169 protein-coding genes and 4 tRNA genes (1 of these 173 cut by a window edge) are annotated in these 230,686 nt (G+C 57.6%); 93 read left to right on the top strand and 80 right to left on the bottom strand.

Annotated features, from left to right (window positions below; genetic code table 11):
* The 3 genes from VM554_09100 to VM554_09090 form a co-directional block, all read right to left on the bottom strand.
* A protein-coding gene (locus VM554_09100; protein HVJ08529.1) for a carboxypeptidase regulatory-like domain-containing protein crosses the window boundary here: on the bottom strand, positions 1-413 show its 5' portion. The gene continues 169 nt to the left of window position 1, outside the view; only the first 413 of its 582 coding nucleotides appear in the window; it begins with the start codon at positions 411-413; its stop codon lies beyond the left edge, outside the window.
* A 38-nt stretch (positions 414-451) separates the two neighbouring features.
* A complete protein-coding gene (locus VM554_09095; GenBank protein ID HVJ08528.1) occupies positions 452-2,038 on the bottom strand; it encodes a hypothetical protein in 1,587 nt (528 codons plus the stop codon).
* A 405-nt stretch (positions 2,039-2,443) separates the two neighbouring features.
* Complete coding sequence (locus tag VM554_09090) at positions 2,444-3,931, bottom strand: multicopper oxidase domain-containing protein (protein HVJ08527.1); 1,488 nt, start codon at positions 3,929-3,931, stop codon at positions 2,444-2,446.
* 203 nt (positions 3,932-4,134) lie between these two features.
* Here VM554_09090 and VM554_09085 point away from each other — a divergent pair, with 203 nt between their 5' ends.
* From VM554_09085 to VM554_09035, 11 genes are all read left to right on the top strand, one after another.
* Positions 4,135-4,464, top strand: a complete 330-nt coding sequence (locus tag VM554_09085) for a hypothetical protein (protein HVJ08526.1) — start codon at positions 4,135-4,137, stop codon at positions 4,462-4,464.
* Positions 4,465-4,548: 84 nt separating this feature from the next.
* Positions 4,549-5,943 (top strand): TolC family protein, encoded by a 1,395-nt coding sequence (locus VM554_09080; protein ID HVJ08525.1) that lies wholly within the window; start codon positions 4,549-4,551, stop codon positions 5,941-5,943.
* Between the two features lie 25 nt (positions 5,944-5,968).
* Positions 5,969-7,006 carry a hypothetical protein gene (locus VM554_09075; GenBank protein HVJ08524.1) on the top strand — a complete coding sequence of 346 codons (1,038 nt, stop codon included), beginning with the start codon at positions 5,969-5,971 and terminating at the stop codon, positions 7,004-7,006.
* Between the two features lie 4 nt (positions 7,007-7,010).
* Entirely contained in the window at positions 7,011-10,106 is a 3,096-nt protein-coding gene (locus VM554_09070; protein HVJ08523.1) for an efflux RND transporter permease subunit, read from the top strand.
* A 95-nt stretch (positions 10,107-10,201) separates the two neighbouring features.
* Positions 10,202-10,837, top strand: a complete 636-nt coding sequence (locus VM554_09065; protein HVJ08522.1) for a TetR/AcrR family transcriptional regulator — start codon at positions 10,202-10,204, stop codon at positions 10,835-10,837.
* A 110-nt stretch (positions 10,838-10,947) separates the two neighbouring features.
* Positions 10,948-11,739, top strand: a complete 792-nt coding sequence (locus VM554_09060; GenBank protein ID HVJ08521.1) for a 3-ketoacyl-ACP reductase — start codon at positions 10,948-10,950, stop codon at positions 11,737-11,739.
* Between the two features lie 42 nt (positions 11,740-11,781).
* Positions 11,782-12,564: an enoyl-CoA hydratase/isomerase family protein gene (locus tag VM554_09055; GenBank protein HVJ08520.1), complete on the top strand. Its 783-nt coding sequence runs from the start codon at positions 11,782-11,784 to the stop codon at positions 12,562-12,564.
* A 14-nt stretch (positions 12,565-12,578) separates the two neighbouring features.
* Positions 12,579-14,108, top strand: coding sequence for a CoA-transferase (locus VM554_09050; protein HVJ08519.1), 1,530 nt, complete (start codon positions 12,579-12,581; stop codon positions 14,106-14,108).
* Between the two features lie 8 nt (positions 14,109-14,116).
* The gene (locus VM554_09045; GenBank protein ID HVJ08518.1) at positions 14,117-14,929 is read left to right on the top strand and encodes a sugar phosphate isomerase/epimerase family protein; all 813 of its coding nucleotides are present in this window, start codon (positions 14,117-14,119) and stop codon (positions 14,927-14,929) included.
* 14 nt (positions 14,930-14,943) lie between these two features.
* Positions 14,944-16,326 (top strand): hypothetical protein, encoded by a 1,383-nt coding sequence (locus tag VM554_09040; protein ID HVJ08517.1) that lies wholly within the window; start codon positions 14,944-14,946, stop codon positions 16,324-16,326.
* A gap of 15 nt (positions 16,327-16,341) precedes the next feature.
* The gene (locus VM554_09035) at positions 16,342-17,118 is read left to right on the top strand and encodes a 3-ketoacyl-ACP reductase (protein ID HVJ08516.1); all 777 of its coding nucleotides are present in this window, start codon (positions 16,342-16,344) and stop codon (positions 17,116-17,118) included.
* Positions 17,119-17,474: 356 nt separating this feature from the next.
* Here VM554_09035 and VM554_09030 read toward each other — a convergent pair whose 3' ends face one another.
* From VM554_09030 to VM554_09015, 4 genes are all read right to left on the bottom strand, one after another.
* Positions 17,475-20,744, bottom strand: coding sequence for a DmsE family decaheme c-type cytochrome (locus VM554_09030; GenBank protein ID HVJ08515.1), 3,270 nt, complete (start codon positions 20,742-20,744; stop codon positions 17,475-17,477).
* A 519-nt stretch (positions 20,745-21,263) separates the two neighbouring features.
* Positions 21,264-22,349: an efflux RND transporter periplasmic adaptor subunit gene (locus tag VM554_09025; protein HVJ08514.1), complete on the bottom strand. Its 1,086-nt coding sequence runs from the start codon at positions 22,347-22,349 to the stop codon at positions 21,264-21,266.
* Positions 22,336-25,479 (bottom strand): efflux RND transporter permease subunit, encoded by a 3,144-nt coding sequence (locus tag VM554_09020; GenBank protein ID HVJ08513.1) that lies wholly within the window; start codon positions 25,477-25,479, stop codon positions 22,336-22,338. Before VM554_09020 ends, VM554_09025 begins: the two co-directional genes overlap by 14 nt.
* Positions 25,480-25,498: 19 nt before the next feature.
* Entirely contained in the window at positions 25,499-26,863 is a 1,365-nt protein-coding gene (locus VM554_09015; GenBank protein HVJ08512.1) for a TolC family protein, read from the bottom strand.
* A 118-nt stretch (positions 26,864-26,981) separates the two neighbouring features.
* On the opposite strand from VM554_09015, the gene VM554_09010 reads away from it, so the two are divergent.
* Entirely contained in the window at positions 26,982-27,911 is a 930-nt protein-coding gene (locus tag VM554_09010) for a chromate resistance protein ChrB domain-containing protein (GenBank protein ID HVJ08511.1), read from the top strand.
* Positions 27,912-27,925: 14 nt separating this feature from the next.
* The gene (locus tag VM554_09005) at positions 27,926-28,840 is read left to right on the top strand and encodes a DUF1259 domain-containing protein (GenBank protein ID HVJ08510.1); all 915 of its coding nucleotides are present in this window, start codon (positions 27,926-27,928) and stop codon (positions 28,838-28,840) included.
* 171 nt (positions 28,841-29,011) lie between these two features.
* Here the strand turns inward: VM554_09005 and VM554_09000 are convergent.
* Positions 29,012-29,086, bottom strand: a tRNA-Phe gene (locus VM554_09000).
* 296 nt (positions 29,087-29,382) lie between these two features.
* On the opposite strand from VM554_09000, the gene VM554_08995 reads away from it, so the two are divergent.
* Positions 29,383-30,996 carry a hypothetical protein gene (locus VM554_08995; protein HVJ08509.1) on the top strand — a complete coding sequence of 538 codons (1,614 nt, stop codon included), beginning with the start codon at positions 29,383-29,385 and terminating at the stop codon, positions 30,994-30,996.
* Here VM554_08995 and nhaA read toward each other — a convergent pair.
* Positions 30,993-32,378, bottom strand: coding sequence for a Na+/H+ antiporter NhaA (gene nhaA, locus VM554_08990; GenBank protein HVJ08508.1), 1,386 nt, complete (start codon positions 32,376-32,378; stop codon positions 30,993-30,995). The two genes, VM554_08995 and nhaA, sit on opposite strands and share 4 nt — an antisense overlap.
* A 229-nt stretch (positions 32,379-32,607) precedes the next feature.
* Here nhaA and VM554_08985 point away from each other — a divergent pair, with 229 nt between their 5' ends.
* Positions 32,608-33,990 (top strand): glycosyltransferase, encoded by a 1,383-nt coding sequence (locus tag VM554_08985; GenBank protein ID HVJ08507.1) that lies wholly within the window; start codon positions 32,608-32,610, stop codon positions 33,988-33,990.
* A 119-nt stretch (positions 33,991-34,109) separates the two neighbouring features.
* Here the strand turns inward: VM554_08985 and VM554_08980 are convergent, their stop codons facing one another.
* Entirely contained in the window at positions 34,110-34,310 is a 201-nt protein-coding gene (locus VM554_08980) for a cold shock domain-containing protein (GenBank protein ID HVJ08506.1), read from the bottom strand.
* 301 nt (positions 34,311-34,611) lie between these two features.
* On the opposite strand from VM554_08980, the gene VM554_08975 reads away from it, so the two are divergent.
* The 4 genes from VM554_08975 (at position 34,612) to glgP (ending at position 40,208) form a co-directional block, all read left to right on the top strand.
* Complete coding sequence (locus VM554_08975; protein ID HVJ08505.1) at positions 34,612-35,958, top strand: aminotransferase class I/II-fold pyridoxal phosphate-dependent enzyme; 1,347 nt, start codon at positions 34,612-34,614, stop codon at positions 35,956-35,958.
* A complete protein-coding gene (locus tag VM554_08970) occupies positions 35,955-36,890 on the top strand; it encodes a hypothetical protein (protein HVJ08504.1) in 936 nt (311 codons plus the stop codon). The genes VM554_08975 and VM554_08970 overlap by 4 nt, the downstream gene beginning before the upstream one ends.
* Before the next feature lie 58 nt (positions 36,891-36,948).
* Positions 36,949-38,100 (top strand): galactokinase, encoded by a 1,152-nt coding sequence (gene galK, locus VM554_08965; protein HVJ08503.1) that lies wholly within the window; start codon positions 36,949-36,951, stop codon positions 38,098-38,100.
* A gap of 335 nt (positions 38,101-38,435) precedes the next feature.
* The gene (gene glgP / locus VM554_08960) at positions 38,436-40,208 is read left to right on the top strand and encodes an alpha-glucan family phosphorylase (protein HVJ08502.1); all 1,773 of its coding nucleotides are present in this window, start codon (positions 38,436-38,438) and stop codon (positions 40,206-40,208) included.
* A 67-nt stretch (positions 40,209-40,275) separates the two neighbouring features.
* Here glgP and VM554_08955 read toward each other — a convergent pair whose 3' ends face one another.
* The 3 genes from VM554_08955 to VM554_08945 are packed head-to-tail and all read right to left on the bottom strand — an operon-like array spanning position 40,276 to position 47,867.
* Positions 40,276-43,410 carry a multidrug efflux RND transporter permease subunit gene (locus tag VM554_08955; protein ID HVJ08501.1) on the bottom strand — a complete coding sequence of 1,045 codons (3,135 nt, stop codon included), beginning with the start codon at positions 43,408-43,410 and terminating at the stop codon, positions 40,276-40,278.
* 15 nt (positions 43,411-43,425) lie between these two features.
* Complete coding sequence (locus VM554_08950; protein ID HVJ08500.1) at positions 43,426-46,539, bottom strand: MdtB/MuxB family multidrug efflux RND transporter permease subunit; 3,114 nt, start codon at positions 46,537-46,539, stop codon at positions 43,426-43,428.
* A complete protein-coding gene (locus VM554_08945) occupies positions 46,536-47,867 on the bottom strand; it encodes an MdtA/MuxA family multidrug efflux RND transporter periplasmic adaptor subunit (protein HVJ08499.1) in 1,332 nt (443 codons plus the stop codon). The genes VM554_08950 and VM554_08945 overlap by 4 nt, the downstream gene beginning before the upstream one ends.
* Before the next feature lie 416 nt (positions 47,868-48,283).
* Here VM554_08945 and VM554_08940 point away from each other — a divergent pair, with 416 nt between their 5' ends.
* The 6 genes from VM554_08940 to VM554_08915 all read left to right on the top strand — a co-directional run bounded on the left by VM554_08940 (position 48,284) and on the right by VM554_08915 (position 58,223).
* Positions 48,284-49,795 (top strand): UbiA family prenyltransferase, encoded by a 1,512-nt coding sequence (locus tag VM554_08940; GenBank protein HVJ08498.1) that lies wholly within the window; start codon positions 48,284-48,286, stop codon positions 49,793-49,795.
* A gap of 59 nt (positions 49,796-49,854) precedes the next feature.
* Positions 49,855-51,210: an FAD-binding oxidoreductase gene (locus tag VM554_08935; protein ID HVJ08497.1), complete on the top strand. Its 1,356-nt coding sequence runs from the start codon at positions 49,855-49,857 to the stop codon at positions 51,208-51,210.
* Entirely contained in the window at positions 51,203-51,970 is a 768-nt protein-coding gene (locus tag VM554_08930; protein HVJ08496.1) for an SDR family oxidoreductase, read from the top strand. The genes VM554_08935 and VM554_08930 overlap by 8 nt, the downstream gene beginning before the upstream one ends.
* Before the next feature lie 318 nt (positions 51,971-52,288).
* Complete coding sequence (locus VM554_08925) at positions 52,289-55,555, top strand: efflux RND transporter permease subunit (protein ID HVJ08495.1); 3,267 nt, start codon at positions 52,289-52,291, stop codon at positions 55,553-55,555.
* Between the two features lie 11 nt (positions 55,556-55,566).
* Positions 55,567-56,775: an efflux RND transporter periplasmic adaptor subunit gene (locus VM554_08920; GenBank protein ID HVJ08494.1), complete on the top strand. Its 1,209-nt coding sequence runs from the start codon at positions 55,567-55,569 to the stop codon at positions 56,773-56,775.
* Positions 56,775-58,223, top strand: a complete 1,449-nt coding sequence (locus VM554_08915; GenBank protein HVJ08493.1) for an efflux transporter outer membrane subunit — start codon at positions 56,775-56,777, stop codon at positions 58,221-58,223. The genes VM554_08920 and VM554_08915 overlap by 1 nt, the downstream gene beginning before the upstream one ends.
* Positions 58,224-58,247: 24 nt before the next feature.
* Here VM554_08915 and VM554_08910 read toward each other — a convergent pair whose 3' ends face one another.
* On the bottom strand, positions 58,248-59,579 hold the full coding sequence (locus VM554_08910; GenBank protein HVJ08492.1) for a hypothetical protein: 1,332 nt from the start codon (positions 59,577-59,579) through the stop codon (positions 58,248-58,250).
* Positions 59,580-59,700: 121 nt separating this feature from the next.
* Here VM554_08910 and bcp point away from each other — a divergent pair, with 121 nt between their 5' ends.
* Positions 59,701-60,165: a thioredoxin-dependent thiol peroxidase gene (gene bcp / locus VM554_08905; protein HVJ08491.1), complete on the top strand. Its 465-nt coding sequence runs from the start codon at positions 59,701-59,703 to the stop codon at positions 60,163-60,165.
* Between the two features lie 136 nt (positions 60,166-60,301).
* Positions 60,302-60,964, top strand: coding sequence for a DNA-3-methyladenine glycosylase (locus tag VM554_08900; GenBank protein HVJ08490.1), 663 nt, complete (start codon positions 60,302-60,304; stop codon positions 60,962-60,964).
* Between the two features lie 22 nt (positions 60,965-60,986).
* Here VM554_08900 and panC read toward each other — a convergent pair whose 3' ends face one another.
* The 3 genes from panC to VM554_08885 form a co-directional block, all read right to left on the bottom strand.
* The gene (gene panC, locus VM554_08895; GenBank protein HVJ08489.1) at positions 60,987-61,838 is read right to left on the bottom strand and encodes a pantoate--beta-alanine ligase; all 852 of its coding nucleotides are present in this window, start codon (positions 61,836-61,838) and stop codon (positions 60,987-60,989) included.
* Between the two features lie 8 nt (positions 61,839-61,846).
* Positions 61,847-62,761, bottom strand: coding sequence for a 3-methyl-2-oxobutanoate hydroxymethyltransferase (gene panB, locus VM554_08890; protein ID HVJ08488.1), 915 nt, complete (start codon positions 62,759-62,761; stop codon positions 61,847-61,849).
* Positions 62,762-62,859: 98 nt separating this feature from the next.
* The gene (locus VM554_08885; GenBank protein ID HVJ08487.1) at positions 62,860-63,516 is read right to left on the bottom strand and encodes a deoxynucleoside kinase; all 657 of its coding nucleotides are present in this window, start codon (positions 63,514-63,516) and stop codon (positions 62,860-62,862) included.
* A gap of 179 nt (positions 63,517-63,695) precedes the next feature.
* Between VM554_08885 and VM554_08880 the strand changes: the two genes are divergently transcribed.
* Positions 63,696-64,439, top strand: coding sequence for a polysaccharide deacetylase family protein (locus tag VM554_08880; GenBank protein HVJ08486.1), 744 nt, complete (start codon positions 63,696-63,698; stop codon positions 64,437-64,439).
* Between the two features lie 27 nt (positions 64,440-64,466).
* Here the strand turns inward: VM554_08880 and hemL are convergent, their stop codons facing one another.
* Positions 64,467-65,771: a glutamate-1-semialdehyde 2,1-aminomutase gene (gene hemL / locus VM554_08875; protein HVJ08485.1), complete on the bottom strand. Its 1,305-nt coding sequence runs from the start codon at positions 65,769-65,771 to the stop codon at positions 64,467-64,469.
* A gap of 138 nt (positions 65,772-65,909) precedes the next feature.
* Between hemL and VM554_08870 the strand changes: the two genes are divergently transcribed.
* The 5 genes from VM554_08870 to VM554_08850 all read left to right on the top strand — a co-directional run bounded on the left by VM554_08870 (position 65,910) and on the right by VM554_08850 (position 70,273).
* The gene (locus VM554_08870; protein HVJ08484.1) at positions 65,910-66,968 is read left to right on the top strand and encodes an NAD(P)-dependent alcohol dehydrogenase; all 1,059 of its coding nucleotides are present in this window, start codon (positions 65,910-65,912) and stop codon (positions 66,966-66,968) included.
* A gap of 39 nt (positions 66,969-67,007) precedes the next feature.
* The gene (locus tag VM554_08865) at positions 67,008-68,015 is read left to right on the top strand and encodes an AraC family transcriptional regulator (GenBank protein HVJ08483.1); all 1,008 of its coding nucleotides are present in this window, start codon (positions 67,008-67,010) and stop codon (positions 68,013-68,015) included.
* Between the two features lie 33 nt (positions 68,016-68,048).
* A complete protein-coding gene (locus tag VM554_08860; GenBank protein HVJ08482.1) occupies positions 68,049-69,044 on the top strand; it encodes an aldo/keto reductase in 996 nt (331 codons plus the stop codon).
* A 312-nt stretch (positions 69,045-69,356) separates the two neighbouring features.
* Complete coding sequence (locus VM554_08855) at positions 69,357-69,752, top strand: cupin domain-containing protein (GenBank protein ID HVJ08481.1); 396 nt, start codon at positions 69,357-69,359, stop codon at positions 69,750-69,752.
* Positions 69,753-69,883: 131 nt separating this feature from the next.
* Positions 69,884-70,273 (top strand): hypothetical protein, encoded by a 390-nt coding sequence (locus VM554_08850; GenBank protein HVJ08480.1) that lies wholly within the window; start codon positions 69,884-69,886, stop codon positions 70,271-70,273.
* Positions 70,274-70,473: 200 nt separating this feature from the next.
* Here the strand turns inward: VM554_08850 and VM554_08845 are convergent, their stop codons facing one another.
* Positions 70,474-71,607 (bottom strand): hypothetical protein, encoded by a 1,134-nt coding sequence (locus tag VM554_08845; protein ID HVJ08479.1) that lies wholly within the window; start codon positions 71,605-71,607, stop codon positions 70,474-70,476.
* A gap of 332 nt (positions 71,608-71,939) precedes the next feature.
* On the opposite strand from VM554_08845, the gene VM554_08840 reads away from it, so the two are divergent.
* The 3 genes from VM554_08840 to purN all read left to right on the top strand — a co-directional run bounded on the left by VM554_08840 (position 71,940) and on the right by purN (position 74,218).
* A complete protein-coding gene (locus VM554_08840; GenBank protein ID HVJ08478.1) occupies positions 71,940-72,386 on the top strand; it encodes a DCC1-like thiol-disulfide oxidoreductase family protein in 447 nt (148 codons plus the stop codon).
* A 140-nt stretch (positions 72,387-72,526) separates the two neighbouring features.
* On the top strand, positions 72,527-73,585 hold the full coding sequence (purM, locus tag VM554_08835) for a phosphoribosylformylglycinamidine cyclo-ligase (GenBank protein ID HVJ08477.1): 1,059 nt from the start codon (positions 72,527-72,529) through the stop codon (positions 73,583-73,585).
* Between the two features lie 15 nt (positions 73,586-73,600).
* Positions 73,601-74,218 carry a phosphoribosylglycinamide formyltransferase gene (purN, locus tag VM554_08830; protein HVJ08476.1) on the top strand — a complete coding sequence of 206 codons (618 nt, stop codon included), beginning with the start codon at positions 73,601-73,603 and terminating at the stop codon, positions 74,216-74,218.
* Here purN and VM554_08825 read toward each other — a convergent pair.
* The 5 genes from VM554_08825 to VM554_08805 form a co-directional block, all read right to left on the bottom strand.
* On the bottom strand, positions 74,215-75,150 hold the full coding sequence (locus VM554_08825) for an oxidoreductase (protein ID HVJ08475.1): 936 nt from the start codon (positions 75,148-75,150) through the stop codon (positions 74,215-74,217). The two genes, purN and VM554_08825, sit on opposite strands and share 4 nt — an antisense overlap.
* A gap of 43 nt (positions 75,151-75,193) precedes the next feature.
* The gene (locus VM554_08820) at positions 75,194-76,348 is read right to left on the bottom strand and encodes a trypsin-like peptidase domain-containing protein (protein ID HVJ08474.1); all 1,155 of its coding nucleotides are present in this window, start codon (positions 76,346-76,348) and stop codon (positions 75,194-75,196) included.
* Between the two features lie 95 nt (positions 76,349-76,443).
* Entirely contained in the window at positions 76,444-77,103 is a 660-nt protein-coding gene (gene coaE, locus VM554_08815; protein ID HVJ08473.1) for a dephospho-CoA kinase, read from the bottom strand.
* Between the two features lie 6 nt (positions 77,104-77,109).
* A complete protein-coding gene (locus VM554_08810; GenBank protein HVJ08472.1) occupies positions 77,110-78,036 on the bottom strand; it encodes a bifunctional 5,10-methylenetetrahydrofolate dehydrogenase/5,10-methenyltetrahydrofolate cyclohydrolase in 927 nt (308 codons plus the stop codon).
* A 190-nt stretch (positions 78,037-78,226) separates the two neighbouring features.
* On the bottom strand, positions 78,227-78,439 hold the full coding sequence (locus VM554_08805) for a hypothetical protein (GenBank protein HVJ08471.1): 213 nt from the start codon (positions 78,437-78,439) through the stop codon (positions 78,227-78,229).
* A gap of 225 nt (positions 78,440-78,664) precedes the next feature.
* On the opposite strand from VM554_08805, the gene VM554_08800 reads away from it, so the two are divergent.
* Entirely contained in the window at positions 78,665-78,925 is a 261-nt protein-coding gene (locus VM554_08800; protein ID HVJ08470.1) for a hypothetical protein, read from the top strand.
* Positions 78,926-78,932: 7 nt separating this feature from the next.
* On the opposite strand, the gene VM554_08795 is transcribed toward VM554_08800, so the two are convergent.
* Positions 78,933-80,204, bottom strand: coding sequence for an ABC transporter permease (locus tag VM554_08795; GenBank protein HVJ08469.1), 1,272 nt, complete (start codon positions 80,202-80,204; stop codon positions 78,933-78,935).
* A gap of 280 nt (positions 80,205-80,484) precedes the next feature.
* Between VM554_08795 and VM554_08790 the strand changes: the two genes are divergently transcribed.
* From VM554_08790 to VM554_08755, 8 genes are all read left to right on the top strand, one after another.
* Positions 80,485-80,778: a GYD domain-containing protein gene (locus tag VM554_08790; protein ID HVJ08468.1), complete on the top strand. Its 294-nt coding sequence runs from the start codon at positions 80,485-80,487 to the stop codon at positions 80,776-80,778.
* A gap of 328 nt (positions 80,779-81,106) precedes the next feature.
* Positions 81,107-82,516 (top strand): sigma-54 dependent transcriptional regulator, encoded by a 1,410-nt coding sequence (locus VM554_08785; protein HVJ08467.1) that lies wholly within the window; start codon positions 81,107-81,109, stop codon positions 82,514-82,516.
* A 289-nt stretch (positions 82,517-82,805) separates the two neighbouring features.
* Positions 82,806-84,065: a hypothetical protein gene (locus VM554_08780; GenBank protein HVJ08466.1), complete on the top strand. Its 1,260-nt coding sequence runs from the start codon at positions 82,806-82,808 to the stop codon at positions 84,063-84,065.
* A 109-nt stretch (positions 84,066-84,174) separates the two neighbouring features.
* Entirely contained in the window at positions 84,175-85,404 is a 1,230-nt protein-coding gene (locus VM554_08775) for an FAD/NAD(P)-binding oxidoreductase (protein HVJ08465.1), read from the top strand.
* Positions 85,401-86,099, top strand: a complete 699-nt coding sequence (locus VM554_08770) for a DUF1641 domain-containing protein (protein HVJ08464.1) — start codon at positions 85,401-85,403, stop codon at positions 86,097-86,099. The genes VM554_08775 and VM554_08770 overlap by 4 nt, the downstream gene beginning before the upstream one ends.
* A 3-nt stretch (positions 86,100-86,102) precedes the next feature.
* Positions 86,103-86,420 (top strand): TusE/DsrC/DsvC family sulfur relay protein, encoded by a 318-nt coding sequence (locus VM554_08765; protein ID HVJ08463.1) that lies wholly within the window; start codon positions 86,103-86,105, stop codon positions 86,418-86,420.
* A gap of 16 nt (positions 86,421-86,436) precedes the next feature.
* On the top strand, positions 86,437-86,961 hold the full coding sequence (locus VM554_08760; protein ID HVJ08462.1) for a DsrE/DsrF/DrsH-like family protein: 525 nt from the start codon (positions 86,437-86,439) through the stop codon (positions 86,959-86,961).
* A 221-nt stretch (positions 86,962-87,182) separates the two neighbouring features.
* Positions 87,183-87,272 (top strand) — tRNA-Ser (locus VM554_08755).
* Positions 87,273-87,542: 270 nt separating this feature from the next.
* On the opposite strand, the gene VM554_08750 is transcribed toward VM554_08755, so the two are convergent.
* Both VM554_08750 and VM554_08745 read right to left on the bottom strand, forming a co-directional pair.
* A complete protein-coding gene (locus tag VM554_08750; protein HVJ08461.1) occupies positions 87,543-89,180 on the bottom strand; it encodes a TylF/MycF family methyltransferase in 1,638 nt (545 codons plus the stop codon).
* On the bottom strand, positions 89,165-90,535 hold the full coding sequence (locus VM554_08745) for a glycosyltransferase (GenBank protein HVJ08460.1): 1,371 nt from the start codon (positions 90,533-90,535) through the stop codon (positions 89,165-89,167). The genes VM554_08750 and VM554_08745 overlap by 16 nt, the downstream gene beginning before the upstream one ends.
* A 185-nt stretch (positions 90,536-90,720) precedes the next feature.
* Between VM554_08745 and VM554_08740 the strand changes: the two genes are divergently transcribed.
* Positions 90,721-92,007 carry an alkaline phosphatase family protein gene (locus tag VM554_08740; protein ID HVJ08459.1) on the top strand — a complete coding sequence of 429 codons (1,287 nt, stop codon included), beginning with the start codon at positions 90,721-90,723 and terminating at the stop codon, positions 92,005-92,007.
* A gap of 150 nt (positions 92,008-92,157) precedes the next feature.
* Here the strand turns inward: VM554_08740 and VM554_08735 are convergent, their stop codons facing one another.
* The 10 genes from VM554_08735 to VM554_08690 all read right to left on the bottom strand — a co-directional run bounded on the left by VM554_08735 (position 92,158) and on the right by VM554_08690 (position 100,719).
* The gene (locus tag VM554_08735) at positions 92,158-93,192 is read right to left on the bottom strand and encodes a YncE family protein (protein ID HVJ08458.1); all 1,035 of its coding nucleotides are present in this window, start codon (positions 93,190-93,192) and stop codon (positions 92,158-92,160) included.
* 45 nt (positions 93,193-93,237) lie between these two features.
* A complete protein-coding gene (locus VM554_08730; GenBank protein ID HVJ08457.1) occupies positions 93,238-94,827 on the bottom strand; it encodes a hypothetical protein in 1,590 nt (529 codons plus the stop codon).
* Positions 94,828-95,202: 375 nt separating this feature from the next.
* Positions 95,203-95,760 carry a carboxypeptidase-like regulatory domain-containing protein gene (locus VM554_08725; protein HVJ08456.1) on the bottom strand — a complete coding sequence of 186 codons (558 nt, stop codon included), beginning with the start codon at positions 95,758-95,760 and terminating at the stop codon, positions 95,203-95,205.
* A gap of 58 nt (positions 95,761-95,818) precedes the next feature.
* Positions 95,819-97,258, bottom strand: a complete 1,440-nt coding sequence (locus VM554_08720) for a heavy metal sensor histidine kinase (GenBank protein ID HVJ08455.1) — start codon at positions 97,256-97,258, stop codon at positions 95,819-95,821.
* Positions 97,255-97,938 carry a response regulator transcription factor gene (locus VM554_08715; protein ID HVJ08454.1) on the bottom strand — a complete coding sequence of 228 codons (684 nt, stop codon included), beginning with the start codon at positions 97,936-97,938 and terminating at the stop codon, positions 97,255-97,257. The genes VM554_08720 and VM554_08715 overlap by 4 nt, the downstream gene beginning before the upstream one ends.
* A 230-nt stretch (positions 97,939-98,168) precedes the next feature.
* Positions 98,169-98,888 (bottom strand): hypothetical protein, encoded by a 720-nt coding sequence (locus VM554_08710; GenBank protein HVJ08453.1) that lies wholly within the window; start codon positions 98,886-98,888, stop codon positions 98,169-98,171.
* Positions 98,889-99,066: 178 nt separating this feature from the next.
* Positions 99,067-99,141, bottom strand: a tRNA-Cys gene (locus VM554_08705).
* Between the two features lie 112 nt (positions 99,142-99,253).
* Positions 99,254-99,328, bottom strand: a tRNA-Gly gene (locus VM554_08700).
* A gap of 73 nt (positions 99,329-99,401) precedes the next feature.
* Positions 99,402-100,169, bottom strand: coding sequence for an ABC transporter ATP-binding protein (locus VM554_08695; protein HVJ08452.1), 768 nt, complete (start codon positions 100,167-100,169; stop codon positions 99,402-99,404).
* A gap of 91 nt (positions 100,170-100,260) precedes the next feature.
* A complete protein-coding gene (locus VM554_08690) occupies positions 100,261-100,719 on the bottom strand; it encodes a response regulator (GenBank protein HVJ08451.1) in 459 nt (152 codons plus the stop codon).
* A 758-nt stretch (positions 100,720-101,477) separates the two neighbouring features.
* Here VM554_08690 and VM554_08685 point away from each other — a divergent pair.
* Positions 101,478-102,404 (top strand): M23 family metallopeptidase, encoded by a 927-nt coding sequence (locus tag VM554_08685; GenBank protein ID HVJ08450.1) that lies wholly within the window; start codon positions 101,478-101,480, stop codon positions 102,402-102,404.
* Between the two features lie 201 nt (positions 102,405-102,605).
* Here the strand turns inward: VM554_08685 and VM554_08680 are convergent, their stop codons facing one another.
* A complete protein-coding gene (locus VM554_08680) occupies positions 102,606-103,610 on the bottom strand; it encodes a DUF3011 domain-containing protein (GenBank protein HVJ08449.1) in 1,005 nt (334 codons plus the stop codon).
* Positions 103,611-103,849: 239 nt separating this feature from the next.
* A complete protein-coding gene (locus VM554_08675) occupies positions 103,850-104,911 on the bottom strand; it encodes a VWA domain-containing protein (protein HVJ08448.1) in 1,062 nt (353 codons plus the stop codon).
* Positions 104,912-105,116: 205 nt separating this feature from the next.
* Here VM554_08675 and VM554_08670 point away from each other — a divergent pair, with 205 nt between their 5' ends.
* Complete coding sequence (locus VM554_08670) at positions 105,117-106,394, top strand: VWA domain-containing protein (protein ID HVJ08447.1); 1,278 nt, start codon at positions 105,117-105,119, stop codon at positions 106,392-106,394.
* On the top strand, positions 106,394-107,317 hold the full coding sequence (locus tag VM554_08665) for a DMT family transporter (protein ID HVJ08446.1): 924 nt from the start codon (positions 106,394-106,396) through the stop codon (positions 107,315-107,317). The genes VM554_08670 and VM554_08665 overlap by 1 nt, the downstream gene beginning before the upstream one ends.
* 20 nt (positions 107,318-107,337) lie before the next feature.
* Here VM554_08665 and VM554_08660 read toward each other — a convergent pair whose 3' ends face one another.
* The 3 genes from VM554_08660 to VM554_08650 all read right to left on the bottom strand — a co-directional run bounded on the left by VM554_08660 (position 107,338) and on the right by VM554_08650 (position 109,029).
* Positions 107,338-108,156, bottom strand: coding sequence for a PPK2 family polyphosphate kinase (locus VM554_08660; protein HVJ08445.1), 819 nt, complete (start codon positions 108,154-108,156; stop codon positions 107,338-107,340).
* Positions 108,157-108,203: 47 nt separating this feature from the next.
* Positions 108,204-108,404 carry a twin-arginine translocase TatA/TatE family subunit gene (gene tatA, locus VM554_08655; GenBank protein HVJ08444.1) on the bottom strand — a complete coding sequence of 67 codons (201 nt, stop codon included), beginning with the start codon at positions 108,402-108,404 and terminating at the stop codon, positions 108,204-108,206.
* 187 nt (positions 108,405-108,591) lie between these two features.
* On the bottom strand, positions 108,592-109,029 hold the full coding sequence (locus tag VM554_08650) for a hypothetical protein (protein ID HVJ08443.1): 438 nt from the start codon (positions 109,027-109,029) through the stop codon (positions 108,592-108,594).
* Positions 109,030-109,153: 124 nt separating this feature from the next.
* Here VM554_08650 and VM554_08645 point away from each other — a divergent pair, with 124 nt between their 5' ends.
* A complete protein-coding gene (locus VM554_08645) occupies positions 109,154-109,873 on the top strand; it encodes a hypothetical protein (protein ID HVJ08442.1) in 720 nt (239 codons plus the stop codon).
* A 201-nt stretch (positions 109,874-110,074) separates the two neighbouring features.
* On the opposite strand, the gene VM554_08640 is transcribed toward VM554_08645, so the two are convergent.
* Positions 110,075-111,436, bottom strand: a complete 1,362-nt coding sequence (locus VM554_08640; protein HVJ08441.1) for a zinc dependent phospholipase C family protein — start codon at positions 111,434-111,436, stop codon at positions 110,075-110,077.
* A gap of 93 nt (positions 111,437-111,529) precedes the next feature.
* A complete protein-coding gene (locus tag VM554_08635) occupies positions 111,530-112,039 on the bottom strand; it encodes a DoxX family protein (GenBank protein ID HVJ08440.1) in 510 nt (169 codons plus the stop codon).
* Between the two features lie 299 nt (positions 112,040-112,338).
* Between VM554_08635 and cysK the strand changes: the two genes are divergently transcribed.
* The gene (cysK, locus tag VM554_08630; GenBank protein ID HVJ08439.1) at positions 112,339-113,307 is read left to right on the top strand and encodes a cysteine synthase A; all 969 of its coding nucleotides are present in this window, start codon (positions 112,339-112,341) and stop codon (positions 113,305-113,307) included.
* A 24-nt stretch (positions 113,308-113,331) separates the two neighbouring features.
* Complete coding sequence (gene cysE / locus VM554_08625; GenBank protein ID HVJ08438.1) at positions 113,332-114,096, top strand: serine O-acetyltransferase; 765 nt, start codon at positions 113,332-113,334, stop codon at positions 114,094-114,096.
* A 92-nt stretch (positions 114,097-114,188) separates the two neighbouring features.
* Here the strand turns inward: cysE and VM554_08620 are convergent, their stop codons facing one another.
* From VM554_08620 to VM554_08605, 4 genes are all read right to left on the bottom strand, one after another.
* A complete protein-coding gene (locus VM554_08620; protein ID HVJ08437.1) occupies positions 114,189-117,884 on the bottom strand; it encodes a choice-of-anchor D domain-containing protein in 3,696 nt (1,231 codons plus the stop codon).
* A 450-nt stretch (positions 117,885-118,334) separates the two neighbouring features.
* The gene (locus VM554_08615) at positions 118,335-119,813 is read right to left on the bottom strand and encodes a sulfatase-like hydrolase/transferase (GenBank protein ID HVJ08436.1); all 1,479 of its coding nucleotides are present in this window, start codon (positions 119,811-119,813) and stop codon (positions 118,335-118,337) included.
* A gap of 142 nt (positions 119,814-119,955) precedes the next feature.
* Complete coding sequence (gene agaR / locus VM554_08610; protein ID HVJ08435.1) at positions 119,956-120,804, bottom strand: transcriptional repressor AgaR; 849 nt, start codon at positions 120,802-120,804, stop codon at positions 119,956-119,958.
* 89 nt (positions 120,805-120,893) lie between these two features.
* Positions 120,894-122,174 carry a D-tagatose-bisphosphate aldolase, class II, non-catalytic subunit gene (locus tag VM554_08605; GenBank protein HVJ08434.1) on the bottom strand — a complete coding sequence of 427 codons (1,281 nt, stop codon included), beginning with the start codon at positions 122,172-122,174 and terminating at the stop codon, positions 120,894-120,896.
* A 113-nt stretch (positions 122,175-122,287) separates the two neighbouring features.
* Here VM554_08605 and VM554_08600 point away from each other — a divergent pair, with 113 nt between their 5' ends.
* The 3 genes from VM554_08600 (at position 122,288) to VM554_08590 (ending at position 125,535) form a co-directional block, all read left to right on the top strand.
* Positions 122,288-123,337, top strand: coding sequence for an amidohydrolase family protein (locus VM554_08600; GenBank protein HVJ08433.1), 1,050 nt, complete (start codon positions 122,288-122,290; stop codon positions 123,335-123,337).
* A gap of 207 nt (positions 123,338-123,544) precedes the next feature.
* Complete coding sequence (locus VM554_08595) at positions 123,545-124,588, top strand: SIS domain-containing protein (protein HVJ08432.1); 1,044 nt, start codon at positions 123,545-123,547, stop codon at positions 124,586-124,588.
* Positions 124,589-124,593: 5 nt separating this feature from the next.
* Positions 124,594-125,535, top strand: coding sequence for a sugar kinase (locus tag VM554_08590; GenBank protein HVJ08431.1), 942 nt, complete (start codon positions 124,594-124,596; stop codon positions 125,533-125,535).
* A gap of 314 nt (positions 125,536-125,849) precedes the next feature.
* On the opposite strand, the gene VM554_08585 is transcribed toward VM554_08590, so the two are convergent.
* Both VM554_08585 and VM554_08580 read right to left on the bottom strand, forming a co-directional pair.
* The gene (locus tag VM554_08585) at positions 125,850-127,715 is read right to left on the bottom strand and encodes a beta-galactosidase family protein (protein ID HVJ08430.1); all 1,866 of its coding nucleotides are present in this window, start codon (positions 127,713-127,715) and stop codon (positions 125,850-125,852) included.
* Positions 127,716-127,756: 41 nt separating this feature from the next.
* Positions 127,757-129,841 carry an enterotoxin gene (locus VM554_08580; protein ID HVJ08429.1) on the bottom strand — a complete coding sequence of 695 codons (2,085 nt, stop codon included), beginning with the start codon at positions 129,839-129,841 and terminating at the stop codon, positions 127,757-127,759.
* A 350-nt stretch (positions 129,842-130,191) separates the two neighbouring features.
* Between VM554_08580 and tdh the strand changes: the two genes are divergently transcribed.
* From tdh to VM554_08565, 3 genes are all read left to right on the top strand, one after another.
* Positions 130,192-131,232: an L-threonine 3-dehydrogenase gene (tdh, locus tag VM554_08575; protein ID HVJ08428.1), complete on the top strand. Its 1,041-nt coding sequence runs from the start codon at positions 130,192-130,194 to the stop codon at positions 131,230-131,232.
* Between the two features lie 664 nt (positions 131,233-131,896).
* Entirely contained in the window at positions 131,897-135,388 is a 3,492-nt protein-coding gene (locus tag VM554_08570) for a TonB-dependent receptor (GenBank protein ID HVJ08427.1), read from the top strand.
* 180 nt (positions 135,389-135,568) lie between these two features.
* Complete coding sequence (locus VM554_08565; GenBank protein ID HVJ08426.1) at positions 135,569-136,558, top strand: tetratricopeptide repeat protein; 990 nt, start codon at positions 135,569-135,571, stop codon at positions 136,556-136,558.
* Between the two features lie 31 nt (positions 136,559-136,589).
* Here the strand turns inward: VM554_08565 and VM554_08560 are convergent, their stop codons facing one another.
* From VM554_08560 to VM554_08540, 5 genes are all read right to left on the bottom strand, one after another.
* The gene (locus VM554_08560) at positions 136,590-137,933 is read right to left on the bottom strand and encodes an anaerobic sulfatase maturase (GenBank protein ID HVJ08425.1); all 1,344 of its coding nucleotides are present in this window, start codon (positions 137,931-137,933) and stop codon (positions 136,590-136,592) included.
* A gap of 168 nt (positions 137,934-138,101) precedes the next feature.
* Positions 138,102-138,431 (bottom strand): hypothetical protein, encoded by a 330-nt coding sequence (locus VM554_08555; protein HVJ08424.1) that lies wholly within the window; start codon positions 138,429-138,431, stop codon positions 138,102-138,104.
* A gap of 46 nt (positions 138,432-138,477) precedes the next feature.
* Positions 138,478-141,120: a protein kinase gene (locus tag VM554_08550; GenBank protein HVJ08423.1), complete on the bottom strand. Its 2,643-nt coding sequence runs from the start codon at positions 141,118-141,120 to the stop codon at positions 138,478-138,480.
* 174 nt (positions 141,121-141,294) lie between these two features.
* On the bottom strand, positions 141,295-144,714 hold the full coding sequence (locus tag VM554_08545) for a TonB-dependent receptor (protein HVJ08422.1): 3,420 nt from the start codon (positions 144,712-144,714) through the stop codon (positions 141,295-141,297).
* 125 nt (positions 144,715-144,839) lie between these two features.
* The gene (locus VM554_08540) at positions 144,840-147,035 is read right to left on the bottom strand and encodes a glycoside hydrolase family 3 C-terminal domain-containing protein (protein HVJ08421.1); all 2,196 of its coding nucleotides are present in this window, start codon (positions 147,033-147,035) and stop codon (positions 144,840-144,842) included.
* 223 nt (positions 147,036-147,258) lie between these two features.
* On the opposite strand from VM554_08540, the gene VM554_08535 reads away from it, so the two are divergent.
* Positions 147,259-147,978, top strand: coding sequence for an SDR family NAD(P)-dependent oxidoreductase (locus VM554_08535; GenBank protein HVJ08420.1), 720 nt, complete (start codon positions 147,259-147,261; stop codon positions 147,976-147,978).
* A gap of 90 nt (positions 147,979-148,068) precedes the next feature.
* Complete coding sequence (locus VM554_08530; protein ID HVJ08419.1) at positions 148,069-148,974, top strand: pirin family protein; 906 nt, start codon at positions 148,069-148,071, stop codon at positions 148,972-148,974.
* 88 nt (positions 148,975-149,062) lie between these two features.
* On the opposite strand, the gene VM554_08525 is transcribed toward VM554_08530, so the two are convergent.
* Positions 149,063-150,793 carry a CRTAC1 family protein gene (locus VM554_08525; protein HVJ08418.1) on the bottom strand — a complete coding sequence of 577 codons (1,731 nt, stop codon included), beginning with the start codon at positions 150,791-150,793 and terminating at the stop codon, positions 149,063-149,065.
* Between the two features lie 565 nt (positions 150,794-151,358).
* Between VM554_08525 and VM554_08520 the strand changes: the two genes are divergently transcribed.
* On the top strand, positions 151,359-154,943 hold the full coding sequence (locus tag VM554_08520; protein HVJ08417.1) for a carboxypeptidase-like regulatory domain-containing protein: 3,585 nt from the start codon (positions 151,359-151,361) through the stop codon (positions 154,941-154,943).
* A gap of 125 nt (positions 154,944-155,068) precedes the next feature.
* Here the strand turns inward: VM554_08520 and VM554_08515 are convergent, their stop codons facing one another.
* A complete protein-coding gene (locus tag VM554_08515) occupies positions 155,069-156,067 on the bottom strand; it encodes a tetratricopeptide repeat protein (protein HVJ08416.1) in 999 nt (332 codons plus the stop codon).
* A gap of 55 nt (positions 156,068-156,122) precedes the next feature.
* Here VM554_08515 and VM554_08510 point away from each other — a divergent pair, with 55 nt between their 5' ends.
* On the top strand, positions 156,123-157,781 hold the full coding sequence (locus tag VM554_08510) for a tetratricopeptide repeat protein (protein ID HVJ08415.1): 1,659 nt from the start codon (positions 156,123-156,125) through the stop codon (positions 157,779-157,781).
* Positions 157,782-157,825: 44 nt separating this feature from the next.
* Here the strand turns inward: VM554_08510 and VM554_08505 are convergent, their stop codons facing one another.
* Together VM554_08505 and VM554_08500 are read right to left on the bottom strand one after the other, a co-directional pair.
* Positions 157,826-158,866 (bottom strand): nucleoside hydrolase, encoded by a 1,041-nt coding sequence (locus VM554_08505; GenBank protein ID HVJ08414.1) that lies wholly within the window; start codon positions 158,864-158,866, stop codon positions 157,826-157,828.
* A gap of 83 nt (positions 158,867-158,949) precedes the next feature.
* Entirely contained in the window at positions 158,950-159,486 is a 537-nt protein-coding gene (locus tag VM554_08500; GenBank protein ID HVJ08413.1) for a DUF1003 domain-containing protein, read from the bottom strand.
* Between the two features lie 217 nt (positions 159,487-159,703).
* On the opposite strand from VM554_08500, the gene VM554_08495 reads away from it, so the two are divergent.
* A complete protein-coding gene (locus VM554_08495; GenBank protein HVJ08412.1) occupies positions 159,704-159,958 on the top strand; it encodes a ferredoxin family protein in 255 nt (84 codons plus the stop codon).
* A gap of 435 nt (positions 159,959-160,393) precedes the next feature.
* Positions 160,394-160,864, top strand: a complete 471-nt coding sequence (locus VM554_08490; protein HVJ08411.1) for an META domain-containing protein — start codon at positions 160,394-160,396, stop codon at positions 160,862-160,864.
* Positions 160,865-160,970: 106 nt separating this feature from the next.
* Here VM554_08490 and VM554_08485 read toward each other — a convergent pair whose 3' ends face one another.
* Positions 160,971-162,785: a TonB-dependent receptor gene (locus VM554_08485; protein ID HVJ08410.1), complete on the bottom strand. Its 1,815-nt coding sequence runs from the start codon at positions 162,783-162,785 to the stop codon at positions 160,971-160,973.
* A 112-nt stretch (positions 162,786-162,897) separates the two neighbouring features.
* Here VM554_08485 and VM554_08480 point away from each other — a divergent pair, with 112 nt between their 5' ends.
* A complete protein-coding gene (locus tag VM554_08480; GenBank protein HVJ08409.1) occupies positions 162,898-163,341 on the top strand; it encodes a MarR family transcriptional regulator in 444 nt (147 codons plus the stop codon).
* 128 nt (positions 163,342-163,469) lie between these two features.
* On the opposite strand, the gene VM554_08475 is transcribed toward VM554_08480, so the two are convergent.
* A complete protein-coding gene (locus VM554_08475; GenBank protein HVJ08408.1) occupies positions 163,470-164,402 on the bottom strand; it encodes a hypothetical protein in 933 nt (310 codons plus the stop codon).
* 202 nt (positions 164,403-164,604) lie between these two features.
* Here VM554_08475 and VM554_08470 point away from each other — a divergent pair, with 202 nt between their 5' ends.
* The gene (locus VM554_08470) at positions 164,605-165,129 is read left to right on the top strand and encodes a BON domain-containing protein (protein ID HVJ08407.1); all 525 of its coding nucleotides are present in this window, start codon (positions 164,605-164,607) and stop codon (positions 165,127-165,129) included.
* 36 nt (positions 165,130-165,165) lie between these two features.
* Here the strand turns inward: VM554_08470 and VM554_08465 are convergent, their stop codons facing one another.
* The 4 genes from VM554_08465 to ahcY form a co-directional block, all read right to left on the bottom strand.
* Positions 165,166-166,656, bottom strand: a complete 1,491-nt coding sequence (locus tag VM554_08465; GenBank protein HVJ08406.1) for a nitronate monooxygenase — start codon at positions 166,654-166,656, stop codon at positions 165,166-165,168.
* Positions 166,657-166,810: 154 nt separating this feature from the next.
* Entirely contained in the window at positions 166,811-167,797 is a 987-nt protein-coding gene (locus VM554_08460) for an alkaline phosphatase family protein (protein HVJ08405.1), read from the bottom strand.
* A gap of 68 nt (positions 167,798-167,865) precedes the next feature.
* Entirely contained in the window at positions 167,866-169,194 is a 1,329-nt protein-coding gene (locus tag VM554_08455) for an LssY C-terminal domain-containing protein (GenBank protein HVJ08404.1), read from the bottom strand.
* A 205-nt stretch (positions 169,195-169,399) separates the two neighbouring features.
* Entirely contained in the window at positions 169,400-170,830 is a 1,431-nt protein-coding gene (gene ahcY / locus VM554_08450) for an adenosylhomocysteinase (GenBank protein HVJ08403.1), read from the bottom strand.
* Positions 170,831-170,886: 56 nt separating this feature from the next.
* On the opposite strand from ahcY, the gene VM554_08445 reads away from it, so the two are divergent.
* Positions 170,887-171,840 (top strand): metalloregulator ArsR/SmtB family transcription factor, encoded by a 954-nt coding sequence (locus VM554_08445; protein HVJ08402.1) that lies wholly within the window; start codon positions 170,887-170,889, stop codon positions 171,838-171,840.
* A 19-nt stretch (positions 171,841-171,859) separates the two neighbouring features.
* Here the strand turns inward: VM554_08445 and ada are convergent, their stop codons facing one another.
* From ada to VM554_08425, 4 genes are all read right to left on the bottom strand, one after another.
* Complete coding sequence (gene ada / locus VM554_08440) at positions 171,860-172,927, bottom strand: bifunctional DNA-binding transcriptional regulator/O6-methylguanine-DNA methyltransferase Ada (GenBank protein HVJ08401.1); 1,068 nt, start codon at positions 172,925-172,927, stop codon at positions 171,860-171,862.
* 152 nt (positions 172,928-173,079) lie between these two features.
* Entirely contained in the window at positions 173,080-174,255 is a 1,176-nt protein-coding gene (gene metK / locus VM554_08435; GenBank protein HVJ08400.1) for a methionine adenosyltransferase, read from the bottom strand.
* 411 nt (positions 174,256-174,666) lie between these two features.
* Entirely contained in the window at positions 174,667-175,317 is a 651-nt protein-coding gene (locus tag VM554_08430; GenBank protein HVJ08399.1) for a hypothetical protein, read from the bottom strand.
* Positions 175,318-175,437: 120 nt separating this feature from the next.
* On the bottom strand, positions 175,438-175,947 hold the full coding sequence (locus VM554_08425) for a helix-turn-helix domain-containing protein (GenBank protein ID HVJ08398.1): 510 nt from the start codon (positions 175,945-175,947) through the stop codon (positions 175,438-175,440).
* A gap of 332 nt (positions 175,948-176,279) precedes the next feature.
* On the opposite strand from VM554_08425, the gene VM554_08420 reads away from it, so the two are divergent.
* The 7 genes from VM554_08420 (at position 176,280) to VM554_08390 (ending at position 187,592) form a co-directional block, all read left to right on the top strand.
* Positions 176,280-177,383, top strand: coding sequence for an FtsX-like permease family protein (locus tag VM554_08420; GenBank protein ID HVJ08397.1), 1,104 nt, complete (start codon positions 176,280-176,282; stop codon positions 177,381-177,383).
* Positions 177,384-177,484: 101 nt separating this feature from the next.
* The gene (locus VM554_08415) at positions 177,485-179,002 is read left to right on the top strand and encodes a glycosyltransferase family 39 protein (protein HVJ08396.1); all 1,518 of its coding nucleotides are present in this window, start codon (positions 177,485-177,487) and stop codon (positions 179,000-179,002) included.
* A gap of 209 nt (positions 179,003-179,211) precedes the next feature.
* A complete protein-coding gene (locus tag VM554_08410; GenBank protein HVJ08395.1) occupies positions 179,212-181,371 on the top strand; it encodes a sodium-translocating pyrophosphatase in 2,160 nt (719 codons plus the stop codon).
* Between the two features lie 384 nt (positions 181,372-181,755).
* Positions 181,756-182,271, top strand: a complete 516-nt coding sequence (locus VM554_08405) for a MerR family transcriptional regulator (GenBank protein ID HVJ08394.1) — start codon at positions 181,756-181,758, stop codon at positions 182,269-182,271.
* Positions 182,272-182,899: 628 nt separating this feature from the next.
* The gene (locus tag VM554_08400; protein ID HVJ08393.1) at positions 182,900-186,184 is read left to right on the top strand and encodes a vitamin B12-dependent ribonucleotide reductase; all 3,285 of its coding nucleotides are present in this window, start codon (positions 182,900-182,902) and stop codon (positions 186,182-186,184) included.
* A 168-nt stretch (positions 186,185-186,352) separates the two neighbouring features.
* Complete coding sequence (locus VM554_08395; protein HVJ08392.1) at positions 186,353-187,114, top strand: SDR family oxidoreductase; 762 nt, start codon at positions 186,353-186,355, stop codon at positions 187,112-187,114.
* A gap of 22 nt (positions 187,115-187,136) precedes the next feature.
* Complete coding sequence (locus VM554_08390) at positions 187,137-187,592, top strand: lipocalin-like domain-containing protein (GenBank protein ID HVJ08391.1); 456 nt, start codon at positions 187,137-187,139, stop codon at positions 187,590-187,592.
* A gap of 327 nt (positions 187,593-187,919) precedes the next feature.
* On the opposite strand, the gene VM554_08385 is transcribed toward VM554_08390, so the two are convergent.
* From VM554_08385 to VM554_08365, 5 genes are all read right to left on the bottom strand, one after another.
* Positions 187,920-188,948 (bottom strand): hypothetical protein, encoded by a 1,029-nt coding sequence (locus VM554_08385; protein HVJ08390.1) that lies wholly within the window; start codon positions 188,946-188,948, stop codon positions 187,920-187,922.
* Entirely contained in the window at positions 188,923-191,322 is a 2,400-nt protein-coding gene (locus tag VM554_08380) for a glycosyltransferase family 4 protein (GenBank protein ID HVJ08389.1), read from the bottom strand. The genes VM554_08385 and VM554_08380 overlap by 26 nt, the downstream gene beginning before the upstream one ends.
* 138 nt (positions 191,323-191,460) lie before the next feature.
* Complete coding sequence (locus VM554_08375) at positions 191,461-191,670, bottom strand: hypothetical protein (GenBank protein HVJ08388.1); 210 nt, start codon at positions 191,668-191,670, stop codon at positions 191,461-191,463.
* Positions 191,671-192,146: 476 nt separating this feature from the next.
* Entirely contained in the window at positions 192,147-193,730 is a 1,584-nt protein-coding gene (locus VM554_08370; protein ID HVJ08387.1) for a sulfatase, read from the bottom strand.
* Between the two features lie 75 nt (positions 193,731-193,805).
* Positions 193,806-194,471, bottom strand: coding sequence for a malonic semialdehyde reductase (locus VM554_08365; GenBank protein ID HVJ08386.1), 666 nt, complete (start codon positions 194,469-194,471; stop codon positions 193,806-193,808).
* A 474-nt stretch (positions 194,472-194,945) separates the two neighbouring features.
* Between VM554_08365 and VM554_08360 the strand changes: the two genes are divergently transcribed.
* From VM554_08360 to VM554_08320, 9 genes are all read left to right on the top strand, one after another.
* Positions 194,946-197,078, top strand: coding sequence for a TonB-dependent receptor (locus VM554_08360; GenBank protein HVJ08385.1), 2,133 nt, complete (start codon positions 194,946-194,948; stop codon positions 197,076-197,078).
* A complete protein-coding gene (locus tag VM554_08355) occupies positions 197,072-198,415 on the top strand; it encodes a hypothetical protein (protein ID HVJ08384.1) in 1,344 nt (447 codons plus the stop codon). The genes VM554_08360 and VM554_08355 overlap by 7 nt, the downstream gene beginning before the upstream one ends.
* Before the next feature lie 123 nt (positions 198,416-198,538).
* Positions 198,539-199,948 carry an aminomethyl-transferring glycine dehydrogenase subunit GcvPA gene (gcvPA, locus tag VM554_08350; protein HVJ08383.1) on the top strand — a complete coding sequence of 470 codons (1,410 nt, stop codon included), beginning with the start codon at positions 198,539-198,541 and terminating at the stop codon, positions 199,946-199,948.
* Entirely contained in the window at positions 199,936-201,519 is a 1,584-nt protein-coding gene (gene gcvPB / locus VM554_08345) for an aminomethyl-transferring glycine dehydrogenase subunit GcvPB (GenBank protein HVJ08382.1), read from the top strand. Before gcvPA ends, gcvPB begins: the two co-directional genes overlap by 13 nt.
* 48 nt (positions 201,520-201,567) lie before the next feature.
* The gene (locus tag VM554_08340) at positions 201,568-203,619 is read left to right on the top strand and encodes a trehalase family glycosidase (GenBank protein HVJ08381.1); all 2,052 of its coding nucleotides are present in this window, start codon (positions 201,568-201,570) and stop codon (positions 203,617-203,619) included.
* Positions 203,620-203,642: 23 nt separating this feature from the next.
* A complete protein-coding gene (locus tag VM554_08335; protein HVJ08380.1) occupies positions 203,643-204,782 on the top strand; it encodes a hypothetical protein in 1,140 nt (379 codons plus the stop codon).
* On the top strand, positions 204,779-206,134 hold the full coding sequence (locus VM554_08330; GenBank protein ID HVJ08379.1) for an aspartate aminotransferase family protein: 1,356 nt from the start codon (positions 204,779-204,781) through the stop codon (positions 206,132-206,134). Before VM554_08335 ends, VM554_08330 begins: the two co-directional genes overlap by 4 nt.
* A 45-nt stretch (positions 206,135-206,179) precedes the next feature.
* The gene (locus VM554_08325) at positions 206,180-206,968 is read left to right on the top strand and encodes an SDR family oxidoreductase (protein HVJ08378.1); all 789 of its coding nucleotides are present in this window, start codon (positions 206,180-206,182) and stop codon (positions 206,966-206,968) included.
* Positions 206,965-209,103 carry a glycoside hydrolase family 2 TIM barrel-domain containing protein gene (locus VM554_08320; protein HVJ08377.1) on the top strand — a complete coding sequence of 713 codons (2,139 nt, stop codon included), beginning with the start codon at positions 206,965-206,967 and terminating at the stop codon, positions 209,101-209,103. The genes VM554_08325 and VM554_08320 overlap by 4 nt, the downstream gene beginning before the upstream one ends.
* Before the next feature lie 63 nt (positions 209,104-209,166).
* Here VM554_08320 and VM554_08315 read toward each other — a convergent pair whose 3' ends face one another.
* On the bottom strand, positions 209,167-209,892 hold the full coding sequence (locus tag VM554_08315) for a GntR family transcriptional regulator (GenBank protein ID HVJ08376.1): 726 nt from the start codon (positions 209,890-209,892) through the stop codon (positions 209,167-209,169).
* A gap of 205 nt (positions 209,893-210,097) precedes the next feature.
* On the opposite strand from VM554_08315, the gene glgX reads away from it, so the two are divergent.
* Positions 210,098-212,320 carry a glycogen debranching protein GlgX gene (glgX, locus tag VM554_08310; protein ID HVJ08375.1) on the top strand — a complete coding sequence of 741 codons (2,223 nt, stop codon included), beginning with the start codon at positions 210,098-210,100 and terminating at the stop codon, positions 212,318-212,320.
* A 9-nt stretch (positions 212,321-212,329) separates the two neighbouring features.
* Here glgX and VM554_08305 read toward each other — a convergent pair whose 3' ends face one another.
* Positions 212,330-212,671 (bottom strand): STAS domain-containing protein, encoded by a 342-nt coding sequence (locus VM554_08305; GenBank protein ID HVJ08374.1) that lies wholly within the window; start codon positions 212,669-212,671, stop codon positions 212,330-212,332.
* Between the two features lie 3 nt (positions 212,672-212,674).
* Positions 212,675-215,476: a SpoIIE family protein phosphatase gene (locus VM554_08300; GenBank protein ID HVJ08373.1), complete on the bottom strand. Its 2,802-nt coding sequence runs from the start codon at positions 215,474-215,476 to the stop codon at positions 212,675-212,677.
* 103 nt (positions 215,477-215,579) lie between these two features.
* On the opposite strand from VM554_08300, the gene VM554_08295 reads away from it, so the two are divergent.
* Positions 215,580-215,960, top strand: coding sequence for an RNA-binding S4 domain-containing protein (locus tag VM554_08295; protein HVJ08372.1), 381 nt, complete (start codon positions 215,580-215,582; stop codon positions 215,958-215,960).
* 28 nt (positions 215,961-215,988) lie between these two features.
* Here VM554_08295 and VM554_08290 read toward each other — a convergent pair whose 3' ends face one another.
* Both VM554_08290 and VM554_08285 read right to left on the bottom strand, forming a co-directional pair.
* A complete protein-coding gene (locus VM554_08290; protein HVJ08371.1) occupies positions 215,989-217,224 on the bottom strand; it encodes a DUF4010 domain-containing protein in 1,236 nt (411 codons plus the stop codon).
* A 94-nt stretch (positions 217,225-217,318) separates the two neighbouring features.
* Positions 217,319-218,221, bottom strand: a complete 903-nt coding sequence (locus tag VM554_08285) for a universal stress protein (protein ID HVJ08370.1) — start codon at positions 218,219-218,221, stop codon at positions 217,319-217,321.
* A 274-nt stretch (positions 218,222-218,495) separates the two neighbouring features.
* On the opposite strand from VM554_08285, the gene VM554_08280 reads away from it, so the two are divergent.
* Positions 218,496-219,356: a universal stress protein gene (locus VM554_08280; protein ID HVJ08369.1), complete on the top strand. Its 861-nt coding sequence runs from the start codon at positions 218,496-218,498 to the stop codon at positions 219,354-219,356.
* On the opposite strand, the gene larA is transcribed toward VM554_08280, so the two are convergent.
* Positions 219,316-220,662, bottom strand: coding sequence for a nickel-dependent lactate racemase (gene larA, locus VM554_08275; GenBank protein ID HVJ08368.1), 1,347 nt, complete (start codon positions 220,660-220,662; stop codon positions 219,316-219,318). The two genes, VM554_08280 and larA, sit on opposite strands and share 41 nt — an antisense overlap.
* Positions 220,663-220,904: 242 nt before the next feature.
* Here larA and aldA point away from each other — a divergent pair, with 242 nt between their 5' ends.
* The 7 genes from aldA to VM554_08240 all read left to right on the top strand — a co-directional run bounded on the left by aldA (position 220,905) and on the right by VM554_08240 (position 230,487).
* Positions 220,905-222,365 (top strand): aldehyde dehydrogenase, encoded by a 1,461-nt coding sequence (aldA, locus tag VM554_08270; protein ID HVJ08367.1) that lies wholly within the window; start codon positions 220,905-220,907, stop codon positions 222,363-222,365.
* 142 nt (positions 222,366-222,507) lie between these two features.
* Positions 222,508-224,190, top strand: a complete 1,683-nt coding sequence (locus VM554_08265) for an AsmA family protein (GenBank protein ID HVJ08366.1) — start codon at positions 222,508-222,510, stop codon at positions 224,188-224,190.
* A gap of 179 nt (positions 224,191-224,369) precedes the next feature.
* On the top strand, positions 224,370-225,149 hold the full coding sequence (locus VM554_08260) for a tetratricopeptide repeat protein (GenBank protein HVJ08365.1): 780 nt from the start codon (positions 224,370-224,372) through the stop codon (positions 225,147-225,149).
* Between the two features lie 113 nt (positions 225,150-225,262).
* A complete protein-coding gene (locus VM554_08255) occupies positions 225,263-225,469 on the top strand; it encodes a hypothetical protein (protein ID HVJ08364.1) in 207 nt (68 codons plus the stop codon).
* Between the two features lie 147 nt (positions 225,470-225,616).
* Positions 225,617-226,636, top strand: coding sequence for an L-glyceraldehyde 3-phosphate reductase (gene mgrA, locus VM554_08250; GenBank protein HVJ08363.1), 1,020 nt, complete (start codon positions 225,617-225,619; stop codon positions 226,634-226,636).
* 92 nt (positions 226,637-226,728) lie between these two features.
* Entirely contained in the window at positions 226,729-228,792 is a 2,064-nt protein-coding gene (locus tag VM554_08245; protein HVJ08362.1) for a S46 family peptidase, read from the top strand.
* Between the two features lie 81 nt (positions 228,793-228,873).
* On the top strand, positions 228,874-230,487 hold the full coding sequence (locus VM554_08240; protein ID HVJ08361.1) for a formate--tetrahydrofolate ligase: 1,614 nt from the start codon (positions 228,874-228,876) through the stop codon (positions 230,485-230,487).
* Positions 230,488-230,686 lie beyond the last annotated feature (199 nt).

Genomic DNA, 230,686 nt, shown 5'->3' with positions numbered 1-230,686 from the left:
ACAACGATGTATGCAGTCATCTCTGGATGCACGTTGCACAGCAGCGGTACAGCTCCGGGATTGTCAAATTTGAAAGACTTCTTTTGTCCCTTCGGCCATGTCCCCATATTGTGGCCAAGCTTTTTATTGCCGCCGACCGAGATCCAGAAGACGTTATGCGCGACGCTGTCACTGTTCAGAAACTCCACCGTGGTGCCCTGTTGTACCGCCATCAGATGAGGCATAAACATCAGGCCTTTCTGGTCCATCACCGGCTGTTGTGTGGGGGCGGGAAACGTCTTGCCGGCCACCGATTCGACATAGACTACGGACTCCCCGGCGACTCCGGAGACTTTTCCGTGGATTGATCCGGCGTATGCCGCCGCGCTTAGGAAGATGCTTGTCGCTAAGACTCCAAGAACTTTGTGCGTCATTTCTTTCTCCTGTTTGCGAAATTGTGAAATGTCGATGCCTAATAAACCCACTCCAGCCCTGCTACCGCAGTATTCGTGCGGAACGGACCGGTGAGCCGCTCACCGCTAGCCGGGTCGTATACGATCTGCTGCGGCCGGACCTGATATTCAAACGATGCTTTGATGTTGGCGTGGATCAAGAACTGGATTCCCGGAGTAAAACGGTTCCGCGTAGCCGAGTATGGAGAGAAGAAGGACGATGGCGGTAGATTTGCCGGGTCGAACTGAAGTGCGTTGACTCGGTCCGCCGTTGAACTGACCCGATCCCACCGCATGATCGCCATAATCCAGGGCCGCGCCAGATAGTCTGCTTCCACAAAGCCACCGCCGAAGGTGGCGGCTCTGGATGCGGTAAAGCCAGTTGGCAGGCTGCCGTTTGCCGGAGTGAAAGGCAGCAGATTCTGATCCCGTCCCGTGAGATAGACACCGAACACATTGAAATTCCGGTAGTTGAAGTTGATGTCGCCTCCCACTCGGTAGAACGGTTCGCGTGCGGTGATGACCGTCGGTGTTACTCCATCGGCAAGTGCGCCGCTGAACCGCTGCACAGAACGGCCATAGAAGTACATCGTTCCGAACTGCAGATATGTGTGATCGCGCGGACCCGATGCCCCGGCCGCCTGAACCTCGTTGCGACTCGCTGGATCCCGCTCCAGGTTGAAGCGGTACGAGACTCGTCCATACACGTCTTTGAAGTTCGAGTCCGAGACAAATGCCACGCCGTTAGCGGGTGCGATGTTTGCAGGCGAGGCGGAGGCGCCGGTTGTATTCTGGTCGACGATCGCCACGGAGTAATGGTACCCACCGTAGTTGTGCCCACCGCTGAACTCCGCTCCCACCGCGGGAGAGGTGAAGGCAAACCCATTGTTCACGTTCTGCTGAGGAGATAAGCCATTGAGGACGCCGACACTGGCTTCATCAAAGATGTCCCACCCACTCAGGTTCCAACTGCGTGCGGGACTGAACGGCAGGTCAAGTTCGAATTGGCCTACGCGTAAATTCAGAGAATCGGTGGGCAGCTTGAGCACGCGGCCCAGGTTGTAGAACTTAAGATAGCCATCCCCTAAGCCGCCATTGGAGTTGGCGCCTGCGACACTGATATCGTCGTCTGCCCAGAAAGCGATCCCTCCGCCAAAATTGCCCGCGGTAAAGATGCTGAAGTAGCCAGGCTGAAAGTCGGTTCTGGGGATAAAGGTGCCCGGGGTTCCAGCAGGTAACTGGGCGTTGAAGTTGTTTCGATTGCCGCTTACGGTCTGGAAGAAAGTGTTGAAACGCAGCCCAATCGGCGGCAGGCCGGGTATCGTGCCCGGATAAATGACCTGCGGCCACAGCTCCGCCTGTGCAGGCGCTCCCAACATGATGGGAGGAGCCTTCAGGAAGCTCTCATCATCTTTGGGAAACTTGAAGCCCGCATCCTTGAAGGCCTTTCCAAAGTCGTTGAGCTTGGGAAAGTCCAGGTGGCAGGTGCTGCAAGACGTACCATATTGACGCGAGAACGCTGGAATCGCGTAGCTTCTCGACGGAAACACCAAACCTACAAGCCCCGCTATAACCAGAGTCATAAATAGCCAAAGTCGCGTCGTCATACGTTCCTCCAAACGATGAATCATTTGCTGCGAAAGTGGCGAGAATTGTGAATGGACAGATATGGAAGAAGATGTGATGGGCGTCACGCGCTATAACTAATTTTGACGTGAGACATATCACCTATACGCTCCAGAAAATGCGCGATCAGAAACGTAATACATTGCAATCAAGGGGGTTAGCAGGAAGGCAGCAGCAGCCTGGAAAGAGGAAATACACGATCAAGCGCAGTCGCAGAAAAGTCGATATCGACCATAGCCTGGCCGCCTTGGAACCAGTCGATTCGCAATCAGAGACGAAATCGGTGCGGAACGGTAGGGGCGGAGGATCGAAGCCGACGCTGACCCGCCTGGAGGGAAGCAGCGGTATCGAACTGCTCAACTGATCTTTTCAGGGTAACCGCGTCATTACACGTAGTCGAATAAGGCCATGAAACCGAAATCCATGTGGAGCTGCTGGTGGCAATGGAACAGTGTTGCGCCGGGATTGTCGGCAACGAAATCAATTTCGGCTTCCTGATATCCACCGACCATCACGACGTCCTTTATCAGTCCCGCGGTCGCTTGACCTGCGATCCGCGTGACCTCAAAACTGTGCCGGTGCAGGTGTATCGGGTGAATATCGTCACTGGCGTTCTTCAGGCGAATGCGATAGCGCTTTCCCTCGTGGAGATGGAAAAGAGGCTTCGCCATCATTTGTTCCATTGGGTACGACACGCCATTGATGGTCCATAGATTGAAGCCATCTTGCGCGGCGTTCTGCTTCTCGAAGATCATCTCAAAGACTTCATCCGGTTGAGCAGCAACTGTGGTGGAGTTCCCAAAGTGTGCATAGTTCCACTTGAAAGGCTTTGGTGCGATCCACTGCGGTCTTCCTTTGGAACCCGCATATTCAAGGACTATTCCCATGCCGTGCCTCCGATCCTCATCGGAGAGATCGCCCATGATCCAGACGCCGGGATGATGCATCTCGACGATTGCGGAGATTCGCTCCGCAGTGCCCAGCCAGAGGGCGGGAACGCGCACAGGTCTTGGCAGCGGGTTACCATCCATTGCAATGATGGTGAACGTATGTCCCGGTAGAGCAAGACTGCGAATCTCACCCGCGCTTCCGTTGAGAATGTGAAACAGAACGCGCTCGCCTTGCTTCACGCGCACAGGTTCGCCGTGGCCGAGCATCCGCCCGTTGATCGTGAAGGACTCGTAACCAACTTCATAGCCCTGGGGCATTCCTTTGGCGAGCGAGGCGTTCATCGCAGTTTCGCCGGCACGCTTGAGCGCTGGCACCGTCTGGGCGGGTGAAAGAAAGTTCATCGCCATATCGCCGCCGCGGCTGAGCGTTGGCTGAAATTCTTTCATCGTGAGAAATACTTCGCGGTCGTAGTGCCCGGGATTGACCTTTGGCTCGATATAAACGGGGCCAACCAGACCGCTGTACTGACCTGCTGCCAGATCCGCACCAGCTCGGACGTGTGTGTGATAGAAGCGGAATCCGGATGGTTTCGGCACAAAGGAGATGCGGCGGCTGCCATGAGGCGGAATGAAGGGCGTGCCCTCTTCCGCAGATCCATCTACATCCGTCGAGACAAACTGGCCGTGCCAATGCAGTTGTTCAGGCGTATCGGTCTCATTTTGGAGATCGATAGTTACCCGCTGTCCTTCTTTGAAGCGCAGTAAGGGGCCGGGGAATTGTCCATTGTAGGTCGTAACGGAGATGATGCGGTTGGGCGCTAATTCTACTGGGGAAGTGGCAATCGTCAGGGTGTAATCCGCTTTCACGACGTCCCTATTAGCTGCGGATTGACCCAGCAGATACTTTGATCGCAACAGCGAGATGCCCGCCACCGCACTGCCAGTTCTAAGGAAGTCTCGGCGAGAAGGCTGAAATAAAGTCATGCGCATTCACCTTGCCACGCTAGCTTAGCCCAAAGAAATTGATTTCGCAGAGAAATGTCTTTTTGTCATCTGATCCCGGAAATCGAAGCGAAATTAAGGTATCCATGATATGGATAGTCCCTTTGAAGCCAGATAATAGCCAACGCTCATATTCCCCAGCTATGCCGCGACGTCAGCAGAAACCATCGATGTACAATTGCGCTATGTCGCGAAGGTATATCGTCGCCCTGGTTGCCGTTGCCATCCTCCTGGTCATGGTTGGCGCGTTAATCTATGAGGCCTTCGATATACACGACCCGAAACCTTTTCCCATTGATCCAGAATTTCTACTTATGATGTGCAGCGGATTGCTGGCACTGTGTCTCGGTACCATGCTGGCCATCCGCCTACTTGGCTTTTGCTTGTTGTTCTTTGAACTGCTATCCCATGGCTCGCTGGAATTGACCAATGGCTTTTGGCGTCGATACCAGACATTTGACGTTGAACGCATCCTCCTCTCGTCGCCTCCAGACGTGGTCTCCCTCCGCATCTAGTCTCGTTCTCCTGATACTGATTCCAGTTCCTTCGCGGACGGTTGTCTGTTCGCGCGCTTTCGAACCTGGCTCTCAGGAGTTTTTATGAAACATATCGCAGCGCTTTTGCTTCTGCCCCTTGGACTTGGTGCGGGCTGCGCCAGATATTCCTACCATGCAGCGCCCATCTCGCCTCCGGCTCTGGCCCAGAGTCTCTATAGCCGCAGTCTTGACGATCCTGACCTGCGTCTCTGGATGCGGCAGAGCGCGGATTTCCAGCCTTCCTCATGGCCGCTAGAGAACTGGGACCTGAATGCGCTCACGCTCGCTGCGTATTACTTCAACCCGGATCTTGATGTTGCCCGTGCGAACGTGGCTTCTGCAGAAGCGGCGATTCGAACTGCTGCGATGAAGCCCAATCCACTCGTGAGTGCTGGCCCAGGCTACGAGTCCGATCCGACGTCGCCCTTCATCATGGCCTTCAACTTTGATCTGCCGATTGAGACTGCCGGAAAACGCGGTTATCGCATTGCGAATGCAACTCACCTGAGCCGGGCCAGTCGTCTCCAATTAGCTGAAACCGCGTGGACAGTGCGCAGCCGGGTTCGGTCAGCATTTGTGGACTACCTGTTTGCAGTGCAAGCGTCTGCTCAGTTGCGGAGACAGGTATCGCTACAGGGCAAATATGCAGACCAGATCGAACGCCGCTTTCATGCTGGGGAAATAGCTTTACCAGAGGTGACCGCTGCGCGTATCGACCTGACGACACTTCGTCAGGCGCTTCGTGCGGCTGAAGGGCAGATGAATGTAAGCCACACAGCGCTCGCGGCGTCCATTGGAATCCCTGACTCGGCCTTGGCGACGAAATCGCTGCAGTGGCCAGGGATCGATGCGCCCCCAGCTCCAGCATCGCTTTCGTCGCAGGCAGTTCGCGAAGCCGCCGTACTCAATCGCCTGGATGTACGACGCGCCCTTGAGCAATACGAAGCTGCACAATCCAGCCTGCAGTTGGAGGTTGCACGGCAGTATCCAGACATCAATCTCGGCCCGGGATACAGCTACCAGCAAGGCATCCATGCTATTGCTCTGAATTTGTCGGCTGTGCTGCCTCTGCGCAATCACAACGAAGGCCCAATTGCTGAAGCGGAAGCTCAGCGCAAGGCTGCGGGCGCATACTTCCTTTCGATACAGAGCATTGTTCTTGCGGAGAGCGACAAGGCTCTTGCCCAGTATGCCGCCGCGTTCGCCACGCTACAGGAAGCCTCACGCTCGGTCGCTCAGCTTGAAGAGCAGCAACGGGCAGCGGAACGCATGTTGCGGTCGGGAGAAACAGAACAATTCACTGCGATTGCCGCCGAAGTGCAAACCGCCGCCGCGGAGCGTGCTCACCTTGACGCGCTGCATAAGGCACAGCTTTCTATAGGGCTATTGGAAGATGCGTTGCAGAGGCCCATTGATCCCACAAGCACGCCCTCACTTCCCACGAGCGCACCACGCTAGCTGAAAGGTTTACAGGATGAAATCCATGCTGCGCATCATCGTTGCTGTTGCTGCCGTCATCATTCTTGCTGGCGGGCTGATCTGGGGATTTCGTTCGAGGCAGAAGGAGCAGTCGGCAGAGGCTGAAACCGAAGCTCCGATGAAGGCGCCATCGCGAGTTGCATCTCAGAATGGAGAGACGGTCCTCACCTTCGACGAATCTGCACAAAAGAGAAATGGCATTGTCACCGCCACACTTCTCCGCAACCGGCAAAGCGCGGAAGTGCAGGCTACCGGTATCGTTCTCCAACTCCAGCCACTGCTCGACCTCAAGGCGAGCTACAACAGTGCTTCCACGGATCTTGCCAAGGCGCGGGCGATGGCGCAGGCATCACTGACCGAATATGAGCGCCTGCGACAACTGAATCAGGATGGCAAAAATGCTTCGGATAAGGCTGTCGAAGCGGCACGTGCAACTTCAGAGAATGATGCTGCAGTGGCCAGGAATGCAGAGCAATCCCTGGCCATCGTTAAAAACTCTACCCGGCTGCATTGGGGGCCGATTCTAGCAAACTGGCTGGAACACGGCTCCTCGAAGTTGGACGAGTTGCTGATGCAGCGCATGTTGTTGCTGCAGGTGATCAGTACAACCTCCGGAAGCTTCGCCGCTCCACAACAAGCGACGGTGCAATACGCGGATGGAACACACGGATCGGCGCACCTGATCTCGATACTTCCCCAACTCGATCCGCGGCTGCAAGCACCAAGCTTGCTATATAGCATCGCTGCACGACCGGCCCTCATTCCGGGAATCAACCTTGTTGTCTTTTTACCGTCCGGTCCAGAGCAGGATGGGTGGCTTGTCCCCAGCAGCGCGGTTGTGTGGTGGCAGGGCAAGGCATGGTGCTATGTCGAGGAATCACCGGGCAAGTTTACGCGCAAAGCCATCGCTACCTCGAACCCGGTAGTCAATGGATGGTTCGTGACCGAAGGGATGGATCGCGACGCGCGTGTAGTCATCGTCGGTGCACAGACGCTTCTTTCGGAAGAATTCCGTTCCCAGATTCAGCAAGACCAGGACTGATCGCATGTTGAATGCCATTGTTCGCTTTTCGCTTCGATTTCGCGGGGTCATTCTTGCTCTGTCTCTGGCGTCACTGGGATATGGCGTTTATACGCTGACACAGGCGAAATATGTGGTCTTCCCGGAATTTGCACCCCCACGCGTTTCCATTCAAACCGAGGCTCCGGGGCTCTCGCCCGAGCAAGTGGAACTATTGGTGACCCAGCCGATTGAAAACGCAATCAACGGCGTGACTGGCATTGAGTCTCTTCGCTCAAGCTCTATTCAGGGGCTGTCCATTATCAACGTGGTCTTCCAGACAGGGAAAGACATTTATCTCGAGCGCCAGCTTGTAGCGGAGCGTCTTTCGACGCTGGCAGGACAGTTGCCTTCAGGTGTCCAACCACCCATCATGACGCCGCTGACATCCTCGACAAGCAGTGTTCTTGTGCTGGGGCTTACGTCCGGCAAGCAGTCGCTTATGCAGCTGCGGACGGCCGCCGACTGGACTCTCCGGCCCCGTCTGCTCGCTGTTCCCGGCGTGGCCAGCGTCAACGTTTTCGGCGGAGAGGCCAGACAGATACAGGTTCAGTTCCATCCGGAAAAGCTGGTGCAGTTCAATCTATCGCTCAACGATGTCGTTGCTGCGGCGCAGAAAGCCACGGGTATACAGGGCGCTGGATTCATCGAGAACAGCAATCAGCGGCTCATCCTGCAATCCGAAGGACAATCAATAACTCCAGAACAGATCGCCTCCACTGTGCTTGTGCGGCAGAACGGAGCCAATGTCACCCTCGGGCAGGTGGCTGACGTAAGGGAAGGTGCGGCGCCGCCGTTTGGTGCGGCTTCGGTAGAAGGGAAGACAGGAGTAGTCCTGGTAGTTTCCGCGCAGTATGGGACCAACACCCTGGACGTCACCAGCCAGGTCGAGAAGGCTCTTCAGGAAGTGACACCTGTGCTTCGACAGGAAGGAATTGATATGCGGCCGGATCTCTTCAGGCCGGCAAACTTCATTACTACTGCAATTCATAATATTCGAAGCTCTCTTCTGCTCGGAGCTATCCTTGTCATTGTCGTCCTCTTCTTATTCCTCTTCGACATTCGCACTGCAGCCATATCCTGCACCGCTATTCCGCTGTCGTTGCTCGCGGCCGTAGCCGTCATGGATCGGATGGGGTTCACGCTCAACACGATGACGCTGGGTGGCCTTGCCATCGCGATCGGTGAAGTCGTAGATGACGCGGTGATCGACGTCGAGAATATCCTTCGTAGATTGCGCGAGAACGCTGCTCGGGAACGCCCACGGTCATCCTTTCATGTCGTGCTCGACGCCTCCATCGAAGTCAGAAGCGCAGTGGTCTATGCCACCTTTGCTGTGGCGCTCATCTTTACGCCCATTTTGACGCTTTCAGGAATTGCAGGAAGGCTCTTCGCCCCTCTCGGCGTCGCCTACATCCTGTCGATACTGGCGTCGCTTGTAGTTGCGCTCACGCTGACTCCTGCGCTATCTATGTTGATCTTTGGCGATCGCCCCCCTCGCAAGGACGAGCCTCCCTTCGTGCATTGGCTGAAGGCACGTTATGTTTCTCTGCTCGAACGGATAGAACGTGTGCCCAGGCTGGTGATTGGCGGTATGGCGATAGCCACGGTTTGCGGCATCGCGGCTTTGCCTTTCTTTAGTACAAGCTTTCTTCCCGAATTACACGAAGGTCACTACATCCTGCATATGCAGGCAGTGCCGGGCACTTCTCTCGAAGAGTCGTTGCGAATTGGCCGCGAGGTTTCTGCTGCACTTTTAAAACTGCCTGCTGTAAGAACAGTGGCTCAACGGGTCGGTCGCGCGGAATTGTCGGACGACACATGGGGACCGCACTACAGCGAACTCGAGATCGACCTGAAGCCGATGGGCGGAGAAGAGGAAGAGGCCGCGCAGGGAGAGATTCGCAAGACTCTGGCGCAGTTTTCAGGGCTTTCCTTTTCCTTGATGACTTTCTTGACCGAGCGCATTCAGGAAACACTGTCGGGCTATACCGCGTCAGTGGTTGTAAACATCTACGGCCCCGATCTTGATAAGTTGGATCTCGAAGCGCAGCAGGTGGCGCGCGTGCTCGGTAGCATTCCCGGAGCAGTCGAGGTGCAGATGCAGTCTCCACCTGGGACGCCGGAGGTTGCCGTCGCGCTGCGCACGCCGGAGCTTTTGCACTGGGGCTTCGATCCGGTCAGCGTGCTTAACGATGTCCACACGGCATACGAAGGGGAAAAGGTTGCTGACATCTATGAGGGGAATCGCGTCTTTCCTGTAACGGTGATTCTGCCGCCGAATGCGCGGACTCGCATGGATTCTCTCTCTGTTTTGCCGATCAAGAATTCAGAAGGCGTCTATGTCCCGCTCGGGCAGCTGGCAAATGTTTATGAGACGTCTGGACGGTATGTGATTCTGCATGATGGCGCCCGTCGTGTTCAGACCATTACCCTCAACGTGGCTGGCAACAACGTCGATGCGTTCGTCAAGAAAGCTCAGCAGCAGATTGCTGCGAAGGTCGCGCTTGCTCCCGGAAACTACATCCAATTTGGCGGCACGGCCGAGGCTCAGGAGCAATCGCTTCGAGACCTCCTAGTTCACTCTGCATTGGCTTCCCTGGGCATCGTGCTGCTCTTGTCTATCGTGCTGGCGAATCGGCGGAATCTTCTCCTCGTACTCGTCAATCTTCCATTTGCGCTGGTCGGCGGAGTCCTTGCGGTATTTGCACAAGGAGGCGTGCTCTCTCTCGGCGCAATGGTCGGATTCGTGACGCTCTTCGGAATCACGCTTCGTAACTCCATCATGTTGATCTCCCACTACGAGCATCTGGTCGGCGTTGAAGGCATGGAATGGGGATATCCCGCAGCAATTCGCGGTGCGTCGGAGCGGCTTGCCCCCATTCTGATGACTGCGTTGGTGGCCGCGCTCGGGTTGCTTCCATTGGCAATCGGAAGCAGCGCGCCGGGACAGGAGATCGAGGGGCCGCTGGCCATCGTAATTCTTGGGGGACTCGTGACCTCAACTGCACTCAACCTGCTCGTGCTACCGACGCTGGCGTTACGCTACGGACGATTCGAAAAACAATCGGATGAAAGATAGCTTTCTTTCTAGTTGCTTCATCGAGGTTCGACCATGCCAGGTTGCGCGGAAGGCACAGTCTACACAAAATGATTCCTACAACGTACAAATATAGAATGAGACAGCCGCGCACGACTCGAACTCGTAATGCCGAAGATAGCAAGGAACGCATCCTGCGTGCGGCAACCAAGCTGTTTGCAAAGAGTGGGTTCGATGGGGCTCGCGTTGACGAAATCGCCAAAGCAGCCAAGATCAACAAACAGCTCATCTATCACCACTTCGGCAACAAGGACAAGCTCTTCACTGCTGTATTGGAGCAGGCCTACCGCAGCATTCGGGAGCAAGAGGCAGCGCTTGACCTTTCAGGACTGCATGCAGATGAAGCAGTGCTCTCGCTGGTTGAATTCACCTGGAAATACTATTTAGCTAATCCTGATTTCATCCGCCTGCTGAATAGCGAAAATCAGCTGGAAGCACGCCACTTGAAAGGGTCGCCAAACACTCGCTCTATCAATAAGAGCCACATGGTCTTGATGGAATCCCTTATTGCAAGGGGAAAAAAGGAGAAGAGGATCCGCCCGGATCTGGAGCCGATGCAGCTAAGCATCAACATCTCTGCATTGGGGTTCTTCTACCTTATGAATCGTCATACGCTCTCGACCGTATTTGAGCGGGACCTAACGTCTCCAAGACATTTAGCGAAACGTCTTGAAGGAATGAAAGACCTGATCAGCCGGTGGATTAGGCCGTAAGCGGCGCTATCATTCCCGTGCTGATTTTGGATTTGTTCAAGGAATCGCTTGCATATCAACCAACCGGTTGGTTATTATTGCCTCCATTCTGATTCAAGGGAGGGGATGTTATGCCGAAAGACGCCAGTTTACGATCAGCGGCAATCGTTACAGGTGGCCTTAGAGGCATTGGTCGAGCTTGTGCGCTTGGATTGGCGCAGGCGGGGTTTAACGTTCTCCTCAATGACCGGGATGTGCCGGAGAACCTCAATCTCTATACGGCTATCAAATGTGAGTTTGATGCCATTGGTGCGGATTGCGCGTACTTTCCATGTGACGTTGGTGATCTTACCCGGCATTCCGCGATGATCGAAACCGTGTTGCAACAATGGGGCCGATTGGATTGCCTGGTAAACAATGCGGGCATTGCCCCACGCCAGCGTGGAGACCTGCTGGAAGTTTCCCCCGAGAGCTTTGACGACTCCATACGAGTAAACACGCGGGCCGTGTTTTTCCTTACACAGGCGGCTGCCAAGCGTATGCTGCATCAGCCTCCGCAGGAGTGCCATCGCAGCATCATCAATATCACCTCTAGTAACGCGGAAGCAGTGTCCATCCTGCGCGGCGAATACTGCATATCCAAGATAGGCGCATCGATGGCGACAAAGTTGTTTGGTGTGCGGTTAGCCAATGCTGGCATTGGCGTCTACGAGGTGAGACCCGGAATCATTGCCACGGATATGACTCGTCCGGTCAAAGGGAAGTACGATGCTCTGATTCGAGATCACCTGGTTCCTGCAGAGCGCTGGGGAACGCCTGAGGATGTTGCTTCGACCGTGGTGAGTATGGCGAAAGGCCAGCTCCGCTACACCGTTGGTCAGGTTGTTACCGTCGATGGCGGGTTAATCATGCCGCGATTCTAACTATACAAATGTCCTGTAGCTGCTCGAGAGATAAAGGCCTTCATGATTCCTGAAATTTTGTATTCACGCAAAGAAAGCCACGGAAAGACCTGGGCGGAGATAACACTCAATCGCCCGGAAAAAGGCAACGCTCTAACGCGGCCAATGCTGGATGAGCTCGGCCGAATCGTTGATGAGATAGCAGCGGATTCCGCGGTTCGTGCGGTTGTGCTTCGGGCGAATGGGCGCTTCTTTTGTACTGGAGGCGATATCGCTGAGTGGGGAAGTCTCTCGCCGGATGATATGGCCCAGAAATGGATCCTGCCTGGAATTGAAGTGTTTGAAAGGATAGCGCAACTGCCTCAGCCGGTGATCGCTCTCCTTCAGGGACATACGCTTGGCGGCGGACTTGAGCTGGCACTTACTGCTGATTTCCGCATTGCTGCGGCTCCTGCAAAGTTCGGAACACCCGAGGTAACTCTCGGCATGATCGCCGGTTGGCACGGTATCCGCAGCCTGGCGGAGTTGATTGGCGTTGGGCGAGCGCGGCAGATGACGCTTACAGGTTCGTTGGTAACAGCCTCCGATGCTCTTGCGTGGGGTCTTGTCACCGATGTAGCAGAGACAACCGAAGGACTCGACGAGCATTTGGAAATACTCTTAGCGACGCTACTGACGAATGCACCCATTGCCATGGCGGTGACGAAGAGTGTGCTGTCGTCCATGCATGCGGATCTCCGCCACTTGCATGCCTCATCCGTTGCACGGGTAGCCGGTACCGAGGACTGCAAGGAGGGTGTACTTGCTTTCCTCGAGAAACGCAAACCCTCTTTCCAAAATCATTAATAAGGACGACCGTTATGAGTTTCAATAAGCAAGTAAGCGCCGAGGCAGCCGCAGCACTCATCAACGATGGCGACACGGTGGCGATCAGCGGCAACGGCGCAGGAATGACCTCGGCTGAGGCGATCTTCGCGGCCATAGAGCGCAGCTTTCTTGAGACCGGTCATCCTCGAAACCTGACCCTGGTTCATTCACTGGGCTTGGGAGACCGCGGCGAAATGGGAACGAACCGTTTTGCTCACGAAGGACTTATCCGCAAGGTTATCGCATCGCATTTCACATGGTCGATTCGCATCCAGGAGATGATCCGGGACGAAAAGATCGAAGCCTACTGCTTACCAGGCGGCGTCGTTCAACATCTACTTCGAGAGATTGGCGCAGGAAGGCCAGGATTGTTTACCCACTCTGGACTCGGTACCTTCATTGACCCGCGTCAAGATGGCGGACGCTGTAATCGGATAAGTCAGGGTGAAGTTGTCGAACTGCTGGAGATTGACGGGCAGGAGGTGCTTCGGTATAAGCCCTTTCGCGTGGATGTTGCGATCGTTCGCGGCACCTACGCTGATACGCGGGGAAACATTTCGACCGAAGAGGAAGCGCTTGATCTGGATGTGCAGACGATTGCGCTGGCTGCTCGAAACAGCGGAGGCAAAGTATTGGCGCAAGTCCGGCAAATTGTGGAGCCGGGAACGCTTCATCCCCGCAGTATTCGAATTCCAGGCATCATGACCGATGCAATTGTTGAAGACAGCCAGCAGCAGCAATTTTATGGGCTCGACTACGATCCTACGATTGCTGGATCAAAGCGTGCGCATCTCGGCACCATCGCGGCAGAGATACCTACTAAGCTTGACCGTCGCATCATCGCGCGGCGAGCTGCTATGGAGTTGCGCCCCGGCGCATCGCTCAACTTCGGCTTCGGCATCCCGGGCGGCATCTTCGGCGTCATCGCGGAGCAATGTCTTTCGAATCAGCTATGGCTCAGTGTGGAGCAAGGTGTCCACAATGGCAGGATGCTTGATGACAGGCTCTTCGGGGCGGCACGAAACGCAGAAGTCCTTATCTCCTCAGCCGAGCAGTTCGATTACTACAGTGGCGGCGGTATTGATATCACTTTCCTTGGCATGGGGGAAATGGATGCAGCAGGAAACGTAAACGTATCTCATCTTGGTGGCAGCCTCATTGGCCCAGGCGGATTTATGGAGATCGCTCAGAACGCAAAGAAAGTGGTTTTCTGCGGAACATTCGACGCGCAGGGAAGCAAGATAGCCTGGGAGGATGGCATGCTGCGTATTGTGAAGCCTGGCAGCATCCACAAACTAGTGAACCGCGTCGGGCGCATCACCTTTGCCGCTGAGTATGCCAAGCGCCATGGTCAGGAGGTGCTCTACATTACGGAGCGCGCGGTCTTCCGCCTGGAAGCCGAAGGAGTGCGCCTCATCGAGATTGCTCCGGGAATGACCATCGAGCGCGACCTGATACCGTTTATGGACTTCAAGCCTCTCGTCGGCACTGTCGCCACGATGGACAACTCCGTATTTGTTTGAGCAACGCTATGGCAGACCAAAAGAGAATCAGTCTCAATCAAATTACGACCGAGCGCTGGACCGTCGAGCAGACTGTGGCAGCTTGCGTACGCTACGGCATACCCTCGGTTGCCTTGTGGCGGCATCGCCTGGCGGAAACGGGACTAGAGAAGGCCGCTCGCCTTGTTCAAGATGCAGGCCTGCACGTCTCTAGTGTGTGTCGCGGCGGAATGTTTCCGGCGCCCACTATTACCGAATGGCGCAAGCGCATTCAGGACAATCTGCGGGCGATCGAAGAAGCTGCGGAACTGAAGGCAGATTGCCTGGTTCTGGTTACAGGCGCAGATCCGCGTGTAAAGCTTGCGGATGCACGAGAGATGGTCAAAGACGGAATTGCAGCTATCGCTTCTTACGCGGAGAAGCTTGGTGTCTGCCTCGGTGTGGAACCGCTTCATCCTATGTTCGCGGGCGATCGCTCGGTGGTGAACACCATTGACCAGGCGCTGGACATTGCAGAGCTCTACCCCGCTTCCGTGGCAGGTGTGGTTCTCGATGTCATCCACATCTGGTGGGATCCTCGCGTATTTGCGCTTATTCAACGCTGTGCCGGCCGCATCGTTGGCTTTCATGTGTCGGATTGGCTGGTGCCCACTCCAGATATTTTGAAATGCCGCGGAATGATAGGAGATGGTGTAATCGATATCCGCAGCCTGCGGTTGGCAGTGGATGCCGCAGGATACAACGGACCCATCGAGGTCGAGATACTGAACCAGAAGATATGGGATACACCGGGCGATGAGGTCGTGCGCACGATGCGGGACCGATTTGAAAAGCTTGTGTAGCAAAAGGAACAGAGATGCGAATCGAAGCCGTGACCCCAGCAGACCTGCAAGGCGCCGTAGCGCGCACCTTCTCGATTGCTGCAGAAAAGACTCTGCGACTCGATCGGCGTTGGCAACCTGTAGATGGTGCGCCTGTGTTCACTGTGGATGGCAGGTACACCATGCGTGGCTGGACGCAATGGACTCAAGGCTTCCAGTATGGGAACGCGCTTCTCGCCTTCGATGTTGTCGATGACCCTGAACTGTTGCGTGTGGGGCTGGAACACACGCGCGACCACATGACGGAGCATCTTACTCATACCGGTGTTCACGACCACGGTTTCAACACGATGTCCACTTACGGCCAGCTTCGACGGTTGATACTGGAAAACCGAATCGAATATGATCCGTGGAAGATGCAATACCTTGATCTTGCAATCAAGGTGAGCGGCGCAGTGCAGGCATCCCGCTGGACGAGGCTCGCGGATGGTAGCGGATTTATTCACTCCTTTAATGGCCCGCAATCCCTCTTCATCGACACCATCCGTACGCTGCGGGTTTGTGTTGCGGCGCATGTCCTGGGGCACACGTTGCTCGCGGAGCAGGAGCAGCGCATTAATCTGCTTGAGCGCGTTTGTACCCACGCAGCAACCACCGCGCGATACAACATTTTTTGGGGTGAAGGACGCGACGCGTACGATAAACCCGAACTCCGTGGACGCACAACCCACGAGACTCTCTTCAATACTGCGAATGGAGTCTATCGTGCACCATCCTCGCAACAGGGATATTCGCCATTCTCAACCTGGACTCGAGGTCTGGGTTGGGCAATGCTTGGGTACGCGGAAGAGTTGGAGTTACTCGCATTGCTGCCGGCTCATCACTTCGGGGACAGCGGTGTGCCTGCCAAAACGGCAGTCCTTGGTCTTTTTGAAAAAGTAGCTCGTGCAACCTGCGACTTCTACATTCATCAGGCCGCCTGTAGCGATGGCATCTGCTATTGGGATACAGGAGCGCCGGGACTGCATCATCTTGAAAGCTGGCAAAGCCGCCCGGCCGATCCGTTGAACGCATTCGAGCCAGTCGACTCCACCGCAAGCGCGATTGCCGCGCAAGGCCTGTTGCGCCTCGGGCATTATCTCGGTAAAGCAGGCGAGCAATACACCGCCGCAGGTCTCAATGTTGCGAAGACCTTGCTGAACGAGCCTTACCTCTCAACCAATCCTCAACATGAAGGCATCTTGCTTCACAGCGTCTACCATCGTCCGAATGGCTGGGATTACATTCCGCCCGGTCGATCCATACCCTGCGGAGAATCGAGCATGTGGGGTGACTACCATCTGCTGGAGCTTGCCCTGCTGCTGCATCGCCTCGCAGAGGGAGACTACTACACCTTCTTTCAGCTGGACCGGAAATAGGAGCAAAGCAGAGTTATGGCACAGCGAAGAGTTGCGCTCGTTACGGGGGGCTCACGTGGAATCGGACTTGGCATCGCAATGGAACTTGCGAAGAGCGGCTTTGACCTCCTCATCACTGGACGCAGGCCGATGGAGTCCGTCGCTGCCGCAATGTCCGAACTCGAGCGCTTCGGTGTGGCAGCGCGATATATCACCTCAGATGTTGCAGATTCGTCCGCTCGTGAGCATCTGCTGACCGAAATAGATACCACCTTCGGCAGGCTGGATGTCCTGGTCAACAATGCCGGTATCGCTCCGCGGGTTCGCGCAGACATTCTGGATGCTGACGAGGATAGCTTCGATGAAATTATGTCGGTAAATCTGAAGGGACCATACTTCCTTACGCGAGATGTTGCGCGCCGGATGATCTCTCAGCGCAAAACGGACGAAGGGTTTGCTGGATGCGTCCTGAATATCTGCTCTATCTCTGCGGCAGTGGTGAGTACGAATCGAGGAGACTACTGTATCTCAAAGGCCGGCGTCGCTATGGCAACGCGCCTCTGGGCGACTCGTCTGGCAGAGTACAACATCAGCGTCTTCGAGCTCCGGCCAGGTCTCATTGCCACGGATATGACCGAAGGAGCCAAGGCGAAATATGATGCGCTTATCGAGGACGGGCTGCTGCTTGAAAAGCGTTGGGGAACTCCGGAAGATGTAGGCACGGCCGCCGCCATGCTTGCCAGAGGAGATTTGCCTTATGCCACCGGGTCCGTTCTTACACTGGATGGCGGCCTGACAATGAGCCGTTTATAGAGCGCATAGCTGCGGCAGATATTGTCGTGATCACTGCTGGTCATTGTCGCAATGCAAGAGATCGAACCTTTCTGCATAGTTAGGGACCAGTTGAAAACCTTGATCGCCGAAGGCACTGCCACTAGCATGCTCACCAGCGCAGAATAGTGTGATATGTGCATGATGAACAGGTTATAAGTCCACACAGAAAAGCTGAAGACTGTAAGGACCTACGAATTCGTGTCATTCATCGGTGCAAACCCAATCGAATATGCAACGTTCGCATAGCCGCACATCTGGAAGTTAAGCCCACCGTGGTTCAGGCAAACTACTTAGCATTCAGCCTGAACCACTTATGTTGCATGGTTGAGGCTCGGCTACCAGGAGCGCCCAACGTATAGCGTAAACGAACGTAGATCACCGTTTAGCTCGGGGTTCCAATAGTCACGATAGCTGCCGTAGTCGACGTCCAGCCCAGCACTGAAATTTAGCGGCAGCCGATAAAATACCTTCCCGTGACCAATCCACTGCGGCACATTCACTGCCGAGATCTTTGTGCTTGAAACAGTGGCTTCTTGCAGCGCAAGCAGGATGTTATTCTGGCTGAAGCACGAATTCGTGCCAGGTACGTAGTAATTTCCTCCCCATGCGGAGTCATCGCAATAGCCTTGCTGAATCAGAGAGCCATTGCCAAACTTCACTGCGTGATTCGGATTGACATCCGGACTCATATGGCTGCGCGCCGAGTTATAGGTTACTTTGCCGTCAACCCCGAGCCGATGCTGCAGGAACGTCGTGGTGACCTGTCCCCAGTAGGTTTGGCTCAGTTGGTTGTATGGCACCAGAGGCTCGCGTAGCAGGTAATCCATGTTCAGGAACTGATATTCATTAAAGTCCATGAACGTCTTGAGCTTGTTCTGCTGATAGGAGTAGCCGACAGACACATTACCGTGTTGCTCAAGAGGCACCGCAAGAGAGAGGGTCTCATTGTAGAAGCGGTCTCTCCTCTGGCGGAGAATGCTCTCGCTCGCCACGGTCGTATCGCCGGGGAAGGGAGCCAGCGATGTGTAGTGCCCCGCAGAGGGGAATGCATTCTGAACCCTGGCGTTGAAGTCATTGGTCAGTGTCAGGAATCTCGTGGGCGTGAACGTGTTGCGCAGAAACACGCGGCTTTCACTTCCCGGCGTAACAATATAGCCGGGCTGATGTGTGTTCGTGTACTCGTAGCCAACGCGCGTACCCAGCATCGCTCTGTTGTAGCGCAGCGCCAATCCGCCTGTGTTGTCCGTGGTCACGGGAACTACCAGCATCCAGTCGGTATTGTCGATGGAGTAGGCTTGCGGCCACTTTGCAGCGTTGGACCGTGTAATGCCGCTATGTTTGTAGTACAGGTCCGCATTCAAATGTTGCGTCAGATCCAGGGTCGTCTTGATTCCTTCCCAATGTTTGTGATGCGACACATTCCCGAACAATGAAAAGTACGGCACAAAGTCGTTGACGAAGCTTTGTTCGTGATAGTCGGCGATCACGCCTATGCGTGCGTTGGGCAGCCAGCTGACGGTTGCGTTCGCATTGACGGAGTTCGACTTGTGCTTCAGATAGCGGTCCAGAAAGCGCACGTACGACACGTCGCCATTCGCAGACAGGTTATGGGCGATGCTCCAGTTGGCATTCACGGAGTCGGACGAACTGCTGTTCGGCGAAGGAATCTGAATGTAGTAGTTCCCATCCGCGACGGGGGATGTGTCCGGCACGCTCAGGCCAGTCGTATCCATTGCGCCAAAGCTGCCCACCGGAAACTGCATCCGGTCATTAAAGCTGCTGTAGCCATGCTGCCAGGTAACCGAAGCTTGCTTGAGATTCAAGCGTGCCCCGCCAGACACGCCTCGCGTTGTCTGGTTGACCGGCTGATACTGCGAACTCCAGTGGCACACGATACAGCCCGAGTTATAGGGCCCCGCCGCGTTCTGATCGAAATAGTGCAGCTGCGTAGTGCCCACACGGGCTTGCCAGTTGCCATTGACAAACAACTCAAGATATTGCTTCGGCAGTTTGAGTCGGCCGGATACGTCGCCCAAACGACGCTTGATGCCATAGACGGAGCCTTCAGGGATTCCATCGATGATGTGGATTCCTGCCGGGTCAGGAAAGGGGTAGGTATTGATGAGTTGCTGCAGGCGGCGCGTGTCCTGCTGCTGTACCAGGCCTCGTGTATTGAAGCGTACTTGCGCACGGTTCGATGCAGTGAGTTCAGCGCCGATGTTGTAGTCATCCGAGCTGATGATCTTTGCATGTGATGTTAAGGCGGTGTGCTTGTTCAAGAAGACAGAGGCTTGCTTGAAGTCCGCACCCGCATATTCTTCCAGGCTGTCGTACTCTCCAACTCGGCCGCGGAATCCCGTGGAACTCAGGATGCGATACGAAGTTGCGGTGGATATGGCCGAATCATGAGTTGCGGTGGCAACTGACTCAGCTCCGGGCATCGCACCCGCATGCTGGCTGTGCGCCCTTATGCCATAAATCTCCGGCACGATGGTAGCCAGTCCAGTGATGCTGGCTGCCATCGCCGGCAACGCCGTTGCATGGGACCTGGTAGCCTGGCTGGGCACCGTAAGGGAACTCTGAGAAGGCAGGATTGGCGCGCCATAAGGGGAAGCATCTAGAAAGTAGCTTCCTCCTGTCTTCGAGGCAACATCGGTTCCGTGAATGGAACTGTGGCAGTTGGTGCAGCGGTCGAGTGTTGGCGCGGCGCCCATGTTGTCATGCGCATTGTGGCACTGGAGGCACAGTGCGGGCAGGCTGACGTTCACCATTCCCGCATTCGGCGAGCCATGCGGTGAATGGCAGGTGAGACAGTTCTCCGTCACTGGAGCGTGCTGATAGGCAAATGGTCCGCGATACTGCGCGTGACACTTGAGGCAAAGCTCGTTCGGAGTTGAAGTACGCAAATTGGTTCCACCAGGCCCACCATGTGGATTGTGGCAATCCTTGCAGCCAACCTTACCTTCGCGCAGCGGATGATGATAGGGCTGGTTCATTTGTGCCCGCTCTGCTTGATGGCAACGCAGACAAGTCTCGTTGGAATCCGCGAGGCTCTCGGTAGAGCGCCTGCTCTCGCCCACCAGGTTCTCGGGGCTTGCTGACTTCTGCGGGGTAAGCGTGCCCAGCTTGAAGCGGTAGGCAGCATCTTTGCTTCGTGCCTCCGCGTGCATCTGGTGGCAGTCGGAGCATCGTACACCGTTCCGCGCGTGGGCTCCAGCAAGCCAGTTCTGCGTGTGTTCGCTCTTTGCGTGGCAATTAAGACAGGCCGCGTTCGCTTCGCGAGCCTTCATCTTCGAGAAACTAATGATCTTCGAAGTATCGCCACCGCCCTCCACGTGAAGACCGCCCGCACCGTGACAGTCCTCGCACGTCAGGCCCTGCTGAGCATGAAATGCGTGGCGAAAGTCGTTTGCCTGATCGGTGTGACACGTGGAGCAGACCTCGGCTCCCACTCGCGTGTTTGCCGCACCTGTGGAGCCACTCGGATGTGCTTCGCTCAGGTTCTTTCGTTGATTCGCATATACGGCCTGTGGTGAATGTGGCCACAATGCTATGGCCAGGAAAATAAGCGGCCAGATGTGGAAAGCAATCTTTTTGAGCGACAACGTAACACCTCACGAACGGCCAGTCAGCAAGCAGACCTATCCCCCATTGATACAGGAATGAATACTCGACGCTCTGTGATTCAGTGCACTATCTGATGTGACATAGAGCCCGCGCAGTGGGATGCAAGTCACAAATGAGAGCAATATTGTGATGCAGATTACAAATCAAGGCATCTTCAACTGTAAGGAACATCCCGAAGCATGTTTCCAGCCTGAGCCCGTCGATTTGATATTCGGAGATGAGGCCTCATTGAGATTCTCGGTCCTCTTCGCGAGCGTAGAGCAGTAGAGGCCCTGCATGCTCGCGTCAGGTGGGCTCGGCAAAGTCGCATGTCTTAGCTGTGGTGCGGCATGGAGGGCAATTCGGCACTCGTGGCGTTCGTGATGCTCGGTGGAAGTCCAAAGGCGTGATGCAGGCGTGGGCCGGTGGGTAGCACAAACCAAGTCGTCGCTGTAATCATGTCATCCTCAATGGTTAGCGCGCAATCGCATGTTCGTTTACCTCCGATCAGGAAGACTTCAAAGCAATGGCGCTCCCTCTCGAATCTCATCGGACGCACGCTTTAGAACCTTTTCGCCTTGTTTGACATTTCCACGGATCGCGACTTGTTCCCCAAAAGCCGCACCCTTGCGAACGTCGACCCAATGCGCATGTCCATTGACTGAAGTGATCACGAAGGTGCGTTCCGTTGTTGAGACGACACTCGTCGATGGCACCAGCAGGAGCGGCTCGGCTGAACTAACAGGCCAATCGACGGATGGATACATGCCAGGAGCCAAAGTGCCGTCCTTGTTGTAGGCGTCGAGCTCCACCATCATCGTCCGGCTCTGAGGATCTAGAGCGCTGGAGACCCTAGCGATCTTCGCTGTATATGTCTTGCCCGGTTGCGCTGCAATGTGGAAGCTAACGGATACACCACGTACCACATGGCCCACGTAGGTCTCCGGCACTGGAACGGTCAGACGAAGATGCCCAGTCTGCTGGAGTTTGAGCAAAGGCATATGGGCATTTGCTTGAACCAGCATCCCCGGATGAACAAACCGGTCCGTGATAGTACCGTCGAAAGGCGCCGCGACGCGGAGATAAGCCTCTGTCTCCTGGGTCGCACGGAATCTCTCCTGGGCTGCCCGTGTGGCCGCCTTTCTGCTCTCGACGCCCGATCGTGCTGCATCGAGTTGCTTCTCTGTCTGAACAAGTTCGTTGCCCGCGATTGCTCCAGGCGTCTTCGACGCTTCCTGTAGCCGGACAAAGGTGCTCTCGACAGCTGCTGCCTGAGCCTCCGCCTGGCTTTGATCGGCTTCTGCCTGATGAAGAGTCGACTCGGCGGCTGCAGTCTGGGCCTTTAGTTCGGGTGCGGAGAGCTCGACCAGCAATTGGCCACGCCGCACATTACTGCCGCGATCCACTAGCACGCGCTCGATATAGCCGGGGACGCGGGCCTCGATATCGGCCTGCAGAAAGGGTGCAAGTTCCGCAGGTAGAGAGATGGTTCGTGATGGATTGCGGCCTTCTACCGTCGCAAACTCTACGTGGGCAGGAGTCTGCGCGATAGCTGGCAGGCAGAAGGCGAAGGTCAGGAGGGCAACTGTCTTACGGCTGTACATAATAGCGGCTCGCGGGATCCAGTGGGTTCAGTGAATTTGAAGTGACAGAGGCGCGTCGCTGCAGAAGGGCGTAGATTGCCGGCAGGACCGCCAGAGTCGTGAAAGTCGAGAAGATGAGGCCGCCGATCACGGCGCGACCAAGAGGCGCGGCTTGCGCTCCACCTTCTCCGAAACCGATGGCCATCGGAATCATGCCACAGACCATGGCCGTGGCAGTCATCAGAATCGCGCGAAGGCGACCAATCGCGCCCGTGCGTGCGGCAGCCTCTGCACCTTCTTCATGCCGAGCCTGCTCAGCAAAGCTCACCAGAAGGATGGAATTAGCAACCGAGATTCCTGCCGCCATAATCGCTCCCATAAACGACTGGATGTTAAGCGTAGTTCCGGTAAGAAGCAGCATCAGCACCACGCCACAGAGCACGCCCGGTATCGTGCTCAAGATGGCCAGTGGCAGTCGTAGCGACTGAAAGTTCGCCATGAGAAGGAGAAAGATGGATGCGATCGCGAGTAGAAGGCCTATTTGCAAGCCCGATATAGTCTCGTCAAGAGCGGGAATTTCCCCCCGAACCGTTACCGTAGAACCCTTGGGAGGCGCCGCGATGTTCTTGAGCGCAGCCTGAATCTTCTTCTGTGCCTCACCTAGCGTTATGCCGTGCAGATTGGCTGTCAGGCTCACGACGCGCTGGCCGCTCAGACGCTCGATCATCTCCGGCATGGTGCTGTACCGCAGGCTTGCGACCTGATCGAGCTGAGGTTGTGACAGGCCATCGCGCATCAACGGAAGAGATGACAAAGCTGGGAGACCTTGCGCACGGTTCGGTGGGATCTGCACCTGAATCTGGAACGCGTTACCTGTGCGGGGATCGCGCCAGTAGTTTGGAGCAATGAAGCGTGAAGAGCCTGTCGCAGGAACCATGGAGGCGGTGATATCAGCCATGGTGAGGCCAAACTGCCCCGCATACTGACGGTCGATATTTATATCGACCGTCGGATACTTCTGCGACTGCACCACTGAGATATCGCGCAGAAAGCTCAGCTTGCGAAGTTCCGTCTCTATCTTGGCGAGATAGGCGTAGTTCTGATCGAGGTCGACTCCCTGCACGTCGATCTGCACCGGAGTTGGCGAACCGAAGCTCATCACCTGCGAGATGATGTCACCTGCTTCGAACGAGAGCTTCAGATTCGGCAGATCTTTGCTAAAGGCGGCTCGCAGCTCTTCGCGTAGGCGTTCATCATCTGGATGTCCAGGTCGAAGCTGCACCTGCACCAGCGCTTCTTCTGGCCCGCTGGTGAAAAGGTGAATTAGGTTTACCGGGTAGCTTGATGGCTGCACGCCAACATAGTCGGACGTAATCTCAACATACTGCTTGCCTATGGTTTTGCCGATGAGATCGAGTGCGTGCAACACCATCGGCTCGGTCTCTTCGATGCGCGTTCCGATGGGAGCCTTGAGGCGCATCCGCAGTACCGGACCGTTGGAGTCTGGGAATATCTCAGTTCCCAGCCGTGGCGCAACAAGAAGAAGGATGATTGCCGAGATAGCGAAGTAGCCGAGGATGACGGACCATCTACGTCTGAGAACAATCTCTAGCAGCCGCTCGTAGCGGGCCCTTAGCCGACCGAAGGCTCCTTCCATCTCCTCTCGGCGATGCGACTCCTTCATCATCCACGTGGCGAAGACGGGAACCAGGGAGCTGGAGAGCAAATAGGAGGCGATCATCGCGAAGCCAACTGCGAGTGAAAGCGGAACAAACAGTTGCCGTCCGACCCCACTCATGAAGAAGGAGGGAACAAAAACGGCAAGCACGCACAACATGGAGAGCAGACGTGCAATCACCGTCCGTTTGCAGGCTTCAAGGACGGCTCTGGCGCGGGATATTCCAGGTAAGAGTTGAGTGTGGATGTTCTCAATCTCTACCGTAGCTTCATCGACGAGGACGCCGACAGCCAGCGCCAAACCGCCCAAGGTCATAATATTGATGGTCTGCCCTGTCGCCCAGAGAAGAAGTACCGCAGTTGCGAGAGCGAAAGGGATGTTCGCAACCACAATAAGTGCGCCTCGCCAGTCCCGGAGAAAAAGCAGTACGACGAGTCCCGTCAGGACAGCGCCTAGAAGCGCTTCCCGGACGAGGCCGCTGATAGCGTTCGACACATATCTAGACTGATCAAAGGCTAGCTGTACATCCACATCCTCGGGGATCGCCTTCTTGAATACGGGTAAAGCTGCCTTCACAGCACTGATGACGGCGATCGTGGAAGCATCCGCACGCTTGGTTACTGGTATATAGACAGTGCGCCGGCCATCGACATGGGCGTAAGCCGTCACAATGTCGGTTCCGTTCTCTACCGACCCAATATCCCGAAGATAGACGCTAGTGCCCGATCCGGGATGGACCGGTGTATTCATCAGGTCGCCCAGCTCCGGCCCAAGCGTTGCGTTGGTGCGTACGATGCGATTGAGGGAGCCGTCATATAGATTGCCGGATGGCGCTACGACCGAGCCGCTACTCACGGCGGAGATGGCCTGCTCAGGGGAGATGCGGTACTGTTTCAGCTTGTCAGGGTCAAGCGTGACGACGATGGTCCTTTGATTGCCGCCGAAAGGTGGAGGTGCGGAGACTCCTGGCAAAGTCGCAAATAGCGGCCTCACCTGATTGAGGGCGTAGTTCTGTAGTTCGCCCTGGGTATGTGTCGAACTTGTAAAGAGCAGTAAGCCTACGGCTACGCTCCCAGGATCGAAACGGGTGATGAACGGAGGCACCGTGCCGGGAGGCATGAAGGCCCGCGCACGCGTGACGTAGCCGACTGTCTCCGCCATGGCCTGCTGCATGTTGCTTCCTTCGCGGAAGGTCAGCTTCATCAGTGCGGCCCCTTGAACGCTCTTGCTATCGACCGACTGAATACCCGTAATGTAGAGGAAATGGTATTCGTAGTAATAAGTGAGGAAGCCTTCCATTTGTGCCGGAGTCATGCCGCCGTACGGCTGCGCTACATAGATGACGGGATTGCCCACCTCCGGGAAGATATCCGTGCGCATTCGACCCAGAGACATGATGAATCCAGCCAGGATCGCGATCAACGCGACGATGACAGCAAGCGGGCGGGTTAAAGCTGCTAGAACAAGGCGCATCGTTTCCTTGACCTAAGACTCACTTGGTGACAGCCTGCAGGAACGGTTGAATGTCGCCGCGAACCGCTCCAATCTGAAGAAGAGCACGCCACACGTTCAGACGCGCGATAGAGTCATCGATCTCGGCCTGGACAACAAGCCGCTGTGCCTGCGCTAGATCATCGATCGGCACAAGGCCGGCCTGATAACGAGCCTTCGCCTGATCGAAGGCTATATGGGCCGACCTCACTTCAATGGGTGTATTCGCCGCAACCTCTCGCGCCGCGTGCAAGGCGGCCTTGGCTCTTGCGAACTGCTCCCGCAAGAGCTTGTCCGCCAGTTGCTCATTTGCTTGGTTTGCCCGGAGCGTTGCCGACTGAGCAGCCTCGCGAGCGTGGATACTGGCGAAGTCCATGAACGGAAATGTGATGTTCACTCCGGCAGCGTAGTTTTGCACGTTAGGCGCCAGCCCGTTTGCTCCAGCGAGACGTTGTCCTGTGGTCTCAGCGCCTGTACCGCGTGCATACCCCGCAGCCTCTATGTCAAATTGTGGCACCCAACTACGTTCCGTCGCATGAAGCTGCGCGGCAGACTGGGCTACCGTCGCCCTCTGCTCTTCCATTACAGGATGATTTGTACTTTGGAACGGTATCTCTTCCTCTCCGGGCGGAGGTAACTCTTCCAATAATCGACTGGCATCGAGAGTGGTTCCAGCGTTGAGCGAACGAGGCAGAAACTTCGCCAACGTGGCCCTTTCTGACTCTACGGCTTGCTCGGCATAGACAAGCTGAGTTCTGGCGATCGCACGTTCTGCCTCGATACGCGATTCGTCAGCACCCGGCCGTAGCTGGGCGGAGGCCAGCGCATGGATGCTTCGCAGCAGGACATCCCAATTGTCTACCGCCGCTGCAGCCGCCTTCTTTGTCTGTCCTGCTGCAACCAAAGTCAGAAAGGAATCGGCTGATGCCGTCGCTACTTCAAGTTGACTCCGCTGCGAAGTTGCGTACGCCTTGTCTCTGGCTGCGCGAGCTGCCTCTACATTGGCGTGGCGCAGCCCAAAATCAAAGGGTTGCCAACTGACCAGCATCCCGGTCGCACTGCCCCAAACGGACCCACCATTGTTGGTGCCAATTACGGGGCCGGACATGGAAGGGAGAGTGCTCTGTGGAAGCAGGGTTCCGAAAACGTTATTGCGGGTCGCACGGTTGACCTGCACCAGCCCATCCGCGCGTGGAAGGTAAGCTGTTCGCGCAAGGCGGATGTTGGCCGCAGATGCGTTGAGCTCTTCCTGTGTGACGTGGATTAACGGATACTCGCGTAGGGCAGACTGAACCACCTCCGTCATGGTCACCGCACCACCAGAGTTGGGTGACGTCTTCGTGACGCTGGCTTGTGCAGCTATCACCGACGTTGTTCCAACGAACACGACCGAAAGAAGCGCTCCTGCGCAACTGTATCGGATCGCCTTTGCGCGCTGGTGCATAGTTTCAAACTCCACGCAAATACTGTAACATTTACACGTAATGAATATTACATCACGTCGAGAGACCGTGCCCTGGCTGCTGCTGATCTTCAGCCTGCCCTCAAAGAGAACCAGCGAGAGGGTGCGGGTATGGCGAAAGCTCCAGAAATACGGGACGCTCGCACTGCGCAATTCCGGCTACGTGTTGCCAAATACGCCAGCGAATCAGGAGCGGCTTGAGTGGCTGGCTACGGCGATACGCGGATTCAAGGGAGAAGCCTCTGTGCTTCAGGTCCTGGCAATCGATGACCTTCCATCCGAGGTGCTCAAGGAGAAGTTCCGCGAAGAGCGCAAACCCGACTACATCGCGCTCATCCGGGAGGTTCAACAACTCAAACCTTCCACGCAGGGATTCTCGACGCAGTTGGCTCGACTGAAACGACAATTTGAAGAGATTGTAGAGATTGACTTTTTCGAAAGTCCGCTCAAGGCAAAAGCTGGAGAAGCCCTCTACAAGGCAGAACATCCCCTGACCGCGCAGGAGCGGCCTGCGAAAGGCAGGGTATCCAAGATGGAATATCAAAACCGTGCCTGGATCACACGTCCACGGCCAGGAATCGATCGTGTCTCCTCTGCCTGGCTTATAAGGCGATTCGTTGATACCAAGGCCTCCTTCCTCTTTGACAACAATCCAACAGCTCATCCTGAAGCCGTTCCGTTCGATATGTATCAGGCCGGTGGCTTTGGTCATGAAGGCGAGAATTGCACGTTTGAAACTCTTTGTGCGCGCTTCGGTCTCACGGACAAGAAAGTGCGACTGATCGGGCAGGCTATCCACGATGCCGACCTCGACGATGAGAAGTTCGGTCGCAGCGAGGGCATTACCATCAACCAGATTCTGAATGGATGGGCCAAGCAGGGCATCCCCGATGACGAACTGTTACGCCGAGGGATGGACCTGATCGAAGGGCTCTATCACTCGATCGCATAGAAACGGAGGGTCCAATGAAAAGACAAATAGTATGCTTTGCCAGCTTATGTTTGCTCGCATGTAACTGGACTTTCGCTACAGCACAAGACGATTCCACTGCAACCTGGAAACCGGTAGAGGCTGTGCTGGGCCGATCCGGCCAGATGCAGCCGGGGGATGTTTATAAGTTCGCTCTGCCACGCAGAGACATGAAGGTTGTGAAAGACGGTGTGACCGTAGCCCCTGGACTAGCGTTGGGCTCCTGGGTAGCCTTCAAGAAAATGGGGAATGAGGCGATGGTGATGGGCGACCTCGTCTTGACGGACGAAGAAATCGAACCCGTCATGTTGAAGCTCCAGCAGCAAGGAATCGAGCAGACCTCAATTCACAATCACCTGCTGGGCGAATCGCCGCGCGTGATCTACATGCATATTGAAGGACATGGCGATCCTGTTGCATTGGCGCGTTCGCTCGCCTCTGCAATTGCTCTGACCAAGACTCCGCCACCCACAACAACCGCTACGCCAGCCGCCGCGCAACAAGCGATCGATCTCAATACCAAGGAGGTCGAACAAGCTCTCGGTTATGCCGGCAAAGTAAACGGAGGCATTCTACAGTTCTCCGTTTCGCGCGTGGAGAAGATAACCGACAGTGGCATGGAGGTTCCCCCGGCGATGGGTACTGCCACCGCCATCAACTTTCAACCTACTGGTGGAGGCAAAGCGGCGATCTCAGGAGATTTTGTTCTGCTCGCAAGTGAAGTCAATCCGGTAATCCGGGCTTTGCGGACGCATGGGATTGAAGTCGAGGCCGTGCACAATCACATGCTCAACGATCAGCCGCACCTTTATTTCATGCATTTTTGGGCTAACGACGATGCCATTGAGTTGGCGCAGGGACTTCGCGCAGCGCTTGATGAAACGAACTCACAAAAGCCACAAGTCAAATAGATTCTGGATGAATGATTTTCAAGGAAATCGACCTCGCCCCCGGTAGGCCGAACATTTTTGCGGCCATCATTGTTTCCACTTATAAAGAGCTGAAAATACCCTAGAAGAAATAAGAAAAGCCTCCGAATTGCGGAGGCCGTTGACTGTTTCCTGTAAACTACTGATTCTAAATGGTGGCCAGAGACGGGATCGAACCGCCGACGCCGGCCTTTTCAGGGCCGCGCTCTACCACTGAGCTATCTGGCCTTGGAATCCCAAGGGCGCTTTGGAAGCGCTGGGTCTGTCTGAGTTGCGGGGAGGAATCTCCCGCCTGAGAAGAGCGTCAGGGCGATGCCTGGGCATGTCCACAGTGCTACGTCAAACAACCTCAGACAGTATAGCAACAGCTTTGTCCTGCGCCAAACCCTTCTCCAAACCTCCCAGCTTTCTACCCCGCCATCTCATAGCGCCGCTCGTTCCGGATGCGCCGGATCCACAGGATTACGGGGCGGCCTGCCTTACACTGTTAGCGATTGGTTCTGCCAGAGGATCTGCCGGTCAAGATGACATCCCGCGAATTTCTAACTCACCCAGGCTCCCTAATGCATTCGCGGCGATTCGCAGGAGCGATTCTCTGCGCGGTTGCCTGGTGCGTCTTTCTTCCCACGGCGGATGGCGCGCAACGTTCCACAGCCTCGCCGGCAGAGGTCCGTACTTCCCGAGCCTTTGAGCAGGCTCGCAAAGACGGGCCACTCACACTCCGGGCCTTTCTGCTGAACATGCCTAAGGGCGCCGACCTTCACAATCACCTTTCGGGCGCGGTGTACGCCGAGTCGTGGATCCGTGCAGCGGGCGAGGACGGGCTCTGCGTGAATACCGTTTCCCTCAGCTTTGTGCCTGCGGCGGCGGCAAACAGCACCTCGGGCCAGACTATATGCGGTGAAGGGCAGACCCCCGCCAGCCGCGTCCCTGCCAACTCCGCTCTCTATGATTCCTTGATTGACTCATTCTCGATGAGGAGCTTTGTACCTTCCGCCGGTGTATCCGGCCACGATCACTTCTTTGAAACCTTCGAGAAGTTTCGGGGGACCTCGCCCACCCATACTGCGGAATGGCTGGATGAAGTTGCCACCCGTGCTGCGGCGCAGAACGAGCAATACATCGAGTTGATGGAGACGCCCAAATTTCAGCACACCGCGGCGCTCGCCCATGAATTGGGGTGGAATCCCGATCTGGCGAAACTTCGCGAAGATTTGCTGGCGCATGGTCTGCGGGACGATGTCGCCGTAGCTCGCGAGCACTTGCAGAACGCGCTCGACCGCCGCAACCAGATGGAGAAGTGTGGCGCGGCAGATGCTGCTCCTGCCTGCAAGGTGGAGATCCGATTCCTATACCAGGTTTTGCGGGGCTTTCCTCCCGCGCGGGTCTTCGCGCAGACGCTGCTAGGCTTTGAGATTGCCTCCGCCTACCCCATGGTTGTCGGCATCAACTTCGTTATGCCGGAGGATGGATATCGCTCCATGGCCGACTACCGCCTGCAGATGCACATGCTGGATTATTTGCATGGCCTCTATCCCAAAGTGCACATCGCCCTTCACGCCGGCGAGCTTGCACCCGGCCTCGTTCCCCCCGATGGCTTGACGTTCCACATCCGTTCGGCAATCGAGCAGGGTCATGCCGAGCGCATCGGGCACGGTGTCGATTTAATGTATGAGCAGCAGCCCTACCGGCTATTGAAGGAGATGGCTGCACGCCACGTTCTTGTCGAAGTCAACTTGACGAGCAACGATGTCATCCTCGGTGTTCGCGGCGTGGACCATCCATTCCTTCTCTATCGGAGATATGGCGTGCCTGTTGCGCTCTCAACCGACGACGAGGGAGTGTCGCGGATTGACCTCACTCATGAATACGTCAGAGCAGCCTTGACCTATCCGCTCACGTACCATGACCTGAAGACGATGGTGCGCGCTGGCATCGAGCATAGTTTTCTTCCCGGGCAAAGCCTCTGGCGAAACGGGGATGGATTCACGCAAGTAGTTCAGCCTTGCATGGCTCAGGCCTTGGGTACTCCTCCGTCGCTAGCATGCCGTGAGTTTCTGCAATCGAGCGAAAGGGCGCAGCAGCAGTGGGAGCTGGAGCAGCGCTTCAGCGCCTTTGAATCCGGGCGGCAGAATTAATTTGTATCCGTGATGGTGTCATGTTCCGGCGAAGCCGTGCGGCTCACCAGCCGAAGCACGCAGTAGCCGGCGAGCCCTGCCAGTAGGGAAGCTGTGAAGGTCCCCAGCTTCGCCGCATCCACCAGTGGCTCCTGCTCGAATGCCAGATCCGCAATGAATAGCGACATGGTGAAGCCTACGCCTGCCACCAGCCCTACTCCAGCCATCTCGCGCCATTTTGTGGAGCCTGGCAACCTGGCGATCCCAAGGCGCACTCCTGCCCAGCACGCCAGCAAGATGCCGATTGGCTTGCCGATCAACAGGCCCAGCAGCACTCCCCATGTCACCGTGCTGTGCAGGGCGAGCTGGAGCAAATCAGGCGCAAAGGCGACACCCGCATTTGCCAGTGCAAACAAGGGAACGATTACGAAGTCCGTCCAGGTGCGCAAGCTGCGCTCCAGCCTGTCGGCAACACCCTCAGTGTCGAACGCAATCTCCTGCGCCTTCGCAAGAAAAAGCTCCGTCTCATAAGGATGAATTGCGGCCTGTTCCGGGTCGAGCTGTGCCTTGTGCTGGTTGAGAAACCCTGCGAACTCATCAAAACGAAAGCCCGGAGTTCGTGGCGTCAGCAGACCTAAAATGACTCCGGCAATCGTCGTATGGATCCCGGCGGACCCGACCGCAGCAGTGAAGCCAATCGACAGCAGGATGTAGGGAATACTTTGCTTCACCCCGATCTTCACCAGTCCGCCCATGATGGCCAGGCACGTCGCAGCAATCAGCAACGCTGGAATGTAAAGATGCGGAGTGTAGAAGATGGCGATCACCGCGATTGCGCCAATATCGTCGACAATGGCCAGCGTCAGCAGAAACAGCCGTAGCTGGGTGCTGACACGGTTCCCCAACAGCGCCAGCACGCCCATTGCAAAGGCGATATCCGTGGCCATCGGCACGCCCCAGCCGTGCCTCATCGATGGCGAGTACCGATTGACCAGTAGGTAGATCGTTGCCGGAACCACCATTCCTCCCAATGCGGCGAGGATCGGCAGTGCGGCGTTTCTGCGGTCTGCGAGTTCTCCCGTCACCAGGGCTCGCTTGATCTCAAGACCGGCAACGTAGAAGAACACCACCATCAGAACATCGTTCACCAGGTGGCGTAGATCCTCGGCAGCTTCGTAGTGGAAGACGCGGAATCCGATCTGCGCATGCCAGAGATTCTGGTAGCTCTCGCGCAAGGGAGAGTTCGCCCAGCACAGCGCAATCGCCGCGGCCACCATCAGCGCAATGCCGCTCAGGCCTGCAGTGTGCAGAAAATCCTGCGCAGGCAACAGCACCCCGCGTAACAGGGGAGCGTTGTGTGTCTGAACTTCCAGCAGCGCGCGGTTTCTCGGAGGAACTCTCATATTGGCTGTGCGTGGAGTCGAACCGAATCACTCGTGCGGCATCGATCCCTATGGAATTGAGTTGTGCTTACAGACAATGAGTCGCGTAGGATTAGCCTGAGGTTCTGAAGCATCTCCATTCGCACGATATAGTTGAGGCCATGCGGATCTTCACGAAGAAAACCGCGCATCACTGCTCTCATCTGAACACAGGTAAAGTGGAATTGTTGGAAAAGATCAACCGGGGTATATGACGACACATCCCTCAGGAGCTTCCTCCCTCTTCGGCGACACGCTCTCACGCCGCCGTCTGCGAATTGTGCTGACCAACATCGGAACGTTCGGGGATATTAATCCGCTTATCGCTCTTGCGCTGGAGCTGCAGCGCCGGGGGCATCATCCTGTACTCGCCGTGCCGGAGCTCTATCGCCGCAAAATAGAGCCGCTCGGCCTCGGGTTCTCGCCCCTGCGTCCCGACATCGATCCGGATGATAATCGCCTGGCCGCAATGGTCTACGACTTGAAGAAGGGAACCGAGCGAGGCCTCCGCGATTTCCTCTTCCCCGTGCTGCGGCAGAGTTATGACGATCTGCTGTCGGCTGTGCGCGCCGATGGAGGTGCAGACCTCCTGCTTGCGGGCGAACTTGCCTACGCCGCGCCCATTGTTGCCGAGGTTACAGGAACCCCCTGGGCCTCCTATGTGCTGGCGCCTCTCTCGTTCTTCTCCGCCTATGACCCGCCAGTGCTACCTCCTTACCCGACGCTCGCGCGGCTGGAACCATTTCTGCCGGGAATGGGGCACATCGTCGCTCACTTCGCGCGATGGGTGACGCGTAACTGGGCGGAACCGGTCTATGCCTTGCGCGCGGAGCTTGGCCTGGAGCGCGGCCCCAATCCCATCTTCGATGCCAAGCACTCTCCTCGCCTGGTGCTGGCGCTTTTTTCTTCGGTTCTGGGCTCCACTCAGCCGGACTGGCCCGCCAGCACAAAGATCACCGGCTTTGTCTTTTACGACAGCGACGGGGGCAAAAGCGGCCTGGCTCCGGAGCTGGAGAGCTTCCTTCAAGCCGGCCCACCTCCGCTCGTCTTCACGCTGGGCTCTGCCGCGGTCCATAACGCAGGAGATTTCTTCCAACAAAGCGCGCAGGCGGCGGACATCCTAGGCCAGCGGGCGGTGCTGCTGGTCGGCTCGGATCCGCGCAATCTTCCCCCGCAGCCCTACTCTCCTAACTTATGTGTCGCTCAGTATGCGCCCTACTCGCAACTCTTCCCCCATGCTTCCCTGGTGGTGCATCAGGGTGGGGTGGGCACCACAGCGCAGGCCCTGCAGGCAGGGAAGCCCATGCTGGTCATGCCCTATAGCCACGACCAACCGGACAATGCCCGTCGCGTAAAAAGACTGGGAGTGGCTGAGATCATCCAGCGCAAGGACTATACCGCGGAACGCGCAGCCCGGCTCATTGCCAAAATGCTTGCCGATCCCGCCTATCAGCGGGAAGCCGCGGCTATCCGCAGCCGTTTGTTAGAGGAAGACGGCTTGAAGCAGGCCTGTGACGCGCTGGAAGCGCTGGCACTCCCTGCGTCGCCAACGCACGGGTTCGATTCCCCGAAATCGGAGACGCAATCTCATTAGGAGGGCCGGACTTCAATAGGGATGTAGCAAGGGCGGAGAATTTCACATCCGCCTTTGCCAAGCAGCATCCGGCCCCGGTTCTGGCCCCGGCCACAGTTTATGTACAAACTACAGGGGATTTACAGGGGCTGAACGTCAGCCGCCTGCCAACCCTTCGGTCCCTTCACAACGGTGAACTGTACCGCCTGGCCTTCCTGCAAGCTTTTGAAGCCATTGGAGTTAATGGCAGAGTAATGCACGAACACGTCTTCGCCGTTCTGCCGCGAGATAAACCCATATCCTTTGGCATCGTTAAACCACTTCACTGTTCCCTGTTCCATTGTTGCTATTCCTGGATTGAATTGCGCCGGTCGAATCGGAACTACTGGCAGAAACTTGCTACAGGCGAAGGACTGCTCTTACCGGTTCTTGCAAACGCGACAGCAGTTTAGCACCTTTTTGCTAATTTTGGGTCCCTCGATACACACTCTGCCTCATCTTCATGTTGATGACCGCCGTCCTGGTACGCGCCGGTACTAACCTGGCGGCAGCGCGTGCGGCCCATTTCTCCCGTCGCGATTTCGTCGCGAAGGCTGACCCTTTTCCCGTCGTTATATTCTTGCAGTCATGCCACAGGATCCCATGTTCGACCTATTGGCTCCCGCACTCACACGCTTGCAGGAGAAGTTTGCGGCGCTCCCCGCACTGCCGGGTCCAGACGCCGAGTCTGTGCAGAAGATGGCGGCGGTCCTCGAGCGCGCATCCGAGCGCATGGCGGATAACTACCCTTATTTCCACCCGCTCTATGCCGGCCAGATGCTCAAACCTCCGCACCCCGTGGCCCGTGCCGCGTATGCGATGGCCATGTGGCTCAATCCGAACAATCATGCTCTGGATGGAGGCCGCGCCAGTTCCCAGATGGAGATGGAGGCCGTACGTGAGATCGCCACGATTTTCGGATATCAGAATCCTCTCGGTCATCTCACCAGCGGAGGCACCTTCGCGAACCTTGAGGCGTTGTGGGTTGCCGGTCAACAGGCGCCTGGCAAGCGCATTGTCGCATCGGAGCAGGCCCATTACACGCATTCCCGCATCAGCGGCGTGCTGCGCCTCGGCTTCAGCTCCATCGCAGTGGATTCCCGTGGGCGCATGGACCTGGCGGCCCTCGAAGAAGAATTGAAGAAGGGGGATGTCGGCACCGTCGTCGTAACCCTGGGAACAACAGCCACTGGATCGGTCGATCCCCTGGACCGGGTTCTTGAATTGCGCCGGAAGTATGGCTTTCGCGTGCATGTGGATGCTGCCTACGGAGGCTACTTCCGCCTCATCGCGCCCACTTTAGAGGCAGAGGCCCGCAGCGCATTTCAGGCGATGGCAGAAGCCGACTCCATCGTGGTTGACCCGCACAAACACGGGCTTCAGCCCTTTGGCTGCGGCTGCATCCTCTTCCGCGACCCGTCGGTGGGCCGCTTTTACAAGCACGACTCGCCCTATACTTACTTCACATCGGAGCAGCTCCACCTGGGCGAGATCAGTCTGGAGTGCTCCCGTGCCGGAGCGGCTGCGGTTGCCCTGTGGGCCACCCAGCAACTGCTTCCTCTTGTGCCGGAAGGTGAGTTTGCCGCATCGCTGGCACAATCCTGCGCTGCGGCACGCAAATTGCATGGGCTAATAAAAGAAGATTGCAGGTTTCTCGCCCCGTTTCCACCGGAGTTAGATATTGTTATATGGTCAGTGAAATCGGTTTCACCAGAAGAATCCTCACGCCGAGCGACAACTGTGTTTCAACGGGCTGCCCAACTCGATCTCCATCTTGCGCTGGCGCAATTACCTGTGGCGTTCTTCCCTCCAGGGACATGGCCCGGTTGCCCTGAAAATTCTGAGGCGAAGGTTACCTGCCTTCGCTCCGTCCTTATGAAGCCCGAACATCTCGCATGGATCGAGACCATCTTTCAAAAACTCGATCGAGCCACGCAGGAGTCATCTTGAAAGAGTTCGAACGTGTCATCCTCAAAAATGAATTGCTCCAGGTGGAGATAATTCCTGAGCTGGGCGCGAAGATCGCTTCTCTAAAAATGCTGCCCAGCGGAGTAGAGATGCTGCAGCAGCCGCTGCTGCCCTATGCGGAGCGCACCCGCACCATGGCCTTCGACGAAGGCGATGCGAGCGGCTTCGATGAGTGCCTCCCGACCGTCTCCGGCTGCAAGTTCGATACCGGCAAGGGCCGCGTCCAGGTGCCGGATCATGGCGATTTCTGGCGTATTCCATGGACCAGCAAGCAGACAGGCCACGAAGTGGAGATGCAGGCTACGGGCTTCTCCCTGCCGCTGGAGTTCACAAAAACTCTGCGGCTGGAGGGCAACGAGCTCACCATGCACTACACCATCCGCAACGTGGGAGAGGCGACGACGGAGTTCTCCTGGTCGGCGCATCCTCTCTTTACCGCAGAGGCCGGTGACCGCGTCGTGCTGCCTGCATCGGTAACCTTCGTACAGGTAGAGGGCTCGGGCGGCAACCGCCTGGGCGCTGCGGGAAAGCGGTACGACTGGCCTGTCGCCAAGCTGGAGAGTGGCACGTCCATCGATCTCAGCGAGTGCGGAGCCATCGAGAGCGGCGTGGGAGACAAGCTCTACACCCGCGCGCCGCAGGAAGGCTGGTGCGCGCTGGACCGGGTGAAGCTCAAGACCCGCGTCGAGATGCGCTTCAATCCTCAGGAGTCTCCGTTCCTCGGCCTCTGGCTCTGTTATGGAGGCTGGCCGGAGGGCCGCCCCAATCGCCAGCAGTGCGTGGCGCTTGAGCCCTGCATGGCCCCCATGGATTCGTTGGCGGTCGCCTCCGCAAAGGGCTATACCCGCAAGTTGGAAGCGCAGCAGAAGTACGCATGGTCCATTTCTATCCGCATCCAGCCGACCGGCGTTTAGGCGGGATGCATTGCAGTCTTGTTGTTCAATTGGGAAAAAGAATCGGAGTTCAGGACAGATGCAGGATCCAAATGTAGTTCGCAAGTTTCACTCGGAGCATTTTCAGGCAGAGCCCTCTCTCTTCGCCGCTCCGGGTCGAGTCAACATCATCGGAGAACATACTGATTACGCTGAAGGCTTCGTCATGCCTGCGGCCATCGACTTCACCACCGTGGCCGGCATCAGCCCTCGCACGGATGGGCGCGTCGTGATCTACTCTCTCAACTTTGGAGAAGAGGCTGCATTCGATCTCGCCGCTCTTCCGGCTGGGCCGTCGCATCACTGGAGCGACTATCCCATCGGTGTGGTTACCGTGCTAAAGAGCCTCAATGCTCACCCTCGCGCCTTCAGCATGACCTTGTCAGGCGACGTTCCTCTGGGCGCTGGTCTCAGCTCCTCCGCCTCCGTTGAGGTTGCCACGTTTCTTGCCGTTCAGAGCCTCAGCTCCAGGCAGTTCGCGCCGCCCGATGTCGCCCGGCTCTGCCAGCGAGCGGAGAATGGATTTGTAGGCACCAAGAGCGGCATCATGGATCAGTTCATCGCCTGCTGCGGAGCGGAGAATCACGCTCTGCTGCTGGACTGCCGTGACTTGAGTTTTCGCCTTGCGCCGATTCCAGAGGACGTCAGCCTCGTGATTGCCAACACCATGATCAAGCACTCCCATGCAGGGGGCGAATACAACACGCGCCGCGCCGAGGTGGAAGAGGGAGTGGAGGTTCTGCGCAAGCACCGGCCAGAGATTCGCGTACTGCGGGATGCCACGATCGACGATCTCACCAGGTGGGGAAGCGAGATGCGTCCCAATGTGCTCAAGCGCTGCCGCCACGTGGTGACGGAAAATGCCCGCACTGTGGCTGCCGCCGATGCCCTGGAGCGCGGCGATCTGAAGGATCTGGGCCGGTTGATGGCGGAGGCGCACGCCAGTTATAGGGATGACTTTGAAGGCAGCGTTAAAGAGGCCGACCTGATGGTAGAGCTTGCGAACAAGCTTCCCGGCCTGATCGGAGCCAGGCTGACCGGTGGTGGGTTCGGCGGCTGTACCGTCAATCTCGTGGCGAGCAGCCAGGCTGCAACCTTCGCAACATCCCTTCAGGCATCCTACAAAGCGGCGACTGGCATCGATGCTGATGTGTATTTATGTCACGCCTCGGCAGCGGCAAGGGCCCTTTGAAATAAAGGGCGCTGAACCTTCCGGAACGTCCGGGGATGATTGGACATCGGGCTGGAATCTTGATCTGGCCCGATGTCCACGGCTCTAGGTCTGCAATGAAAGTGGTACGCGTTTTCCAGAGGACTCACAGCCGTACACAGCCGTGTCCAGTCATACCTTGGTAAGATAGAAAACATTGGTTTTTGCTATTCCGTCGCGCATCGCAAGCCGATAACCCAATCGGAATGGGCCCGGGTATCAGCAGGAAGTATCGGATCCAGGACTGCGGCGGCGGGATTTTTACGCGCCATATCCTGAGATGACCAGACATCGCGAAGATCGTGAATAGGATAGGCATGCATTTTTCAATTCGAAACGGGGACCACCCATCTGTGGATATTCCAAATACTGACAACTTAGTTGCATATTTCTCAATGGAGATCGCCGTTACACCCGGCATGCCCACGTATAGCGGCGGTCTGGGCGTGCTGGCGGGCGATACTCTGCGCTCTGCGGCCGACCTCGGCCTGTCCCTCGCCGCTGTGACTCTGATGCATCGCAAAGGGTACTTCAGACAGCATCTGGACGCCGCTGGCGTACAGACGGAAGAGAATCAGCCTTGGAATCCCGAAGAAGTTCTGATTCCGGAAGAGCCTCGCGTCACCGTCATGGTGGAAAATCGTCCGGTAGTGGTGCGCGCATGGCGCTATGACCTGGAAGGAGTTACCGGACACAGCATTCCCATCTACTTCCTCGATACAAATCTGGAAGAAAATGATTCGCGGGACCGCGCCTTAACCGATCATCTCTATGGCGGCGATAACGACTACCGCCTGGGACAGGAGGCGATTCTTGGCATTGCCGGGGCGCGCATCCTCGATGCTCTCGAACTCACGCCCGCCGTCTACCACATGAATGAGGGCCACGCCGCTCTCCTCACCCTGCCGTTGCTGGAGCAGCAGCTTAAGGGCCGGGACCTGACCGATGCCAACGAGCAGGATGTCGAGGCGGTGCGCCAACGCTGCGTCTTTACCACGCATACTCCCGTGCCTGCGGGCCACGATCGCTTCTCCCGGGAGCAGGCGATTCGCATCCTCGGTCCGGATCGCGCTGGGGTCCTGGAGCGGCTGGGCTGCTATCACGATGGCCTGTTGAACGTTACCTACATCGCGCTGCGCTTCTCGCGATTTGTGAACGGCGTCGCCATGCAGCATGGCAAGGTTTCGAGGCAGATGTTCCCCAACTACACCATCGATTCCATTACCAACGGCGTGCATGCCATCACGTGGACTTCTTCCGCGATGCAGGCGCTCTTTGATCGCTCCATTCCCCACTGGCGCACGGATAATCTCTTTCTTCGCAATGCCATCGCGATTCCTGAAACAGAGATTGCCGCGGCTCACGCCGAATCCAAGCGGGTGCTCTTCAATACGGTTGCTGATCGTACTGGAAGCAACTTCAATCCGGGGATCTTCACTCTTGGCTTTGCGCGGCGCGCAGCTACCTACAAGCGTGCCGATCTGCTCTTCCACGATCCGGAGAGGCTGCTCAACATCGCCAGGCATTTCGGCGGCCTGCAGATCCTCTATAGCGGCAAGGCGCATCCCCATGACGAGCCCGGCAAGGCCATCATCCATCACGTTTTTGACGTTGCCGCAAGGCTGAACTCCGAGTTTCTGCGCATCGTCTATCTCGAGAACTATGGATGGGAACTGGGCGCACAGCTCACCAGCGGCGTCGACCTGTGGCTCAATACTCCCCAGCGCCCCTATGAGGCGTCCGGCACCAGCGGCATGAAGGCGGCACTGAACGGTGTGCCCAGCCTTAGCGTGCTCGATGGCTGGTGGATCGAGGGCTGCATCGAAGGCTTTACGGGATGGGCGATTGAAGACCGCGATACCGAGCAGGAGGAAGCCGCGTCTCTCTATGAGAAGCTGGAGCAGAAGATCTTGCCCCTGTACTACGAGCAGCCCCTGCAATGGCAAAAGGTTATGCGCAGTTCGATCGCGCTTAACGGGTCCTTCTTCAATACCAATCGCATGCTGCAGCAGTACATCCAGAACGCCTACTATCCTGACAAGGGTGTGGCCTGTTCTGCTCCCGTGCTGGAGCCAGTCCTGGCGAAGTAAAGCCAGCTCTGATTAAAAAAGAGGAGGGCCTTCGAGCCCTCCTCTGCTGTTTCCGGCGGAGATTCTGTCAATCTCCGATTCCTCCCTCGATTCCCACTCCGCCCACTCCCGCGAGCCTCCGCTTACGGCCGGTCAGACTGCGCAGCTTTGTCTGCAGTTTGTCGAAGAAAAGGTAGACGACTGGCGTGGTAAAGAGCGTCAGCATCTGCGAGACGATCAGGCCGCCAACAATCGCAATGCCCAGCGGACGGCGCAGTTCGGAACCTGTGCCTTGCCCCAGAGCCAGCGGCAGACCCCCAAGCAATGCTGCCATCGTAGTCATCATGATGGGGCGGAAGCGCAGCAGGCATGCCTGGTAAATTGCGGCTTCCGGAGACTTGCCCTCCTGTCGCTCGGAGGCCAGCGCAAAGTCGATCATCATGATCGCGTTCTTCTTCACAATCCCGATCAGCAGGATGATGCCTACCATCGCAATCACGCTCAGGTCGGTATGCGTGATCAACAGGGCCAGCAGTGCACCTACTCCCGCTGAGGGCAGAGTCGAGAGAATGGTGATGGGATGGATAAAGCTTTCGTAGAGCATGCCCAGCACGATATAAACCGTAGCAAGCGCCGCCAGGATCAGCCACGGTTCGCTTGCCAGCGAGGACTGAAAAGCCTGTGCCGTTCCCTGGAAGCTGGCGTGCACCGTGCTTGGCATCCCGATGTCCTGCGCGGCTGCCTGCAGTGCGGTTACCGCCTGTCCCAGGGAGACGTCCGGGGCCAGGTTAAAGGTGAGGGTTACTGCCGGGAATTGCCCCTGGTGGTTGACCGCCAGCGAGGTGCGGCTGCGCTCGTAGTGTGCAATTGCGCTCAGCGGAACCAGCGCACCTGTGTTCGATTGAACGTAAAGCGTCTTGAGGGCACTCGGATCGCGCTGGAAATCCGGAGCCACTTCCATCACCACGTGGTATTGATTCAGCGGCGTGTACATGGTGGATACCTGCCGCTGGCCAAAGGCGTCGTAGAGCGTATTGTCGATCATCTGGGGCGTGATCCCCATCCGCGACGCGGTATCGCGATCGATCGCCAGGGCGGCCTGCAAACCCTGATCCTGCTGGTCGGACGAAACATCGCGCAGCTCCGGCATCGTGCGCATCCTGGCCATCAGCCGGGGAGCCCAGCTATTCAGATCGGTCAGGTTCTCCGCCGATAGCGTGTACTGATACTGCGCATCGCTGAAGCGTCCTCCCACGGAAAGATCCTGCGCCGACTGCAGAAACAGGCTGGCTCCGGACACCGCGGAGAGCGGCTTTCGCAGCCGCGCGATCACCTGGTCGGAGCTGACCTTGCGTTCGCTCAGCGGCTTCAGGCTGACGAACATGCGGCCCGTATTCGTCGTTGCGCCGCCGCCGCTTCCGCCGGCAAAGGCAACCACCGTATCTACCGCCGGATCGTGCTGCACGATGTCGGCAAGCTGCCGCTGTTTCTCCTTCATTGCGTCGAAGGAGATATCCTGTGCCGCACGCGTGGAGCCGCCCATCCGGCCAGTATCCTGCTGCGGGAAGAAGCCCTTCGGCACAATGGTGAACAGATAGATGTTGAGCAGGAAGGTTCCGATGGCGATCAGCAACACCGGCACCTGGTGGCGCAGAACCCATCGCAGCGCATGGTCATACTCGCTGAGCATCCATTGCAGCGCCCGCTCGCCGAGCCGATGGAAAAGGCCGCGCTTCTTCTCTTCACGTCCCTTCAAAAACTTCGCGCACATCATGGGCGTCGTGGTGAGCGAAACCATCAGAGAGATGGCGATCGCCACGCTCAGGGTCACGGCAAACTCGCGAAACAGCCGTCCGACGATTCCCCCCATCAGCAGGATGGGAATGAACACCGCGATCAGCGAAGTGCTCATCGAGAGCACAGTGAAACCAATCTCACGCGAGCCGCGCATCGCCGCTTCGTAGGGCGATAAACCTTGCTCCAGATAGCGGCTGATGTTCTCGATTACCACGATCGCATCGTCCACAACAAAGCCGGTGGAGATGGTCAGCGCCATCAAAGAAAGGTTATCCAGCGTGTAGCCCAGCAGGTACATGACGCCAAAGGTGCCCACCAGCGACAACGGCACGGCCACGCTGGGAATGATCGTTGCCCAGGCATCGCGCAGAAACAGAAACACCACCAGAACGACAAGCAGGACTGAGATCAGTAGCGTAATCTCAACGTCGATCACCGATGCGCGAATCGTCACCGTGCGATCCATGGCGACGCCGAGTTGGATGGTGGGAGGGATCGCCGCCTGCAGCGTGGGAAGCTCCGCGCGCACGCGATCCACCGCGTCGATTACATTGGCTCCCGGAGATTTGAAGATGACGATCAGGATCGCCGGCTTGCCGTTGGCCAGTCCTGCCGTGTGCTCATCGGCTACACCATCAACTACCGTGCCCAGATCCTGCAGCCGGACAGGAGCACCATTTTTGTAAGCCACGATCAGCGGAGCATAGGACTTGGCCCCGAATAGCTGGTCATTGTTGGTGATGGTCCAGCGTGTGGACGGATTGTTGAACGAACCCTTCGGCGTGTCGAAGTTCACCGAGCCCAGTGCGGTGCGCAGTGATTCCAGTCCTATCCCATACGAGCTCAACTGCAGCGGATTCAGCTCCACACGTACGGCGGGACTCGAGCTGCCTCCGACAAACACCTGTCCAATGCCCGCAATCTGGCTGATCTTCTGTGCCAGGATCGAATCGGCGAGATCGTAGATATTCGCCTTCGGCACCGTGTCCGAAGTCATGGTTAGAATCATGATCGGCGCGTCGGCCGGGTTCACCTTGCGGTAGTTGGGATTCGATGGAAGGTTCGATGGCAGTTGTCCGCGTGCTGCATTGATGGAGGCCTGCACGTCTCGCGCTGCCGCGTCGATATTACGGTTCAGATCGAACTGCAAGGTTACGGACGTGCCGCCCAGGGAGCTGGCAGAGGTCATCTGCGTAACGCCTGCGATGCGTCCAAACTGCCGCTCCAGCGGAGTGGCCACCGCGGACGCCATGGTTTCGGGGCTGGCGCCAGGCAGGCCCGCGCCTACGCCGATCGTGGGAAACTCAATCTCCGGCAGAGAGGCTACCGGCAGCAGGTTATATGCTACCGATCCAGCCAGCAGCAGAGCCATGCTCAGCAGCGAGGTGGCGACGGGCCGGCGGATAAATGGCGCGGAAAGATGCATTGTCCTGTGCCTGCCCTAATCCGCGGAAACCGCGGGCTCCTCGTAGAGTGTGTGAGTTGTCTTCTTCGATAGCCGTTCCGCCAGCCGGCTGAAGTATAGATAGACCACCGGCGTGGTGTAGAGCGTCAACAGTTGGGAAACAATCAGGCCGCCCACGATGGTGATGCCCAACGGCCGCCGCAGCTCCGAGCCGACACCGGTGCCCAGCGCAAGAGGAAGCCCGCCGAGCAGCGCCGCCATTGTCGTCATCATGATGGGACGGAAGCGCAGAAGGCACGCCTCGTAGATCGACTCCTCCGGAGACTTCCCATGTTTGCGCTCCGCCTCCAGTGCAAAGTCGATCATCATGATTGCATTCTTCTTCACAATGCCGATCAGCAGAATAATGCCGATCAGCGCAATCACGCCGAAGTCCGTGTGGCAGATCAGCAGAGCCAGCAGCGCTCCCACGCCAGCGGAAGGCAGCGTGGAGATGATCGTGATGGGGTGGATGTAGCTCTCATAGAGGACGCCAAGCACAATGTAAACCGTGATGAGCGCAGCCAGAATCAGCAGGGGTTCGTTCGTCAGAGAAGACTGGAAGGCCTGCGCTGTTCCCTGGAAGCTGGCGTTGATGCTAGCCGGCATCCCGATCTGCTGCTCCACGCGCTGAATCGCCTTTACCGCATCTCCCAGGGATGTGTTGGGTGCGAGGTTAAAGGAGACAGTGACGGCAGGGAACTGGCCCTGATGATTGATAGCAAGTGCTGCGGTACGCGGCTCAAAATGCGTAAAGGCGCTGAGCGGAACCTGTTCGCCTGAGGCTGACTTCACGTAGATCTTGCTCAGGTCGTCCGGGTGATCCTGAAATCCCGGCTGCACCTCCAGCACTACGTGGTACTGGTTCAACTGCGTGAACATGGTGGAGATCTGGCGCTGGCCAAACGCATCGTACAGAGTATTGTCGATGGCCTGCACAGTAACGCCGAGACGCGAAGCGGTATCGCGGTCGATCACCAGGTTTGCTTCGAGTCCCTGGTCCTGCAGGTCGCTGGCGACATCGCGAAGTTCAGGCTGCTTGCTCAGCTCTGCAATCAGCCTCGGGGTGAAGTCCATCAACTCCGCCGTGTTCGGATCTTCCAGCGAATATTGATACTGGGTGCGGCTCACGCGATCTTCCACCGTCAGGTCCTGCATCGGTTGCAGGTACAACACGATTCCTTCCACCGCCGCCAACTGCGGCTGCAGCCTGCGGATGACGTCAGATGCGCTGCTGCTCCGCTGATCGTGCGGCTTCAGGTTGATCTGGATTCTGCCGCTGTTCAGGGTAGTGTTTGTGCCGTCTACTCCGATAAAAGAAGACAGGCTCTCTACATCCGGATCCTTCAGGATGAGGTCTGCCAGCCGCTGCTGACGCACCGCCATATTGGAAAAGGATACGGTCTGCGGCGCTTCCGAGATGCCCAGCAGAACTCCGGTGTCCTGCACCGGGAAAAACCCCTTGGGAACCACGATATAGAGAACCAGGGTCAGCACCAATGTGCTGATCGTAACCATCAGTGTTACGAATTGATGGCGCAGCACAAAGCGCAGGGTGGAAGCATACTTCGCGATGACGGTGTTGAAGAAGTGCTCGGAAAACTGGTAGATGCGGCCCTGTTGCTCGACCGGCTTGTGCCGCAGGATCTTGGCGCACATCATCGGCGTGAGCGTCAGCGATACTATGGCGGAAACCAGGATGGTGACCGCCAGCGTGATGGCAAATTCCCGGAAGAGCCTGCCGACCACATCTCCCATGAAGAGCAGCGGAATCAATACCGCAATCAGAGAAACCGTCAGCGATACAATCGTGAAGCCGATCTGCTCGGAGCCTTTCAGCGCCGCTTCCAGCGGGGAATCGCCTTCTTCGATATAGCGCGAGATATTCTCGATCATCACGATCGCGTCGTCGACGACAAAGCCCGTCGAGATCGTCAGCGCCATCAGCGTCAGGTTGTTCAGGCTGTATCCCAGCAGGTACATGATGCCAAAGGTGCCGACCAGCGACAGCGGAACGGCCACGCTGGGAATCACCGTTGCGGCGAGATTTCGCAGAAAGAGAAAAATCACCATCACGACCAGCGCGATGGTCAGGATCAGCGTGAACTGTACATCCTTGACCGAGGCGCGGATTGTTGTCGTGCGGTCGGTCAGGACCGTCACCTTGACCGCAGCGGGCAGGCTTGCCTTCAACTGCGGCATCAGCTTCTCAATGCGATCCACTACGCCGATGATGTTGGCGCCCGGCTGCCGCTGAATGTTCACGATGACCGCCGGAATCTGGTCCATCCATGCAGCCTGCCGGGTGTTCTCCGCGCCGTCGACTACGTTGGCAACATCGGACATGCGCACCGGTGCGCCGTTGCGATAGGCGATCACGACAGGTTTGTAATCGCTGCTGGTGAGCAACTGATCGTTCGCGCCGATTGTGTAGGCCTGGCGCGTGCCATTCAGGTTGCCCTTGGCCTGATCGACATTGCTTGCTGCCAGCGAGATGCGCAGATCTTCAAGACTCAATCCATAAGACGAAAGCTGCGCCGGATTCGCCTGGATGCGCACCGCCGGCTTCTGACCTCCGGCGATCGAGACCAGCCCGACCCCGGTAACCTGAGAAATCTTCTGCGCCAGGTTGGTATCCGCTACATCTTCGATCTGCTGCAGTGGCATGGTGTCCGAGGTCAGCGCGAGCGTCAGGATCGGCGAATCTGCCGGATTGACTTTGCTGTACACCGGAGGATTCGGCAAATCGGTCGGAAGGAAGCTGGTCGCGGCGTTGATCCCTGCCTGCACCTCTTGCTCCGCTACATCGATGTTCTCCTCAAGCTCGAACTCCAGCGTGATGACAGAGCCGCCACCGGAACTGGTTGAGGTCATCTGCTTCAATCCGGGCATCTGGCCAAACTGCCGCTCCAGCGGCGCGGTTACCGAGGATGCCATCACCACCGGGCCCGCTCCGGGATAGAAGGTCACTACCTGAATGATGGGGTAATCCACTTCCGGCAGCGCGGAGACGGGCAGTTGCCGATAGGCAACAAAGCCGGCAAGCAGAATCGCCGCCATCAGAAGCGAGGTAGCGACCGGCCTGAGAATAAATGGTTTGGAGGGGTTCACTGCTGTCTCATTCTCTTTGCAGGCTGCGGATTCGCGCCCTGGGCGCCGGCAGGCGCCGTTGCAGTTCCGGGTTGCAGGTTGGCAACGCCAGCCGCTCGATCCGGCCTCGCCTGCCTCGCGTCAACCTTGCTGCCTTGCCGCAGACGGTCGGCTCCATCCACAACCACTACCTGGCCAGCGGTCACGCCGCTCTGCAAGATGGTTCGCGATCCTTCGGTCAGCAATGCCTGAACCGGCTGCATGGTGACGGTCTTGTCATCCTTCAGCAGCCACACAAAGTCGCCGCGTGTTCCATGTTGCAGGGCAACCGCTGGAACCACAATCGCGTCCGGCTTCTGTTCCAGAATCAGGTGAATATTTATGAATTGGTTCGGAAAAAGCGCATTATCTTCGTTCTGGAAGACAGCCTTCAGTTTGCCTGTGCCCGTGGTCGGGTCGATCTGGTTGTCGGCTGTCAGCAGGTATCCGGTTGCCAGTTGCTGCACGTCGGCCCGGTCATAGGCCTCCACGCTGAGCCGCTGCGAGGCAGACAGCTTCTTGAGAACCTGGGGAAGCTGATCCTCGGGCAGGGTGAAGTACGCTGCGATCGGCTGCACCTGGTTGATGACAATGAGGTTCGTGGTGTTCGCGGTAATTAGATTGCCGCGGTCTACCAGTCGCAGGCCGATGCGGCCGTTGATGGGTGAAGTGATCGTGCAATACCTCAGTTGCAGCGCCGCCGTTTCAATAGCTGCCTGGTCGGAAGTGATCGCGCCCTGATACTGCCCATAGGCCGATTCCTGCGTGTCGAGCGACTCCCGGGAGATGACGCCCGCTTTGTAGAGAGCCTGGTAGCGTGCAAATTCCGCGGCAGCATTCTTCAGGAGCGCCTGATCATGGGCCAGCTGGCCCCGCGCCTGGTCCAGCGCTGCCTGGAAGGGACGCCGGTCGATCACCATCAGCGTCTGCCCCTGGTAGACCTTCTGGCCCTCGGTAAAGTTCACCTGGGTCAACTCTCCCGTCACCCTGGCCTTCAACGTCACGGTGTTGTAGGGCGTTACGTTGCCCAGCGCGCTGAGAAATATCGGCATGGACCGCTGCTGAACGGTGGTCACCTGCACCGGCGTGGGCCGGTTGGCCATTGCAGCCTGTTTCTGGGCGGCGTCCGCCGCTGCCTGCTTACGGCCGCTGCGAATGCGCCACGCGCCGAAGCCTACGGCAAGAATCAGGAGCGCGAATACGACGTAGCGCACTCCCATGTTTCGCTTCTTTTCGGGCGGCACGTTGGGCGGTGGGGGCAGGACTCCAACCTCACGCTGTCTGCTCTCGGACGCTGGTGCTGAAGGCATTGGGTTCAATGGTCTTTCCTGATACTTCGATCAAAAAGTTTGGCGTACTCAAATGGCGTATCCCGGCGCACAGGGATAAGAAGACGGACGAATCAGCGCGGAGAAAGGTTTCCAACTCTGGATTCCGCTACATCTTTGGCCCGGATTTCGCTGCTCCGGTATCGCCCCCGTTTCGGGGAAATCATCTAAGCAGCATCTGCCCCGTCACGGCAGCCTTTCAACGGGATTCTTCCAGCCTATAGCTATTCTCTATATTGAGATGCCCTGACAGCAAGTTGAACAGGATCTTTTCAGATTAGGAGCGCGAATGCAGGGGGGTGAAGAGGACCCGACCGCTTCCGCCGCCCTCCATCAGGGGGCAAAGTATGCGCATCATGGTCACAGGCGCAAATGGAGACCCCATTTATACTTTCTAAGTGACGCAAGGCCCCACATCCGCGGCAGCATCGGACCACCCGGCGTATGAAACGCCGTCGCTTACGGCCGCGCCGGGGACAGCACTGCGCCTGCCGGATCCCCGGCCACTCTGCGTTGATCTCGACGGAACTCTCGTCAAATCCGACACTCTGTCGGATTCTCTCCTCATCCTTCTGAGAAGGAAGCCGGCAGCGCTTCCCCGACTGTTTAGCCTCGTATTCCAGGGCAAAGCGCGGTTCAAGCAGTTCGTGAACTCGCAGGTTACCCTGGACGTAAAGCGGCTTCCTTACAACCGGCCCCTGCTGGAGTATCTGAAGACCGAGCACAGCCTGGGGAGAAAGATTCACCTTGCTACCGGGGCAGACGGTGATGTGGCCCAGCGCGTCGCGGCTCATCTCAATATCTTTTCCGGCGTTCTTGCCAGCGACGGGGAGATCAACCTCACCGGCGCCAATAAGCTCGAATCGCTGCGAAACCAGTTTCCCGATGAGGGATTTGACTACATCGGCAATGCCACGCCCGATCTTCCGCTGCTCCAGCATGCTCACCAGGCAATGGTGGCTAACCCGCAACTGACACTGCGTCTGCGCCTGCGCGCTCGCAAACTCAGGATTGCGCGGCAGTTTAACGACTCGCCACCGCTCTGGAAGGCGCTCATCAAGGCGGCACGCCTGCACCAGTGGGCCAAGAACACGCTGATCTTTCTGCCTCTTCTGCTGGCCCACACCCTTAACCTGCGGGGAGTGGTGAGCGCGCTGCTGGCGTTCTTCAGCTTCAGCTTCTGCGCTTCGGCTACTTACATCGTCAATGACCTGCTGGATATTGAGGCCGACCGGGCCCATCCGCAGAAACGTTTTCGGCCATTCGCTGCCGGCGATCTTTCGGTTCTCACCGGGGTTATAACGGCGGTGGGCCTGCTGCTGCTGGCCTTCGCGGGATTGACGCAGCTGCCGCACCAGTTCACCCTCTGGATTCTCTTCTACCTGCTGGTTACGAACGCATACTCCTTTGGTTTGAAGCGGATAGCGTTGGTAGACGTCTTCGTTCTCTCTGGCCTCTACACGCTGCGAATGCTTGCCGGAGCGGCGGCAACCGAGACCCCGATCTCTCACTGGCTTGCCGGGCTGTCTGTGTTTCTCTTCCTCAGCCTGGCCATGGTCAAGCGCTACAGCGAACTCCAGAACCTGCGCGCCCGCGGTGCTGTACCCGCCAACGGCCGTGGATACCTGCTGGTCGATATGGATCAGTTGCGCAGTTTCGGAACCGCCAGTGCCTACTCGGCTGTCGTGATCTTTTCGCTCTACATCACCGGCCATGAGGTGGAGGCTCTCTATCGTCACCCGGCGCGAATGTGGCTGATCGATCCTTTGATGCTGCTATGGTTAAGCCGTGTCTGGCTGCTGGCATCCCGCGGCGAGATGGACGAGGATCCGGTTGTATTCGCCGTGACAGATCGCATGAGTATACTCATTGGCATTGCGGTGCTGATCGTTGCGCTTCTCGCTCTCTGAGAGGAAGGCTGTTCCACCTATCGACTGTTCCACCTACCGAACGGACAAGCTGATACCGAATGGCGCGAAAGAATAATCCGCCAAAATTCGAGTCAAGATTCGAGTCCTGGGGTCGTTACCCATCGCTTGCCGCCACGGTTGTTCCCCTGTATTGGGCCTCGGATTTTCCTCCGCCACGGGCTGCCGAGGGGACCGTTTCCTCTCCGCTGCGCATGCTTCCTGTCGGGATGGGGCGCAGTTATGGGGATGTCTGCCTGATTGCGAACGGTACGCTTCTCGATACGCGCGGCCTCGACCGTTTTCAATCTCTGGATGAGCAGACCGGCGTCCTGCGCTGTGAGGCGGGAGTCACGCTGGATGAAATCCTCCGCCTCTGTGTTCCGCGAGGCTGGTTTCTTCCGGTTACGCCCGGCACCCGGTACGTCACCGTGGGCGGCGCAATCGCCAACGATGTCCACGGCAAAAACCATCACACCGCCGGAACCTTCGGGCGCTATGTCCGCAGTCTGGAGCTGGCTCGTTCGGATGGCTCCCGGTTCACCTGCTCGCCGCAGCAGAATGTGGAGTGGTTTCGCGCCACGATCGCCGGCATGGGGCTCACCGGACTCATCCTATCTGCAGAGATTCAGCTTCGGCGCATCGTCTCACCCCTCGTCCGTTGCGAGATCCGTCAGTTTCACGGCCTCGACGAGTTCCTCTCGCTCTCTCTCGCCCACCAGTCCACGGAGTACTCGCTTGGGTGGATGGATTCCACCGCGACGGGACGCAACTTTGCTCGCGGTGTTTTCATGGCAGCGACTCACTCCGAAGTCGTGGAGCCGCTCACGCCGATGCCGCTCCGCTCCTGGAACCTGCCGTTGGATCTACCCGGATTCGTCCTCAACCGAGGCAGCGTCGCCGCATGCAATGCACTCTACTTCCACCTGCATCGGACGCGGCAACAGCCACGCCTGCTCAGCTACGACCGATTCTTCTATCCGCTGGACCGCCTTCTGCACTGGAATCGGCTGTATGGCAAGCGCGGCTTTGTCCAGTTCCAGTGTGTTCTTCCCCAGGCGGCGGATCCGCTTGCCATGTTGCAGTTATTCAAAGCCATCTCCGCTGCGCGCCTCACCTCATTCCTGGCCGTGCTGAAGGTCTTCGGCGATGCGGTCTCTCCCGGAATCATGTCCTTCCCCATGCCCGGCATCAGCCTCGCGCTGGATTTTCCAATGCGCGGCGAAGAGACCCTCGATCTGCTCGGCAAGCTGGCGCGAATTACGGCGGAGCACGGAGGCCGCCTCTACCCCGCCAAGGACACGCAGATGACCGCGACTCAGTTTCAAGGCTTCTATCCGCAGTGGCAGCAGTTTGCCGCGTATGTCGATCCTGCGTTTCGCTCCAGCTTCTGGGAGAGGGTGACGGCGCGTGGCTGATCCTCGTTCTGCACCTGTGCTCCCATCGCGGATTCTCGTCCTCGGAGCGACCTCGGGCATCGCCACTGCCGTCATGCGGCTGCTGGCGGCGCGCGGTGCAAGCTTCTTTCTGGTGGCCCGCGATCCTCTCAAACTTGCCGCCGTAGAAATGGACCTGAGGACTCGCGGGGCCGCCTCCGTCGAGAGCCGGGTGCTCGACCTGAACGATACCGCGAGTCACCCGGAGGTGTTGACCGAGGCCGCAAGCTCGCTGGGTGCCATCGATCTTGCTTTTCTGGCGCACGGTGTCCTCGGCAACCAGGCGGAAGGAGAATCCAGCTATCCCGCTGCTGCCCATGTCTTGCAGACAAACCTGCTCTCCGCCGTTTCACTGATTACCTGGCTCGCCAATTACTTCCAGGCCGCGGGACAGGGCACACTCGCGGTGCTTTCCTCTGTGGCCGGCGATCGCGGACGCAAGAGTAACTACATATACGGAGCGTCGAAGGCTGGCCTTAATACATTTCTGGATGGGGTGCGTAACCGCGTCGACCGCAGCGGAGTCCACGTGCTCACCCTGCGCCCCGGCTATATTGCGACGCAGATGACCGCACACGTTGACCACAACCCGCTCTTCGCCACGCCAGAGCGCGCCGCCCGGCTGATATTGCGAGCCATTGAGAAACGAAAAGACATCGCCTACATCCCACCGTTCTGGGCGGCGATTCTCTTCGTTGTCCGCTGCATCCCGGAAGCTATCTTCAAGAAACTGGATTATTAATCTGCGTGGATCGCATGGCCTGGTGCAACTTTTTGCACGCCTTTTGCGTCTTTGCGGCGCGCTTCCGCGTCTACTAAGGAAGATATTTGGTTCTTCCTGCGGCTCTCCCTGAGAGTGCGGTACGTTAACGGCATCACCTGAAAACCGCGAACCCGGCCCTGTTCCGCTTTGGCCGGTAACCTATAGACAAGCGTGGCCTTGGTTCCTGCCTGTGCTTTTGCTGAGCCAGTGCGTAAAATATCTGATATCCAACCATTTCCAGTTCTGTCGCTGATGGGGCGCGGATTCCCGAACGCCCGAGGAGAGAAGTAGAACCTTATGTGGATTGTTCGCCTCGCGCTGAGACGTCCCTATACATTCGTCGTTTTTGCGCTTCTGCTGCTCATTCTCGGCCCTGTCGCCATCCTCCGGACCCCGACTGATATCTTCCCCGATATCAATATCCCGATCGTTACGGTGATATGGAACTATGGCGGGCTCTCCGCAGAGGAGATGGCCAACCGCCTGGTGACCCCCAGCGAACGCTCGATGACGACGACCGTGAACGACATCGAGCATATCGAGTCGCAAACACTCAGCGGGCTCGCGATCATCAAGGTGTACTTCCAGCCTCATGTGAATGTGGCGAACGCTGTCGCGCAAATTACCGCAGTCTCCCAAACGCAGTTGCGCCAGTTCCCTCCGGGAACCAACCCTCCATTCATCATTACCTATAGCGCTTCCAGTGTTCCGATCCTTCAACTGGCGCTCTCCGGCCAGGGGCTGAACGAGCAGCAACTCAACGATTTTGGCGTTAACTTCATTCGTACTCAGCTAGCCACTGTTCAGGGGGCATCCATTCCGTTCCCCTACGGCGGCCGGATGCGTCAGGTTCAGGTGGATCTCGACTTGACCGCTCTGCAGGCCAAGAAGCTTTCGCCATCGGATGTAGTCAACGCCATCTCTGCACAGAACATCATCTTGCCCGCGGGCACGCTCAAGCTAAGCGAGCTCGAATATGCAGTCGAGACGAATAGCAGCTCTACGAATATCCAGGCTCTCAACGACCTGCCCATCCGTACCATCGACGGCTCCATGGTCTACGTGCACGATGTCGCCCACGTTCGCGACGGATCTCCGCCGCAGACCAACATCGTTCGCGTCGATGGGCAGCGGGCCGCCCTGATGACGATCCAGAAGACCGGCAGCGCCTCCACGCTCGACATTATTGGCAGCATCCGGAAGAAGCTGCCGATGATTAAGTCGCAGCTGCCTCCACAGCTTAAGATTGATCTCCTGTCCGATCAGTCGATCTTCGTGCGTTCGGCAATTAGCGGAGTGGTCCGCGAGGGCATCATCGCCGCATGTCTCACCGGCGTCATGATCCTGCTCTTCCTCGGAAGCTGGCGCAGCACGATCATCATCGCCGTCTCCATCCCGCTCTCCATCCTCAGCTCCATCATTGTGTTGAGTGCGCTGGGCGAAACCATCAATATCATGACTCTGGGCGGCCTCGCGCTTGCCGTAGGAATTCTGGTGGATGATGCCACCGTCGCCATCGAGAACATCAATCGCAATCTCGAAGGGGGCAAGGTTCTGGAACAGGCGATCATCGATGGCTCCGCAGAGATCGCCATCCCCGCCTTTGTCTCTACGCTCGCGATCTGCATCGTCTTTGTGCCCATGTTTTTCCTTGGAGGCGTGGCGCGATACCTCTTCGTGCCCCTGGCGGAAGCGGTAGTCTTCGCCATGCTCGCCTCGTACCTGCTCTCGCGGACTCTTGTCCCCTCCATGGCGCTCTTTCTTCTTAAGGAGCATGACGACGAAGAAGAAGAGCGCAAATTAAACAGCCGGAATCCCTGGACGCGTTTTCAGCTTGGCTTTGAGAATGTCTTTGCGCGCATCCGCAACTCCTACACCCGTCTGCTGGAGCTATGCGTTATGCACGCCACCGTCTTTCTGACGCTCTTCGTGGTCTTCTGCCTGGGTTCGGCTGCGGTGCTCGCTCCCTGGCTGGGGCGCGACTTCTTTCCATCCGTAGATAGCGGGCAATTCAAGCTGCATCTGCGCGCCCGCACTGGTACGCGTATCGAAGAGACTGCGAACTTATGCGATCGCGTCGACCAGGTGATTCGGCGCGAAATTCCGCCGAGCGAACTCAACAACATCATCGACAACGTAGGCATACCCTACAGCGGCCTGAATCTCTCCTACAGCAACTCGGCGCCGGTTGGTCCCGGGGATGCCGACATCCTGGTATCGCTTGCGAAGGAGCACAAGCCCACCGACGAGCATCTCGCGCATCTCCGCACCATCCTCGCGCAGGAGTTCCCCGGAGTTATCTTCTATACTCTGCCGGTCGATATCGTGACCCAGATCCTCAACTTCGGCCTCTCCTCGCCGATCGATATTCAGGTGGTTGGGCCGAACCTGATGGCAAATCGTGCCTTTGCCGAAAAGTTGATGAACGAAATTAAATTCGTTCCCGGCACGGCGGGCATTCGCATCCAGCAACCCTTCGACAGTCCGAAGCTCTATGTGAACGTGGACCGCACCAAGGCGCAGGATATGGGACTCGCGCAGCGCGATGTCGCTGGAAATCTTCTGGTGGCTCTCAGCGGAAGCTTCCAGACCTCGCCATCGTTCTGGCTCAATCCGCAGAACGGCGTTAGCTACAACATCGCGGTGCAAGCGCCACAATACAGCCTCGATACGTTGCAGGACCTCAAGAACATCCCCATCACACGCAACAGCACCACCGCGTCGGGTGCGAATACTTCTACCTCAGGCGGTCAGGCCACCACACCCAGCATGGGAGGGAAGCCGATCCAGATCCTCGGCAACCTGGCTACCATCACACGCGGCTCCGAACTCGCGACCGTCAGCCACTATGACGTCCAGCCCGTGATCGATATCTATGCCAACGTGGTCAACAGCGATCTGGGCAGCGTGGATAAGCAGATAGAGAAGATACTCGACGCCCACCGGAAGGAGCTACCGCGTGGCTCGCAGATCAGCGTGCGGGGCGAAGTCGAGACCATGCGCACAGCGTATACGGGCCTCATCGCCGGATTGATATTTTCCATCCTCTTCGTATACCTGCTGATCGTGGTTAACTTTCAGTCCTGGCTGGATCCGCTCATTATTATTGGGGCGTTGCCCGCTGCGTTGGCCGGTATCGTGTGGTTTCTCTTTGTTACCCACACCCGTCTCAGCGTTCCGGCTCTTACCGGCGCGATTATGTGCATGGGCGTGGCCACCGCCAATTCGATTCTCGTGGTCAGCTTTGCCCGCGAGCAATTGGAGGTCATGGTGGGGGATGCCCGTCGCGCGGCGATCGTCGCCGGCTCCACGCGCTTTCGCCCCGTCATCATGACCGCGCTGGCCATGATCATCGGTATGGTGCCGATGGCCCTTGGTATGGGCGATGGCGGCGAACAGAATGCACCGCTGGGGCGTGCGGTCATTGGCGGGTTGCTCTTCGCGACTGTCGCCACACTGCTCTTTGTTCCGACATTTTTCAGTGCGGTGCATGGCGCCATTGAGCGCAGGCGCCGTCAACGCGCAGCGGCTCAGAAAACAGATCAGGCAATAGTTACCGGTTGAAGGACGAATCTATGAACCAGCACGAAATGAGCGAGCGGCCATCGAGTCAACAGAGCCTCTCCCCTCGTCGCGCCCTCTGGGCGGTTGTTGTCCTGCTATGTGTAGCAGTCATTGTGGCGATTTCAGGCATCGTGCCTCGCCTTCGCGCGAGAACGGTACTCCGCGACCAGACGATTGCCCTTGCCGCACCCACCGTTCTGATCGCTCCGCCGATGCCCGGATATCCTCAGCAGGAGGTCCAGCTGCCCGGCAGCCTCAGCGCTTACACGGACGCGTCCATCAATGCGCGTACCAGCGGCTATCTGCAGAAGTGGTACTTCGACATCGGCGCCCATGTGAAGAAGGGCCAGTTGCTCGCGGTTCTCAGTACACCGGAGCTGGATCAGCAGCTTCAACAGGCACAGGGAGAGCTTGCTGTGGCACAAGCCAACGCCACCGTTGCGCAGGCCAATGCCACCCGTTACCGGGACCTGCTGAAGACCAATTCGGTGTCTGTGCAGGACACGGAAAACTTCGAGAGCCAGGCCAAGGCGACCAGTTCGACGGTCAGCTCCCTGCAGGCAAATGTGCGGAGGCTGAAAGAGCTTCAGTCCTTCGAGCGTATCTACGCCCCTTTTGATGGAGTCATCACCGCGCGCAATGTAGATGTGGGCGAACTTGTCGATGCCGGTGCAGGGAAGGAGCTCTTCCACCTTTCTGCCGTTGAGACGCTTCGTGTCTATGTGAATGTGCCCCAGGTCTATTCGCTCAGCATGAAGCCGCAACTGCCGGCGGAGCTCACCCTCATCGAGTACCCCAATCGAAAGTTCGCCGCGCACCTGGTCCGGACCTCCAATGCAATCGATCCAAGTTCCCGCACCTTACTGGTTGAGTTCGATGTGGAGAATCGCAAGCGGGAGCTGATGCCTGGCGCCTTCGCGCAAGTGCGCTTCAGAGTGAAGCCGGATGGGCCATCCGTGATCATTCCTGTTTCCGCTCTCATCTTCCGTTCCGAGGGCCTGCGCGTCGCGGTCGTGGGAGACGGCGACCGCGTGCATCTCGTACCCATCACCATGGGCGAAGACGACGGGAAATTCGTGCAGATTATCGGTGGGCTCGACAGCAATGCCCGAGTCGTCCAGGATCCGCCCGACTCTCTGGTGGAAGGCGAAAAGGTAAATGTTGTGGAGCGTCCCAAGTCTCAGGAGGCTGCACCCAGCGCAGCAGGAGAGAAAAAGTGATGAGGGCTTTTCTCCTCTCCATCGGATCCCTGGCGGTGTGTGCGCTGGCGGGCTGCACCGTTGGCCCCAACTATCATCGCCCTGCCGCCCCTGCGCCTCCAGCATTCAAAGAGCAGCAACCCCCTCCCAATCCGCCGGACGGAACATGGAAGCAGGCGCAGCCGGAAGACGCCGCCCATCGCGGCAAGTGGTGGGAGATTTATGGCGATCCACAGCTCAATTCTCTTGAGGAGCAGGTCGTCGTCTCCAACCAGACACTGCGTGCGGCAACCGAGCGCTACCTCGCCGCGCAGGAGCAGGTTCGCGTAGCTCGCGCCGATGCTTATCCCGCGCTCTCCGTTGGAGCAGATGCGCAGCGGCTGCATCCGTCGCAGCGGCGCGCGGTCTACGTGCCCGGATCGAAGACGAATTACGGCGACCTCGTGCTCCAGGGGCAGGCCACGTGGGAACCGGATTTGTGGGGCCGCGTACGACGCAGCGTCGAAGCCGCAAAGGCCAATGCCCAGGCCAGTGCAGCCGATCTCGCCGGCGTGGAACTCAGCCTGCGATCCGAGCTTGCGCTGGACTACTTCCAGCTTCGCGGTCTTGACCTGCAAAAGCAGTTGCTGGATTCCACGGTCGCGGATTACGAGGGGTCTCTTGAGCTGACGCAGCGCCGCTTTCATGGCGGCGTCGCTTCCGACTCCGACGTGGCTCAGGCCGAGACGCAACTGCGCAGCACGCGCTCGCAGGCAATCGATGTAGGTGTGGCGCGGGCACAGTTTGAGCACGCTATCGCTACCCTTGTCGGAGTGCCTGCATCGAGCTTTTCGCTGGCCGCGGCCCCGCTCAATCTACCGCTTCCCGCCGTTCCTGCCGGTCTGCCTTCTCAGTTGCTCGAGCGCCGGCCGGATGTCGCTGCTGCCGAGCGCCGTGTACAGGCCGCCAATGCGCAGATCGGGCTTGCCATCTCCGCCTACTATCCCAACATTACCCTCGGTGGCAACGGCGGTTTTGAGTCCGGGGGCATCAGCACATTGATCCAGGGCCCCGGAGCCCTATGGTCGTTGGGCGCCTCCGCCTCGGAGTTGCTCTTCGACGCTGGCCGCCGCCATGCCCTCACGCAGCAGTCGCGTGACCTCTACGAGGCCACCGCCTCTGACTACCGGGAGAGCGTTCTCAATTCGTTTCAGGAGGTGGAAGATAGCCTCGCCGCCCTGCGACTCCTCGATGAGGAATCGCGCAGCGAGCGCGATGCAGTCACCTCGGCAGAACGATCTCTGACGATCTCCAACAATCGCTACACAGGTGGAGTCACCGGATACCTTGAAGTGCTGACGGCACAAACCGCGAAGTTGACCAACCAGCGCTCCGCTGCGGACATCACCACTCGTCAGTTTGCCGCCAGCGTGCGCCTGATCCGCGCCATTGGTGGTGGGTGGGATGCGAGCCAGTTGCCAAGGCCGTAAGCAACAGCGTCGGTGGCTTGATGGCTAGGGAAGCTCGCTGGTGAGAAAGACCTGCTCGACGCGTCCGCTCACGATGCGGTAGATGCCAAACTGCCGCTCGCCTCGGCCCCGCAGCTCAAAGAGCAGCTCCGCGCGGTGATCGCCGTCGGTGTCGGCCGCGTCGATCAGCTTCATGCGCGGGGTTACGTCCAGGTGGCCGGCATCCGTCACCTGCTGAAAGATGACCCGTGGCGATCCATAGAAGTCCGGCTGAGCAATCAATGTAACGTACTTCGCGGCGTTCCCTTCGCCCGCCGTTCTGCAGGAGAGCACGAGGGTGGCTCCTCCGCCGTAGGACAGTTCAAATGCGCGGAAATCGTCCACGGTCATGCTGGCTGCGGCGTTCGCTGGACTTGCGGATTTCGCGGTATGCGCAGTCGTCCGGCGCGCAGTCCGTGCCGGGGTCGCCGAATGTGCAGCTCCAATCGGCTCCGGCGTGCGCTGCCCGGCGAGTGCTTCGCGGGCCAGCTTCTCCATCGACGCCTGCATCTTCGTGGCATCCGCTGCATCTGCCCATTGGTAGACGTAGGAGTGGGGTTCATCGTTCGCCGTGGTGGAGAGCGCCACCATCTGGTGCAGGCTTGGCGGTGTTCCCGTCAGCTTGCTCTCCTCGCGCATCGCCGCTGGAATGCCGCGATGCATCTTTGGCCGGTCAGGATCGGTATCCTCGACTCCAGAGACAGCCTCTCCCGGCGTGTCGCCGCCACTGCTCTCCGTCTTGGGACGCCTGCGGAGCTTCGGACGGTCCGGATCATCGCTCGTGCTGCTCACGTGCGGCTCCGTACCAGCGCGTGCCTGCGGCGAGTCCTTGCCTGCGGTCTGCTGCGGCGAGGAGCCGGTGTCGGGCTTGTCTCCCTTCTTGCTCAAGTGGGGGCGATCCGAATCGACGTCCTTCACTACCTCGGGCATCACCTTTGAGACGGAAAGCTTCGGCGCCTTTACCTCTTCCAGCGGCTTCCACACGCCGTATCCATACCACGAGCCCTGGGTATTGCCAGCGCTGAAGATGTCAAAGCGGCCCTTGGGTATCCCCGCCTGCAGCAACTCATATTCCGTGTCGCCTTCTACGGCCATCGGCTCCGGACGAGCCATGTAAACGCCCGCATCCTGATACTGTTCGCCGGTAAACACCGCTACGGGAATCAGCCGGCTGGCGCTTGGCTTGCCTGCCTCGCCAGTCCACTCCAGCACGCCAGTGGCTCGCAGTTCCTGCGCCTTAACCACTTTGGGGCCGCGTGTCTGCGCGTTGAGGGGGACGCTTACCAGGCCGCCGATGCACAACATTGCCGCGACCGCCAGCATCGATGGCATCAACACACTGCGGCTTGTGCTCCTGCCGCTCCTCGATTGCATGCAATAATCCGATTCAGGCTGGCGCTGTGATGAAGCATGTCCCGGCATTCGTTTCAGTCACTCCTCACGTGGAAGGAAAGTTCAAATGGAAGTGCATGACAAGGTTGAGTTCACTCTACAGGATGAGCAGGAACACACCGTCCATCTATCGGATTTCTCTGGAAAGCCAGTTATCCTCTTCTTCTATCCTAGGGCCGACACTCCCGGCTGCACAATTGAGGCATGCGGCTTTCGCGATACCTTCAAGAAGCTGCAGAAGGCCGGCGCAATCGTGCTCGGCATCTCGCGCGATACGCCCGCGGCACAGAAGAAGTTCAAAGAGAAATACGATCTCCCTTATCCACTCCTTGCAGATGTAGACGAAGTGGTCTGCAAACAGTTTGGCGTTTTGAAAGAAAAGAATATGTATGGCAAAAAAGTGATGGGCATCGAGCGCACGACGTTCCTCATCGGCCCCGATCAGCGAATCCTCAAGATCTTCCCCAAGGTTAAGCCGGAAGGGCACGCCGAAGAGGTTCTGGCGGCTCTCAAGGAAGAGAAGATCGCCTGAGCATACCCTGTTATAGACAGGAAAACACAGACCGCGTGGCTGTTCCCGGAACGGCCGCGCGGCAAATCAGGAGAGGATAGCTCGAAGCATTCCAACTCATAGCATGGACAGGACTCATCTTTCACGGGAAAAGGAGATGCTGCGGGAGAAAGAGGCGCTGCCGCTGCCGCGAAGTTTCTATAACGCGTCCCCTGAGGTAGTGGCACGTAAGCTGCTGGGCAGAATTCTCGTCGCCAGGAGCGGCGGTTTCCAACTCGCCGGGCGCATCGTAGAGGTGGAAGCTTACCTCGGCGTCACGGATCCCGCGGCTCACGCATTCTCCGGCATCACTCCACGCAACGCGGTCCTCTTTGGCGAGCCGGGTCATGCCTACGTATACTTCATCTATGGCATGTACTCCTGCCTCAATGTCTCCTGCGAGCCGCAGGGCAAGGCAGGTTGTGTACTTTTCCGTGCGCTTGAGCCGCTGCATCTTTCCGTGTCGAACGGAGATGCGGGCGACCCTTCTGCAGAAGAAGTTCTGCGGCGCAACCGCGGGCTAGCTCCTTTAGCGCCCGCCCGGCTCATCGCCTCCGGGCCCGGCCGCTTGTCCCAGGCATTCGGCATCACCCGCGCCAGCCACAACGGCGTGGATCTAACTTCGCCAGCTTCACCACTACAGATTGTCGATGACGATTTTCGCGCCGGGGAGATCGTTGCCACTCCCCGCATCGGGATCCGCAAAGCGGTCGAGCATCCGCTACGCTTCTATCTGGCTGGAAACGCCTTCGTGTCCGGCAAAGTGTCTGGCCGGCGCTGAGATCTCGTCTGCTCTTCGCGAATCAACTGTTCTCTTCTATTACTACATTGTCGATTAGCCGCGTCGGCCCCACATAGGCTGCGACCGCGATCAGCGCGCCCTCCCGCAGATCCGCTACGTCTTCCAGCGTCTCCGGATGCACCGCGGCAAGGTAGTCGATGCGAACCGCTGGTTCGCTTGCGAGAACTGCCCGCGCCTCCTGCAGAATCTTTGCGCTGCTGTGTTCCCCGGCTGCGGCAACCTCGCGTGCGCGAGTCATGGCCCGGCTCAACACGAGCGCCTGCCGCCGATGTTCCGGGTCCAGATACACATTGCGCGAACTCAGGGCCAGCCCATCCGCCTCGCGCACGATGGGGCAGATCACGAGTTCCACGTCGAGATTCAGATCGCGTACCATCCAGCGCAGCACTGCAACCTGTGCCGCGTCCTTCTGGCCAAAGAAGGCTCGCTGCGGCATGACGATGTGCAGGAGCTTGCTCACCACTGTTGTCACGCCGCGAAAATGGCCGGGCCGCGAAGCGCCATCCAGCCGCTCGCTTATCCCTTCCACCGTCACAAACGTGCTCGCCCCCGCGGGATACATCGCTTCGGCCGAAGGCGCGAACACCAGGTCAACGCCCTCCGCCAGAAGCAGTGCGCTGTCCCTCTCAAGGTCGCGCGGATAGTTCGAAAAGTCTTCGTTGGGGCCAAATTGCGTGGGATTTACGAAGATCGACACGGCAACCACATCGCAGGCCGCACGCGCCGCGCGAACCAGCGAGAGGTGCCCCGCGTGCAAGGCCCCCATCGTCGGCACCAGCCCAATTCGCTTGCCTTGCCTGCGTAAATCGCGGCAGGCTGCCTGCATTTCTTCCGGTGTCTTCAGGGTCTTCATCGAGCGAACTATGCCTTGCGACGCGCGACTTTTTCGGCATCCAGCATTGCCCGCGTCTCTTTCGTCAGGTGATAGCTCTCTGCTTCGCTGGGGAAGCTACGCGTCTCCACATCATGGCGATAGGCCGCAAATGCCTCGCGCAGGAGCGTCCCCGCATCGCCATACTGGCGCACAAACTTCGCCCGCCCGGAGAAAGTCAGGTTCACCAGGTCATGCAGCACCAGGATTTGCCCATCGGTATCCGGCCCTGCGCCGATGCCAATCGTCGGCACCGTCAGCTCGGCCGTAATCTGCTGTGCGACTTCTCGCGGAATGCCTTCGAGCACCACGGCGATCACGCCCGCCTGCTCCAGCGCCAGGGCATCCTTCATCAGCCTCTCGATCGCGGGAATGGACTTGCCCTGCACCTTGTATCCGCCCATCCGGTGCACGGATTGCGGCGTTAACCCAAGGTGTCCGACCACGGGAACCTCCGCGTCGGTAAGCCGCTCGATCAGCTCCACGCGGTTCTCGCCGCCCTCGATTTTCACCGCCTCGGCTCCGCCTTCCTTCACAAAACGGATCGCGTTGGCAATACCATGGGCAAGATCTGTGTGATAGGAGCCGTAAGGCATATCGGCGACCAGCATGGCCCGCTTCACCGCGCGGCGTACGGCCCTGGTGTGGTGCAGCATTTCGTCGACGGTAACGGGAAGCGTGCTGTCGTAGCCCATCACCACCATCGCCAGCGAATCGCCAACCAGGATCAGATCGATTCCCGCCTCGTCCACCAGGCGCGCGGTCGCGTAGTCATACGCCGTCAGCGCGGAGATCGGCTGTCCGTTGAGCTTCTTTTCTCTGAGTGATTGGCTGGTAACTTTGGCAGGAATCTCCGCCAGGGCTGGAGCGGCTTCATCCGCCCCACGGAAGTGCGAGATACTCATCGTGCTCTCCTGGTGCAGTTCCCCTCACTCGGGGATACTGCCCGAACAAGGCTGAGTATACGCCCGATGGCGAAGGATCGAAACAGGCAGGCTCACCGTTAAATCTGCCTCTCTGTCCCCAGGGGCAAAAAGTATTGCGTTCCCTTGATCGGTTCGGAGAGCCGCTTCAGTAGCATCTGGAGATCGGCATTGTTGTTCACAAAGTCGATGTCCGAGGTATTCACCACCAGCAGGTCGCTCGATGTGTAATGAAAGAAGAAGTGCTCATACGCTGCGATCACCTGCTCCAGATAGTCGTCGCTGATGGCCCGTTCTCCGCTGACACCTTTACGCCGTACCCGCTGTTTCAAAATCTCCGGCGAAGCCTGCAGATAGATCACCAGGTCCGGCGTCGGCATCTTCTCGCGGAACATGTTGTAGTAGCGGTTATAAAGATTCAGCTCTTCGTCCGTCAGGTTGATGTAGGCGAAGATCTTATCCTTCTCAAAGATGTAGTCCGCTACCGCCGTGCCTTCAAAGCCCAGAGTGCTTTCGCGCAGCATCTGCTCGTAGCGTTCCATCAGGAACCACATCTGCGTTTCGAACGCGCTCGACTTTTTGCCGGTATAAAACTCTTCCAGAAAGGGATTGTGCTCCGGCTCTACGATGCGCCGTGCCCGCAGCGTATCTGCCAGGATCTCCGCCAGCGTGGATTTCCCCACGCGGATTGGACCCTCGATGGCAATAAAATGCGGCGGATCAAACAAGTTGGCCATGACTTTCTACGCCTCAACCATGCTCAATATTGCAACCATTCCAAACTTGAGCGAAGAAAACACGAAGGTAACACAAACCTGTTTTCTCCGCAAAACTACCGTATCAATCTTCCTCATCCGCATCCATCCCACGGAAGGTCGCCGCGTGTCCCGGAGCGGAATGCTCTAAACTAAACAATATGCTGCCTGAACTGGCGATCACGGGAGCGGCGGCTGGACTTGCGGCGGGAGGCTATGCCTATGCCGCCATGTGGCCAACCTCGCAAATCTTCGGCCGCACGATTGTCGCGGGACACGATCCCTCCCAACTCGCCTTGACCTACGACGATGGCCCCAATGATCCCTGGACTTACAAGCTGTTAGAAGTCCTTGAGCAGAACAATGTGCGCGCCACCTTCTTCTTCATCGGGCGCTTTGTCCGCCAGCGTCCGCAGATCGCCCGCGCCGTGGCGAATGCCGGACACTTGATCGGCAATCACACCATGACGCATCCCGTGTTGCTCTTTGAAAAGCCCGCCCACGTGCGCGAAGAGATCGAGGAGTGCAATCAGGCGCTGGAGGATACCCTCGGCCAGCCCGTTCGCTACTTTCGGCCTCCCCACGGCGCCCGTCGGCCAGACGTGCTCGCGACTGCCCATAAGCTTGGCCTGACGCCCGTCCTGTGGAACGTGATGGGCCACGATTGGGATGCGCCCAGCCCCGAATCCGTCGAGCGGCGTGTCGTCCGCGGTGTTGCTGCAAATCAAAGCCGCAACCGCGGCAGCAACATCCTGTTGCACGACGGAGGCCAGCAGGGAATCGGCCAGAACCGCTCCTCCTCCGTCATCGCCACACAGGCGCTGCTGGCCCGCTACAAGCCACTGGGCTTCCGCTTCATCACGCCAGAGGCCTGGCATGTGGGCGAGCCGTCCGCCAGGCCGTAGGCGAAGCAGACCCCAGGTTCTGCGAGCCTACCCCTCCCGGACCACTTTGAATGCCTCTCTCGCCGCCTCGATGGTGAATGCGATATCGGCATCCGTGTGCGCCGTCCCGAGAAACGCTGCTTCAAACTGCGAGGGCGGCAGCCATACACCCGCATCCAGCATGGCGCGATGGAATCGCCCAAAAATCGCGGTGTCCGATGCGGCTGCGGTTGCGAAGTCGGTCACCGGGCCGGGGGTAAAGAACCAGGTAAACATCGCTCCCACGCGGTTTGCGGTCACCGCGAGGCCAGACTTCTTCGCTTCGGCGGCTACCCCATCCACCACTGCCGCGCTGGCTGCTTCCAGCCGCGCGTAGATCTCCGCTTCGTGCGCTTCCAGATACTCGAGCGTCGCGATTCCGGCGGCCATGGCTAGCGGGTTTCCGCTCAGCGTTCCTGCCTGGTATACCGGCCCCAGCGGTGCCAGCAGATTCATAATCTCCGCGCGGCCGCCGAAGGCTCCGCAGGGCAATCCGCCACCGATAATCTTGCCCAGGGTGGTCAGGTCGGGAGTGATGTCGTAGAGCGCCTGTGCTCCCCCAAATGCCACGCGGAAGCCCGTCATGACTTCATCGAAGATCAACAGCGCCCCGGTGCGAGCCGTAATCTCGCGTAGAAACTGGAGATAGCCCGTCTTCGCAGGGACGCAGCCCATGTTACCCACAACCGGCTCCACAATCACGCAGGCAATCTCGCCCGCATGTTTGGCAAAGGCTTCTTCCACCGCCTCTATATCGTTAAATGGCAGAGCCAGCGTAAAGTGCGCCGTTTCCTCCGGCACGCCCGCCGATCCCGGTATGCCAAACGTTGCCACGCCGGAGCCCGCCTTCACCAGCAGCCCATCCGCATGGCCGTGGTAGCAGCCCTCAAACTTCACGATGTACTTGCGATTCGTAAAGGCACGCGCCAGACGGATCGCCGACATCGTGGCCTCCGTCCCGGAGCTGACGAAGCGCAGCTTCTCGATGGAGGGGCAGGCCCGGATCACGCGCTCGGCCAGGTCCGCTTCCGTCGGAGTGGACGCCCCAAAGCTGGCCCCAAGAGCCGCTGCGTGCTGGATGGCTCGAACCACCGGCGGAAATGCGTGACCCAGAATCATGGGGCCCCACGAGCCGAAGTAGTCCAGGTAGCGATTTCCGTCCGCATCCCATAGATACTGGCCTTCCGCCCGCAGCAGAAACGGGGGGGCTCCCCCGACGGCACGAAAGGCGCGAACCGGGGAATCGACGCCGCCAGGTAGAACCCGCTCGGCACGCTGCTGCATCTGGCTGGAAACTGACATATGTCTGGACATTTAACCCCAGTATAGTCGGCCTTTGCATTCAATTCGTGAAGGCTCCTCTTTGTTTTCCCCGGAATAAATGGCGCGCTTTGCAGGCAGAATGGCGTGCTTTGCATATCGCGGTGATTGGCGAGCGTCTAATGTAAGGGCATGTACAACGCGAAAGCATATTCGACTGCTAGTGCGACTTCGCCGCTTGCCTCTACTGTGATCGCGCGGCGCGATCTAACCGAACGCGATGTCCAGATCGAGATTCTGTTCTGCGGAGTTTGCCACTCCGATCTCCACTACGCCCGGAATGAGTGGAGCGATGTCATGCCTACGGTCTATCCGTGCGTTCCCGGGCATGAGATCGTCGGACGCGTCACCAAGGTCGGTTCTGCGGTGACCAAATTCAAGGCTGGCGATCTGGCCGGTGTGGGCTGTCTGGTCGGCTCCGATGGAACCTGTCCCGAATGCAAAGCCGGCCTGGAGCAGTTCTGTCCCAATCAGGTGCTCACCTACGGCTCTCCCGATAAGCATCTCGGCGGCGTTACCTATGGCGGCTACTCCGACAGCATCGTCGTGGATGAGCACTTCGTCCTGAGTATTCCTTCCAATCTCAATCTCGGCGCAGCAGCGCCTCTGCTGTGCGCGGGAATTACGACCTACTCGCCGATGCGCCACTGGGGTGTCACAAAAGGCCAGAAGGTCGGCATCATCGGTCTAGGCGGATTGGGTCACATGGGAGTGAAGTTTGCTCATGCGCTGGGAGCCCACACGGTTGTCTTCACCACGTCGCCCAGCAAGGTGGAAGATGCGCTGCGCCTCGGTGCGGATGAGGTTGTTCTCTCGCGGGATGCCAACCAAATGCAGAAGCATGCGGGCAGCTTCAACTTCATCCTCGATGCGGTTTCCGCTGACCACGACATCAACGCATACATCAACCTGCTTGCCCGCGATGGCAACATGACGCTGGTTGGCGCGCCGGATAAGCCTCTAAGCTTAAAATCCTTTGGATTGATCATGGGCCGTCGCAGTGTCTCCGGCTCGCCCATCGGTGGTCTTGCCGAAACCCAGGAGATGCTGGACTTCTGCGGCGCGCATAGCATCACATCCGACGTAGAGATGATCGCTATCCAGCAGATCAATGAGGCATACAAGCGGTTGCTCAAGTCCGATGTGAAGTATCGCTTCTCGATTGATATGGCTTCTCTCAAATCTGAGTAAATTGCTCTCCGATAAAGAAACTTCTTTGAGTCAAACGAAATGGTTAAGCACTTTCGAGTTTCCGGCCTGTTGCAGGCAAAGTTGGAAGAACTGGGGGTCGGCGTCTCTGCAGTCCTGCGCAGAGCCGGCCTCCCCCAGGACCTTTTCCATCAAACCCGCATCCTTGTTACCACCGAAGAGCTGTTTGCGCTTTGGCGCGCGATCGGCGATGTGAGCAACGATCCTGCAATCGGCCTCAAGCTCGGCATCGAGACCAAGATCGAACGCTTTCATCCTATGGGCATCGCCGCTCTCTCGACGGAGAATTTTGGCGCAGCAGTTCGCCACATGGCGCGTTACAAGAAGTTGTCCGCTCCGGAAGAGATTCTGCAGGAAATGGATGACGAAGAGTGGAGCATTCAGTTCCGGTGGTCGCTGGCGATGGATGTCGAGCCACAGGTGCTGATTGAACACTGCTTCGCCTGGGTGCTCAACATCGCACGCCAGGGAAGCGGTACGCGCATCTCTCCAGTAAGAGTGGAGTTTGTGCGGCCGCGCGCACACCTGAAGGCGCTTGAACGGCATTTCGGCTGTCCGGTGGTACTCGGGGCATCTCGTAACTCCATGGTGTTTCGCGCCGGGGATGCGGCATGCCCGTTCGTCACCCGCAATGCAGAACTGCTGGAGATGCTTGCTCCGCAGTTTGAAAAAGAACTCAAGCTCCGCAGCGGCAACGACAGCTTTACGGAACTGGTGCGCGGCGCGATCCAGGAGAGATTCACCGGGAGCCGCCCCACCATCGAGGAGGTTGCGCGAGGGCTGCACATGAGTTCGCGAACGCTGCAGCGTCGGCTGCAGGAGGTGGGCTCCAGCTTCAAGCACGTCCTCGATGAAGCGCGTCACCAGATGGCTCGGTACTACCTCACCAACTCCGTACTGGAACTGAATGAGGCTGCCTATCTTCTGGGATATGAAGATGCCAACTCTTTCGCTCGCGCCTTCCGTAGCTGGGAGGGCATGCCCCCCGGGCACTGGCGCGAAGTGCACCGCATAGCCGCAGTCTCCTAGAGAACTGCCATCCGAAAATTGGAGGAAAGACAAATGAAGAAGCGCAAGCTGGGAAGCTGCAATCTGGAAGTATCTGCCCTGGGCCTTGGATGTATGGGCATGAGCTTCTCCTATGGAGCGCCTCACGACGAGAAGGAGATGATCTCTCTTCTGCGTACGGCTGTGGAGCGTGGCATCACTTTCTTTGACACAGCAGAGGTCTATGGGCCGTTCACCAACGAGGTGCTTGTCGGGAAGGCGCTCTCTCCGCTCCGCGATCAGGTGGTGATTGCCACCAAGTTCGGCTTCAATCTCAATCCCGATGGCAGCCCAGGGTGGCAGGGGTTGAATAGCCGCCCCGAGCGTATCAAGGAGGTGGCTGAAGCCTCGCTCAAGCGCCTTCAGATCGATGCCATCGACCTGTTCTACCAGCATCGTGTGGATCCGGAAGTACCGATTGAAGATGTAGCGGGAGCAGTCAAGGATCTGATTCAGGCAGGGAAGGTAAAGCACTTCGGGCTTTCGGAGGCGGGTGTGCAGACGATTCGCCGCGCGCATGCCGTTCAGCCTGTGACCGCACTGCAGAGCGAGTACTCACTGTGGTGGAGAAAGCCGGAAGAAGAAGTGATCCCCACCCTTGAGGAACTCGGAATCGGTCTGGTTCCCTATAGCCCGCTGGGGAAGGGCTTCCTCACCGGGAAGATGGATTCAAATACGAAGCTGGCCAGCAATGACTTCCGCAGCACTCTTCCGCGCTTTACTCCGGAAGCGATGAAGGCGAATCAGGTTTTTGTCGATCTGCTCGGCACCATCGCAAAGCGGAAGAACGCGACGCCTGCCCAGATTGCTCTCGCCTGGCTGCTCGCCCAGAAGCCGTGGATCGTGCCAATTCCGGGTACAACCAAGCTGTCGCGTTTGGATGAGAATATCGGAGCCGTTGCGTTGGAACTTAGCGCAGAGGATCTGCGCGAGATCGACAGCGGAGCCGCAAAGATCAAAGCTGAAGGCAATCGGTATCCGGAACACCTGGAAAAGTTGACCGGTCGCTAGTGCCGGTCAGCACTACGAGTCTCATCTAGCTTTGAGCCTCATTTAGCTTTGTCACCCTGAGCCTCGTTTAATTTTGTCACCCTGAGCCTCGTTTAATTTGTCATCCTGAGCCTCGTTTAATTTGTCATCCTGAGCGAAGCGAAGGATCTGCTTCATAACGCGAATCGCGCCATGCATCCCAGGCGGTGGACAGCCGTCGTCCTCCGCCTCGTCCGGCGCGATTTTTGCTCATAACGCCATCTGCTCGAAGGGCATCTTTTGAAGAAGGGCCCTTCGAGCCTGCATTTACAGTCACTTTGGAGAGAGGGAAGTATGGAAATCAAACGCATTGGTTCGCAGCCATCGAGCAGAGGGCCATCCGACTGGTTCACGGGTACAGTAAGAATCGATCAGCCGTTTCAGGCGGCTGACCCAGCCCGTGTCGGAGGGGCCAGCGTCACATTCGAGCCGGGAGCGCGGACGGCATGGCACACGCATCCGCTAGGCCAGACCCTCATCGTAACGGCTGGCTGCGGATGGGCTCAGCGAGAAGGCGGGCCTGTTGAGCAGATTCGGCCTGGGGACGTGGTCTGGTTCTCGCCGGGCGAGAAGCACTGGCACGGCGCAACGCCGACGACCAGCATGACGCATATAGCAATCGCCGAAACGCTCAATGGAAAGGTCGTCGACTGGATGGAAAAGGTGAGCGACGATCAATACCGCTTGTGATTGCTGGATGGGCTCTGAATCGCGGCCCGGTCGATTCTGTGTTCCCTCTTCGCCGGTGTAGTGGCACGCATTCAAAAGCATAAAAGTACACCATCGCCGGTCTGACATCGCTCAGCGGCGTCTCAGGCGGCGTGAAGTCAGATAACCGCATACTGACTTTCAATGACAGTGTCGACTGGCAGATGGGCAGGCATGTATTGAAGTTTGGTGGCAGCGCTCAGCACTACCGGAACTTCTATGGAGTTGTGCCGAACTATGGGACATTTTCGCTCGATGGATCGATCACCGGCAGCCCCTATGCTGATTTCCTGCTCGGCCTGCCGCATACAAGCCAGCGTGTGAGTCCGCTTGCGAACCGCGAAATGTCGCTGATCGAATATGGACTTTATGCGGAGGATTCCTTCAAGGTTTCCCGCAGGCTGAACTTGAGCTATGGAGTGCGGTGGGATTTATATGGCACGCCCTCCGCTGGAGATCACCTGATGTATAACTGGGATCCGGCCAGGGAGCGGTATTTATAGCCCTCTATGTCTTTCTTTATAAAAGACGAGCCCGATGTGGCGCGTACTCCACTCTGAAGTAGTAATTGGGGTGATGATTCGGCGGGTTTCGTTCCGGGTGGCCTGAATGTCGTTCAGTTCCTAATGGCATGCTCCGAGCGGAGCATGCCATTTCTGCTGTTGCACTGTCTCTGCGAGCACCCGGAGGTGCCAGCACACTCTTACCGCGTTACAGAGGCGGCAACGACTGGTTGTGCTGGATGAATCCTGACGCCTTGAACGACGCGGTTGATCACCCCGTCGGGGCTGGGGCTATCGGGATTCAATCCAAGGCCCAGGCTCAAATGGTATCCAAGCAACTGCGGCCCCAGAATCTCAAACGGTGTGCGCAGGGCGTCGTCCGCCATCGGCGCGACGGCGGGAATGATCCCATCGAACACGTCTTCCGCTTCGGCAGGATCAACAACGCCGACCAGGTAACCGAGCTTCTTCTCCCGCAACTCGCGGAGCAGATCCACTTCGTAGAGACGGCGAACCGGATCGCTTGATACCAGGCACAGAACAAGGGTGTCAGGTTTGACGAAGGACATGGGGCCATGGCGGAGTCCCAGGAATGTTTCCGTTATCAGAGGGTAGTGTCCGGCGGTCATCTCCAGCATCTTCAGTCCAGCTTCCCGTGCCCATCCGAGCAGCGGCGATGAGGAGAGAACGACAACCCGGTCCTGGATGTGGGCCGCTGTATCCTGGCAGGCTCGATCGATCTCGGGCAGCAGTTCGGCTGCACGCTTGCTGAATTCCTCCACCGTGGGCGCTACCGCATCCGGCTGTGCCAGAAGAAGCGCGGCGAGCACCAGATTCGAAAAGGAACTGGTCATCACCAGGCTGTGGTCGTTGGTGCGCGGGTCAAGAACGATGAGACCGTCCAAGCCGGAGCGGGCCAATGCGCTGTCTTCATTGCAGACGATGGCCAACTGCCGGATTTCTGGCCGGAGGGCGCGAACCCGTTCGACAACCGCTGCACTCTCCGGGCTGTCGCCTGATCTGGCCAGTGAGATCACAACGTCTACGTCGAGCAGATACCGTTCCGTGTCGATAAGCAGGTCGGTAGTAGGAACAGCGAGCGCCATGGGCCACGCAGATGCGACGGCGCTCGCGGCGTAGGCTGAGGTACCAGCTCCGGTCAACAGAACACGAGCCCCTTCAAGCTTGGCAGTCAGTTGCAAGCGCTCCGCTGCGATGCGTACGTTTCCCACTGTCGTAGGCCAGAGAACAGGCTGCCGGAGGATCTCCTGCAAGGTGTATCCGGAGGCGGCTTGGAGGCCGGCCTGGGAGGGCACTCCCCGATAATCTGACATGTAATCTCCGCTCCTTAAGAAAATAAGACGAGTATTGAATTTGGACCAAAACGATATAATAGGAAACTATACGCAAGTATATAGTATGTAGCTATTCGGATTTGATAAATATCGAAACCATTTCGCAGGCGAAAGCGAATGGAACGATGGCCCGGAAAAAGAGACGGCGGAATCGGGGGCAGGCGGCGCACCGATCTCGTTCTTGCGGAACTCTGCGGAGGAAGCGGACTTCAGTTTTACGGTCCTTATGGCAGGCGGCTTCCCATCGCATTTTGAAGCTCTCGCCAAATCTCTGAATTCTTTTCTCTTCGCCGCGAATCTTGTCAGTCGGAATGAACCTTGCGCCCCCCCAACTCGCCGGCCACTCATTGATCCTGTATGACGGAGTTTGCGGCCTCTGCAACCGCCTGGTTCAGTTTGTCCTCCGTCATGACCGGCAAGACCATTACCGCTTCTGCGCGCTGCAGAACCCGCTGGCTGCCAATATCCTCGCCCGCCACGGCTTGAACCCCTCCATTCTCGACACGGTGTACCTGGTGACCGAGCCCTTCTCGCCCGGAGAGCGGCTGCTGCAGCGGTCGGATGCCGCGCTCGCGGTGCTTGCCCGGCTTGGCGGCGGCTGGCTCCTGCTGGCTCGCCTTTTCCGGCTGGCGCCCCGTTCGCTGCGAAATTTTGCCTATGGAATCGTCGCCCGAACCCGTTACAGCCTCTTTGGCCGCCTGGGCTCATGCCCGCTGCCGGCGCCCGCCGAGAGCCACCGATTTCTTCCCTTTGACTGACGCTGACGCATTTGGGGTGCTCTCGGTGTTAAACTTACGCTTCGGCCTACAAAATCCCAGCACGGTCTGTCTCCCTTGGGAGCGGCCTTTTGCGAGGTCATTTCGACGGCCGGTATCTTACCCTGCTCCACGGAAATGCCTTGCCAGAACCGAAGCCAAAGAAAGCCAAATCGCCGATTACGTACGCCGACGCCGGAGTGGACATCAGCAGCGGCGATCGTGCCAAACAACGCATTAAGTACCTTGCCCAGAGAACCTTCAACAAGCAGGTCTTGAGCGAAATCGGCGGATTCGGCGGCCTGTTCAAGCTCGACCTGGTGCGCTACAAGAATCCTGTTCTCGTATCCAGTGCCGACGGCGTCGGTACCAAGCTCAAGGTCGCCTTCGATCTCAACATGCACCACACGGTGGGCTCTGACCTAGTGAACCACTGCGTCAACGACATCGCCGTGCAGGGCGCCACGCCGCTGTTCTTTATGGATTACCTCGCCAGCGGCCGCCTCGATCCCGAGGTTACGGAGAAGGTGGTCACCGGGCTCGCCGAGGCATGCCACGCCAACGGCTGCGCCCTTATCGGCGGCGAAACTGCCCAGATGCCCGGCTTCTATGCCGATGGCGAATACGATCTTGCCGGCTTTATCGTGGGCTGTGTGGACAAGGAAAAGGTCATCACCGGTGCGGGAATCAAGGTCGGCGAAGTCCTAATCGGATTGCCCTCCACCGGGCTGCATACCAATGGCTATTCGCTGGCCCGCAAGCTGTTCTTTGAAGTCGCGGGCTACAAGCCGGATCAGTACGTGAATGCCCTTAAGGAGAAGGCCGGAGCCGCGCTGATGAAGGTGCATCGCAGCTACCTGCCGGTCATCCGCAAGCTGACCGCCTCGGACTCCACTGTGGGCATGGCGCATATTACCGGCGGCGGAATCACGGAGAATCTGCCGCGCATCCTGCCCAAGGGAATCTCCGCGGTCGTGGAACTGGGAAGCTGGCCCGTACCGGCTATCTTTGAGCATCTGCAGCAACTTGGCAGCGTGGCGCAGGAGGAAATGCTGCGCACCTTCAACATGGGCGTCGGCCTGATTGCGGTCATTCCGGCGGAAAAATTCAAGCGTGTCAAGGCGCAGTTCGACCGCTCCGGCGAGAAATTTTTCGTCATCGGGCGCACCGTCAAGGGCGACCGCAAAGTCATCTATGCCTGATTTGAAGGACACACGATGAAATTAGGCATTCTGCTGTCGGGGCGAGGATCCAACTTCCTCGCCATCGCCGACAGCATCCAGCAAGGCAGGCTCCCCGGCGCGGAAATCGCCGTCGTTCTCTCCAATGTCGCCGATGCTCCGGGAATCGCTGCTGCCCGCGAGCGCGGACTCCCCGCCATTGTTGTTGAGGCGCGGGGGCGCAAGCGTGCCGAGCATGACGCGGAGATGATCGAATGCCTGCGCGCGCATGACGTGGATCTCGTCTGCCTCGCCGGATATATGCGTCTGCTCTCGCCCGGCTTTGTGCAGGCTTTTCCGCATCGCATCCTGAACATCCATCCCTCGCTGCTGCCGGCATTTCCGGGCCTCGACGCGCAGCATCAGGCGCTGGAGTACGGAGCCAAGGTGAGCGGATGCACCGTCCACTTTGTCGATGAGGACCTGGACCACGGAGTGATTGTGCTGCAGAAAGTGGTTCCGGTGTTGGACGACGATGATGCGCACGCCCTGTCCGCCCGCATCCTGGAGCAGGAACACGTCGCCTATACCGAAGCGATTGCCCTCGTTCTCTCCGGTGAATACGAGGTCGCAGGCCGCCGCTACCTCCGCCGCAAGCAGCCTGCCCGCGTTTAGCGTGCGGAGAAGTTGTACTGCCTGCCGGTGAGCTGTTCGGAGACATCCCAGAGCCTGGCTGCCAGTGCCGCATCCTTTGCCTGCGCCTCGGGCTCAACCTCTACGGGGTAGCCCTTTATCTGCCGGAAGCCATCCGGGCCATAGAAGTGGCCGCCTTGCGCCTCGGGAGCGGTCGCCGCATAGAGCGTCGGCAGGGCACCCTGTTCTTCAGACTGCGCAAACCAGCCAATCACCTTGGGAATCAGCGCGTTGACCATCCCCTTGCCTTTGCCCGGCCCATTCGCGAAGAGACTGGTGTTGGCCACTCCTGGATGCACAACCATGCTTCTTACCGTGACTCCCGCCTGCTCGAACCTGCGCTCCAGCTCAAAGCCGAACAGCAGGTTAGCCAGCTTCGATTGGCGATAGGCAGGCCAGGGTTTGTAGTCGTGCACCCATTGCAGATTGTCAAAGTCAATTCTGCCTCCGCGATGCGCAAGGGAGCTGACGGTCACGACTCGCGCCGCTGGAGCCGCCAGCAGGCAGGGGAGCAGTGGCCCGGTCAAGGCAAAGTGGCCCAGGTGATTCGTGCCGAATTGCAGCTCAAAGCCGTCTGCAGTGGTTTGCCGCGTCGGCAGAGCCATTACACCGGCGTTGTTGATCAGTAGATCCAGCCGAAGGCCGCTGGCAAGGAATGAAGCGGTAAAATTGCGCACCGAGGCCAGATCCGCCAGATTCAGCATGGCCGGTTGCAACCTTGCATCCGGCGTCTCCCGCTCGATAAGCAGCTTCGTTGCTGCGGCCTTATCCGCGTTGCGGCACGCCAGAATCACCGCGCATCCGGCTCGCGCCAGCGCCCGCGCTGTGTGCAGCCCAATGCCACTGTTCGCGCCGGTCACGATAGCCAGCTTGCCGTCCAGCCGCGGAATGTTTGCTGTGGTCCATCTGCTCATGGCGCGGCCTCCCGGCTCTGTGGGGCTATGGAATGCAGTGCGGTCAGGCGGCTACGTCGCGAGCTTCCCCTAATGTCAGCCGAACGGACATCTTGCTGCGGCCGCGGAAATAGGTCACCGTGATCGTGTCCCCTATCTGGTGTTTGTCCATGATGGCCGCGATGTCCTGGGTGCTGGTCACCTCTTCTCCATCGATGCCGACGATCAGGTCTCCGCCAAGATAGATCGGCGTATTTCCCAGGTATGCTTCCTGCTTACCGCCGCGCAATCCGGCCCGCTCTGCTGCGCCGCCCGGCAATACGCGCTGGATCAGCACTCCCGAGTCTGCTGCGAGTCCCATCTGTTGCGCCAGGTCCGGCCCGATGGGCAGGGAGACGATCCCTATGGTCGGTCTGCGTACGCGGCCATACTTGGCCAGATCGGCCAGGACCGCCTTTGCCGAGTTGATGGGAATCGCGAAGCCGATACCCGAGCTCTGATCCGCGCCATTGCTGGCAATCAGCGTATTGATGCCGATTACCTCGCCGCGCGAGTTCAACAGCGGGCCGCCAGAGTTGCCGGGGTTGATGGCGGCATCGGTTTGAATGGCGTCGTCAATGGCTTCTCCTGATGGGGTGCGGATGGGCCGGATCGCGCTGATAATACCGCGCGTCATCGTCCCGCTCAAGCCGAACGGATTGCCGATCGCATACACCTTCTGTCCCACCACCAAACCCTGCGAATTGGAGAGAACGGCGGGGGTGAGATTCGGAGCGGTGATCTGCAGCAGTGCCAGATCGTGAGACTTGTCAAAGCCCGCCACGCGCGCCTTGAATTTGCGCTTGTCGCTCAGCGTCACTTCAATGCGATTGGCATCGGCGATGACGTGATAGTTCGTCAGCACATGCCCGGTCGTATCCAGGACGAAGCCAGATCCCTGGCCCTGCTGCGGCACCATACCGTAGAAAAAATCAAAGGACATCGCCGACGAAGTGATGTTGACCACCGACGGCAGAACCTTCTTATAGACCGCGATGTTATTCAACTCTTCTGAATCGTAGGCGGGCTGTGCATTGGCTTCGGTCAGATTCAGCCCAGCCACGGGTACCACTTTGCCAAACCACTTCCCAAGCCAGGGAATGCGACCGGTCAGGGTACTGGTGACATACCAGAACCCGGCGACCATTAACACGACGAGAAGAATGCGGCGAATTTTCATGGCCTGCTACCTGTGTAATCTCTCATTGCAATTCCAGGAACAGCCACCCGCGGCAGCCGTCCTATCTGGATTGTAGCGGGAGAAGGCTGTCAGCTTCAGCAAACGGATGGATTCCGTTGCGCCAGGGCGCTAAGCTCCCGGTAAATCTCGCGAACCCGGCTGCCCAGATCCTCCAGCGTTCCAGTATTTTCGATGACGTAATCGCAGCGGGGAGCCTTCTCGCTGTCGGGAATCTGTTGCGCCAGCCGCGCCCTGGCGTCTGCCGCCACGGATTCATTCCAATGCCCCGGCGAAATGCGCTCCACATAGCGGGCAATCTTCACGTCGTCGGGTGCAGAGACCAGGATGACTCGATCAAAGCGGTCGCGCCAGCCGGGGGCCGTGCCGGAGCGCTCCGCTTCGAAGATCAAAGCAGACTCCACCATCGCCACCGCATTCGGCTGGCGGGCAAAGAGCCGGTTTGCCCACTCCTCCTGCGCCGCTATCACCGCAGGATGCACGAGGCGATTCAACTCCTCGATCCGGCCGCCCTCGAATGCCAGCATCGACAGCTTCCGGCGATCGATCGTGCCATCCGCCTTCAGAATGCCGCGGCCAAAATGCTCTGCTACGGCTTCATAGACCGCTTGTCCGGGCTGCATCAACTCGCGGCCTACTGCGTCCGCTTCGATCACGTGAGCTCCCAGGGCGCGGAACATCTGCGCCACCGTGCTCTTGCCGCTCCCCAGTCCGCCTGTCAGCCCTACGCGCAGCATCTGCCGTCAGACCTTCAGACCGCGGCGCAACCGGGCCGCGCGAACCGTGTTGGCCATCAGCATCGCGATCGTCAGCGGCCCCACGCCGCCGGGTACTGGCGTGTAAGCGCCTGCCAGTGCAAACGCCTTGGGATCGACATCGCCGATCAGCGTGGAGCCCTTCTCGCGGAAGGTCTTCTCGCGGCGCGCATCTCCTGCGAAGAAGCGGTCGAAGTCTGCCTGCGAAGTGATCCGGTTCATGCCTACATCGATTACCGTCGAACCCGGCTTTATCATCTCCGCGGTTACAAATCCCGCACGGCCGATGGCAGCCACAAGAATATCGGCGTTGCGGGTGAACTCGCCCAGATCGCGCGTCTTGCTGTGGCATACCGTCACCGTCGCGTTCTGCTGCAGCAGAAGGATCGCCATCGGCTTGCCGACAATGTCGCTGCGTCCTATCACAACTGCGTTCTGCCCGGACATCGCAATCCCGCTGCGCTTCAGCATCTCAATGATGCCCGAGGGAGTGCAGGGTGCAAGCGCAGGCTGTCCCGTCTGCAGGCGCCCCACATTCACCGGGTGGAAGCCGTCCACATCCTTGTCCGGGGCCACCGCCTCCAGCAACGCCTTCGCATTGACCTGCTGCGGCAGAGGGAGTTGCAGCAGGATGCCGTCGATGTCGTCGCGGGCATTCAGATCCGCCACCAGAGCCAGCATCTCCTCGGTCGTCACCGTCTCCGGAGGGGTGATGAGCTCACTCGCGATGCCCAGGCTTTCGCAGGTCTTTACCTTGTTGCGAACATAAATCTGCGACGCCGGCACATTGCCCACCAGCACTGCGGCAAGAGCGGGCCGTATGCCTTGAGCAGCCAGGCTGGTCACTTCCCTGGCCACGTCCTCTTTGATTGCGGCGGCAATCGCTGTTCCATCCAGAATTCGACCCTTTGTCATTCCTCTTGCATATCCTTTCGCGGCGCAATGCAGCCGCCGCTGATAATAGACTGATAGCTATGACGCTGCTTCCCGACCATCTTCTTGCAATGCTCGTCTGTCCTTCCTGCCATGGGCCGGTACAGCCGGGCCCCTCCGCAAACGAGCATCGTTGGCTGCATTGCGCTGCCTGCGGTCGATATTACCCTGTTCAGGATGACATCCCCGTTATGATTGCCGAGCGGGCGACCGTTACGCCACCGGAGAAGTAGCGCATCGCTCCGGTTGTGAAGGGAATGTGCTGGCGGTGGAAAGACGGGTACACCAGCAAGTATGCAATTCCCCCTGCAACGGCCAACACCAGGAACAATACCAGCATCATTATTTTGAGTGAGAGGCCGCCGCTCATCGGTTGTTCGCTCATACCTCTCCTATTCTAGAGCCTTCAGACCGTGCAAGGGCTGCATCCGCAACGGCTGCTTTGAGGGCCGGGCTCATCGTTGAACCGCGCTGGCTTTCGCTTTTGCCGCTAAGCCTGCCGTGGCAGTAGAGCATCGAAATCGATTTGCAACGAATTCCTGTGGGCCGTGTCTAATTAGATAACGCCTGCATTGGAGCAGTGCGGTGCCGCAGGAGAAGGAGCCGCCCCTTGAGAACCGATTTGAAATCGAATGAAGCCAGATTGGTTGAGAAGTTTACGGAGATGGAGCTCTCCACCCTGCGGAATGAATTGTCCAAGGAAGGGCTTGATAGCTGGCAGGCTGCCGAGGTTCTCTCCGTCTTCCTTGTCGGTCGCGGCTATGGAGTCAATCCGGAGAACGCTCGCAGCATCATCAGCCGCCTGGAAGGTGGCCGCTGCAATTACGACTGCATGCAGGCGGAAATAGAAAAACTAGCCTGGGTGATGTAGAGAATCCTTATTCGTATTTCAGAGATTCGACAGGATCGAGTTGTGCTGCGCGTGTGGCTGGCAGCGTCCCGAATATAACGCCCACGCCCGTGGCAGTTACCAGCGCAATGATAACGGACCATACGGAAACCGGCAGCTTGTAATCGGTCAAGAAGCGCACCGAGAAGGGAACCGCCAGGCCCAGAATCGTGCCCACAATTCCTCCGCTGAGCGAGATAAACACTGCTTCGACCAGAAACTGCAACTGAATCTCGCGATAGGTGGCCCCCAGGGCCTTGCGAATGCCGATTTCGCGAATTCTGGAGCGCACCGAAGCCAGCATGATGTTCATAATGCCGATGCCGCTCACAGCCAGCGTGACTGCGGAGATGAGCAGAAGCCCTACCGTGAGCGCGTCCATGATCTGCGCCGCGACGGTCAGCAGTTGTGTCAGGTTTTGTGCGTTGTAGACGGAGTTGGGCCGGTGCCGGGACTGAATGACTCGCTTGATCTCCTGCGTGCCTTCGATCACGTCGTTCTGATCGCGAATGGAAAAGAAGATCTGCTTCACCCGGTTCGTTCCAGTGAAGTAACGCGCCACGGAGTAGGGAATCAGGATTGTCTGATCGGCAACCTCCGACTGGCCAAAGGTGTCTACGCGCTCTTTGAACGTCCCGATAATGGTGAAGGGAATTCCGCTGATCGCAAAGCTCCGGTTGATCGCCGCATCGGCGCTCCCGAACATCTGCCGCGCGAAGGGCTCCGTTACCACCGCCGCCTTGGTGTGCGTCTGCTCGTCTTCGTCGTCAAAGAAGCGCCCCGATAGAACGACCAGATTGCGAACCTGGCGGTATTCCGGGGAGACCCCGAGCACGAGAATATCTTTGACTACGCCGCCGCCAAAGCTGATGCGATCATGCATCTCCAGCATGGGCGAGGAGTACGCTACGGCCGGCACCTGCTCCAGCACCGCGGCTTCATCGTCACGGGTCAGGAAGTCACTGTGAAATTCTTTTCCGATGCCCGATTCGGCATTGCCTCCGCCCTGGTAATCCACCACCACCATATTGGTGCCGATACTCTGGAGCAGGTTCAGAACATACGCCTTGCCCGTAAGGCCGATGGTGACCACGAAAATCAGGGACGCTGACCCGATCACCATGCCAAGTGCCGTCAGCGCAAAACGTACCTTGCTGGCGCGAAAACTATCGACCGCAATCCGCACGATTTCGCTGAAGACCATAGTGGTCTTTGCGCTCGCCAGGGTGCGCTCGAACGACGCCGATTTGTAACCGATCACGGGCAAGAGGCTACCTATTCAGATGTCCCAGAGGCTGCGTCAGCTTCAGGAATCTCATAATCTATGCGTTAGACGTCCCTGACTCTCGGACGTTCTGCGCGTCTCTTCATCCTACTGCGCGTCCCTTCATCCTACGATGCACGCAGGAATTGTGAAAATACCTTGGACCAGGACCACCCGCCGATACGGCATTCTTCTCCCGTTTCCACCAGCCGAAAATCCCTGATTTTCCCCCTCGGAGGGTTGGCAGCGGCATATACTTCCCGGCGGAGGGAATCCCATGCCCACGTATATTGCACTGGCCAAATGGACAGCAACGGGCCTGCAGCAGCTTAAGGATAGCCCCAAACGCCTCGATGCCGGCAGAAAGGCATTTGCGGACGCCGGGGTGAAGTTGAAAGAGTTCTATATGCTGATGGGGCAATATGACATGTTGCTCGTCATTGAGGCTCCCGATGACGCGGCTCTGGCCAAAGCTGCACTCACACTCGCCTCACAAGGCAGGATCCAAACCGAGACACTTCGCGCCTTTACCGAGGACGAATACAGAAAGATCTTTTCCGGCATTGCCTGAGTCGCTCCTCCCATCGGGGTCGCGTATCACCCAGGCATGTTGGTGACGTCGCCGACCCCATCGTCTTTCCCCTATACGCCTCCCTGTATTTCATCCGGGAAGGGGCATGGGAGTCTATTGCCCAGGTTTGGTGTGAGCTGGGACACACGTCGAACACTATCCAGGCTTTTATTCAGAATTGGGGGACAAAAATAATCTCGTTATCTGTAACGCTCTCCGCTCAGGGGTATTTATTCGACTTAAGCCCCGGGAATAGGCTGCCCCTGGTAAACACCTGCAATCCGGTTTACGAGGGCGGTTGCAAAGCAAGGAATAGGAGCGTTCGTTCATGGACTCTGGCGCCAGGTTACGCTGTCTTCCCTCTGTCGATCCCTCGTTAGATGAGACTACCCAGATTGCATTGCAGGGCGTGACGCGCGCTCTCGCATCTGTGGGGAGAGCCTTTGTCTGCATGGATGCGGATTTCCGGATTGTTCATGCCTCGTATCTGCTGGATACGCTGCTGGGGAGCGGAACCTCCTCTGCTCTGCGCGGGCGCGGGATTGAAGAGCTGCTGGGGGTGGATCTTCTGGGGCCGGGCGGGCCGCTGCGCGAGGCGCTGCAGGATGGCCATAAGCGCGAAGGTTGGCGTGCTACTCTGCAATTTGGGTCCTGTGCGCCGTACCTGGTCTCGATTACCGTCGCTCCTGTGGCCCCGGATGCCACAAGTATCTGCGATCCACGGATGAAATATCTGGCGCTGCTTCGGCCTGCGGAAGAAGAGGAGATGTGCCCGGACGGCCCTACTTTCTACTCTGGCGCTATTGCCTGCTCTCCGGCGATGCAACGCATCTTCCGGCTGGTGGAGAACCTGGAGCAGAGCGAAGCCGCGGTGCTGATTAGCGGCGAAAGCGGCACCGGAAAGGAAGTGGTAGCCCGCGCCATTCACCAGCACTCGCAGCGATGCAGCGGACCCTTTGTTGCCGTGAACTGCGGCGCAATTCCCGCCGATCTCCTTGAGGCGGAGCTGTTCGGCCATGTCCGTGGAGCCTTTACCGGAGCAGTACGGGACCGCGTCGGCCGCTTCGAACTGGCCTCGCAGGGAACGCTCTTTCTCGATGAGATCGGCGATCTGCCCACTCTGCTGCAGGTTAAGTTGTTGCGCGTGCTGCAGGAGCGCCAATATGAGCGCGTCGGCGAGAGTGTCGCCAGATCTACGCGCGCGCGCATCATTGCCGCCACCAATGTGGATCTTCCGTCTGCCCTGCGTCAGGGGCGTCTGCGCGAAGACCTCTACTATCGACTGTGTGTTGTTCCCATCGAAGTGCCGCCGCTGCGGCAGCGAAGAGAGGATATTCCTCCGCTGGCGGTTCACCTGCTCAGCCGGGTCACTTCGCAGCATGGGTTGATACGTCGCCTGTCGCCGCAGGCAACGCGCCTGCTGCTGGACTATTCCTGGCCGGGCAATGTGCGCGAATTGGCCAACGTCATGGAGTATGCCGTGGCGGTTTCGAGGATCGAGACAATCCTGCCGGAAGATCTGCCCCAAGAGATACGCGACCCTTCAACCCAGCATCCGCGAGCCGCCGAGCGCCCCTCCGCGGCTGAATCTCGCGAGCCGCAGCACCTTTCTCCGGAGTCGGAGCACCTGGTCGCCACTCTGGATGCTCACCACTGGCGTCGCGCGGATGCCGCAAAGGCTCTTGGGCTCAGCCGCTCCACGCTCTGGCGCAAGATGCGCGAGCTGCGTCTGGAGTAGCGCCTGATACATTTCGTTTCCCTGGTGAGACGCGACGTTGCAACACAATGTTGCACTGCGCTTGCATCTTGCATGTAACTTATTCATTCCATGGGATATTAACCATGGAACGCAACGTGCCATCTCCTGCAGTAGAGATCACAACCCAGTATCGGCGGATTTCAAAAGATAAGGCAGCCGTACGGGCGTTCTCACCTGAGGAGTTATGGACGGAATGAATTGGATTGGGCGAAAGCTCTTTAGAAATTTGCTGCTTGTTTCGTTGCCATTTTTGGGGGCGTCTTGCCTGATGGCGACAGACGGTCACTTCCTGCATGGTGCGGGGCCTGTGAACGAGGCAATGGGTGGCGCGGATACGGGAATCTGTCTGGATGCAACTGGCTCGATCGCGTGGAACCCGGCTTGCACCTCCCGCTTTCAGGGCATGCGGTTGGAGTTCCACGCCACCGGCTTCTTTCCCTGGAGAGACCTCTCCAGCAGCGTCAATGCAGGTGCATTCGGTCCGGGAGTTCCGGCGATGACGCTGCAAGGAACCACGCGGAGCCATCGGGATGCCTCCATGATGCCGGGGCTGGCCCTCATCTACCACCCGCAGTCAAGCCGAAATGCGTATCACTTCGCGATGATCGCGGTCAGTGGCTTCGGTGTGCACTACGACGCGAACACGAATTTCTCCAATCCCATCCTTACCGCTCAGCCACCAAACGGTTTTGGCTTCGGCAAGATTCGTTCCAACTACGTGTTGTTGGAGGTGCCGATTGGAATGTCACGCACCATCACCAACAAGCTCTCCGCGGGAATATCGATCGCGCCCGCATTCTCCATGCTTAAGGTGATTCCGGCTCCGTTTGCCGCTCCGGTCACGGCCGGCAGCGTGATGCCCTATTACTTGTCGGCCTCCAGCAACGCGAAGTCTTTCGGGGTCGGTGCCGCGGCGGGCCTGCAATATCAGATCAACAATGTCGTCAGCGTCGGTTTGGCCTATCACTCACCCGTATGGTTCCAGGAGTTCCACTGGAAGAGCCCAGACCTGACGGGGGCCATGCACACCCTGAAGTTCCAGATGGACCTGCCGCAGTTCGTTACGATGGGAGTCGGCATCTCCCCGGCGAAGGGAACCCGCATCGGCGTGGACGCGCGCTGGTTCAATTACCACAGTGCTTCCGGCTTTGACGAGGCCGGATTCGATCCCGATGACGCAGTGGCCGGCTTTGGGTGGAACAACATCTGGGTGGTTGGCGGCGGAGTGCAGCAGAACGTGACCTCCACCACCAAGGTGATCGGCGGATACAACTACTCGCAAAACCCGATCCCCTCGAAGTACTCCTTTGTGAATACCCCGGCCCCAGCCATTGTGCAGCATCACATCTCCGGCGGAATCGTGCAGTCCTTGCACGGCGGCTGGGATTTGAATGTCACCTACTATCACGCCTTCCGCAATTCGTTGACGGGGCAATGGCTTTCCGTGCGGGGGCCAGTGCCGGGAACCTCGGTTACCAACCGGATGTCGGAAAACTCGATCACTGTGGGATTGGCGCGAAGCTTCTAGCGTGCATGCGCGGGGCGGAAAGAATATATCTCCGCCCTGTAACAGCATCGCGCCGGTTGTCTTTATTCGAATAGCAAACTTAACAGCAAACGCGGAACAAGGAGACTTTATGCGGCATCTGCTGATTCTCGGTGGTGGCACCGGCGGCACCATTATGGCGAACAAGCTGGCGTCTGTACTCGATGAGCAGGAGTGGCAGATCACCATCGTGGACAGCACCGAAACGCACTATTACCAGCCGGGCTTTCTCTTCGTTCCCTTTGGCACCTACCAACTGCGGGATACTGTGAAGCCCCGCCGCCAGTACCTGCCTGCGGGAGTGAAGCTGGTGATCTCCGGTATCGATCATATCGAGCCGGACAAGAATACGGTGATTCTCGAGGATCACTCCATTCTCAAGTACGACTATCTGATCCTTGCTACCGGAGCGGATATTCATCCCGAGCAGACCGAAGGCCTGTTGGATGACGAGTGGGGCAGAAGCAAGTTTGACTTTTATACTCCGAAGGGCACCGAACGGCTGGGCCAGTTCCTGAAGGGATGGCAGGGCGGCAAGCTCGTGCTGAACTTTACCGAGATGCCCATCAAGTGTCCGGTGGCTCCGCTGGAATTTCTCTTTCTCGCCGATGCGTACTTTACCGAACGAGGCATGCGCGACAAGGTGGATCTGCACCTCGTAACGCCACTCTCCGGCGCGTTCACCAAGCCGAAGGCCTCGCAGGTCCTGGGAGACTTTCTGGAGCGGAAGAAGATTTCGGTGACTCCCGACTTTGGCCTGGCGCGGGTGGACAGCGTAGAAAAGAAGATTGTTTCCTGGGACGACACCGAGGTGAGCTATGACCTGCTCGTCTCGATTCCGACTAACATGGGCGACGCCTGCATCGAGCGTAGCGGCCTCGGTAACGAGCTGAACTTTATTCCCACGGATAAGGAAACGCTGCTGGCCGAGGGATTGGAGAATGTCTTTGTTCTGGGAGATGCCACCAACCTTCCCAGCTCCAAGGCCGGCTCGGTGGTTCACTTCCAGGCGGATGTTCTCTGCGAGAACTTTGTCGAACGCGCCGAGGGACGCCCGATGCCCGCGCGCTTCGATGGTCACACCAACTGCTTTATAGAGTCGGGCTTCGGTAAGGGGCTTCTGATCGACTTCAACTATAAGACGGAGCCGCTCCCGGGAGAATTTCCGCTTCCTGGCGCTGGCCCATTCACATTACTCGGCGAAAGCAGCATCAACCACTACGGCAAGCTCATGTTCCGCTGGGTCTATTGGAATATGCTGCTTCGCGGTGTCGAACTGCCGATAGGCTCCGCCATGTCCATGGCGGGAAAGCGAGCATGACGATGTCAGCCATCACTGCCGAAGATCGTATTGCCGGAATCGAGAGCCGGCTCGACTTCATCGTGGAAGAGTTGGGCCACATGAAGCGCGTAAGAAACGAAGCCGAAGACCTGATGGCGGATCTGACGCTTGTAGCCAGAGACGCGTTTGGAGAAGCGACCACTGCCTGCGAAAGCATGAACCTTCGTCCGCAGGAAATTGTCCATCTCTTCAAAGCCGCTCTGCGCGATGCAAATCTGCTGACTGCAGCATTGCAGCAACTGGAGAGCGCGGCGGACCTTATCCAGGATATGCAGCCCATCGCTCGCGACCTCTACCAGCAGGCGGTGACGGGATGCGGCACGCTGCAGGAGAAGGGCTACTTTGGTGTGGTGCAAACGGGGATGAGGATCGGAGACGCGCTGGTGAAGGCGCACTCCGCCGAAGATCTCAAGCAGATGGAGGCAAGCGTTCCGCAATTCGTCGGCTTCCTCCGCGAGTTGACGAGGCCGGACGCTCTTCAGGCGCTCGAGGCCATTCTCCACGGCTTTGCGAAAGTGCAGGCGACAATGGACATTCACAAATCGCTCTTCAAGATTGTGCGCGATCTGAACTCGCCGGATGCCCGGCGCGGGATCGCCATCCTCGTTGAGTTTCTCAAGGTAGTGGGATCAAGCAACACCGGCTCAGCCGGAGCATCGACCTCAGAAAGGTGAATCATGGGAACAATGACTATAGCTGGAAAAGCACTTGCTCTGGACGCTGACGGCCACCTTGCCAACCGTAGCGACTGGAACGAGGACATCGCACGGGAGATAGCGGCTCAAGAAGGAATTTCTCAGCTGACGCCTCAGCACTGGGCGGTCATCCACTACATGCGCAACGTCTTCGAAAAGGAAGGAGACGCGCCATCGATCCGCCGCCTGACCAAGGAGAGCGGAGTGGACACCAAGTCGCTCTATCAACTCTTTCCCAAGGGCCCTGCAAAGCGCGCGGCCAAAATCGCAGGGCTTCCAAAACCTAAAGGTTGCATTTAAAAGGAGAGCAGGCACCATGGCAGAGACAGCATCAGTTCAACCTATACAGAGCGCGGACGCTGCGAAAACAGATGCGCCCGAGCCTATACAACGAGTGTCGATCATTATCTCGCGGGGATCGCTGGAGGGCGTCTATCCTGGACTGATCATGGCGAACGGCGCGCGCATGGAAGGGATTGAAGCATCGATCTTCTTCACCTTCTTCGGGCTCGACGCGATCGTTAAGAAGCGGATGAACGACCTCAAAGTAGCGACCGTGGGAAACCCCGGCATGCACATTCCGACGCTGCTGGGCGCACTGCCGGGTATGTCCTCCTTCGCAACGTCGATGATGAAAAAGGAGATGGAAAAGATCGACATTCCCCCGGTCGGCGAGTTCCTGACCATGATCCACGACTCGGGTGGTGAGATTTACGCCTGCCGCGCGACGGTGGACATGTTCCACCTGAAGCGCGAAGACTTCTGCCCCGAGGTCGACGATGTGATCTCCGTAGGTCAGTTCTATGAGAAGGCGGCGGGCGCGCAGATCATCTTCACCTAGTAGAGGCTAGAGAGCTGGCAGGCTGCATCGGTTATGGGGGTGCCGTCTGCCGGACGGCAGCTGTACCGGATGGTCCAGCTGCTGGGTCTACCTGCCGGTATAGTTGCTGGCCTAGCGCTGGTGGAGGTGGAACAGGGCGGGGGCCGGGATGCCAGGCGCGTCAGGATGCCGCGGATTCGCAGCCGGGTTCGGTGCTGATAAACTAATGCCACGTCTCACGCGGAGGGATGTGTGAGCGGTTGAAACAGGCGGTCTTGAAAACCGCTTAGCCCGAAAGGGCTACGGGGGTTCGAATCCCTCTCCCTCCGCCACTAAGGCTCCCGCCCCCGGCACTATCCAACTTCAAAAAGAACCAGCGAAAACGGGAGATTCGTTGGTTTCCCGTTTTCTATAGACATGGAAAGCGTCCTCTTTTCTGAGGGCAGCTTCGTTCCCGCCAGATTCTCTGGTGCAGAACCCTGGCAAGAATCGTGATCCGTGCCCCCCACTCGCAGAGAACTTTTCCCCCTACATCCGAGCTGCTCCAGGAAGCTTCGCTTTCCGTGTCCATGCGGACTTAGTTCAACGGTCGAATGACTGCCTTAGAGACAGTTCGTTGCTGGTTCGACTCCAGTAGCTTGCTCCAGCTTAGCGTGGCTGTTCTTTTGCCAGAACACACCTAATCCGTCGATATTCATCATTGGATCCGAGATCCCCCGGCTGGCTCGAAACTCGAGAATGGCCTTTTGGCAGCCGGCTACCGCTCCGAAATCATCCACGATGACAAATCCCCCGATCGAAACCTTGTCATACAGGCTGACCAGGGCATCCATCGTCGATGAATACATGTCTCCATCGAGCCGTAGGACCGCCAGTTCACGAATTGGCGCATTGGGTAACGTATCGCAGAACCATCCTTGAAGAAACTGAACCTGCTCGTCTAGTAGTTCATATTTCGCGAAGTTGGCCTTTACGTCTTCGATAGATACGGCCAGCTCTTTGAATGTGTGGTGTATGTCTCCCGTATCCGCCTCAACACCAGCTTTCGGCTGGGGAAGACCGCAAAAGGAATCAGCGACCCAGACTCGACGGTCATAAACACCGTAGGCCTTTAGAACGGCACGCATCATAATGCAAGCGCCGCCGCGCCATACCCCAGTCTCAATCAGATCCCCTGGAATCTGTTCTTCAATCACGCGCTCAACGATCTTCCGCAGATTCGTCATGCGTGCGTTGCCGATCATGCTGTGAGCTTGCGATGGCCAGTCCCGACCTAGCTCCCTCAACTGTTCATTGAACAGATGAGGCGACCAGCGGTCCTGGTTTGGATCTTCGTAGATGATGTTGATGAGGCACTTCTGGACGATATCGAGGTACAGTGTGCGAAGTTGGTCCACTCCAATGGCTTCCTGCTTTGCTGGTAGCGCCTGGCTCAGGATGCGGGCAGCATTTCTCTGTGAAAAGACGGCAAAGCCTTTTGCTTCTAGCGATAATCGTTTTGCGTCATCCCGCAATAATGCCAGGCAGCCCTCGACAATCGCGTCGTATTCGAATACAGCTACGCCAGAACGAATCGCGCCGATATCAGGCGAGTCCTCAGTCACAACCGCTTTTGAGTTTGCGAGCAGGTAAGACACGCGAACGATCTCAAACAGTTTTGCCTCATAGCAGTGCAGGTTGAGTACGAGTTTTGATCGAGCGATGAGCGAGTCGCGTTCCTTGCCGTACACGCCAAAAACCGCATGAACGCGAACACCAGCAGCCTCAAGCTGGCGCAGGACCGTCAGTCGATGCTCATTGATGGAGCCATAAAACAGGACATCGATATCCTGTTCGGAGGCGGAAGTGATTCTGCGCAATTCGGGAGCGTATCCGATCTCGACCAGCTTCGGAAGAAATCTACATGTGCGTTCGCTCCATCGCGCAATATTGATCGGGCTGTAGTCCCAGATTTGGTAGTGCTCGGCAAGGCGGTAATATGCATCCGACAAATGTGTTGATCCGAGCTGTTCCAGGTTGTAAACGATTGTTCCTGGGGGAAGCGCAAGCATGTCTCGCTCACTAAGCAGATCTGCTCCCAAGACAATATTTGTGACCTGAGGGTCAACCGTATTTTCTAGAATTGCGCTCTGGTGACCAAGACTTCGCAGGCTGTACATCATAGTCTCTGCCACCTCATGGAAGGCGTCACTATGCACATACCCCTTAGGGCGAATGATTGAGATTAGGACATCAGCCATGGTCTCGGCTCCTGGTTTGTTTGAGGGGATTGCATCCTTCGCAGTAGTTCCGATTCCGGGAAAAGCCTCATGCCGACTTCGAGTGCATGATTGACACGATCCATCCGATTTACCCTGATGTTCAGGGCTATGGAGCGGGCAACAATTTTTTCGCTTACGAAGTGGTTCAGAGAGTTGTCGGCGGCATCTGCAGCTTCTACATCACGCCCCAACAGCACCAGCGCCTTGACCAGCCGTTCATGCTGCGGCAGACTAGCAGGAAAGTCCACCATGGATGCACGCATCTTTCTAATGCCGGCGCGGTGCATGCCAAGCCGCACCTCGGTATATCCGAGCTTGCTCTCTAACTGTCCATCCCATCCAGTAGCACGGTAATTCGGATTTCTGCGTGCCATCTTCAGAGCTGAGGCGTACGCGGCCCGTGCTTCCTTCAGCCTGCCTAGATTGTGCAGAGCGTCGCCGCTATATTCCAGCTTCAGGATTCCTTCATCTCCCGTGTCTTTCAGATGACGAACAGCGTCTAGCACATTTTGCGGTTGGTCCTTCTCTAAACAGATCTGAGCCAGGCTTATCCAGGGGTCGGCTTTAGGGTAGTTCAGTTCGGTGGCTTTCAGATAGCACTGTAAAGCCTCGTCTGTTTGCTGGAAGTAGACTTGGTGAGTGGTGCCGAGCTGCAGCCAAAGCCTCGCGTCATTCGGGTCCTCTTCTAATGCGAGCCGCAGGATGTCGCGGTACTTTTCCTGTTTTTCGAGTTGCGGCTTTGTTTGTGCTAAATGACCGAAATGGTGGATGATGAGGCGGGTGTGAGTGAGGGTCCTATGTGCTGCTAGAAGCTGCAGTTCTACGCCCTCATGGATACGGCCAGTGAAATACAGTTGCGGGTGCTTTCTAAAGAGTCGGCACAGAGGATTATCCAAATAGGATTTAGCCTTAAGTTCAGCTGCGCGCTTCGACTCCCCTTTGAATTCAAGGGAAACGCTCCCCAGGGAGTGCTGGAAGCGATCTTTCATGTAGTTCCGCTGAAGCAGCGCAAAGCCGCCGACCCCCGCGTCGCAATTCAAAAGTTTTGGAATTTCGGAAATGGCTTCAGCCGAGAGTTCCTCATCGGCATCGAGTACCAGAATCCAATCCGTCGTGAGGTGCTTTAGCGATTCATTACGGGCATTCGCATAGTGATTGCTCCAGGCGTACTCAACAACCATGGCACCGAATTCCTGGGCAATTGTTCGTGTGTCGTCCGTCGACCCAGTGTCCACGATAACGATTTGATCGACTATAGGGCGGGCGCTGGCCAGACAATGGCGTAAGTCGTCACCGCCGTTTTTTACGATCATCGAGAGGCCAACAGTAGGCATTCTTCCCTCCGTTCCGTGAAAGGACGCATGTCGATGGCCACAACATTCGCATTGTTGCTAAGAAATTCTTAACTCTGCTGTAACGCAACCGAAATAATCCACCAATAGGGTCCAAGCAGCCGGGTCTGCGCGTGCGAAGGAGTTCAGAAGAGCTCGGCACTTCTTTCCCCGAAAGGAATACCCGTATGAAGAAAATGGCGGCAGCAATCGGTCTGGTCGCAACGGCACTGGCGGGCACAGTGTTCGCACAGGAGGGCCCCGTCCCTCAAGGTGTACCGCACCTTGACCACGTCTTTGTCATCATGATGGAGAACCACGGATTCAGCCAGATTGTCGGCAATCCGAACGCACCCTTCCTGAACAGCTATGCAAAAAAGGCAAACGCTGCGACGAATTACTTCGCTATTGGTCATCCTAGCCTGACGAATTATCTGGAGACCGTTGGCGGTTCGAATTTTGGCGTGCAGACGGACAACAATCCCGATTGGGGCAGCACCTCCTGCACCACGAATCTTGCGTCGGGAATCCCTGCAACCGACAATCCGTCGTCGCCCGCGATTTGCCCCATCTCTGGAAGCGGAACGGATGCGGCCACACCGGCAATCGACTTCACCAATGAGACGCAAGGGCTTCCGGGAACGATCAACATCGATGGCACGCAGTCCATTCCAGCGGATAAATACATCGTCGGAAAGACGATTGCAGATCAGCTTGTAGCTGCCGGCCTGAGTTGGAAGAGCTATCAGGAAAACCTGCCGCTGATGGGCGCTTATAAGGTGAACGTGAGCGATGGCGCGTTTACCAATCTCACGAACTTCAGCAAGATCACGCCCACGCTGAATCCTCCGCTGACGTCGAGCAGCCTGGTCTCTCTGTATGCCGTCAAGCACAATCCCTTCGCATACTTCAGGGCTGTGCAGGCGGGGGACGATCCGCAATTGAGCTTGAATCAGGTCGTTGACTTTGACGGAGCGCGCGGACTCTATGCCGATCTCGGTAGCGGCAAAGTGCCCACCTATTCGTTCATCGCGCCGAACCAGTGCAACGATCAGCATGGGCGCGGCAACGCTGGAGCATTCTGCAATTATGATCCCACCAGCGATGGCACCCAGGCTGGCCTGAATCCTGCGCTGATCTATCGTGGCGACGTCACGGTGCAGAAGCTGGTGCATGCGATCCATACTTCCCCAGCCTGGAAGCAGGGGAGGAACGCGATCGTCGTGCTTTGGGATGAGAATGACTACAGCCTCGCTCCAAATACCAATCAAGTACTGTTGATCGTCGACACCAACTATGGCGTGCGTGGAATGCAGAGTGGCAAACGCTACAATCACTTTTCGCTGCTGAAGTCGATTGAGTCTGGCCTGAATCTGCCTTGCCTGAACCACGCCTGCGATGACCAGGTCAACGTAATGTCTGACCTGTTTGCAAAGCAGAACGGCGGCGATACAGAAGTTGGCGACGAGCAGTAGCCGAATCTATCCCGCTCCGTCATCCTCTCGTCGAGGATGGAGCAATCGTGGTAAGTACCGCAGCCGCTTGCTGTGTACCAACATTTCCTGTTGGCTCACAGCAAGCGGCTCTTTCATTTGTGGTGTGCTTAAGGAAAAACCACGCAAGCGCTACTGCAGATCGGCCGGCTTCATGATGCGCAGCAGCGGATGCCCATCGATGTTCTCCAGCGGAAAGTAGACCAGGTGAGTCCTGGGATCCACGCTCACAGTGTGAGCGTGCGGCATAGAGAACTGGCCCAGCGATTTCAGGCTTTGGCCATCCTCCTGAAACACGGTGACAGTGCCTGACTCAGCAGAGACATAAAGCCGCTTTAATCCTGGATCAAAGGCGAGTACATCCGGATCTTCGCCGACCTGGTAGGTCGAGAGCACCTTCATTGTGTCGAGGCTTACCACGGCAAGGGAGTGATTCTCCTCTCCTGCGACGAACGCGAGATGCTTCGCTATATCCAGTGCAATGCCATGGGGGTTCTTGATCCCAGCAAGCGGATACTCCCCGATTATTTTTGCAGATGCTGGATCGATGACGGCGAGTTCGTTCACACCGTGGACTGCAACCAGGATGTGTCCAGAATTCGGATCGTAAATCGTATTCCCCGCACCGCCGCGAAGCGGAATACTTGTCAGCAATGTATTGTTGGTCGCGTCGATTACGGCATCGGTATTGCCACGCTCATCGGAGACAAATACCCGCTTTGCCTGGGGCGCGTAGGCCAATCCATCGGGGTAGGTTATCGGTCCAACTTTGGCGAGAGTCTTCAGAGTCTTGCTATCGACCACTGCCACGGAATGCTCTCCGGTTACGGAAGCATAGACCCGTGTCAGCTCAGGAACCGCCCATACTCCGTGGACACGCTTGAACCCGTCTAGGTTTGCAACGACCTCCCGCTTTGCCAAATCGAACACGACCATTTGATCTGCATTCATGTGCGAGATGTAGAGCCGGCCGCTCTGCAGGTCCAGGCTTTGATAGTCGAAACGAACTGCAGGTCCCGGCATGGCGATGTCGGTCACTTTCTTGAGTATCGGTGCGGGTTCAGCCTCGCCGGGTTTTTGCTGGGAGCAGGCAATGGAGGGGATCAGTAATAGGCTCACAGCCATATGGCTGGCGATGTTGCGCAAACTTCGATAATTCGATCTCATGAGAATCCTCACTCGCATTGGGATGGCTACACCGCTGGTTTATGCCTAGAACCTGAACTCCAGATCGAGCTGCATGCGCCGCGGTGGTTGCGCAGCAACGGCACGACCGAAGAATGGCGAACGAATTACACCGACGTAGGTCTTGTCATTTTCGTGATTGAGGACATTGAAGGAGTTAACGGAGATCGTAGCAACGGGCCCTTCCTTTCCCGCTTTTGTCAGCAGGAAATCATGTGCAAGGTTAAAGTCCAGGTCGATGTAGCCTGGGCCGTGAAAGGAGTTTCGCGGAACTCCAGCAGGACGATCCACTGCAAGGCTGTCATGATTGTCATCGCTGCCGGTTGTGACATTTACAGGTTTGCCGGAATAGAGCGACAGAGCCGTTCCGAAGTTGAACCAATTGCCCGCTTCCAAGTTTCCTAAAAGGTCAAATTTGTTCCGCTGATCATTGTCGGATCGACCCCACTCGGAACGAGGAAAATTGCTGTTTGCGGGGAAGTAGCTAATGTTCGTCGTATTGTTGTAGGTCTTGCCCAGTGTGTATTGAGCCTGTCCGGTGAAAAACCTGACTGGTTGTCCGCGAAAGGCGATCTCAAGCGCATTCGCTTTCTGATAGCCCTCCGATTGAATCTGCCGTATCTGTCCAAACCTAGGGTTTGGTCGCGCGGTATAGTCAGGCGGAGCGGGGGCGTTCGCATCGACGGAGCGGAATAGATCGATTCCCCTTGAGCCGATGTAGTTCACGGACACGGAACTCTTTCGATTCAACTGCTGCTCGATCCCAACTCCAAATTGGAGAGTGTAGGGGATACGCTGACGCGGGTCGAGAGTGACAACACTTGTTGGAAGATTGACGAGTGCGCTGTCCGCAACCGGATAAGTGGGTTGCTCAAGGATCAATCGTTTGAGACGAACTCCATTGAAGAGCAAGGCATCCGCTATCGGCGCTGGACCTGTGCGGTCAAAGAAGAATCCCGCGCCACCGCGCAGAACCGTATTCCCCTTGGAGGAGGGGGCGTAAGCAAAACTTACCCTTGGCGCAAGGTTATGAGCGATGTTGTGAAAGTGATTCTGCCAGTAGTAGCGGGCACCTATCGAGAAGGAAAGATTCGTCCTGATTCGGATGTTGTCCTCGAAGACGCCGGCAAACGTCGTCTCCAGGAAGGTGATATGCCCGTTTCCACGTTGCACCTGATAGGAAAATGGATGAGAGTTCTGATAATCGGAGAGGCTCGCAAAGGAGTACGTGCCTTGCTGATTGTTGAATTCGTCAAATCCCCGGCGGCTGATATCTGGCACATCAATTCCAAGCTTGATCTCCTGCCTGCCTGTCGAATACGTAACAATGTCGGTTCCATCAAAGTGATACTCCGTTTTTCGGAAGTCTGCCTGCGCCCCGCCGCCCGTGAAGGCGCCGGACACGTTCAATTGCGGCGTCGCATTCAGGCTGTGTGTCGGGTTATCGAAATGGCCAAGAAAGAAGTGAAGCTGGTTAAGAAGTTTTGGAGAGAAGACGTACACATAGCCAAAGTGGAGCTCGTGCTCTAAAAACACAGTATTCATTCCAGCTTCGGGAAGCACGGTTCCACCAACGCCCTGGTTCTTAACCGCGCGGTGTTCGAAGGAGTAGCCCACCCAGAATTGATTTCCCTGACCATAATCGTGGAAGACTCGACCCGAAAGGAAGTAATGATGTGTTGGGTTAGGAACGTTAGCGGTAATGATGCCGGAAGGCCCCGCTGCTACGACGATTGCCTGCTGATTGTCGTTGTCCTTGTCCAGCGCGAGGAGAAAAGTAGTCTTCTTGTCATGACTGAGAGGACCGGTAAGTGACCCCTCAAAGTATGTACGCTGCTCCGATGCCTTGGTTAGAGCGAAGGTGTTGCGCGCATCGAACAGAGAATCGCGATATAGAAAAGTACCCGATCCGTGAAGTTGTGGCGTTCCACCCTTAGTCGTAATTTCTACCCGTGCACGCCCTGGTCTTGAGTAGAGTGCGGTATATGGGTTTTAATTGATCTTCACGCTTTCGATCGCAGATGCCGTCACGCCAGGTCCGTTGGCTTCGGCGCCATTCACGACCAGCGTCACACCGTTGGTCCCTGTCGCGTCGGAGTCGAGAAACCGCGACATCGTCGTGATGTAATCCTTGTCGAATGTCGGAAGACGATCGAGAGCCTGGCTATCGATGGTATTTGCGCTTTGATTCTGTGCAGTCTCAGTCGACACTGCTGCGGATGGGTCGCTGCCAGCTACGGTGATCTCTTCGTTTACCGCTGCGATTGGAAGAACGATCCGTAGTTGTGTACGCGTGGACGCACCGACCTTGACCTGCTGCTTTGTCGCGCGAAATCCTGGCTGCGCCACATCGATGGAATAGCTGCCGGGAGCGATACCGCCGAAGCGGAAGCTGCCAGCCTTATCCGTTGCCTCCTGAGTGATGACTCTACCGTCCGGTGCAGTCAGGACAACCTTTGCGCCGACGATTACGGCTCCACTCGAATCCTGTACGATTCCCGCCAGGACCGGTGAATTTGTGGAAGGTTCTGCGCCTGCAAGAACTGCCATCCAACTCAGCAGCAGAAGAGCGAAATAAGAACGGAGCTGCATGTCACCTCGCAACGCGTTAGGAATTCGAATAACCTGCCGGGGCTACGGCAGGAAGGATCTTTGGCAGGCGAATGCGAAAGGTTGAACCCGGGCCTGGTTCACACACGACCTCTATTCTGCCTCCGTGCATGGAGACCGCCCATGCTGCAATCGACAGGCCAAGGCCGGCGCCGCCTGCAGCGCGAGTGCGCGATTTGTCTACCCGATAGAATCGCTCAAAGATGCGGTCGCGATGCTCCATAGGGATGCCGGGCCCGTTGTCCTGTACTTCGACAATTGCATCGCTCTCCGTCTCTCGAATGCGAACGCGAACCTCTCCTCCATCGGGCGAATACTTGACGGCGTTATGTACAACGTTCACCAGCGCCTGTCGCAGGACGGTGCGATCGGCAGCAACGGTCAGCTCGCCCGTGCCATCGATTCGAATCGCCTGGTGTCGTTCCTCCGCCAGCACTTCGAGAAACTTCACCGTCTCGGTCGCAAGATCCAGGAGATTTACCTGTGCTCGCTGCAATTGCATCCGGCCAGCATCGGCACGAGCCATGGTCAGAAGATTATCGACCAGCGCCGCCAGCCGGTTCGTTTCTTCCAGCATGCTTCCGATCGTGTTTCGGTAGTACCTCACATCGCCGTGCATTTGCAGAGAGACTTCGCCAACGCTTTGGATCGCGGTCAGTGGAGTTCGCAGCTCATGAGAAGCGTCAGCAGTAAACTTCCGCAATTGGTCGAAGGAGCGCTCCAGCCTTGCCAGGGTAGCGTTGAACGCAACGCCCAATTGACCTAATTCATCATTCGGATTCTCGATCTGCAAGCGCTCGTTCAGTTGCTCTGCCGTGATCTGCGCTGCGTGTTGCGCCATCGCGTCCACTGGTTTCAGGGCTCGTGCGGCCACCAGGTATCCCGTCAATGCGACAGCGATTACGGTCAGCGGAAGTCCGAAGCCCAGAACCGTGACCATCTCCCAAAACTCTCTCCAGAGTGGCTCTTCGCTCACAGCCAGCCGAACCACCACAGGGTTGCCAACGGCCATATGGTGGAGGCGGCTGATGGTGCGCAGCCGCATGCCAGAGGGCAGGCGGATGGAATGCGGGTCTTGCCGGCTGAAGCCTGCACCTTTTCCCGGGGGAAGGCCGAGAACCTGGTTCCGGAGTTGTGCACTGTGATAAATCAACGAGCCCTGCTGGGACCAGACCTCTAGAAAGTAGCCATGCTCAAGCTCGCCTTCCTCTGCCTCTCCTTCTCGCGAGCTGATCTGCAGGGTTCCGTCCGGAGCGGCTAAGAGCGCTCCTTCAACCGTCTCAACATCGCGATGCAGGCTGGAGTCCAGCTCTTCGCGCAAGTTCCGAAGAAAGAACGCAGAAACGCCAACTGCGTAGAGTAGAAGCCCCACCGCCAGCAACGAAGCGTACAAGAGGGTCAGGCGCGTCCGAAGGTTTGCTCGACGAAGGCTGCTCATGCATCGTCCTCGCTTAGCGTGAATCCAACGCCCCTTACTGTATGCAGAAGCTTCTGTTCAAACGGCTCGTCCATTTTCCTGCGCAGCCGCGCGACGTGTACGTCGATCACGTTGTCGAGAGGCGTTGCCCTGCCGGTCTCCTGCCACACATCGCGCGCGAGCATCTGGCGCGAAACCACCCGGCCATGATTGCGCGCCAGGTATTCGAGCAGTTCGAACTCCCGCGCCGTCAGATCAAGACGGCGACCCTCGCGGCTGACCGTTCTTCTGACAGGATCAATCTCAAGCGAAGCAATCAGCAGAACATCCGTGGGCTCCGGTTTATTGCGACGCAGCAGCGCACGGATGCGCGCACTCAACTCAGCAAACGCAAACGGCTTTACCAGGTAGTCGTCAGCGCCCATATCCAGACCCAGAACCCGGTCTTCAATCGCATCTTTCGCAGTGAGCAGGAGAACGGGAGCCTTCAAACCTTGTTTCCGCAGTGCATTCAGGATCTCGAGTCCATCCCGGCCAGGCAGCATGATGTCCAGAAGGAGCAGGTCGTAAGAGTTGGAACTGGCATGAAAGAAGCCATCCTCTCCCGTCTGTGCCCATGTAATCTCATAACCCTGCGCCTCAAGGCCCTCGCTCAGCGCACTGCCAACTTTGATCTCGTCTTCCACCAGCAGAATCCGCACCGTGGACCTCTCTTCTTATATAAGCCCTGATTATCCCGCTTCTTGCTGAAGTGTTCCTGAAGAGTTTCTGTCCAGAAAGTCAGGATTGTGGCTTACCAAGTAGGACGCACTGGGGGGCGATTTTGTGGTCGCAGAGAAAACGATTGGTGCAGATCGTGCCAACGTGAAGACCAGTAAAGGGACTGTCAATGCATCGCGGCAATCCCGCAGGACGCTGGCCAGAAACGACACTATTGGGGAGGGTTCGCTCGATGGTTCCTTACCTCGACAGGAGTTATTCCGGCAAGTGTCTCCTCCGTCGAACGTGAACCGGTGCCCCTCGTGATTCGCAAGCAGCCCAGGGTTTGAATCAGAAAAATTGCCATGGTAATCGTCGCAAAGACAAAGACCCAGGGAAGTCGTCGTTTTTCGATCAACTGGTAGGCGATGCCGTGAGCCACGGTGAGAGCGGCGGCCACGTAGGTCCAGCGTTGCAGGGATTTCCATCGGCGCATTCCCAGGGATCGCAAGGAGACGTCATTCGATATTGCCAAGAGCATCAGGAATAGAATCGCTGCACCAAGCCCGATATAGTTTGCCAGGCCAAATTCGGTATTTTGCAGCCTTAGAGGGTGCAACCGCTTGAAGAAGTACATCCACATCCGTCCGCGAAGATGCACCGTCAAGCCGATGGCGGTATGCAGAATGGCGAGCACTCCGGCCCAGATCCCGATGTCGCGGCGCAGATCGAAGCTTACGGGATTTGCCCGCCGCCGCAAGACATTCCACGGTCCAACCCACAGAGAAGCTGCAAGAAAGATCAGGCCAGCATACGCTGTGGCCATGCTGAGGCGATGGCGAGCATCGGGTGGAGGCGTCGCCAGGTAGGCCAGACAAGTGATCCCGGCTGCGGTCGCAAGCAGTATCAGATGACGTTTCGATCGGCGAATCCAGTAGGATTTTCCAGCCATGATGTAGTGGCCCTTAAAGCAAGGGATTGCTCTGAATTTGGCTAACTGAAGTGCTCATCCAGTATCTACGAGAATCAGCGGGCTCGCGGAAAAAAGCACACGAGACTCGCTCACTACGGCGAGCGTTTAACTCTCAGGATCGATCTAGCTGATTGAGCAAACTGGCTTATGAACAAACTGGAGGCGCGGGTGGGAATCGAACCCACGCATAAAGGTTTTGCAGACCTCTCCCTTACCACTTGGGTACCGCGCCGGGTTGGAATGACGTATCAGTGGCGCATTGCGGTGTTTTGTCAGCCATGCAGATCTCTCGGCTTAATGATACAGGGCAGAAGAGAACTACTGTTCCGAGCGGCTCGGCTGACTGGAGCGGGAGACGGGATTTGAACCCGCGACCCTTGCCTTGGCAAGGCAATGCTCTACCACTGAGCTACTCCCGCTCGGTACTCATCGAGTATATCGGTCAGGCAGTCTAAAGGTCAACGAAGGCCGCTATGCCTGACCGCGCTATCGTTAAAACACTTCTCCGGCTGCCGCTCCATCGAAGCCTGGCTGTGCCTGGTGCGCGGTCGGAGCGGTACGGGTGAGCGCGCCGGCGCCCTGTTCAACGCTGACAATCTCACCATCGCGCATGTGCAGGATGCGGTCTGCGATGGCAGCAGCCTCGGGATTATGGGTAATCATCAGGACGGTCTGCTTGAACTCGCGATTGGACTGCTGCAGCATCTTTAGGACGATTTCCGAATTCCTGGTATCGAGATTGCCGGTCGGCTCATCCGCAAGCACGATGGCCGGATGCGTAATGAGTGCCCGCGCAATGGCAACGCGCTGCTGCTCGCCACCGGAGAGCTCCGCCGGCCGATGCTGCAACCTGCCAGTGATGCCGAGCAGGTCTGCCAGCTGAGTCAGAAAGGCGTGATCCATCGAATCCTTGCGGCCGGAGATGTCATAGGCGATCTCGATGTTATCGAGGGCGGAAAGCGTGGGCAGCAAGTTGAACTTCTGGAAGACGAAGCCGATCTTCGACTTGCGCATGCTCGTGCGCTCGGCATCGGTAAGGCTAGCGAAGTCCACGCCATCGATCTTGACGCTGCCGGAGGTAGCGTGCGTGAGCCCGCCGAGTACATAGAACAGCGTCGATTTCCCGCTGCCGGAGGGGCCGACAATGCTGACGAACTCTCCCGGTTCGATAGAGAAGGAAACGTTGCGCAGCGCGGGGACTTCGATTTTTCCAGCGTGGTAGACCTTGCTCAGTTTGTCGGCGACGATGATGGGTTGCACACACCGATTGTAACTGGGGATGGCGGAGGGAGATAGCCCGGGGAGCCCGGAAAGCGAGCTCCCCTCCCGCAATGATGCAGCAAAGGAACCTTCAGGATGCGACGGCGACCTCGGACAGCGCCTCGGGGGCATAGCTGTCCTGGTGCCGGGGAGCGGAGACGTGCGGCACGGTGGTGCGCTTGGGGCCACGCTTGCGGGCGATCAGCAGACGGATGCGATCGAGGATCTCAGCCGCGGAGCAGGCTCCTTTGGGCAGGAAGGCATCGGCCCTGTCGGCCCGATCAAAGGCCTTGACGCTGCCGCTGAGGAGAATCATCGGGGTTTCCGGGGTGAGCTCCTTCATGCGGCGAACGAGTTCGTTGCCATCCATGCGGGGCATCAGCAGATCGCTGAGAACGAGATCAATGCCGCCCTGGGCGAATATATCCAGCGCTTCTTCTGGGGTAGTTGCGCTCAACACGCGATAGCCGCGTGTTTCCAGCATGAATTGACGTACGGAGAGTGCTTGTTGATTGTCGTCTACGCAGAGAATAGTTTTCTTGGGCCTCATGACATCCTGACTGCCCCGGAGGTTGTGAGCGGGGCGGTTTCGAGGCGCACGTCTTCGTGCACCTGGAAATGCAATAGGTGGCACAACCCGGTCCGGAGGAAATAGAACGCCGCTCCCCGTGCACAGGCGAAAAAGCGCAAAGGCTTCTCCGTCCGCTCACGCGGTGCCGCTCTGCCCAGCTTCGGACCGGGTTGCGGAGAGCAGAAGCTGCGGGCGATGGTTGCCAGGCACCGGGCGACAGCCGGAAGAATCCGCATCCCTTCACGGCAGTTGGGCCGGAACATGGCAGATCTTCGAGCCATCGAAGCCGGGCGCATGCCTGCGAGCTTCTGCTCTAACTCAAGTTGTGGTTCAAATAGGCGAAAGTTGTGTTCCGAATATTTCCGGAACGCTTGCCAAGAGTACGAAGTGCGGAGCGACCTGTAAACGGGGAATATGGGGCGAAGAGCGCACGAATTTTACTCTGGCGTTTACACAAAAACTGTCATCCTGCCTTGGTTGCTGGCGATGCGCGACCTTCGAGCTGTTGAAAGCATGTGCATCCTTCAAGGAAAAGGGGGTCGGTTGCAACAAGAACGGTGCTGCCTTTTCTGCCAGATTCAGCATGAAATTTCGCCATGGTGGATTGAGCCCAGAGAGATTCGCCTGAGATTCGCTAGAGTTCGTCCAGAGAGAACGGCGAATCTTGCTACTGTGAGGGTATGAACTGCGGATATGGGGTGGGCCCGGACGGGAGGGCTGATGGGAGCCGGGCCTGGATGAGGCGAGCCGGGAGAATCGCTGCACTGCTGCCTGCCTTGTGGATTCTCTTGGGGATTGCCATTTTGCCGGGTGCCGTGGGTATGGCCAGGGCGCAGAGCGACGCGGCGATCCGCAGGGTCAATTGGGAACCGCAGCCCCTGGCAGTGGGTTCGCCATGCGTCTTTACGGTGGAGGTGGGCGGCTCCGCGATTGGCGTGAAGGGACATTGGCTGGGGCATGATCTGGTATTTACGCAGGCGAGCCAGCCCGGCAAATGGTATGCGCTGGCGGGAGTGGACGTGGAGGAGACTCCGGGCAGGCAGGAGCTCTCGATCGAAGCCGCATTGCCGGGGGGAGAGACGGCGCGGGCCAGCCGGGAAATCGAGATCGTTCCATCGGCGTACAAGACGGTGGAGCTGCGTGTGCCCAGCCAGTTCGTCGAACCGGACGCTCCGACGCTGGTGCGAATTGCCGAGGAGAAGAAGGTCAAGGACGCAGCCTTTGCCCACCAACTGCCGGCGGTCGAGTGGAGGAGCAACTTTGTGCTCCCGGTAAATGCACCTGCAACCGACTCGTTTGGCACCCGCCGCGTCTTCAACGGGGAGACGGCAAGCATCCATCGCGGCATGGATTTTCGCGCGAGGGTGGGAACGCGTGTGAGAGCGGCAAACGCCGGGGAGGTCGTCCTGGCAAAGAATCTCTTTTACGAAGGTGGCCTGGTGGTGATCGATCACGGGCAGCAGTTCATGACTCTGTACATGCACCTCTCCCGCATCGAGGTAACCGCAGGCGAACAGGTTCGGAAGGGGCAGGAAATTGGTTTGAGCGGTGCAACCGGCCGCGTGACTGGGCCCCATTTGCATATGGCTGTGCGGTGGCAGGGAGCCTATCTCGATCCAGCCAAGTTGTTTTCGTTGAAGCTGCCGGAGTTTCCGGCGAAGTAGGGATAGACCTGGATGGCTGGATGGCAGCGAGTGCAGCCATTCCACGGGAGAATGACTGCACTCGGTTTTTGCGCCTTGCTGTTAGCGGACAAAGAAGGTAAGCGGCAGCCCTCTTCTTCGCTTCGCTTAGGATGGCAACCGGGTGCTCACTAGGATGCCATTGTTGTCAGTGCTCCAACGTGGACACGCATGGCCGCCAAATCAGCGGTTGTCGTCGTGGTCATCGTCGCGATCGTGGCGGCGACCATTGTTGTACCTTCCGCCACCGACGATGAAGTCGGCACGGCAACCTTTATCCACCCAGATACCGCGTTGATCGTAGCCCCAGGACTCTCCCTGTACGCAGGGAGTGCCGCTGATCTGCTGCGAGAGCCGAACGCCGCCGTTTACGTTGGTATTGCAATAGTGACGGTTGCCATCATCGGAGCTGCAGCGGATCGTCTGGCCTGTGCCATAGTTGCCGCCGTAATTGCCCCCGTAGTTCCCGCCGTTATAGCTTCCGCTTCCGATGACGAAGTCGGCACGGCAGCCTCTATCTACCCAGATGCCGCGTTGATCGTAGCCCCAGGTCTGCCCCTGTACGCAGGGAGTGCCACTGATCTGCTGGGAGAGCTGCACGCCGCCGTTTACATTGGCGTTGCAGTAGTGGCGACCGCCATCGTCGGAGCTGCAGCGGATCGTCTGGCCCGAGCCATTGCCGCCGTAATTTCCACCGTAGTTCCCGCCGTTATAGTTTCCGGTGCCGACGCTGAAGTCCGCGCGGCAGCCCTGATCCACCCAGATGCCCCGCGAATCATAGCCCCAAGTCTGCCCCTCCACACAAGGGGAGCCGCTGAGTTGCTGCGCAAGCTGCACGCCGCTCGCTACGTTGGCATTGCAGTAGTGGCGCCCGCCATCGTCTGAGGTGCAGCGCACCGTTTGGCCATAGGCATTTGGTGTGTAGCTGGCATTCCCGACGGTAAACTCGGCGCGGCAGCCCTTATCCACCCAGATGCTACGCGAATCGGTGCCCCAGGTCCGATTCAGGATGCAGGGAGAGCCGCTGATCTGCCGGGAAAGTTGCACCCCACCACGAACATTGGCGGCGCAGTGATGTCGCCCGCCATCATCCGAATTACAGCGAACTGTATTCTGCGCCAGCGCAGCGCGCGGCACTACACAGCAAAATGCAGCGAGCAGCAGGCTCCCCAAAATGAAACGCTTCATCGTCAAACCTCTCTTCCAGGAACTACCGCTTAGGGTTCCCGCGGTAGAGTTCCTAAATCCTAGGATGCACCGTAAAGGGAAAGAGGTAATGACAACTTCAACGATTTCAATGGCAAGTAACTCATATCTAACGCCCCTTGGGGACGAGGGCTGCCGCCGGGGGATGCGCGCTATAGGTTGCAGGGGGCGCTGGCAGAGCGCTCCGCCCGCAACGTTTCGACGGGAAGCGAATGCCGTGTTTATTGTTCGTCTGGCCTCTGGGCGTAGTAGCCTTTGCGGGCTTGCACTTTGAGACCGTCGCCCTTGCATTGGATGTCGATGTGGCGGTAGCTGCCATCCAGCTTGCTGTTGGTGGGCGTGTAATTGGCAAGGTACTGGGTGCGTAGCTCATCCTCTATTTGCTTGAAGGCCGCCTCCAGTTTTTTGCCATTGTTGCCCACGTCGATGACGCGTCCTCCGGTTTCCTCTGCCAGCTTTCGCATGGCGGCATCGCCGGTATAGCCACCGATCATGCCATTGAAGTAGAAGCCGCGATCGGCAATGAGCAGTACGTAGGCGATGGTATTCGCCTTCTGTGCCGCCTCAATCGCGCCGGTGATCTTTTCCTGGCTGCCCTGGTCTTCTCCGTCCGTGAGCAGGATCATGGCCTTGCGGCCAGTCTCCTGGCGAAGCTTTTCATTTGCAGCGAGATAGACGGCATCGTAGAGCAGGGTTCCCTTGGGGGTTCCGTGTTGAGGGATGGGCCCCTGCCCGATGCCGGGAACACCCCCGGCTCCGTTTCCGCCAGCGGTATTGATCACCGCCTTGTTCATGGCTCGCTGCAGTTGGTGCGCGTTGCTGGTGTAGTCCTGCAGCAAGTCCACGCCTACGTCGAAGGAGATGAGGAAGGCCTCATCCTTGGGGCGAAGAATCCGCTCGAGAAACTGGCTGCCGACCTGCTGCTCGAGAGGCAGGACGTTCTGCTGGCTGCCGCTGGTGTCGAGCAGGATGCCGAGGGTGAGGGGCTGGTCGGCTTCTGCCGAGAAGTTCTTGAGCTTCTGCGGTGCTTTGTCCTCGAAGACGCTGCAGTCGTCCCGGGTGAGGTTGGAGATGAGGCCATTTCGCCGATCCCGCACCGTGAAGTAGAGGCTGACCAGGTTGACGTTGACCTTCAGGGTCTCCATGGGAGCATCCTGCGCAACGCTCTCGGTATCCGGCGCGGTGCTGACGGGTGGTGCATCGGGAGACGGGGCTACCTGCGCCTGAAGTCCAAGGGTGGCCGAGGCCAGCAGCAGGACGAGACTCAGCTTACGATTCGGCATCTTTTTTAGACGTAGATCCATGGTTAAAGTCAGCATAGCAACCACCCTATGGCTAAAGTTGCGAAGGTGCTGGTAAGCAACAGGAAAAAGGTTCAGATCTGGTACTCTGACAGTTGGCGATACCCGGCCTGGCAAATGGCACGGGCGCATCTTAATTTCTGTCAGGTTCGGGGGTTCTCTGGTGACCGCAGGTTTCTTGTCCATAGTGCTGGCCCTTCTTGTATCAGGACAGCCGCAACAGCAAAAGCAGGATGTTCCCGACGCGCCTGCGCCCCAGAGCAGCACGGGTGGGCTGGTGGAGACGCCAGCGCCGCAGAGCGCTCCTGGACTGGGGGATCTGCGGAATCAGATCGCACCGGGCAAATCGGCGACCCCGGACTCGCCGACAGGAGTGGCTTCGCCCTCGGCACCTCCATCCGTACAGATTGCGCCTTCAAATTCCCAGCAGGAAGCGCCGCCAGAGATGCTTCCTGAACCGGGTCAGGGCCCGGCGACGGTGATCCGCGTACCGGTAAACTTTGTCGAAGTGCCGGTGACGGTTCGCGACTCCAAGGGGCACCTGGTGGCAGGGCTCACGTACCGGGATTTCAAGATCTACGAGAACGACCAGCGCCAGCGGCTGCAACTCTTCACGGTGGATCCTTTCCCGCTCTCGATTTCGTTTGTGATCGACCAGTCTGTTTCGACCGAAACGATGCGCAAGGTGAACGACGCGCTGGCGGAGATTACCGGCGCGCTGACTCCGCAGGATGAGGTCTCTCTGTTCACCTATAGCAATGGGGTGGAGCAGGCGACGGAGTTTACCGCGTCCCAGAGCGGGCGGCTGGCGATGGCGATTGAACGCTCCAAAAAGCCGGGTCGCGATATGGGTGTGCCGGTGAATTCCGGTCCCCTGGCCAGCGGTCCGATGATTAACGGACACTCGGTCGATCCGAACCTGACGCCGCAGCGCAATAGCGCCGGGGTGCTTACGATTCCGAAGGAAGTTCATACGCTCAACGATGCGATTCTGCGAGCAGCGCAGGAAACGGCCGGGCGCGAAAAAGGACGCCGCCGCGTGATCTACGTGATCAGCGATGGGAAAGAGGCGGGGAGCAAGGCCTCCTACCGGGAAGTGGTTCGCTACCTGCTGACCAACAAGATCGCGGTATACGGCACTCTGGTGGGAGATTCGGCCACCTGGGGCGTCGGCTATCTGGACAAGTTCCACATCTGGGGATTGCCGACAAACAACATTCTTCCGAAGTATGCGCTGACGACGGGCGGAACGCTGGACTCGGAAAACTCGGTGAGTGGAATCGAGAAATCGATTGCGAATCTGACGGAGTCGATCCGCACGCAATACACGCTGGGCTACATCAGCCATCAGCCGGTCATCGACGGCAAGTATCGCAAGATTCGCGTCGATGTAGCACGCCCGAATCTGGAAGTGATCGCACGCGACGGCTACTACCCCTCGGCATCCGACGCTAGAAGCCGGTGATGCCGGGTGGGCCAACCCTGGGCGCGACTGCGCTCGGGCTTCTATCTGCAGCGGCGTGGGGCGGCGGCGACTTTGCCGGAGGGATGGCGGTGCGCCGCGCCTCCCCGTTTGTGACGGTCGCGCTGGTGCATGGCCTGAGCCTGCTGATGCTGCTTGCCCTCCTGTATTGGCTTGGGACACCCCTGCCTTCCGCCCGAGGGAAGATGCTCGGCATTCTGTGTGGTCTGGTTGCCGGGCTCTCGGTTGCGCTGTTTTATGAGGCGCTTTCCCTGGGGAAGATGGGCCTGTCAGCGGCTATCGCCGGGGTGCTCTCGGCGGCTATTCCGGTGGCCTTTTCTTTCTTCACCGAGGGGCTTCCGCGCCCGATTCAAATCGTGGGGTTTCTGCTGGCGGGAGTCGCGATCTGGCTGGTCGCTTCGGCGCCGGGTGGTGGCACCCATCCCCGGGGACTGGGCCTTGCGACTTTGGCCGGCATCGGCTTTGGCGTGTACTTCATCCTGCTGAAGCTGGCGGGCCGCGAAGGGGTCGTTTGGGCGTTGACCTTTGCGCGTATCGGCAGTTTTGCGCTGGCTGCCACCGTAGTAGCGTTCCAGTGGGCGATGCGCCAGCGTGCCAGCGTCGCCGCTCCTGCCTTGCCGCAGCTCTCAGGTCCGCCTGAGCCCTCCAATTCGAAGTCTGGCTCGCTGCTGGCTCCCGCATTTGTTGGGCTGGTGGTTGCTACCTGTGTGCTGGATACCGGCGGCAACTGGTTCTACACGCTTGCCACCCGCGCGGGGCGGCTCGACGTGGCCGCGGTGCTCTCCTCGCTCTATCCGGCAGGAACCATGCTGCTGGCGGCCTGGCTCTTAAAGGAGCGGACGACCCGGGTGCAGACGCTGGGCATGGTGCTGGCGCTGGGAGCGGTGATTCTGATCGCGTTGTAGGGCGGGAAGAAGCTGCCGGATCAGAGGCGAATACTGGCTGGGTCGAAGGTGGGCTTAGGGTATTTCATCTTCAGGTTATTCATCGCCTTTACCAGGATCTCCGAGATGGCCACATTGCGATACCACTTATGGTCGCTGGGAATGAGAAACCATGGCGCAAATTTGCGGCTGGTATTGCTGATCGCGTCTTCGTAGGCAGCTTCGTATTCGCTCCACAAGTGGCGTTCGACGAAATCGGCTTCGCTGACCTTCCAGCGCTTGTCGACATCGGCTAGGCGGGCCTCCAGCCGACGAGTCTGCTCGTCTCTGCTGATGTGGAGAAAAAACTTGAGAATGGTGACGTTGTTTTCCGCCAGAGTCTCCTCAAAATCCACAATCTGCCGGAAGCGTTGGCGGACTACCTTGCCGGTGATGGCCTTGTGGACACGCGGGACCAGCACATCTTCATAATGCGAGCGGTTAAAGATGCCGATGGTGCCAGCCCGAGGAATGGCGTTGTGCGCACGCCACAGGTAGTCGTGCTGCTTTTCGAGCGGTGTGGGTGGCTTGAAGGATGTGACATTGCAGGCCTGCGGATTCACGCCGGTAAAGATATGGCGTATGGTTCCATCCTTGCCGGATGTATCCATACCCTGAAGAACGACAAGAACGGCGTGCTTGTTCTCTGCGGTCAGCAGTTCCTGCAGCGTTTCCAGCCGTTGCACGTGCCGCTGCAACGCGGCGTTTGCGTCGGGCTCGGCCTTATATTCTCCGGAGTCCGCAGCAGATACTTTTGCCAGGCGGACCCTGGTGTGAGGTTTGACGAGATAAGGGGACTTGACCTTGATTTTCGCGCTCATCCGAACGAGATCACCCGTAAAGCCGGCTTGGAACTGGCCTTGGAGGGTTATTTGGGTTCGATGGGATGCGTGTTGGTTGCGGTCGTAGTCGTATCCTTAGGCGCATCGGGAGTGCCCTTGATGCCGTCCTTAAAGCCACGCATTGCCTCGCCGAGACCCTTGCCCAGCTCGGGTAATTTGCGGGGGCCGAAGAGCAGCAGAGCAACGACAAGAACTACCAGCAGATGCCACGGTTGGAACTCACCCATAAAAACTCCTTCTACAGCACGACGTCTGGGACGACAAAATAAATTCTTTTCCCGACGCACCATATTGTCGCACAGAGAGGGTATTCTCCACAGCGGCAGAGCGCGCTTCCACCTGTATCTCACTGCAATGGGTGCCTATCCTGCAAAATCCAGGCAGCCGTAGCCGGCTCCGGCGATCCTTCGACGATCAATGAATGGGCGCGGGAGGACCGAGCCGTTTCGCCACCATATTGTAGAAATCGGAGACATTTTCCGCAGTTCCGAGGGTAAGGCGGCGATAGGCCTTCATTACGGGATAGAGGTGGGAGCCGCGGATTTCGAGCGAGGGCACGGCCAAATCTCCGCCGGGATACTGATTCATCTGCCAGTCGCCACCATAGCGCCGGCGCACGACTTCTCCCAGGTAGGCGCCCCAGATGCGGGATTCGTGTTCGAGATCCGCGGAAGGCTCGGCGGGTGCGGCTACCGCGGTCAGGCATCGCTCCAGGGATGCAATGGATTCGCTGCTGAAATCGAGCTTTTCCCCATGCTTGGCGGCCATGCGCACCGCCTCGTCCGCATAGGCCAGCATCATCGCGTCGAGGGAATTGAAGACTGCTTCGGAGAGGTTTTTCTTCCCGCTCATGGATTGAGACTACCCGACTGTGGCTCTTGCTGCCAGCGCGCGAGCGTCAGAAAGCGCCACCGAGCGTCTGACAGGAACGGCGGACCCATGTATCGTAAGTTCAGGACCTCCTGTGGGAGAAAGAATGCGCAATTTGACTTTTGTTTTCAGGACGACCCTCGCCCTTTTGTGTGCGGGAGCGATGCTGTGTGGATCAGGATTACGGGCTCAGACCCAGAAACCGACTCCAACGGAGAACCTGCCGCCACCGACCTATTCGCTGCAGAACGACACGCTTGCCGGGGTGCGCTACGACAATAACTGGCAGCTGTACTTTGGTGCGGGATTCCGGCACTTCAATGCAGGGCCGAACCTGTTCCACGGCGCAAGCCTGGGCGGACCCGACGTGCAGATTACCCGGCGGTTGTCGCATCGCTGGGCGGTCACGGGCAATGGGCGCGGATATTGGGGAACCAGCGGCGCGGCGCCGAACAAGTACGGTATCGAAGGGCCAATGGTGAGCGAGTATCTCTTCCTTGGCGGCCCGGAATATCGCGGACCGAGAAACGAGCATGCCGCGCTGAACTTTCATGCGCTGGTGGGCGGAGCGCGTGCCACCTATGATTCGGACCTGGGAAAAGTGCCGCCGGGCGCTGTCGGCTTCTATAACAACGGAACCAGCTTTGCTGGCGCGTTTGGCGGATCTCTGGACCTGAACCGCTCGCCGCGCTGGGCTCTGCGGATCTCTCCGGACATGATGCTGACCCATCATGGAAGCGAGTATCAGGAGCAGTTCGCCCTCTCTGTGGGCGTGCTGTACCGCTGGACAAAGAAGCAGCCTCATCCCGCCGCGAAAAAGCCCTGAAGCCGCTTTGCAGGATGAGCGATAGGATCAGGTCTGGATAGAACCGGGCAGAACCAGGACAATGAGCGTAGGACAGGGCCGGCCGCGAGAGCATCGCGAGCCGGCTTTTGTCGTCGCAGGCGCCTGCAATGTGGATGAATCGCGGACGGCTAGATATGCGGTGCCCGCGACGCGATCTGCGCTGGATTGTATCGAGTGGAACTAATCGAGTGGGATGGCGGGTTCCTGCGTACTCGTGGGCTGATCGGAGACCTTGAGGACGTCAAGTTTGGCATTGCGGAGCAACTCCAGGTTCTGCTGCGTGGTGAGCCATTCCTTAGGCTTCTCCGTAACATGGTTGTGGGCGCCGGGCGCGTAGAAAGCCAGCAGGCGGGCGCGGAGTGCGCCGGGGATAGGCGTCTCCGGCTTCTTGACGATGGTGGCGAGCAGCCGGGAGTAGGTAAAATCGGCGAGCTTGTATTCCCCAGGTGTGGTGTCTGCTCCGGTGTCGAGGTCACGGTCCGGCAATTCGAGCTTGGTCTGGTATGCAGGCTCTTGTCGAAGCTGCGTCAGAAATGCGTCGTAGTGATCCACCGTGTTGTTCAGGCTATGAAGAAACTGCTGCTGCGTATCGGCGTTGGGCAGGTGCATCGCCAATCCCTTAAACGGGCCGACCTTGGGCACTAAGCCGAGAAAGAAGGATAGGACGCGAGATCCGCAGCCTGGCTTGCGGTAGGTCTTGCCCCAGTCTTTCTCATACGCGGCGCGGCTTATGCGGTAGCGGAGTTTGCGGCTGTCGTAGTTGGGATTGTCCTTCTCAATTTGCTTGCCGAATCGCACGACGGCGACGCGCGTCATCTTGGGGATGAGGTTGCTGACGCTTCTGCGATAGGTTCCGATGGCCAGATCCTCATGGTTGAGGATCTGGTTGACCTCAAAGCCGTAGGTGTCGCGGAAGGCGCGTTCCAGCAGAGGTTTGGCTACTTCAAACCCAATGAAGTTGTGATAGGCATCCGGCGGATAACGGTTGTGCACGACCGCGACTACGTCAAAGCCAAACTCCGTCTGGAGGTGAGCCGCGGGCGCCTCAAAGTAGGTGACAATGTGGCCGAATTTCTTGCTCAGATTGGGGTACTCCTCCGCCGTTGCCTTGTTGACCGTGGGATGGCCGTAAGTATCGGCGGTGTAGTGGGCAAGCGCACCCAGGGCAAAGGCATACTCATTCACGTCCGACGATTCGCTTAGCAGGCTGAGGACGAAGTCGCCGGTGCGGACGTAGTGCAACAGATCGGAGAAGAAGTGGCTCCCGAACGGGTAGTAGCCAATGTCCTGGATGATGCATCCGCCATAGGCATAGGCATGCGCCTTATCGAGTTCCTCGGGCGTGGCCTGCGGGAAGCGCGAAAGCAGCAGCGGGACGATCTGGTCCTTCCATGCGAGATCGACGACCTCCTCATGGGAGAGTACGGAGTAAGCATGGATGCGCTGCGGCGCTATCGCGAGCAATACGATGAGGACAGGGGTGAGGAGGCCCGAGAGAAGCTGGCGTATCTGAATTCCAGGGTAGATTTTCGTCAAGGTCATGGATCTCGCTAACTGTATGACCACTTGCTGCATAGGATGCAGGGCGCAGGCCGCCAGATGGCTCGTGAGGCAGCGGCAGCTTCTCACGGGCATTTACCCGCGGAGATTTCCATCGACGGAGAGAGACCCCGCTCCGACGATGAGCAGGAAGAGGAGCGATAGCAGCATGGACCAGTCTGTGCGAGCCTCGTGCGCGGCCGCCCAGAATCCTTGATGCAGCAGCGGTATCTTGGTCGTCCAGATGGCGACCGAGATGACCGCAAGCAGCGGTATGGCGGCAAGCCGGGTGAAGAGTCCGAGGAGGATGAGGACACTGCAAGTCACCTCAACCGCACCAACAAGGGGTGCGAACTGGTGCGCATGCGGAATACCGATCCGGGCGAAGCGTCCTGCGCCGAGCGCTGCCGGAAAGAGAAACTTCTGAACGCCCTCGGAAAAGAAGACCGTAGCCACCAGAATGCGAATGAGGACGACGGCGGCAGGTGCGCTCGTGCGGGACCATGAGGCGAGGCTCATGATCTCTTTCTCATGGGTTGAATGCGGATGCCGGGGTTCATGGTGCTCCTTGTCGAGGATATTGTACGTGCTGAGGCTGAGTTTCATGGCGCGTTCCAGGCGCGTTGGGTGGGGCGTGGGCGGCGGGGGGAGTAAGGAGCCGAGAATCTATTCGTCTGGATCAAAAAAGGCATTGAAGTTGCAATTTGTTGCAAAAGTCAAGGGTTGGCGTTTAGTCTAAGAATTCAATATGCGTCGATGTAGGTAAATCCGCCTCGAATCCGACGTCCCCACCCCCTACGCCACAGTGCTGCGTGCCGGGGCTCCGGAACCCTGCTCCCCTCAAACTGTTTCCATTTCAGAATCCGTTCTTTCAAGGACGGCAAATCATTTGTGCTGGAGAAGAAATGAACATTGCTTCGAACGTCATCGAAATTATCGGCCGTACCCCGCTTGTTCAACTGAACCGCGTCACCAAGGGCTCGAACGCGCGTGTGGTAGCGAAGCTTGAGAGCATGAATCCCATGAGCAGCGTGAAAGACCGCATTGGCGCGGCGATGATCGAGGCTGCGGAGCGGGAGGGCAAGATCACGCCCGGCAAAACGACCCTGATTGAGGCGACCAGCGGCAATACGGGCATTGCTCTGGCATTCGTCGCGGCGGTGAAGGGTTACAAGATCATCCTGACGATGCCGGAAACGATGAGCACGGAGCGGAAGCTGGTGCTGCTGGCCCTGGGCGCGCAGATTGTGCTAACTCCCGGACCGAATGGAATGAAGGGCGCGATCGCCAAGGCGGAAGAGTTGCGCGCGGCCACCCCGGACAGCTACATCCTGCAGCAGTTCGACAACCCTGCGAACCCGAAGATTCACTCTGAGACCACTGGCCCGGAGATCTGGAACGATACCGACGGGCAGGTCGATATTCTGATCTCCGGCGTTGGTACTGGTGGCACGCTCACCGGCATCGCCGAGTACATCAAGCCTAAAAAGCCCGGCTTCAAGGCCATCGCGGTAGAGCCGTCCGACAGCGCGGTTCTCTCTGGCGGCAAGCCTGGTGCACACAAGATTCAGGGGCTTGGCGCTGGATTTGTGCCCTCCATTCTGCGCACCGATCTGATTGATGAAGTGGTGCAGGTGACGAATGACGAAGCGATGGCTATGGCTGTTCGTCTGCCCAAGGAAGAAGGGCTCTTTGTCGGTATCTCGTCGGGCGCGGCAGTGCATGCTGCGTTAAAGGTGGCGGAGCGGCCGGAGAATGCAGGGAAGCTGATCGTCGTTATTATCCCCAGCTTCGGCGAGCGCTATCTGTCGACCGTGATGTTTGACCAGTTGCGTCAGGACGTGCTGCAGTTGAAGACATCTCCGGTCGCATAACCAAAGGCAGAAAGCGAAAATCTCATGGGGTTCTATCGATCCATCCGCGAAGACATCCGCTCCGTCTTCGAGCGCGATCCGGCGGCTTCGTCGCTGGCGATGGTGTTGCTGTGTTATCCGGGACTTCATGCCTTGTGGATCTATCGCGCGAACCACTGGCTGTGGTCCCATAAGCTGCGCCTGCTGGCTAGATGTCTCAGCCAGCTGGCGCGCCTTCTTACTGGCATTGAGATCCACCCCGGCGCTCGCATCGGCAGGCGTCTCTTCATAGACCATGGAATCGGTGTGGTCATTGGGGAGACGACGATTGTGGGCGATGACGTTACGCTGTACCAGGGAGTGACGCTGGGTGGCACCGGCAAGGAGAAGGGGAAGCGCCATCCTACGCTGCGTGACGGCGTCTTTATCGGCAACAACGCCAATATCCTGGGGAACATCACCATCGGCGAGAACTCTCGTGTAGGAGCCGGATCCGTGGTGCTGCGCGATGTGCCGCCGAACTCAACCGTGGTTGGAGTCCCCGCACACATCATCTACCGCGAGGGAAAGCGGGTGTTGATTACCGACCCTCACGACGTGAAGGATCCTTTGTCGGATGCGCTGATCGCATTGTCCGACAGGGTGCAGCAATTGGAGGCGCGCGTGGAGTGCGTCGACGGCATCCTGATGCAGCGATCCCCCGACCTGGACGCTGCGAGGGCTCTCTCTACCGAAGATCGCGAGCGCGAGGAGTATCGCACGGAGCAGTCGGCGCTGTCCGACTATGTCAGCATGGGCGAAGGGATCTAGCGGGGATCTAATGAAAGGATCCAGCGCCGCGTTTTTGCTGCGTTGCCCGGATAGATGCCGGATTGTATCAATCCCTGATCTATTTGCCTCCGTTATGGTCCTTTCACCGAGATACCCTGCACCGAGTAAGCCGGAACGCTGATGGTGACTGCATAGCCTGTCCCTTGCGGGCTCAACGCCAGGGACGAGGAGTTGATGAGCGCGCCATTGACGATCTGGTAGAGCGTGGCGTGCGGCGAGCTGAAGCCCAGGTTCTGCAGGCTTACGGTGATCTGCGAATAGGCCGCCGGCGTTGGATTGGTAATGACAACCGCATCCTGGCTGGCGTTATAGAAGGCGGTGATAGCCAATCCACCACCACCGGTCGGCGGAGCAATCGACTTAGCCATGTGACCACCGTCAACCAATCCGAGGTAATTGCGCGAAGAGATCAACTGGTAGGCATAGTACTGCGGATACGGCTGGGGTACGGCCAGGGCGGAGTAGAGGCAATCCGAGTTTTGGTCGGGAACACCGATCAGGCATATATAGGGATAGCCTGAACCCGCAAAGTAGACCAGCTTGCCCGGCACAGGCAATCCGGCAGAAGCGCTATTGAGAAGGTCGGTGATGTAGAGCGCATTCCAAAGCGGTCCGTAGGTAGGATCGTTGCGGCAGCAATCTTTGTAGAACGCCCAGTTGGTGTTGTACTCCGTGAGATAGAGAGGCGTATTTGCGCCAAGAGGCTGCTTTCCTGCCTTCACGAGCGCATACGCCTTGTTGTAGTTGGCCAGCGCGCCATTCCCCGGATCCTGTGTCTGCTGATACAGAGAATTGTCCTGGGTGTATGTGTCCCATTGAACCTCAAGATTAGTGCTTCCAAAAATGTACTGATGGTAGCTGACGAAATCGACATACGGTGCGGTCGTGGAAGTGTTGACCAGGGTGCTGATCCAGATGGGGGAGAAGCCGGAAATGGCAGGACCGCCGATGCGTATGGGCTGTCCATCCGTGGCGGCCTGTTGCTTCATCAAGGGAGCAGCCGCAGCGTAGATGGACATGTAGGTCGTAAGGCGGCTGCTGCTGCATAGCCCTACGGCATTCGGTTCATTCCAGATTTCGTAATCCTGAACGATGCCGGGGAACTTGGCGTCCATGTGCGCCACAAACGAAGCTGCGATCTGGGCCCACTGACTGAGGTTCGTGGGAGGAACATTGCTGTTTCCTGCGCCGCAGGGATTAGGACTCGGCTGCAGCCAGGGCGGTGTCCCGCTCATCTGGAGCATAGCCTTCTGGCCTGCCGATTGGATCGCTGCGATCATGGGATCGATCTTCGTCCAATTCGGTATCTGTGTGGCATAGACCTGCGGAATCTGAGCATAGAGGCGGGCGACGGTCACTCCTGCCTGGGTGATCAGCGTCCTGTCGGAAGCAGAATGGATCGACTCGCCACGGCCATAGCCGAAGAGGTCTGCTGAAACGGGATAGGTGGTCGAGGTACGCGAGCCGAAGTCTACCGCAATCTGCGAGAAGACCGTAACCACCGCACCGCTGGTCTTATTCGCCGCGGCATCTGTGACGCGGACGGTATGCTTGCCGGGCACCGCGGGAGCTGTATAGACGCCGGCATTGGTTATGGTTCCGACGGTGGAATTGCCACCCGGAATACCGTCCACTGTCCAGGAAACGGGATTGGGATCGGGTGCGGTGCAGACCTGTGGCTGGAAGGTCTGCTGCGCCGACACGGGGATGGATGATGTGAATGGATAAATGGTGAAGACGGGGCTGTTTGTCACCGTCATCTTGCTATATCCCGAAACGCTGGTGGATGCCTGGCTGACAGCCTTGATGCCATAGGTTCCGACGGTGGCCGGCGCAGTGTACAAACCCGTGGAGTCAATCGTTCCGACAGTGCTGTTTCCATGGAGCACATTGTTGACATACCAGTTCACCGCTGTGTTGGTGGTGCCGGTGACATAGGCGCTGAATTGCAGTCGCTGGGACGGCAAAGCGCAGGGAGAATGCGGGCCCACGGTAACGGTGAGACCGGGATCCCCTGCGATACCTGTGCCGGTGAGTGGAATAACCAGCGGGCTTCCGTAGGCGCTCTCGTTGATGGTCAGTGCGGAGGTGCGTTTGCCGATGGCTTGCGGATAGAAGACGATCTCCACCGTGCACGTAGCATGAGCCGCGAGCGAACCACTGCCATTGCTGCCAACACAATTAGTCGTGAATGGATAATCGGCGCTGGTGGTCATGGAGCTAATCGTCAGCGCGGTCGATTGATTGTTTGTGATGGAGACGGGCAAGGGCGTGCTGCGGGTGAGTACGATCTGGTTATAGAAATACCAGCCGCCAGTAACAGGCACGGTGGATACAGCCGTCACAGCATTGCCGGAGATGGGGACCGTCTGAGGAGAGTTTGTGGCGTTATCGGTGATCACCAGGTTTGTAGTGTTGTACCCGATGGCCGTAGGCGCATAGGTGACGGAGATTGTGCAGCTATTGCCGGACGCGAGCGAGCCGCCGCAGGTATTTGTCTGGCTGAAGGGCGCACCGATCTGGATGCTGGAGATGGTGAGTGTCGTCGTCAGGCCGTTGCTGAGCGTTATTGTCGCCGGCGCACTCTTGGTTCCGATTGCCTGGTTCGGGAAGGCGTAGCTCTTGGGCGAAACGCTTACCGTGCCGGAGAGAGCGGCGGTGGTGGCTGTTATCCCCGTGCCAGATAAGGAGACTGACTGGCTTGCGGAAGGATAGGTCAGGGTAAGCGAGCCGGTCTTCGCGCCGGATGAGGTTGGCGCAAACGCAATCGATATCGTGCACTTCGCGTTTGCTGCGAGCGTCGCCGGGCAGTCGTTCGTCTGATCAAATTCGGGCGAAGCGGCAATGCCGTCGATCGTCAATGGGGTTGTTTGCGGATTGGTGAGGGTTACGGCCTCTACCTTGCTCTTGCTGCCTACCGCCGTGTCGGGGAAAAGGAGAGAGGTAGAAGAGAAAAGAGGAGCCATTCCCTGTACAGCCATACCGCTTAAAACAACTTGCTGCGGACTGCCCGGGTCGCTGTCGACGATCGTAATCTTGTCGTTGCTGGATCCGGCCACGCTGGGGAGGAAGGCTACCGTGATCGTGCAGGAGTCTCCGGCCGCGACCGTGGACGGAGCCAATGGGCAAGTGGTGGAGGGAACGGTAAACGCGGATCCAGCTTTGATGGACGAGATAGTAAGAGGCGCAGAGCCGATGTTGGTCAGCGTCACAACTTGAGCATTCGACGCCTGGCCTACTGGAACATTGGTCCACGACAAAGATGCTGGCGAGAGCGAAACCCCGGTCTTCGCCGCTGTTCCGGATCCTTTGAGGGCGGCAGACGCTGGTGAGCCGGAGGCCGTATAGGACACAGTAGCTGTGGCAGATACCGACCCTGCGGCTTTAGGGATAAATGTAATTGTCACAGTGCAGGTCGCATTTGGCCCGAGCGTCGCGGGGAGCTTCGGGCAATCCGACTGAGCCGCGAATTCCGGCATGTTCGTCGTAATGGATGCGACGCCGACCGAGTGAGTGGAAGTGTTGGTCACGGTCAATTTCTGCGGAGTGCTCGACATGCCCACCTGTACGCTGCCGAAGTCGATACTGGCTGGATTCAACGTGATCGACGGGAGCGCATGATTCAGCTGGAAGCCGCAACCAATCGCAGATGCCAGGACGCAGCATGCGGCAGCAGAAGGAAGGATGGAGCCAATCCGGGAAGGCTGGTAGACGCCCACCCCGGCCGATACTTTTCGTCGCAGCAAAAGACGATCAAAGCCGTTCATGTGCCTGCCTCCTACAACTCGGTCACATCCTGCGTGCCAGCGTCACAGGGAACACGCAAGAAGACCAATAGGAACGCAATTGGGAGAGGCTGAAATATCTCCACTCACCGAAAGAGCTCGTCAAACATAAGTCTTAATAAATCAATGAAATACGGGAGTGTGCGCTATGGGTCGGACATAGACTCACCCTTGCACAAATATTTGGGAAGCTTGTGCCACGGGAGGCTCCCAGGGTCAGCGGACGTCGTCACGCCTTCCATGACCGACACGTTTCCAGACCATAGGATGCTGATTTTTAAGATTTGGAAGACACAATTTGTTTTGTAGGGTGCGTAGCTTGCCCGCCGCTGAGCAGATCAGGGTAGTCCGGTGCCGGCGTGATCCATAGGATGATATGGGGGCCGCCATGTCTCCAGCTACGGGTTGCACTATGGAGTTGAGCTGGACGCCTTATGGATAGAGCCTTCCCGGTTTGATCGTCGGTCTCGTCTCGCCGGATGCAACAATCAGATCCAGGAGTTGCTGGCGCAGCCGTGCAGCTTCCTCCTGCAATGGCTTTCGGGCAGCCAGATTCACAAGCTGAGCCGGATCGCTGCTGTTGTTGTACATCTGGTATTCCTCGTAGTGCTCGCTCGAAGGAACGTCGTATCCGCTCAGGCTTCGGTCAACGACGCAATAGGTCCACTCCCTGGTTCGTATCGCTCGCGCGACCATCGATTCGCTGATCTGGATCAGAGCCTCATTCTTCCAGGACTGCCGGGCCAGCGGGTCATGGATTAAGGGCAGAAGGCTCTTTCCCTGCATCGATCCGGGGATCTCCACGCCCGCGCTATCGAGCAGCGTCGGCATCAGGTCCACCATGCTCACAATCTCCGGCAGAGAAAGCGAAGCGTTCAAGCCAGGGCCCTGGGCGAGGAATGGCACACGGATCGAGCTGTCATGCGGACTGCGCTTGTACTCGGTGTTTCGCGTTCTGAAGTGGCATCCGTGATCGCTGGTGAAGAGAAAGATGGTGTTGTCCAACTGGCCTTGTTCTTCCAGCGTTCGCAGGATCGTTCCTACGGATTCATCAATCTTCTCGATGCAGCCATAGTAGTCGGCTAATTGTGTCGGCCAGTCTCCTGGAAAGGGCGATAAATCCGGCGGCACAAATGCATTGCGATAGCGATCTGCATACCCTTTCGGAGCGACAAATCGAAGCTCATCGTTCTGGTAATGCGGCTCCAACTGCGAAACAAACAGTAGAAACGGCTTTTCCTGCGGCTGCTTTAGAAATCGCACCGCCCGATCGGTAATGAAGTCGACGCGATACTGATCCTTGTATGGGATCGGATTCCCGGCCGCATCCCAGATTGCGCCTTCATAAGGATGCGATACGATCTCTAACTCATTCGCGCCTTCCCACACGTCGAGAAATCCTCCGCGGTCCTCGGTCCGCACAGCGCCGCTCGTCTTCGGATCGTGAGCATCAATAGGCGCGAGGTGCCACTTGCCGATGAAGTTTGCGCTGTATCCATTCTTTCTCAGGATCGATGCCAGCGTCGGCAGATTGGGATTCATCGTATTCGGCGGAGGCAGCTTCCACATGCCCGTCTCTGTCGCGTAGCGTCCGGTCAGCATGCAGGCGCGCGAAGGAGAACAGAGCGGCTGGTTTGTTACTGCGCCGGTAAAAGCTACTCCTCGCCTCGCGATTTTGTCGAGGTTGGGCGTCTTCACCGACGGATTCAGTCCGTAGGCCCCCACGAAATCCCAGCGCATCTGGTCGGCGACGTAGAGGATGACATTGGGCTTCTTTGTGCGCGAGACGTTGCCGGATGCCTGCTGGTTTCTCGTAGCTCCCCCCGCGGCTCCGGCCAGCATTGCGGCCGCTCCCATTCCTTTTACAAAGTTACGCCGGCTGGTGGGGTGGGATTCATGGCCTGTCGTCATGCAGAGATTCTCTTTCTGCTCCCGCGTGGAGTTGCGCTCTCTAGTCGTTTATGGGTGCCGGAGCTAAGGCAACTGCATCCGCAGAGCGCCGGATGCAGTTGCCCCGTCGCTTGCTTTTGCCGAGCTGCCCTCGCGTTCGCAACTACACAATCACGACTTCAATTCCGACATTGCGAAGTGCTTCGGTATCGCTCTCGGAGATGTGCGCATCGGTAATCACCGTGTGGATGGCTGTTGGAGGCACAATCAGCGCGAGACTGCATCGGCTGAACTTGGTGGAGTCGCAAGCGGCGATCACTCTCTTGGATGCCTTGACCATCGCCCGGTTCACGCGCGCTTCCAGCACGTTGGGGGTCGTCACTCCAATTTGAGTATCAAACCCGTCGACACCCAGAAAGAGAATATCCGCGTGGATCTCGCGCAGAACATCCTCGGCCAGCGGCCCTACCAGAGAGAAGGAGTTCTTCCGCAGAGTTCCCCCGATAAGGATGATGTCGAAATCTGTATCGCTCAGTTCGGCGGCGATGTTGACCGCATTTGTAACGACGGTGAGGTGCGAAAACCTTCGCAGGGCGCGGGCGATAGCGGTTGTTGTGGTGCCGGAATCCAGCAGGATGCATTGGCCGTCTTTGACGAGCTTGGCCGCCGCTGCGGCAATGAGCTGCTTCTCCTTGAACTGATGCTGCTCTTTTTCCTTTAAAGAAGGATCGAGCATGGTGGTGCTCTGCGGAGCAAGTGCGCCACCGTGGGTTCTCTGCACCAGGCCCTTGGAGGCGAGGTAGTCCAGATCCTTGCGAATCGTAATCGAGGAGATGCCGAGAGACTCGGAGAGTTCGGAGACTAAAACCCGTCCATCCCGTTGCAGAAGAGAGAGCACATGTTGCCTTCGTTCCCCGATCAGCATGTTACTGCCAGCTTGCGCTGCAGCTTCCAGGGACTTGCCTTCGATGGCCTTTTTCTCGTTCGAGCGGCCTCTTCTAGATCTCAGCACTTTGCCTCCAGTGATGCGATTCACCTAGAAACTAAAATTTCGTCACAGACATCATTCTTAATCTATCAACCGCTACCGCGAAGATAACATTATGCTGCTGAGCCGGGGACGCAAGCTGCTGCGTAGGTTCTTAGAACCTGACGTATCTTGTCGATTACCATCTCGTGTGGGGTTGATGGAATATGCCCTGCACGGATTGCGACGTATTGGTCGGGCAGAAAGTTGCTGACCAGCGTTTCAGGGATACGCTTCGTCTCCAGGTTATGCAGAAGAGTAGAGACCGCCGCTTGAATTGCAGGGTCCGTCCAGTAATAGCGAATGCGGTCGCTATAGCTGTACAGGCGGAGCAGATGCTGCGTGGCGCTGTCGCCATGGTAGTGCTTGATCCAGTTCTGAGGATGCTGCAGCATGACCGTTTCCAGCACCTGCAGCAGGTTGGAGCGCTCCCCGCTCGGCAGCAACGCTTCTTCCATATAAGAGAGCGCGAAGAGCGCCTCCCGCATCGCAAACGTCAATGCCGGTCCTACTTTCAGGATGGCAAAGCCGTCCTTCACAAGCTGCTTGTAGGCTCCGGGAGTCTGGTAATCGGTGGAGTGCGCTTCGAAGACGAGTCCAGGCTCGGTGTTGAGAAGTTTCCTCAGCTCCGTGGTCTTTTCGGAGACGTAATCCACGACGCTGTCATGGTTGAATTCCACGCCGGGCTGTACCACCAGCGCAATGATCCTCGGCCATATCGCTGCCAATCCTTTTTGAGCGAAGATCTCCTTGTGCACCTGCAGGGTGTGACTCGCATGCGCAAGGCTGGTGACAGCCAGTTCCTGTAAAGATTCGGTGGCGCCTCCGGGCACGGGCACTTCCGTCCCGATTACGTAGAAGCGTTCCTGCCCGCTGCTGTTGGCCTCGGCCACGGCGCAAAGCCTGGCCGCCCGTTCCGCCACGATGGCGTCTTCCAGCCGCTCGGGGTCATCGGAACACGACATGCTCGCGTCCAGATGGATCTTGGTAAAGCCGGCACGCGAATAGGCGGCTACCATCTCCTCGGCCTTTCGCATTGCCTCTTCTGCGGGAAGATTCTGCCATGGATTCGGACCCAAGTGATCGCCGCCCAGAATCAGCTTTTGCGGTTCCAGCCCATGTTTCGCCGCGATAGCTAGGACAAAATCGCGGAAAGAATCTGGCGTCATTCCGGTATAGCCGCCGAACTGGTTCACCTGGTTCGATGTAGCCTCAATCAGCAGCGGGGAATGGTCTTCCACCGCTTGACGCACCGCTGCTTCGATTACCAGTGGATGTGCGGAGCAGACCGAATAGATACCGATAGGGGATCCGGAACGAAGCGAGGGCGCAAGCTCGCGAAGAAGATTTTGCATATTTGACCTTCTGCTGAATAGACTCGACAAAAAGAGAGTGTACACTAAAGCGAAACAAAACATAACTATGTGAAGCACGTATCGGCAACTATCAATTTGCTGGAGATCGACAGATGAGCACATCGCAAACAGACGACAAATTCGTGGCCATGGTGAATGCGCAGGCTGAGGTTGACCTGCGCTTGAGCGACTATCATCCGGTCTCAGAGCTTGTGACGAAGACGCACACCCTTGATGCGCCCCGGTTCCCGGTCATCGACTATCACAACCATCTCGATTCCCAGGAACCCGCTGCGGTGCTCGACATTATGGACCGATGCGGGATCGAAAAGATTGTGAACATCACCATGCGCACCGGCGATGCGGCGCTCGAGACGCTCAAGAAATTCCGCGCAGCCGATAAGGATCGCTTTGCCACCATGGGCTGGATGGACTGGTCAGGGGTGGAGCGCGGCGATTTTGTGCAGCTCACCATCGATCGCCTGGCGCGCCTTGTCGAGCACGGCGCATGTGGCATCAAGTTCTGGAAGGATTTTGGGCTGAGCATCCGGGACGCGCAGGGCAAGCTGCTACGGATTGACGATGAGCGATTTGCGCCTATCTTTGAGAAAGCGGCGGAGTGGAAGTTGCCGGTCATGTTTCACACCGCGGATCCTGCCGCCTTCTTTCGCCCTATCGATGCGCGCAACGAGAGATATGAAGAGCTGGCCGCGCACCCGGATTGGGGATTCCATGACAGCCCCGTCTCCAAGCGGGAGCTGCTGGAGCAGCGAAATACCGTCTTTGGCAGGCACCCGGCCACCACATTCATCGGGGCGCACGTGGCCGAGAGCGGAGAGGATCTGGCTTTTGTGGCAGACATGCTGGACCGCTACCCCAATGTGCAGATCGATATGAGTGCGCGCACTCCCGAGCTGGGCCGCCAGCCTTACAGCGCGCGCAAGTTCTTCCTGCGCTTCGCAGACCGCATCCTCTTCGGAACGGACCTGCTGCCGGACGTCGCGATGTATCGTCTCCACTACCGCTTCTTTGAAACAGCAGACGAGTACTTTGAATATCCATCCCATGCTTCCCGCCAGGGGCGATGGAATATATATGGGATCTTCCTGCCTGACGAAGTCCTGCGGAAGGTTTACCGGGAGAACGCTCTCAAGCTGCTCTGAGTCGTTTCAATCGTTGTGGTGAATGCCAGAGGGGGCAATCCGGGTGATCTGCCCCCTTCGGGCCCGCCGCAGGCGAAGAGAGCACTCTTTTTCTGCGGCCATTGGAGGGAATTTCTTTTTATTATTCTATCCATGCTATTATTCCTTTTTTTGACAAACGATTACTTGAGTTCCTGATCTCTATGGTTTGGGCTGCAGGGGGCTGATTTGAAATACACGATTCAAACATTGAAGGAAATTCACAATCAGCCATCTGCATGGCATGAGTGCATCCAGCTGCTGCAATCCTCTGATCTGAAGCGCCTTGTGAGGGGCAGGCATCCTGAGCAGGCAGAATGGGTATTTGTTGGGTGCGGAACCAGCTACTACCTCGCGCAGGCTGCGGCAGCAAGCTTTGTCTTGCTTACCGGGCGCGTTGCTCGTGCCGTGCCCGCGTCCGAGATACTCCTCCATGCCGACCTTGCCCTGCCAAACGTTGCGCATGTATTCCCCGTGCTGATCTCTCGCTCCGGCCATACCTCAGAGGTGCTGGCCGTTGCCGCTTCTCTCAAGGAGAGGGGGGTTGAGTTTCTCGCGCTGACCTGCGATGGAAACGAAGTCGCTCTCGCCAGTGATCGCGTGCTGCAGCTTCCTGTAAAGGAAGAGAGCACCGTGATGACGTCCTCCTTCACTTCGATGTTGCTCGCGATGCAGTTTCTAGCGGCGAGTCTGGCTGGGAATGCAGAGTTGCTCGAGGGACTCCGCCAGCTCCCCTTTGCCGTCCAGAGACTGATCGAAAAATATGAGCCGCAAGTAGAAGCGTTTGCCTCGAGGCGCTTTGCGGACCTGGCTGTTCTTGGGCAGGGAGCGCTGTATCCTGTCGCCTCTGAGTTTGCCTTGAAGGTCATGGAGTCCTCCTCCAGCTACGCGCAGTTCTTCCATACGCTTGAATTTCGTCATGGGCCAAAATCCATCGTTTCGGATGAGGTCCTTGTGGCTGGCCTGATCTCGGAGGAGGGTTATGGCCAGGAATGTAAGGTCATCGGGGAGATGAAGGATCTGGGTGCCTCCACATTTGTGGTCACCAATACAGCGACGCCAGCGTTGCGCGCCGTGTCCGACTTGCTGATTGAACTCTCGCTTCCCGGTCCTGCGTTGAGCAGACTCTGCGCCTACATCGTCTGGGGGCAGTTGTTTGGCAGCTATGTAAGCCTTGCGAAGGGAATGAATCCCGACGCACCTCGCAATCTCAGCCGGGTTGTTACACTTTAGGTCCCATGCAAAAATTTGATGTCACGATTGCGGGCGAGATCAACCTCGACCTGATTTTGAGCGGGCTTCCATCCGCGATGCCACTGGAACGGGAGCTACTGGCCAGCGGATTCGATATGACCCTGGGCAGTTCTTCCGCTATCACGGCGCACAATCTTGCTGCGCTAGGTATGGCAGTGGGATTTGTCACACTGGTTGGTCCTGATCCGTTGGGGAAGAATGCTCTCGACCGGCTCCAGGAGAAGGGAGTCGATCTCTCGAAGATCAGGCGCTCCTCCAGCGGTACGACCACGGGTGTAACGGTCCTGCTCACGCACCCCGGGCAGAAGGAGAGACATATTCTCACCTATCCAGGGACGATGAGCGAGATGCAGGTAGGCGATCTCGACGTCGAATACCTGAAAGCGGGACGGCATTTCCATCTCTCTTCGCTCTTTCTCCAGAAGGGGCTCCAGCCGGGTCTTCCCGCTCTCTTCCGCGACCTCAAGCAGGCTGGCCTGACGATCTCTCTCGATACGAATGACGATCCCGACGACCTTTGGCAGTCGGGTCTGGATGAGCTTCTGGATCTGGTGGATATTGTGCTGCCTAACGACAGCGAGGCCTGCCGCATGACGGGCGCAACCAGTGCGGAGGCCGCTGCCGATATCCTGGGCCGCCGTGTGCCGCTGGTCGTCATCAAGTGCGGCAGCAAGGGAGCGCTAGTGCAGTCGAAGGGCACGCGTTCGCTTGTGCCTTCCTTCGAGGTGACGCCGGTCGATACCATCGGTGCCGGAGACAGCTTCAATGCCGGCTTCCTCAGCGCCTTTCTGCGTGGAAAAGCGCCGGCGGAATGTGCGTTGGAAGGCAATCGCGTGGCTGCCCTCTCCACGCTGCGAGCCGGAGGGACGGAAGCCTTTCGCGATGCGAAATTGATGCGGGACTTTCTCGCAGGCACGGCTCAATAAGAGGGCTGCTGCACGATGCTTTCGCCGCTGCCGTCGAAGGATGATAAGCAGGGAGCACGCTCAGAATGACAAAAGGTGGGGTGCTGCCGTTCCTTGACGTGAGGGATGCCGCATTCTTTCTTTACGGTTCTTCATAGTATCTTTCGCTAACAACACTCCTCCTGTGACACTGCATGATTGGCTTCGTCGCTGCCGTCGAAGGATGATAAGCAGGTCCTTCGCTGCGCTCAGGATGACAAGAGGGAGCACGCCGCCGTTCCTGGATAAGAGCGGCGGCGTGGGATTGCGTCAAGGTTGGCACCGCGATTGCGATTCTACTTGCGGGTTGGACCATCCAGGATCGAGTGCGGGAGGAAGGATACGGTACGGCCGCTCTCTCCCATCAGGTCAAAAACGACGATCTCGTTCCTGCCCTTCTTCAGCCATGGAGCAGGCAGATAGAGCGTTGCCTGAGGCCCGACGTTCCAGATGCGTCCGAGAGGCTGGCCGTTGATCCAAACTTCTCCCTTGCCAAACGAAGTGGTGTCAAGAAAAGTATCCGCTGGCTCATCCACCTGGAAGCTTGCCTGGTAGAAGCACGCACCGGTGCATGCTTCTGTCTTGTACTTCAGCGAGGCAACGTTCTGCATGGGTAGCGTGTAGATCGACCAGCCTGTTAGCGTCTTGCCTGCCAGCGTCACCTGGCGGGTGATGCCTGCGCGCTCGTTCACCAGTTGGTGGCCAAAGTTTACGCGGCCCGTATTCTCTACCAGAATGTCGAGGCGCGTCTTGCTATGCGTGGTGTGAATGGGCAGCGACGACTGGTTCAGGCGGCGGTCGATTGTTCCAGCCAGAACTCCGTCCAGATAGACCTGCGCGTAGCTGTGCAGATCTTCCAGGTGCAGATCGCCGCTCTGTACGCCCTCAATGGAAGTTCGATAGAGAATGTAGCCGTAGCTCTGTCCTACGTCTTCCATCGATAAGATCTTTTCGGAAGCTGTTGGCTTGGGAAGGTTGTTCCACAATGCGGTGCCGAGGCTCAGCTTGACCGGCGTAAACTCGCGTGCTGGAATTGCGGCTGGCGGCGCTGGCGGTGTCTTGCCCGTAGCCTGGCTGATGACGTCGCGGAAGAGGAAGAACTTTGGCTTCAGCTCGCCGCTCTCGCTTACCGGTGAGTCGTAGTCGTAACTGGTGACATCTGGTTCATAGGTCTTGCCGTTGCTGTTGGCGCCATTCATCCAGCCAAAGCTGGTGCCTCCGTGAAACATGTAGAGATTCACCGAGTATCCCTGCTTCAGCATCCACGACAGCTCATCGGCCTCCTCTTTCGAGCCGGTGACGTGATGTTTTTCGCCCCAGTGATCAAACCAGCCATCCCAGTACTCCCCGCACATCTTCGGGCTTGACGGGCGAGCCTTGTCCAGGGTGGCGAAGTCCGCTTTCGCCTCGCCGGTGCCAAAGTTGATGGCTGCCGGCAGTTCGGGCAGAGATCCCTTTTCCAGCAGGGAAGCGCCATCCGCGGTATAGAGCATGGCGCGATTGAAGCCGGAACTTAGCAGCAAATGATGGATCTGCTCCATGTAAGCATGGTCTGACCCGAACGATCCGTACTCGTTTTCAACTTGCACGGCGATGATCGGTCCGCCGTTGCCACTCTGCAGCGGAGCCAGTTCCTTGCCAAGTCGATGCAGCCATCTGTCGGTTGCAGCGATAAAGGCTGGGTTCGAGCTGCGGACAACCATTCCGGGTTCGCGAAGCAGCCACGACGGATACCCGCCAAACTCCCACTCCGCGCAGACGTACGGTCCTGGCCGCAGGATCACGTACAGGCCCTCCTGCTGTGCTTCCCGAATAAATTCGGCGATATCGTTCTGCCCGGAGAAGTCGAACTGCCCCGGAGAGGTCTCATGCTCGTTCCAGAAGACGTACGTCTCTACGGTGTTCAGGCCCATGGCTCGTGCCTTCTGCAGGCGATCGCGCCAATAGGCACGCGGGACGCGCGCGTAGTGGATAGCCCCGGAGATAATCTGGAGGGGTTTCCCATCCAGCTCGAAATGATCTCCGTTGGCATGCAGGACATGCGCCGCGGGCACTGCAGGCGCTTGTCCCCATAACGCCGGCGCGACCGCAAACGTGCTGCATGCCAGTGACAAGGTGGTGATAAGAGTTCGTATCTGCATAGCTGCAATCTCACTTTCCATACATTTTTGCAGGGACTCTCGTCCCGAAACAGCGCAATGCTTTATCGCGGCAGCGCTTCCAGCGTCAGGACCTGGAAAGGTTGCAGGTGAAATGTGTGGGGCACTCCCGCCTTCAGCTCCACTGAGGGCTGGGAGGCATCCTCGGCCCATGGGCTTCGTGCGCTGTAGACGCGTGGCGCTCCGGCGGGAAGCTCGAATGCGGAGCCGATATCCAGCGGGAAATCCTGCGCCTTGGAGTCCGGGTTGCGCAGGGTCAGGATCGCTTTTTGGGGAGACCACGAGGCCCATCCATAGACCGCCAGCCAGCGTGGATCGCCGCCGATCCAATGGGTATCCACCAGCACCGACGCATTTTTGCGAGACCACTTGGCCGCCTCGGCCAGAGCGTCCCAGTCAGCAGGAGTCAGCAGCGAGGGGGTGATGTAGAGCTCCTGCAACTGCGTGCCGGATCCGAAGTAGGACCGGACTTCGTTGCGGAAGTCCCCTCCGGGATCGGAGGCCAGATGCGGCGCCCGTTGCGCATAGACGATCCCATGCAGCATCAGCGAGTTCAGCGGAAAGAGCCGGCCACCCTTCACAATCTCGTCGTAGGTATCGGCGTCCCGATAGGTAATCCAGCGCTCGCGGCTGGACCCTACACCGGCAAACTCCGTGTCATACCCGCCACGCCAGATGGAGTCGGCATAGAAGAGCCAGAAGGGCGATGGGTAGGTTCCCGTCGTGAGATTGATGTACAGGTCAGGCTTTAGCTGGCGCAGATCGCGAATCAGATGAATCGCCGCATCAAAGTCACTGCTGAATGCGCTGCCCTTCACTACCTGATCCGCATTTCCTGTACCGTCGAACTTGAACTGATTCACGCCATACCGGGTGACCATCTCCGTCACCGCCTGGTGGAAGCGCTCGTAGTACTTGGGGCCTGACAGCGCGAGGCCGCCATTCTCGATCTCGTAGCCGTCTTTTTTTGCCGCATTCAGGCGCTCCTGCTTTGGCGGCCCATAGCCACCCCAGGGGGATAGCCATACCCCAGGCGCCGTTCCATATTCTGCTGCGGCTTTCTGCAGGGGGGCAAAGCCATCCTTGAAGTCGCTGCGTATCTTCCAGAGGTCGTTGTGGTCGTCCCAGCCATCGTCGAAGAGATAGGAGTCCAGGGTCACGGAGCGCTTCTTGTTCAGTTCCGTGCCAATCTCCTGGATACGGTTCAACGCGTCCTGCTGAGAGTAAGGCGTAAAGAAGCCAATATCGAACCAACTGTTGTAGTGCAGGAAAGTCCGATAGGGATGGGCGCGTTCGCGCTCCAGATAGGTCTGGAAGCTGCGACGCATTTGCCCCGCGGGTGCGATGCCTGCTACCGCCGAGTACTCAGCCGACAAGCCGCTTCCCAACGGAACGCTGCTCTGCAGTTCGCTGACGCCATGGTCGCCAACGACGCTGCTTTGCGAGAGGGGATGCTCGAAGCCCAGAAAGAAATTGCCATCCACGAGGGGAGAGCCCTTCACGATACCAGCCAGCGTGACTTTCGGAGAGCGCACATCGATCATGACAATATCGGCGATGTCGACCGGCTTGGCGCCTGCGCTAATTGTGAGCGATTGCCGAATGTAGCTCGATCCCTGTAGCAGGATCAACGCCCAGTCCGCCTGGAAGCGTCCTGCCGGATCGTCCAGCCGATAATGAACGGCGATACCAGGCAGCCTTTCCGCGTAGCGTGCCGCCTCAGGGTGTGGCGTAAGATGCTCGATCCGTGCAGTTCCCTTCAGGGACAGGTCTGCCGCCCGCAGGACACTGCCGTCTTTCATCTCCAGTGAGAAGGGCCCGGCAAGTTGAAGCTCGCGGCCTGCTGCACGTGCCGTGCTTCTCTCGTGTAGGACCACGCCCGTCAGGCGTCCATCGTGAATCTGCCACTCTCCCGAAATCTCGCGATTCGCGAGTGTTCCGCCTGTGGCCGTAAGCGCGACGGCCGGATCATCCGCGCCCCGCTGCGGAGCTGGCTGCGCGAAGAGGCTGCCAGCGCTGATGCCGGCCATCAACACCGCGGTCACGGACAGGGCCGCGCGCCGGAGACTGCTAGGACTCTGCATTTGCTGGAAAGACTTGAGTGGAAGACGGCATACCTCGGGTAGCATACGTTTTCTCCACGCCTTAGCTGAAGCGTCAGGCGAACAATCTTAAAAAAAAGGAATATAGTCAATAAACGTAACATAACGGAATTCATAATGTTCTTGGATAATTTCTTTTCGCGTCGTAATCTTCTTCTTTCACCGGATTCGGGGCGGAGAGGTGTTTCCAGCTTATGCGTTGCAAGCTCCTGTATGGGCTGAATGCGCCGTCAGAGGCGCCGTTCTTTCTCATTGAGGCTACAAGTGTGTATCGTTTTTATCAGCACCTGCGACTCGTTTGACCGCGAGCTGCGAGGCGAGGAAGAGATCGCCTGTATGCCTTTGCCGTTAGATTTGCTAACAAAGACTGGAGAAATATGAAAGCACTTGTAAAGGCGCGTTCCGATCGAGGGCTCTGGATTGAAGATGTGCCAGAGCCAAAGGTTGGCATCAACGACGTCAAGATCCGTGTGCTTGCCACCGGCATTTGCGGGACAGACTTGCATATCTATGAGTGGGATTCCTGGGCGCAAAAGACCATCACGCCTCCGCTGGTGATCGGGCACGAGTTCGTCGGAGAGATTGTCGAGGTTGGCTCCAATGTCGCCGACTTCCAGATCGGGGATCGCGTGAGCGGGGAAGGGCACGTGGTTTGTGGACGCTGCCGCAATTGCCTCGCCGGCAGACGCCACTTATGTGCGCATACAAAAGGCGTCGGCGTAAATCGTGCAGGCGCATTTGCCGAGTACATCGTTCTGCCGATGAGCAATATCTGGCGTCATGCTCCGGATGTTCCCATGGATGTGGCTGCGATCTTCGATCCGTTCGGGAATGCAGTGCATACGGCTCTGGCGTTTTCTGTCCTTGGCGAAGACGTTCTGATCACAGGCGCCGGTCCCATCGGAATTATGGCTGCCGCGATTGCGCGACACGCCGGTGCACGAAACGTGGTGATTACGGATCTGAACCCATATCGGCTCGAGCTCGCGAGATCTGCCGGGAAGGTTACGCGCGCCATCGATCCCCGCAAGACCACTCTCGAAGAGGTGCAGAGAGAGCTGGGGATGCAGGAGGGATTCGATATTGGACTGGAGATGTCCGGCAATGTCCAGGCGTTTCAAGGCATGCTGGCGAATCTTAGCCACGGCGCAAAGATCGCCATGCTCGGCATACCCTCTCCCTCCGAAATGTCGATTGATTGGAGCAATGTGATCTTCAATCAGTTCACAATTCGCGGCATCTATGGACGGGAGATGTACGAGACGTGGTACATGATGACGGCCATGCTGCAATCCGGGCTGGATATCAGCAAAGTCATCACGCACCACCTTCCTTGGAACGAGTTTGAAGAGGGCTTCAACGTGATGAAGTCCGGAAACTCCGGCAAAGTGGTCCTCGACTGGAGCAACGTCTCGTAAAGGAGATGTGCCCCGCTACTGCTCCGGAAGACCCTGTATGGAGTCGTGGTCTGGAGTCGTGCCTGCGCGCCATTGTCTGGCGCGCAGGCATGCGCGCGCCCAGCGCATCCAGCACGGAACAATCCTCCCGCCGCCCACCCCCGCACAAGGAACAGTGCTTCGTGGGTGTCCGCTGAAGCCTGGTGACGTGCATCCTGCTGATTAGAAACAAAAAATAAAGGCCAAGAGGGCAAAATTCCGGGCAAGAAAAGCCCTGTGCGGAGCCGTCCAAAAGAGCCGGACAGGACGTCCCATCGCCTGCGTATCTTCCTTGTAAAAACACGTTTCCCTTTAGCTCCTTTAAGGACAATCGATAAAGAGGTTCTATAAGGGGTATAAATTTCGATCTATTTCTATTGACTACTATCCCTTCGTTAGTTTTAATATCGAACACCATTGATTGCAGCGGTAGGCAAGCGTTTTACGGTAAATAGTTAATAAAACGTAATACTTCAATTTCTGGTTGTAGTTAAGTCCCCTCAAGAGCAGGGGCAGGCTGCAATCAATCTTGGTTCTTCAGGAGGCAATGATGTTCAGACGGTTCTTGTTCCTCGTTTTTTGCTTCACGCTTACGGCGACATCCCTATTGGCTCAGCAGGGATCCTCTGCTGCGTTAAACGGAGTTGTGAAAGATTCTTCCGGGGCCGTTGTCGCGGGTGCACAGGTTGTGGCTACCGAGATAACGACCAATGTGCCCACCAAGGCAGTTACGACGGATGCTGGTATCTATAGCTTTCCATCGTTGCCTCCCGGTACTTATAAGATCTCCGCTTCGCATGACGGCTTTCGCCCGGCGACGATTGAAAATGTCACCCTCCACGTAGCGCAACTGCTCACAGTCGATGTGCAGCTTGAGGTCGGAAGCGGTACCGAGACCGTAAGTGTTTCCGGCGATATGGAACTGCTGGAAACCAGCACGGCCCAGATCAGCCACTACGTAACCTCGAAGGAGATGGAGACCTGGCCCCTTGCCGTGACGCATGACGGCGAGCGCCAGCTTCAGGAGTTTATCTTCGACAGCCTGCCGGGAACCAGCGGCGACACCTTTGTGGGCTCCATCAACGGCGGTCAATATTTCTCGAATGAGATTTACCTCGACGGTGTATCGATGGGCACATTCGACACCGCGGAGGGCGCACCGAGTGTAGATGCCATTGGCGACTTCAACATGCAGACGGGCGCGATGGGCGCGCAATACAATGGCGGCGGAACCGCTGTCTCGAACTACAGCATCAAGTCGGGTACGAATCAATTGCATGGAACTCTTTACGAGTTCTTTCAGAACGAAGATCTGAATGCCAATAGTTACAACAACAATCAACGCGGCGCCGGCCGGTCCAAGCAGCGGCTGAATAATTTTGGCGGCACTGTCGGCGGCCCGATCTTCATTCCAAAGGTCTATGACGGAAGAAACAAGTCGTTCTTCTTTGTCTCCGATGAAAAGACCAAGATCACCAATTACGCGCTCTCCGGCAAAAACACCTCGATGCCCACACAGGCAATGCTAGGTGGGGACTTCTCCGCCTTTCTGAATCCCGCTTACACACAGAAGGCTGCATCAGGACAAATCGCGGGTACCGATATCCTGGGACGTCCCGTTCGCTATGGACAGATTTACGACCCGAGCACACAGCGCATTCTGCAGGCCGGGCAGGTCGATCCAGTAACCGGCATGGTAGCTCTCAGCAGGGGACTTGTGCGGGAGCCGTTTGCCAACAACATTATCTCGCCGAGCAAATTCGATCCCGTAGCCGCGGCTTATTTGAAGCTCAAGTTTCCGACAAACTATGTCAACAACATGGTGGTGAATAACATCCCCACATTTTCAGCCGGTCAGCCCACGTTCGATCAGAACGTCTTTGCCGTCAAGCTGGACCAGGTGTTGACATCAACCCAGAAAGCATCGTTCTTCTTCACGACGATAGGCCGGAACCGGAGTAATACCGGATATGGCGCCTGGGCAGTTCCGGGAACGAGCCCGCTGGATACATGGCATTTCCAGAACAATCCTGGGAAGATCATTCGCGCGAACCACTACTGGACTCTTTCGCCGAACATCATGAACCACCTCGGGGTTGGCTACGAACGCTTCACCAACCTATACACGACGCCGTTCTCCAGCCAGCATTGGGGCACTACTCTCGGCCTGCAAAATGTAGCTGCGACTGCCTTCCCGGTGATTACCTTCAGCGGCGGTCAATCCGCTCTTGGCGATAGCACCGACAAGTTGGGAGACAGTTCCAATGGCAGTGGCGGCATCAGCCAAAACGTAATCGGTATCGACCAGGTATTTATTAGCCATGGTGCGCATCAGTTGCAGATCGGAACGGAGTGGCGCTTCTATCGCGAGAATGACATCAACATTTCTTCGCAGGCTACGTTCGGATTTTCGAATACTCAGACTGATGATGGACAGTCCACATCGAAGATTGCAGGAAACGCAGTTGCAAGCTTCCTGCTGGGCCAGGTAAGCAGCACAAGCCGCAAGGTCTATCGTGGAAATTTTGAGTTCAACCGTCGTGAGGTTGGTACCTATATTCAGGACGATTGGAAAGTCTCTCCCCGGCTGTCTCTTAACCTCGGAGTTCGCTGGGAGGTCATGGGAGGAATCACCGAGCCAAATGGCCAGATGACCACCATGAATCCGCTGCTTTCGAATCCCGCCGCAGGCAACGTACTCGGAGCCTTGCAGTTTGCGAGCCAACTTAAAAAGAAGGGGTTTGAGCGCACGGACTGGGGGCTGGTGCTGCCTCGTGTCGGAGTGACGTACGCAATCAATCCGAGACTGGTGTGGAGAGCCGGATTCGGCATCAATACTCAATCGCCTGAGGCAGGTCCCGCATTCGATCTCAATGGTCCGCCTTCAGCCCTGGGGTACAGCGGCAGGATTCAGGTCAACCAGACGACGAATCCTCAGCAGTTTACAGATATGGCGGTTGCCAGGCTTAGCGCCCCGTACCCGTCGTATGCCGGCACGTTGCCGAATTATGATCCCACACAGGCGAATGGGCAGTCGACTGCGTATATCCGTCCCGATGGATCGCGAGTTACCTATGTTGAGAACTACAACATGGGACTCCAATATGACCTCACTAACAAAACCATCGCCGAAATCAATTACGTAGGAAACACCGGCAAGCGCATCTATGCCTACGGAACAGATCAGATGAATCAGTTGCCCATCACGTACTTGTCCAAGTACGGAGATAGCCTGCTTGACGATATCTCTCTGCATCCGGAGGTGCCACTGCCCTATGCAGGTTTCAGCGGTACAGTACAGCAGGCGCTGGCTCCATTTCCGCAATACGCGGGTGGAGGAATCACACAGTACGACGCGAATCTAGGCTGGTCGCGCTATGACTCGCTGCAAGCTACCATCACCCGAAAGGTAACTTCGGGCCTCAATCTCATGGCGGCTTACACGTGGTCCAAGACCATGACGAACACGAACAGCAACTGCAACAGCGGCTCATGCACTCCAGTGCAGGACGTTCAGAATCTGAAGCTGGAGAAGGCCGTGGCGCTGGGCATTCATTACCCGCAGCAGTTCAAGCTGACGGCCTTCTATGACTTGCCTTTCGGTGCAGGGCGGCAGTTTGCGCTGCATGGTCCGGCAAACTGGATTGCCGGAGGATGGACGGTGAGTGCGAATGCCATCTATCAATCCGGTGATACATTGCAGATCACGGATAGCTATGTATCGAACGGTATCTTCGCTTCTACCCGGCCGAACTATACCGGAGCAAATATTAAGCTGGATCAGCACGGCACAATTGACACTGTGCATGCCACCGGCCCGCAATATTTAAATCCTGCGGCATTTACACATGTGCCGCACACCAGCAACAACCTCGTCGCACTCACCACGGGCAACGTTCCTTCGGCCCTTGGATCCATCCTGGGACCCGGTACGGCTACGGAGAATGCTTCTCTGCAGAAGGCGTTCAGCTTTGGCGAAGGGAAGAACTTCGGATTCCGTGCCGATGCGATGAACATGTTCAATCGCGCTGGCCGCGGCGACCCCGTCACCGATATTAACGATTCGAATTTCGGACGCATCCTCGGTACGAGGTATGCTCCGCGTATCGTGCAACTCTCTGGACGCATCACTTTCTAACCCGCTTGTATCCCCGTGGCGGCCCTCGATTCGTAGGGCCGCCCGTTTTTTCTCGATCGATGCAGACAATCCCTCAACTGGGATTGACCCGATCATAGATCCTCTCCAAACTATGATTCAGCGAAGTACAACGGACGTACTTTCTCTCAGCGCATGATCTCAGTACAGAAGAAACGTGGAATGACCCGATGTATCGCGGTTGCCTTTTTCTCTCTGGCTATACTTCCCAGCCACGGACAGGTGCTCCCCGATGCACCGCAGACGCCGGGACAAAACTCCAGCGGCATTGGTGAACTCAATATCGGCAATCCTCAAGTTGCCGAATGTGAAGTGCTGCTCAGGGAGAGTGAGCAGGAGTTTGTCAAAGAGGATTTCTCTTCTGCCATGGCGGCATCTCAGCGAGCCATGGCGGTGTGTCAAGACCAGACCGCGCCGTTGCTCCTCTTGTCGCGCTCGCAGATGCTCTCTCACCAGTTTGAAGCGGCTGAGCAGTCTCTGCATCAGTTGTTAGGCAAGGCTCCCTCTAACCTGCCTGCGCTGATTCAGCTTGGACAGGTTCAATACCTCAACAATCATGATTCCGATGCGGCTAAGTCGTTCCAGCAGGCGATCCACGTGGCGCCAGACCAGCCAGACCCGCACTATTGGCTGGGAAGACTGTATTACCAGGATGGCCGGGTGCAACAAGCCATCGATGAATTTCAAGCAGCGATCCGGTTCGACTCAGCCTACTACAAAGCGTATGACGGCATGGGATTGTGCTACCAGGCGCTGGGACAGAATGGGCAGGCCGCGCAGGATTTTCTAAAGGGTATCGATCTGGTGCACAAAGATCACCCTGACTACGATGTGGTCTACGCGGACTTCGCCGAGCTATTGCTGAAGGTGAATAAGAATAAGCAGGCTTTTGACCTCGCCTCGGAGGCGGCTTCCAGAAATTCCCGGAGCCCACGCAATTTCTTTCTTGCGGGAAAGGCGCTGGAGCAGGACGGACATCCGGATGCAAGCCTTCGCTGGCTGAGGAAAGCCGCGCAGATGGACCCTGCATACCCTGACCCGCACTATCTGCTGGCGCGCATTTATCGCAGGCAGGGCAAGGATGCTGAGGCCCGTCAGGAAGCGGCTATTCTGCAGACTCTAGCGGCTCACGCGCCGCAGGTGAGACGGTAGCAGCGAATGCTGTTGCCACAATTTTCTATTGTTATGACATCTTCGAAGAGATACGGTGAGGCCGGGAGCCGGCCTTTCCAGAGCCGCAGCAACGCTTGAATTTCTGACCGCTGCCGCAAGGACAGGGAGCATTCAGCGGGATCGGCGCAGAGCGTGTTGCTTGTGCCCTCTGCGCGCGCAGATAGGTCATAACGTTGGCTGCGGGCCTGGAGTGTGCTAACTCGTCCGCCATGAGCTTCATCGCCGGATCCACATGCGTGAAGAATCGTTTATACGCCGCGCAGAGATAGTTCAGGCCGGGCTCTCCATCGGGGGTGGTCGCAAAGCGATGCTTGGGGCATTCGCCGTTGCAGGCAAAGCGCACCTCGCATTCCCGGCAGTAGTTGGGCAGGGTTGTTGCCTTCTCTTGCCCGAACTGCTGTTGCTGCGGAGAATCCACCATGGCGCGCAGATTCTTCTCCATGATGTTGCCGAGACGATTTTCCGGATAGACGAAGTGATCGCAGGAGTAAACATCCCCATTGTGCTCAATAGCCAGCGCGGACCCGCAGGTGGGGCGGAAGACGCATAAGCTGGATTGCATGCCCACCCACATCTCCAGCGAGACGTCGAATAGCTGAACGAAGATCTGTCCAACGTCATTCAGAATCCACTCATCGAAGATCGCGCACAAGAACTCGCCATAGGCTGCGGGATCCACCGACCAGGGCGTGACGTCTGCCGGTGACGAATTCCGCGGCGATACGAGCTTCAGTTCGCTGACCGGAGACACCGCTGCTCGCTCGGCGATGGGGATGAACTGGATAAAGCCGCTGCCCGATCTCCGCAGAAAATCGTAGACCTCAAGAGGATGACCGACATTGCCGGCGTGAACGGTGGTGAGGGTATTAAATTCCACCGCATGTTTCTTCAAGAAATGGATGCCGCGAAAGACGCGATCAAAGGTTGGCTGCCCGCCTTTGTCGACGCGATAGCGATCATGCAACCTTCGTGGTCCATCGATGGAGATGCCGACCAGTACGCGATTCTTCGCGAATAACTCACCCCATGCGTCATTGAGCAACACACCATTGGTTTGAAAGGCGTTGGTGATCTGCTTTCCTTCTGCATATTTTTGCTGCAGCGCAAATACCTGGCGGAAGTAGTCAATTCCCAGCAGCGTGGGTTCGCCGCCCTGCCACGCAAAGTTGATGGTGGAGGTATCTTGTTGCTGGATGTATTGCTGAATATAGCGGTCGAGAACCTCCGGGCTCATCGACCATTGAGACGTTCCTGGGTAGAGCGTCTCCTTCTCCAGATAAAAGCAATACGAGCAATCCAGATTGCAGATGGGGCCGATCGGCTTGGTGAGAATGTGAAATGGAGTCGCGGCCATCCTGGGTATTATCGGCGGGTTGAAAGAGCCTTTGCAAGTTCAGCAGATTGTGCGATGAGCACAGCAATTGCGTGTTTTTCAGCTGGCAATGCAATTCCCCCGGTGGCGGCCTTCCACCAGGGGAATCGAGGAGTAGCCCTGAAGTCTTCTGGGTTCCAATGGCCCGTTCTACTTAGTAGGCTGCGGCACGGAACTGCCCACCTGGATTGTCTTGCTGGTAGTAGCGGTCGGATCGGGGCCGCACGCGCCTCCATCGGTCTTGTACTTGTACTTGGAGTCCTTGTCGGCCGTCGGTTGCGCACCATTCGGATAGGTGATGGGGTCAGGCCAGGTATCGCCTGCGGCAAAAGTCTGTCCATCGGGAAGACTGGGGGTGAAATCGTCTGCATCGACGCTACAAAAGACTCCCGCTTCGGTGAAGGTGAATTGGAGATAGTCGGTGGATAGCATCGTGATGTCGACATCCGGTGGAATCGACACAGGATTGGGTGGTTGCATCGTAGTACCTCCTCTGACTTGTATTGGTTCCCTGGGGGTAGGCCTACTATTTGCCGGGGTGGAATTTCGGGTCCTGTAGCAGTGCCTGCAGATCCGGATCGGTCCTGGCTTGATCCAGAGTGAGGCCCTTCTGCAAAGCCTTCTCAAGATACTCCATTGCATGGCCGCGGTCACCAAGTAATTCATAGACATCCGCGATATTCGATAGAATCTGCGGATCGTCGGGCGCGAGCGCCACGGAGGTCTGAACTTCCTCAAGAGCGCGATCTTTCTCTTTGTTCATCGCATGCAGAACCGCAAATTCCGATTGTGCCGCGGCATCCTGAGGCTTGAGCCGGACTGCCTGCTCGACCATCGGAAGCATTCGTTTCCTTACCGCTTCCGCCTTTGCGCTGTCCTTTAGCCATCGGTAGTCTCCCAGCAGATTGTTCCAAACCAGGTAATCGTTGTCGTTCAGTTGCAGGGCCTTTTCCGTCGCCGCTGCCGACTCCGCATACCTCTGTTGCACCGTATAGAGGTTTCCTAGATTGGTGTATGCGGGATAGCTTGGAGCCAGTTCGATCGACTTCTTCAACGCTTGTTCTGCTGCCGGGTAGGACGTCGCATCGCCGGATTCGAGATAGGCTCCTCCCAGATTGATAAGAACCTGCGCATTGTCCGGTGTGAGCTGCAGCGCACGTTGATACTGCGCGATGGCCTGGGGAAACTTGTTCTGCCGCTCATAAAAGTTGCCCAGGTTGTTGTGCCCGTCCCAGTCATCCGGACGGAGCGCGGCTGCTTTCTGGTAGGCGGCGTCGGCATCCGCGATGCGGCCAGATCGTTCATAGGCTGCTGCGAGACCGCTCAGTGCGGACGAGTTTCGGGGATCAATGTCCAGGGCATGCTGAAACTCCTGCAGTGCAAGATCGCGCTTGCCGGTTGTGTCATGGATCTTCCCGAGTGTCACGTAGACCGCGGCCATGCGGTTGTCGAGCTCCGCGGCCTTCTGGCAATTGGCTTCTGCCTCGGTCAGCCACTTCGCGTTGGTGTCTACCCGATACTTCAGGCGATAGGCTTCGCCCAGTTGCGCATAGCCGAGGGCAAAGCGCGGGTCCGTCTTCACCGAGTTCTGCAGATCGGTGATCGCCAGGTCAAGATTGCCCGGTTTGTCGTAGCGCTGCATGTAGCCCAGCGCGGTCAGGTAGTACTCATACGCAGCGGGATTTACGGATCCGCCTGTGTTGCGCAACATCTCAGCGGAGACGGTGATATTCATCAGTCGCGCCAGACGGGAAACGGCTTCGTTCTCCAGCGTCGAAAGGTCGCCTGCCTGATCTTCAATCTCGGCAGAGCCAATCTGCCGCAGGTGGCTGGTGTCGATGAGATTGATATTCAGGCGCACCGCCTTGCCATCCCTCTCGACCGAACCCTTTACCACCAGGTTCGCGCCCAGGTCCTTCAGCGCGTCAGCCGGATCGGTGATCCGACGGCGACGAACCTCGCTGGTTGGCACCACCCAGAGCGATTGATTGCCTAGCTCCAGGTTGGACAGCTTCGCGGCGAGTGAGTCCATCAGCCCCTCAACCAGCGCGGCGTTCTCCGGATTGTTTCCGATGTTGTCGAAGGGAAGCACGGCGATGTGCTTCTGGCTGCTGCCAAACAGGGCGTCGTGGATTCGCTCCCGCAGAGAAGGGACCAGTAGAAGAGTTGTGGCCGCGACCAGCACAACAGCAATCGCCGCAATCGCCCATGGCATCCATCCGCGACGCCTCCGGGGGACGGCTGCCCATGAGGGCCGCGCAGCCTCCTCAATAGCGCGACGAACCGCCGGTGTCGCTTTCACGCGGCGCGATCCTGGCTGAGAAGGGACCGGTTCCTCCTGCAACTCCGGCAGCAGTGCTTTCAGATCGGCCAGCAGATCGGAGCAGCTCTGATACCGGCTCCCCGGCTCTTTCGCCAGTGCGTTGTAGATCACGTGTTGCAGGGCCATCGGAAGAGTATCGATCGAGCTGGGGCCCTCATTCAGAATCGCCATCAGCGTAGCCGGGATGGTACCGCGCTCAAACGGATTCCGGCCCGTAACCATCTCCGCCAGAACCACACCCAGCGCCCAGATATCCGTGCGTGGATCCACCAGCTTGCCCAGGGATTGCTCGGGGGACATATAACTCACCGTGCCTGTAATCCCCGTCTGCGAAGCCGTCTGCGCGCTCATGACGTGAGCAAGCCCGAAGTCCACGATTCTGACGGAGCCACTGCTGGTGAGCATTACATTGGACGGCTTGATGTCCCGGTGAACGATGTGGCGCGAATGAGCTTCTTCCAGGCCACGTGCGATCTCAATGGCAATCTCGACGGCTTTGCGGTAGGGAAGAGGTCCGTTGCGCAGCTCCTGTGCCAGTGAGGAGCCCTCATAAAAAGCCATGACGATAAAGGTGCGCCCGTCCGGTGTCTCCTCGATGCCGTGGATGACTCCGATGTTGGCATGATCCAGCGAGGAAGCGGTGCGCGCTTCGCGAAGAAATCGCTGCTTCTCGGTTTCGCTTGCGTTCAGCTCCGGTGGCAGGAACTTCAGCGCCACGGTGCGTTCCAGCCTCAGATCGCGCGCCCGGTAGACCACGCCCATGCCCCCGGCTCCAGCCATTCCCAGGATCTTGTAGCAGCTCCCGACAATTTCTCCAGAGGCAAGCGTACTCACGGGTTCCGGCATAACACTTCCTGACGTGGCCGCGGACTGGTTGGGGTGAAATGCTGACCCAAAAAACAGAAAACGAGGAAACAGAAAACCAAACTAGAGAAAACCCTGTGCGATGGTACTCATGCGGGCGGGTGCGATGCAAGATATACGCGAACGCCCGGCCGCATCCTTTACGACTGGGGATCTCTAATAGATTAGCTTCAGCGAAAATTGAATCTGCCGGGAATTCCCCGCGGTCTTGCTGATCTCTCCGAAACCGGCGCCCCGTAGCGTGTTCGCCGGCAAACCCATGGTCACAATGTTGAAGAGGTTGAACAGCTCCGCGCGGAATTGCAGATTGGCCAGCTCGACCCCATTCCTGCGCTTGCCGAAAGGCGTGTTCTTGATAAACGCGAAATCAAAGTTATAGAAGGCAGGTCCGCGGAATGTGTTGCGGCCCAGCGTGCCGAAACGTCCCTGGTTGGGGCCCGTTCCTCCCGGCACGTGGATCGGGATGAAGAAGAACGAAGCGTTATCCGCACCCTTGCCAAAGTAGTCTTCGCGCGTCTTTCTCGCGGTGGAAAGATGCGGTTTCGCGATCTGATCTGGCCGGTCCGTACCGTTGGAGCCAGCCCCGGTTTGCTGCACGCCGGAGTAAACCGTAAAGGGGGATCCGCTGGTGATGGTGGAGATGCTCAGCATCTGCCATCCGCCCGTAAGCTTGCGGCTGATGCCGCTCAGAAAACCGAGGTCCTGCAACTGCAGGTCCTGGGCTGCGCTCAGCGTAAAGGCGTGCCCCACATCGAAGGCCGATGGCCCCTTCTCGGGATGCGTGTCGTAAGGATCCTGCGGAAAGCCCTGAGCCACGGCGCCCGTTGCTCCGGAACTGCCAGAGACGGAACTCGTGTCGTCCAGCGATTTGCTCCACGTATAGCTGGCGGAAAGATTGGGTCCACCGTGACCTACGCTTCCGGAGAGCGAGGTCTGCAGCGCGTGGTACGTGGAGTGTGCCGTAGCCGTAATCAGATTCTCCACGCCAAAGCCGCCAGTCACCGCTCCGGAGGCGTCAAACTGCGTATAGGGAGCGAATGCAGGATCCGCGCCTGGATACGCATTGGGAAAGCTCCACCGCGGCAGCTTCACGCCGGCGGTCCCCACATAGTTCACATCCGCCGTCAGGTCGCCGAAGTGCCGCTCCAGACCTGCCGTCCAGGTATACAGGGTTCCATTGCCAAATTCCCGGTCGATTCCGCTCAGGAACAAAGGGCTCACCGCATGGCTGGGGGAGAGAGCCGCAACGTCTTTCTCGTAACGGTCAATATCCATCGGCGTGTTTGGCCTTACGCCCTTGCTGCCGCCGTTGGCAAAAATGTCCTGCCCCGACGGCGTATAAGCCCGCGGCAACTGCGAGGGAAGAATCTGAAATCCATAGGGAACCAGCGCGCCTTTTGCGGCCGTCAGACGGGGATAGATGACAAACGGCGTGGAGCCGGTAAGAAAGTTGTCCTGCCAGATATTCGGAGGAATTACGGTGATGCCGCCTCCGCCGTGAAATTGCAGCCGCTCGGAGGGACTCCACGTCAACTGCACGCGAGGGCCCCAACCATCCAGATTTGTCTTGTACCCCGGTTGCGGGTTGACCACATATTCCTGCCCGCCTGCGGTATTCAGAAATCCGCCAGTTCGCTTCGCGCGCTCCGTGATTGGGGTATAAATCTCCCATCGGACACCATAGTCCAGCAGGAAGTGGCTCGACATCTTCCATGCATCCTGCAGATAGATTGCCCAGCCATTTCGATTGATGGCTGCCGGGCCAATGTGTGGACCGTTGGAGAAATAGCTCGGCGCCACGGCCACGGTGTAGAGGAACGCGCTCCCCGAAAGCAGGCCCGTCAGCGTATCCGGCAGCGGATCTCCGGCGTGGATATCATGCGTCCCGCTCCGCGACGAAATATCCGTCCGCGCATAGGCTGTGCCGCCGCCAAAATCGTACTCGCCATTGGGGCTGGTGCCGAAGTATGTCGTGTCCCGGTTCACGCGAACTTCGCCGCCGAACTTCCATTTGTGCCGCTCTGTTGTGAACGAAAGATTCCCCTGCGCCTGGAACAGGTTGCCGAACGCCGTCATCACGGATCCCGCTGCCGAATTGAAAGCCTCAAAGGATCCGTCGTTGAACTTCACTCCAGCGTCGGTCAGGTTGGGAGTCGGAAAGGAAGGCGTGCTTCGCGTGATGCTCAACGACGACTCCATCGTGAAGCGTGGCGACGCGGTACGCGTAAAGGTGGCCACCAGATTTCGTTGACGGTCCTGGTATTGCACTCCAAAGGAAGGGTCGATTGCGGTTTGGTCGGGATTCGTCGTCGGCCCTGTGAGGTTGTTGTAGTTGAAGCGCACGAGAAAGTGGTTCTTCGGCGAGAAGTTGTGGTCCAGGCGGATGGAGAATTGGTCCGCATTCGTCGTAACCTTTGACGAAGTGGCGTAGGTGTGGGCTCCATACGGTCCTGTTGCAAGGTTGGGCAAAGGATACCGCGCCAGAACCTTTGCGATCCCCGCATCCACAGGTACGGTCAGCACATCGCCCGGATAAGCTGTTGTGTCCAGCCCGCTGCGCTCTTCTGCCGTAGGTACGGGGAAGACCTGCGTCGTTCCCAACACCTGCCGAAAGCCCTGGTACTGGCCGAAATAGAAAGTTTTTCCTCTGCCGTCATACATGCCGGGTATCCGCACCGGCCCGCCGTTGGTAAAGCCAAACTCATTGCGCCGGAAAGGCGGAATCCGCTCCGGATGCGCCGCCGAAGCATGATCGAAATAGTTGCGCGCGTCGAACGCCGAGTTCCGCACAAACTCAAATACCGATCCGTGAAATCCGCTGGAACCGGATCGCGTGATGATATTGGTGAATCCGGCTGCGCCCCGGCCCACCTGCGCCGGCATCCACCCCGAACTCGACTGGATCTCCTGGACTGCATCCACATTGAAGTTGGAGAAGGTCGATCCACCCATCTCCGGGTCGCTGATGTCGGCTCCGTCCATCGCGAAGACTGCTTCCACTCCGCGTTGTCCGTTGATGGCGAACTGCTGCGTAAAGTTGGTGGCTCCATTCGCATCGGTCATCGTTCCAGCGGCCAGCAGCAGGAGCTGGCTGAAGTCGCGCTTGTTGAGCGGAAGTTCCGTCACCGCCTGGCTCGACAGTTCCTCGCCGCCGGTAGCCGTGCGTTGCTCCACCAGCGTGGCGAGGGAGATGCTGTTCTGCCCGGAGAGGGTCACCACCATGGGCGGCCCATTCGCAGCAACCGTCACCGTCTCTGGACTCTCAACCTTGTGATGGGCAAATTCAACGGTCAACTTATAGCGCCCGGCGGCCAGGCCGGTCAGACGGAAGTGCCCATCCACCCCTGTCGTCGCCTCCTGCGCGATGCCGTGGTCTTTCAGCCGGACGACAACGCCGCTTACCGGTGCGCCGCTCGCGTTCCGTACCACTCCCTGCCATGCTATAGAAGCCTGCTGTGCGCGTGCCGGAAGAGAAAGCAGAAGGCACAGTGCGAGTCCCCAGAAAGCAAGTCCTCGGAGCGTGCAGCGCATCGCCGCCAGACCGATCCCACCAGATAAAGGTCCGCCTCTTGGCATGTTGCGTCCATCTCCTCAGATTGCGCGCCGCATTCCGTCGGCGATCCGTTTGCGAGAGGCTGTGCAGTACGCGACCCCGCTGGGAAGAGCCGCGTAGCTGCAGTCTCTGATGCTGCAATAGAAAGTTACTGCAGCATCACCTTCTGTTCGAGAGGCAGATCCTGAGAAGAGCCCCCGACGGCAAAGGTGTAGCTCCCAGGCACCGTTTGCCAGCCATTCTTTGTTTCGTCGAAGACCTGCAGATACCTGGGATGGATGTCGACGGTGACGCTGCGGCTTTCGCCGGCATTCAGCTTTACCTTGGCCCATCCCACCAGCCTCTTCGGTGGCTCCTGCGCAGATGCGGGCAGCATCGCGTAGACCTCTGCGATTTCGGCTCCCGCGCGTTTTCCAGTGTTTTTTATGGTGAAGCTCACGGTCTTTCCATCCGCGCTCACCTTCATGTCCGTGTAGTGATAGGTTGTGTAGGACAGTCCATAGCCAAAGGGGAAGAGAACCGGCTTCTTCTCCGCGTCATACCACTTGTAGCCGACCTTCAGCCCTTCGTCATAATGCACCGAGTAGCTCGACTCCTCGTGTCCTGCGTTCACCGCCGCGGCACCCTGACCTTGTTCGTTTGCCGGGAGCGGAGCAATCGTCGGACGTGGCAGATCGGCTTCGCTCTTCGGGAAGGTCACCGCCAGCTTCGCCGTAGGATTCACGTCGCCCAGCAGCACGTTCGCGACCGCCACATGGCCGCGGCTTCCCGCATACCATGCCTCCACAATGCCCTCTACTTTGTTTACCCACGGCATCGTCACCGGGCTCCCCGTCTCCAGCACCACAATGGTGTGCGGGTTGGCTACTGCCACCTGCTCAATCAGCGCATCCTGATGATCGGGCAGCGAGAGACTCGGCAGATCCATGCCCTCGGACTCCCATTGATGTGCGAAGACAATCGCGACATCGGAGCTCTTCGCCAATGCAGCCGCCTCTGCGGCGTTTTCCCCGGAGTTGAACTCAACCTTCGCATTCGGCAGCCTGGCTCGCAGCGCCTTCAACGGCGAGGTAGGGAACCAGATGTGCTGCTGCCACGCGCGGGCGCCGCCGATCGCATTGTCCCCTGGTGCGTCTACCTGCGCCGAACCGCCGCCAGAGATCATGCCTACATCCGCATGCGCTCCAATCACCGCCACCGTGTGCAGCCGCTTCGCGTCCAGCGGCAGAATTTCTTTCTCGTTACGCAGCAATACGATGCTCTGTTCCTCCAGGCGCTGTGCGATTTCCAGGCCCCCGTCGGCATCCACGACTGTTGTCTTCGCCGGGTGATCGACTACCCCGGAAGCAAACTCCGCGCGCAGCACACGCCGCGCATGATCGTCGATCTCTGACATCGGAACCTTGCCCGCATCGACTGCAGCTTTCAGTGCCGGGCCAAAAAACTCCGCCATCGGCTGTTCCTGGTCGAGGCCAGCCGCTGAGGCCTTCACGGTGCTGTGCGTCCCGCCCCAATCGGAGAGCACAAATCCCTTGAAGTTCCACTCGCGTTTTAGAACCTCGCTCAGCAGGTAGGAGTTTTCGCAGGCGTGGTCGCCATTCACGCGGTTGTAGGAGCACATCACCGCTCCGGCATCGGAGATCTGCAGCGCAATGTGGAATGCCAGCAGATCGCTCTCCTGCATCGCTCGCTTCGAGATGATTGCATTCACAACAGTGCGGCCAGTCTCCTGGTCGTTCAGCGCATAGTGCTTGATGTCGCCAACTACATGCTGAGCCTGCTCGCCTTTCATCAGGTTTCCAACCAGCGTTCCTGCCAGTACGGGGTCCTCGCCCATGTACTCAAAGGTTCGCCCATTGCGCGGTTCGCGAGTCAGGTTTACGCCGCCACCCAGCGTCATGTTGTAGCCTTGCGCGCGCAGCTCCCTTCCAATCAGTGCACCATATTCCTGCGCCGCCTCAGGATCCCAGCCTGAAGCCGCTCCAAGGTTCGACGGCAGCGCCGTTGAGTACCTGCCGTTGTCGCCGCTGTTGCGAACTCCATAGGCTGCATCAGATATATAAAGGGGCGGAATCCCCAGCCGGGGTATTCCTTCGACGTATCCTGCGCCACCATTCGCCAGGTTTGTCAGCGGCATCTGCCAGTCCGTGTGCGGCATCCCATTGCCATGCAGCAACGCGATCTTCTCCTCGAGCGTCGCTTCCTTCAACACCATCTCCGCCCGCTCATCGGCGGACAGGCTGGCGTTCATCCACGGTCCATGCTTCACCTTGGCAGCATCCTGCGCCATCATCGTCAGACTCATGGCACAAGCCGCGATGGCGGCGAATTCCTTCCATCTCATCCGTCTGGTATTTCCCGGCATCTTCATCGAACCTTGCTCCTTCGTGATTGTTCCGCGATCCTACAATAAGCTTTTGGTAGCCGCAATTTTGGCAAAATCATGTCGTGAAGAGTTTATAGGAACGGTCACAAAGGCGCAGCCCGCAGCCAGATTTCTTTCCCTCTTCCGTGCCCGAGGGCAATGTGGAAGACTTGATCGAGAAATGATTACAAGGGGGGCATCAATGAACGGTAGATTTTCTGGAAGGGTGGTCCTGGTAGCCGGTGGTACCGGCGGATTGGGACATTCCGTGAGCCTTGCTCTCCTTAAGGAGGAGGCGACCGTCGTCGTCACGTACCGACACCCGGAGGAACTCGTAGATCTGCAGACCTCGGCTGGTGCGCTCACCTCCTCGCTTGTGGCTCACCAGGTCGATGTTACGGACGAGGCTGCCGCAGCCAAGCTTATCGAGAGCATCCTCGCCGCTCAAGGGCGCTTCGATGCCATGGTTAATACCGTTGGCGCCTACGCTGGCGGGGTCCCGTTGTGGGAGCTCAACACACGCGTCTTCGACCAGATGCTGTCGCTCAACCTGCGCGCGGGCTATTCCTTGTCACGAGCCGCGATTCCGCCCATGCTGCGGCAAAAGCGCGGAGCCATCGTCAATGTTGTTGCCAAGGCCGCGCTGGACCACGCCGCCGGTGCCTCCGCCTACGCTGCGTCCAAGGCTGCTGCCCTGGCCATGATGGATTGCCTGGCCGCCGACGTGAAGGGAACCGGCGTCCGCGTCAATTCGATTCTGCCCAGCATCATCGACACGAAAGCTAACCGCATCGCGATACCCAAGGCCGATTACTCAACCTGGCCGAAGCCGGAGGAGATCGCTCGCGTGATCCTCTTCCTGCTGAGCGACGATGCCAAGGTGGTTCACGGCGCGGCGATTCCGGTCTATGGGGACAGCTAACGCTTTGACATAAGCTCCCTGCCAGCAAGGAATCTCCTGTTGGCAGTGGGAACAAATAACGCGCTAAACTCCCCTACTGGAGGGTCCATTATGCCTATTCGCCATGTAAAGCGCCTTAGCAAAGCCAAGCCCACTCTTGAGGGCGCTGGCGTGCACCTGCGTCGCGCATTCGGCTTCGGAAGCACTGCCGAGTTCGATCCATTCCTCCTGCTGGATGATTTCCGCAACGAGGTTCCAGAGGATTATCTGGCGGGCTTCCCCTGGCATCCACACCGCGGCATTGAGACCATCACCTACGTGCTGGCCGGCACCGTGGAGCATGGCGACAGCATGGGAAACAGCGGCGTTATCGGTGCTGGAGATATCCAGTGGATGACCGCCGGCAGCGGCATCATTCATCAGGAGATGCCGAAGGGGGATCCGTCGGGAAGCATGCATGGGTTCCAACTCTGGGCCAATCTTCCGGCATCGCAAAAGATGACCGCACCCCGGTATCAGGATGTGAAATCCGCCGATATTCCCGAGATCACCGACGATGACGGCACCCATGTCCGCGTCGTGTGCGGAAACTTCTGGGGCAAGGTTGGCCCCGTCGAAGGAATTGCGACCAACCCAACCTACATCGATGTCTCCGTAGCGCCTGGGCGCAGAAAGACGCTGCCCGTGGAGGTAACCAGCCAGGCCTTCGCCTATGTCTTCGGAGGCTCGGGCAAGTTCTGCAATGCGTCCGGTCCCCTCGCCGTTCCTAGCGAGGGCATCCAGTGGTCCGACACTGCGCCGCCCGCCCACGCCGACAACCGCTCCCTGGTTCTCTTTGATAGCGGCGACGAGGTGACGGTACAGGCAGAAGATGAAGGCATCCGCTTTCTACTGGTATCGGGCAAGCCGCTGCAGGAGCCCGTCGCCTGGTATGGGCCCATCGTCATGAATACGCAGCAGGAGCTTCGCGAGGCCTTTCTCGAACTCGAGCAGGGCAAGTTCCTCAAACATTCCTGACCTGTGTACCCCTATCAGATGTCAGCGAGGGATTTATTTTCGCGAAAGGTGGCGTCGGTCAAACGCCGCCGCCTTTCCCGCATCCCTCTCAAGGGCGGATGCCTTCACCTTCCACGATGCTGATGTAGCGGTCGATCGGGAGATTCGTGAAAGTTTCCACTCGTCCGCTTGGCTGCGGCCAGCGAATTGCCAGTTCATCGATTTTGGTATTTGTCCCCAGACCGAGGACCATACGCGGATCGTGACTTGCGAGGTAGCTGCCTCCGCCGGTCTTCAGCCGCGAACGCTGCAGAGTGCCTGCCTTCCACGTCACCGAAGCTCCTACCGCATCGCGATTGCACTTCTTACCTACCAGCTTCAGCCCCAGCCAGTGGTTGCCCTGCGCCGCCTGGTTGCGCAGCAACAGAGGAACTCCGTTGTTGATGGCAATCAGGACATCCACTGCGCCATCATTGTCAAAGTCTCCAAGCGCCAGCCCTCGCGCGGAGAAGGGTACGTGAAAGATCGGCCCAGCCACCGCGCTCACGTTTACCAGCTTTTTGCCGTTATTGTGGAAGAGTAGCAGAGGTTCGCGATACGTCACGCTCGCGGAGTGAGCCTCGATCTGATCGTCGGGATGCCCGTTCGCGACGAAGAGATCGAGATTCCCGTCATTGTCGTAGTCGAAAAAGCGGATTCCCCAGCCGCTCATCGTGCGTGTTGCGCTCGCCACGCCCATCGCGGGCGACAGATCTTCAAAGCCGCCTTCGTGATCGTTGTGATAGATCGAGTACATCTCCTGGTCCACGTTGGTTAATGCGAGATCCTGCCAGCCGTCCTGGTCAAGATCGGCGGAATCGACGCCCATCCCTGAACGCGTGCGCCCATCGGCGCTGTACGCAATTCCTGCCTCCAGGCCCTGCTCTTTGAACTTGCCCTGGTGATTCACAAAGAGAAAGTTCGGGACGGTGTCATTCGCAACAAACAGGTCCATCCAGCCGTCGTTGTTGACGTCGGTCGCTACAACTCCCCAGGCTTTGCCGAGCGAGGATGCGATTCCCGACTTCTCGGAAACATCGGTGAACGTGCCATCGCCGTTGTTGTGGAACAGCCAGCTGCGCGCCGGAGGATACACGCTCGGAATGCAGTAGTAGCGATCCCCCGTTCTCTCGTTCCCGCAAAATTTATTGGCCTCCTTGCTGAACTGCACAAACCGGCAGACGAACAGGTCCAGGCGGCCATCGTTGTCGTAATCAAACCAGACGGCGCTCGAGCCCCATCCCGGCGTCACAATTCCCGCCTTCTCCGTGACGTCAGTGAATGTGCCATCGCCATTGTTACGATATAAAATGCAGCGGTTGTATCCGGTCACGAACAGGTCAGGGAATCCATCATTGTTGTAGTCGCCGACCGCCACGCCCATCCCATAGCCGCCACCTGCCACGCCCGCCTTCTCCGTGACGTCGGTGAATGTGCCATCGTGATTGTTACGATAGAGCGCATTGCGCAGCGGCGTCTTTGGAGTAAAAAAGTCGCATGCCCCGCTGTTGACTACGTAGATGTCCATCCATCCATCGTTGTCGTAGTCCAGAAAAGCGCACCCGCCTCCGGTTGTCTCCGGCAGGTAGTAGCCCGGCGAGCGGCCATTGGAGTGCGTCCAGGTAATGCCCGTGGTGGCGGCAGGCATCGCTTCAAAAAGCGAGTGCGAGGAAGCCGCATCTGCAGCCGGAGTGGCTGCGGAGGGGACAGCGAAAGGGAAGGGAAAGGCCCGACGGAATGCAAAGGCAGGAGTGCTGGCGGCAAGCGCCCTGAGCAATTGTCGTCTGGTCACACCTGTCATCAGCTCTCCCAAAAACCGGGTATGCGGCCAGAACGCGCCGCAGCGGCAATCGCCAACCACTCCCATCGGGCCTCGGATCGCGCGGACGCCCGGTTTCGCTTTCGCTTCGAGTATCCCACAGCGAGGCCAACTCCTCCACGATGCGAAGCTTCAAGTGGCCTACGAGTCGCGCAGTCGGCGTTTCAAGGTATAACGCGCTAATAACTAAATAGGTTACAGGTCGACGCATCCGGCCGGGATGGATTTCCAGGTGGCTAGACGTAGAACTCTGGTACGAATTTGGGCTCCATCAAAAGTTTGCTATTGCGCGTTGTTCAAAACGGGAGCTAGATTCTGTAAACGATTTACTCAGGGTTAATTCGGCCGTTTAGTTTCTGTTCAGATCTCACAAGTCGAAGGAGAAAGTTCCAAATCCAGGAAACATTTTCCAGGTGCGTCCCTCTACCTCTACCCTCCGTTTAGCGAGGGATCATCTTGAAATCAATGACTGGAAGGCAGTGAGGCCAACTCCATTCGTGGAGTTGGAGGATCAACGAAGCCGAACACGAAAATAAGAGGAAAAGCTATGACAAACAGTAAAGTCATGAGCTGTCTGTTGCTGTTATTTCTTGGGATGTGCCTGTTGACGGCAAGCCAGAGTTACGGCCAGAGTACGAATGCCTCGCTAAGCGGTACCGTGACGGATCCATCCAACGCAGCTATCCCGGATGCCAAATTGTCTCTTACCAATGCAGCTACCGGGTTCACCTCGAACTATGTATCCGATGGCGCAGGTCAATACACCTTCCCGAACCTCACTCCCGGAACCTATAACCTCAGCGTTTCGGCAAAGGGATTCGAGTCCAGTGTTCAGCAAGGACTTGTGCTCTCCATCAACCAGTCGGCCCGCGTCGATGTCCATCTTACGGTAGGAGCCGAGTCCCAGACCGTCACGGTCACGGGTGATACTTCGCTTATCAACTACGACAACCCTACCATTGAGGGAGGTATCTCTCCCGAGACCCTGAACGACATGCCGCTGACAGTTGCCGGCGCGCCTCGTTCCTCCATCAGCCTTGCCACTATGATGCCCGGTGTAAGCACCGGTGGAAGCGGCAACGCCTTCAACTCCCGTGTCAACGGCGGCATCGTAACCGGCGACGAAGCGCTGCTAGATGGCGCGACGATGACCGAAGGCTATATGAACCAGAGCGGCATGGTCAGCCTGCAAGGCGACTTCCAGATGTCGCCGGATATGGTCAGCGAAGTCAAAGTGCTCTCGGCGAACTATGATCCGCAGTATGGCTCTACGACCTCTGGCCAACTGATTGTTGTCAGCAAGGGAGGCGGCGAACAATTTCACGGCGCGGCGTTCGAATTTCTCCGTAACGATGCCCTCAATGCCACTCCGTTCGGTACACCTTACAAGCAAAAGGCCAGCGCGGATAAGGAAAACAACTACGGCGCCAACCTTGGCGGCCCCATCCTGCTTCCGCATCTTCATGGTCAGAATTCCAGAATGAAGAGCTACTTCTACTTCAACTGGGAGGCTATCAAGGTTCATGGTTCCTCCAATCCACCGACGCTGTCCATTCCTTCTCTCAAGGCGCGCAACGGCGACTTCAGCAACTTCACCGACGCCCAGGGCAAGGTGATCCCTATCTACAACCCCAAGACAGGATTGCCGTTTCCCAACAACATGATTGATCCCGCGCTCGAGGATCCCATTGCCAAGGCTTGGATGGCGCAATTACCAACGCCCACCAACAACAACGAGACCAACAACTATCTCGTTCCCCACGCCGGCCAGGGTTCGCTTGTCAGTACGGACAATGTGTACATGTTCCGCATTGACTTCAGCCTCGGCAGCAGCGATCACTTCTACTACACCTTCTGGCGGCAGTACTCTGCACCGAATCTGGCGACTAATCTGCCCAAGGCCATCTCGGATGCGGTTCCCGCCAGTCCGGAAAACTCGCCTATTGAGCGCGGAAACTGGGAGCACATGTTCTCCCCGGTCATGACGAACCATTTCACGATCGGCTATCTCAACCGCAACGAAGGTTACTATTCGCTGAATCAGGGCGCGAATCTGCCCTCGGTCAGCGGTGTCGCAAATACGAAGTATCTGCCGACATTCACCTTCAGCGGATTTAACCAGCTTGGAAGCACGAACGGGCCTAGCCAGATCACCACGCGTCCAACCTATGCCATCAATGATGTCCTCTCGCGCGTCATCGGCACGCACACGCTCAAGGCGGGTATCGAGTGGCGCAATGCGGGTGGCAATATCCATAGTGCAGGCGGTCAGGGCGGAAGCTTCTCGTTCAGTCCGGATACAACCGGCATCTCCGGCGTCAATTCAGGGAATTCTATTGCCAGTTTCTACCTCGGCGCCGTTAGCAGTGCAAACGTCCAGTTCCTCAATGTCCCCAATCGCTATCCGCGTCAGATTGGTTGGGCCTTCCATGTCGGCGATAGCTGGCGCCTCAACCCCAAGCTCACTCTAAGTTATGGAGTGCGCTGGGATACCATCAGTCCCTCCTACGAAAAGAGCGATCACCTCTCCTTCTTCGATCCCAATGGTCCGAACGATGGCGCGATTGGACCAAATGGCCCGCTGAAGGGAAGACTTGCCTTTGCCGGGAAGAAGTATGGCACTGCCAGCTATGGCAAACGCTACCCGGAAGAGCAACACTACGACTGGGCGCCTCGTGTCGGTGTCGCCTACTCGGTGGACAGCAAGACGGTGCTTCGCGCGGGCTATGGCATCTACTTCGGCCAGGCGTTCTACCCCGGATGGGGCGGTGGCATGAGCCTCGATGGCTTTAATCTCAGTGACACCATCAGCGAGGTAAGCAATGGTCAGGGCAAAACGAATACCCCTGCCATGTATCTCTCTGGAGGCTTCCCAACTCCGGCGACTACATCGAATATTTCCAGCAGCTTCGATAACGGCCAATCGCCGCTCTATCGTCCCGCTGACGGAAATAAGCGCCCGTACTCGTCGCAGTGGAACTTCACGGTTGAGCGGGAACTGCCGCAGAATTTCTTTGTCGGCGTCTCGTATGTGGGGACGAAGGGCACTCACCTGCCATCGCAAAACAACCCGATCAACGTGTTGAATCCCTTTAGCTCGAACATCCAGGCATTTACTTCGGCGGACGGACTTTCCTCGAAATTGACGGATAAGTTCGGCCCGAACGACACCATGGTGGATGGCGTGCCGATCCCATATCCCGGTTGGGTTCAGCAGGTCAGCAGTTGCGGAGCCACCGTAGCCCAGGCGTTATTGCCCTTCCCGCAGTATTGCTCCAGGCTCACAGGGCTGAATGAGGGGCACGGCAACTCCATCTACCAGTCCCTGCAGGGACGAGTAGAACGGCACATGCGGAATGGTCTGTATGTGCTGGGCTCCTTCACCTACTCGCGCCTTTACACCAATGGATCGGACACCGTGCAGGCTACAAATACAGTCGGCTCGGCTGGTACGGGCGTCATCTCACCCTTCAACCTCAAACGCCAGCGTGCCATCGCTGCAGATAATGTGCCGTTCAATACCACCATCGCGGTGGTCTACGATCTTCCCTTTGGGCTCAACAAGAGGTATCTCAACAGTGGGGGATTTACCAACACCTTCGTTGGCGGATGGCAGGTCAGCCCGATCTGGAGCTACAACTACGGCATTCCCTTCGCCTTCGGCGCATCCAACTGCAACGTAGTTCCGCAATTCCGCGAGGGTTGCATTCCCGGAATTCTTCCAGGAGCGCATGTCCTTCTGCATGGCCGCAATGGCTTTAATCCGCTTAAGAGTGGCGGCCAATACATCAACCCCGATGCTTTCGAGTCGATCTTCAGCCAAGCCAATCAGAATCCCAAGTTCGGCTATACGGGTACCGGCGCAGTCGTTACCACGATCTATGGTCCCGCTTACCAGAACCTGGATATGTCGCTCACGAAAAACACGCGGATTACCGAGAAGGTGAACTTCCAGTTCCGCGCCAACTTCTTTAACGCCTTCAACAATCACTACTTCGTCAACCAGGGCGGCAACTTCGGCGGCGTCGGGTATGCATTCAATACCAGCGCTGGAGCCACCGACTTCGGTAAGTGGAATAAGACCGTAACCGCACCGCGAACTATTCAATTTGCCGCACGCCTGGAGTTCTAGCTTTCCAGCATGTCTGTAACCTCACCCGGCCAGTACTCCTGGCCGGGTGAGGTTTTTGGCGTAGTACTGCTTTGCATGGACCGCAACGCGATTCTCTATCACCCGCTGTTCTGCAGAAAAATGCTTCAATGCACCTGCGGATCAGCCGCCGGATGGGCCGCTCCGCGAAGGCGCAGGTAGGTATCAACTTCCGACTGCGCCAGGGTCTTCTGTCCTTGCCTGCGGTAGATGCGAGCCAGCGCATAGTGAGGCTCGGCATAGGCCGCATCCAGTCGCGAAGCCTCCTTGAGCGAGGCCACCGCGCTGTCCATATGATCCTGCGCTTCCTGCAGAGTCCCCATCTGATAATGCGCCTGCGCCAGCCGGGGATCGATCTGCAAAGCCTTTCGCAATTGCGCTTCCGCTTCGTCCAGGCGGTTCAAAAATTGCAGCGCGATTGCCAGGTTCAGGTGCGACCATGCCGAAGGGTGTGCCGTCTTCTCTTCTAGCTGGATCGCTTTGGTGTAGCTCTCGATCGCCAGAGTGTTGTGGTTCTGATAGAAGTAGCAGAGTCCTAGATTGTCGTAAGCACGCGCCATCCCGGGATCGATGGCTAACGCTTGCTGAAAGTGAACAATGGCTGTTTCGTAATGTTGTGCGTCGTAATCCAGGCGGCCCAGCCAATAGGGATAGAGTGCCTGCTTCGGTTGCTCCGCAGCCAGCGTTTCCAGCACGGGGCGCGCCCAATCTGCATGACCCATTTTGATGTAAGCCATTGCGAGTGAGAAGCGTGCCGAAGGATCGAGAGGAGCGATTGCCTCCGCCTTCTTCCACGCGATCGCGGCGTTCAGGTAGTCGTTGTTCAAAAAATAGACACGTCCCGCGAACGCGAGCAGGCGTCCTGCGCGCAGCGAGTGCGGATCAGGGTTGATCTCCTTCAGCAGGAGTCGTTCCGCCGCCGTGTAATCGTGGGCTTCGATCGCCTGGCGTAACTCTGCAGCCTCGGCTGCGGGCAGCCCCAGCGTTGCAATGGGAGACGACGCTGCTTCAGGAGTGTTGCCCGCTGCGTAGCTTTCAGGAGAGTAGCTGCCAGCAGCGGCCTGGCTATGCGCGTTTCCGCTGGCGCGCAAGACGAGTAGCAGCAACAGCAACCACCTCCGTCGCGTCCTGATATTCTGCGGCATATGGAAGAGTAGTGTAGTGGACAGGAGTATCGAAGAGATAGTGTTCCGCGCTCGCGCAGTTGCGATACGAGAAGGTTCCCTCCGCCTCCGTGGCATGGTTGCGGTCCTGGCGATGCTGCTCCCAGCGATCCTTACGACGCCTGTCGCGGCGCAGCGCAACAGCCCTGCCTACCAAAGCAGCCTGCTGAATATTCAGAAGCATATCGAGAGCGGAGATCTCGATGGGGCACGGATCCTGCTCTCACAGGCCAGTAGACAGTATCCCGCGGATGGTGGTATCGAAAACCTCCTCGGCGTGGTTGAGATTCAGCAAGGCCACTCGGATGCCGCCGAGCGGGCCTTCGCCCAGGCCATTCGTCATAGTCCCCGGCTTACCAGCGCCTACCTCAACCTCGGCCGCGCTTACATGCTCAAAGCCACAAATAACAAAGAGGAGCAGGCCAAGGCCTTGCGCATCTATGAGCGCGCCCTCTCCATTGCACCCACAAACGCAGAAGCCAACTACCAGGCCGCAGTATTGCTGATGCTTGCTGAAAACTATCCAGCCTCCCTCGACCACGTGGAAAAGCTGAGCCAACAGGCGCAGAGTGTTCCCGGCGCCTTAGCGTTACTCTGCGGGGACCACGCCGCTCTCGGGCACAGGGAAGAATCGGAGCGTGCTGCAAGTGCGCTGGCCTCGCATCCTGACTTCACTGAGGCTGACGTCCTCCAGATCTTGCCCGTGTTGCAAGCCGCGCATCGCTCTGAGCTTGCCGTGCAACTTTTTACTGCGGCTGCATCCCGGGCGCCGCTTTCCCTCCAGGGGCAGCGATCGCTCGGCCTGGCGCAGGAATCTGCCGGAAATCTTGGAGAGGCGCGCGATACGCTCGAGCGCGTGTTTGCCGCCGATCCTGCATCCGCTGCCGTGCTGGTCGATCTCGCCCGCATCGCCCACTCGCAGAAGGACGATAAGGGGGCGCTGGGATATCTCGCGCATGCACGCGACATCGCTCCAGGCGACCCCCGCCTGCCGTACTACTTTGGACTGACCTGCCTCGATCTCGGTCTGCTTGCCGAGTCGCGCAAGGCGTTTGGAGAAGCCGTTCAGCTTGCTCCGGAAAACCCTGATTACAACTACGCGATGGGCACCGTCTCGGCCTTCGCGCAGGATGCCACGCTGGCTCTTCCGTACCTGAAGAAATATCATGCGCTGCGCCCGCAGAATCCCTCGGGAATCCTCGCGCTCGGCACCACCTATTTTCGCGCCAAGGATTTTGATACTGCGATCCCCTGGCTCAAGCAGGCAACCGCATTCCCCAAAACCGCGGCCACCGCGCACTACTACCTGGGACGCATCGCGCGGCAGCAGGGGCGCCTTGAGGATGCACTCACCGAACTCAGCCAGTCCGTAGATCTCAAGCCGGATCAGCCTGAGATGCTGGCAGAGCTGGGGCAGCTCTACGTCCAGACCCACAAGTATCCTGAGGCAGAAAAGCAACTTACCCGTGCGCTTGCGATTAGTCCCGATAACTACACCGCGAACTTCAGTCTGCTGCAGCTCTATGCACGCACCGGAGACAGCCGCCGCGAGCAGCAGGCCAAACGCTTCGATGAGATCAAGAGCAAGAACGAGACGCAGTATCAGGAGATGATGCGCATCCTTGAAGTACGCCCCCAGGAGGGCTCCGCGCGCTAGAGTCGCATCATGCGGAGCTTACCCGTGGAGTCTTCCGGTGCCTGCTAGTCCGGCGATTTCGCGTTTCCTGCGGGCGGGTTCGCCAGAATGCTCGTCAGGTAGAAGCGAAAGAACTGCTCCGAGTCGGACTCCAAACACACATCGGCGTTTGCTGGTCCTGCCTCCGGAATGGTGTTCCCCTTATCGTCAATTCGAAGATGCATCGGCGTCGTGGGGCACAACTCCGGGCGGATCGCGGCTGCCGCCGCCATGGCGTCATAGAGAGTAGGCGTTGGAGTGCCGGTCGAAGCGCTCCACTGGTGGTACAGGAGAGTAAGCGCGTCCGTCAGTGGAGTCCCATGGCTGAACACCAGGTCGCGCTTCACTTCATCGAGCTTCAGTTGTGTCGAATCCAGCGGCATCATCGAAATAGGTACGCCGGAGGCAAGTAGCTTCCTGGACGAAGCAACATCGGAGAAGACGTTATATTCCGGTGTGGGATGGGGGTGGGTAGAGTAGCCCAGGTCGCCGTAGCCGCGATGGATCGAGCCGCCCATCAAGACCACCCGCTTCAATTTGCGAAACGTCACCGGATCCCGATCGATCAACGCACCCATATTGCTGAAGGGCGCAACGGCTATCAAGGTGATCTCTCCCGGATCGCGCCGAATCGCATCGAGCGTAAACGCTATCGCATCGGGCCATGCCGCGGGATGCACATCGCCCAGCGCATAACGCTCCTGGGAGAAGACCGTGGACTCAACTGTTTTCGGCCCCGTGAAGATCGGAATCTCCGCCTTACCCGCGCTCGCCAGAAAGCGCTCCGTCAACCGTGCACGCAGCGCGGTGTCGCCCCACGCTGTAGTCACGCCCAACACCTCTACCTCTGGCCGGGAGATCAGCAGCGCCAGCGCGAAGGCATCGTCAATGTCATCGCCAATATCTGTGTCGAAGATGACTTTCAATTTCTCTCGTGGCGCTATCGTCTGCGCGGAGTGTACCCCGCTGTGGCCGATGTTTCCCGGTTGGGCCGTTATCCTCCCGGCTCCCAGGAGCAGCAGAAAAAGACAGGCAATTCCCTCCACCCGATACCCCGGAATTCGCATGCAACGATCCTATTCGATCCTGGCAATCTTGCGGAAAGAGTGCCATCGGCAGCCTCACAGCGGCACTTCGTGCTCTATTTTTCTCAGTCGGAAGGCGGCATGGCTTCACGAATCTGCTGGGCGACGTGATCGACCGATGTCGCGCGTGTCATCTCGTCAAGCTCCTCATCCTGCACCGCCTCTTGAATATCGAGCTTGATGCAGACCAGTCGCAGCAATTGCAGCATCTTCGTGACTTCGGTCTCTGCCAGCAGATCGATCTGCAGATTCAACCGGTCCCGATGGTCGGTCTTGCGCTGCATGCGATTTTGTTTCATCAACACGAAGGTGCTCAACAGTACGGCCTCCACCGATACCAGCATGTTCAACAAGGTAAACGGGTAAGGGTCGAACAGAGGGATTCCCGGAAACTTGTGTGTGTTCACCACAAACCATGCCGCAAAGAAGACGACATGTAGCACGACAAAGACCATGGTCCCGGTGAAATCGGCAATTGCGTCGGAGAGGTATTGTACGAACGATCTTCTATCCTCGAACGAGCGCTCCACTTCAGCCACACTATGGATATTCGTCCTGACCGTTCCCTGCACGTAGCCGCGTCTCCGCGTTTTTTCCGCCATTTTCGCGCCTCGTTATGAATGGTGTGGATGCCGGATCTGCAGTCCGGCGATGTTTCTTGCGGTGCAATCTCCCCAATTTCGCGGTTTTTGTTCCCTATAGGAGCTGTGACTGGTATCACCGACCCGTTGCCAGACGATCTCGTAGCTTGAAACTGGCGTTCAGAGAAAGACAGCTGCAGCCATTGGCAAGCCGATATTTTGTACCTGGGAGAGTTCTATGCCTTACGTTATTACCGATGCATGCGTGAAAGATTATCTCTGCGTCGATTCCTGTGCCACCGATGCCATCCATCCCCGTAAGGACGAGCCCGGAACAGATGAAGTCACTCAGCTCTTCATCAATCCGGAAGAATGCATCGATTGCGGCACCTGCATTACTATTTGCGAATCGAATGCCATCTTTGCCGAGTATGATCTGCCTGCGGAGAAGGCGGATTTCGCAGCGAAGAACGCTGCCCACTTCGGCCTCTAGCACAGCAGCAGGATTGTTCCTTTCCGCGACTCGCGCTGCGTCCGTGAATTATCCCGATCTCTATAGGGATCCGGCGGCAGCGCGAGTATCCATGCAGAACAGATGCTGCTTCTGGCCATTTGCGCCATGCGCCGACTCGAATCTCTCGAATCAAGGCTCGGCCGCGTCGCTGGACCGTCTTGCGCATGCCAGACATCGACACACCGCGGAAAATGTCGCCCGCGAAGAGTATTTGCCTGAAAAACCCCGCTGAATCAGTATGGTAGCTGGCTCTAGATCTGCTGGTACACCTTGGGATACTCCCACTTGTGGTCCATTGCGCTTGCGGGGTTGCGGCCTTTATAAGAGATTCCAGACCTCAACCATCCGAGGGGTTAGGGCGCTTCTCTCTGGCAGGCCCTTCCCGCGGATCCAACATTGGAGGATTTCGTCAGCATGATGGTCTCTCTGTCTCGTCGCGGGCTGGTCGCAGTAGCAGTCCTTTCCCTGATGACCGCCTTCGCCTCATCTTCCGCGCGCGCCTTTGCCCTCCAGTCAGCTTCCTCCGACACTCGGCCCCTACCTGGCTCTCACGCAAAACTTACCGGCTACTCCTGGAGGCTCATCTCTCTCAACGGCCACGACCTGGACGCCAAGGTGCCCAAAGCGCCTCAGATGGTGCTGGTCGAACAGGGTACCCGCATCATGGGCTTCTCCGGTTGCAATCGCTTCCTGGCGACCTACTCGCTGCAACAGGACCGGCTCTCCGTAAACAGCGACCTGCAGGTTACAAAACGGGTCTGCCCGTACTCGATGGATGTCGAAGCCGACTTTATCAAGGTTCTTCAGACCATTGATTCCTGGAGGATCGTCAACGGTGTGTTGGAGCTCTCTCGAGAGCAGCAGGTACTGGCCCGCTTCAAATAAGCTGCCGTCGGAGCATATTATCCCTTGTACTTTCTGTTTCTTGCAGAAACCCTCTTCGGCGGGCAGCCAATCAGCGAGCGAAAACGATTCGCTGACTTGCTGCCCTTCATTTCTTCTTCGCGATGACAAACTCAATTCCGCCGATAAAGCTCCGGCCTGGCATGCGGACGCCAGCAATCTCCTCATAGCCGGTGTTGGTTAGATTCGTCATCTGCAAATACGGGCGAAGATGTCCGGTCTCGCGAGCGATCGATGCATCCCAGATGGGGTCGGGATCCTGGTGATACCGCTGGACGACGCCAAAGCGCGACTGCAGCAGCAGAGTCTGCTTCAGGTTCCAGTTCCATTCCACCCTTCCATTGTTCCCTGGGTAGCGGAAGACATATTTTGACTGGAGCCCTCGCAGGGGATTCTCCGCTGCGGTCATCCACGTCCAACTTAGCTTGACCGTCTGGCTCTGGTTCGCGTGCCAGTCCATGGCCGCCTCAACGCCGGTAAAGCGTAGCTTCGCAAGATTCTTCGCCTGCCATGGCGCTGTGGATGCTGCGCGCACGTAGTCGATCGTATCTCTCTCCTCCGAATCGAAGACCGTGAGCATCGTCGCGATGCGGGAGTCAGGATACCAATCCGCTCCGCCTTCGTAGTTCCACGCCGACTCCGGTTGAAGTGCAGGATTCCCCAGCGTAGCTGGGTCTTTGTAATAGAGGTCAAGATAAGTGGGAAGACGAAAACCATGGCTGGCTGAAGCCCGCAGTTTGACTGCATGAGGCAGCCAGAGCGTGCCCGCAAACATCGGGCTCAACACCGACCGTCCTCCGCTGAAGAGTTCTTCTCGCAGGCCAGCCGCAATCGACCCTCGCTGAGGAATACGCCACTCAACCTCGCCGTAACCCGCACCGCGATTGCGTCCATGCCGGCCCAGGTTCGTGCTCTCAATCTGATCGGTGATTTCTTCCAGGCCGCAGAGCAGTGTCGTATTCCGCAGAATCTCGCGCCGGTCACGCAGCGATCCCTGAAAGCCGTCATCGACGTGCTGATTCTTGTATCCGGCAGGCTGGTTGCGCCGCAGCAGAAAGAGATCCGAGTGGCGACGATACCCTGCTGCTGCTTCGGTATGCGCGTTGAACTGCTGCGCGACAGAGGCAAACCATCCCTTCGTCCTCTCCCATGAGTTGTAGTTGCCATAAAATTGGGCTGCTCCAAACGCGCGGTCGTCTCCGCTGAAGAGCAGGTCTGTCGATCCGAGACGAGTTGCGAGCCTCGTCTCCGTGCTCGCGTCCTCGGTTCTGTAGTCGCGGTCGGGGATAAAGCCAGTGGAAAAGCCGCGGCTTCCGGCGATAACCTCGCTCCAGTTTCTGGCGGCAATGGAGCCGAGAAGCACCTGCTCATTCTCGCCATCGCTTCCTGCTCCGGTTCGCAGGCGCAAGGTGTTGGCGTCGGGCTTCCACGTCAGATAGTCAACGACGCCGCCGATAGCATCCGAGCCGTATAGCGTCGATCCTGCTCCGTGCAGAATGTCGATGCTGCCCAGGGCCGCAAGCGGCAGAGGCAGGTCGAGATTGAAGTGAGAGGTCTCTGCGTTATTGATCCGCAGCCCGTTGACCATCACCAGCGTTTGCTCAAAGGAGGCCCCGCGAATGGAGATGTCCGCCATCACCCCTGCAGCTCCGCGTTGCTGGATGTCGACCGATGCATCGGTGCGCAGGTAATCCTCCACATCACGGTAGGCGAGCGCGTGTTGCTGCGTATCCAGTGCCACCACCGTGCGGGCCGACTCTCCCTGGCTTACCGGCGCACTGTTTCCCAGTACAACGACTGTCGTGGAGGCGGGAGCAATCGCCGGTGGGGCCTGTTGCGCGCATACGGGTAGCGATGCGAATCCAAGCAGCACCAACTCCAGTGGAAGATAACGGAGGTACATCGTCCTTAGATCTCCTCTTACTTCCGTAATCCTCTGCGCATAGGAGGGCCGGTTCAAGTGAGGTTTTATATTGCTTTTGATAATTGATGCGCTAAACTATCTTGACTAACCTATGCGTATTGATGCGTTCCTCGACGAAAGCCCGATGTTCGCGATCAACCGGGCAGCACGCCGTTTCGATTCTCTTGCCGTTCGCATTCTGGAGGCCGACCACCTGAGCTTTCTCGAGGGCCTGGTGCTGGCCGCGATCTTCTTTGAAGCTCCGCGTATGATCAAGCCCTCCCACCTGGCTGAGACCTTTGGCACAACCCGAGGCAACATCAGCCATTGCATCTCATCGCTGGAGGCCAAGGCGCTCCTGCAAAGAAAGATCGATCCTGCGGACGCGCGCGCGTATCACCTTGTCCTCAGGCCACAGGGGAAGAAGTGCGCCTTGCGAGTCATCAGCGCATTCGACAGGTTGCAGCGGGAGTTTGAGAAGGCAGTTGGCAAGCCGGCGCTTGGCGATACTCTCAAGGTCATTCGAAAACTGGAATCCCTCTTCTCCTCCAGCTAGTCGCCAGGCCAGGAGAGGAGATTCGATGCAAGTCGTCACTTTGCTGATGGGATCCTCCGCTGTGCTCAGGATGACAACCGGGAAAGAGGGGGAGGCTCGATGCGAGTAGTCTCTGCTGCCGACTGGCCTTATGCAACGACAACACGGCCAATCGCCGTCTCTAGAATCTCCGGTGTAATGACCAGCCCCACCGCATTTCGTGCCCGCTTGCGGAAGAGGGCCGCCGTTTCGCACAGCACTACGATGTCTTCGATCTCCGCGGGATTGATCACCGACTCCAGGATGCGGTCGCAGAACTGCTCCGCCGTCATCCCCTCCAGCCGATAGCCTCGCGATGTCGCGGTCTTCAGGTAGAAGCGTGCAACCTCGGCCAGCATCCGCGCTGCGTCTTCCTGTATCTCGCCGCGGCTACCGTGCTTTACCTCCGCGCCGGGCAGCGCGATTTTGATGCCGAAGATATTGTCCAGGTCGCTGTCCGATTGAAACGACACCGTAGTCGCGACTACCAGCACATTCTGTCTTTCCGAGGTTGTCTCGATGAGCGCATCCAGTTCCGTGAGCAGCTCGGGATTGCTCTCCTGATATGCCAGATCGATACGCGGCAGCAGCAGCAGAACCTTGGAGCGTTTATAGTGCCGCACCAGGCTTTTTGCCTTTGCCAGCGCATCGCTGTCTCGGGGGTTGTAGACAGTGATGATCCTCTCCATGCCTGCCAGCAGGGCGATCTTCTGTGCCAGGCTCTTCTTGCCGCTCTGGTTCGGCCCGATAATCAGCACTTCATTGCCGATCTTCAGATCTCCATACCTCGCAGGATTGCGGGCGCGATCGATCAGGTCGGCAATATTCTCCAGCAGGGTATCCATGCCTGCCAGCCGCGGATGCAACGAACTCACCGGCTCATCTTCCAGGCTGAGGTCGATACGCTCCCTTCGCTTTCGGCGTTCGGCGATAAACTCGATCAAAACCGGCATCGCCGCCACAGATCCAACCACGGTTGCAAATACCAGCAACTCTTCGGTAATCAGCAGGGCATTCTCGCTGGATGCGGCAGGATCGAACATACGCAGAGGATAGCAGGCTGGCTCCAGCTTGGCTGCTCTATCCTTGTCCCACGAAAAGCTATGATTGGAGCGACTTTATTATTTTGGCAACTGGCTAGTTACCGCGAAGCGGATACTGGCATCACATGGAATGAATGTCCGTTCCTGAAACCGGTCCGCCGGTCACTCCCAGTTTTTGCTGGACGATAGAAGAGGATTTCTTATGCGCAGTGCAATATCAGTTTTAGGCATCGGATTACTCGGATTAGGACTTGCCATCGGCTGCAAGAGCCCGCAACATCCGCCGGTAAAGGACAACGTAGTCGCCAGCCTCAAGGCGAATAACCTCGGAGATCTCAGCGTCGACGAAGATCGCGATAAAGGAGTCGTCACTCTCAAGGGCGATGTGCAAACCGAGGATCTCAAGACGCAGGCAGAAACGCTCGCACGCAATGCAGCTCCGGGCTATGTGGTCGCCAATGAAGTTGGAGTGCGCCCCACGGGGATGGAGTCTCAGGCCAAGTCTGTTGACTCGAACCTCGACGACGCCATTGAAAGTAACTACAAGGCTATGTTGAAAGGGAACAAAGCTCTCGACGCCCAGAGCATTCACTACAAGGCGAAGAATGGCACGCTGGTCCTAACCGGTTCCGTCAAGACGGCTGCCGAGCGAACCGACGCGGCCAATCTCGCTAAGACCGTTCCCAACGTGCAGCAGGTAGTCAATGAAATCGAGATTAAGAAATAGCCCCGCCCTGTTGTGGGCAAGCTATAAAGCAGAGGATTACTTCAGGCTGCCGGCTCCGGCGGCCTGAAGCGTCTCCACGCAATCTTCGCTCTTCGCTGGTATACGCTCGCCGCTCAGCAGGTTTTCCAGAACTTCAGCGACGGTGTAACTGGTTTTTCCAGGAGCGAGAAATCGTCCGATCTCGACCAGATCATTCCCGGTTGTCACCAGTCCTACTTCCACGTGCTTTCCACCGGCCCGGATCTGCTGCATTCCAATGTTGGCCATCAGCGCATTGCAGACGCACTGTCGCCCAACCGTGTCTTCGATCTTTCCGCCTTTGGAGAGATAGATCGTCACCGGCTCCGCCGAGCAGCGGTATCCTATCGTCCCGTCATCTTTCTTGTACGGCTCCCGCAGATATCCCAGATCGCAGATGCGCGGCCGCTTCAGGTAGACCTGGGAGTCAGACGTGGTGCCCTCAAGCTCGGCTACCTTGAACGGGAATCCTGTCGGTGAGGCAATCGGATTCGTAAAGACTTTTGCCGTCCCTGCAATTGCCTTCGCGATCAAATCTCGCTTGTATTGCTCCCGCATTCCAGACTCGTCTGTGAAGGCAAATGCTGTCCCGATCTGTACCCCTGTCGCGCCTGCGGCCAGCGCGGAGCGGACGCCTTCCGGCGATCCGTATCCACCGGCAAGCCAGAAGGGAACGCCCAACTCTGCAATCTTGGCAAGATCCACCACGTCGCGATCCCCGTAGATAGGCTCTCCTGCCTCATCCAGCATCATCTTGCCGCGAGGCGGTGCGTTGTGTCCGCCTGCGGTCTGGCCCTCGATGATAAAGCCATCCACCTTGCCGTTCGCCTTCTTCAACATCGTTGCCGCCAGCGTGTTCGACGAAATAATCGCCAGGAACATCGGCCGCTTCAGCGGGGGCAGGTCCAACGGAACAAACTCGCGTGGCGCAAAGTGCATCATCGTATCGTCTTCTTCGCGCGCGCCATATACGTGCAGGATGTATTCCGCCGGTTCGTGGTGCACATACCGGTCCAATACGCCGGGAACCCGTATCGGAATCCCCGCTCCCATCAGCACAAAGTCCACGCCTGCCAGCATCGCTCCATACATTGAGGCAAGATGCGGCATCTGGATCTTCTCCAGATAGTTGATGCCCACTGGGTTTCCGTGACCTTCGCGTGCCAGCCACACTTCTACGAAGTTGGAGACCAGACACATCTCCTGCACGTCTCGCGGGCCTTCCTTCGTGTGCTTGGCCATTGTGACGTAAGGCACATTGGCACCTCTGCCGCCCTCAATGTAGTACTTGTTCAGGATGCGTTCAGCCATCTCCGGCAAAGGAAACGCAGCAAGAGCGCGCCGCATGTGACCGCCGGGGTCGCCATCTTGCAACCGACGCGCCAGAATCTCGTCTAGAGCTGTACCAGATACCACGCCAAGCTGACCCAGACGAGAGACCGTGTTTGCCAGGCGCCAGTCGGAAACCCCGGCACCCATTCCACCCTGAATGATTAACGGAAGAGACATATGCTTCTATGCTTGCACCTCTTCTTCAGGGCGACCGTTTTAGTTTTGTAATAGATGGAAATTACAGGACATTGCGCGGCGTAACGACGTGCAAGTGGTGTGATCGCCATCACTTGCAAAGGGCTGCGTTTGAGGCCTGCGGTGAAAGTTGCTCCTAATCCCCGGCGATGAACTCCTCCATGTCTGGTGCTGTTGCCGCGCTGCCCGGAAAGGTGGTGAGCCCAATAGCCTCCGACAGGAACCTCAGGGTGCTCTGGTGCTGGTATAGCGTGGTGGAGGTATAACCCTTCCTGACGTCGGGGCCCACGGCCACCCACGCCACATGACCACCGCCATAGGCCGTGTCCGATGAGAAGGACTCGTCAAAAACAATCACGAGCAAGCCTCCATGGGTCGCGTTGAAGCTGGAACTAAGGATCAGGGGCTCAAGATTCGCCTGGAGCCAGTTATCCGCGGCGGCCAGCTTCTCATTATCGGTGCAACTTGGGATCGTGTCGGGACAATCGTGACCATTGTGGTCATCGTCTGGAACGATGAAGGAGTATTGCGGAAATGTGTGGTTGGAGAGGTCGGTCGAGAACCGCGTAAACGGAACCAGATTCTGCCGCTGGGCCGTACTGTAGCGCACATCGGAAAAATACGAGAGAGGATTGTGGTGCTGTGTATACTCCCCGCTGTTGCCGCCGATGTAGCCGGTGTAGGGAAGTCCTTCCGAGTACTCTCGCCAGGTCTTCCGGGCGAAGATCAGGTGCCGGACGATGTTGTCGGCGGTCACCGTTTGAGTGTAACTGTCATTGTTGCTGATGATCTGGCCGGTGGTCAGTTCAAAATAGTTGCCGATGGATGGGTGTGTATTGGCGTAATAGGACTTCGCATGGGCATAAGTCTTCGCCAGCGAGTTCAGATATGGCATGCTGGGATTACCAATCACACTTGAATAGGAATGATTCTCCAGCACGACGAGAAAAACATGCTGGACTTGAATATCCGTAGCGGAGAGCAGGCTTGCAGTCGCGTCAGAGCCCGAGTCCGAACCCAAGTCAGAGCCCAAGGCAGAGCTAAGGATCGGCGTTGTGCCGGGCCAGGCCGCTATCAGTCCCAGCAGCAAGGCCGTCAGCGACAATAGACGCGCGGTAGACATCTGTCCTCGGGCAGCTCCAGGCCCACTCAGGCTTGCTCTTGCTCGCTGCTGCTAACCTTGTTGACTCGCTACTTCAGCTCCATGACGACAACCCGCCCATCCGAGTTGAAGCTGCCTCCGGTAGCCGTCTTTGCGGTGCGCAGCGGGTTATCCGGCAGCACATAGGCTGCACCCTCAATCACGCCCGCCGCGGCAAAGCTCTTCTCGATAAAGTCGCGCTCCTCGTCGATGTTGGCGTCGATGTGGTGTGTTACCCCGCCGGTACGCTGATCCTTTTCAAATCCGTTGTCGTGCGTAGCAGAGCCTACCCACATGGGCTTTCCATCCACCGTCTTGTCCGTCTTCCACACGCGAAGATGATGGCGAACTGCGGCAACCTCAATCGGAGCGGCACGCGCAAACGAAAGATCCTGTGGGCGTCCGAAGAGATAGAGCGTGCTCATTGGCATTTCTACATAAGCCTGGTGCTCCAGCGTCGCCAGCAGGCCGTGGACAACTGCTTGTCCGGTGGACCTGTCCACCTGCGTCCAACCTGCGGTCTTGAAGGCGTTCAGCACCTGATCCTCTGTGCCAATCAGCGAGAAGTTCACCATATCTCCGGGGTTGCCCTGCTGATCTCCCACTCGCCGGGGTATATCGGCGAAAAGAGCAGGAGACAGCTCGCTCTTCATCTCCGCCGCCGCTGCGGGCGTGCGGGGAGATCCGGCGGGTGCGGGCAACAAAGTTGTGCCGGCATTCTTCGCCTTCGTGGCCGAGGCCTTGGCTGTCGAGCTCTCCACCTTCGCTCCCGGCTGCAGCTTGATCTTGACCTCAAAATCTCCGTCCGCTGTCAGGTCCGAGCTCAGGTTCGCTGCCAGGTAAAGACGTCCTCCCTGTGCCAGGTTCGCGTCTTTCTTTTCTCCCACTAAAAAAGGAACCGCCGCAGTATCGCCTATGCGGGCGACCACGGCTCCAATGTTGGCGCTGTTTACTGGAAACTGCCGGATCATATCCTTCCAGCCGCGTGTGACGCCCTCAGGCGTTACCTCGCGCCCGTCGCTGATCTTCAGCGTACCGCTCGAACTCCACTCCACATGGTCGCCTGCGTTCAGCGTCACGCCCGTGTCCACCCAATCGCTGCTGTTTACTTTGAAGGAGTAGCTCGATTTCCGCCCGACAGTCGTTGTCCGCGGCGTCAGCGGAATTATCTCAACCGGGGTGGCATGCTTCCCCACGCTCTGCACCGGCTGAGGCGAGTCGGATTTGACCCCATAATTCACCGATTCCGGCTCGGAACCCGTTTTGGCAATCGGCGCTCCAAGCACGGGTAACGAGCTGGGTGGGGTAGGTGACTGATCCTGCTGCGCTACCGCATGCAGGGTTGTGGCTGCGAGCCCCACAGCGCAAAATGCAACCATCAGTTCCGTCCGAAACCGCCTCAAGCTATTGCCCAGATTCCTCATTCCCCGAAACTGCACCTCATACTCCTATTCGACACTCTTCTGAAGAAATGGATGCGTTGCTGGCACGAAAAGTAAACCATGCCGTCATCCGCAAAACACAAGAGCCCGGCTACTTCCTGCCGGGCTCTTCGTTATTCTATTTGTAATCCGGTTTGCGGTCCTAGTAGCGGTAAGTCTCTGCCTTGAAAGGCCCCTCTACTGGAACGCCGAGGTATTCGGCCTGCTTCTCGGACAGTGTCGTCAGCTTAACGCCGATCTTCTCCAGATGCAGACGAGCGACTTCCTCATCCAGTTTCTTCGGAAGCGTATACACATCCACCTTGTAAGTATCTTTGTTCTTCCACAGATCCAGCGCAGCCAGCGTCTGGTTGGAAAAGCTGTTGCTCATCACAAAGCTGGGGTGCCCGGTCGCGCAGCCCAGGTTCACCAGCCGGCCTTCCGCCAGCACAAAAATACTGTGTCCGTCAGGGAAGGTGTATTGATCCACCTGTGGCTTGATGGTCGTCTTGACGACACCTGCCTCGTTGTTCAGCCGGTCAATCTGAATTTCATTATCAAAGTGGCCAATGTTGCAGACGATCGCCTGATCCTTCATCGCCTTCATGTGTTCCAGCGTCAGGATATCCACGTTCCCGGTGCAGGTTACGTAGATATCGGCTCGTCCCAGAGTGTCCTCCACCCTGGCAACTTCGTAGCCCTCCATCGCTGCCTGCAGCGCGTTGATGGGATCAATCTCCGTGACCACGACGCGCGCACCCAGACCACGCAGCGATTGTGACGAACCCTTCCCCACATCGCCATAGCCGCAGATCACCGCAACCTTGCCCGCCACCATCACATCCGTCGCTCGCTTGATGCCGTCTACCAGGGATTCGCGGCAACCATACAGGTTGTCGAATTTCGACTTCGTCACCGAGTCATTTACATTGATTGCCGGAACCAGCAGCTTGCCCTGCTCCTTCATCTTGTAAAGCCGGTGAACGCCTGTCGTCGTCTCTTCCGAAACGCCGCGCCACTCCTTCACGACTTTGTGCCAGTGCTGCGGATCCTCCGCATGCACTTTCTTCAGCAGGTCCTTGATTACCTGCTCTTCATGGTTGGAAGATGCCGTGTTTACCCAGCCATCGCCGTCTTCCAGTTCATAGCCCTTGTGGATCAGCAGCGTTACGTCGCCGCCATCGTCCACGACCAGTTCCGGTCCCTTGCCGCTGCTGTGGCTCAGCGCCTGATAGGTGCACCACCAGTACTCTTCGAGCGATTCACCCTTCCACGCAAATACCGGCACGCCAGCCGCCGCGATCGCCGCCGCCGCATGGTCTTGTGTCGAGAAGATGTTGCAGCTCGCCCAGCGCACGGTCGCGCCCAGCTCCACCAGCGTCTCAATCAGCACCGCTGTCTGGATCGTCATGTGCAGCGATCCGGTCACGCGCACGCCAGCCAGGGGCTTGGCCGCGGCATACTTCCGCCGAATCGACATCAGTCCGGGCATTTCCTGCTCGGCAATCGTTATTTCCTTGCGGCCCCAATCGGCCAGCGCCAGGTCGGCCACCTTGAATTCGGTGTTCGTGCGATCCGCGGTTGCGGTTGCCATGTAAAACCCTCCTATCGCGATATCGCGATATTTTGATAGATTAGTTCTACCCCGTGATGAAGTCAATTCTCAAGTCCCTGCGAATTCTCTCCGACGCGAACCGCCTCCGCGTCCTGCTCCTGGTCGAACGCGAAGAGCTCTCTGTCGCGGAGTTGCAGGAGATCCTCGGCATGGGCCAGAGCACTCTTTCCACGCATCTCTCCCAGCTCAAGCAGGCAGGTCTTGTGGAAGACCGTCGCACCGGGAAGAACATTCTCTACCGCCTGAAGCAGGAGAATGGCGCTGCCGACAAAGCCGATGTCGTGAGCCAGTTGATTCCGCTCCTCAAGCAGGCTGCCCGCGAAGTTCCCGAGTCTCGCCAGGACAGCGCTGCGCTCAAACTCGTGTTGCGCAAGCGGCAGGATAAGACCCGTGCCTTCTTTGATGAGATGGCTGGCCGCTTTGGCCGCGAATACATCCCCGGCCGCTCGTGGAAAGGATTTGCCGAAGCGCTGTTGCTCCTGATGCCGCCGATGCGAATCGCCGATCTTGGAGCGGGGGAGGGAACCTTTTCGCTGCTTCTGGCGCAGCGTGCCACGCAGGTGATCGCCGTCGACAACTCGCAGAAGATGGTGGAGTTTGGCACCCAGCTCGGCCGCCGCCAGGGAGCGAAGACTCTCGAATATCGCCAGGGGGATCTTGAGGATGTGCCCATCGCGGATGCCTCCATGGATCTCGCGCTCTTCAGCCAGTCGCTGCATCACGCCATTCACCCCGAGCGCGCAATTGCCGAGGCTTTCCGCATCCTCAAGCCACAGGGCCGTATCGTCGTGCTGGACCTGGGCAAGCATCGCTTTGAGGAAGCCCGCGAACTATACGCCGATCTCTGGCTGGGCTTCAGCGAGGTGGAACTGGAGGCATTGCTGCACAAGGCCGGCTTCCAGAGTGTGCTTACCTCCATTGTTCATAAGGAGGCTGAAGCGCCGCACTTCCAAACCATTCTTGCTGTTGGAGACAAGCCCGCGTCCTGATGCTGGTGCCAGCAGGGGGCTAAATTCGCGAGTGCGCCAATACAGCGGCAGAGCGCTCGGCTTCGAGCAGTTTCCGCTTGCGCTCCACCCCCCAGCGATATCCCGTCAATTTGCCGTCGCTCCCCACGACGCGGTGGCAGGGAATGGCCAGCGCGACCGGATTGGAAGCGCAGGCCCGCGCCACCGCACGCACTGCGGTTGGCTGTCCGATCTCGCGTGCAACCTCCGCATAGCTGCGCGTCTCGCCTCGCGGAATCCGCTGCAGCGCCTGCCACACGCGAGTCTGGAAAGCCGTCGCGCGGATATCCAGCGGCAGTGACAGCGTCAGCGGATGCTCGCTCATCTGCGACAGCACCTGGATCACCGTGTTCCCCAGCCCGGCATCGTCGCGAGCTAACTCGGCCCGGGGAAAGCGCTCGCGCAGAGCCTCTTCCAGTTCACTCTCCAGCCCGCCAAGGGCGATCGAACAGATTCCCACGGGAGTCACGGCGACCAGGATCTTGCCCAGCGTGCAATCGTGAATGCAGAAGCGAATCGCCATTCCCTTGGCTCCCTCTCGATACGTAGTCGGGGTCATGCCCATCTGCGCCGTGGCCTGCTCATAGACGCGGCTGCTGGAACTGAATCCCGCCTCGTACACAGCTTCGGTCACGCTGTCTTTGAGCAGCAGTTGTTCGCGAAAGCGCTCCATCCGGCGAGCCTGCTGGTACTGCTTCGGCGTAATCCCCAGTGCCTGCCGAAAGAGCCGCTGCGCATGAAATGGGCTTAAGCTTAGGAGCTTCCCCAACGCTTCGAGCTTCACCGTCTCCTCCATGTGCTCTTCCAGGTATTCGCAGGCGGCAGTCAGCAGTTGGTGCTGAGGATGATTCTCGGAAGGACGGCACCGTTTGCAGGCGCGGTAGCCGGCGCGCTCCGCCAACTCGCTGGTAGCAAAGAAGCGCACCGATGTCTTGAGCGGGCGGCGGCTGGGGCATGAAGGCCGGCAGTAGATTCCCGTCGTCCGCACGGCGTAGACAAACATCGCTGCCGCGCTGCGCGCCTCTACCATCTTCCATGCCTGTTCCCATACTCCAGACGAGACGCCCATGATGCACCTCCAAGCAAAATAGCACCTCCACACAGCTTGGCGCCTGGGTGTCGTTGGCCACACTCCGATTCTTGCGGTCAAAAAGAAAATCGCCAAAGCAAAAGGGGCAAGCTCATCGCGAGCCTGCCCCCCTTACTGCTCCGACTTCTGGATTACTTCGCTGCTGCTCCCGCCTTCAGCGCAGCCTGCTCCCGCAGTGCCGCGACCTTATCGGTTGCTTCCCAGGTAAAATCAGGTCCCTTGCGGCCGAAGTGGCCATAGGCAGCGGTCTGGCGATAAATGGGGCGACGCAGGTTCAGGCTTTCGATAATGCCCTTTGGTGTCAGGCTGAAGTTTGCCCGTACCAGCTCCTGCAGTTGCGTTGATTCCAGCTTACCGGTGCCGAATGTTTCCACCAGCACGCTCACCGGCTCCGCTACGCCGATGGCATAGGCAAGCTGAACTTCGCAGCGCTCGGCCAGGCCGGCAGCCACGATATTCTTCGCGATATAGCGCGCCATGTAGGCCGCGGAGCGATCCACCTTTGTCGGATCCTTGCCGCTGAATGCGCCACCACCGTGACGGCCCATTCCGCCGTAGGTGTCGACGATGATCTTGCGGCCTGTCAGACCGGTGTCGCCCATGGGGCCACCAATCACAAATCGGCCCGTGGGATTGATGTGATACTTCGTGTTCTCGTCCAGAAGCTTCGCGGGCAGAACTGCCTGAATAACGTGCTTCAGAATATCGGCGTGAAGCTGTTCGTTCGTCACCGTGTCCGAATGCTGCGAAGAGATAACCACAGCGTCGATGCGCACCGGCTTGTTGTTCTCGTCGTACTCCACCGTTACCTGGCTCTTGCCGTCGGGCCGCAGGTAGGAGAGCAGGCCGCTCTTGCGAACTTCCGTCAGGCGCCGCGTCAACGCGTGAGCCAGCGCAATGGGCGTCGGCATGTAGTCTTCATTCTCGTTGGAGGCATAGCCGAACATCATGCCCTGATCGCCTGCGCCGCCTGTATCCACGCCTTGCGCAATATCGCCAGACTGCTTATTGATCGTCGAGATGACTGCGCAGGTGTTGGAGTCGAATCCATAAAGTGCATTGTCGTAGCCAATAGCAGCCACGACACCGCGAACCAGCGACTGTAAATCGACATAAGCCTTGGTGGTAATCTCGCCGGCGATCACTACCAGACCGGTCGCGGTCAGAGTTTCGCAGGCTACTCGGCTATAGTTGTCCTGCTCGAGACAGGCATCCAGAATCGCATCCGAGATTTGATCGGCAATTTTGTCAGGATGACCTTCCGTTACCGATTCAGATGTAAACAAAAAGCGGTCTTTTGAAGACAAGCCAGTTTCCTCCCTGTTTGATTTCTCGCCCTGCCGCTGTCGCTGTTTCTCTCTGGAAGGAACTGCGCGAATTTGCTTGATAAGCGGGCTCAGGCAGCCAGGACCCCAATGGGCCGCAAGCGTCTATCAAAACGGTAGCAGAGCCGAACAGCAAGAGCAAAAAGTTTCAGCCAGATGGCAGAAACCCTGTGCGAGTGGGCGCTGGAGCGCAGCGAACGGGCCATCAGCCCAGACAACACCCACGGAAAAGACCGAGTGCTGCACGATTTATGATCCAGTCAAAAAAAAGTTCAGACGCTCGGAAGTCTCGGAGGAACTTGGCTCTCGGCAACTTCTGGCCCATGCCTGCAATGCCACGCCGGGAGGCAGGACCAGAAGTTACCGAACCAATAGAACGGCCGCTGGATTGGGCTATTTGATGTTGACCTTATAAAGGATGTGCGGCTGCTTGCCGGTAAATTGGATGGTCGAAGTCGCCATCTGCTGCAACATCGGGATATCGGCCGCAGTCATCTCCCACAGAATGACGTGATCTTTCACCACGGCTCCCACCATGGCCACGTAGACCTCCGTGTTGCTGGTGCTCCCCGAGGCTAGCTGCGGCTTGCCCTTCGCCACCGTCCCCCAGAAGGTGCGCCCGTCGATAAAGTAGGCACTCGGATTTTTCACGGTCTTCAGGCCCGGCATCTTGCCCGTGTTCTCTACCATCGATTGCAATTGTGCTTCGGGAGTCATGTCCTTGGGTACGCAACTGCGCACCGCATCGACGACCGTTACACCAAGGCTAAGGCCCTCTGCGCCTTCCCCGACATTTGGCGGTGTCGACGAGAAGAGAATCTTCATACATTCCGCAGCCTTGGCATTGGGCCCCTCCGCCTTTACCTGTGCTACATCCTGCGTAGTCCAGCCGGCGGGCGGATGGTAGGTCATATTCAGATCGGAACGATCATAGGATTGATCTGCAGGCGCGGATGCCGCAGCCTCCGCTGCAGAATGGCGAGGAACCAGACAACTGGTCATCGCAAATGTCACGACAAGCGTCGCATGGATAAATTTAGACATGATGGCAACAGTTCCTTCCTGATTTGCGCCACCATTCTACACAGAAAGAACCTGCCTTTAGATATAGGAATCACGATGGGCTGGCGTTGCCTGGGACAGGGGAGCCGCTAACAGGGCCGATTACGCCCGGCAACCAGGAAACGTCGCGATCCGCGAAAGGTGGCCGTCGCCCAGGACTAAGGTGCTTTGCTCGGCAGCGTGCACCGGCAGCGCCGTCAGGCGCTGGTGTACATATCCATAGACGAAATAGGCTGCGACAGCCAGCACCGTCAACAACACAAATACGCCAGCCCAGCGAAGCCTCTCCGCAGAGCGATCCCGCTTTCCTGGGCGTGCTTTGCTGACATTCTCGGCAAAGGCAAACCAACTGATATCGTCGTCGCAGATAGCGCCGCTCTGCTGATAGGCGGTGAGGTAGCGATTCACCCATGTGTCCTCATCCAGGCCCACAACGCGCGCATAGCCGCGCACGATGCCCTTGTTGAAGACGCCGCCGGGGAGTTGACGGAACTTTTCGTCCTCCAGAGCCACCAAGTGCCGGCTACTAATCTTGGTAGCCGCCGTGATCTCCTGCAGTCCGATACCGCGGGATTCCCGCTCTCGTTTCAGTTCTTCGCCGAAATGCTCCATGTACAGATCCTGTAATCCAGGTCGTTACCCGCTACCATAAGGCGATGTGGTTACAACGTCAAAAGAAAAATGCGATTTAACCTTTATTTTCATAACACTAACGGGTTACGTGCACCAAATATGGTGCGGGGTAACCAGGTCGGCCAGCCCAAGCTCAGGAGCGGATTCTCTCCCTAGTCTCCCGCAAGCCCCCGGGAAAGCGCAACCCCGGTGCGGATGCTAACCTGTTTAGCAGGCTTATCGAACCGGATGTGCGCCTCCGAGAGGCCTCCGGGATAAAGATTGCGTTTCAATTCAAGATCGCGTTTCAATTTGGGAAGGTTGTCGCAAGAATGAATAAGCTGGTCCTCAACAATCTGCTGCATCGGCCCCTGCGTACTGCCATCAGCATCTTCGCCGTCGCGATTGAAGTCGTCATGATCCTTTCCATCGTGGCCATTATGTTTGGCATGCTCAACGATCAGAAGACGCGCGTCAGCGGCATCGGCGCGGACATGATCGTGCGTCCGGCCAACGCCAGCTTCCTCAGCGGCGTCGGCGGTGCTCCGGCGCCGGTTCGCGTGGCCGATGTGCTCCGCAAGGTTCCTCATATTCAAGTCGTCGCCCCGGTCATCACGAACCTTAGTACTGCCGGATCGGTTGAGACCATCTGGGGCATCGATTACGCGAGCTACAACGCCCTCAAGCCCTTCGAATTTATTGCAGGCGGCCCGTTTCAAGGCCCCAACGATGCCATTATCGACGACTACTACGCCCGGGCGGACAATGGCCACAAGGTCGGGGACACGATCAAGATCCTCAATCACGATTTCCGGGTTTCGGGCATCGTGGAGCATGGCAAGGGAGGCCGCAAATTTTTGCGCCTCGATACGCTGGGATCTCTGATGGGCTCCGACGGACATGCAACCCTCTTCTATTTGAAGAGCGATAACCTCGCCAACCAGGAACTCATCCGCAAAGAGATCAAGGCGCTGCCAGGAATGTCGGAATATCAGGTGCAGACCATGGACGAGTGGCTCTCCCTGATGACTCCGGCGCATCTCCCCGCGTTCACTACCGCGCTCTATACCGTCATCTGGATCGCCGTTATCGTCGGCTTCCTCGTCATCTTTCAATCGATGTATACCGCGGTGATGGAGCGCACCCGGGAGATTGGCATTCTCAAGTCTCTCGGTGCGTCCAAGACCTACATTGTGCGCGTAGTGCTGCGGGAGACCCTGGTCTTGTCCGTCGCAGGCGTTCTTCTGGGAATTCTGCTGGCCTTCGTCCTGCGTGCCTTTCTCAGCTATCGCAATCCAACCTTCAGCTTCCAACTCACCGCCGGGTGGATGCTGAAAGGGGCCGCGATTGCCTTTGCCGGAGCCCTGATTGGCGCGGTCTACCCCGCACTCAAGGCTGCTCACAAGGATCCGATCGACGCCCTGGCATACGAATAGGAATAGGCTCAGCGCCTTTGCTTCGCTATACTTAGACGCAGGATCCCAGCGCCCATGGCTCTCGAACGCATAACTACGCGCGCTGGGCTCTTCCATATTCCATGAAGTTTAAGAAACTACTGCTGTATTCCTGGATAGCCGCGATCGCAATTTTCGCCAGCATGCACTTCTCCAATCTCCGCGCGGACTTTCCCAATTATTCGCGCTGGATGGACTGGTCGAAGTACACCGACGAAGGATGGTATGGCAATGCCGCCATCGAATACTTCGTCCGTGGCTCATGGTTCGTTCCCGGAGACTTTAATTGTGCTGCGGCCCTTCCCGTCTGGCCCTTTCTGGAGTGGATTCTGTTTCACTTCACCGGAGTCAGCCTTCAGGCAGCGCGTGCCCTTGCCGTCTCGCTCTTTGTCTGCAATCTCGTACTCGCCTATGCGCTGTTGCGCGCCAATTCGGAGCGCTGGGTTGCGCTGCTCGGCACATCGCTGATTGCTGCCAGCTCCTTCTTCTTCTGCTTCAGCCGTCTTGCCATTCTGGAGCCGCTGCTTATTTGCCTTACACTCCTCAGCCTGCTCATCGCCGGCCGTGCCGCCGCGACAACTGCTCAGGGCCGCAGGCTGGGTCTGGCGGCTCTCATGGGCGTGCTGTATTGCCTCATGGTCCTTACCAAGACGACCGCTCTCTTTCTTCTGCCCGCGATCCTCTATGCACTGTGGTATCCGCAGCGGAAGAACCTTGCGAACTTCCTTCGCTCCGCCGCGGCCATGGGTGCCACTGCCGGCTTGCTGTTCAGCGCATACTTCGCGATGGTGGTGCGGCACAACTATTTGCAGGATTACCGCTATCTCTTTTTGGTCAACGTCTATACCAAGCCCACCACAATCCTCGGCTGGATCGTCACCTTCTATTACTCCGTTCACGGTGCTCTCTGGGTGGATCGAACCCTGGTGCTGCTGGCCCTGGCCATGGTGGTGACCTCTCTATTGATTGCGCGCTCGCTTTGGAGCAACCCGCTGTTTGTTTCGTCTCTGCTTGCCGTGGCGGGTTACTTCTTCTTTATTGGTTTCCATAACAACATGCAGCCCCGGTACTACGCTGTGGTGGCGGTCTTCGTGTTCTTTATTGTGGCGCTAGCGGCAGCAGCGTTGCTGCGTGCCAACCGGGCCATCGGGAGCGTTGCCGTCGCTGTCATCGTGTTCTCTCTTGTGAGAAATGCGCAGGAGACGATCCGCTTTGTCCGTCAACCCGAGTTCACCTTTGTGAACGCTGCCCGCGACCTGACGCGTTATATGGACGCGCATCCCAACGGGAATCGCCTCCTGCTGTCGATCAGCGGAAACGACATCACATTAATCACCGGATTGCCCAGCATCTGCGATGACTTCGGCACGCTCGATCTGCCCAGCCGGCTGCAGAAGTATCAGCCTGGATATTACGCAGCATGGAACGACCTCGATCCAGGTACCCTCGAAGATCTGCATACCCAGTACTGGCTGGAGCAGGTCGCCACTTTTCCTGCCTTTGACGACTCTGACCGCAATCAACTGGTCCTCTTCAAGCTCCATCCACGGCCCGCCGATAATCCCGACGTTGCTGACCTGATTCGCGTTCCCATTGAGTAGGATTCTCTCTTCCATTTTGAGTGCCACCTGGGGTAAAGTTACGCGGCATTCAAGTAAGGCGAGGGAAGACCATGTACGTAGGAGCACACAGATCAGATTTTCGTTGGCGCATGGAATAGTCGACGTGCTATCGTTCTGTGTTTCCCCTAAGTGGAGTGAGGTCAGGATCGACCGAGGCTCTTTGACAAGAGCCCCGCAATGGAGGAAGTGTGTCCGTAGCTGCATGGGTATGGTTCTTTTTGACAGTAAGTGCCCTATCGCTTGTTGTCGCCTGGTTGTTCACACGTGAAGTTCTTGCCGCCGATTCTGGCACTCCCGAAATGCAAAAAATCGCAAGCGCGATTAAAAAGGGAGCCGAAGCTTTCCTTCGCCGCCAATACACCACCATTTACAGCTTCAGCGTCGTTCTCGCCATCCTGCTCTTTTCGCTTTACTTCTATGAGAAGGGTTTCGGCCTGGCATGGAAGATGGCCGTCTCCTTCTTCGCCGGCGCCATCTGCTCCGGTCTTGCTGGTTTCTCCGGAATGTTCGTCTCCATCCGCGCCAATCTGCGCGCGGCGGCGGCGGCTCGCTCTTCCGTCAATCGTGCTATGCAGCTTGCGCTTCGTGGCGGTGCGGTCACCGGCCTTTCCGTCGTCGCGCTCTCGCTGCTTGGCGTTGGCCTTATCTTTCTCGCTTTCGGCGGCATGAAGAATCCGCAGACGGTTCCTTACCAGATTGTCGGCTTCGGCTTCGGCGCCAGCTTTGTCGCGCTCTTTGCGCAGCTCGGTGGCGGAATCTACACCAAGGCCGCTGATGTAGGCGCCGACCTCGTAGGCAAGGTGGAAGCCGGTATTCCGGAAGACGATCCCCGCAATCCTGCTGTGATCGCCGATCTGGTTGGCGATAACGTGGGCGACTGCGCGGGCCGCGGTGCGGACCTGTTCGAATCCACCGCTGCGGAAAACATCGGCGCCATGATTCTCTCTGTTGCGCTCTTTGGCAAATTCGGAATCCTGGGCATCTTCTTCCCGTTCGTGGCTCGCGCCTTCGGCCTCATCGCATCGATCCTTGGCATTCTCTCCGTTCGCCTCAAGAACGAAGAGGAGGACCCGATGTCCGCTCTCAATCGCGGTTACCTGGTCACCACCTGCCTCGCTGTCATCGGCTTCTACGTGGCGGTGCGCTTCCTGCTGCATAACAATCTGTGGTTCTTTGCCGCGGGCGTTATCGGCATGGCCAACAGCTACGTATTTGTCTGGATCACGCAGTACTACACCGAGTATCGCTACCGTCCTGTGGCATCGATTGCCAAGTCCTCGCTGACCGGCCCGGCAACCAACATCATCACTGGGCTCGCCGTCGGCATGGAGTCCACTGCGGCTCCGGTGATTGCTATCTCTGCGGCAATCCTCGGGTCATATTACTGCGGGCTGCATGGGCTGCCTGGGGTGCGCGGAGCAGGTCTCTTTGGCACCGCGATCGCCACCATGGGCATGCTGGCCACTGCTGCGTACATCCTGGCGATGGATACCTTTGGGCCCATCACCGATAATGCTGGCGGCATCATTGAGATGTCCGGCGCGCCGGAAGAAGTCCGCACCCGCACCGACCGTCTTGACTCCGTCGGTAATACCACCAAGGCCCTCACCAAGGGATATGCCATCGGCTCCGCTGCGCTGGCCGCATTCCTTCTTTTCTCTGCTTATATCGATGAAATCAACGAGCTCATTACCCAGAAGTATGGGCAGCTCAATGCACTTGGCGTAAAAGTGGTGGATGAATCCCTTCTGCTGACCAAGGTCGATATTTCCAAGCCGGCTGTCTTTGTCGCCTGCCTGATTGCCGCAGCGCTGGTTATCCTCTTCAGCTCCTTGGCGATCAAGGCCGTCGGCGCTGCCGCGCAAACCGTTATCCAGGAAGTTCGCCGCCAGTTTCGTGAACATCCCGGCATCATGGAGAACACGGAAGAGCCAGACTACGGCGCCTGCGTCGACCTGGTGACCAAAGGCGCGCTCAAGCAGATGGTCGCTCCCGGCCTGCTGGCTGTCGGCGTGCCAATCGTGGTCGGCGTCACCTTCCGCCTGTTCATCAGCCCTGAAGATCCAACCCTGGCAGCCGAGGCTGTAGCCGGACTGCTCATGGTTGGAACCATTGTAGGTATCCTCTTTGCCACCTTTATGAACAACGGCGGCGGCGCATGGGATAACGCAAAGAAGTTTATTGAAACCGGCCAGTATGGCGGCAAGCGCTCGGAGGCCCACAAGGCAGCCGTCGTAGGAGACACGGTCGGCGATCCCTTCAAGGACACTGCCGGTCCGTCGATCCACGTGCTTATCAAGCTGCTTTGCACCGTCGCATTTGTAATGGCTCCGCTGTTCCTGAAATAGCTTTGTTGTATTTGTAGCAACTTCAGTGACGTATATACAGAAGGGCCGCAGCGTTTTCGCTGCGGCCCTTCTGTATGCTGCAAAAATCGGCGTGTTTGCTCTAGAAATATTGTGTCAGTCACGGATACGTAAAGCATTTCATCCCCATTCTGGTTGATGTAGGGGGCCAGGGAATGGCCTGCCATCAGGCGAAGTCCATCAGGCGAAGGCTCTGCGTAGCAAAAGAACGTTGTGCGGAGCTCCTGTCCGCTTTGGGAAGGGGTTGCGTTGGAATCGCTCTTTGGGGGCGTGCTGCGGCTCACGGGTCGGAGAGTAGGCAGAATGGCGATAAATGGATCCTTGACCTGTCTAGAGGTGACGGGTTCAAAGTAGTTTCTGGTGAACATGACTATCTCTGAACTAGCTCGAAGCTGCTCCCTTTCTCGGACGACGGTTCTGTATTACGAGTCGATCGGACTGCTGCGTGTGGCGTCGCGCTCCCCCGGCAACTACCGCCAGTACACTGACGCCGATCTGGATCGCTTAAAACAGATCTGCGTTTACCGCACAGCCGGCCTGTCGCTCGCCAGCATCCGCTCCCTGCTGCAGCAGAAGGAGACGAATGCTGCTGCCATTCTCAAGCGCCGCCTGCTCGAACTGGATGAAGAGATAGAGCATTTACGCCAAAATCAAAAAGCAATCCTCCAGCTCCTTCGAGCTGAGGAGTTTGCATCGAGGACAGAAATGATCAACAAGGAAAAGTGGGTCTCCATCATGAAAGCGGCGGGGTTCACGGAGCAGGATATGCAGCGGTGGCACCACGAGTTCGAGAAAAACGCACCGGAAGAGCACCAGGAATTTCTGCAATTCCTCCATATTCCGGCGCGGGAGATCGCTTCCATTCGTGCGGCAAGCCGTTAGGCAAGCTCTCCCATCGAGCTGGTGCATACCTCCACGTGCACCAGCTCAAACCGCCAACCGCGCCCGCTGGGAATGCATCCGTCATTTCTGGCGCAAGATGGCATCAATTTTGAACGAATATTGATCCCCCTATATCCGCCCGGCTCTCCTCTCCCGGGCCCTGTTGCAGGCGATAGCCGACCAGGTTTTCCTGAATTTGCACACCCCTGCACAGAAATTGCACCAGTTCTGCGCCTTGCGGGAGACTGACGGCCGACGTAGTCTCAAACTTTGCCCGCCCGATGCGCCAGTGACCGCGCGGTTATTTGAGTTCTCCACAGCGGAATCCCGCCATTTCCCAACCAGGGACCACTCGAGGAGCGTAAAATACAAGATGTAGTGGTTCCCGCTTGACATGTACCATACAGAGCGGTACTTTCCCACTTGCGGCCCCACTGAAGGGATGCACGGCTAGAGGGAAATCTGTGGTACTTTCTGCCCGCACGTGACGGCCCAGAATCGTTTCAAGACATCCAAAACGGAAGAAGAATCTTCCTGAACTTTTTTCAGTTGCTGTCCCGGTTTTCGATCCTATTTTGTCGAATGGGCCAGGTACGCATCTCATTTTTTTGTAGTCGAAGGAGACTCCATGGCCGAGGCCACCCAGAAAAATTCCAATATCGCTGCCACCAAAGAAGTCGCTGGAACCACCGCCAAAGACGCGGACATGAATGGCTCGGCGGCCAAAGCCGCCCGTGGAATCCGCTTGCAGCGTTTGTTCTCCAAGCCCGGCGTTTCTCCTTACGACGAGGTGCAGTGGGAGTACCGTACCGCCTCCATCACGGATGCAACCGGCAAATCGATCTTTGAGCAGAAGGATGTTGAGGTGCCCGTCGACTGGTCGATGACGGCAACGAACATCGTTGCCAGCAAATATCTGCATGGCCAGATCGGCACCCCGGAGAGGGAAACCGGCGTGCGCCAGCTGGTGAGCCGCGTTGCGGAAACGGTTCGGGATTGGGGCCTTAAGGGAGGCTACTTCGTCACCGCAGAAGATGCCGGCATCTTTCACGATGAGCTCGCCCACCTGCTGGTGACGCAGAAGGCTGCGTTTAATTCGCCGGTGTGGTTCAACGTTGGCTGTGACCGCCTGGAGCCCAATTCCGACGCGCAGAACTGGCACTGGAATCCGCATACCTGCGCGGTGGAGTTTTCGGTCACCGGCTATCGCAATCCGCAGTGCTCGGCCTGCTTTATCAACGCCGTGGATGACTCGCTGGATGCGATTCTGACGCTGGCAAAGACAGAAGGAATGCTGTTCAAGTGGGGTTCCGGCACGGGCACCAATCTCTCCGCCATTCGGGGATCGATGGAGTTGCTCTCGGGTGGCGGCACCGCCTCCGGGCCGTTGAGCTTCATGCGTGGATTTGACGCCTTCGCCGGCGTCATCAAGTCCGGCGGCAAGACGCGCCGGGCAGCCAAGATGGTGATCCTGAACGTGGATCACCCGGATATTGTGGACTTCATCGAGTGCAAGTCGAAGGAGGAGGCGAAGGCCTGGGCCTTGATGCGCGAGGGCTATGACGGCTCCAGCGGGCCGGACTCGGAAGCCTACAGCTCCATCTTCTTTCAGAACGCCAACAACTCCGTGCGTGTGACGGATGAGTTTATGCGCGCGTACGAAAACGATGGCGAGTTCACTACGCATACGGTCAAGGATCACAAGCCGGTTAAGACATACAAGGCACGCGACATCATGACGAAGATCGCGGAAGCCACCTGGCAGTGCGGCGATCCCGGCATGCAGTACGACACCACGATCAACAAGTGGCATACGTCGAAGAACTCGGGTCGCATCAATGCTTCGAACCCCTGCTCGGAGTACATGTTCCTCGACAATTCGGCCTGCAACCTGGCCAGCTTCAACCTTCTGAAGTTTGTAACCGCTGCAGGTACATTTGACATCGCGCTCTATCGTCATGCGATCGATGTCATGTTGACGGCGATGGAGATTCTGGTCGATAACTCCGGCTATCCGACCGAGGCAATCGCGAAGAATTCGCACGATTACCGCCCGCTGGGTTTGGGCTATGCAAATCTTGGCGCATTGCTGATGTCGTTCGGTTTGCCGTATGACTCCGATGCCGGGCGTGATTTTGCCGCTACGCTTACCGCGATCATGTGCGGTGAGGCTTACCTGCAGTCGTCGCGCATCGCCGCAAGCTGCCCTTCGCTGGCTTCGGCCACGCCGCTAACCCAGTCGGTGGAGCACAAGGGCGGCGCCTGCCCCGGCTTCTACGTCAACCGTGAGCCATTCCTCGACGTGATTCGCATGCATCGCGCAGAGGTCAACAAGATCGGCAAGAGCCGCAGCTCCGCGGAGCCGTTTGCCGTTCCTCAGCTGGATGCACTGATTGAATCCAGCAAGCAGTGCTGGGATGAAGCTCTGGTTCACGGCGAGAAGTACGGATACAGAAACTCGCAGGTGACGGTGCTTGCGCCAACGGGAACCATCGGCTTCATGATGGATTGCGACACGACTGGCATTGAGCCGGATCTGGCGCTGGTGAAGTATAAGAAGCTGGTGGGCGGCGGCATGATCAAGATCGTGAACAACACGGTTCCTGCGGCGCTCTTCAAGCTTGGCTACACGAATGATCAGGTGGACGCCATCGTCAGCTACATTGATGCGACGGGCACCATTGAGGGAGCGCCGGCCATCAAGGCAGAGCATCTGGCGTGCTTCGACTGCTCCTTCAAGCCATCCAAGGGAACGCGGTCGATCCACTACATGGGCCACATCAAGATGATGGCTGCGACACAGCCATTCCTTTCCGGCGCGATCTCCAAGACGGTGAATCTGCCGCATGACTGCACCGCGGAAGATATCGCCGAGGCTTATGCCGAATCCTGGCGCCAGGGTCTGAAGGCCGTCGCGGTCTATCGCGATGGTTCGAAGGGCGCTCAGCCGCTGAACGTCTCCGACGGCAACAAGGCTAAGGCCATCCGGAACGCCAATGGAGACGATGCGCTGAACCAGACCGCCGATCGCGTGCTGACTGCGCTTGCCGGAGGCAAGCAGGCTGCGGATGCGGACGTAAAGTCACTCGAAGCCAAGGTCGCGGAGAAGCTGGAGATCAGCGCGCGTGATCTGGCAGCAGCGGCCAAGGCATTCTTAGCCATGCAGCTATCTGCTTCCGCGGTGCCGGGAGAGGATGGGCAGGATCTGAACGCTCCGCCCAGAGCGGTGCGGCATCGCTTGCCGGAAGAACGCGCCTCCTTGACGCATAAGTTTTCGATCGCGGGACACGAGGGATATATCACGGTTGGTTTGTATCCCAACGGACAGCCGGGCGAAATCTTCATCAAGATGGCGAAGGAAGGCTCGACAGTCTCCGGGCTGATGGATGCCTTTGCTACCGCGATCTCCCTTTCGCTGCAGCATGGAGTTCCGCTGAGGGTGCTCTGCGAGAAGTTCGCTCACACGCGCTTTGAGCCCTCTGGCTGGACTGGCAATGAGCAGATTGGCTATGCCAAATCACTGATGGACTATATCTTCCGCTGGCTGCAACTGCGCTTCCTCTCCGGGCAACAACTGTCGCTGTTCGCAGGGCTGGCACCGGGTGCAAGTTCGGGTACGGGAGAGCCGAGTCCTTTTGAGGCTCACCTTGCGCCCGAGCAGCATTCGCCCAGCCGGGGGATGGGTGCCTCCTATGCTCCGCAAGGCGGGATAATGCCCGAAATGGCTGCGTCAACCGAGCCGCACTCTGAGTTGAAGATGGAGGATCGTGGCCTGATCCATGCTGCTGACGCTATGCGGGAGTACATGGATATGGGAGACGCACCCAGCTGCCAGACCTGCGGAGCGATCATGGTTCGCAACGGAAGCTGCTACCGCTGCATGAGCTGCGGTTCTACCTCAGGCTGCTCTTAAGGAATGGGCAGCTTGCGAATTGGTGGTGGTTGGTTGGGTGGGGTGCGTGAGCGGCAAATTGCATGAGCAAGGCTGTTCTCACTCTTGTGGGCAAGGGGACAACTTGCAACAAAGTGGCGTCAACCTGCATCTTGAATGACATCGCACCTGTCACAGGCAGGAGGCATTATGGCTCAGAAGGTACTTATTACCGCGGCGGCGTCTGGTATCGGACTTGAAATTGCTCGTGCATTTTCTTCAGCCGGTGCGACTGTATTCATCACGGATATCAATGAACAAGCGATCGAAGCCGCAAAGAAGGAGATTCCCGGCTTGCTGGCAACATTGTGCAACAACGGGAAGCGCTCCGATATCGAGCGGATGGTTCCCGAAGCAATTAAGGCACTGGGAGGTCTCGACGTACTGGTGAATAACGCCGGCATCTCGGGCCCCACTGCCCCTGTCGAAACCGTGGATCCAGACAAGTGGGAAGAGGTGATGAAAGTCGATGTGATCGGCACCTTCAACGTGACCCGCCTCGCTATTCCACATCTTAAGAAATCGTCGGCGGGATGCATTATCACGATGTCCTCCGTGGGAGGACGCTTCGGCTATCCCAACCGTAGTCCTTACAACGTCGCGAAGGCAGGCCTGATTGGCTTCGCGCAAACGCTCGCGATTGAATTAGGCGATCACAACATTCGTTCCAATGCGGTTGCCCCTGGAGCTGTGGGCGGGCAGCGCATCGAAAACGTCCTTCAAGGCCGCGCAAAGACCGAAGGCAAGAGCGTGGACGAAGAGCGAGCGTCCGCGCTAAGCATCCAGGACATCAAGCAGTTCGTAGACCCGAAGGACATCGCTGCGCTCTGCGTCTTCCTGGCCTCGGACGCGGGCAAGTCGATCACGGGGCAGGTCATCCCGATTGATAATGGTGCTCTCAAGGCTGCGTAACCGCATTAGGAGGAGCAATGTCATGGCTAAAGGACTTCGTGAACAACTGATCGGAGCATGGATGCTCGTTTCTTATGAAGAGCGTCCAGTGGACGGTTCGCCATCGTTCTATCCTATGAGCGAGCAGCCCAAGGGCATCATTATGTACACACCGGATGGCTACATGTCGGCGCAATTGAGTCAGCCGAACCGCAAGACGTTTGCCTCCGGGGATTGGTTCAAAGGCACGGACGACGACTACAAACAGGAAGCATCGACTTACATTGCGTATACCGGCGAATTTCACGTGAACGAGGAGGCGAAGACGCTGACGCATTCCATGTTTATCTCCCTGTTTCCGAACTGGATCGGGCAGACGCAGCCGCGCGTGGTGAAGATCGATGGCGACGATCTTCATCTAAGCACAGCAAGCCCCATCCAATCGGGCGGGAAAGAAGTCAATTCTTATCTACGTTGGAAGCGTGCACCCAGGAATTGATACCTACTGCATGGTTCCAGCTCCATTGTGCGTTCCAAGCGAAGTTGATGCAGAGTACACGTTTTACTTTATGTAGGCGAATCACCCTGCTTTCGCATCGTGCAAGGCGAGCCAGTAATATCGCCGCCAGCAGAACATGCAGCGAACAGGCCGCAGGAAGAACAGACTCAGCAGGCCATCGATCGAACGTAGCTCCGCTTGCTTGAATTTGACCGAATTACAACTCGGACATATCCGGCTGATCCCAAGAGGATGTGGCAGCCAACCGGGCCAATTGAGGCCTTCACTTTTCATCGTTCACGTCTTTCGCAGTTATACCGCTCGCCGCTAAATTGCGCGCTTTTCTATAGGACTCGAATTGGAATCCAGCCATGCCAGCATAGACCGTATGCTGCCGGTGGCGAGAGCTATGCTGGAATCGGCTGCGCCGTAATAGACATTCACTGTGTCCCCATCCACGCCGATCGTCTGCCCGCACGGAAACACCACATCGTTGACATCTCCCACGCGTTCGTAGCTGGTCTCCGGGCCAAAAACCCAGGAATCTCCCCGCTGCAGGCAAATGTCCGGACTCTCCAGATCGAAGAGCGCAAGTCCCAACCGGTAGATGCTCCCTGAAGCGGTCTGCCGTACGCCGTGATAAATCACGAGCCATCCCTTGTCTGTTTCGATTGGTGGAGAACACAGCCCTATCTTGTTGGCATCCCACCATCCACCACGCCGAGCCTCAAGCATGATCTTGTGGCTTCCCCAATGACGCAGATCCGGCGAATATGACATCCACATGTGAGCGCCTAACGCGGTCACGGGGCGATGAATCATGGCCCAGCGGCCGTCGATCCTGCGGGGCAGCAGTGCCGCGTCTTTATCTTCCGGCGGCATGATTACGCCGAATCGCTCAAAGCTTTTGAAGTCACTCGTGAGCGCCAGGGAAACACCCGGGCCTCCACGCGCATACGATGTATACGCGATGGCGTATTGGTCGAGTTCCGGAACATACGTGATCCGCGGATCTTCGATGCCCCAAATTTCTTCTGGGTAATCGCGAGGATTCGCCGGAAACGTGGGTTGCGAATCGATACGCCAATTGTCAATTCCATTCGCCGATCGTGCCGCGCACAGATGCGACAGGCCGGTCCGCTCTTCTACGCGGCAGAGCAGTAAAGTGTCTCCGTCCGCTAGTCGCACGGCTCCGGCATTGAAGACACTGTTGATCCGGTAGGGCCAATGTTCCTGACTGAGGAGCGGATTGCCCGGATAGCGCGTAAGCAGGGGAGCCTCAATGCACGCATTCGGATTGGCCTGTTCCAGAGTGACAGGTTCAAGAGATTTAGCTGGAAGGATAATTGGGTTCAAAAGAGATGCTCATTTCAGGAAGAAGTTGGTCTATCCCTGCTACTTTGGCTGCCTGCATGTCGAGCAGGGCCATCAAAAAAGAAAGTGTGGATTCGGCTCCCTGATTTTCATTCACGCGATCGGGGTGAAGCCCGTCTCTGCATCCGCCCGTCGTTGCATCGTAGAGCGGCACCCGCAGATCGTTCTTGCCGAGGAACCAGCGAAAAACCTTCTGGGCCTCTTCAAACCATTGTGGTTCTTCGGTCAGCCTGTAGACCTCAAGACATGCTGAAATGGTTGCACACGCTTCAACAGGCTGCTGGTCAAAACGGGCCTTTTCGTTTCCTTCTATGAAGAATCCGTTGGATCCGATCGGTACAAATATGTCTCTGTCATTTCGGTGCTGCTCAGCGACGAGCCACTTGAGCGAGTCCGTGCCCGCTTCGATCATTCTCTGGTTGTCACTTCTCCAGCCCGCCAGAATGAGGGCCTGCGACAACCTGGCGTTGCCGTAGGATAGGCTCTTCTCGAACCACTTCCATGTTTCGGAATGGCTGCGTTCATAAATATCCAGCAGGCGATTGGCGAGTGCATTGCGAATGTTCTGGATAACTCTATCTCCCGGGAACCAATCCAGATAGGCCTGCATCCCCAATATGCAATATGCCCATGCGCGCGGACTTGTGAATGTGAGGGTTGCAGGCACAGCAGCTTCAAAGAGCCTCCCCGCAGCGCCTCTCAATCCCGCATTTCTTGAGTGTCCCAGCACCTCGCCCAACGACCACAATGCGCGGCCATGGCTGTCATCTGATCCCACATCCTCCAGCCATTTGCGATCGTAGCTTAGAAAGTTTCTGAACCTTCCGGTATCGTCGTTAAACGCAAGCCATAGGAATGTCAGGTAGCGCTGGGAAAGATTCTGATGCTCTAGCCGTCCAATATACGTCGGGTCTTCATCCAGTAAAGTCGAAACAATGAGCGCGCGTGCGTTGTCATCGGTTGTATATCCCTCGCGCGTATTAGGCACCGAGAAGATTGAATGCTGCAACATGCCGGTATCGTCGGTCATGTTGATCATATGGCTGCTGTTCAGCACTGGCAGGCAATCCACCGGGTCGGTGCCTGCACCATCCTGCTGGGCAGGTCTGGGCTGTAGTGAGCGCTCGAAACGAGCCCGCTGAAAGCTCTCCATGTAGGCCTGGGCCGTTTTTTGCCATGTCGTCCCACGGGAGTGCAGATAGGCGCGCTTCCGCATGGCGTGCCGCTCGGCTTCATTCTCCAGCAGATGGGTGACCGCTTCAGCGATCGCGTCAGGGTTTGCAAAGGGAACAATCAGACCGCGCTTCTCGGCGAGCAGCTCCTTGGCATGCCAGTATGGCGTTGAGATGATTGCCTTTCCTGCTCCCAGGGCGATGGCGAGCGTGCCGGAAACGACTTGCGCCTCCTGCAGATATGGCGTGATGTAAATGTCCGCTGCACCAATGTGCTCAATTAACTCTTCGGTACTCACAAAGCGGTTATTAAGAATCAGGTGATCGGAGACGCCAAGGTCTTTGGCCAGTGCTAAAAGCTGTTCTCGATAGCGCTCGCCTTCGCGTCGCCGGATATGGGGATGCGTCACGCCAGTGACGATGTAGACCACGTTCGAGTGTTTCGCCAGAATCGTAGGTAGCGCACGAATCACGTTTTCAATACCCTTGTTCGGAGATAGCAGGCCGAACGTAAGCAGGACGGATTTTCCTTCGGTGTCGAACTTGTCTTTGAAATAGTTCGGATCCATGAACGGAAGATCCGGTACTCCATGGGGAATGATGTCGATCTTTCCACTCGGGACCGCATACACATCGCGAAGCAGTTGGGCAGCCAGTTCAGTCATGACCACCAGCCGATCAGAGAGCCCCGCAATCTCTTCAAGCACGGCGCGTTGATTCACATCCGGATCGCGAAGAACCGTGTGCAATGTCGTCACCAATGGCATCTTCAGCTTTCGCAGGAGTGACAGGATGTGCTGGCCTGCCGGGCCGCCATAGATACCGTACTCATGTTGCAGACAAACAAGATCATTGCCATTGAAATTGAGAAACTCGGCGGCTCGCTCGTATGAGCTCAGGTCTTCCTGTGCTAGTTCCAGACGCACCTGTTCCGGATACTCATAGTGCGATTCCGGATCATTGACGGGAATCGCGAAAAGGCGTTGGCTGCCATACTCCGCTCCGAGCGCCGTACACAGATCAGTGGTGAATGTGGCAATGCCGCACTGCCTGGGAAGGTAGTTACCAACAAAAGCAATCCTGGTGGGCAGCGGAAGGCCGCAGGATTTCAAACCGACCGGCGAAGAGACTGCCTGGGCAGTTCCCTCAAGCATGCGGTCTATGTGCATAGCTTCAGAAGCCATATTGTCCTACTTTCAACTTGTAAAACACTAAGTGCAGCGAAGGGAAATCGCGGGAGGAGCGCTCCAAACACTAATTGTCGCCTGCCTTATGTCTTGGATCGCGGCGGAATTCGGACGCCTAATCTTCAGAAGTGGCGATCACAACTGCTGTGATGGTTCCCGCCCCGGAGAAGAATGCTCCACCGAGAAATCGCTTTCAAAGCCAAGTTCATTCGCGTCAGTAGAAGTGAGATCGATTACTCCCAACCTCTCTTCTGGCTGTTTGGCGATCAAATGAATCGCATGAAGACTGGTGAGGCGCTTCGCGGAAAGATGGTTCTTAAGGTTACTTTTCTTGATAAGGCTCATTGTTGCTCCAGTTGTGCCGTTGCGTACTTGAACGGTGCTCGTCTGGAGCGAAGCCTGAAAGGCTGAAGGCGAGAAAGATAATCCTTATCTATAAGTATACTTCAGTAATAGATTGCGTGCGGCCGCGACGAAATTGCTCACTCTCCCGATCTGCGAGATTAGAATTGTGCTTTTCCTCGATTAATCCCTTGAAACACCATGGGGCACGAGACTAAGAGTTGGATCATGTTATTTCCCACAGTAATTGGATGCCGTTTCATCGGCAAAGAGCAAGACGAAGCGTAAACGAACGCTCAAGCCCGTCCTTAAGCTTCCTGATCTTGACTGCGATACCTGCAAGTTATGGAAAGCACGAGTTCGGAACTTTTACGTTCAGTGTTCCCGCACAGTGTTGAACGGCTCTGGCGAAACCGCCAGAGCCGTTTTCTTGACAGAGATCACTGGGTCTCGGGAGCTATCTCTCGGATCTGCACGTATCAGTCATAAGAAGCTGTCGACCACATTTTTACAGGCCTTCCTGTTGTATCTTTGTAGGTTTCTCGAAGCTCCTTGAGTTGACTTACCAGATCATTGGCAACTCGCTCATAAGCCGGATTTACTTTGTAACCCTCCCATTCAAACAGGTTCTCCATTTCATCCGGATCCTTCTTTAGATCGAATAGCTCCCACTCATTCACCGTGTAGTAGTTGATCAACTTGTATTGATCGGTGCGGATGCCGTAATGCGGCAAGACCCAGTGGTTTGGAGCAAATTCGTAATAGTGATAGTAGAAAGATGTACGCCAATCCGAGGGCGTGTTTCCCTTGAATATGGGAACCAGGCTCCTGCCTTGCATGTCTTCAGGAACCGGAGCGCCTGCGAGGTCGAGTATTGTCGGAGCGTTGTCGATGTTGACTACCCATTCCTTTTGTACGCTTCCCGCTTTTACTACTCCTGGATAGCGAATGAGCCACGGTACCCTTATGGCCGGTTCATACATGAAGCGTTTATCGAACCATCCATGCTCGCCCAGAAAGAACCCATGGTCACAGGTATAAACAACGATGGTGTTTTCCGCGAGTCCCGATTTATCCAGGAAGTCTAATAACCGCCCTACATTGTCATCCTGAGCGCGCAGTGTTGCTAAAAAGTGGCCCATGAACTTTTGATAATTCCACTGTTTGCGTTGACGGTCTGTCAGGTCTGCCGGAGGGTGGAAGTCTGGCATGTTCTCAATTCGCATGCGTGCTTCGCGAGCGGCTGCTGAGCGACTGGAATAGTCATCCCAAAAAGTTCCCGGCTCGGGAATTCTTGTGTTGTCGTATAGGTGCTCGTACTGATGGGGCGGATCGAATGGCCGATGATCGTTGAAGTATTGCACCATCATCATGAAGGGCTCGGTGAACTGCTGTATGCCTTTTATGGCTAAGTCTGTAACATTGTCTGTTTCATATCCGGGATAAACTCTCTTCTCGATCACCGTACTGCCGAGGCTTGGGTTTTGCAGATAGCCGCTCGGCTCATAATAGGGACCACCCGCCCCGTTCTTGAAGACGAAATAATCAAATCCAGCCTCTCCCGGATTGGCGGGAAGGTGCCACTTGCCTACGGTGCCCGTCTGGTAGCCCAGACGCTTTAGCAATTTAGGAAATGTTTGTTGCGAAGCATCGAAGGTTGGGGATGTTTCTCCGCCAGTTGTGTCTGCCGGGTTTGCAACCATTCCATTCAAATGATTGTAGGTTCCAGTCAGTAAGGTAGCCCGGCTAGGAGCACATAATGCGTTTGTCGTAAAACTATTTTCAAAACGCATTCCTTCATTCGCAATCCGGTCGATATTCGGAGTTTTTATTAGTTGGCTTCCATAACAACTCAAGGCCGTCACTGGGACGCCCTCACCGGTGATCCACAGAATACTTGGCCTGCGTGATGAATGCCCCTGCGCTTTTTCTTTCAGGGGAGCTGTCGATACCGGATTGGATTGCCTTGACTGTGCTTGAAGGTGAGGAAGCAGTGCAGAACCTAAAGCTGCACCGCCGAGTGTTTTCATTGCTGCTCTACGGGAAACGGCGTTGTCTTTCATCCTCAGTTTTCTTTCCTTAGATCTGATAGCTTGCGCAGGAAACTCACCTCCGCAGGCATGTACCCATCAGACCCATCATAAGAGCACGCAAGCTTCCTCAAAACTCAAGCGCGGATTCCGAGGGTAGAGATGCGAGCGGTCTCCATAACCGATGTTGCACAGAAAATTGCTCCGAACATGGGTCAACGGGAAGAACTCCTGATCGAAGTTGCCAACTTCCTTTCCCGCTCCGAAAAACTCGTTATCTACCTTTGCATTGTCGAAACCGGACAGGGGACCGCAATCGAGTCCGAGGGCACGGGCGGCCAGAATCATGTACGCGCCCTGGAGACTGGAGTTGCGGCGCGCAGTCACCTCGGCAAGCTCCGGCGAGTTTGCAAAGACGTCGCGATACCCAGGAGCGTTCGGAAACAGCTTCGGCATCTGATCGTAGAAGCGAAGGTCATATCCAACAATCGCCGTGACGGGAGCCGTGCGCACTTTGTCGACGTTTGCTGGAGCCAGCGCCGGAATCAGCCGTTGCTTGCCTTCGGGCGTTCGTAGGAACAGGATCCTGGCAGGACTGCCGTTCGCGCTTGTCGGACCCCACTTCATCAGTTCGTACAACCTGCGAAGCAGGTCATCGCTTACCGGCTTCTGCTGCCAGTAGGAAAAGGACCTCGCCGCGCGAAACAGTTGATCGAGCGCCTCATCGTTCAGGGCGTCGGAAGCCAGCTTTATTGGTTCATGGTCTGACGGCATGTGCTCACCTCAAGGGGCTTACTTTCCTAGCCCGATCTCATTCATGGATTCCTGGTTTCCCCCAGATAAATCTTCGTTCATCGCCGCGTCCCTGGTCCAATGTCCTACGGCCACTCTGCGAGACGAAGGCCAAACAGCGCCTTTCAAGTGCTGCGATGAAGGCTATCCACAAGTTTCTGGCTTTTCAAATCGACGAACACCGGACAGGGAATTCAAAGGCCGCGCTCTGCCTCCATGGCGAGCACGCTACTACGGTATTTATTCCTGAGCGTTAGCTGGCAATTTGTCAGTGGGTTCTTCTAGGCGAGATTGTATACAAAACGACATGCAAGAAAGTATTGACAGCGGTATTTGATCCCACATATTGTTTACCGATCTCGTCGAGCTCGGTTCCCCTCTTCTCCGAGAAGGTGACGGATGAATGGATGCCGGCCGGCGTTTGGCCGCAGTTTTACGGGCATTTTGGGAGGCAATATGAAGTACAAATCCATGAGAATCTTTGGAGTTATCGCTCTGGTTGTATTTCTGCTGTGCGGCCGGAGTTGGGCACAGACCGCAACCGGCCGAGTGATCGGAACGGTGTCTGACCAGCAGGGTGCGGTGATTCCAGGCGCAAGCGTATCGGTAATCGATGCCGAAACCGGGAGGACCGAGAGCGCCACAACCAATAAAGACGGCTATTTCGATGTTTCAGCGCTGCCGATCGGCACCTATAAGGTGTCGGTGAAGCACGAGGGATTCAGCAATGTCGTGACCCAGGAGCAGAAGCTGGAGATTAACAATGCTCTGCGTTTCGACATCAAGCTGAACGTGGGCGAGACGAGCCAGGTAGTTACCGTGAATGCGGATGTAACTGGTGTGGAGACGGTGAACCCAACGGTTGGCGGATCGGTGGTTGGCGCCGCAATTGCCAATCTTCCGTTGAATGGCAGAAACGTCCTTCAGTTGGCGCAATTGCAGCCAGGGGTCACAGAATCCAATCCGGATGCCGGCGGCGGCGGATTCAGCGTCTCGGGAGGCAGAACGGATGCGGTTACCTATCTGCTGGATGGCGGACTGAATACGAATCTGCTGCGCAATTCGGTGGTTTTCAACCCGAACCCGGACTCGGTCGCTGAGTTTCGCATTCTGAGCAGCAACTACACGGCCGAGTATGGGCGCAACGGCGGTGGCATTATCAGCGTGGTGACCAAGTCCGGCACGCGCGACCTTCATGGCAGCGTGTATGACTTCCTGCGCAACGACGCGCTCGATGCGAACAGCTTCTTCACCAAGCGAGCTGGCCTTCCGAAGGATGCGTTAAAGCGCAATCAATACGGTGCCACCCTTGGGGGACCGCTGTTGCTTCCCGGGATTGCGCGCAGCAGAGATCGTAACTTCTTCTTTGTCTCCTATCAGGGGCAGCGGCAGGTGCAGAGCGTTGCGCAGACCAACATTCCGACCTTCACTCCGGCCGAGGCGAAGGGTGATTTTTCCAAGTCCAACGCAGGTGGTCCTGACCCGAGCGTAGCGGCCTTCCTGCAGGCTCACCCGGAGTATGCGGCGGGACCGGCGACCATCAACCCCGCGAAGATTGATCCAGTGGCCGCGGCCTACTTCGCTTCGAAGCTGATTCCGACCTCCTCCACGGGCATTCTCAACTCATCGGCAGGGAGCACGGATAACAGAAACGAATTGTCGATCAAGCTCGATTTTCAGCCCAGGGATTCGGACAAGATCACTGTGAGTCTGGGCGGAAATCGCGTGGACCAGTTGCTGCCCTTTGGCGATGGTTCGGCGAATGTACCTGGCTATGACGACACGACCAAGCAGCACCAGTATTTTGCGAACATTGCTTATCTCAAGATCTTTTCGCCTGCGGTGTTGAATGACTTCCGCTTTACGGTTCAGCGGAGCTACGCACTGAACGACACAGCCGTTCAGAGCCTGCCGGGTCCGAATAAGCTGGGGATTCAGATCCATCCCGACATCACCTACGGGCCCTCAAGCGTGTACTTCGACAATGGCCTTGCCCTGGGATTTAATCTCAATGGGCCTACGACTCTGCCCGATACAACGTGGTCTTACTCCGATAACTTCACCTGGAGCAAGGGCCGGAACAACTGGAAGTTTGGCGCGGGCTTCTCCGCTTTCCAGGACAATCTGCGTTACTCGTATGCCGCAAATGCAGACTACCAGTTTGGCGACAACGGACGTCCCAACAGCATCGGAAATCAGTTTGCGGATTTTCTGCTGGGGAATGCCGCCAACTTTGAGCAGGGGCCATCGGCTCCCAACAACATCCGCACCAAGGCGACGTATCTATTCGGTCAGGACGAATTGCGCGTAAACAACCACCTGACGCTTACTGTTGGCCTTCGTTACGAGTACAACTCCCCGAAGACGGACACCCTGGGCAGAACGGACGGCATCATCCCTGGCCTGCAATCGACGCGCTTTCCCGCGGCGCCGAAGGGGCTGGTGTTTCCGGGCGACAAGGGAGCACCGACGGGCCTCTATTTTCCTGACAAGAGAACTTCGCGCCGCGCGTCGGATTTGCCTGGAGTCCGTGGAAGGGAGAGAAGACAAGCATTCGTGGCGGCGCAGGAGTCTTCTTCGATGTGCTGAACGGGCGCGACAACATTGACCAGAATGGTGCACAGCCATTTGCTTCCTATGAGTACTTCGGATTCTATTCAACGCCGACTTTTGCTCCGGGACAAAAGTCCGCGCTGCAGGTTCCGTATGGAGTAGGCGGAGTTAACGATGCATTTCCAACGCCATCCTCAGCGAATATCACGGACTGGATCAAGAGCTTTGGGCCGTTCAATGCGACCACCGATGATCCGCACGTGAGAACTCCATACATCTACCAGTACAACCTGAGTGTTCAGCATGAGCTTCGTCCCTCGCTCATTGCGACCGTCGCGTATGTAGGAAGTATGTCGCGAAAGCTGATCGCCGCGAAGTACTTCAATCCGATGACTCTGGGCACGACGAATCGAGTTCTTGAGCGGAACCAGACCAATCCGACGATTTTGGCGGAGTGCTCCCAGCTCGATCCGGCCACTTCGGAATGCCCCTTCATCGGTCAGTTCCCGGTGTACACCAATGGCGGCAATGCTCTCTATAGCGGCCTGCAATCGTCGCTGACCAAGCAGTCGGGCGATACGAAGCTTGGCAAGGCATACTTCACCTTGTCCTATACGTGGTCGCACAGCATCGATAACGTGAGCGGCAGAGCGAATCGCAGCCAGTTCGTGCCCTTCTACAGTCCGAACGTGTTCCGGGCATCGTCGGACTTCGACGTGCGGAACACGATTGCCTTCAGCGGAGGATGGGATCTGCCGTTCGATCGTCTGTGGGCAAGCGGGCCGTCGCGGATCACGAATGGGTGGAGGCTCTCGCCCATCGTAACCTTCCGCAACGGGTTCCCGTTCTCGGTAAATGCAGCCTATCCGTCGACTGGCGACAATGATCCTGGCTCCTCGGGCGCAGGAGATCCTGCACTTACGAATGCGCTGTTTGCCACCGGATTCAAGTCCGTCAAAACACATCAACTCTCGCCTTCAAACTTGACGTACTTCGACCCCAAAACATTTACCAATGCTCAATATGTTTCGCTCCTAGATGATCCGGTGAATGGCGTGCCATGCAGCCAGCAGGTTGCCGGCCACGAATTCGCATCGCGGGATTGCATCTTATCGAATCCGGCGCTCCGCACATATGGAACGCCGCGCAACCTCTTCCGCGGGCCGGGGAGAACGAACTTCGATCTGAGCCTTGCCAAGTCAACACAGATCTTTGAGCGCCTGAATACGGAGTTTCGTGTGGACGCATTCAATGTTCTCAACCACACGCAGTTCCTTGCGGTTACTACCAGCTTGAACGGCTCGACGTTCGGGCAGGCCACAACCACCTACGCTCCACGCATTCTCCAGTTGGCGCTGAACGTTAAGTTCTGAGCTTCTGGATCCTTCATCGCACAACGTGCGGAGTGGCTCCTCTATTCGGGGTGAGCCGCTCCGCACCACTCTCCGCATCGCCCAGAGCTTTGGTTGGGCCAACTATCTGAGTCAGAGGAATCCATGCCGCAGCAGCCTACACGACCGCACCCGTACATCCCGAACTCCAATCCAGCAGTGCAGAAGCGCATGCTCGATGAGATTGGAGTTGAGGCCATCGAAGAGTTATACCAGGATATTCCCGAGCGCCTCCGCTACACCGGGGAGATGCAACTTCCTCCTGCCCTCGATAGCGAAGCTGCACTCCGCCGCCACATGGAGCGGTTGCTGGGACAGAATCAACACTGCAGGCACGCCTTGAGTTTTCTGGGAGCCGGATGCTACCAGCACTTCGTTCCCGCAGTATGCGATGAGGTGAATGCGCGCAGTGAGTTCCTGACGGCATACGCCGGTGAGCCCTACGAAGACCATGGACGATTCCAGGCGCTGTGGGAATACACCAGCATGATGGGCGAGCTGCTCAATATGGATGTGGTGAATGTGCCAACTTACGATGGATGCCAGGCTGCGGCGACGTCCCTTCGAATGGCGGGGCGGATTACGGGCAGGCGCAGACTTCTGGTCTCCCATGGCATTAACCCGGACAAGCTGAGCCACATTCGCGGCTATTGCCGGTCCGACCATAGCATCGAAGTGATTCCTTATTCCGCCGATACGGGCTTGCTCGATCGCGAGTCTCTGCAAAGCATGTTGTCGAAGGATGTCGCCGCAGTCTATTTCGACAATCCAACTTATTTTGGCGCCATTGAAGAGGGACAAGAGATCGTCGATATGGCGCATGCCTGCGGTGCGCTGGCGGTTGTTGGCGCAGATCCCAGCTCTCTCGGAATTCTGAAACCTCCTGCCGACTATGGCGCCGATATTGTTTGCGGCGACATTCAATGCCTTGGCGTTCACATGCAGTTCGGCGGCGGACATGGCGGCTTTATCGCAACGCGCGACGAGACGAAGTTTGTGAACCAGTTTCCCTCCCGGCTCTTCGGCATCGTTCCAACTTCGGTCGAGGGTGAGTACGGCTTTGGCGATGTGGCGTATGAGCGCACCTCGTTTGCTCAACGCGAGAAAGGCGTTGAGTTTGTGGGAACCGCAGCCGCGCTGTGGGGCATTACGGCCGGCGTCTATCTGGCGTTGATGGGGCCGACCGGGATGAGAGAGCTTGGCCAAGGCATCCTGCACCGCTCCCACTATGCGGCGCAGCGTCTCTCCAGCATTCCCGGTGTGCGCGCCCCTCTGTATCCCTCGCCCTTCTTTAAAGAGTTCGTCGTCAACTTCGACGACACGGGCAAGAGCGTCTCCGAGATCAATGAGGAATTGCTCAAGGCAGATATTTTTGGAGGCAAGTCGCTCGAACGAGATTTTCCCGAACTAGGCAATTCGGCTCTCTTCTGCGTGACTGAGATCCATACAAAAGAAGACATCGACAAGCTGGCAAACGTGCTCAGCGAGGTATTGGAGGCGACATGCAGGATATAACGTCAAAGCGACAGGCGAACGGCAAGCCGCGTCTGCGCAGGTTTCACCAGGCACAGTGGGATGAGCCGATCATCTTCGAACTGTCTGACGCTGGAAGCCGCGGTGCTCTGCTGCCGGAGGTTGAAGAAGAGATTCGTTCGGAAGTGGGCACGATTGAGTCGGCGATTCCGCCGAGCATGCTCAGGAGCTCTCCGCTCGGACTGCCAGAGCTTCCGGAGCCGCAGGTGGTGAGGCATTATCTGCGCCTCTCGCAGGAGAATCTCGGCGCGGATTTGAATGTCGATATTGGACAAGGCACCTGCACGATGAAGTACAGCCCCAAGGTCAATGAGCAGTTCGGGCGCTGCGCTGAAGTTGCGGCTCTTCATCCATACCAGCCGGAATCTACCGTGCAGGGCATGCTTGCCGCGATTTACCGTTTTGAGCAAGTGCTGAAACAAGTGTCGGGACTCGACCGCTTCTCCTTTCAGCCGCGTTCGGGATCAGCGGGAATCTATACCAATGCAGCCATGATCCGCGCCTATCACGAGTCGCGCGGCGAAGGCGAGACGAGGAAGGAGATCATCACCACTCTGTTCTCTCATCCTTCCGATGCGGCCTGCGCGCGCGTGGCGGGGTTTGACGTCATCACCTTGCCCATTGGTCCCAACGGATATCCCACGGTGCAGGCGCTGGAAGCCGCCGTCTCCTCACGCACGGCTGGGATGATCATCACCAATCCTGAAGATACTGGAATCTTCAATCCATACATCGATACCTTTACGCGCATTGTGCATGACGCAGGCGGGCTCTGTTGCTATGACCAGGCGAATGCGAATGGGATCCTTGGAATCACACGTGCCCGCGAGGCAGGATTCGATTTGTGTCAATTCAATCTGCACAAGACATTCTCGATTCCTCATGGCAGCGGAGGCCCAGGCTCCGGACCCGTTGGGGTTACTGCGGCGCTGGCGCCCTTTCTGCCGACACCGACTGTCGAATTTGACGGCACGCGCTACTTCCTGGATTGGAACAGGCCGGAGAGCATAGGGAAGGTCTCCTTCACCTATGGCTGCGCCTCGAATGTTCTGAGAGCCTATGCGTGGGCCGCGAGTCTGGGAGCGAAGGGCTTGCTGGAGGTGGCTAAGGTTGCTGTCCTCAACAACAACTATATGCTGTCGAAACTTCTAAAGATTCCTGGGCTCACCGCGCCGTTTGCCGAGGGGCGACATCGCATCGAGCAAGTTCGCTATAGCTGGGAGAAGCTGACGAAGGCTACAGGCGTCGGTTCGCACGACATCGGAATCCGGGCTGCGGATTATGGCGTGCACTACTGGACCAGTCATCATCCTCATGTAGTGCCCGAGCCATGTACGATTGAGCCGACAGAATCGTACTCGCAACGGGAGCTCGATGAATATGCACAAGTGCTCAGCAAAGTTGCGGGCGAGGCATATTCGGATTCTGAGATGGTGAAGCGTGCGCCTCACAACAGCACAACGCACCGGATCGACGATCAGGCCCCTCTGGAAGATCCCTCGATGTGGGCCATGACCTGGCGCGCTTATCGCAAGAAGGCAGGAAGAAGATAAACGCGACGGGATCTCCGGAACACAACGCTTGTGGCGACTGCAGGAATCATGACGACGGAAAGAAAATTCAATGTCACGCTGCGGCTCGCCAGGAGACTGTCACCGCGTTTTCTAACTGGTGAAGCGCGCGCCGTCGCAGGTGTTGGCACGCGCAGCATCTTTGGCCGCCACAGCAGTTTGACGAAGATGCTGGGGGTGATGCTTGTTTTGTCGTGCATGCCCCCGGTTCTCTTTGGTGCGGCGCTGCCCAAGGCGTATGAGCGCACCGAATACTTGCAAACTAAGAAGCGTCTGGCAAAGGGGTGGGGAACCTGGGATAGCCGCAATATTCTCTCGCAGGTGCTGCTGCCCGAGGGAATCTCTGTCCAGATTGGTTTCAAGCAAACAACATGGATTGGCAATGAGTATCTGGATACTGCCCTAATCGGGCGCACCACCCCGAATGCCGAGCGAATCCGGCCCGGGTTGCATGCTCTCGATGGAAGCTACAGCGAATTTGAGCTGCACTGGCGTGACGTCGATGCACGCATCGAAACCGCGGCTGACGGAGGGGAACTTGTGATGCTGGTCTCTCCGCTGAAGCGTCCGGCGCATCCTGTAACAGCAGTTGTGCAAATTGGGATGCTCTGGAATCGCGCCGGATTGCTCTCTCGGAGTGAGCGGTCGCTGCAAGGAGAGCTATCCACGCGCAACGTGGAGTTTTACGTTACAGGAACCGAGGTAGAGGATCCGTGTGTTCCTTCCCGGACGCCCTACATCGCGGTTCTGCTGAATGCGCCGATCGGAGTGAGCACCTCCAAACCTCGCTCAGTGGAGGAGATGCAGCGCTTGATTGCGCACAAACGGCACGAGGTGGAGAGCCGGGCAGCCTTCAGTGGATCGTTGGCGGAGACCTACCTGGCGGTGGAATCTGGACTGGCGTGGAACACCATTTACGAGCCCAAATATGATCGCGTCGTCTCGACGGTAGGCAGGCTATGGAACGAAGAGTATGGCGGGTTTTGCCTGTTCGGATGGGATAATTTTTTTCTTTCGTACATGGCTTCTCTTTACAGCCGCGATCTGGCCTACGCGAATTTCCTCGAACATCTTCGCAGTATGACGGACGATGGGTTCATCCCAAACGACGACCGGGGCAATGGGACCAAGTCATGGGACCATTCCCAGCCCCCTGTGGGGGCGCTCATGCTGAAGGAGATCTATAAGCGATATCCAGAGAGATGGCTGCTGGAGGCTTCCTTCGACGATCTTCTGCGCTGGAACCGATGGTGGTTCAAGGATCGCTTCAACGGCGGCTTGCTAAGCTACGGGTCAAGTGTGGCACAGAATCCCTACGGGGACCCGGATGCGCACAGCGCGATCACTGCTGGTTACGAATCCGGCATGGACGACTCGCCGATGTACGAAGGAGTTCCATTCAATGCATCGCGCGGCGTGCTGGAGCTTCAGGACGTTGGGCTCAACAGTCTGTATGTCGCAGACTGCGAGGCGCTGGAGGAGATTGCCACTCTGCTCGGCCGCAAAGAGGAAGCGGAGGAGTTGAATGCCAGGGGAGTTAAGGTCTCCACGGCGATGGCCTCGCTCTGGGACGCAAAGAGTTCCCTCTATTTGAATCGTCGGACGGATACGGGCGAGCTGTCCCATCGGCTCTCTCCAACGATGTTTTATCCCTTGCTTGCCGGAATACCGGATAAGGACAAGGCGAGGCGTATGATTCAGGACCACTACATGAATCCTGCCGAGTTCTATGGGGAGTTCATGCTGCCGTCGGCAGCTCGCAACGACCCCTCCTTTCCTGCGCAGCGATATTGGAAAGGAGCTGTCTGGCCTCCGTTGAATTTTCTCGTCTATCTCGGCCTGCGGGAGTACGGCTTCGAGAAGGAAAGAAAGGCTCTGGCCGAGAGTTCGCGGGAGATGTTTCTCCAGCAATGGCGCAAGGACGGTCTGATCTGTGAGAATTACTCTTCGATTTCAGGAAGTGGGGAGGACCCTCGCTTGTCGAGCGATCGGTTCCATTCCTGGGGAGCACTGATGGGCTTCCTCAGCGTCATCGAAGCTGGACTGACGCCACCGACTGAAGCGCCAATTCGCGCAAGATAGAGGAGAACTGGACCGTGGAGGTTGTGCCGAATACGAAGCTGATGTTGATCGGTCTGGGCGATCTGGGAAGTATTGTTCTTGAGCTGTTGGCTCGAATTCCTGTCCCAATCGAGATAGTGGTCGGCTCGCGGAATCCGGAGCAGGCAGAATCCCGCTGCCGTCTTCTTCGCCTGGGAGCGCTGGCGCAAGGATGCAATCCGGTGGTTCGCGTCGTTCCCTTAAATCTCGAACAGATCCAGCAGACGGCGGAGACCATCCACCGGGAAAAACCGACAATCCTCTTCAGCACTGCCACGATGAGCACCTGGTGGCTGCCGGACCTGCTGCCACCTGAGCAGGCGTTGCTGGTGCGGGGCGCGGGCTTTGGCGTCTGGCTCCCGGTGCATCTTGCGCCAACTTTGGAGTTGATGCGAGCGGTGAAGATGTCGGGCCACACGGGATTCACCATTACCGCGCCTTATCCGGATGTGGTGAACTGCATGCTCGGCAGAGTTGGCCTGGCGCCGACCTGCGGCATTGGCAATGTAGCGGAGATGGCTACGAAGGTGCAGCAGCTTGCAGCGGAGGCATTGCAGGCTCCAACGGGCGACGTGCAGGTTTCCCTGGTTGCGCATCATGCCCTGGAGAGATATGTGTTTCGCGAACGATCTCCGGAGCTCAATGAGGAGTTGCCGCCATTTCTTCTCAAAATTCAATGCAGAGGAAGAGAGATCACCGATGAGTTGGACTGCCGGTCACTCCTCTTTTCTCGGTTTACTGTGCCAACCGGGCCTGCGACACATTTTCTAACTGCGAGCGCAACCGTGCGGTTGATTCTTGCGCTGCAAGGTGAAACGCCTACTCGCCTGCATGTGCCCGGGCCATCGGGGCTCGCTGGAGGGTATCCGGTATCTGTGGACCGCGGCGGAATCTCGCTGGACCTGGGACCAATTTCCCAAGACACCGCTCTTGCCATCAACGAAGCATCCCACCGTTTTGACGGGATACAGGAGATCCGCAAAGACGGGACAGCGGTCATCGGCGAAGAGGGCGCCAAAGTGTTGCGCGACCTTATTGGCTATGCCCCAGACCGAGTCACCATTCGGGATGTTCACGAGCAGGCCAGAGAGCTCGCGGCGCGTTTCCGTGCCTATGCAGAAAAACAGGGAGTGAGGATGAGATGATCACGCAGATAGACAACTGCAATGCTGCGCTGGACACCGGGAAGTCGAAGGACCTCTATCAGCGCTCGCTCGAGCTGTTGATCGAAGGCAGTAGTTCGCCTTCGCGGGGACCGGCCAATTACGGCAAGTATCCGCTCTACATGCAATCCGGAAAGGGCTCGCGCATATGGGACGCGAATGGCAATGAATATGTCGATTGGATGATGGGTTTCGGAGTGGTTCCTCTCGGCCATGCCGATGCGTCGGTGACCGAGGCGATTTACCATGCGGCTACCACAGGAGCTCATTTTGCCACTGCCACTGAGATTGAAGTTGAGTTGGCGGAGGCGATTCAACGGCTGGTTCCCTCCGCGGAGCGTGTACGCTTTACCAATACCGGCACCGAATCTGTGATGGCTGCGATGCGATTGGCTCGCGGTTACACGGGACGCGCGAAGATCGTGAAGTTCGAGGGCCACTATCACGGGTGGTGGGACGATGTTCTCCTCAACTCCCATCCCATGCCCGTTCATGCTCTGGGCCTTCCTTCCGATCCCGTCAAAATACCCGACAGTTCAGGGTTGAACCGGCACGCCCAGGACGACACGATCGTTGTTCCATGGAACGATCTGCCGGCTCTGGAGAGAGCGATTGCGAACCACCCGGGCCAGATTGCTGCGATTCTCACCGAGGGCGTCATGAGCAACATGGGTGTGATTCCCCAGGCCGCTGGCTATCTAAAATCGGTTGAAAAGCTCGCCAGAAAAAACGGGATCCTCTTCGTTCTGGACGAGACGGTTACGGGGTTTCGCGTGTCTGCGGGCGGCTGCCAGGAATATTACGGGCTGTCGCCGGATATCTCCACTTTGGGGAAAGCTCTGGGGTGCGGATTGCCGGTTGCGGCTGTCGTCGGCAGGGCGGAGATTATGAATGCTCTCGGCTGGGGTGGCGTGCTGCATTATGGAACGCAAAATGGATCGCGCATTGGGTTATTCGCTGCTCGCGCAAATCTGAAAAAGCTGACCGCCAACGACGGTGAAGCCATCAAACACTCTCTGTCGATTGCAGAAGCGATGTGCGATGGCTTGAGCGGTCTATTCACGCGGATGTCCGTTCCAGCGATCGTTCAGCGTGTAGGGCCGCTCTTTCAGATCATGTTCACGGAGCGGTCATCGATTTCGAATTATCGCGAGTACTGCGGCCACGTGGACCAGAGCCTCTATCGCCGATTTGTACAGAAGATGCTCGAATCGGGAATCTACATGACGCCCGCACCTACGCTGCACTTCAACGCGACCGTTGCTCATACCGAAGAGGATGTATCCCTCACACTCGATGCGGCGGAACGCGCTCTACGGGCTATCGGTTTTTAATCTGCGCTGCCGGACTGCGGCGGCAAGTAAAGGACAGGAAGCTTCATGGAAATGAAAGATCGGGCAAGCGAGTTACTTTCCCTCGAAGGGAAGGTTGGGGTAGTGACAGGCGGAGGATCGGGCATTGGCCGGGCTATCTGTACGCGCCTGGCGGAGATGGGCGCCGCGGTAGCTGTTCTCGATATCAACAGAACCAATGGCGAGGCGGCTGCATCGGAACTTAGAGACGCGGGGAAAAACGCCCGCTTCATCGAGTGTGATGTGCGATCGGTTGCTGCATGTAAAGCAGCAACCGAAAGCGTCATCCAATCGTTCGGAAAGATTGACATACTCTGCAACAACGCTGGTGTCGCGATTCGCAAATCGGTAGTAGATCTGGAGGAGGCTGAGTGGGATCTTGCGCTGGACGTGACGCTCAAGGGCATCTATACGCTCTCGCATCACGTGATTCCGCACATGATCCAGGCCGGCGGAGGCGCAGTGATCAACACCGCGTCCGGCTGGTCGCTGAAGGGTGGTGCGCGTGCGGCTTCCTACTGCGCGGCCAAGGGCGGCGTGCTGAATCTTACCCGGGCTATGGCGATCGATCATGGCCCGCACAATATCCGTGTGAACTGCGTATGCCCAGGCGACACCGATACGCCGATGTTGCGCAGTGAGTGCCAGCAGCTGGGAGAGGATCGAGAACAGTTTATGCGGGAGGCAGCCAACAGGCCACTGGCCCGCCTAGGCACTCCTGAAGACGTGGCGAATGCCGTGCTCTATCTCGCCAGCCCGATGGCTTCCTGGGTTACCGGAGCCTACCTGATTGTCGATGGCGGAGGGCTCGCATGATCTTCCAATCCGCTGTCAGGAAGGGCCTCTTCGTATGCGGGGTGCTATGCGCCGTCCTGTCGATGAGTGCGGCGGGAGCGTGCTCGACGAGAATCGATCTGAATGAAGACTGGCACTTCCGAGTGGACCCATCCAAAGCAGGGATGCAAACGGGCTGGTCGAACGCTCTTCCTGCGCAGACCGAGGAAGTGTCGCTGCCGCATACCTGGAACATTGGCGAGCACTACAGATACGAGGGCGATGCCTGGTACTTCAAAACATTTGCACGAGATCCAGCGCTGCAAACCAGGCGCATCGAAATCCACTTTGGGGCGACATTCTATGCGTCGCGCGTCTGGTTGAACGGCCACCTGCTTGGAGAGCACGAGGGCGGGTTCACCGAGTACTATTTCGACGCCACTCCCTATCTTAAGGACGTCAACTTTCTGGCCGTGGAGATCAACAACGAACCTAAGGTGGATACGATCCCCGGCATTCCCCTGAAGTCCGGTCCGGAGTCAACCATCTACGATTGGTGGCCATATGGCGGCATCATTCGCGGTGTGTGGCTGACGGCGGGCGATGAAACCGTGCTGCGCTGGCAGCACATCGACGCGACTCCATCGAATGGCGATGCAGAGATACGCGACAATCTGCGGGTCGAGAATCATGGAACCAGGACGCAGGATGTGCTCGTGCGGCTGGCGGCTCACTCACTGACGGACAGCGCGGATGAGGCGACCGTGGAGAAGTGGGTGCAGATCGCTCCCGGCTCTCAGGATGTGAGCCTCTCCCTTACGTTGAAGCACGCGCATCTGTGGGACTTCGATCACCCCTATCTCTACCGGATGGACGCGAGCTTGCAAAGCCGGGACGGGAAGCAATCCGATTCCATCCGCGATAACTTTGGTGTGCGAACAGTAACGATTCGCGACCGCAAACTTTATCTGAACGAAGCCCGAGTTCGGTTGAGCGGCCTCTCTCGCCATGAAGATTCCCCGTGGGAGGGGACTGCCGAGACCAGGGGAACGATCAAGCATGACTATGACGATCTGAAGAACCTGCAAACCACACTGGCGCGCCCGGTTCACTACCCGCAGCATCCGCTGATCTACGACTATGCCGATAAGAACGGCATTCTGATGATTCCGGAAATTCCGATGTGGCAGTTCAGCGAGAAGCAGATGAGGGATCCCAAAGTCATCGCGCTCGCCAAGCGGGAGATGCAGGAACTGATTGAGCAGAATTATAACCACCCAAGCATCTTTGCCTGGAGCGTGGACAATGAGAGCGCCACGAATACGCCAGGCGGAATCGAATATTTCAAGACGATGTATCCGTTTGTGAAGCAATTGGATCCTCGGCGGTTTGTGAGCTTTGCCGATGACATGATTGCGTTCGTAAACGATCCGGCGACGAATGCATCCAGCCTGGCAGACTTCATTATGTGGAACGAATACTTTGGATCCTGGGACGGTCCGGAGAGCATGCTGCCCCCCGCGCTGGACCGGATTGAAAAGGGATATCCGGGGAAGATGGTCATCGTTTCGGAGTTTGGTACTCCCGGTATTTATGCGACCAGTACACAGGCGGCGGACGTGGTGCGCGTAGAGATCATTCACAAGCAGCTTGCTTTATTTGCCCAGCGCGACTGGATTGCAGGCGCATTGTTCTGGTGCTACCAGGACTACCACTCGTTTCATAACCTGCGGCCCGGCCAGCAGGACGACTTTGTCGATCATGGATTAGTTGATAAAAATCGCCAACGCCGACCCTCCTATTACGCATGGCAGATGGAGAATTCTCCGGCGCATATCGAGGTCAAGTGGAGATACGACGATAAGGGAACTCCTGTCGGGTTCACTGCGGGGATCCGCCGTCGTGCCGAGAATGAATTGCCATCCTACGATCTAAAGAACTACCGGGTGGAATGGGTGGTCCTTGATCAAAATGGCAAGAAGATAGCCGGCTCCGAGCAGGAATTGACGGCCGTCGGACCTCCCCAGGAGATTATTGCGAAGTGGGCCGCCAGCGACGCAAAGGTTCTTCACTTCGAGATGAGACTCTACCGGCCTACAGGCTTTCTCGCCATGAAGAAGAATATTGTGTGGAGAACGCCGGAGCTTGGTTTGGATGACGGCGACAATCCAGAATAGGCATCGTGACGAAAACTCCGGCCACGAAGTGGACATAACAAGACGAAGAGTTAGCGGAGCGAGTTAGTCGATACTGCCGCGCTCGCCGAATCGCGCAATGACCTTGACCAGGCGCTCTGCGCCACGCTCCCAGTTGGCCTGCAAAGCCCGTTCGGCAGCGTCGGCATCGCCTTCGGCAACGGCTTCGATAATTGGTTTATGTTCCTCAAAAGAGAGTTTCAGCTCATTCGGGCTGGAACTCGAATAGAGCCACCAATACCGCTCCGTGTGGGGCTTAATGCCGTTGTAGATCGAGAGGAAGCGCGTGCCCGCTCCGGCATCCACTATGCTTGCGTGGAACTTTGTATCGAGATCAAAGAATGTGTTGGGCAGGGAGTCCGGCGAATCCGTCGCTCGCATCATCTGATCGTTCAGTTGCTTCAGCGTCGCAATCAAAGGCTTGCGAAGTTCCAGCGGCAAAGACGCGGCCATGCGTCCTGCGAGTCCCTCCATCTGTCCAACGATGAGGTACACTTCGCGGGCGTCCTTCTGCGTTAAAGGAGCCACGGTCAGCTTGGTCTTCGGCCCCGATCCTACCGTCAGCACGTAACCTTCATGCTCGAGCCACTGCAGTGCGGAGCGCAGCGGCGTACGGCTCACGCCAAGCTTCTCCGCAAGATCTCCCTCGATGATCCAGCTCCCGGGAGCGAGGCGACCAAAGACGATCATTTCGCGTAACGCCAGGAAGGTCTTCCTGACACTCTGTCCGCGCTCGATGTTTGAGCCGATACTTCTGGTTTTCCCGGTCATCCCCTGAATCCTATCGCCTGACGCTAAGTATAGGTATTTCACCATTCTCCCGCAAAGCGTTTTTCGGCAACGAGTGCGATCCGCAACGCACTCGTTGCGAGCGTTGAACAAGTTCCAAAGATGTGTGCCGCACTCGATTCCTGCAATACAAAAGTGCTTCTCCCGGTTGCTCCCGAAATTGTTAAGCTTGGAGCGGTGCGCGAATATGCCAAAAGAACCAAGCCCCTCTAAAGTGGTCTCCCAACCGGAGCAAGGCACCCATGAGACCCGGATTTCCGGGTCAGGTGCGGCGCGGACTGAGCAACTCGATGAGTTGGAGCGGTTGCTGAGCCTCAGCGAAGTCCAATCCATTCGTTCCGGCACTCCTCTACCGCTTGGCGCACATACGAGGGGCAATGGCGTAAACTTTGCGATCTTCAGCAGGAATGCTACCGGGGTTCGCCTGGATTTCTTCGATCATCGAGAAGATTCTGTGCCTTCGCGAAGTATCCTGCTGGACTCTTCCCGCAATAAAACGGGGGACATCTGGCACGTATGGCTGGAGGGGATTCGCCCCGGCCAGCTTTATGGATTTCGCTTTGCCGGACCTTATGCTCCTTACGAAGGCCATCGCTTCAATCCAGATAAACTCGTGGTCGATCCTTATGCGCGGGCGGTCGCGTTAGTTCCGGGCTGCGACTTTCTACCCGCGCTTGGCTATGATTCCTCATCGCCGCAGAAAGACCTGTCTTTTTCCGAAGTCGATGATACGGCCACTGCGCCCAAGTGCATCGTCATGCATGCGGATTTCGATTGGCAGGGCGATCAGCCGCTTCGCCATCCCTCGGAATCGACGGTGATCTATGAGCTTCATGTTCGGGGATACACAGTTCATCCCAGCGCCGGAGTTACATTCCCGGGGACTTATCGCGGACTTGCCGAGAAGATCCCGTATTTGAAGGATCTGGGAGTGACCGCCGTCGAGCTCATGCCGGTTCAGGAATTTAATGAGTACCAGATGTTGCGGGTGAATCCGCTCACAGGCGAACCGCTCAAAAACTTTTGGGGGTATGATCCTCTCTGCTTCGCCGCTCCGAAGGCCTCGTACGCCCACGTGCAGAAAGCAGGCGCGCAGGTATTCGAGTTCAAGGAGATGATCCGTACCTTTCATCAGGCCGGTATCGAGGTGATCCTCGATGTAGTTTTTAACCACACGGTGGAAGGCAATGAGTTGGGGCCGACAGTAGCTTTCCGCGGAATCGACAATGCGATCTACTACTGGCTCGATGACAACAAGCGCTTCTATCGTGACTTCACCGGCACAGGGCAGTCCGTCAATGCGGCGCACCCGGTAGTGCGCGATCTCATCCTGGACGCACTGCGCTGGTGGGTGCTGGAAATGCACGTCGATGGCTTCCGTTTCGATCTCGCCTCCGTGCTTGGCCGCGATCGCAACGGCCACGTCCTGTCGGATTCGCCTCTGCTGGAGCGGATCGCAGAGGATCCGATTCTGCGCGACTCGAAGCTGATCGCCGAGGCCTGGGATGCTGCCGGCGCCTATCAGGTAGGAAGCTTCTCGGACTGCCGTTGGGCAGAGTGGAATGGCCGTTTCCGCGATGATGTGCGCCGCTTCTGGCGCGGAGACGAAGGCATGATGGGCAAGTTCGCCAGCCGGCTCGGCGGAAGCTCAGACCTCTACGATGGATCGGGCAAGGGACCGGAGAGCAGCGTGAACTTCATCACCAGTCACGATGGATTTACGCTCAATGATCTGGTGAGCTACTCGCGCAAGCACAATGATGCGAATGACGAAAACGGCAGAGACGGATCCTTTGAGAACTACAGCGCGAACTATGGCGTCGAAGGGGCATCTGCCGATCCGGCGGTAGAAGGCATGCGCGTTCGCCAGATCAAGAATTTTCTTTTGACGATGGCGGTCTCCCGCGGGATGCCGATGCTGTTGGGGGGCGATGAGTTCCGGCGCAGTCAGCAGGGAAACAATAATGCCTACTGTCAGGACAACGAGATCAGTTGGGTGGATTGGTCCCTGCTGCAACACAACAATGAAGTTTTTCAATTTGCGCGTGGCATGTTTGCCTTTCGGCGGACGCACCCGGTATTGCGGCGGGAGGCCTTCTATACCAGCCAGGAGATCTATTGGTTCCATCCTTCCGGGGAGAACCCGAACTGGTTCGATTCCAGCCAGAGATGCCTGGCGTGCGAGATTCTCGCCGAGGGAGGGGCAGACCTGTTTCTGATGTTCAACGCGGAAGGCGAGGCGGTCTCCTTTGTCCTTCCGTCGCGCCTCTCAGGCTCCTGGAGCCTTGCTGTCGACACAGCGCAACCCACGCCATCCGGTTTCTACAGCCCCGAAGGAGAGGCTGCGCTTGCTAACTCCGCTAGCTACCTCGTGCAGCCTCGCTCCAGTGTGATTCTGGTTGCGCGTTGAAGTAAGTACTCACTTGGCGAAAGCATGCGCAGCCTCTTCTTTGGTGTCATAGATATCGAAGACCCGGTGCATGCGCACGAGTTCGAAGAGAGCCCGCACCTGCTTCGACATGCCGGAGAGCTTCAGCTCTCCGCCCTTGGCGCTCAATTGCCGAAGGCAGGAGAGCATAGCGCCCAGCCCGGAGCTATCGATAAAGTGCAGCGGGCTTAAATCGAGCACCAGCATGCTATTGTCTTGCAGAATCGGTGCAATGGCGCGCTTGAAGTCTCCAACGTTGCCTGCGTCCAGCTCCTCAACAGGCATCGTCGCAACAGCGATGCCATCTATCCTTTCGACTGCGATTTCCATCATCCTTCACTTTCCTCCCGCTGGGCGGGTCTTCAGCAACTCGATGCAATTTCTACCGTGCTCATCGCGATAGTACCGTACTTCATCGACGCTCCTCGAAATGATGTATGTGCCGAATCCGGAATCGCGCGAGCCATCGAACGGTGGCAATGGAGCTGTCTTGGAGTCAAAGGCATCTCCGAAGTGATGTAAGTGAATCACGATTCGATCTGGAAACGCTTCGGCCTCGATGCGAATCCACTGATCTTCGCGGCCATGGTAGGCGTGCTTCATGATGTTGCTGGCCGCCTCGTTGACGGCGAGTTCGAGTGCGCCGATGAAGCTTTCGTCCAGGGCTGGGCTGGGGAGACTGCGGCAAAATGTGCGCACGAATTCGCGTGCCTTGCGGAGTTGCCGTAGACTGCTGGCGATCTCCAACTCCCGCCGTGCAATGGGAATCTCTCTTTCTTCCACGCGGATGGCCACGCTGGTCAGGTCGTCCGTCAGCCGTTCGGTCCCGGTGAAGGCCGCGACGCTTTGGCGAACGGCTTCCACCAGCGGCGCAGGCTCTAGCTGGCCGTTGCGCACAATACACTCCTCCAGGCGCTGGGGCCCAAACAACTCGCCAGCGGGGCTGCGCGCTTCGGTAACACCATCCGAGTAAAAGAAAAATAAGTCGTCGGGCTCGAAAGCAACGGAGATCTGATCGTAGATCTCACCTTCCCGGACTCCCAGCGGCAGGCCGTCTCCGTGCAGCATCTCATGGCGGCCGGTTTTGCCGTGCAGGTGAACGATCCCTGTGTGCCCGCAATCGACGAAATCGAGGCTGCCCTTGTTCAGGTTGAATCGCGCATAGCACAGGGTTACAAAGCTTTCCAGATCGATCAGGTGCCGCACCAGTTCCATATGTGCGAGCATCACGATGTCTTTGGGTTCCGGCAGCTTTTTGTCCCTGGACAAGGCCATCAAGTCGCTGAAGGCCCTGAGAAAGGCGCTCTTGGTGGCGGCTCCCAGAAGCGCCGCGGGAATCCCTTTGCCCATGACGTCTCCGACGATCACATCCAGGCGCTCGTCCGAGTGCCGGAGAAAGATGTAGAAATCGCCGTCGATTCGCATGGAGGGGATTGTCAGCGCAGCCACTTCAAGTCCGGGAATATCCCTGGGCGGTTGATCGAGCAGCAAGGTCTGCTGGATCTTGGAGCCGATCTCAGTTTCCCGCTCCCGGGCCTGTTCCAGTTCCTTGTTTGCGGTCTGCAATTGGGCGGTTCGCGCTGCAACGCGCTGCTCCAGGCCAGCGTTGAGCGCGCGGATCTCGGCCTCGGCACGCTTGCGCTCCGTGATGTCTAGGAATGTGATCACCGCTCCAATCGCTTTTCCGCCGCGGTACATCGGATGGGACCAGTACTCCACCGGAAAGGATGTCCCATCTGCACGCCATAGCACCTCGTCATCCACGTGCGCGTAGCCACCTTTTGCCAGCGCCTGGTGCACCCTGCACTCCTCCTGCGGCAACGACTTTCCATCAGCCAACTGGTAGTGTGCCAGTTGATGAAGGCTCTTCCCGAGCAAACTGCCCGGGTCGTCATAGCCAAGCATCTTCATGCATGCCTGGTTGACCCAGGTGCAATTTCCCTGCAGATCGATTCCACAGATCGCTTCCGCGGTGGAGTCCAAAAGCAGCCGGATGTGCTCTTCCATCTCGAGGAGAGCCAACGCACTCTTTGCCTGCTCTGCCCGGGTTCGCAAAGTGGAGATGCCAAATGCCAGATCGTTGGCGAGCTCGGTCAGCAGCTTCACTTCCTCAATGTCGAACGCGTCCGGCTCCGCTGAATAAATCGCGAGAGCTCCGAAGGTCACCGCGTCGACAAGGAGAGGTATGGCAACGATGGAAGCATAACCGCGCTTCAAGGCTTCCGCACGCCAGGGGAGCATCGCCGGGTCTGCGGCGATGTGTTGTGTCACCACTGTCTTATGTGTGCGGATGGCTGTACCGACGGGACCGGCGCCCCGCTCGGTTTCTGCCCAGTTGATGTTTACGCTGGCCAGGTACCCTGCCTCGAAGCCTGCCTCGGCCATTACGGTTACTGATTTTTCCAGGTCGTTCTCAGCACGGCCGACCCAACACAACCGATAGCCAGCTTCGTCCACTACGATGTCGCATATCTGCTGCAGCAGCGTGGATTCCTCGGTTGCCCGAATAAGGGTGTGGTTGCATTTGCTGAGCACGCGCTGGGCCTGGCTGACGCGCCACAACCGCGCCTCCGCCCGCTGACGTTCCATCACCGAGCCAAGAATATTGGCGACCGCCTGAAGAAAGCTGATCTCATCCGCAGGGAAACTTCGGCGGTGACGAGTCAGTGCTCCAAGTACGCCGCAAGGGCCCTCGCTGGTGGAGATAACAACGCTGGCGCCACTCACCACTTCGTGTTCGCTCAGCAGGGCAGTTCGCGCGAAGCGCTTCTCCTGCTGCAGATCTTCGACCACGACCGGTTTGTCTGAAAGCAGCGTATATCCGGCCTGAGAATCCTTGCCAAGGCCAACCGTGGCGTGACCGACGTATCCCGGCTTCCATCCCACTCCGGCTGTCATCAACAGCGCTTCGCGATTCGGCAGCATCTCCAGAATCTCGGAATAATCGACGCCGAGAGCCTGGGCAACCTCTTCCGCTGCATCGTTCAGCATCTGGGACCATGGCGCACCCCGTAGAGCGCGCTGTCCAAGATCGGCCACCACTGACTGGAGATTGGCCAGAGCTCGTGCTGCATGTACCGCTGGATTCTCCTGCGCGGGGTCGCGAACCTCCTGCCGGTCATCGTGAATCTCGGGCATAATGTCCTTCTTCGCTAGGTATAGACCGGATGCCGGATGCGCGCAATGATTGCGTCGAGCGCTGCTTCTCCCAAAGGGGCCGCTTTTTATATGAGAATGAAGTATGTCTTCTGTTCGGATGGATAAGTGGCTTTGGGCCGCAAGGTTTTTCAAGACGCGAGCGCTGGCCGCTCGTGCCTGCGAACTGGGCAGGATTCAGTCCAATGGCCAGCTGGCCAAGGCTGCGCGAGAGGTCCGTGCTGGCGACCTGCTGCAAGTGAGAAACGAAAGCGGAGACTTCCAGGTGGAGGTTCTGCTCCTGAGTGAGGTGCGTGGTCCGGCCGCGGTCGCCCAGACGCTCTATCGCGAGACGGAGGCAAGCCGCGAACTGCGGCAAAAGCTGGCTGAAGAGCGGAAGGCAATGCCGAACTTCGAATCCTTGCGGGAAGGTAAACCCTCCAAGCGGGATCGACGCGAACTCAATCGGATTCGCGGGCGAGGATAAGTACGGCCTGCAACAGATCAGTTTTTTGTCAGCGGATCAGCTTCAACCCCAGCGCCAAGGCCGCAATCACGCAGGCCAGCCCCAGGCCAGATTTTAAGCGGAAGCTTCCCTTGCCGTAAATCGAAGTAATGGCGAGCTTGACCGCTGTATTGCTCATAACGCCCACCACCACTGTCTTTGCGGCTACGCTCACGTCCATCCCTTGATGGATCAGCGGAAAGAGCGAGACCACCAGCGCATCGATATCTGTCGACCCCAGCAGCGCAGCGGAGCCGATCAGTCCCATCGTTCCGAACCATACCTTGGCAAAGGTCACTCCATACTGGACGACGACGAAGAGCAGCGCGAGTTGCATGGCAAGAAGAACCCGCAACGGGCTCCTCTCCTCAAAAGTTGCCGAGGCGTTCGAGGCGCGATGGAGCGTATAGAGAGTCAGCGCTGCTCCCACAGCAAAAGGTGCGGCCATGTAAGGCAAGACAGCGAAAAACAGCGCAGGTTTAATGAAAAGACAAACCACGCATACGCGAAGGATCGACATTGCTGTTGCTGCCATCACTCCGCCAAACAGCGAGGTGTCCGCTCCCGCAAAGCTGCGGCTATCCCGCGAGAACGATAAGGACACCTGCGTCGAAGAGATCAATCCGCCGAGCAGACCGGCAACGACCCAACCTGTTTTGGCGCCCAGCGCTTTCCTTGCCAGATAGCCGCAGAAGCTCAGCCCGGAAAACACCAAAACCAGCATCCAGACAGCACGAGGATTGAAGATGCCTCGCGGTCCAAAGCTCCCCGCAGGAAGAATCGGCAGGACGATCAAGGCCATGGCGGAAAAGCGCGCAGCCGCCTCAAGCTCGACCACGCCAATGCGGTTGACGAGCGTATGCAGCCATGACTTTTCAATGAGCAGGAATACGATCCAGGCATAGAGAGCGGCGGCAATTCCCAGCAACCCGTAGCCGGCAATAACGCCGCTGACGATGACGGCCATGGCCGCTATTTCTGTAGTTGCGTCGCGCTGTATCCTGCCCGCGGCCAATCGGACGAAGAGCACCGTGGCAGCAGTTGCCCCCAGCAATGTGCTCCCAACGGAATGGTGTCCATGCGCGAGAAGATAGCCGCATGCTCCAGCCACCGTGCCCAGAAGAGCGAAGGTTCGGAGGCCGCCAATCGCTCCGGGTTCTTTGTCGTTAAAGGTGCGTTGGCGGTCGACGCCCACGGCTGCTCCGCCAAGCGCGGCAATCACGATACCAACGAGCTCTCTTTCCACTGGAAGCACCCGTTACGACCCACCTTCACGCCAGCCATCTATCTGGATATGCGCCAAAGATACCCGGCAACTCAGCCCTCCTCTCTCTGTGAACTCATACGTTCAGCAGGGCAGTATGCTTCAGCGTGATGACCGGGCAGCGCGCCTCCGCCAGGACATTTTGCACCACGCCAACATTGAGTACGCGTGCTACGGAAGAGTGGGGCGGTGCGCCGAGAATGATCCAATCCTGCAAGTGCCCGCTTGTTTCGGACAGGATCTCCGCGGCTGGATCGCCATGACGGATGGTTATCTTGGGTTTGCACCAGAGATCGACTTCTTCCTCAAGCAATGTCTCCAACCTCTCGCGAACGGCATCCTCCGAAGCAATTCTTTCGGCATCCCCTTCTTTGCCGGAGATTACGTGTAGAAGCGTGAGATTGGCTTGGAGGAATTCCGCGACCTTGCAGGCGAAATGGGCTGCCTCCTCACATCCCGGCTTAAGGGATGTCGCAAAGAGAATCCGCGCAGAGCCGGGGCTGTCGTGGTTGGGTGCGCGAACATGGCGGCCAATCACGCACACAGGTACATCGACGCCTGTCATCACATCTTCCGCAACCGAGCCCTCGATCAACCGTGCGACACCATCTGCATTTCTGGTGGCAACCAGCACCCGGTCTACCGATCTGTCTTTCACCAGAGCGGGGATCTCTTCGGCAGGCAGTCCTTTGAGTGCGATTGGCTCGCAGGGAATCCCGTTCTGCTGATACTCACACGCCAGGTCTTTCAACTTTGCTCGAACCTCGTGGACTGTAGGACTCGGCAAAACGAAAGGAACGCCCTCTTCCGAATTTGCACTTAGATATGCCGGCCGGATCACGTGCACCAGGAGAACCTGTGCACCGCTGGCTTTGGCTTGTGAAATAGAATGCAGCATCAAGGCAGGCCGATCTGCGAGATTCGTTGCGACCAGAATCGTGTCGGGATTGCTCCAGCGATGGATTACGTTCTTATCCATAACATCCCCCTGTCCGCTATTTGTAGGATGCTTCGTCTCAATCAACGCAGTAGACAGAATTTGAAGGAGTTTCCGGTTGTGTGCAGCGAGGTCTTCGGATGGGATGGAAATCTTTCAGCGAAGACGAAGATCTGTGATGTGCATCACAGCGCGGGCTTCATGTGGGGGATAGAAGAATAGGCCGAAGTGTCTCCCCAGCCGTCGCAGCCGCGATGGAAATGGCTCCTGCGACGAAGGGAAGGAGCATCCCAAAATGTGCTCCACGGAGGGCGTCATGCAGGTTTCCACTGCCATCAACGTTACCTTTCAAGAGGTCCTGACCGCGACGGACCTATCCAGCGCCTCAACGAAAGCGCTTGGGTATGCCAAGGCAATCGCGCGGCGCTATCATTCCCACTTATTGCTTGTCCACGTCAATGAGCCGCCCAGGTCGGAGGCGGCGTGGTACGACATCCGCGAATCGCAAAACAGAATTGGAGAGAAATTGCAGAGCGATGCCGCAACCATGCGGGCGGACGGTTTCAACGTCGAGGCTGTTAGTGCCCAGGGCTCCGCCGGGCATGAAATTGTTGCTCTCTCCAAAACATTTCAGTCCGATCTCATCGTAGTTGGAACGCATGGGCCTCAAGGGATGGATCGTTTGCTCTTCGGCTCTACGGCGGAGATGGTGCTTCGCCATGCAGACTGTGCCGTCATGACCGTTGGTCCCGCAGCACAGCAGGCGGTAGCTGGCGAGTGGAGACCAAAGGAAGTGGTGTGTGCGCTAAGCCTCGATCCCAGGCAGGTGGAAGCAGCCGTGTATGGATACCGGCTGGCGACGAGCCTGGGTGCCAACTACACAGTCTTCCACCTGGAAGACCCCTGGCAGCCGGACAACGAAGGTGCCTGGCGGGAGGTTCAATCCATTATCGACAGGTCGCTTCCCGAGGAAGAAGCGAGGAAACCTCTGATTCGCAGCTATTTTTTGAGCGATAGCGTGCCTGCGGATATTGTGACCGCCGCCAGCAACTTGAAGGCTGATCTTCTGGTTCTGGCTGCGGCCCCTATGCCGATCGGTACTACGCACTTCTTCCAGGGGATTGTGCCGCACGTAATCAGCACAGCATCCTGCCCGGTGCTGACGATTCACGGCTGACTGAACCGCGCGCCCCTATGCTCTGGCCGACCTGGGCTCTGGCCAGAACGTAGGGGCCTTCGGGAATAAGGGCGATTCTTTCATTGGTGGCAACGGAGGAGGTCAGGGCGTTGACCGCCGCTTTTACCGTCGGATAGGCCGTGCCCCACAGGCGGCTCTGATACTCAGGTTCCAGCCCCGGGACGAAATAGAGCACGCCCACCTTCGCCGTCACCAGGCCCAGTTTCTCAAGCTGCCACTGATCCACCAGGACAGGATCCCTGGCAATCTTGTCCATGAACAGACGATCCGAGGGATTCTCCCCAAGCATCCTGCTGAACTCAGGACCGCCGGCGCCTTCGGAACACTCGGCAAGTATCAGGATCTTTCCGCCCGGCTTCACGACCTGCGCCGCGCCGGTGATGCCCTTGATCGCCTGGTAGAAGGTGAGGTCAAGCGGGTAGCCCGCGGCTGTGGTGATCACTGCATCCACCGGCTCCTCCATCTGCTGCAGCATCACCTTCGATACAAACTCCCTGCCCTTGCGGTGGGCCTCCTCGGGAGCGCCTGCGAAAACCGCAGCGATGCGATGATGCCCGTCCTCGCGGGTCAACGCCACATCCACCAGGAAATCATGCCGCGCCATCCGGGCAATCTCCAGCAACTCGTGGTGCAGGGGATTTTCGTCGACGGAGCCTTCCATGCTGCGAGGATCGCGCATGAATTTTGGGCTATGCAGTACCTTGATCGTCTCCTGCGCTGCAAGTCCAGGAGCGATCAGCTTGCGTCCTCCGGAAAATCCCAGCATCAGGTGCGGTTCAATAAAGCCCAGAGTGAGGTGCAGGTCGGCGGCAACGAAGCGCTCATCCACGTAAACCGGAGTTCCTGAGGCAGTGGTGCCCAGGTTGCGGTGTTCGGAGAGTTCGCGTGCATGGTGATTGAGCACGCGGTATCGCGCCGCGATCGTCTCGCCGCAAATTTCGCGTATCTCCGCTTCGGAGGCAGGCCGGTGCAGCCCGGTGGCGATCAGAATCGTAATCGCTTCGCGCGGAATCCCTGCCTCTTCCAGCCTGACCAGCATGGGCGGCAGAATCTGCCAGTTAGGAACAGGGCGCGTAATGTCGCACACGGAAATCGCCGCCGAGCGCTTCCCGGCTGCAAGCTCCTTTAAGGACGGGCCGGCAACGGGATGGTCGAGGGCATTTTCAATCGCGGCTTCAGGATGTGTCAGCGGCTCCGCCGACCGCGATTCCAGAACCTGATACCGGTAGCCTTCCGGAAGCTCTACTTTCAGGCCATTCTTTCCAAAAGCAAAATTGATTTCCACGGGCTAACTATAGTGCTGTGACCCTGGAGAAACAAGGCAAGTACGCGATGTGGAGCAACCCCCATTTCGACAGGCGAAATGGTTTTTGCCGGAGCGTACGTCCGTCACGGAAATTTCATCGACAGGCATTGGGCAAGAGTTTTACTGTATTGACTCGTTCCTCCCACAGAAGAGTAAGGAACATTTTTATCGCGATTCTGTGCACTCGCATGGGGTCCTCTCCGCAGAAAGGAATTTTTACAATGAGCACAACACAGGCAGCGCTCAGGCGCTATGAGATGTTGATCGACGGTAAGTTCGTAACCTCGGACAAGATGTTGCAGGTCGTGAATCCCTCCACGGAAGAGGTCATCTCCGAGGTTCCGAGTTGTACGGTCGAGGATGTGAACTCCGCTGTTCTCGCCGCGGAGAAAGCGCAGAAGAGTTGGGCAGCCTTGCCGGCGATCCGGCGCGCGGGTTACCTGCGGGAGATCGCAACGCTGATTCGCGCAAACAGTGAATCGCTGGCACGGACCATTACTGAAGAGCAAGGCAAGGTTTTATCCCTCGCGCAGGTTGAGGTGGATTTCGCCGCTGACTACGTAGACTATATGGCGGAGTTTGCCCGCCGTTACGAAGGCGAAATTATCCAGAGCGATCGCCCTGGGGAAAATATTCTGCTCTATAAGCAGCCGATTGGCGTCATCGCCGGTATTTTGCCCTGGAATTTCCCCTTCTTTCTTATTGTGCGCAAGGTCGCTCCCGCGCTGGTCACCGGCAACACGATCGTAGTGAAGCCAAGCAGCGAGACTCCCAACAACGCTTTTGAGTTTGCCAAGCTCATTGCCCAGTCATCCCTGCCAAAGGGAGTCTTCAATCTGGTCTCCGGCTCCGGCTCGGTCATCGGCAAGGCGCTTGCAAGCCATCCCAAGGTCGGCATGGTGAGCATGACGGGCAGTGTGGATGGTGGCGTTGCGGTCATGCATGCAGCGTCGGACAACGTGACGAAAGTCTCGCTGGAGCTTGGCGGCAAGGCTCCGGCCATTGTGATGGCAGATGCGGATCTCGATCTGGCGGTCAAGGCCATCCGGCTATCGCGCATTCTCAATACCGGCCAGCTCTGCAACTGCGCGGAGCGCGTCTATGTTCACGAGTCCATTGCAGACTCATTCATCGAGAAGATGACCGCGGCGATGCAGCAGACAGTCGTCGGCGATCCATTGGCCTCTGCCACGGAGATGGGACCTCTGGTGAGCAGGAAGCAGCTTGAATTGGTCGATGCGGCAGTGCAGCGGGCGATCCAGGAAGGCGCTGTGTTGAAATGCGGCGGCAAGAAGGCTGAGGGCAAGGCCGGCTATTACTATCCGCCGACGGTGCTGACCAACTGCAAACAGGACTCCGACATCATGCAGCAGGAGGTCTTCGGGCCGGTTCTGCCGATCACCACGTTCAAGACTTTGGACGAGGCACTGGAGTACGCCAACGATTGCGAATATGGACTGACCTCTTCCATCTATACGCAAAGTCTGGATGCTGCAATGCGCGCTTCGAACGAATTGAAGTTCGGTGAAACCTATGTGAATCGTGAGAATTTTGAAGCGATGCAGGGTTTCCATGCCGGATGGCGCAAGTCCGGAATCGGCGGCGCCGATGGGAAGCACGGGCTGGAGGAGTATCTCCAGACACACGTGGTCTACATGAACTACGACTTGCAGAAGCAGTGAGATACAGGGCCGGGTGAGCGCGATTCTTTTCGAGGATCGTGCTCACCCGGTGGCCCCCGCTTTCTGGCGCATAAATTTACAGAATCCTGGATTGACCAACCTTTTAGGTGAAGATTACCCTCCTACCTCGCGGGTGGATTATATGAAGCTATGGGGTAAGGTTCTGATCGGTGTAGTTGCTGCGATAATCCTTGCGGCGATTGCGGTTCCTCTGTTCGTCAATGCGAATACCTTCCGCCCGATGCTGGAGAATCAGCTCTCCACTGCGCTGGGAAGGCAGATAAAGCTGGGAGATTTAAGCCTCTCTCTCTTCAGCGGGCAGATGGTTGCCAAGGATATTTCGATCTCGGACGATCCTGCATATAGCCCCACTCCATTTCTGGAGGCGTCGTCGCTGCATATTGGCGTAGAGATGAAGCCGCTGATCTTCGACCATGCTCTACGGGTGACCAGCCTGAAGGTGGACCGGCCCAGAATTCATATTGTTCATGCGGCCAATGGGACTTTTAATTTTTCCAGCATTGCGAAGAGCCAGGCGAATCAGGACAAAAGCGCCCAGGCACAGAGGGAATCGGCCTTCCCTGACCTGAAGGTAGGCCTGCTCAAGATCATCGACGGAGTTGCCACGGTAGACAGCCTGCCACGGGAGCGGGGGCCACTGGTCTATGACAAGGTGAACCTCCAGGTAGAGAAGTTCTCCTTCCTCAGTGCATTCCCCTTTGTGCTGACGGCAAATCTCCCCGGAGGCGGCGACCTCTCGGTGAAGGGGACAGCCGGACCGATCGATTCGAACGATGCTGCCAACAGCCCCTTTACCGCAGACCTGAACGTGAAGCATCTTGACCCGGTCGCGGGGGGCTTTGTTTCGCCGAATCAAGGGTTTTCGATGCTGGCGGATATCGTCGCCCATGCCACGTCGAATGGGCGCGACCTCAGCAGCACCGGCAGCATCCACTCCGATAAATTGAAGCTGGTGAAGAATGGAACTCCGGCTCCAAGGCCCATGGATCTGACCTATGACGTGGTGCACGATCTCGCGCACCGCACGGGGCAGGTCAAAGATCTAACTCTGAAGACCGGCAATGTCGGAGCGCATGGAAACGGCACCTACAACCTCACTCCGGCGGGCGCCAGCGTCGATATGCGGCTTGCCGGGGAGAGCCTGCCTATCGATCAACTCGAGCAGCTTTTGCCGGCGCTAGGCATCCAGTTGCCAAGTAACTCGACGCTCAAGGGTGGCACGCTTACGGTGCATCTCACTGCCAGGGGGCCAGCCGACAACCTGGTGGTCGAGGGGCCGGTAGAGATAAACAACACCCGGATGGCTGGCTTCAATCTGGGGTCGAATCTTAGCGGTCTGGCCATGCTCGCCGGAGTCAAGACAGGAAACGATACAGAGATTCGGCAAGTGCGGTTCGATCTCAGGTACACGACGTCCGGCATCCGCACTGACAATGTTTATGCCCTGGTTCCCGCACTGGGGCAAGCCACGGGAGCGGGATCCATCTCAGACTCCGGCGCCCTGAACTACAGGCTTATCGTGAAGCTCGCCACGAACCAGGGTATGGGCGGAATGGCGATGACGGGTATAGGCATGATTGGCGGTGGGGTAGGGAACATGGCCACCTCTACGGCCAAAAATGGCATTCCGTTGGTGATCGGAGGCACAACCAGCCATCCCGTTTTCAGCGCGGATATGAAGAGTATCGGCGGTAACTTGTTGCAGGATCAGGCGACTTCGATTCTCAACCAAAGGCTGCAGAAGAATAATGCGCCAAACCCTGTGAGCGGCGTGCTTGGCCGACTCTTTGGCAAGAAGCAATAAGTGGCGGAATGCTGAGGTGTAGAACCCCTTCAGCACGGAATTTCGCGGGCTCCTAAGCTGTTCCGCCATTGTTTTCTACCATGTTTTTGCCGGCGTATACTCTCGGCAGCGAGCCCTTACGTTCGGGGCATTCGTTCCTCGATGTCCCCAGTGGTTGAGCCGCGGAGGGGGTGCGAACGATGAACGAGCGAGATTTTACACAAAGGCTATGGATGGCTGGCGTGCTCGGGGTCGTCGTCCTGTTGGCTCCGGCCAAGAGCGAATTGTTTGCCTCGTCCACACTCGATCCGGGGGAATACACCGCCAATCCACCTCCCGCCAAAGCGCAGGCTGAGACCCAGGGCGACATCCTGATGTCGCAGAAGAAGTATGAGGCCGCCATCAAGGAGTATCAGCAGGCGCCTCAGGACTCCGCCGTTATCTGGAACAAAATTGGAGTTGCTTACCATCACATGTACAACCTGGGCGCGGCGCGCAGCCACTATGAGCAGGCTCTGCGGCTCGATCCGAAGTACGCAGAGGCAATGAACAATCTGGCAACGGCCCTCTACTCTGAAAAGAAATACGGAGCGGCGGAGAAGCTCTACAGGAAAGCCCTGAAGCTATCTCCTCGCGATGCCACGATCTACGGCAACCTGGGCACCCTGTATTTTGTTCAAGGGAAGACCAGCAAAGGTGCCGAGGCATACCGCATGGCCTTTTCACTTGATCCGAATGTCTTCGAGCGAAGCGCGCAGATGGGTATCGGAGAGGCAGTTACTTCACAACAGCGCGCCATGATGAACTATTCCCTGGCAAAGACGTATGCCAATGTGGGGATGAACGACCGGGCCCTGCAATACCTCCGGATGGCGCTGAGCGAGGGCTTCAGAGACCGCAAGAGGTTGATGGAAGAAAAGGAATTTGCCGCGCTGAGGGAGACGCCCGAATTTCGTCAACTGATGGCGGAGCAGCACTGATGCAGACTGATGATTGCGGCTGCAAAGGAAATTTCACGCAGCGGATACCCATCCATCCGCAGCGGATGCTAGGCTCCTAAGGCGGACATAATTCGCCTCAGAGGAGACTGCCAATGCATGACATCAATGAAGAGCACGAGCACGAACACGAGCACGAGGAAGAAGACTTCGAACTCATCGATACTTACGAGGTCAATCTGAACGCCGCGGCAGAGATTACCGCTGCTGCTGCCTCGGACGCAGGCGAGTTTGCGTTGAGTAATCCAGAGAAGGTTGCGGCGCTGCTCACCGCACTCCACAAGGCCATCGCCAAGTTATAGGTCAAGCGACCGCACAAAGAAGCCCCGCTCCTGCAGCGGGGCTTTTCTTTTTGGGTTGGCTCGCTGTGATTTTCCTCGCTGCGGAGATTCGCATAGAATCAGCAGTACTTCAAAATCAGTCTGATTCCAAGCGCAGGAGTAAATCCCTTGTATCAAGCACCGTATGCGGCATCTGCCGAACGCTATGACGCGATGAGCTATCGTCGCACGGGCCGGAGTGGCCTGCTGTTGCCCGCGATTTCTCTGGGGCTGTGGCACAACTTTGGTGGCGTGGATGCGATGGAGACAGGCCGGCTGATGCTCCGTCGAGCCTTCGATCAGGGGATCACGCACTTCGACCTGGCAAACAATTATGGGCCGCCTCCAGGCTCAGCGGAGGAGAACTTCGGGCGCATCTTCCGCGACGATTTCCAGGCCTATCGCGATGAGCTTGTGCTTTCGACAAAGGCGGGATACACAATGTGGGCCGGTCCATACGGGGATTGGGGCTCCCGCAAATATCTGCTGTCAAGCCTGGACCAGAGCCTGAAGCGGATGGGCGTGGACTACGTCGATATTTTCTATTCGCACCGCCCTGATCCGAACACGCCGATCGAGGAGACGATGTCGGCCCTGGCGTCGGCGGTGCACTCCGGCAAGGCCTTGTACGCCGGAATCTCCAACTACGATCCGGAGCAAACGGCAAAGGCAGTTGCGATTCTGCGAGAGATGCACACGCCATGCCTGATTCATCAGATGAAATACTCCATCTTCCAGCGCACGCCGGAGCGGGGACTCTTTGATGTGCTCGGGAAAGAGGGCGTTGGCGGAATCGCTTTCTCGCCGCTGGCACAGGGGCTGCTCACCGACCGCTATCTGCATGGGATTCCTGCTGACTCCCGTGCGGGCCGGCCACAGGGCTTTCTGCGGCCCAAGGAGATTACCGAGGAGCGGCTGGCACAGATTCGGGCGCTCGGGGATATCGCAAGGCAGCGTGGACAGACGCTCGCACAGATGGCGCTGGCCTGGGTGTTGCGCGACGAGCGCCTCACCAGCGTTCTGATTGGCGCAAGCAAGGTGGAGCAGGTTGACCAGAACATTGCAGCGCTGGCGAACCTCTCGTTTACTCCGGAGGAGATCGCCCGGATTGACAGCATCAGCCCGCTCGGAGAAAAGCCCAATTCGTAACTGTCGAACTATACTTTCGCAGGAAACAAAAAGAACCCGTTCCGTCGCCTGCTGCTTCGCGGTGGATGTTCCATAAGGAGTGTTTTGTGTCTATGCGCGCTGGATTGATTCTTACTTCTGCATTTGTGCTGTCCTTGAGCGTTGCTGGTGCTCATGCCGAGGAGGGGATGTGGACCTTTGACAACCCTCCAACCAAACTGCTGCAGCAGCAATATGGATTTACGCCCACGCAGCAGTGGCTGGACCATATACGTCTTTCCAGTGTGCGGCTCAACGATGGTGGCTCCGGATCCTTCGTCAGCCCGAATGGTCTGCTGCTCACCAACCATCACGTTGCGCGGGGACAGTTGCAAAAAGCCTCGACTGCCAAGCGTGACTACATTCGCGACGGCTTCTACGCGGCCACTCCGGAGCAGGAGTTGAAGTCGGCGGATCTTGAAGTGAACGTTCTGCAGGCGATGGAGAACGTCACCGCGCGCGTACAAGCTGCCACAAAGGGAATCTCCGACGAAAAGAAAGCCTATGACGCGCGACAGAGTGTGATTGCGGCAATCGAGAGCGAAAGCCTGAAGAAGACTGGCCTGCGCTCCGATGTGGTCCCGCTCTACCAGGGCAGCGAATATTGGCTCTACCGCTACAAGAAGTACACCGATGTGCGACTGGTTTTCGCGCCAGAGCAACAGATTGCGTTCTTCGGAGGGGACCCGGACAACTTCACCTATCCGCGCTACGACCTGGATATGGCGATCTTTCGCGTGTATGACAACGGCAAGCCGCTGAATTCGACCGACTACTTGAAGTGGAGCGCGAAGGGCGCTGCCGACGGCGAGCTGATCTTCATCTCCGGGCATCCTGGCTCGACCGCTCGCCAGGAAACGATGGCGCAGCTTGTGACGGAGCGCGATTTCCGTGAGCCGCTTCTGCTGGAGTATTTCAAGGTTCGCATTGCGGCCATGCAAGCCTATTCCGCTCAAGGCGCGGAGCAGGCGCGGCAGGCAAGCAGCCTGATCTTTGGGTTGCAGAACAGTCAGAAGGCTTACCAGGGACGTTATGAGGCGTTGCAGGACAAAAACGTCCTCGCCAAGAAGCAGAAGGAAGAAGAAGAGTTTCGCCGTCTGGTTGCCGCGAAGCCCGAGCTTCAGTCGGAGTACGGTGGAGCATGGAGCACCATCGATGCTGCGGAGTTGAAGTTGCGTCCGATGGTCAAACAGCAGATATTTCGCCGCATGGACTCTACTCTCGCCAGCATTGCGCAACTTATCGTGCAATACGTAGTCGAGATTAAGAAGCCCGACGGCGACCGCCTCGCGACCTTCCACGAAGCTGGCCTGGAGTCGTTGCGATATCGACTGCTTTCTCCCGCGCCGGTCTATCCCGCAATGGAAGAGGCGCGCATCACGGCAGCGCTGACCGAGGCGGAGAAACAACTGGGACAGAACGATGAATTTGTGGCCGCAGTATTGGCCGGGCGCACTCCACAACAGGCAGCGCATGAGCTGATTAGCGGCTCCAGGTTGGCCGATCCCAAGGAGCGGCAGGCGTTGATCGCTGGCGGCGAGGCGGCGGTTCTGGCCTCCACAGACCCTTTGATTGTGCTGGCGCGCAAGCTCGATCCGATCTCGCGCAGTATGACGAAATGGACACAGGAGAACGTGGAAAGCGTGGAGCAGCCCGCGGGAGAAAAGCTCGGCAAAGCGCGCTTCCTCGTCTACGGAAAGTCCGCTTATCCGGATGCGACTTTCACACTTCGACTGTCCTATGGTGCAGTGAAAGGTTATCCGATGAACGGCACCAAGGCTCCAGCGAAGACCACGTTTTATGGGCTATATGACCGCGCAAACGGATTTGATCTTGCCGGCCCCTTTGCGCTGCCCAAGCGTTATGTGGAGGGCCGCGACAAACTGGATCTCTCCACTCCGCTGGACTTTGTTTCCACTGGCGACATTATCGGCGGCAACTCCGGCTCGCCGGTTGTGAACCGGCAAGGGGAACTTGTCGGGCTGATCTTCGATGGCAACATTGAGTCGCTCGCCGGCGACTTTGTATATGAAGGCGAGAGGAACCGCGCAGTTGCCGTGCATAGCGCAGCCATGATCGAGGCACTGCGCAAGCTATATGGAGCCTCAAATCTGGCAGATGAACTGCAGGGCAGATAATCGGCGAGCGAAGGCGTGGCTGGCTGACGTGCATCACGGTCAGCCACGCGGATCTGAGCGTACACTGTTGAACGATTCATTATGAGCAAGCCATTATTGCCGATTTGCGAGGTCGCAAGAAAACTCGCCCTGCCGGAAAAGTACTTCGAGACCATTGGCAACTACGGAGCCAAGGTCAAGCTGGAATTCCTCAACGATCGCAGCTTTCCCGTTCGCGGCAAGCTTGTCCTCGTCACCGCAACCACTCCCACCGTGAGTGGCGAAGGCAAGACGGTAGTAGCCATCGGCCTGACGCAGGGATTGACGTTCCTCGGGAAGAGCGCCATCCTCACCTCGCGCGAGCCTTCTCTTGGCCCGGTTTTTGGATTGAAAGGCGGCGCAGCAGGAGGCGGCCTCTCGCAGGTAGAGCCGAGCCAGAAGATCAATCTGCACTTTCATGGCGACTTCCACGCCGTAACCTCAGCCCATAACCTGCTAGCCGCCATGATTGATTCCCACATGTTTCATGGCAATGCGCTCGATCTCGATCCCGAACAGATCACCTGGCCCCGCACGCTCGACATGAATGATCGCGCATTGCGCAACATCACCGTGACCCTTGGAGGCAAGGCCGGTGCGGAGAGCCGCAAGACAGGCTTTGTGATTGCAGCCGCTTCTGAAGTGATGGCAATCATGGCGCTGGCCTCGGGCCGGGAAGACCTGCGCCACAGGCTGGGCTCGATTATTGTCGGCGTGTCTCGCAGCGGACGCGCCATCAGCGCAGACGACCTGGGTGCTACGGGAGCCATGATGGCACTGCTCGATGAGGCGCTCATGCCAAACCTGGTGCAAACGACGGAGGGGGCCCCAGCCTTTGTCCACATGGGCCCATTCGGCAATATCGCGCACGGCACAAGTTCTGTTCTCTCGCAGCAGGCGGGCCTTCGTCTTGCAGATTATGTAATCAACGAAGCTGGCTTTGGCGCAGATCTGGGTGCGGAGAAATACCTGGACATCGTGATGCGCTCCTCTGGAATTCGGCCCGCGGCGGCTGTCGTCGTCACCACGGTTCAAAGCATGCGGAACATGGGAGGCGGCGACCTGCTCAAGGGCCTGCCCAACCTGGAGCGGCATCTCGAAAATCTGAAGAGGTATGGACTGTCGCTTGTCGTGGCGATCAATCGCTTTCCTCACGATACCGACGAAGACTTGAAGCTGCTTCGCGAGTATTGCTGCTCCCGGGGCGTAAAGAGCGCTCTTGCAGAGGCATTTACGAAGGGTGGCGAAGGATGCGCGGACCTTGCAGCAAAAGTGGTCGAACTGTTGGACGCGAATCCCGATCCGCAGATTCAGCCTCTCTATGCGTTGACGGATTCTCTGGAAGAAAAGGTTTTGCAGGTTGCGCGCAAGATTTATGGCGCCTCGGATGTGGCCTTTAGTGAAGCGGCGAAGGCGCAACTGCGCCGCCTCTCGGACTGGGGTTACTCGAATCTTCCTGTTTGCATCGCAAAAACGCAGTATTCCTTTACGGACGATCCCAAGATTATGGGTGCTCCCTCAGGCTGGACCTTCAACGTGCGGGACGTGGCACTCTCCGCTGGAGCTGGCTTCGTCGTGGTGATTGCGGGAAACATGATGTTGATGCCGGGGCTCCCCAAGGTACCCCGCGCCCTCGCGATCAATGTCGACACTGAAGGATGTATCTCGGGAATATAGAACCGTGGTGGTTCCATATTCCCGCAATAGTTACAAGTACTGTTTCAAATATTCTTCTGGCCTAAAGCAAAACGCCCTGACCGCACGGTCAGGGCGTTTTGCTGTTGTGTAAGGCAGGTTTTCTAGAAGCGGTTCCAGAGGTACTGGTTGTAGACGGCGTGGTGGTAGATAACCTCGGGCATCTTGACGAAGGTGCCGA

Source organism: Acidisarcina sp., from assembly GCA_035539175.1.
Taxonomy (GTDB): domain Bacteria; phylum Acidobacteriota; class Terriglobia; order Terriglobales; family Acidobacteriaceae; genus JANXZS01.
The sequence above is the reverse complement of the archived record's forward strand: the minus strand, read 5'-3'. Positions and strand labels throughout refer to the sequence as shown.

Excerpts from the sequence above, each read along its gene's own strand:
- VM554_09095 (HVJ08528.1), bottom strand. The coding sequence starts at position 2,038 with ATGACGACGCGACTTTGGCTATTTATGACTCTGGTTATAGCGGGGCTT.
- VM554_09090 (HVJ08527.1), bottom strand. The coding sequence starts at position 3,931 with ATGACTTTATTTCAGCCTTCTCGCCGAGACTTCCTTAGAACTGGCAGT.
- VM554_09085 (HVJ08526.1), top strand. The coding sequence starts at position 4,135 with ATGTCGCGAAGGTATATCGTCGCCCTGGTTGCCGTTGCCATCCTCCTG.
- VM554_09080 (HVJ08525.1), top strand. The coding sequence starts at position 4,549 with ATGAAACATATCGCAGCGCTTTTGCTTCTGCCCCTTGGACTTGGTGCG.
- VM554_09075 (HVJ08524.1), top strand. The coding sequence starts at position 5,969 with ATGCTGCGCATCATCGTTGCTGTTGCTGCCGTCATCATTCTTGCTGGC.
- VM554_09070 (HVJ08523.1), top strand. The coding sequence starts at position 7,011 with ATGTTGAATGCCATTGTTCGCTTTTCGCTTCGATTTCGCGGGGTCATT.
- VM554_09065 (HVJ08522.1), top strand. The coding sequence starts at position 10,202 with ATGAGACAGCCGCGCACGACTCGAACTCGTAATGCCGAAGATAGCAAG.
- VM554_09060 (HVJ08521.1), top strand. The coding sequence starts at position 10,948 with ATGCCGAAAGACGCCAGTTTACGATCAGCGGCAATCGTTACAGGTGGC.
- VM554_09055 (HVJ08520.1), top strand. The coding sequence starts at position 11,782 with ATGATTCCTGAAATTTTGTATTCACGCAAAGAAAGCCACGGAAAGACC.
- VM554_09050 (HVJ08519.1), top strand. The coding sequence starts at position 12,579 with ATGAGTTTCAATAAGCAAGTAAGCGCCGAGGCAGCCGCAGCACTCATC.
- VM554_09045 (HVJ08518.1), top strand. The coding sequence starts at position 14,117 with ATGGCAGACCAAAAGAGAATCAGTCTCAATCAAATTACGACCGAGCGC.
- VM554_09040 (HVJ08517.1), top strand. The coding sequence starts at position 14,944 with ATGCGAATCGAAGCCGTGACCCCAGCAGACCTGCAAGGCGCCGTAGCG.
- VM554_09035 (HVJ08516.1), top strand. The coding sequence starts at position 16,342 with ATGGCACAGCGAAGAGTTGCGCTCGTTACGGGGGGCTCACGTGGAATC.
- VM554_09025 (HVJ08514.1), bottom strand. The coding sequence starts at position 22,349 with ATGTACAGCCGTAAGACAGTTGCCCTCCTGACCTTCGCCTTCTGCCTG.
- VM554_09020 (HVJ08513.1), bottom strand. The coding sequence starts at position 25,479 with ATGCGCCTTGTTCTAGCAGCTTTAACCCGCCCGCTTGCTGTCATCGTC.
- VM554_09010 (HVJ08511.1), top strand. The coding sequence starts at position 26,982 with ATGAATATTACATCACGTCGAGAGACCGTGCCCTGGCTGCTGCTGATC.
- VM554_09005 (HVJ08510.1), top strand. The coding sequence starts at position 27,926 with ATGAAAAGACAAATAGTATGCTTTGCCAGCTTATGTTTGCTCGCATGT.
- VM554_08995 (HVJ08509.1), top strand. The coding sequence starts at position 29,383 with ATGACATCCCGCGAATTTCTAACTCACCCAGGCTCCCTAATGCATTCG.
- nhaA (HVJ08508.1), bottom strand. The coding sequence starts at position 32,378 with ATGAGAGTTCCTCCGAGAAACCGCGCGCTGCTGGAAGTTCAGACACAC.
- VM554_08985 (HVJ08507.1), top strand. The coding sequence starts at position 32,608 with ATGACGACACATCCCTCAGGAGCTTCCTCCCTCTTCGGCGACACGCTC.
- VM554_08980 (HVJ08506.1), bottom strand. The coding sequence starts at position 34,310 with ATGGAACAGGGAACAGTGAAGTGGTTTAACGATGCCAAAGGATATGGG.
- VM554_08975 (HVJ08505.1), top strand. The coding sequence starts at position 34,612 with ATGTTCGACCTATTGGCTCCCGCACTCACACGCTTGCAGGAGAAGTTT.
- galK (HVJ08503.1), top strand. The coding sequence starts at position 36,949 with ATGCAGGATCCAAATGTAGTTCGCAAGTTTCACTCGGAGCATTTTCAG.
- glgP (HVJ08502.1), top strand. The coding sequence starts at position 38,436 with ATGCATTTTTCAATTCGAAACGGGGACCACCCATCTGTGGATATTCCA.
- VM554_08955 (HVJ08501.1), bottom strand. The coding sequence starts at position 43,410 with ATGCATCTTTCCGCGCCATTTATCCGCCGGCCCGTCGCCACCTCGCTG.
- VM554_08945 (HVJ08499.1), bottom strand. The coding sequence starts at position 47,867 with ATGCCTTCAGCACCAGCGTCCGAGAGCAGACAGCGTGAGGTTGGAGTC.
- VM554_08935 (HVJ08497.1), top strand. The coding sequence starts at position 49,855 with ATGGCGCGAAAGAATAATCCGCCAAAATTCGAGTCAAGATTCGAGTCC.
- VM554_08925 (HVJ08495.1), top strand. The coding sequence starts at position 52,289 with ATGTGGATTGTTCGCCTCGCGCTGAGACGTCCCTATACATTCGTCGTT.
- VM554_08920 (HVJ08494.1), top strand. The coding sequence starts at position 55,567 with ATGAACCAGCACGAAATGAGCGAGCGGCCATCGAGTCAACAGAGCCTC.
- VM554_08915 (HVJ08493.1), top strand. The coding sequence starts at position 56,775 with ATGAGGGCTTTTCTCCTCTCCATCGGATCCCTGGCGGTGTGTGCGCTG.
- bcp (HVJ08491.1), top strand. The coding sequence starts at position 59,701 with ATGGAAGTGCATGACAAGGTTGAGTTCACTCTACAGGATGAGCAGGAA.
- VM554_08900 (HVJ08490.1), top strand. The coding sequence starts at position 60,302 with ATGCTGCGGGAGAAAGAGGCGCTGCCGCTGCCGCGAAGTTTCTATAAC.
- panC (HVJ08489.1), bottom strand. The coding sequence starts at position 61,838 with ATGAAGACCCTGAAGACACCGGAAGAAATGCAGGCAGCCTGCCGCGAT.
- panB (HVJ08488.1), bottom strand. The coding sequence starts at position 62,761 with ATGAGTATCTCGCACTTCCGTGGGGCGGATGAAGCCGCTCCAGCCCTG.
- VM554_08885 (HVJ08487.1), bottom strand. The coding sequence starts at position 63,516 with ATGGCCAACTTGTTTGATCCGCCGCATTTTATTGCCATCGAGGGTCCA.
- VM554_08880 (HVJ08486.1), top strand. The coding sequence starts at position 63,696 with ATGCTGCCTGAACTGGCGATCACGGGAGCGGCGGCTGGACTTGCGGCG.
- hemL (HVJ08485.1), bottom strand. The coding sequence starts at position 65,771 with ATGTCCAGACATATGTCAGTTTCCAGCCAGATGCAGCAGCGTGCCGAG.
- VM554_08870 (HVJ08484.1), top strand. The coding sequence starts at position 65,910 with ATGTACAACGCGAAAGCATATTCGACTGCTAGTGCGACTTCGCCGCTT.
- VM554_08865 (HVJ08483.1), top strand. The coding sequence starts at position 67,008 with ATGGTTAAGCACTTTCGAGTTTCCGGCCTGTTGCAGGCAAAGTTGGAA.
- VM554_08860 (HVJ08482.1), top strand. The coding sequence starts at position 68,049 with ATGAAGAAGCGCAAGCTGGGAAGCTGCAATCTGGAAGTATCTGCCCTG.
- VM554_08855 (HVJ08481.1), top strand. The coding sequence starts at position 69,357 with ATGGAAATCAAACGCATTGGTTCGCAGCCATCGAGCAGAGGGCCATCC.
- VM554_08845 (HVJ08479.1), bottom strand. The coding sequence starts at position 71,607 with ATGTCAGATTATCGGGGAGTGCCCTCCCAGGCCGGCCTCCAAGCCGCC.
- VM554_08840 (HVJ08478.1), top strand. The coding sequence starts at position 71,940 with ATGAACCTTGCGCCCCCCCAACTCGCCGGCCACTCATTGATCCTGTAT.
- purN (HVJ08476.1), top strand. The coding sequence starts at position 73,601 with ATGAAATTAGGCATTCTGCTGTCGGGGCGAGGATCCAACTTCCTCGCC.
- VM554_08825 (HVJ08475.1), bottom strand. The coding sequence starts at position 75,150 with ATGAGCAGATGGACCACAGCAAACATTCCGCGGCTGGACGGCAAGCTG.
- VM554_08820 (HVJ08474.1), bottom strand. The coding sequence starts at position 76,348 with ATGAAAATTCGCCGCATTCTTCTCGTCGTGTTAATGGTCGCCGGGTTC.
- coaE (HVJ08473.1), bottom strand. The coding sequence starts at position 77,103 with ATGCTGCGCGTAGGGCTGACAGGCGGACTGGGGAGCGGCAAGAGCACG.
- VM554_08810 (HVJ08472.1), bottom strand. The coding sequence starts at position 78,036 with ATGACAAAGGGTCGAATTCTGGATGGAACAGCGATTGCCGCCGCAATC.
- VM554_08805 (HVJ08471.1), bottom strand. The coding sequence starts at position 78,439 with ATGAGCGAACAACCGATGAGCGGCGGCCTCTCACTCAAAATAATGATG.
- VM554_08790 (HVJ08468.1), top strand. The coding sequence starts at position 80,485 with ATGCCCACGTATATTGCACTGGCCAAATGGACAGCAACGGGCCTGCAG.
- VM554_08785 (HVJ08467.1), top strand. The coding sequence starts at position 81,107 with ATGGACTCTGGCGCCAGGTTACGCTGTCTTCCCTCTGTCGATCCCTCG.
- VM554_08780 (HVJ08466.1), top strand. The coding sequence starts at position 82,806 with ATGGCGACAGACGGTCACTTCCTGCATGGTGCGGGGCCTGTGAACGAG.
- VM554_08775 (HVJ08465.1), top strand. The coding sequence starts at position 84,175 with ATGCGGCATCTGCTGATTCTCGGTGGTGGCACCGGCGGCACCATTATG.
- VM554_08770 (HVJ08464.1), top strand. The coding sequence starts at position 85,401 with ATGACGATGTCAGCCATCACTGCCGAAGATCGTATTGCCGGAATCGAG.
- VM554_08765 (HVJ08463.1), top strand. The coding sequence starts at position 86,103 with ATGGGAACAATGACTATAGCTGGAAAAGCACTTGCTCTGGACGCTGAC.
- VM554_08760 (HVJ08462.1), top strand. The coding sequence starts at position 86,437 with ATGGCAGAGACAGCATCAGTTCAACCTATACAGAGCGCGGACGCTGCG.
- VM554_08750 (HVJ08461.1), bottom strand. The coding sequence starts at position 89,180 with ATGGCTGATGTCCTAATCTCAATCATTCGCCCTAAGGGGTATGTGCAT.
- VM554_08745 (HVJ08460.1), bottom strand. The coding sequence starts at position 90,535 with ATGCCTACTGTTGGCCTCTCGATGATCGTAAAAAACGGCGGTGACGAC.
- VM554_08740 (HVJ08459.1), top strand. The coding sequence starts at position 90,721 with ATGAAGAAAATGGCGGCAGCAATCGGTCTGGTCGCAACGGCACTGGCG.
- VM554_08735 (HVJ08458.1), bottom strand. The coding sequence starts at position 93,192 with ATGAGATCGAATTATCGAAGTTTGCGCAACATCGCCAGCCATATGGCT.
- VM554_08725 (HVJ08456.1), bottom strand. The coding sequence starts at position 95,760 with ATGGCAGTTCTTGCAGGCGCAGAACCTTCCACAAATTCACCGGTCCTG.
- VM554_08720 (HVJ08455.1), bottom strand. The coding sequence starts at position 97,258 with ATGAGCAGCCTTCGTCGAGCAAACCTTCGGACGCGCCTGACCCTCTTG.
- VM554_08710 (HVJ08453.1), bottom strand. The coding sequence starts at position 98,888 with ATGGCTGGAAAATCCTACTGGATTCGCCGATCGAAACGTCATCTGATA.
- VM554_08690 (HVJ08451.1), bottom strand. The coding sequence starts at position 100,719 with ATGAGGCCCAAGAAAACTATTCTCTGCGTAGACGACAATCAACAAGCA.
- VM554_08685 (HVJ08450.1), top strand. The coding sequence starts at position 101,478 with ATGAGGCGAGCCGGGAGAATCGCTGCACTGCTGCCTGCCTTGTGGATT.
- VM554_08680 (HVJ08449.1), bottom strand. The coding sequence starts at position 103,610 with ATGAAGCGTTTCATTTTGGGGAGCCTGCTGCTCGCTGCATTTTGCTGT.
- VM554_08675 (HVJ08448.1), bottom strand. The coding sequence starts at position 104,911 with ATGCCGAATCGTAAGCTGAGTCTCGTCCTGCTGCTGGCCTCGGCCACC.
- VM554_08665 (HVJ08446.1), top strand. The coding sequence starts at position 106,394 with ATGCCGGGTGGGCCAACCCTGGGCGCGACTGCGCTCGGGCTTCTATCT.
- VM554_08660 (HVJ08445.1), bottom strand. The coding sequence starts at position 108,156 with ATGAGCGCGAAAATCAAGGTCAAGTCCCCTTATCTCGTCAAACCTCAC.
- tatA (HVJ08444.1), bottom strand. The coding sequence starts at position 108,404 with ATGGGTGAGTTCCAACCGTGGCATCTGCTGGTAGTTCTTGTCGTTGCT.
- VM554_08650 (HVJ08443.1), bottom strand. The coding sequence starts at position 109,029 with ATGAGCGGGAAGAAAAACCTCTCCGAAGCAGTCTTCAATTCCCTCGAC.
- VM554_08645 (HVJ08442.1), top strand. The coding sequence starts at position 109,154 with ATGCGCAATTTGACTTTTGTTTTCAGGACGACCCTCGCCCTTTTGTGT.
- VM554_08640 (HVJ08441.1), bottom strand. The coding sequence starts at position 111,436 with ATGACCTTGACGAAAATCTACCCTGGAATTCAGATACGCCAGCTTCTC.
- VM554_08635 (HVJ08440.1), bottom strand. The coding sequence starts at position 112,039 with ATGAAACTCAGCCTCAGCACGTACAATATCCTCGACAAGGAGCACCAT.
- cysK (HVJ08439.1), top strand. The coding sequence starts at position 112,339 with ATGAACATTGCTTCGAACGTCATCGAAATTATCGGCCGTACCCCGCTT.
- cysE (HVJ08438.1), top strand. The coding sequence starts at position 113,332 with ATGGGGTTCTATCGATCCATCCGCGAAGACATCCGCTCCGTCTTCGAG.
- VM554_08620 (HVJ08437.1), bottom strand. The coding sequence starts at position 117,884 with ATGAACGGCTTTGATCGTCTTTTGCTGCGACGAAAAGTATCGGCCGGG.
- VM554_08615 (HVJ08436.1), bottom strand. The coding sequence starts at position 119,813 with ATGACGACAGGCCATGAATCCCACCCCACCAGCCGGCGTAACTTTGTA.
- VM554_08605 (HVJ08434.1), bottom strand. The coding sequence starts at position 122,174 with ATGCAAAATCTTCTTCGCGAGCTTGCGCCCTCGCTTCGTTCCGGATCC.
- VM554_08600 (HVJ08433.1), top strand. The coding sequence starts at position 122,288 with ATGAGCACATCGCAAACAGACGACAAATTCGTGGCCATGGTGAATGCG.
- VM554_08590 (HVJ08431.1), top strand. The coding sequence starts at position 124,594 with ATGCAAAAATTTGATGTCACGATTGCGGGCGAGATCAACCTCGACCTG.
- VM554_08585 (HVJ08430.1), bottom strand. The coding sequence starts at position 127,715 with ATGGAAAGTGAGATTGCAGCTATGCAGATACGAACTCTTATCACCACC.
- VM554_08580 (HVJ08429.1), bottom strand. The coding sequence starts at position 129,841 with ATGCTACCCGAGGTATGCCGTCTTCCACTCAAGTCTTTCCAGCAAATG.
- tdh (HVJ08428.1), top strand. The coding sequence starts at position 130,192 with ATGAAAGCACTTGTAAAGGCGCGTTCCGATCGAGGGCTCTGGATTGAA.
- VM554_08565 (HVJ08426.1), top strand. The coding sequence starts at position 135,569 with ATGACCCGATGTATCGCGGTTGCCTTTTTCTCTCTGGCTATACTTCCC.
- VM554_08560 (HVJ08425.1), bottom strand. The coding sequence starts at position 137,933 with ATGGCCGCGACTCCATTTCACATTCTCACCAAGCCGATCGGCCCCATC.
- VM554_08555 (HVJ08424.1), bottom strand. The coding sequence starts at position 138,431 with ATGCAACCACCCAATCCTGTGTCGATTCCACCGGATGTCGACATCACG.
- VM554_08550 (HVJ08423.1), bottom strand. The coding sequence starts at position 141,120 with ATGCCGGAACCCGTGAGTACGCTTGCCTCTGGAGAAATTGTCGGGAGC.
- VM554_08545 (HVJ08422.1), bottom strand. The coding sequence starts at position 144,714 with ATGCCAAGAGGCGGACCTTTATCTGGTGGGATCGGTCTGGCGGCGATG.
- VM554_08540 (HVJ08421.1), bottom strand. The coding sequence starts at position 147,035 with ATGAGATGGAAGGAATTCGCCGCCATCGCGGCTTGTGCCATGAGTCTG.
- VM554_08535 (HVJ08420.1), top strand. The coding sequence starts at position 147,259 with ATGAACGGTAGATTTTCTGGAAGGGTGGTCCTGGTAGCCGGTGGTACC.
- VM554_08530 (HVJ08419.1), top strand. The coding sequence starts at position 148,069 with ATGCCTATTCGCCATGTAAAGCGCCTTAGCAAAGCCAAGCCCACTCTT.
- VM554_08525 (HVJ08418.1), bottom strand. The coding sequence starts at position 150,793 with ATGACAGGTGTGACCAGACGACAATTGCTCAGGGCGCTTGCCGCCAGC.
- VM554_08520 (HVJ08417.1), top strand. The coding sequence starts at position 151,359 with ATGACAAACAGTAAAGTCATGAGCTGTCTGTTGCTGTTATTTCTTGGG.
- VM554_08505 (HVJ08414.1), bottom strand. The coding sequence starts at position 158,866 with ATGCGAATTCCGGGGTATCGGGTGGAGGGAATTGCCTGTCTTTTTCTG.
- VM554_08500 (HVJ08413.1), bottom strand. The coding sequence starts at position 159,486 with ATGGCGGAAAAAACGCGGAGACGCGGCTACGTGCAGGGAACGGTCAGG.
- VM554_08495 (HVJ08412.1), top strand. The coding sequence starts at position 159,704 with ATGCCTTACGTTATTACCGATGCATGCGTGAAAGATTATCTCTGCGTC.
- VM554_08490 (HVJ08411.1), top strand. The coding sequence starts at position 160,394 with ATGATGGTCTCTCTGTCTCGTCGCGGGCTGGTCGCAGTAGCAGTCCTT.
- VM554_08485 (HVJ08410.1), bottom strand. The coding sequence starts at position 162,785 with ATGTACCTCCGTTATCTTCCACTGGAGTTGGTGCTGCTTGGATTCGCA.
- VM554_08480 (HVJ08409.1), top strand. The coding sequence starts at position 162,898 with ATGCGTATTGATGCGTTCCTCGACGAAAGCCCGATGTTCGCGATCAAC.
- VM554_08475 (HVJ08408.1), bottom strand. The coding sequence starts at position 164,402 with ATGTTCGATCCTGCCGCATCCAGCGAGAATGCCCTGCTGATTACCGAA.
- VM554_08470 (HVJ08407.1), top strand. The coding sequence starts at position 164,605 with ATGCGCAGTGCAATATCAGTTTTAGGCATCGGATTACTCGGATTAGGA.
- VM554_08465 (HVJ08406.1), bottom strand. The coding sequence starts at position 166,656 with ATGTCTCTTCCGTTAATCATTCAGGGTGGAATGGGTGCCGGGGTTTCC.
- VM554_08460 (HVJ08405.1), bottom strand. The coding sequence starts at position 167,797 with ATGTCTACCGCGCGTCTATTGTCGCTGACGGCCTTGCTGCTGGGACTG.
- VM554_08455 (HVJ08404.1), bottom strand. The coding sequence starts at position 169,194 with ATGGTTGCATTTTGCGCTGTGGGGCTCGCAGCCACAACCCTGCATGCG.
- ahcY (HVJ08403.1), bottom strand. The coding sequence starts at position 170,830 with ATGGCAACCGCAACCGCGGATCGCACGAACACCGAATTCAAGGTGGCC.
- VM554_08445 (HVJ08402.1), top strand. The coding sequence starts at position 170,887 with ATGAAGTCAATTCTCAAGTCCCTGCGAATTCTCTCCGACGCGAACCGC.
- ada (HVJ08401.1), bottom strand. The coding sequence starts at position 172,927 with ATGGGCGTCTCGTCTGGAGTATGGGAACAGGCATGGAAGATGGTAGAG.
- VM554_08430 (HVJ08399.1), bottom strand. The coding sequence starts at position 175,317 with ATGTCTAAATTTATCCATGCGACGCTTGTCGTGACATTTGCGATGACC.
- VM554_08425 (HVJ08398.1), bottom strand. The coding sequence starts at position 175,947 with ATGGAGCATTTCGGCGAAGAACTGAAACGAGAGCGGGAATCCCGCGGT.
- VM554_08420 (HVJ08397.1), top strand. The coding sequence starts at position 176,280 with ATGAATAAGCTGGTCCTCAACAATCTGCTGCATCGGCCCCTGCGTACT.
- VM554_08415 (HVJ08396.1), top strand. The coding sequence starts at position 177,485 with ATGAAGTTTAAGAAACTACTGCTGTATTCCTGGATAGCCGCGATCGCA.
- VM554_08405 (HVJ08394.1), top strand. The coding sequence starts at position 181,756 with ATGACTATCTCTGAACTAGCTCGAAGCTGCTCCCTTTCTCGGACGACG.
- VM554_08400 (HVJ08393.1), top strand. The coding sequence starts at position 182,900 with ATGGCCGAGGCCACCCAGAAAAATTCCAATATCGCTGCCACCAAAGAA.
- VM554_08395 (HVJ08392.1), top strand. The coding sequence starts at position 186,353 with ATGGCTCAGAAGGTACTTATTACCGCGGCGGCGTCTGGTATCGGACTT.
- VM554_08390 (HVJ08391.1), top strand. The coding sequence starts at position 187,137 with ATGGCTAAAGGACTTCGTGAACAACTGATCGGAGCATGGATGCTCGTT.
- VM554_08380 (HVJ08389.1), bottom strand. The coding sequence starts at position 191,322 with ATGGCTTCTGAAGCTATGCACATAGACCGCATGCTTGAGGGAACTGCC.
- VM554_08375 (HVJ08388.1), bottom strand. The coding sequence starts at position 191,670 with ATGAGCCTTATCAAGAAAAGTAACCTTAAGAACCATCTTTCCGCGAAG.
- VM554_08370 (HVJ08387.1), bottom strand. The coding sequence starts at position 193,730 with ATGAAAGACAACGCCGTTTCCCGTAGAGCAGCAATGAAAACACTCGGC.
- VM554_08365 (HVJ08386.1), bottom strand. The coding sequence starts at position 194,471 with ATGCCGTCAGACCATGAACCAATAAAGCTGGCTTCCGACGCCCTGAAC.
- VM554_08360 (HVJ08385.1), top strand. The coding sequence starts at position 194,946 with ATGAAGTACAAATCCATGAGAATCTTTGGAGTTATCGCTCTGGTTGTA.
- gcvPA (HVJ08383.1), top strand. The coding sequence starts at position 198,539 with ATGCCGCAGCAGCCTACACGACCGCACCCGTACATCCCGAACTCCAAT.
- gcvPB (HVJ08382.1), top strand. The coding sequence starts at position 199,936 with ATGCAGGATATAACGTCAAAGCGACAGGCGAACGGCAAGCCGCGTCTG.
- VM554_08340 (HVJ08381.1), top strand. The coding sequence starts at position 201,568 with ATGACGACGGAAAGAAAATTCAATGTCACGCTGCGGCTCGCCAGGAGA.
- VM554_08330 (HVJ08379.1), top strand. The coding sequence starts at position 204,779 with ATGATCACGCAGATAGACAACTGCAATGCTGCGCTGGACACCGGGAAG.
- VM554_08325 (HVJ08378.1), top strand. The coding sequence starts at position 206,180 with ATGGAAATGAAAGATCGGGCAAGCGAGTTACTTTCCCTCGAAGGGAAG.
- VM554_08320 (HVJ08377.1), top strand. The coding sequence starts at position 206,965 with ATGATCTTCCAATCCGCTGTCAGGAAGGGCCTCTTCGTATGCGGGGTG.
- VM554_08315 (HVJ08376.1), bottom strand. The coding sequence starts at position 209,892 with ATGACCGGGAAAACCAGAAGTATCGGCTCAAACATCGAGCGCGGACAG.
- glgX (HVJ08375.1), top strand. The coding sequence starts at position 210,098 with ATGCCAAAAGAACCAAGCCCCTCTAAAGTGGTCTCCCAACCGGAGCAA.
- VM554_08305 (HVJ08374.1), bottom strand. The coding sequence starts at position 212,671 with ATGATGGAAATCGCAGTCGAAAGGATAGATGGCATCGCTGTTGCGACG.
- VM554_08300 (HVJ08373.1), bottom strand. The coding sequence starts at position 215,476 with ATGCCCGAGATTCACGATGACCGGCAGGAGGTTCGCGACCCCGCGCAG.
- VM554_08295 (HVJ08372.1), top strand. The coding sequence starts at position 215,580 with ATGTCTTCTGTTCGGATGGATAAGTGGCTTTGGGCCGCAAGGTTTTTC.
- VM554_08285 (HVJ08370.1), bottom strand. The coding sequence starts at position 218,221 with ATGGATAAGAACGTAATCCATCGCTGGAGCAATCCCGACACGATTCTG.
- VM554_08280 (HVJ08369.1), top strand. The coding sequence starts at position 218,496 with ATGCAGGTTTCCACTGCCATCAACGTTACCTTTCAAGAGGTCCTGACC.
- aldA (HVJ08367.1), top strand. The coding sequence starts at position 220,905 with ATGAGCACAACACAGGCAGCGCTCAGGCGCTATGAGATGTTGATCGAC.
- VM554_08265 (HVJ08366.1), top strand. The coding sequence starts at position 222,508 with ATGAAGCTATGGGGTAAGGTTCTGATCGGTGTAGTTGCTGCGATAATC.
- VM554_08260 (HVJ08365.1), top strand. The coding sequence starts at position 224,370 with ATGAACGAGCGAGATTTTACACAAAGGCTATGGATGGCTGGCGTGCTC.
- VM554_08255 (HVJ08364.1), top strand. The coding sequence starts at position 225,263 with ATGCATGACATCAATGAAGAGCACGAGCACGAACACGAGCACGAGGAA.
- VM554_08245 (HVJ08362.1), top strand. The coding sequence starts at position 226,729 with ATGCGCGCTGGATTGATTCTTACTTCTGCATTTGTGCTGTCCTTGAGC.
- VM554_08240 (HVJ08361.1), top strand. The coding sequence starts at position 228,874 with ATGAGCAAGCCATTATTGCCGATTTGCGAGGTCGCAAGAAAACTCGCC.